This is a genomic window from Streptomyces sp. NPDC088794 (genome assembly GCF_044750545.1).
GTDB lineage: Bacteria > Actinomycetota > Actinomycetes > Streptomycetales > Streptomycetaceae > Streptomyces.
Genome location: NZ_JBIVKB010000003.1, coordinates 510,327 through 741,012 on the forward strand (window position 1 = coordinate 510,327; position 230,686 = coordinate 741,012).

The 230,686-nt window shown below is 71.1% G+C and carries 191 protein-coding genes and 1 pseudogene; 93 read left to right on the forward strand and 99 right to left on the reverse strand.

Annotated elements, in window-relative coordinates; all coding sequences use genetic code 11:
- The 13 genes from ACIP6U_RS11230 to ACIP6U_RS11290 all read right to left on the reverse strand — a co-directional run bounded on the left by ACIP6U_RS11230 (window position 1) and on the right by ACIP6U_RS11290 (window position 24,943).
- Window positions 1-1,944 carry a phage tail sheath family protein gene (locus ACIP6U_RS11230; protein WP_401715093.1) on the reverse strand — a complete coding sequence of 648 codons (1,944 nt, stop codon included), beginning with the start codon at window positions 1,942-1,944 and terminating at the stop codon, window positions 1-3.
- Between the two features lie 40 nt (window positions 1,945-1,984).
- Window positions 1,985-2,290, reverse strand: a complete 306-nt coding sequence (locus tag ACIP6U_RS11235; RefSeq protein WP_401715095.1) for a hypothetical protein — start codon at window positions 2,288-2,290, stop codon at window positions 1,985-1,987.
- Between the two features lie 38 nt (window positions 2,291-2,328).
- Window positions 2,329-2,703, reverse strand: coding sequence for a hypothetical protein (locus ACIP6U_RS11240; RefSeq protein WP_401715097.1), 375 nt, complete (start codon window positions 2,701-2,703; stop codon window positions 2,329-2,331).
- Between the two features lie 109 nt (window positions 2,704-2,812).
- Window positions 2,813-4,204 (reverse strand): DUF4157 domain-containing protein, encoded by a 1,392-nt coding sequence (locus tag ACIP6U_RS11245; RefSeq protein ID WP_401715099.1) that lies wholly within the window; start codon window positions 4,202-4,204, stop codon window positions 2,813-2,815.
- Window positions 4,205-4,373: 169 nt separating this feature from the next.
- A complete protein-coding gene (locus ACIP6U_RS11250) occupies window positions 4,374-5,150 on the reverse strand; it encodes a LuxR C-terminal-related transcriptional regulator (RefSeq protein ID WP_401715101.1) in 777 nt (258 codons plus the stop codon).
- Between the two features lie 243 nt (window positions 5,151-5,393).
- Entirely contained in the window at window positions 5,394-5,771 is a 378-nt protein-coding gene (locus ACIP6U_RS11255; RefSeq protein ID WP_401715103.1) for a toxin Doc, read from the reverse strand.
- A complete protein-coding gene (locus tag ACIP6U_RS11260) occupies window positions 5,771-6,010 on the reverse strand; it encodes a hypothetical protein (RefSeq protein ID WP_185146375.1) in 240 nt (79 codons plus the stop codon). The genes ACIP6U_RS11255 and ACIP6U_RS11260 overlap by 1 nt, the downstream gene beginning before the upstream one ends.
- Window positions 6,011-6,135: 125 nt before the next feature.
- Window positions 6,136-7,998 (reverse strand): leucine-rich repeat domain-containing protein, encoded by a 1,863-nt coding sequence (locus ACIP6U_RS11265; RefSeq protein WP_401715105.1) that lies wholly within the window; start codon window positions 7,996-7,998, stop codon window positions 6,136-6,138.
- A gap of 110 nt (window positions 7,999-8,108) precedes the next feature.
- Window positions 8,109-9,752 carry an MFS transporter gene (locus tag ACIP6U_RS11270; protein WP_401715107.1) on the reverse strand — a complete coding sequence of 548 codons (1,644 nt, stop codon included), beginning with the start codon at window positions 9,750-9,752 and terminating at the stop codon, window positions 8,109-8,111.
- 31 nt (window positions 9,753-9,783) lie between these two features.
- Complete coding sequence (locus ACIP6U_RS11275; protein WP_401715109.1) at window positions 9,784-10,659, reverse strand: TauD/TfdA dioxygenase family protein; 876 nt, start codon at window positions 10,657-10,659, stop codon at window positions 9,784-9,786.
- Window positions 10,623-19,985 carry an amino acid adenylation domain-containing protein gene (locus ACIP6U_RS11280; protein ID WP_401715111.1) on the reverse strand — a complete coding sequence of 3,121 codons (9,363 nt, stop codon included), beginning with the start codon at window positions 19,983-19,985 and terminating at the stop codon, window positions 10,623-10,625. Before ACIP6U_RS11280 ends, ACIP6U_RS11275 begins: the two co-directional genes overlap by 37 nt.
- A complete protein-coding gene (locus ACIP6U_RS11285; protein ID WP_401715113.1) occupies window positions 19,985-24,058 on the reverse strand; it encodes an amino acid adenylation domain-containing protein in 4,074 nt (1,357 codons plus the stop codon). Before ACIP6U_RS11285 ends, ACIP6U_RS11280 begins: the two co-directional genes overlap by 1 nt.
- 300 nt (window positions 24,059-24,358) lie before the next feature.
- Window positions 24,359-24,943 (reverse strand): hypothetical protein, encoded by a 585-nt coding sequence (locus tag ACIP6U_RS11290; RefSeq protein WP_401715115.1) that lies wholly within the window; start codon window positions 24,941-24,943, stop codon window positions 24,359-24,361.
- A 275-nt stretch (window positions 24,944-25,218) separates the two neighbouring features.
- Between ACIP6U_RS11290 and ACIP6U_RS11295 the strand changes: the two genes are divergently transcribed.
- Together ACIP6U_RS11295 and ACIP6U_RS11300 are read left to right on the forward strand one after the other, a co-directional pair.
- Window positions 25,219-26,433, forward strand: coding sequence for a glycosyltransferase (locus ACIP6U_RS11295; RefSeq protein ID WP_401715117.1), 1,215 nt, complete (start codon window positions 25,219-25,221; stop codon window positions 26,431-26,433).
- A gap of 45 nt (window positions 26,434-26,478) precedes the next feature.
- Entirely contained in the window at window positions 26,479-26,865 is a 387-nt protein-coding gene (locus ACIP6U_RS11300; RefSeq protein WP_401715119.1) for a signal peptidase I, read from the forward strand.
- Window positions 26,866-26,891: 26 nt separating this feature from the next.
- On the opposite strand, the gene ACIP6U_RS11305 is transcribed toward ACIP6U_RS11300, so the two are convergent.
- The 4 genes from ACIP6U_RS11305 to ACIP6U_RS11320 form a co-directional block, all read right to left on the reverse strand.
- Window positions 26,892-27,956 carry a P1 family peptidase gene (locus tag ACIP6U_RS11305; RefSeq protein WP_401715121.1) on the reverse strand — a complete coding sequence of 355 codons (1,065 nt, stop codon included), beginning with the start codon at window positions 27,954-27,956 and terminating at the stop codon, window positions 26,892-26,894.
- Between the two features lie 113 nt (window positions 27,957-28,069).
- Window positions 28,070-29,371 (reverse strand): hypothetical protein, encoded by a 1,302-nt coding sequence (locus ACIP6U_RS11310; RefSeq protein WP_401715123.1) that lies wholly within the window; start codon window positions 29,369-29,371, stop codon window positions 28,070-28,072.
- 62 nt (window positions 29,372-29,433) lie between these two features.
- A complete protein-coding gene (locus tag ACIP6U_RS11315; protein ID WP_401715125.1) occupies window positions 29,434-29,691 on the reverse strand; it encodes a hypothetical protein in 258 nt (85 codons plus the stop codon).
- Window positions 29,679-30,089 (reverse strand): TetR/AcrR family transcriptional regulator C-terminal domain-containing protein, encoded by a 411-nt coding sequence (locus ACIP6U_RS11320; RefSeq protein ID WP_401715127.1) that lies wholly within the window; start codon window positions 30,087-30,089, stop codon window positions 29,679-29,681. Before ACIP6U_RS11320 ends, ACIP6U_RS11315 begins: the two co-directional genes overlap by 13 nt.
- A 189-nt stretch (window positions 30,090-30,278) precedes the next feature.
- Between ACIP6U_RS11320 and ACIP6U_RS11325 the strand changes: the two genes are divergently transcribed.
- Entirely contained in the window at window positions 30,279-31,238 is a 960-nt protein-coding gene (locus tag ACIP6U_RS11325) for an alpha/beta hydrolase (protein WP_401715129.1), read from the forward strand.
- Window positions 31,239-31,269: 31 nt separating this feature from the next.
- Here ACIP6U_RS11325 and ACIP6U_RS11330 read toward each other — a convergent pair whose 3' ends face one another.
- Window positions 31,270-32,151, reverse strand: a complete 882-nt coding sequence (locus tag ACIP6U_RS11330) for an alpha/beta fold hydrolase (protein WP_401715131.1) — start codon at window positions 32,149-32,151, stop codon at window positions 31,270-31,272.
- 173 nt (window positions 32,152-32,324) lie between these two features.
- Between ACIP6U_RS11330 and ACIP6U_RS11335 the strand changes: the two genes are divergently transcribed.
- On the forward strand, window positions 32,325-34,829 hold the full coding sequence (locus ACIP6U_RS11335) for a BTAD domain-containing putative transcriptional regulator (RefSeq protein WP_401715555.1): 2,505 nt from the start codon (window positions 32,325-32,327) through the stop codon (window positions 34,827-34,829).
- Between the two features lie 91 nt (window positions 34,830-34,920).
- Here the strand turns inward: ACIP6U_RS11335 and ACIP6U_RS11340 are convergent, their stop codons facing one another.
- Window positions 34,921-35,850, reverse strand: a complete 930-nt coding sequence (locus tag ACIP6U_RS11340; protein ID WP_401715133.1) for an SDR family NAD(P)-dependent oxidoreductase — start codon at window positions 35,848-35,850, stop codon at window positions 34,921-34,923.
- A gap of 117 nt (window positions 35,851-35,967) precedes the next feature.
- A complete protein-coding gene (locus tag ACIP6U_RS11345; protein ID WP_401715135.1) occupies window positions 35,968-36,855 on the reverse strand; it encodes an SDR family NAD(P)-dependent oxidoreductase in 888 nt (295 codons plus the stop codon).
- A 70-nt stretch (window positions 36,856-36,925) separates the two neighbouring features.
- Between ACIP6U_RS11345 and ACIP6U_RS11350 the strand changes: the two genes are divergently transcribed.
- Both ACIP6U_RS11350 and ACIP6U_RS11355 read left to right on the forward strand, forming a co-directional pair.
- On the forward strand, window positions 36,926-37,867 hold the full coding sequence (locus tag ACIP6U_RS11350; RefSeq protein WP_401715137.1) for a LysR family transcriptional regulator: 942 nt from the start codon (window positions 36,926-36,928) through the stop codon (window positions 37,865-37,867).
- Window positions 37,868-38,023: 156 nt separating this feature from the next.
- Window positions 38,024-38,755: a hypothetical protein gene (locus ACIP6U_RS11355; protein ID WP_401715139.1), complete on the forward strand. Its 732-nt coding sequence runs from the start codon at window positions 38,024-38,026 to the stop codon at window positions 38,753-38,755.
- Between the two features lie 102 nt (window positions 38,756-38,857).
- Here ACIP6U_RS11355 and ACIP6U_RS11360 read toward each other — a convergent pair whose 3' ends face one another.
- The 5 genes from ACIP6U_RS11360 to ACIP6U_RS11380 are packed head-to-tail and all read right to left on the reverse strand — an operon-like array spanning window position 38,858 to window position 44,165.
- On the reverse strand, window positions 38,858-40,045 hold the full coding sequence (locus tag ACIP6U_RS11360; RefSeq protein ID WP_401715141.1) for an MFS transporter: 1,188 nt from the start codon (window positions 40,043-40,045) through the stop codon (window positions 38,858-38,860).
- Window positions 40,023-40,622 (reverse strand): GNAT family N-acetyltransferase, encoded by a 600-nt coding sequence (locus ACIP6U_RS11365; RefSeq protein ID WP_401715143.1) that lies wholly within the window; start codon window positions 40,620-40,622, stop codon window positions 40,023-40,025. Before ACIP6U_RS11365 ends, ACIP6U_RS11360 begins: the two co-directional genes overlap by 23 nt.
- Window positions 40,619-41,803, reverse strand: coding sequence for a type III PLP-dependent enzyme (locus tag ACIP6U_RS11370; RefSeq protein WP_401715145.1), 1,185 nt, complete (start codon window positions 41,801-41,803; stop codon window positions 40,619-40,621). Before ACIP6U_RS11370 ends, ACIP6U_RS11365 begins: the two co-directional genes overlap by 4 nt.
- Entirely contained in the window at window positions 41,800-43,119 is a 1,320-nt protein-coding gene (locus ACIP6U_RS11375; RefSeq protein WP_401715147.1) for a DUF6271 family protein, read from the reverse strand. Before ACIP6U_RS11375 ends, ACIP6U_RS11370 begins: the two co-directional genes overlap by 4 nt.
- Window positions 43,101-44,165, reverse strand: coding sequence for a phytanoyl-CoA dioxygenase family protein (locus ACIP6U_RS11380; protein WP_401715149.1), 1,065 nt, complete (start codon window positions 44,163-44,165; stop codon window positions 43,101-43,103). The genes ACIP6U_RS11375 and ACIP6U_RS11380 overlap by 19 nt, the downstream gene beginning before the upstream one ends.
- Window positions 44,166-44,687: 522 nt before the next feature.
- Here ACIP6U_RS11380 and ACIP6U_RS11385 point away from each other — a divergent pair.
- From ACIP6U_RS11385 to ACIP6U_RS11395, 3 genes are all read left to right on the forward strand, one after another.
- Window positions 44,688-46,193, forward strand: coding sequence for a glycoside hydrolase family 3 protein (locus ACIP6U_RS11385; protein WP_401715151.1), 1,506 nt, complete (start codon window positions 44,688-44,690; stop codon window positions 46,191-46,193).
- Between the two features lie 189 nt (window positions 46,194-46,382).
- Window positions 46,383-46,991 carry a TetR/AcrR family transcriptional regulator gene (locus ACIP6U_RS11390; RefSeq protein WP_401715153.1) on the forward strand — a complete coding sequence of 203 codons (609 nt, stop codon included), beginning with the start codon at window positions 46,383-46,385 and terminating at the stop codon, window positions 46,989-46,991.
- Between the two features lie 115 nt (window positions 46,992-47,106).
- Window positions 47,107-48,459 carry an MFS transporter gene (locus ACIP6U_RS11395; protein WP_401715155.1) on the forward strand — a complete coding sequence of 451 codons (1,353 nt, stop codon included), beginning with the start codon at window positions 47,107-47,109 and terminating at the stop codon, window positions 48,457-48,459.
- Between the two features lie 23 nt (window positions 48,460-48,482).
- Here the strand turns inward: ACIP6U_RS11395 and ACIP6U_RS11400 are convergent, their stop codons facing one another.
- Genes ACIP6U_RS11400 through ACIP6U_RS11420 form a run of 5 tightly spaced genes read right to left on the reverse strand, consistent with a single transcriptional unit; the run spans window position 48,483 to window position 53,110 of the window.
- Entirely contained in the window at window positions 48,483-49,265 is a 783-nt protein-coding gene (locus ACIP6U_RS11400; protein WP_401715157.1) for a class I SAM-dependent methyltransferase, read from the reverse strand.
- Entirely contained in the window at window positions 49,262-50,209 is a 948-nt protein-coding gene (locus ACIP6U_RS11405; RefSeq protein ID WP_401715159.1) for a hypothetical protein, read from the reverse strand. The genes ACIP6U_RS11400 and ACIP6U_RS11405 overlap by 4 nt, the downstream gene beginning before the upstream one ends.
- Entirely contained in the window at window positions 50,202-50,543 is a 342-nt protein-coding gene (locus tag ACIP6U_RS11410) for a hypothetical protein (RefSeq protein WP_401715161.1), read from the reverse strand. Before ACIP6U_RS11410 ends, ACIP6U_RS11405 begins: the two co-directional genes overlap by 8 nt.
- A gap of 48 nt (window positions 50,544-50,591) precedes the next feature.
- Window positions 50,592-51,194, reverse strand: a complete 603-nt coding sequence (locus ACIP6U_RS11415; RefSeq protein WP_401715163.1) for a DUF5825 family protein — start codon at window positions 51,192-51,194, stop codon at window positions 50,592-50,594.
- Window positions 51,176-53,110, reverse strand: a complete 1,935-nt coding sequence (locus tag ACIP6U_RS11420; protein ID WP_401715165.1) for a RiPP maturation radical SAM C-methyltransferase — start codon at window positions 53,108-53,110, stop codon at window positions 51,176-51,178. The genes ACIP6U_RS11415 and ACIP6U_RS11420 overlap by 19 nt, the downstream gene beginning before the upstream one ends.
- Window positions 53,111-53,662: 552 nt before the next feature.
- Here ACIP6U_RS11420 and ACIP6U_RS11425 point away from each other — a divergent pair.
- The 11 genes from ACIP6U_RS11425 to ACIP6U_RS11475 all read left to right on the forward strand — a co-directional run bounded on the left by ACIP6U_RS11425 (window position 53,663) and on the right by ACIP6U_RS11475 (window position 65,267).
- A complete protein-coding gene (locus ACIP6U_RS11425) occupies window positions 53,663-54,109 on the forward strand; it encodes a hypothetical protein (protein ID WP_401715167.1) in 447 nt (148 codons plus the stop codon).
- Between the two features lie 150 nt (window positions 54,110-54,259).
- Window positions 54,260-55,087, forward strand: a complete 828-nt coding sequence (locus ACIP6U_RS11430) for an ABC transporter ATP-binding protein (protein WP_401715169.1) — start codon at window positions 54,260-54,262, stop codon at window positions 55,085-55,087.
- A 17-nt stretch (window positions 55,088-55,104) separates the two neighbouring features.
- Window positions 55,105-55,962, forward strand: a complete 858-nt coding sequence (locus tag ACIP6U_RS11435; RefSeq protein ID WP_401715171.1) for an ABC transporter permease — start codon at window positions 55,105-55,107, stop codon at window positions 55,960-55,962.
- Window positions 55,963-56,032: 70 nt separating this feature from the next.
- A complete protein-coding gene (locus ACIP6U_RS11440) occupies window positions 56,033-57,142 on the forward strand; it encodes an ABC transporter substrate-binding protein (RefSeq protein ID WP_401715173.1) in 1,110 nt (369 codons plus the stop codon).
- Window positions 57,143-57,214: 72 nt separating this feature from the next.
- Window positions 57,215-58,276 (forward strand): LLM class flavin-dependent oxidoreductase, encoded by a 1,062-nt coding sequence (locus tag ACIP6U_RS11445; RefSeq protein ID WP_401715175.1) that lies wholly within the window; start codon window positions 57,215-57,217, stop codon window positions 58,274-58,276.
- Window positions 58,276-58,935 carry a cysteine hydrolase family protein gene (locus tag ACIP6U_RS11450; protein ID WP_401715177.1) on the forward strand — a complete coding sequence of 220 codons (660 nt, stop codon included), beginning with the start codon at window positions 58,276-58,278 and terminating at the stop codon, window positions 58,933-58,935. Before ACIP6U_RS11445 ends, ACIP6U_RS11450 begins: the two co-directional genes overlap by 1 nt.
- Window positions 58,932-60,266, forward strand: coding sequence for an NtaA/DmoA family FMN-dependent monooxygenase (locus ACIP6U_RS11455; protein ID WP_401715179.1), 1,335 nt, complete (start codon window positions 58,932-58,934; stop codon window positions 60,264-60,266). Before ACIP6U_RS11450 ends, ACIP6U_RS11455 begins: the two co-directional genes overlap by 4 nt.
- Window position 60,267: 1 nt before the next feature.
- Window positions 60,268-61,674 (forward strand): MFS transporter, encoded by a 1,407-nt coding sequence (locus ACIP6U_RS11460; RefSeq protein ID WP_401715181.1) that lies wholly within the window; start codon window positions 60,268-60,270, stop codon window positions 61,672-61,674.
- Window positions 61,674-62,174 carry an NAD(P)H-dependent oxidoreductase gene (locus ACIP6U_RS11465; protein WP_401715183.1) on the forward strand — a complete coding sequence of 167 codons (501 nt, stop codon included), beginning with the start codon at window positions 61,674-61,676 and terminating at the stop codon, window positions 62,172-62,174. The genes ACIP6U_RS11460 and ACIP6U_RS11465 overlap by 1 nt, the downstream gene beginning before the upstream one ends.
- A complete protein-coding gene (locus ACIP6U_RS11470; RefSeq protein WP_401715184.1) occupies window positions 62,171-62,671 on the forward strand; it encodes a flavin reductase family protein in 501 nt (166 codons plus the stop codon). The genes ACIP6U_RS11465 and ACIP6U_RS11470 overlap by 4 nt, the downstream gene beginning before the upstream one ends.
- 529 nt (window positions 62,672-63,200) lie before the next feature.
- The gene (locus ACIP6U_RS11475; RefSeq protein ID WP_401715186.1) at window positions 63,201-65,267 is read left to right on the forward strand and encodes a SpoIIE family protein phosphatase; all 2,067 of its coding nucleotides are present in this window, start codon (window positions 63,201-63,203) and stop codon (window positions 65,265-65,267) included.
- Here the strand turns inward: ACIP6U_RS11475 and ACIP6U_RS11480 are convergent.
- Complete coding sequence (locus ACIP6U_RS11480; RefSeq protein ID WP_401715188.1) at window positions 65,243-65,977, reverse strand: SDR family oxidoreductase; 735 nt, start codon at window positions 65,975-65,977, stop codon at window positions 65,243-65,245. The two genes, ACIP6U_RS11475 and ACIP6U_RS11480, sit on opposite strands and share 25 nt — an antisense overlap.
- A gap of 99 nt (window positions 65,978-66,076) precedes the next feature.
- Between ACIP6U_RS11480 and ACIP6U_RS11485 the strand changes: the two genes are divergently transcribed.
- The gene (locus ACIP6U_RS11485) at window positions 66,077-66,553 is read left to right on the forward strand and encodes an RrF2 family transcriptional regulator (protein WP_401715557.1); all 477 of its coding nucleotides are present in this window, start codon (window positions 66,077-66,079) and stop codon (window positions 66,551-66,553) included.
- A gap of 11 nt (window positions 66,554-66,564) precedes the next feature.
- Here ACIP6U_RS11485 and ACIP6U_RS11490 read toward each other — a convergent pair whose 3' ends face one another.
- The 3 genes from ACIP6U_RS11490 to ACIP6U_RS11500 all read right to left on the reverse strand — a co-directional run bounded on the left by ACIP6U_RS11490 (window position 66,565) and on the right by ACIP6U_RS11500 (window position 69,650).
- Entirely contained in the window at window positions 66,565-67,173 is a 609-nt protein-coding gene (locus tag ACIP6U_RS11490; protein WP_401715190.1) for a TetR/AcrR family transcriptional regulator, read from the reverse strand.
- A gap of 27 nt (window positions 67,174-67,200) precedes the next feature.
- On the reverse strand, window positions 67,201-69,186 hold the full coding sequence (locus ACIP6U_RS11495) for a discoidin domain-containing protein (RefSeq protein ID WP_401715558.1): 1,986 nt from the start codon (window positions 69,184-69,186) through the stop codon (window positions 67,201-67,203).
- 251 nt (window positions 69,187-69,437) lie between these two features.
- Window positions 69,438-69,650 carry a hypothetical protein gene (locus tag ACIP6U_RS11500; RefSeq protein WP_401715192.1) on the reverse strand — a complete coding sequence of 71 codons (213 nt, stop codon included), beginning with the start codon at window positions 69,648-69,650 and terminating at the stop codon, window positions 69,438-69,440.
- A gap of 111 nt (window positions 69,651-69,761) precedes the next feature.
- Here ACIP6U_RS11500 and ACIP6U_RS11505 point away from each other — a divergent pair, with 111 nt between their 5' ends.
- The 5 genes from ACIP6U_RS11505 to ACIP6U_RS11525 all read left to right on the forward strand — a co-directional run bounded on the left by ACIP6U_RS11505 (window position 69,762) and on the right by ACIP6U_RS11525 (window position 76,925).
- Window positions 69,762-70,553 (forward strand): SAM-dependent methyltransferase, encoded by a 792-nt coding sequence (locus tag ACIP6U_RS11505; protein WP_401715194.1) that lies wholly within the window; start codon window positions 69,762-69,764, stop codon window positions 70,551-70,553.
- Window positions 70,554-70,863: 310 nt separating this feature from the next.
- Window positions 70,864-71,640: a polysaccharide lyase family 7 protein gene (locus ACIP6U_RS11510; RefSeq protein WP_401715196.1), complete on the forward strand. Its 777-nt coding sequence runs from the start codon at window positions 70,864-70,866 to the stop codon at window positions 71,638-71,640.
- A 188-nt stretch (window positions 71,641-71,828) separates the two neighbouring features.
- Entirely contained in the window at window positions 71,829-72,653 is an 825-nt protein-coding gene (locus ACIP6U_RS11515) for a hypothetical protein (protein ID WP_401715198.1), read from the forward strand.
- The gene (locus ACIP6U_RS11520; RefSeq protein ID WP_401715200.1) at window positions 72,646-74,811 is read left to right on the forward strand and encodes a bifunctional serine/threonine-protein kinase/ABC transporter substrate-binding protein; all 2,166 of its coding nucleotides are present in this window, start codon (window positions 72,646-72,648) and stop codon (window positions 74,809-74,811) included. The genes ACIP6U_RS11515 and ACIP6U_RS11520 overlap by 8 nt, the downstream gene beginning before the upstream one ends.
- 5 nt (window positions 74,812-74,816) lie before the next feature.
- Window positions 74,817-76,925, forward strand: coding sequence for a bifunctional serine/threonine-protein kinase/ABC transporter substrate-binding protein (locus ACIP6U_RS11525; protein WP_401715202.1), 2,109 nt, complete (start codon window positions 74,817-74,819; stop codon window positions 76,923-76,925).
- Between the two features lie 18 nt (window positions 76,926-76,943).
- Here ACIP6U_RS11525 and ACIP6U_RS11530 read toward each other — a convergent pair whose 3' ends face one another.
- From ACIP6U_RS11530 to ACIP6U_RS11555, 6 genes are all read right to left on the reverse strand, one after another.
- Window positions 76,944-77,414, reverse strand: coding sequence for a hypothetical protein (locus tag ACIP6U_RS11530; protein ID WP_401715204.1), 471 nt, complete (start codon window positions 77,412-77,414; stop codon window positions 76,944-76,946).
- A 172-nt stretch (window positions 77,415-77,586) separates the two neighbouring features.
- Window positions 77,587-78,795 carry a 4-hydroxybenzoate 3-monooxygenase gene (locus ACIP6U_RS11535; protein WP_401715205.1) on the reverse strand — a complete coding sequence of 403 codons (1,209 nt, stop codon included), beginning with the start codon at window positions 78,793-78,795 and terminating at the stop codon, window positions 77,587-77,589.
- 92 nt (window positions 78,796-78,887) lie between these two features.
- Window positions 78,888-80,033, reverse strand: a complete 1,146-nt coding sequence (locus tag ACIP6U_RS11540) for an RNA polymerase sigma factor (RefSeq protein ID WP_401715560.1) — start codon at window positions 80,031-80,033, stop codon at window positions 78,888-78,890.
- Window positions 80,030-80,449 (reverse strand): YciI family protein, encoded by a 420-nt coding sequence (locus ACIP6U_RS11545; protein ID WP_401715207.1) that lies wholly within the window; start codon window positions 80,447-80,449, stop codon window positions 80,030-80,032. The genes ACIP6U_RS11540 and ACIP6U_RS11545 overlap by 4 nt, the downstream gene beginning before the upstream one ends.
- 42 nt (window positions 80,450-80,491) lie before the next feature.
- Window positions 80,492-81,061, reverse strand: coding sequence for an HAD domain-containing protein (locus ACIP6U_RS11550; protein ID WP_401715209.1), 570 nt, complete (start codon window positions 81,059-81,061; stop codon window positions 80,492-80,494).
- Entirely contained in the window at window positions 81,058-81,525 is a 468-nt protein-coding gene (locus ACIP6U_RS11555) for a GNAT family N-acetyltransferase (protein ID WP_401715210.1), read from the reverse strand. Before ACIP6U_RS11555 ends, ACIP6U_RS11550 begins: the two co-directional genes overlap by 4 nt.
- Before the next feature lie 92 nt (window positions 81,526-81,617).
- Here ACIP6U_RS11555 and ACIP6U_RS11560 point away from each other — a divergent pair, with 92 nt between their 5' ends.
- The 5 genes from ACIP6U_RS11560 (at window position 81,618) to ACIP6U_RS11580 (ending at window position 87,006) form a co-directional block, all read left to right on the forward strand.
- Window positions 81,618-82,739 (forward strand): serine hydrolase domain-containing protein, encoded by a 1,122-nt coding sequence (locus tag ACIP6U_RS11560; protein ID WP_401715211.1) that lies wholly within the window; start codon window positions 81,618-81,620, stop codon window positions 82,737-82,739.
- 80 nt (window positions 82,740-82,819) lie between these two features.
- A complete protein-coding gene (locus ACIP6U_RS11565; RefSeq protein ID WP_401715213.1) occupies window positions 82,820-83,989 on the forward strand; it encodes a sensor histidine kinase in 1,170 nt (389 codons plus the stop codon).
- Window positions 83,986-84,645, forward strand: a complete 660-nt coding sequence (locus ACIP6U_RS11570) for a response regulator (RefSeq protein ID WP_401715214.1) — start codon at window positions 83,986-83,988, stop codon at window positions 84,643-84,645. The genes ACIP6U_RS11565 and ACIP6U_RS11570 overlap by 4 nt, the downstream gene beginning before the upstream one ends.
- 111 nt (window positions 84,646-84,756) lie before the next feature.
- Window positions 84,757-85,395 carry a GPP34 family phosphoprotein gene (locus ACIP6U_RS11575; protein ID WP_401715216.1) on the forward strand — a complete coding sequence of 213 codons (639 nt, stop codon included), beginning with the start codon at window positions 84,757-84,759 and terminating at the stop codon, window positions 85,393-85,395.
- A 57-nt stretch (window positions 85,396-85,452) separates the two neighbouring features.
- Window positions 85,453-87,006: a carboxylesterase/lipase family protein gene (locus ACIP6U_RS11580; protein WP_401715562.1), complete on the forward strand. Its 1,554-nt coding sequence runs from the start codon at window positions 85,453-85,455 to the stop codon at window positions 87,004-87,006.
- 72 nt (window positions 87,007-87,078) lie between these two features.
- Here the strand turns inward: ACIP6U_RS11580 and ACIP6U_RS11585 are convergent, their stop codons facing one another.
- The 4 genes from ACIP6U_RS11585 to ACIP6U_RS11600 form a co-directional block, all read right to left on the reverse strand.
- The gene (locus tag ACIP6U_RS11585) at window positions 87,079-87,639 is read right to left on the reverse strand and encodes a hypothetical protein (protein WP_401715217.1); all 561 of its coding nucleotides are present in this window, start codon (window positions 87,637-87,639) and stop codon (window positions 87,079-87,081) included.
- 332 nt (window positions 87,640-87,971) lie between these two features.
- Window positions 87,972-88,697: a dienelactone hydrolase family protein gene (locus tag ACIP6U_RS11590; protein WP_401715219.1), complete on the reverse strand. Its 726-nt coding sequence runs from the start codon at window positions 88,695-88,697 to the stop codon at window positions 87,972-87,974.
- Window positions 88,698-88,815: 118 nt separating this feature from the next.
- On the reverse strand, window positions 88,816-90,009 hold the full coding sequence (locus ACIP6U_RS11595) for a TetR/AcrR family transcriptional regulator (protein WP_401715221.1): 1,194 nt from the start codon (window positions 90,007-90,009) through the stop codon (window positions 88,816-88,818).
- Window positions 90,006-90,854 (reverse strand): enoyl-CoA hydratase-related protein, encoded by an 849-nt coding sequence (locus ACIP6U_RS11600; protein WP_401715223.1) that lies wholly within the window; start codon window positions 90,852-90,854, stop codon window positions 90,006-90,008. Before ACIP6U_RS11600 ends, ACIP6U_RS11595 begins: the two co-directional genes overlap by 4 nt.
- Before the next feature lie 123 nt (window positions 90,855-90,977).
- Here ACIP6U_RS11600 and ACIP6U_RS11605 point away from each other — a divergent pair, with 123 nt between their 5' ends.
- The 3 genes from ACIP6U_RS11605 (at window position 90,978) to ACIP6U_RS11615 (ending at window position 94,122) form a co-directional block, all read left to right on the forward strand.
- On the forward strand, window positions 90,978-92,135 hold the full coding sequence (locus ACIP6U_RS11605; protein WP_401715224.1) for an acyl-CoA dehydrogenase family protein: 1,158 nt from the start codon (window positions 90,978-90,980) through the stop codon (window positions 92,133-92,135).
- Between the two features lie 155 nt (window positions 92,136-92,290).
- Window positions 92,291-93,004, forward strand: a complete 714-nt coding sequence (locus ACIP6U_RS11610; RefSeq protein ID WP_401715225.1) for an AMP-binding protein — start codon at window positions 92,291-92,293, stop codon at window positions 93,002-93,004.
- Between the two features lie 119 nt (window positions 93,005-93,123).
- The gene (locus ACIP6U_RS11615) at window positions 93,124-94,122 is read left to right on the forward strand and encodes an NAD(P)H-dependent flavin oxidoreductase (protein WP_401715226.1); all 999 of its coding nucleotides are present in this window, start codon (window positions 93,124-93,126) and stop codon (window positions 94,120-94,122) included.
- 113 nt (window positions 94,123-94,235) lie between these two features.
- On the opposite strand, the gene ACIP6U_RS11620 is transcribed toward ACIP6U_RS11615, so the two are convergent.
- The 8 genes from ACIP6U_RS11620 to ACIP6U_RS11655 form a co-directional block, all read right to left on the reverse strand.
- The gene (locus ACIP6U_RS11620; RefSeq protein WP_401715228.1) at window positions 94,236-96,440 is read right to left on the reverse strand and encodes a PQQ-binding-like beta-propeller repeat protein; all 2,205 of its coding nucleotides are present in this window, start codon (window positions 96,438-96,440) and stop codon (window positions 94,236-94,238) included.
- Between the two features lie 123 nt (window positions 96,441-96,563).
- Window positions 96,564-97,847, reverse strand: a complete 1,284-nt coding sequence (locus ACIP6U_RS11625) for an MFS transporter (RefSeq protein WP_401715230.1) — start codon at window positions 97,845-97,847, stop codon at window positions 96,564-96,566.
- A gap of 119 nt (window positions 97,848-97,966) precedes the next feature.
- Window positions 97,967-98,461, reverse strand: coding sequence for a peptidylprolyl isomerase (locus ACIP6U_RS11630; RefSeq protein ID WP_401715231.1), 495 nt, complete (start codon window positions 98,459-98,461; stop codon window positions 97,967-97,969).
- A 58-nt stretch (window positions 98,462-98,519) separates the two neighbouring features.
- On the reverse strand, window positions 98,520-99,137 hold the full coding sequence (locus tag ACIP6U_RS11635) for an HD domain-containing protein (RefSeq protein WP_401715233.1): 618 nt from the start codon (window positions 99,135-99,137) through the stop codon (window positions 98,520-98,522).
- 45 nt (window positions 99,138-99,182) lie between these two features.
- Entirely contained in the window at window positions 99,183-99,851 is a 669-nt protein-coding gene (locus ACIP6U_RS11640) for a Type 1 glutamine amidotransferase-like domain-containing protein (RefSeq protein WP_401715235.1), read from the reverse strand.
- A gap of 58 nt (window positions 99,852-99,909) precedes the next feature.
- A complete protein-coding gene (locus ACIP6U_RS11645) occupies window positions 99,910-102,306 on the reverse strand; it encodes an ATP-binding cassette domain-containing protein (protein WP_401715236.1) in 2,397 nt (798 codons plus the stop codon).
- 269 nt (window positions 102,307-102,575) lie between these two features.
- Window positions 102,576-103,574: a type I glyceraldehyde-3-phosphate dehydrogenase gene (gene gap, locus ACIP6U_RS11650; protein ID WP_401715238.1), complete on the reverse strand. Its 999-nt coding sequence runs from the start codon at window positions 103,572-103,574 to the stop codon at window positions 102,576-102,578.
- A 133-nt stretch (window positions 103,575-103,707) separates the two neighbouring features.
- Complete coding sequence (locus ACIP6U_RS11655) at window positions 103,708-104,664, reverse strand: GlxA family transcriptional regulator (protein ID WP_401715239.1); 957 nt, start codon at window positions 104,662-104,664, stop codon at window positions 103,708-103,710.
- A 127-nt stretch (window positions 104,665-104,791) separates the two neighbouring features.
- Between ACIP6U_RS11655 and ACIP6U_RS11660 the strand changes: the two genes are divergently transcribed.
- The 3 genes from ACIP6U_RS11660 to ACIP6U_RS11670 all read left to right on the forward strand — a co-directional run bounded on the left by ACIP6U_RS11660 (window position 104,792) and on the right by ACIP6U_RS11670 (window position 107,489).
- On the forward strand, window positions 104,792-104,908 hold the full coding sequence (locus ACIP6U_RS11660; RefSeq protein WP_401715240.1) for a putative leader peptide: 117 nt from the start codon (window positions 104,792-104,794) through the stop codon (window positions 104,906-104,908).
- Between the two features lie 77 nt (window positions 104,909-104,985).
- Complete coding sequence (locus ACIP6U_RS11665) at window positions 104,986-106,092, forward strand: LLM class flavin-dependent oxidoreductase (protein WP_401715241.1); 1,107 nt, start codon at window positions 104,986-104,988, stop codon at window positions 106,090-106,092.
- Window positions 106,089-107,489: an NtaA/DmoA family FMN-dependent monooxygenase gene (locus ACIP6U_RS11670; protein WP_401715242.1), complete on the forward strand. Its 1,401-nt coding sequence runs from the start codon at window positions 106,089-106,091 to the stop codon at window positions 107,487-107,489. The genes ACIP6U_RS11665 and ACIP6U_RS11670 overlap by 4 nt, the downstream gene beginning before the upstream one ends.
- A gap of 10 nt (window positions 107,490-107,499) precedes the next feature.
- Here ACIP6U_RS11670 and ACIP6U_RS11675 read toward each other — a convergent pair whose 3' ends face one another.
- The 4 genes from ACIP6U_RS11675 to ACIP6U_RS11690 all read right to left on the reverse strand — a co-directional run bounded on the left by ACIP6U_RS11675 (window position 107,500) and on the right by ACIP6U_RS11690 (window position 111,340).
- Window positions 107,500-108,555, reverse strand: coding sequence for an NAD(+)/NADH kinase (locus ACIP6U_RS11675; RefSeq protein WP_401715244.1), 1,056 nt, complete (start codon window positions 108,553-108,555; stop codon window positions 107,500-107,502).
- A 146-nt stretch (window positions 108,556-108,701) separates the two neighbouring features.
- Entirely contained in the window at window positions 108,702-108,995 is a 294-nt protein-coding gene (locus ACIP6U_RS11680) for a DUF3040 domain-containing protein (protein WP_401715245.1), read from the reverse strand.
- 78 nt (window positions 108,996-109,073) lie between these two features.
- A complete protein-coding gene (locus ACIP6U_RS11685; RefSeq protein WP_401715247.1) occupies window positions 109,074-110,348 on the reverse strand; it encodes a cation:proton antiporter in 1,275 nt (424 codons plus the stop codon).
- A 173-nt stretch (window positions 110,349-110,521) separates the two neighbouring features.
- Window positions 110,522-111,340 carry an SAM-dependent methyltransferase gene (locus ACIP6U_RS11690; RefSeq protein ID WP_401715249.1) on the reverse strand — a complete coding sequence of 273 codons (819 nt, stop codon included), beginning with the start codon at window positions 111,338-111,340 and terminating at the stop codon, window positions 110,522-110,524.
- 150 nt (window positions 111,341-111,490) lie between these two features.
- Between ACIP6U_RS11690 and ACIP6U_RS11695 the strand changes: the two genes are divergently transcribed.
- The gene (locus tag ACIP6U_RS11695; RefSeq protein WP_401715251.1) at window positions 111,491-112,801 is read left to right on the forward strand and encodes a PP2C family protein-serine/threonine phosphatase; all 1,311 of its coding nucleotides are present in this window, start codon (window positions 111,491-111,493) and stop codon (window positions 112,799-112,801) included.
- Window positions 112,802-112,828: 27 nt separating this feature from the next.
- Here ACIP6U_RS11695 and ACIP6U_RS11700 read toward each other — a convergent pair whose 3' ends face one another.
- A complete protein-coding gene (locus ACIP6U_RS11700; protein ID WP_401715253.1) occupies window positions 112,829-113,248 on the reverse strand; it encodes an ATP-binding protein in 420 nt (139 codons plus the stop codon).
- Window positions 113,249-113,598: 350 nt separating this feature from the next.
- Between ACIP6U_RS11700 and ACIP6U_RS11705 the strand changes: the two genes are divergently transcribed.
- The 4 genes from ACIP6U_RS11705 to ACIP6U_RS11720 all read left to right on the forward strand — a co-directional run bounded on the left by ACIP6U_RS11705 (window position 113,599) and on the right by ACIP6U_RS11720 (window position 117,208).
- Window positions 113,599-114,471 (forward strand): helix-turn-helix domain-containing protein, encoded by an 873-nt coding sequence (locus tag ACIP6U_RS11705; RefSeq protein ID WP_401715255.1) that lies wholly within the window; start codon window positions 113,599-113,601, stop codon window positions 114,469-114,471.
- Entirely contained in the window at window positions 114,468-114,761 is a 294-nt protein-coding gene (locus ACIP6U_RS11710; protein ID WP_401715257.1) for a DUF397 domain-containing protein, read from the forward strand. Before ACIP6U_RS11705 ends, ACIP6U_RS11710 begins: the two co-directional genes overlap by 4 nt.
- Window positions 114,758-115,591, forward strand: a complete 834-nt coding sequence (locus ACIP6U_RS11715) for an SAM-dependent methyltransferase (protein ID WP_401715259.1) — start codon at window positions 114,758-114,760, stop codon at window positions 115,589-115,591. Before ACIP6U_RS11710 ends, ACIP6U_RS11715 begins: the two co-directional genes overlap by 4 nt.
- 198 nt (window positions 115,592-115,789) lie before the next feature.
- Entirely contained in the window at window positions 115,790-117,208 is a 1,419-nt protein-coding gene (locus tag ACIP6U_RS11720) for a lamin tail domain-containing protein (RefSeq protein WP_401715261.1), read from the forward strand.
- 13 nt (window positions 117,209-117,221) lie between these two features.
- Here ACIP6U_RS11720 and ACIP6U_RS11725 read toward each other — a convergent pair whose 3' ends face one another.
- The 3 genes from ACIP6U_RS11725 to ACIP6U_RS11735 form a co-directional block, all read right to left on the reverse strand.
- On the reverse strand, window positions 117,222-120,395 hold the full coding sequence (locus ACIP6U_RS11725) for an amidohydrolase family protein (protein ID WP_401715263.1): 3,174 nt from the start codon (window positions 120,393-120,395) through the stop codon (window positions 117,222-117,224).
- A 113-nt stretch (window positions 120,396-120,508) separates the two neighbouring features.
- Window positions 120,509-121,609, reverse strand: a complete 1,101-nt coding sequence (locus ACIP6U_RS11730) for an NAD(P)/FAD-dependent oxidoreductase (RefSeq protein ID WP_401715265.1) — start codon at window positions 121,607-121,609, stop codon at window positions 120,509-120,511.
- 250 nt (window positions 121,610-121,859) lie between these two features.
- Complete coding sequence (locus ACIP6U_RS11735) at window positions 121,860-122,207, reverse strand: DUF1330 domain-containing protein (RefSeq protein ID WP_401715266.1); 348 nt, start codon at window positions 122,205-122,207, stop codon at window positions 121,860-121,862.
- Window positions 122,208-122,495: 288 nt separating this feature from the next.
- On the opposite strand from ACIP6U_RS11735, the gene ACIP6U_RS11740 reads away from it, so the two are divergent.
- The 3 genes from ACIP6U_RS11740 (at window position 122,496) to ACIP6U_RS11750 (ending at window position 126,701) form a co-directional block, all read left to right on the forward strand.
- Window positions 122,496-123,443: an expansin EXLX1 family cellulose-binding protein gene (locus ACIP6U_RS11740; protein ID WP_401715268.1), complete on the forward strand. Its 948-nt coding sequence runs from the start codon at window positions 122,496-122,498 to the stop codon at window positions 123,441-123,443.
- 122 nt (window positions 123,444-123,565) lie between these two features.
- The gene (locus ACIP6U_RS11745) at window positions 123,566-125,713 is read left to right on the forward strand and encodes a PQQ-binding-like beta-propeller repeat protein (protein WP_401715270.1); all 2,148 of its coding nucleotides are present in this window, start codon (window positions 123,566-123,568) and stop codon (window positions 125,711-125,713) included.
- Window positions 125,714-125,870: 157 nt separating this feature from the next.
- Window positions 125,871-126,701 carry an MHYT domain-containing protein gene (locus ACIP6U_RS11750; RefSeq protein WP_401715272.1) on the forward strand — a complete coding sequence of 277 codons (831 nt, stop codon included), beginning with the start codon at window positions 125,871-125,873 and terminating at the stop codon, window positions 126,699-126,701.
- A gap of 46 nt (window positions 126,702-126,747) precedes the next feature.
- Here the strand turns inward: ACIP6U_RS11750 and ACIP6U_RS11755 are convergent, their stop codons facing one another.
- Entirely contained in the window at window positions 126,748-128,223 is a 1,476-nt protein-coding gene (locus ACIP6U_RS11755) for an MFS transporter (RefSeq protein ID WP_401715274.1), read from the reverse strand.
- Between the two features lie 181 nt (window positions 128,224-128,404).
- Here ACIP6U_RS11755 and ACIP6U_RS11760 point away from each other — a divergent pair, with 181 nt between their 5' ends.
- Complete coding sequence (locus ACIP6U_RS11760; protein WP_401715276.1) at window positions 128,405-130,729, forward strand: FUSC family protein; 2,325 nt, start codon at window positions 128,405-128,407, stop codon at window positions 130,727-130,729.
- Here ACIP6U_RS11760 and ACIP6U_RS11765 read toward each other — a convergent pair.
- From ACIP6U_RS11765 to ACIP6U_RS11800, 8 genes are all read right to left on the reverse strand, one after another.
- Entirely contained in the window at window positions 130,701-131,378 is a 678-nt protein-coding gene (locus tag ACIP6U_RS11765; RefSeq protein ID WP_401715278.1) for an NAD-dependent epimerase/dehydratase family protein, read from the reverse strand. The genes ACIP6U_RS11760 and ACIP6U_RS11765 overlap by 29 nt on opposite strands.
- 28 nt (window positions 131,379-131,406) lie before the next feature.
- Window positions 131,407-132,048 carry a TetR/AcrR family transcriptional regulator gene (locus ACIP6U_RS11770; protein WP_401715280.1) on the reverse strand — a complete coding sequence of 214 codons (642 nt, stop codon included), beginning with the start codon at window positions 132,046-132,048 and terminating at the stop codon, window positions 131,407-131,409.
- Window positions 132,045-134,051 carry a CocE/NonD family hydrolase gene (locus tag ACIP6U_RS11775; RefSeq protein ID WP_401715282.1) on the reverse strand — a complete coding sequence of 669 codons (2,007 nt, stop codon included), beginning with the start codon at window positions 134,049-134,051 and terminating at the stop codon, window positions 132,045-132,047. The genes ACIP6U_RS11770 and ACIP6U_RS11775 overlap by 4 nt, the downstream gene beginning before the upstream one ends.
- On the reverse strand, window positions 134,048-135,778 hold the full coding sequence (locus tag ACIP6U_RS11780) for a dipeptide ABC transporter ATP-binding protein (RefSeq protein ID WP_401715284.1): 1,731 nt from the start codon (window positions 135,776-135,778) through the stop codon (window positions 134,048-134,050). The genes ACIP6U_RS11775 and ACIP6U_RS11780 overlap by 4 nt, the downstream gene beginning before the upstream one ends.
- Window positions 135,779-135,884: 106 nt before the next feature.
- Window positions 135,885-136,775 (reverse strand): ABC transporter permease, encoded by an 891-nt coding sequence (locus ACIP6U_RS11785; protein WP_401715286.1) that lies wholly within the window; start codon window positions 136,773-136,775, stop codon window positions 135,885-135,887.
- Entirely contained in the window at window positions 136,772-137,728 is a 957-nt protein-coding gene (locus ACIP6U_RS11790; protein WP_401715289.1) for an ABC transporter permease, read from the reverse strand. The genes ACIP6U_RS11785 and ACIP6U_RS11790 overlap by 4 nt, the downstream gene beginning before the upstream one ends.
- A 2-nt stretch (window positions 137,729-137,730) precedes the next feature.
- Entirely contained in the window at window positions 137,731-139,314 is a 1,584-nt protein-coding gene (locus ACIP6U_RS11795; protein WP_401715291.1) for an ABC transporter substrate-binding protein, read from the reverse strand.
- 220 nt (window positions 139,315-139,534) lie between these two features.
- Window positions 139,535-139,852: a hypothetical protein gene (locus ACIP6U_RS11800; RefSeq protein WP_401715293.1), complete on the reverse strand. Its 318-nt coding sequence runs from the start codon at window positions 139,850-139,852 to the stop codon at window positions 139,535-139,537.
- Window positions 139,853-139,999: 147 nt separating this feature from the next.
- Between ACIP6U_RS11800 and ACIP6U_RS11805 the strand changes: the two genes are divergently transcribed.
- Window positions 140,000-140,770, forward strand: coding sequence for an SDR family NAD(P)-dependent oxidoreductase (locus ACIP6U_RS11805; protein WP_401715295.1), 771 nt, complete (start codon window positions 140,000-140,002; stop codon window positions 140,768-140,770).
- Between the two features lie 35 nt (window positions 140,771-140,805).
- On the opposite strand, the gene ACIP6U_RS11810 is transcribed toward ACIP6U_RS11805, so the two are convergent.
- Window positions 140,806-141,714, reverse strand: a complete 909-nt coding sequence (locus tag ACIP6U_RS11810) for a hypothetical protein (RefSeq protein WP_401715297.1) — start codon at window positions 141,712-141,714, stop codon at window positions 140,806-140,808.
- Window positions 141,715-141,989: 275 nt separating this feature from the next.
- The gene (locus ACIP6U_RS11815) at window positions 141,990-142,730 is read right to left on the reverse strand and encodes a GntR family transcriptional regulator (RefSeq protein WP_401715299.1); all 741 of its coding nucleotides are present in this window, start codon (window positions 142,728-142,730) and stop codon (window positions 141,990-141,992) included.
- 212 nt (window positions 142,731-142,942) lie between these two features.
- On the opposite strand from ACIP6U_RS11815, the gene ACIP6U_RS11820 reads away from it, so the two are divergent.
- The 5 genes from ACIP6U_RS11820 to ACIP6U_RS11840 are packed head-to-tail and all read left to right on the forward strand — an operon-like array spanning window position 142,943 to window position 148,415.
- Window positions 142,943-144,100 carry an ABC transporter substrate-binding protein gene (locus ACIP6U_RS11820; RefSeq protein WP_401715301.1) on the forward strand — a complete coding sequence of 386 codons (1,158 nt, stop codon included), beginning with the start codon at window positions 142,943-142,945 and terminating at the stop codon, window positions 144,098-144,100.
- A complete protein-coding gene (locus ACIP6U_RS11825; protein ID WP_401715303.1) occupies window positions 144,097-144,996 on the forward strand; it encodes an ABC transporter permease in 900 nt (299 codons plus the stop codon). Before ACIP6U_RS11820 ends, ACIP6U_RS11825 begins: the two co-directional genes overlap by 4 nt.
- Entirely contained in the window at window positions 144,981-145,799 is an 819-nt protein-coding gene (locus ACIP6U_RS11830; protein ID WP_401715305.1) for an ABC transporter permease, read from the forward strand. Before ACIP6U_RS11825 ends, ACIP6U_RS11830 begins: the two co-directional genes overlap by 16 nt.
- A gap of 3 nt (window positions 145,800-145,802) precedes the next feature.
- A complete protein-coding gene (locus ACIP6U_RS11835; protein WP_401715307.1) occupies window positions 145,803-146,885 on the forward strand; it encodes an ABC transporter ATP-binding protein in 1,083 nt (360 codons plus the stop codon).
- Window positions 146,886-146,927: 42 nt separating this feature from the next.
- Window positions 146,928-148,415 (forward strand): HAD-IA family hydrolase, encoded by a 1,488-nt coding sequence (locus tag ACIP6U_RS11840; protein WP_401715309.1) that lies wholly within the window; start codon window positions 146,928-146,930, stop codon window positions 148,413-148,415.
- A gap of 6 nt (window positions 148,416-148,421) precedes the next feature.
- Here the strand turns inward: ACIP6U_RS11840 and ACIP6U_RS11845 are convergent, their stop codons facing one another.
- A complete protein-coding gene (locus ACIP6U_RS11845; RefSeq protein ID WP_401715311.1) occupies window positions 148,422-150,689 on the reverse strand; it encodes a M4 family metallopeptidase in 2,268 nt (755 codons plus the stop codon).
- Between the two features lie 468 nt (window positions 150,690-151,157).
- Here ACIP6U_RS11845 and ACIP6U_RS11850 point away from each other — a divergent pair, with 468 nt between their 5' ends.
- Window positions 151,158-151,706 (forward strand): class II aldolase/adducin family protein, encoded by a 549-nt coding sequence (locus ACIP6U_RS11850; protein WP_401715313.1) that lies wholly within the window; start codon window positions 151,158-151,160, stop codon window positions 151,704-151,706.
- A 93-nt stretch (window positions 151,707-151,799) separates the two neighbouring features.
- On the forward strand, window positions 151,800-152,261 hold the full coding sequence (locus ACIP6U_RS11855; protein WP_401715315.1) for a hypothetical protein: 462 nt from the start codon (window positions 151,800-151,802) through the stop codon (window positions 152,259-152,261).
- Here the strand turns inward: ACIP6U_RS11855 and ACIP6U_RS11860 are convergent.
- The 3 genes from ACIP6U_RS11860 to pgm form a co-directional block, all read right to left on the reverse strand.
- Entirely contained in the window at window positions 152,239-153,294 is a 1,056-nt protein-coding gene (locus ACIP6U_RS11860) for an MASE1 domain-containing protein (protein ID WP_401715317.1), read from the reverse strand. The genes ACIP6U_RS11855 and ACIP6U_RS11860 overlap by 23 nt on opposite strands.
- Window positions 153,295-153,627: 333 nt before the next feature.
- Window positions 153,628-154,458 carry a PP2C family protein-serine/threonine phosphatase gene (locus tag ACIP6U_RS11865; protein ID WP_401715319.1) on the reverse strand — a complete coding sequence of 277 codons (831 nt, stop codon included), beginning with the start codon at window positions 154,456-154,458 and terminating at the stop codon, window positions 153,628-153,630.
- Window positions 154,459-154,606: 148 nt separating this feature from the next.
- Window positions 154,607-156,247 carry a phosphoglucomutase (alpha-D-glucose-1,6-bisphosphate-dependent) gene (gene pgm, locus ACIP6U_RS11870; protein ID WP_401715321.1) on the reverse strand — a complete coding sequence of 547 codons (1,641 nt, stop codon included), beginning with the start codon at window positions 156,245-156,247 and terminating at the stop codon, window positions 154,607-154,609.
- Window positions 156,248-156,602: 355 nt separating this feature from the next.
- Between pgm and ACIP6U_RS11875 the strand changes: the two genes are divergently transcribed.
- Complete coding sequence (locus ACIP6U_RS11875) at window positions 156,603-157,796, forward strand: hypothetical protein (RefSeq protein ID WP_401715323.1); 1,194 nt, start codon at window positions 156,603-156,605, stop codon at window positions 157,794-157,796.
- 19 nt (window positions 157,797-157,815) lie between these two features.
- On the opposite strand, the gene ACIP6U_RS11880 is transcribed toward ACIP6U_RS11875, so the two are convergent.
- A complete protein-coding gene (locus tag ACIP6U_RS11880) occupies window positions 157,816-159,387 on the reverse strand; it encodes a protein kinase (RefSeq protein ID WP_401715325.1) in 1,572 nt (523 codons plus the stop codon).
- Window positions 159,384-160,214, reverse strand: coding sequence for a serine/threonine protein kinase (locus ACIP6U_RS11885; RefSeq protein ID WP_401715327.1), 831 nt, complete (start codon window positions 160,212-160,214; stop codon window positions 159,384-159,386). Before ACIP6U_RS11885 ends, ACIP6U_RS11880 begins: the two co-directional genes overlap by 4 nt.
- Window positions 160,215-160,580: 366 nt before the next feature.
- Here ACIP6U_RS11885 and ACIP6U_RS11890 point away from each other — a divergent pair, with 366 nt between their 5' ends.
- From ACIP6U_RS11890 to ACIP6U_RS11940, 11 genes are all read left to right on the forward strand, one after another.
- Window positions 160,581-161,597: a LacI family DNA-binding transcriptional regulator gene (locus ACIP6U_RS11890; RefSeq protein ID WP_401715329.1), complete on the forward strand. Its 1,017-nt coding sequence runs from the start codon at window positions 160,581-160,583 to the stop codon at window positions 161,595-161,597.
- Window positions 161,598-161,685: 88 nt separating this feature from the next.
- Complete coding sequence (locus ACIP6U_RS11895; protein WP_401715331.1) at window positions 161,686-163,008, forward strand: ABC transporter substrate-binding protein; 1,323 nt, start codon at window positions 161,686-161,688, stop codon at window positions 163,006-163,008.
- A 15-nt stretch (window positions 163,009-163,023) separates the two neighbouring features.
- Window positions 163,024-163,959: a carbohydrate ABC transporter permease gene (locus tag ACIP6U_RS11900; RefSeq protein WP_401715333.1), complete on the forward strand. Its 936-nt coding sequence runs from the start codon at window positions 163,024-163,026 to the stop codon at window positions 163,957-163,959.
- A complete protein-coding gene (locus tag ACIP6U_RS11905; RefSeq protein WP_401715335.1) occupies window positions 163,959-164,888 on the forward strand; it encodes a carbohydrate ABC transporter permease in 930 nt (309 codons plus the stop codon). The genes ACIP6U_RS11900 and ACIP6U_RS11905 overlap by 1 nt, the downstream gene beginning before the upstream one ends.
- A 97-nt stretch (window positions 164,889-164,985) precedes the next feature.
- Window positions 164,986-167,292: an alpha-glucuronidase family glycosyl hydrolase gene (locus ACIP6U_RS11910; RefSeq protein WP_401715337.1), complete on the forward strand. Its 2,307-nt coding sequence runs from the start codon at window positions 164,986-164,988 to the stop codon at window positions 167,290-167,292.
- A 234-nt stretch (window positions 167,293-167,526) separates the two neighbouring features.
- Complete coding sequence (locus tag ACIP6U_RS11915; protein ID WP_401715564.1) at window positions 167,527-168,444, forward strand: fatty acid desaturase; 918 nt, start codon at window positions 167,527-167,529, stop codon at window positions 168,442-168,444.
- A 12-nt stretch (window positions 168,445-168,456) separates the two neighbouring features.
- Entirely contained in the window at window positions 168,457-168,771 is a 315-nt protein-coding gene (locus ACIP6U_RS11920) for a MocE family 2Fe-2S type ferredoxin (RefSeq protein ID WP_401715339.1), read from the forward strand.
- A 24-nt stretch (window positions 168,772-168,795) separates the two neighbouring features.
- A complete protein-coding gene (locus ACIP6U_RS11925) occupies window positions 168,796-170,028 on the forward strand; it encodes an NAD(P)/FAD-dependent oxidoreductase (RefSeq protein WP_401715341.1) in 1,233 nt (410 codons plus the stop codon).
- A 14-nt stretch (window positions 170,029-170,042) separates the two neighbouring features.
- Window positions 170,043-171,032 carry an aldo/keto reductase gene (locus tag ACIP6U_RS11930; protein WP_401715343.1) on the forward strand — a complete coding sequence of 330 codons (990 nt, stop codon included), beginning with the start codon at window positions 170,043-170,045 and terminating at the stop codon, window positions 171,030-171,032.
- 3 nt (window positions 171,033-171,035) lie between these two features.
- Entirely contained in the window at window positions 171,036-173,063 is a 2,028-nt protein-coding gene (locus ACIP6U_RS11935; protein ID WP_401715348.1) for a cellulase-like family protein, read from the forward strand.
- Window positions 173,060-175,372 (forward strand): glycoside hydrolase family 3 N-terminal domain-containing protein, encoded by a 2,313-nt coding sequence (locus ACIP6U_RS11940; RefSeq protein ID WP_401715350.1) that lies wholly within the window; start codon window positions 173,060-173,062, stop codon window positions 175,370-175,372. Before ACIP6U_RS11935 ends, ACIP6U_RS11940 begins: the two co-directional genes overlap by 4 nt.
- A gap of 16 nt (window positions 175,373-175,388) precedes the next feature.
- Here ACIP6U_RS11940 and ACIP6U_RS11945 read toward each other — a convergent pair whose 3' ends face one another.
- Window positions 175,389-176,168: a helix-turn-helix domain-containing protein gene (locus ACIP6U_RS11945; RefSeq protein WP_401715352.1), complete on the reverse strand. Its 780-nt coding sequence runs from the start codon at window positions 176,166-176,168 to the stop codon at window positions 175,389-175,391.
- 156 nt (window positions 176,169-176,324) lie between these two features.
- Here ACIP6U_RS11945 and ACIP6U_RS11950 point away from each other — a divergent pair, with 156 nt between their 5' ends.
- The 8 genes from ACIP6U_RS11950 to ACIP6U_RS11985 are packed head-to-tail and all read left to right on the forward strand — an operon-like array spanning window position 176,325 to window position 183,732.
- Entirely contained in the window at window positions 176,325-177,236 is a 912-nt protein-coding gene (locus ACIP6U_RS11950) for a sugar phosphate isomerase/epimerase family protein (RefSeq protein WP_401715354.1), read from the forward strand.
- Window positions 177,233-178,237: an alcohol dehydrogenase catalytic domain-containing protein gene (locus ACIP6U_RS11955; RefSeq protein ID WP_401715356.1), complete on the forward strand. Its 1,005-nt coding sequence runs from the start codon at window positions 177,233-177,235 to the stop codon at window positions 178,235-178,237. Before ACIP6U_RS11950 ends, ACIP6U_RS11955 begins: the two co-directional genes overlap by 4 nt.
- On the forward strand, window positions 178,234-178,929 hold the full coding sequence (locus ACIP6U_RS11960) for a ThuA domain-containing protein (RefSeq protein WP_401715358.1): 696 nt from the start codon (window positions 178,234-178,236) through the stop codon (window positions 178,927-178,929). Before ACIP6U_RS11955 ends, ACIP6U_RS11960 begins: the two co-directional genes overlap by 4 nt.
- 17 nt (window positions 178,930-178,946) lie before the next feature.
- Entirely contained in the window at window positions 178,947-179,714 is a 768-nt protein-coding gene (locus tag ACIP6U_RS11965) for an alpha/beta fold hydrolase (protein ID WP_401715360.1), read from the forward strand.
- Entirely contained in the window at window positions 179,711-180,523 is an 813-nt protein-coding gene (locus ACIP6U_RS11970) for a sugar phosphate isomerase/epimerase family protein (RefSeq protein ID WP_401715362.1), read from the forward strand. The genes ACIP6U_RS11965 and ACIP6U_RS11970 overlap by 4 nt, the downstream gene beginning before the upstream one ends.
- 25 nt (window positions 180,524-180,548) lie before the next feature.
- Entirely contained in the window at window positions 180,549-181,436 is an 888-nt protein-coding gene (locus ACIP6U_RS11975; protein WP_401715364.1) for a sugar phosphate isomerase/epimerase family protein, read from the forward strand.
- The gene (gene araB, locus ACIP6U_RS11980) at window positions 181,433-183,070 is read left to right on the forward strand and encodes a ribulokinase (RefSeq protein ID WP_401715366.1); all 1,638 of its coding nucleotides are present in this window, start codon (window positions 181,433-181,435) and stop codon (window positions 183,068-183,070) included. Before ACIP6U_RS11975 ends, araB begins: the two co-directional genes overlap by 4 nt.
- On the forward strand, window positions 183,070-183,732 hold the full coding sequence (locus tag ACIP6U_RS11985) for an L-ribulose-5-phosphate 4-epimerase (protein WP_401715368.1): 663 nt from the start codon (window positions 183,070-183,072) through the stop codon (window positions 183,730-183,732). Before araB ends, ACIP6U_RS11985 begins: the two co-directional genes overlap by 1 nt.
- A gap of 8 nt (window positions 183,733-183,740) precedes the next feature.
- Here the strand turns inward: ACIP6U_RS11985 and ACIP6U_RS11990 are convergent, their stop codons facing one another.
- The 3 genes from ACIP6U_RS11990 to ACIP6U_RS12000 all read right to left on the reverse strand — a co-directional run bounded on the left by ACIP6U_RS11990 (window position 183,741) and on the right by ACIP6U_RS12000 (window position 187,181).
- Window positions 183,741-184,880 carry a serine hydrolase domain-containing protein gene (locus ACIP6U_RS11990; protein WP_401715370.1) on the reverse strand — a complete coding sequence of 380 codons (1,140 nt, stop codon included), beginning with the start codon at window positions 184,878-184,880 and terminating at the stop codon, window positions 183,741-183,743.
- A 100-nt stretch (window positions 184,881-184,980) separates the two neighbouring features.
- Window positions 184,981-186,675 (reverse strand): serine/threonine-protein kinase, encoded by a 1,695-nt coding sequence (locus tag ACIP6U_RS11995; protein ID WP_401715372.1) that lies wholly within the window; start codon window positions 186,673-186,675, stop codon window positions 184,981-184,983.
- A 53-nt stretch (window positions 186,676-186,728) separates the two neighbouring features.
- Window positions 186,729-187,181 carry a flavodoxin family protein gene (locus ACIP6U_RS12000; RefSeq protein ID WP_401715374.1) on the reverse strand — a complete coding sequence of 151 codons (453 nt, stop codon included), beginning with the start codon at window positions 187,179-187,181 and terminating at the stop codon, window positions 186,729-186,731.
- 142 nt (window positions 187,182-187,323) lie between these two features.
- Here ACIP6U_RS12000 and mgrA point away from each other — a divergent pair, with 142 nt between their 5' ends.
- A complete protein-coding gene (mgrA, locus tag ACIP6U_RS12005; protein ID WP_401715376.1) occupies window positions 187,324-188,367 on the forward strand; it encodes an L-glyceraldehyde 3-phosphate reductase in 1,044 nt (347 codons plus the stop codon).
- Between the two features lie 23 nt (window positions 188,368-188,390).
- Here the strand turns inward: mgrA and ACIP6U_RS12010 are convergent, their stop codons facing one another.
- Both ACIP6U_RS12010 and ACIP6U_RS12015 read right to left on the reverse strand, forming a co-directional pair.
- Complete coding sequence (locus tag ACIP6U_RS12010; protein ID WP_401715377.1) at window positions 188,391-189,272, reverse strand: YegS/Rv2252/BmrU family lipid kinase; 882 nt, start codon at window positions 189,270-189,272, stop codon at window positions 188,391-188,393.
- A 52-nt stretch (window positions 189,273-189,324) separates the two neighbouring features.
- Window positions 189,325-190,920, reverse strand: a complete 1,596-nt coding sequence (locus ACIP6U_RS12015) for an FAD-binding oxidoreductase (protein ID WP_401715378.1) — start codon at window positions 190,918-190,920, stop codon at window positions 189,325-189,327.
- Between the two features lie 107 nt (window positions 190,921-191,027).
- Here ACIP6U_RS12015 and ACIP6U_RS12020 point away from each other — a divergent pair, with 107 nt between their 5' ends.
- From ACIP6U_RS12020 to ACIP6U_RS12030, 3 genes are all read left to right on the forward strand, one after another.
- A complete protein-coding gene (locus tag ACIP6U_RS12020; protein WP_401715380.1) occupies window positions 191,028-191,627 on the forward strand; it encodes a TetR/AcrR family transcriptional regulator in 600 nt (199 codons plus the stop codon).
- Complete coding sequence (locus tag ACIP6U_RS12025; protein WP_401715382.1) at window positions 191,624-193,201, forward strand: glycerol-3-phosphate dehydrogenase/oxidase; 1,578 nt, start codon at window positions 191,624-191,626, stop codon at window positions 193,199-193,201. The genes ACIP6U_RS12020 and ACIP6U_RS12025 overlap by 4 nt, the downstream gene beginning before the upstream one ends.
- A 64-nt stretch (window positions 193,202-193,265) precedes the next feature.
- Window positions 193,266-193,547, forward strand: a complete 282-nt coding sequence (locus ACIP6U_RS12030) for a hypothetical protein (RefSeq protein WP_401715384.1) — start codon at window positions 193,266-193,268, stop codon at window positions 193,545-193,547.
- Between the two features lie 61 nt (window positions 193,548-193,608).
- On the opposite strand, the gene ACIP6U_RS12035 is transcribed toward ACIP6U_RS12030, so the two are convergent.
- Complete coding sequence (locus ACIP6U_RS12035) at window positions 193,609-195,582, reverse strand: DUF1996 domain-containing protein (RefSeq protein ID WP_401715386.1); 1,974 nt, start codon at window positions 195,580-195,582, stop codon at window positions 193,609-193,611.
- 259 nt (window positions 195,583-195,841) lie between these two features.
- Window positions 195,842-196,621 carry a maleylpyruvate isomerase family mycothiol-dependent enzyme gene (locus tag ACIP6U_RS12040; RefSeq protein WP_401715388.1) on the reverse strand — a complete coding sequence of 260 codons (780 nt, stop codon included), beginning with the start codon at window positions 196,619-196,621 and terminating at the stop codon, window positions 195,842-195,844.
- 80 nt (window positions 196,622-196,701) lie between these two features.
- On the opposite strand from ACIP6U_RS12040, the gene ACIP6U_RS12045 reads away from it, so the two are divergent.
- Window positions 196,702-197,379: a lipoprotein gene (locus ACIP6U_RS12045; RefSeq protein WP_401715390.1), complete on the forward strand. Its 678-nt coding sequence runs from the start codon at window positions 196,702-196,704 to the stop codon at window positions 197,377-197,379.
- Window positions 197,380-197,412: 33 nt separating this feature from the next.
- The gene (locus ACIP6U_RS12050) at window positions 197,413-199,137 is read left to right on the forward strand and encodes a dolichyl-phosphate-mannose--protein mannosyltransferase (protein ID WP_401715391.1); all 1,725 of its coding nucleotides are present in this window, start codon (window positions 197,413-197,415) and stop codon (window positions 199,135-199,137) included.
- Between the two features lie 28 nt (window positions 199,138-199,165).
- On the opposite strand, the gene ACIP6U_RS12055 is transcribed toward ACIP6U_RS12050, so the two are convergent.
- Window positions 199,166-199,804, reverse strand: a complete 639-nt coding sequence (locus ACIP6U_RS12055; protein ID WP_401715393.1) for a GNAT family N-acetyltransferase — start codon at window positions 199,802-199,804, stop codon at window positions 199,166-199,168.
- Between the two features lie 158 nt (window positions 199,805-199,962).
- A complete protein-coding gene (locus ACIP6U_RS12060) occupies window positions 199,963-201,390 on the reverse strand; it encodes an alkaline phosphatase family protein (RefSeq protein WP_401715395.1) in 1,428 nt (475 codons plus the stop codon).
- Between the two features lie 535 nt (window positions 201,391-201,925).
- Here ACIP6U_RS12060 and ACIP6U_RS12065 point away from each other — a divergent pair.
- The 3 genes and pseudogenes from ACIP6U_RS12065 to ACIP6U_RS12075 all read left to right on the forward strand — a co-directional run bounded on the left by ACIP6U_RS12065 (window position 201,926) and on the right by ACIP6U_RS12075 (window position 208,309).
- Complete coding sequence (locus tag ACIP6U_RS12065; RefSeq protein ID WP_401715397.1) at window positions 201,926-204,454, forward strand: SpoIIE family protein phosphatase; 2,529 nt, start codon at window positions 201,926-201,928, stop codon at window positions 204,452-204,454.
- 121 nt (window positions 204,455-204,575) lie between these two features.
- Window positions 204,576-207,322 (forward strand): annotated as a pseudogene (locus tag ACIP6U_RS12070) (SpoIIE family protein phosphatase).
- Window positions 207,323-207,457: 135 nt separating this feature from the next.
- Window positions 207,458-208,309, forward strand: a complete 852-nt coding sequence (locus ACIP6U_RS12075) for a chitosanase (RefSeq protein ID WP_401715399.1) — start codon at window positions 207,458-207,460, stop codon at window positions 208,307-208,309.
- Window positions 208,310-208,342: 33 nt separating this feature from the next.
- Here ACIP6U_RS12075 and ACIP6U_RS12080 read toward each other — a convergent pair whose 3' ends face one another.
- Together ACIP6U_RS12080 and ACIP6U_RS12085 are read right to left on the reverse strand one after the other, a co-directional pair.
- On the reverse strand, window positions 208,343-209,266 hold the full coding sequence (locus ACIP6U_RS12080; protein ID WP_401715401.1) for a CU044_5270 family protein: 924 nt from the start codon (window positions 209,264-209,266) through the stop codon (window positions 208,343-208,345).
- Window positions 209,259-209,882 (reverse strand): RNA polymerase sigma factor, encoded by a 624-nt coding sequence (locus tag ACIP6U_RS12085; protein WP_401715403.1) that lies wholly within the window; start codon window positions 209,880-209,882, stop codon window positions 209,259-209,261. The genes ACIP6U_RS12080 and ACIP6U_RS12085 overlap by 8 nt, the downstream gene beginning before the upstream one ends.
- Before the next feature lie 259 nt (window positions 209,883-210,141).
- On the opposite strand from ACIP6U_RS12085, the gene ACIP6U_RS12090 reads away from it, so the two are divergent.
- Window positions 210,142-211,506: an FAD-dependent oxidoreductase gene (locus tag ACIP6U_RS12090; RefSeq protein WP_401715405.1), complete on the forward strand. Its 1,365-nt coding sequence runs from the start codon at window positions 210,142-210,144 to the stop codon at window positions 211,504-211,506.
- A 103-nt stretch (window positions 211,507-211,609) separates the two neighbouring features.
- On the opposite strand, the gene ACIP6U_RS12095 is transcribed toward ACIP6U_RS12090, so the two are convergent.
- Both ACIP6U_RS12095 and ACIP6U_RS12100 read right to left on the reverse strand, forming a co-directional pair.
- A complete protein-coding gene (locus ACIP6U_RS12095; RefSeq protein ID WP_401715407.1) occupies window positions 211,610-212,614 on the reverse strand; it encodes a hypothetical protein in 1,005 nt (334 codons plus the stop codon).
- On the reverse strand, window positions 212,611-212,979 hold the full coding sequence (locus tag ACIP6U_RS12100) for a PadR family transcriptional regulator (RefSeq protein ID WP_401715566.1): 369 nt from the start codon (window positions 212,977-212,979) through the stop codon (window positions 212,611-212,613). Before ACIP6U_RS12100 ends, ACIP6U_RS12095 begins: the two co-directional genes overlap by 4 nt.
- A 340-nt stretch (window positions 212,980-213,319) precedes the next feature.
- On the opposite strand from ACIP6U_RS12100, the gene ACIP6U_RS12105 reads away from it, so the two are divergent.
- A complete protein-coding gene (locus tag ACIP6U_RS12105; RefSeq protein ID WP_401715409.1) occupies window positions 213,320-214,498 on the forward strand; it encodes a hypothetical protein in 1,179 nt (392 codons plus the stop codon).
- 244 nt (window positions 214,499-214,742) lie between these two features.
- Here ACIP6U_RS12105 and ACIP6U_RS12110 read toward each other — a convergent pair whose 3' ends face one another.
- Complete coding sequence (locus ACIP6U_RS12110; RefSeq protein ID WP_401715411.1) at window positions 214,743-215,777, reverse strand: hypothetical protein; 1,035 nt, start codon at window positions 215,775-215,777, stop codon at window positions 214,743-214,745.
- Between the two features lie 229 nt (window positions 215,778-216,006).
- Between ACIP6U_RS12110 and ACIP6U_RS12115 the strand changes: the two genes are divergently transcribed.
- The 3 genes from ACIP6U_RS12115 (at window position 216,007) to tgmB (ending at window position 217,621) form a co-directional block, all read left to right on the forward strand.
- The gene (locus ACIP6U_RS12115) at window positions 216,007-216,297 is read left to right on the forward strand and encodes a DUF1232 domain-containing protein (RefSeq protein WP_401715413.1); all 291 of its coding nucleotides are present in this window, start codon (window positions 216,007-216,009) and stop codon (window positions 216,295-216,297) included.
- A 131-nt stretch (window positions 216,298-216,428) separates the two neighbouring features.
- A complete protein-coding gene (gene tgmA, locus ACIP6U_RS12120; protein ID WP_123996126.1) occupies window positions 216,429-216,620 on the forward strand; it encodes a putative ATP-grasp-modified RiPP in 192 nt (63 codons plus the stop codon).
- A gap of 17 nt (window positions 216,621-216,637) precedes the next feature.
- Entirely contained in the window at window positions 216,638-217,621 is a 984-nt protein-coding gene (gene tgmB / locus ACIP6U_RS12125) for an ATP-grasp ribosomal peptide maturase (RefSeq protein WP_401715415.1), read from the forward strand.
- 7 nt (window positions 217,622-217,628) lie between these two features.
- Here tgmB and ACIP6U_RS12130 read toward each other — a convergent pair whose 3' ends face one another.
- Window positions 217,629-217,844, reverse strand: a complete 216-nt coding sequence (locus ACIP6U_RS12130; protein WP_123996128.1) for a hypothetical protein — start codon at window positions 217,842-217,844, stop codon at window positions 217,629-217,631.
- 151 nt (window positions 217,845-217,995) lie between these two features.
- Window positions 217,996-218,451 (reverse strand): hypothetical protein, encoded by a 456-nt coding sequence (locus tag ACIP6U_RS12135; RefSeq protein WP_401715417.1) that lies wholly within the window; start codon window positions 218,449-218,451, stop codon window positions 217,996-217,998.
- 257 nt (window positions 218,452-218,708) lie between these two features.
- On the opposite strand from ACIP6U_RS12135, the gene ACIP6U_RS12140 reads away from it, so the two are divergent.
- Window positions 218,709-219,044, forward strand: coding sequence for a hypothetical protein (locus ACIP6U_RS12140; protein WP_401715419.1), 336 nt, complete (start codon window positions 218,709-218,711; stop codon window positions 219,042-219,044).
- A 23-nt stretch (window positions 219,045-219,067) separates the two neighbouring features.
- Here the strand turns inward: ACIP6U_RS12140 and ACIP6U_RS12145 are convergent, their stop codons facing one another.
- Complete coding sequence (locus ACIP6U_RS12145) at window positions 219,068-220,837, reverse strand: ABC transporter ATP-binding protein (protein WP_401715421.1); 1,770 nt, start codon at window positions 220,835-220,837, stop codon at window positions 219,068-219,070.
- Between the two features lie 116 nt (window positions 220,838-220,953).
- Window positions 220,954-221,811: an aldo/keto reductase gene (locus ACIP6U_RS12150; protein ID WP_401715423.1), complete on the reverse strand. Its 858-nt coding sequence runs from the start codon at window positions 221,809-221,811 to the stop codon at window positions 220,954-220,956.
- 233 nt (window positions 221,812-222,044) lie between these two features.
- On the opposite strand from ACIP6U_RS12150, the gene ACIP6U_RS12155 reads away from it, so the two are divergent.
- Window positions 222,045-222,929, forward strand: coding sequence for a Gfo/Idh/MocA family protein (locus tag ACIP6U_RS12155; protein ID WP_401715425.1), 885 nt, complete (start codon window positions 222,045-222,047; stop codon window positions 222,927-222,929).
- A gap of 74 nt (window positions 222,930-223,003) precedes the next feature.
- Here ACIP6U_RS12155 and ACIP6U_RS12160 read toward each other — a convergent pair whose 3' ends face one another.
- Window positions 223,004-223,897, reverse strand: a complete 894-nt coding sequence (locus tag ACIP6U_RS12160; RefSeq protein ID WP_401715426.1) for a GNAT family N-acetyltransferase — start codon at window positions 223,895-223,897, stop codon at window positions 223,004-223,006.
- A gap of 304 nt (window positions 223,898-224,201) precedes the next feature.
- On the opposite strand from ACIP6U_RS12160, the gene ACIP6U_RS12165 reads away from it, so the two are divergent.
- The gene (locus tag ACIP6U_RS12165) at window positions 224,202-225,311 is read left to right on the forward strand and encodes a PP2C family protein-serine/threonine phosphatase (RefSeq protein WP_401715428.1); all 1,110 of its coding nucleotides are present in this window, start codon (window positions 224,202-224,204) and stop codon (window positions 225,309-225,311) included.
- Here the strand turns inward: ACIP6U_RS12165 and ACIP6U_RS12170 are convergent.
- On the reverse strand, window positions 225,283-227,547 hold the full coding sequence (locus ACIP6U_RS12170; protein ID WP_401715430.1) for an MMPL family transporter: 2,265 nt from the start codon (window positions 227,545-227,547) through the stop codon (window positions 225,283-225,285). The genes ACIP6U_RS12165 and ACIP6U_RS12170 overlap by 29 nt on opposite strands.
- Before the next feature lie 196 nt (window positions 227,548-227,743).
- Between ACIP6U_RS12170 and ACIP6U_RS12175 the strand changes: the two genes are divergently transcribed.
- Entirely contained in the window at window positions 227,744-227,950 is a 207-nt protein-coding gene (locus tag ACIP6U_RS12175; protein WP_401715432.1) for a hypothetical protein, read from the forward strand.
- Here ACIP6U_RS12175 and ACIP6U_RS12180 read toward each other — a convergent pair.
- Window positions 227,939-229,102, reverse strand: coding sequence for a sulfite oxidase (locus ACIP6U_RS12180; protein WP_401715433.1), 1,164 nt, complete (start codon window positions 229,100-229,102; stop codon window positions 227,939-227,941). The two genes, ACIP6U_RS12175 and ACIP6U_RS12180, sit on opposite strands and share 12 nt — an antisense overlap.
- 165 nt (window positions 229,103-229,267) lie before the next feature.
- On the opposite strand from ACIP6U_RS12180, the gene sthA reads away from it, so the two are divergent.
- Window positions 229,268-230,671: a Si-specific NAD(P)(+) transhydrogenase gene (gene sthA / locus ACIP6U_RS12185; protein ID WP_401715435.1), complete on the forward strand. Its 1,404-nt coding sequence runs from the start codon at window positions 229,268-229,270 to the stop codon at window positions 230,669-230,671.
- Window positions 230,672-230,686 lie beyond the last annotated feature (15 nt).

The following is a 230,686-nucleotide window of genomic DNA, read 5'->3' on the forward strand; positions in this document are numbered from 1 at the left end:
TTACCCGGACGCCAGGCCCGCCTGCTGGCTGATCTTCACGACGACGAACTCGGCCGGCTTCAGGGGTGCGAAGCCGACGAGCACGTTGACCACCCCGGCGTCGATGTCGGCCTGCGTGGTCGTCTCCGCGTCGCACTTGACGAAGAAGGCCTGCGAGGGGGTGGCGCCCTGGAACGCCCCCTGGCGGAACAGGGTCGTCATGAAGGAGCCGATGGACAGCCTCAGTTGGGACCACAGCGGCTCGTCGTTGGGTTCGAACACGGCCCACTGGATGCCGTTGTAGATGCTGACCCGCAGCATGATCGCGGTCCTGCGCACCGGGACGTAGCGCCATTGCGGGTCCGCGGAGATCGTGCGGGCGCCGAACGCCACCACGCCGACTCCGGGGAAGCGCCGGATGACGTCGACGCCCCGGGGGTTGAGGTTGCCGTGGTCGACATCGCTCAGCTCCGCGCCGAGGCCGACGACTCCGTTCAGCCCTGCCTCGGTGCCGGCCGGCGCCTTCCAGACTCCGCGTGAGGCGTCGATGCGGGCGTAGAGGCCGGCGATCGAACCGGAGGGAGGCAGAAGGACCGGATCGGCCGAACCGCCCGCGGGGTCGAGGGACTTGACCCACGGGAAGTACAGCGCACCGTAGGAGTTGGAGGTGGTCAGCTTGTTGCGGAAGGTCGTCGCGTCGGCGACGGTGTCGTCGTCCCGGCCGGTCTCGGCGATGTAGAAGACGTCCTGGAGTGGGCGGTTGGCACAGTAGGCCATCCCCAGGTCGGCCATCGCGGGGCTGGACTCCCCCGGTACGGCCAGCAGGCTGAAGTCGGTGACGTGGTCCAGCCGGGAGAACGCGTCGCTGAACGAGGTCTCGGTGATGTCCGCGTCGCCGTCGGAGCCACGGGTGGCCGCCGTGACGGGCGCGGCGATCCCCGAGTCGCCGATCTGCAGCAACTGGACGGCGGCCGGGCGTCGTAGCGCGATGCCGTCCTCGGAGCGTCCGCCCGCGGCGGCCCCGATCCTGAGCAGCGTGGTGGCGTCGTGCGCCGCCGCGGGCTGTATCCGTACGGACGAAGTGGCCGTGTTCGTACCGGATTTCAGCACGAGCCGGGACTTCGTGCCCACGGTCTCCGTGGTGCAGGCGAAACCGGTGAACGCCGCGGCGTCGGTGGACGCTTTCCTCTTGTGCAGGGCGTGCACCGCGGTCTCTATCGCGGCGGCCACGTCGCTGAGCGCGGTGGCCGTGCCCGCTCCCGTGGCCAGCGTGACCGGCTGGAAGCCGTCGCCGTCGAGGGAGATCTGGAAGGCGAGGTCGGTGTCCAGCGGCAGGGTCGGGCCCAACCCGCCCCGGTGGACGCCCTGTTGGGTGCCGTTGTTGGCCGCGAGGACCTCGACGTCGATCAGCCCGGAGGCCTGTCCGACGACACTGACGACGTAGGCGGGCGAGGCGGGGTCGATGCTGAGGTTGTCGAAGACCTCCAGCGCCGGCAGGTCCTGCGGGCTGTCCGGCACAAAGGTGGGATCGGTCTGCCGGCGGACCGTCAGCTTGAACAGGTTGCCGGGGTCGAGTGTGCCGTCCTCGATCTGGAGGAGCAGCGTGTTGCCCCACTCGCCCTTGTTCTTCGCCGAGAAGGTGAGTCCCGCCGCCGGCTGGGCGGCACGGTTGTGCACGGTGACACTGGCGACCTTGGCGTCGGTGCGGGTGACGCGCACGATGTAGCACTGGCGGCCGCCGTTGCCGAAGTACTGGAACACGCCGTGGGCGAGGTAGCTGTCCGTGATGAACGAGCCGTAGACGCGCTGGAAGTCGGTCCAGTTGGTGATCAGTCCCGCGCCGGTGTCCGGACCCATCTCACTCAGTCCGACGAACGCGGCGGTGGACGTGCTGGCCGTGTCCAGCGGCCTCACTCCGCCGGACACCTCCTGGACGTAGACACCCGGATAACTCAGGGTCGGCATGATCGTCTCCTCTACGAATCGAAGCCTGGGGTGCGCACGGTCATCCGGTGGAGTCGGTACGTTTCCGGGTGCGCGGGCCCTTGCTCGCGCCGGTGTCGTCCTGGGCGGCGGGCGCCTCCTGCGCGGCGGAGTCTTCTCGGGCCGCGGAGGCCCCGGACTCCTCGTCGCTCCGCTCCACCTCGATGTCGCCGCGCCGGCTCAGCCGGTCGACCTTGGCGTTGTCCGCCAGCTCGGCGTCGCGCAGCTCGGCCGACCACCGCCCGGGCGACAGCCGGACGGTGCGTCCGCTGTTCAGCGAGACCATGATCGGGCCCGACGTGAGCAGGCTCCTGATCCGTACGGTCATGTGCTCCTCCTCCCGGGGCCGCCTTCGAACAGCGCCCCTCAGTCCTCTCGCGCCGCGTCCGCCGCCGAGCGGATCGCGTCCAGCAGGTACTCCGACCACGGAGCCCCCGCCCCTCGCACCTGTTCGGCGAGCCGGCCGACCCGGACCAGACCCAGTGGGTCCGCCGGGTCCACGACCACGACGGCCAGGCGCGGGTGGGTCCACATCAACGCCAGGCAGGCGCCCAGCGATCCGGTGCCGGACGCGGACGTCACCAGGACGTCGGCCCCGCGGGCGTCGAGTGCGGTGGCGGCCTCGGCCGCTCCGCGGGCGCTGCCCACGATCGTCATGTCCTGCGGTTGTGCGGCGATGCGCGCCACGATGTCGCGGTCGAGAGCGACCATGTCCGCGACGAGAACTCGAATCGGGTCCATCGGTGTGCACCGCTTCCGGTAAGGACAACTCTGCTGAAGTGCGCGGCCGTTGACATGAATCCCCCGGGCCCACAAAGGGACCGGCCCGGGATCCGGATCCTTCGCCGGATCACCGGGGCAGGGTGAACAGCTCGGGGTGCAGTTGCCGCGCCTTCGCCTCGTCCGTGGTCGGCGGCTTGTAGCGCTCCTGGCCGGGCAGGTTGCGCGCGACGCCGTCCAGGACGGCCTGGTCGTCGACGACCTTGATGGCCTGGAAGAAGGCGGCCAGCCGCGCGGTGAACTCCGCCGGCCGGGCGGCGGCGGGCAGGGCGTTGATGGCCGCGCCGTGCTCCAGGAAGAAGCGGGTGCCGAGCTGGTTGGACACGATGTCCTCGTAGCTCCAGGCGGACTTGGCGCTGTCGGTCCAGAACTTCGAGCGCTGTACGGGGTCCAGCTGGTCGAAGAGGTCGGACTGGGCGCCGGTGAGGGTCTGCCACGCCAGGAGGTTGGCGCCGAGCTGGGTGGCGGTTCCGGCGGCGGCCCGTGGCAGGACGAACAGCCCGGTCTGCGGGCCGCGGACCTGCATCAGCCGGGTCACGTCGGTGGCCGGCGGCGCTCCGAGGAGAACCTTGTCCTTCACCTTCTGCTGGCTGCGTTCGATCTCCGAGCCCTGCGCGGTCGCCCGGTCGAGGCCGCCCTGTCGGTTGCCCGCGGCCCTGACCTGGCCCTCGGCGAAGTCGATGAAGGCGAAGAAGTGCTGTCCGTCGATCCAGCCGTAGTCGCGGGAGTAGAGGTAGCGCGGGTGGGCGCTCTCCACGCCCGGCCGCTGCTCGGGCTCGGTGAAGTGCCGCAGGAAGACGGAGGTCCACACCCGGCGGGCGAGCACACCGCAGGTCACATCGGGTTCGAAGTTCGACGTGACGCGTGACCACATGCGCAGCGTCGGGTCGGTGGCTTCCTCGTTCCTGGCCTGTCCGAGGACCCGGTCGGCTTCCCGCAGCATCTGGGTCGAGGTGGCACGACGGGGATACGTCGGCTCCCGCAGCAGCACCTGGCCCGTGCCGAGCATGTCCTGCACCGCCGCCGCGCCGGCCACCGTGACCCGGTCCGCGTCCCGTTCCAGGGCTTCGGTATCGGCGGCGGCGCCCGGCCGGCGTTGCTGAAGGGTGTGGGCGATCTCGTGCAGCATCCGGAACCGTCCGGCGGACGTGCCGGTCTCCAACTGGCCCGCGCCGAAGAAGACATGGTCGCCCACCGTGAACGCGTTGGCCCGCACGCCCGCCGCCGCCTGATGCGCGAAGGCGTCGTCGTGCAGGCGTACCTGCCCGAGGGGCAGACCGAAGTGCGCACTCGCCCGGGACGCGATCTCGGCCGGCAGCGGACTGCCGGCCGCGCGGGCCCCACGGACCGCGGCCGCGGCGGCCGCGGGGCCGTGCCGGTGGAAGGCGGCGGCCACCTGGTGCGCGGGCGCCCCGGTGACCATCTCGTGCGGCGGTGCCTCGGTGGAAGCGGACAGGTCCACACCTTCCGCGAGAGCTCCGTTCCCGAGGCTCCGCAGGATGTGGCCCGGTGGCGAGGTCGTCCGTGCCCGCGAGGCGGAGGCCGCAGCCCTGCCCGGCGGGGACCGGTCCTGTCCCTGTGCGCCTTTCGCGGAACGCTCGAGCACCTGGCACCTCCACGCAGAGGGGGCATCAGGGCGATTGTGCGGGGACCCTTTCGCGCGCGAATGAATCCACGGGATCCGGATAGGGACCGGTACGGGATCCGGTCCCCGCGCCAACGGCCGCTACAGGCAGGGCCGTTGCTGACAGGGGCGGTGCGGACAGGGGCGGTGCGGGCAAGGTCATCCGGAATCCGCGCACCGCGGCGGCGACCTCGTTCCGGCTGCCCACGCCCAGTTTCTCCAGGACGTTGTGCACGTGGTTCTTCACGGTGGTCAGCTGGATGTGCAGCAGCCGCGCGATCTCCTTGTTGGCGTGCCCGGACTCGATCAGCGCGACGATCTGCAGTTCGCGGGAGGTGAGCTTGGGCGCCCGCACGCCCCGGTGGACCCTGGCCAGCGCGGCCAGCCGCCCGACGAGTCCAGCGGCGACACCGGCCTGGCAGCTGAACTCGCCCCGGGTCGCGGACCGGAGCGTGTCGACCAGATCCGTGAAGGAGTTCTCGTTGGTGACGTATCCGGCGATGCCCGCCTCCGCGTACGCCACCACGTCCGCGGCCCGGTCGGAGATGCCGAGCACCACACACGGCACCGCGGTGCTCTCACCCAGCCGGTACAGCGCGTCGAGACCCGCCTCGCCGGCCATGTCCCCCGTCGTGTCGAGCAGAATGACGTCGACGTCCGCCCCGGCCAGCAGCGACTGCGCGGCACCCACGTCGGGCGCCGTACCCACCAGCTGTAACCCGTCCTCGCCGTCCAGCAGTTGAGCCAGGCCCTGCAGATAGATCCGGACCGGCGAGATCACCACCACCCGGATCCCCGGTGCCCCCGGTCCCCCTGGCGCCCCTCTGTTCACTTCGACGTCCACACCATCCATACGGTCCATACGGCTGCATCCCCCGATGAGTACCGGCGCCCGCCCGGCGGTGCGGACCTGCGTTCGCCCGGCGCGCGCCCTGTTGGCCCACCAGGCTGCTCCGCGCGAACCCGGCTGTCACGGCGCGTTCCGGTGACCGGAACGGACCGGGGAAAGAGCCGGGGGAATATGCCGTCAGACCTTCCAGGCACGCAGCTGATCGGCGACCGCGGGCACGCGGACCCGCGTGTCGCGGATCTTCCGCACGAGTTCGGACAGCGCGCCGTAGGGCGGGTCGATGCCTTCGCCGGACTGGGCCATGTACTGGGCCGCGACGAACGCGGCGTACAGGCTGTTGCGGTGCGGGAGCGGCTCCAGGCGGACGATCGTGTGCATGAGAGCGGCGGCGCGCCAGGCCGCGTCCGGGTCGGCGGCTTCGAGAGTGGGGAGCTTGGTCCGGTGCCTGGCGATGGCCGCCACCAGGGCGGAGTAGTCGGTGACGGACATGTCCTCATGCCCGAGGGCGGACTCCTGGACGTCGAGGAGCCAGGAGACGTCGATGTTCAGGTGCATCAGGCGGCAGCGGCTCCGTCGGCACGCTCGGCGGGCGGCACCTCGTCCGGGAAGGCGTCGTCGAACTCCTCGCGCAACCGGTCGGCCCACGCCCCCGCGCCCGCGACGAACTGCCTGCGCTGCATCTCGCGGACGCCGAGGTCGTGGAGGTACTGCTTGAGGCTCTTGCCTTCGGCCGCCGCGGCAGCGCGCACGCCTTCGAGTTCCTCGTCGGTGAAGGACACGTTCAGTGAGGGCATACGGCGATGGTACCTACTTGGTGCCAGTCATGCGACCGTCGGAGCGGAAGCCGTCGCCGGACAAGAGATAGACCCACTCGCCGGACGAGCCGTGGACCCACTCGCTGGACGAGCCACGGACCCACCTAGCTGCGGGCCACGGTCACTCCCCGTGCCTCCAGTTCGACCATGACGGGGTCGGGATTGCCGTAGTGCTCGTCCATGCGCATGCGGGAGGTCATGGTGACCCGCTCGAGGGACGGCAGGTCGAGGAGGGGACGGGCGTCCTTGAGCTGGTGACTGAGACCGAAGCGGATCTCGGTGAGTTCGGTGAGGCCGGACAGGGCACTGATGTCGACCAGCTCCGGCATGGACTGGATGTCCAGGACCCGGAGCGGCTTGTGGCCGGCCAGGCGGGACAGGTCCGTCCAGTCCACGCCCTGGACGCGGAGCGTGCTGAGTGAGCCACCGGGGATGTCTTCGACCAGCGGGCAGCTCGCCATGTGGAGCTTGCGCAGCGCGGGGCACGCCTCCAGGGCACGCAGCGAGGTCAGGGCGGCCACGCGGTAGAAGCCCACTTCGTCGAGTCGGGCGGCACCGGCCAGGCCGCTGACGTCCGTGAGCGCGGGGCAGTCCAGCACGGTCACCTCGGTGAGCGACGGCAGGTCTCCGAGGTCGTCGAGGTCGGCGAGGGACGGGCAGCCCGAGAACTCCAGCTCGCGCAGTGCCGGCAGTCCGTCGAGGTGCCCGATGGTGCGCAGGTTACGGCAGGACCGGATCTCCCACTCGGTCAGCTGCGGGTGGACACCGAGGCCGGTGAGGTCGACCAGGCCGTCGCACTCCATGAGGGTGAGCTCCCGCAATCCGGACAGCGCCGCGATGGGCGTGAGGTCACGCAGCAGCGGAGCGCCACGGAGGTTGAGGCGTGCCAGGGACGGAAGGCGCGCGAGTTCGGAGTAGTCCACCAGGGCCGGGCAGGCGGAGACGTAGACGAACTCCAGGGATCGCAGGGGTCCGACGCCCGCCAGTGACGTGAGCTTTTCGCTGTCGGCCACGATCAGTCGGGTCAGGTTCGTCAGCGCGGGCACCCCGCGCAGATCGCGCAGGGCAGGGCTGCCGGTGACCAGGAATCTCGTCAGCCGGGGGTGGGCGCCGAGCCCGTCGACGGTTTCCAGCCGGGGGCAGTCGGCGAGGGTCAGCTCGGTCAGGTTCGGCACGGCGTCGATGCCGGTCAGGTTGCGCAGCTGTCCGCAGCTGCGCAGGTCCAGTGCGGTGAGCGCGGGCACACCGCGCAGGCCCCGCAGATCACGGTTGCCGGTCCAGCCGAGGTCGAGATCGGCGAGCCGGGCCAGTCCGGCCAGGTGGCCGGTGTCCTTGAAGGCCCGGCAGCCGCGCAGCGTCAGGCGCTCCAGGAGGGGGAAGGCCGCGCCGAAACCGGCGGTGGAGTGGACCTTGGTCATGCTCAGGTCCAGCTCGCGCAGCCGCCCCAGGGTGAGCAGGGCGGTGGTGTCCGCGACGGCCCGGCACCGGTGCAGGTTGAGACGGGTCAGCTCGGTCAGAGTGCCGAGCGGGGTGAGGTCCTCGACTCCCGCGCAGCCGTTGAGGTCGAGGTCGGTCAGGCCGGTGAGCGCGCCCACCTCCGTGAGGTCGGTGATCTCCTTGCACTTGTCGATGTGGAGCTTGCGGAGCATGGTCAGGTGGCGTAAGCCGGGCAGCGAGGACATGCGGCGCAGTCGCAGTTCGCTCCGGCCCTCGCGGGTGAGGGCCGGCGCCAGCAGGGCCGCGCAGAAGCCGTCGGGGTCGGCGGCCTGAGGCCAGAGCCGGAGCAGCGGCTCCGAGGGGAATGCAGCGATCCTGCCGAACCGGGCGGCCAGTTCCAGTGCCGCGCCGTCGTCGGGGATCACCACCAGCTCGCGGACGGCCCTGCGGGCCCGGGCGGGCGAGGCGGTGTCCAACAGGCCGCGCAGTGCGTCGAGTTGGGCGGCGACGGCATCGTCGTTCGGAGTCATGCCAGGGAACTCTGGGGGTCGGGTCCGACACCGGCTCGACCCGAACGCCGGCCCCGAACCGAGAGACGGCAACCTGCGCCACCCACCACGCCGGTCAGCAGCGAGGCGGGTCAGGAGGCAGCACTCTCCGGCCTGGGCACGGTCGGTCCGACGGACGCGTCGAAGGCGTGGGTCACCTCGGGGGTCGTGCCGGGCAGGAGCAGGGCGCGGGCGCGGTCCTCGAAGCGGCGGTCGGTGGCCGTGAGGCGACTGTGGTGCTGGGCCAGGTGCTCGCCCCAGGAACCGACGAGGTAGTTCTCGATGAAGCGGCCGGGTTCGTTGCCGTCCTGGAACAGGCCCCAGGTGAGGGCGCCGGTCCGGCGCCTGGAGCGGGCGACGTCGTCCATGGCGTCGAGGAACGCGGAGCAGTCGTCGGGCGAGACCCGGTAGACGACGGAGACCAGCACCGGGCCGTCCAGCGGACCGGGTACGAAGACCAGGGGCGGGGTGGGCCAGTGGTCGGAGAGCGTGGGGTCGATGCCCTCCATGCCGTACAGCTTCCAGCGCAGCAGGGTGAGCGCGCTCAGCAGCATCACCACGGTCCCCGTGAGCAGGGCCGCGGTCAGCCCCACCCACTGCACCAGCGCACCCCACAGCGGAGCGGCGAGCGCCTGACCGCCCTGGAAGACCAGCAGATAGACGGCGAGTCCGCGCGCCCGGACCCAGCCGGGCAGTCGCGTCTGGATCGCCGCGTTGAGCGTGGACAGGACGCCGATCCAGGCGAGCCCCGCGGGCAGCAGCACGAGGATCGCCAACCAGGTGACGTGCACGGTGGCGAGGACCGCAAGGACCAGGGCGAACATGACGGCACCGGCGGCCAACACGCCGTTGATACCGAGGCGTTGGCGAAGCCACGGCAGCGCGAACGCACCCGCCACCGCGCCGACCCCGACCGCGCCGAGCAACAGCCCGTACCCGCCGGACCCCATGCCCAGGGAGTCGGCCGCGATCAGTGGCAACAGCGACCAGAGGGCGGCGGCACCGGGGATGAACAGGGCCGTCCGCAGCAGCACGCGCCGGACGCCGGGGGCGTTCCACACGTAGCGCCGGCCCGCGTAGAGCGCGGTCAGGAGCCGTTCCCGTTCAGCGGTGGGCACAGTGGTCTTCGGCCGCCGCCACACCAGCAGTACGGCGGCGATGCCGAGGAACGACACCGCGTTGAAGCCGAACACCCAGCCCGCACCGGCCGCGGCGACCACGACACCGCCGAGTGCCGGGCCCACCGCACGGGCGAGGTTCATGTTCACCGCGCCCAGCGCGGACGCCTGCCCGAGCTGCTCGCGATCCACCAGCTCCGGTTGGATCGCCTGCCACGACGGCCCCATCAGAGCGGTCCCGCAGCCGAGCAGGAAGGTCAGGGCGAGCAGCGGCGCGGGCGACAGCGCGTCCGCGAAGGCCAGCACCGTCAGCACGACCGACACGGCGAACATCGCGAACTGCGCCACCAGCAGCAGCCCGCGCCGGTCGAACCGGTCGGCGAGCACGCCCGAGGGCAGCGCCAGCAGCACGATGGGCAGACTGGACGCCGTCTGCACCAGCGTGACCAGCGTCGCCCCGTGCCCGACCAGCAGCCACTGCGCGCCGACGGTCTGCATCCACGTGCCGATGTTCGACACGAACTGCGCGATCCACAGGGCCCGGAACACCGGTTGGGCCAGCGGCGCCCAAGCGGAGACGGTCGGCGCGGGGCTCCCGGTCGGCGTGGTGGCGCTCATGGTGCTCCTCCGGGACGGAGTGGGCGGCGGCTCAGGCGTACAGGCGGGTCCCGTTGACGGCCACGCGACGGCCGTGGCGGGTGTGCGGGAAGTAGTCCCACACCGCATGATGCTGCACGCTGCGGTTGTCCCAGCACACCAGGGTGCGCGGCTGCCAGTGGACCCGGCAGTGCAGCAGCGGCGTCCCGGCGATGTGCGTGTACAGCATGCCGAGCAGCGCGTCGCTCTCCGCGCGGGACAGCTGGGTGATGTGCGAGGTGTAGGGGGCGTTGACGAACAGCAGCTTCCGGCCGGTCTCCGGGTGCCGGACGACGACGGGGTGTTCGGTGCGCGGCACGTCGTACTCGGGCGGCGGTGTCAGTCCGGCGGCGACCCAGGGCAGGGCTCCGTCGTGCAGCGCGGTCAGCCCGTCCAGGAACTCCCTCATCGACGGCGAGAGCAACTCGTAGGCCAGATGCATGTTGGCGAACAAGGTGTCACCGCCACCGCCTCCGGGGACCGTGGTCAGGTAGAGCATCGAACCGAGGGACGGCTCGACGTCCGCGGTGCCGTCGGCGTGCCAGCCGTTGCCGGCGACCTCCTTCGACTCCTTGGTCGCCTTGATCTCCAGGATGTACGGGTCGGATCCCTCGACCGGCAGCGCCACGGGGTGCAACTCGCCGAAGACACCCGCGAACCTCTTGTGCTGCTCGGGGTCGATGTCCTGGTCACGGAAGACCAGGACGTGGTGGGTCTGGAACGCGTGCTTCAGTTCCTTCTCCTGTTGGGGTGTCAGTTCCCGCGACAGGTCGAGACCCGAGACCTCCGCGCCCAGCAGCGGGGAGATAGGGGTGACGGAGAGGGTGTCGTACGGCTCCGCGGGCCGGGTGGTCAGCCGCTCGACGGCCTGCAGTGCGTAGTCCTCCATGAGGGTCCTCCGTGGTTCGGTGGGGCGGGGGTGGTGTCGGCGAGATCGTCCGCGAGGGCGGCGGCGACCTCATGGACATGCGGCGGGGCTACGAGTTCGTAGTGGTTCGCGTCGACGCGGTGAACGCCGACGGGCCTGGGCAGATGGGCGTCCCACGCGTCGGGCGGGGTCGGCTCCGGGGCCAAGGGGGTCACGTCGTCAGCGGGGCGCTCGGCGAGCCACACGGTGGTGGGTGTCCGGTTGAGCCGCGGCAACCGGTGCTCGGCCATCGCCGCGAGGTTCGTACGGCAGCAGCGCGCGAGGCGTTCGGCGTAGGCGCGGCCGGACTCGGTCAGGCGGCCGGTGCCGTTGTCGAAGTCCTTGCCGTTGCCGCTCAGTTCGCGGGCGAAGACGGCGTCCACCTGCTGCTCGTCGTAGGTCGCGAGCCGTTCGCCGGCGCCGGGCGGGGGTGGGTCGAGGAGGTACAGGGCGTGGACGGGCCGCCCGTCCGTCTCCGCGAGGGCCGCCATGGACAGGGCCGTCCACGCCCCGAACGACCAACCGGCCAGGCGTAGTTGGTGGTCACGGTCGGGGAACACGGTCCGGACGGCCTCCAGGTAGTGCGCGGCGCGGTCGGTGATCGACCGGGCGGGCAGCTGGGGGGCGCGGAGGGCCGGGTCGGCGATGAGGCAGACGGTGAGCTCGTCCGGGAGGGCCGACACCAGTGGGCGGTAGGCCTGGATGTCGCCGCCGACGGGATGGACGAGGCAGAGGACGTCCCGGCCGGTGCCACGCTGCCACACCTCCACGTCCACTTCCTCGCCCACCGCCGAGGTCGGGCGGGTGGCGGCGGCGAGGTGGTCGAGGATCTCGGCGAGGGTGACACGGTGACTGAGCCGGGACAGCTCGATGTCGACGCCGTACCGGCGTTTGACCTCCTCGATGACTTCCAGCAGGGTCAGCGAGTCGGCGCCGAGGTCGTACAGCGGCGCGGCGGGATCGATGGCGTCGACCCCCAGCAGGTCGCACAGGATCTCGGCGAGGTTGGTGACCGAGTCGTCGGGCATGGTGGCGGGGTCGCTGTGGGCCGGGGTCAGGTTCGGCGCGGGTGCCTGCACGGATACCCGTGTCTGTCCGTCCACCCGTTCCGGTGCCGGTGCCGGTTCGTAGAAGAAGCGGGCCTGGGGCAGAGGTGTGGTGTTGACCATCAGATGGGGCAATTGCAGGTGCAGAGCCCGTTCGAAGACCGCCGCGCCGTCCTCGGGGGTGAGCGCGACGGCCAAGTGCTGCTGGTGACGGGCGTCGGCGCCGAGGGCGTGCTGTGCCATGCCGACCTCCCGCCAGGCGTCCCAACCGATGCTCATGCGGACGGTCGCGTCCAAGTCGCCCGCGCCAGGCGGTGCGTACTGGGCGAAGGCATCCAGACAGGCGTTGGCCGCCGCGTAGTCGAACTGGCCAACACCGCCGTACAGAGCGGCCATTGAGGAGCAGTAGGCCGCGTACTCGGGTTTGTGCTCGGCGATCAACCGCTCGACGAGCAGGGCGCCGCGCAGTTTGGCCGCCGTGGCGTGGCGGGCGGTGGCGGGGTCCCGTCGGGCGAGCAGTCCGCCGGCGGCTGTTCCCGCCGCGTGCACTATGCCGATGAGGTCGTCGAGGTGCGGGGCGAGGCGCGCCGCGATGGTGTGCGGGTCCTCCGTGGCGAGGTCGGCCGGGACGACGGTGACGCGGTCCGCGTGCGCCCGCAGGGCGGGCGGGGTGCTGTCTCCGCGGGCGAGCAGGACCACTCGGGTACCGGGCTGTTCGAGGAGCCGTGCCGCCAGGGTGGTGCCGATGCCGCCGGTTCCGCCGAGGATGAGATGGGTTCCGGGGGCGACCGGCGAGGTTGCGGCCGCTGGTTCGAGTGCGGGCGCGGGGACCGGGTGGAGGGTGCGGTGCCACCAGAAGCCGGCGCGCAGAGCAACCGTCGCTTCGGCGTGGCTGTTGTCGTGGAGCAGGTCCGGCAGGTGTACAGCCCAGTCGGCCGGGTCGGGTCCCGGCAGGTCCAACCAGCTCATTCTTACGCCGAGTTCCTGGCGCGGGGTCTCGGTCGCAGCGGCGAGCAGTCCCGCTTCGGGCCTTCGGACAGCGCCGGTGACCGGCTGTGCCTGGTGGGACAGCAGCCATACGCGTGGCCGGTCCGCCTCCGGGAGGTCGGCCATGGTCCTGCCGAGGGCGGCGACCGTGTCGAGGCACGCCCACTGGGCGATCTCCAACGAGCGCTCGTCAACGCTGCCGCCCAACCCCAAGGGCAGAATGTGCAGCCAGTCGACGCCGGGTTCGCCGCGATCGGTCAAGTGGGCCAACAGTGCCGCGAGCTGCGCGGAGTTGGTGGGATCAACTTCGTACTGGTCGTCGTCGAGGCGGGTGAGGGTGTCGGGGGCGCTGGCGGCCCGTGCGTGAACTCGGACCACGCGCGCGTAGTGCCGCTCCAGGAATCGCCACTCCTCAGGGGTCGTGTCCGGTCCGGTCACCAACACGGCGGTGCGGCGCGGCACTTGGGCACGTGCGTAGGTCCGGGCTCGGCGTAGCCGGGTCCACTGCGGCTGGTGCAACCACTCGGCGGCGGGCAGCCGTTCCGGCGCCGCGGGCGTGACGGCACGGGCAGTGCGGGCGAAGTCGTACTCGGCCGTGTCGAAGGCGGGCGGCGGGAAGTCCCAGGGCGGGCTCGCGGGACCCTCGGGCCAGACGAAGGTGTGTCCGGCCGTCCAGCGCTCGGCGATCACCTGCGGGTCATGCCCCGCCTCTGTCAACCGAGTTGATGGGGAGGGTGCTGCCGTCGAGGTGAGCGAACGAAGCCATGCCACGGCCGACGCGACATCGGGGCAGACCGCCGCCGCCCGGTGGGCGAGTGCGGGGCGTCCGGCCTGGAGGTGGCGCAGTACCTGCGGATACGCCTCGGGGTGTGCGCTCAGGTAGTCGGCGATACGACGGCCATCCGCGCGTACGGCTGCCTCCGAACTGCCGGACAGGAGCAGGCACGGCACGGGTTCGGGCGCTCTCTGCCCGGTCGGCGCGGTGAACGCCGTTGGCACGTCGTCGAGTTGCTCAAGCAGCAGATGGGCGTTGGTCCCGCCGATGCCGAAACTGCTGACGGCGGCCACCCGCGGCACGCCCTGCCGCCAGGGCTCCGCCGCCACCGGTACCCGGAACGGCCCGTCCTCGATCTCCGGGTTGAGGCGGTCGAAGTCCGCCATGGGCGGGACGATCCCATGATGAACGGCGAGCACGGCCCGCACCATGCCGACGACTCCTGCTGCGGCACCGAGGTGTCCGATCTGGCTCTTCACGGAGGACAACGCCACGCGCGCGTCGTCGGCCAGGCCGTACGCCTGGCGCAGCGCGGCGGCCTCCACCGGGTCCCCGAGGCGGGTGCCGGTGCCGTGGGCCTCCACGTAGCCGAGGTCGGCGCCGGTACGGCCGCTGCGGTGCAGGACGGTGCGGATCGCGGCGCGTTGCCCGGCCAGGGCGGGCGCGCTGTAACTGAGCTTGTCCGAGCCGTCGTTGTTGATGCCGGAGCCGGTGATGACGGCGTAGACGGTATCCCCGTCCCGGCGGGCGGCGGCGAGGGTCTTGAGGACGACCATGCCCGTGCCGCTGGCTCCGACGGTGCCGGCGGCGTCCTTGCTGAAGGGCCGGCAGTGGCCGTCCGGGGAGAAGATGTGCTGCGGCCGGTAGGTGTAGCCGTCGGTCAGGTCGGGGTCGACGAGGACGCCACCGACGAGCATCACGTCCGCGTCGCCCTGCCGGAGCATCCCGGCGGCGATGTGCACGCCGACGAGCGAGCTGGAGCACGCCGACTGCACGGTGAAGGCGGGGCCGGTCAGGCCCAGGTGGTAGGCGGCCTTGGTGGCCAGGAAGTCCTTCTCGTGATGCAGCGCCAGGCGGAAGGTGTCGGGGAGTTCGGTCTGGTCGGCCTCGCGCAGCATGCGTTGGAAGTAGGTGTTCTCCCCGCAGGAGGCCACGAGTCCGACGCGGTGGGCCGCCGGGGCGCCGATGCCGGCGTGGGCGAGTGCCTCGACGCAGTTCATCAGGAGCTGCCGCTGCTGGGGGTCCATCAGCCGGGCTTCGTGAGGGCTGATCGTGAAATGGCCCGGGTCGAAGTCGAGCAATCCCTCCATCTGGCTGCGGGCACCGACCCGGCCGTCGGTCGTCGGGAAGTGCTCGATGCCTCGGCGGCCGGAGACGACCAGGTCCCAGAAGGCGGACAGGTCGGGGGCTCCTGGTAGCCGTACGGCCATCCCGATGACGGCGACGAGTTCCTCACCCCGCTCCCCACCCGGGACGGTACCCACCGACGCCGGCTCAGGGGTGTCCGCGCCCCGCCGGTCCAGGAGGCGTGCCAGGGCTCGGAGGCTGACATGCTCGAACAACTCCGGCACGGTGAAGGCGAGATCGTCCTCGCCCGCGCACCGCAGCTGAAAGCGCATGAGGTCCAGACTCGTCGCGCCCCCGTCGAAGAACCGCTGCTCCACGGCGATCGCCTTGCCGGTCACCGTCTCGAACAGTGCGGCCAGCCGTCCTTCGAGCGGCGACAGGACGGAGGCGGCCGCACGGGCCGAGCTCAACTCGCGGCCAGGGGCGGTGAGTGCCGCCTGCCGATCCAGCTTGCCGCTCGGCGTGCGCGGCAGTTCCACCAGACGACGGAAGCGACTGATGCGTATGTACGTCGGCAACTGACCGGCCAGATGGTCTGCCAGCTCCGCGAGATCGGGGTCGTCGCCCCGGCACTGCAGGCACGCCACCAGCCGACCGTCCGCCACGACGGCGACCACGTTGGTCACGCCGGGGAACTGGAGCAGCGCGGCCTCGACCTGCTCCAACTCCAGCCGGTGTCCGCCGAGTTTGACCTGGGCGTCCTCTCGTCCCGCGTAGTGCAACAGTCCGTCGGCATCGAAGCGGGCGAGGTCGCCGGTGCGATAGAAAAGGCCGACGTCGGGATCATCGGTGAAGCGGTCGCGGTGCGGCGCGTCGGGGCCGAGGTAGCAGCGGTTGGCCATGAGACCGCCGATGAGCAACTTGCCGGTGACGCCGGGCGGGACAGGGTGGCCGCCCTCGTCGACGACGCGCAGGACGGCATTCGCCACCGGTCGTCCGATCGCCGGGCGCAGCGGCCAGGTGGCGGGATCACCGTCGAGGCACAGGCCGCTGGCGACGTGGGTCTCGGTGGGACCGTAGTGGTTGAACAGCCGGGCGTCCGACAGCCCTGCGAACCACCGCCGGATCACATCGGTGCACACCAACTGCTCACCGGCAGTGACAACTTCACGCAGCTGGGACGGGAAGCGCCCGGTGCGCACACCGTGTTCGGCGAGCAATTGCAGGGCGACGTACGGCAGGAAGATCCGCTCCGCTCCCCCGCTCTCCAACTCCCGCAGCAGCGCCGGGACATCGTGCCGCCAGGCCGGTCGCACCAAGCGCAGCAGACCGCCGGAGCACAGGGTGGTGAAGACCTCCTGGAACGAGACGTCGAAGGACAGCATGGAGAACTGCTGCGTGATCGCGGGCTCGCGCAGGCCGCCGTCGGTGCGCTGCCAGGTCAGCAGGTTGCACAGGGTCCGGTCGGGTACTTGGACGCCCTTGGGAGTTCCGGTGGAGCCGGACGTGAACAGGGTGTAGAGCGGGCGCAGACCCTGGTGGGTGGACGGTTCCGGCGGTGCGGTCGTGGGGGCGGCGGCGAGCGCGAGGGTGTGCCGTGGCAGGGACGGGGGCGCGATCGCGGCGAGGACGTCTTCGTCCTCGGGTGCCAGCAGTACGCACAGGGGGTCGGCCTGGTCGAGGACCTGCCGCAGGAGGGGCGGCGGGTAGGCGGGGTCGAGGGGGACGACCGTGAGGTTGAGGCGGGCGGCCGCCAGGAGCGCCACGATGTGCTCGACGGAGGGGTGGAGGTAGAGCGCCACGGCCGCCGGCGCGGCGGGATCGGCCGGGATGCGGAGGCGGGTGCGCAGGGTCTCTGCCAACTCGGCTGCCTGGGCGTCGAGTTCGGCGTAGGTGAGGGTCGACTCGCCGGTGGTGACAGCCGGGGCGTGCGGAGTGCGGGCCACTTGTCGGGCGAATCCGTCGGCGACGGTGGTGAAGTCCGGTGTCCGCTGGGGGCCTCGGCCCTGGTCGGGCAGAGAGCGGCGGTAGGAGGCGACCAGTTCGTGCGGGGTGAGGTCGCTCTCGCGGGTGTCGCCGGTCAGGTGGTCCAGGACCTGGCGGAAGAGGCGGGCGGCGGCTTCGGCGCGCTCGGCCCCGATGTCGTCGCGGTACTCCCACAGACAGTCGAAGCCGCCCTCGTGCTCCACCACCGACAGCGTGAGGGCGCACTTGGCGCCCAACGGCTCGGGGCACACCGGTCGTATCTCACAGCCGTCCAGACGGAGCGCCGAGAAGTCGGTGTTCTCAAGGACGAACAGGTAGTCGAACAAAGGCGTCCGCTCGCGGAAGGCGCGGTCGGCAAGGACGTCGGCGAGGGCGACCTCCTGGTCCCGCAGCACGGCGGACACGGCGTCGGAGTGGGCCACGAGCTGGGCGTCCAGTGAGCGGTGCGGCTCCAGCGGCAGGTCCAGGAGCACGGTGTTGGCGAACATGCCGACCGTGTCCGCGAATTCGGGGCGGGGTCGGTTCGCCACCGGCGTGGCGACCAGCGGGCGGCTCTGCCCGGTGACGCCGTACACGCTGGTCGCGAACGCGGACACCAGCAACTGGAACCTCGTCAGGCCCAGTTGGGCGGCGCGCCGGTCCAGTGCGCCACGACGGACCAGGTCGAGCGAGGTCCGCAGCAGCCGGGCCTGTGGCACGGCCGCCGTGTCGGGAGCCGGCAGGGCGGGTGACGGTTCGCCGTCGCGGCCGTAGTGGGAGCGCAGCCGCGCGCGACGGTCCTGGTACGCGGCGCTCGTGTGCCAGGTGTGCTGCCAACGGGCGAACTCCAAGGGCGTGACGGCGGAGGGCCGTTGAGCACCACCGCCGGTGTAGGCGTCCGTGAGGTCGCGGAGGAGGAGGTTGAGCGACCAGCCGTCCACGGAGACGTGGTGCAGGTGCAGCAGGAGCAGTCCACCATCGGCGTCTGCCACCCAGGCGACCCGCAGCATCCGGGCGTCCGCGAGATCGAAGCGGTGGCCGAAGAACCGGTCGGCGGTGTCCTGCCACTCCTCCCCGGGCCGGGCTTCGACTCGTTGCCACGGGTCGTAGGGGTCGGCGGTCTGCTGGATCAGTCCGTTCGGGGTGGGCACCAGCCGGGTGCGCAGAGCCACGTGCCGTTCGACCAGGGTGCGCACCGCGCGACGCAGGGCCGCGGTGTCGACGCGACCCTGGATGCGGAAGGCGAGCGGTACGTCGTAGGAACGGTCTTCGGGCTGCCGCTGGTGCAGCAGCCAGAGGCGTTCCTGCTCGCTGGTGGCCGGTGCGCTCGACTCGCTCACGGGACCGGGTACGGGTACGGGTGGGTGCTCTCCCGCGGCTGTGTCCGGTGCGTGCACGGCGTCCGCGAGCGCGGCGAAGTCGGCTGTCAGGACCAGGTCTTGCGGCAGATCGACCGCGAAGCGGCTGAGGATCTCGAAGCGGAAACGCAGCGCCTTCAGCGAATCCCCGCCGCTTTCCGCCCAACGGTCGCCCGGACGCAGGCCGTTGACGGCGAGGATGCCCTCGGCGACCTCCAACACCCGCCGCTGCTCGTCACTGACGGGTGCGTCGGTGTCCCGCGTGCCGCGCCACGGGGTCCGGGCATCGCGCAAGAGGGCGGCCTGGTCGACCTTCCCGTTGGCGTTGCGCGGCAGTTCAGCGACGAGGTGGGTGTGATGGGGGCGCATGTAGGAGGGCAGGGTGGTGGCGAGGTGACGGTCGTAGGCCTCGTAGGAGAGGTCATCGCCCAGGGAAGCGTCGCCCCTCGGGGCTTCGTCTCCCAGGACGAGGAAGGCGAGCAGTTCGCCCCGGCCGTCGTCGTCGCGACGGGCACAGACATAGGCCTGGCGGACGGCGGGTTGCGCCAGGATCTGCCGCTCCACCTCGCCCGGCTCGATCCGGAAGCCGCGCACCTTGACCTGTCGGTCCGCCCGGCCGACGTAGGTGATCCGGCCTTGGGTGTCCTGGCGTACGAGGTCGCCGGTCCGGTACCAACGCCGTTCCGCGTCCGCCGTGTTCGACAGTCGGACGAAGCTGCGGGCGGTCTGCTCGGGCAGGTTGCGGTAGCCACGGCCCAACGCCGTTCCGGACAGAAGCAGTTCGGCCACTTCGCCCGGCTCGGCGGTGCGGTCGTCCTCGGTGCGCAGCAGGGTGCCGGTGCCCGGCAGTGGGGTGCCGATGGGGATCGTGTCGCCGTCGAAGTCCCGTGGGATGGGGTGGCAGAGGGCGAAGGTCGTGGCCTCCGTCGGTCCGTACACGTTGTGGAGGACGGTGCGGGAGGTGGGATTGGCCGCGTACCAGCGGCGGATGATCCGTGCGTTGAGCTGTTCACCGCCGACGAGTACCTGCTCGGTGGCGGCGAAGCAGTCCGGCACCTGCTCGACGACCGCGTTGAACAGAGCCACCGTGATGAACAGGGTGTCGACGCGGCGCTCGGCGAGCACTCCGGCCAGCCGGTGCGGGCTCTGCACCTGGGTGTCGTCGAGTACGACGCAGACGCCGCCGGTGAGGAGCGGTACCCACACCTCGAAACTGAGGGCGTCGAAGGCGGGGTTGGACAGGCAGGCGTAGCGAGCGCCGGGCCGTATGTCGATGTAGCCGGGCCGGGCCAGCCGTAGCACTCCTTCGTCGGTGACCTCGACGCCTTTGGGGCGTCCCGTGCTGCCGGAGGTGTAGAAGACGAAACCCGTGGCCGTGTCGCCGGGATGCCCGGGTGACACGGCGGGCAGCCCGGGCCCGTCGGCCGGCTCGGCATCGGGGCTCAGGAGCAGGTCGGCGTCCACCACCGGCACGTGCGTGGGCAGTTGGGTAACGAACCCGCTGTCCTGGACGACGGCGACGGCGCCCGAGTCGTCGAGGATGTGGCCCTGCCGGTCGGGTGGGCTGAGCCGGTCGAGGGGTACGACGGTGGCTCCGACACGACGGATGCCGAGCATGACGCAGACCAGTTGCCACGAGCGGGGCAGGCAAACGGCGACCGCGTGCCCGGGGCGCACTCCCCGAGCCCGGAGCCGCGTGGCCACTCGGGCGCTGACCCGTTCGAGTTCCGTGTAGTCGAGGACGCGGTTGCCGTCCTCGACGGCGACGGCGGAGGGGGTACGACGGGCCTGGTCCAGTACGGCGTCGGCGAGGGAGGATGATCGCGCGGCGGCCGGAGTGGCGGGGCGGCGCCCCGACGGGGAGTGGTCGTCGGTGGGTCGGAGGCCCATCACGCCTCCCGTATCGGCAGCGCCAACTGATCTGCGTGATAGGCCAGTTCGGCACTCAACACCGCACCGACCTGAGACGCGCCGACGCCCTCCAGGATCTCCCAGTGGTCGCACGCCATCGTCTCGACGCGGTAGTCACCCTCCGCGCGCCGCCGCCAGAACTCGCGGACCTCGGCGTGGAAGGGGGTGTCGACACCGCCCGGTACACCCTCTGCGAGAACCAGACGCGCCGGGGAGGCCGCCGGGAGGTGTTCGCGGGCGGTGAGCCGGTTGTGGTTGTAGAGGTGGAAGTAGCGGTCGACCTGAGCGTCGTCGATGCCGGGATACATCCCGTTGAAGCGCACGAGTTTGTCGCGGAACTCGGCCTCGTCGACGGCGCCGATCTCTTCGCGGGCGGACGCGTCGTCGGTGGCCTGGGTGTCGAGGAGGACGACGCTGACGGCACGGTGTCCGGCGCGGGCCAGGATGCGTCCCATCTCATGGGCGACGAGACCGCCGTAGGACAGACCGGTCAGGACCAGCGGGGCCTCGTCCAGGGGCGTCCCGTCCACCGGTGTCCCGTCCGGCCTTGCCTCGACGGGGAGTTCGAGGAGCCGCAGATACGCCTCGGCCATGGCCTCCACGGTGGGCAGGAGGTCCTCGCCGGGGTTCACTCCCGGGGACTGGATGCCGTACAACCCGACCTGCTCGGGCAGGAGTTCGGCCAGGGGCAGGTAGCAGAAGGCGGTGCCTCCGGCGGGGTGTACGCAGACCACGCGCGGGCCCGTGCCCGAGCGGAACTCGATGAGGCTGCCCGGGGCGCGGGAGGTGCCGTCCTCGCGCAGCAGCTCGGCCAGCGACTCGATGGTGGGCCGCGTCATCACCTCGGCCACGGGGAGCCTGCGGCCGAACGTCTCGGTGACGGCGTGGGCCATCTTGATGGCCGACAGTGAAGTCCCGCCGATCTCGAAGAAGTTGTCGCTGACGCCGATGTCAGGGTGCAGCAGGATCCGCTGCCAGATCCGGTACAGGCCGTGTTCGACATGGTCGCGCGGACTGGCCGTGTTGACCTGGTCGGACGTCGACTCCTGGGCCAGGCGCAGCAGTTCGGGCCGGTCGAGCTTGCCGCTGCGGTTGATCGGAAGGGCGTCGAGGTCGAGGAAGACGGCGGGGATCATGTAGTCGGGCAGTCGGCGGGCGAGGGCCGCGCGCCAGTCGTGGGCGGTGCGCGCCGGTGCGGTGCCGCGGCCGATGCCGGCGACCAGCCGGGGCTGGCCGGCCGCGTCGCGGTCGACGACGACCGCGGCTTCGCGGACACCGGGCAGGGTCATGAGCGCCGCCTCGACCTCCGCGGGCTCGATCCGGAACCCGCGGAGTTTCACCTGGTCGTCGGCGCGCCCCAGGTAGTGGGCCGCACCGTCCGGCAGCCGCCGGGCGAGGTCTCCGGTGCGGTAGATCCGCTCGCCGGGCACGAACGGGTCGGGCAGGAACCGTTCCTTGGTGAGGTCGGGCCGACCCAGATAGCCGCGGGCCAGGGATGCTCCACCGAGGTACACCTCCCCCACCACGCCGGGCGGGACGGGCTCCATGCGGCTGTCGAGCAGGTACATACGGGTGCCGGGCAGCGGGCGGCCGATGGGACAGGGCCGCTCCAGCGGGCGGGGGTCGTAGTAGGCGGTGCTGTAGAGGGTCGCCTCGGTAGGTCCGTAGCCGAAACAGACTCGCAGGCCGGGGAGTTGCTGGGTCATGCGGTGCAGCGCGGCTTCGGTGAGCGACTCGACTCCGGTGAGCAGCTTGCGCAGTTGAAGCCCCTGTATGCGCGGCGCGGGATCCTCGTCGATCCACTTGACGTAGGCGGGCGGCAGGAACGCCTGGGTCACCGCGTGGTCGCGCATCCACGCCATCAAGGCCTCGGGGTCGCCGCGCAACTCCTCGGGGACGATGTGCAGTTCGCCGCCGGTGGTCAAGGGCAGCAGCAGTTCGTGGATCGAGGCGTCGAATCCGATGCTGGACCAGGCGGAGCCGACCTCGCCGGGTTCCGTGCCCATGCGGGCGTGCCAGGTGGCGAAGAGGCTCAGGACACTGCGGTGTTCCACCGCCACGCCCTTGGGCCGTCCCGTCGATCCGGAAGTGAAGATCACGTAGGCGAGCCGGTCGTGCGCGTGGCCGACGCCTGCCGGCGGGCCCGACTGGCTTACGCCCTCCGCCTCTACGCCACTCAGGTCGAGCCAGCCCCCGCCGCGCTCCGCGCTGTCGTGGTCGCTCAGAACGAGAGGGCAGGCGGCGTCCTCGACCATGCCCGCGAGGCGTTCCAGGGGCTGGCCCGGGTCGAGCGGGAGATAGGCGGCGCCCGCCTTGAGGATGCCGATGATGCCGACGGCCAGGTCGCAGGAGCGTTTGGCGTGGAGGCCCACGACGTCGCCGGGGCGGACGGACCGGGCGACGAGGGCGTGCGCGAGGTGGTTGGCGCGGCGGTCGAGTGTCGCGTAGTCCAGCGAGCGGTCCCGGTCGACGACCGCGGTGTGCGCGGGGCGCTCGCGCACCTGGGTCTCGAAGAGTTCGACGAGTCCGGACGCCGTGCGCAGCGCGGCCTCCGTCGGGTCGGGCCGGCGAGCGGCGCCGCCCAGGTCGGTCGGGGCTTCGGCGACCTGCGTGGCGTCACCGTCGAGCAGCACCTGCCGGCGTTCCTGCGGCTCCATCAACTCCAGGGCGCGGATGTCCCGTTCGGGGTGGTGGGCCATGTCGGTGAGCAGGTGTCGCAGATGGTCGGCCCAGCGCTGGGCGGTGGTGTGGTCGAGGAGCGCCGTCGCGTAGTCCAGGTAGCCGGTGATGCGGCCGCCGGACTCGGTCGCCGACACGGCGAGGTCGAACTTGGCCGGGGCGTGGGCGATGGGCAGCGGCTCGGCCTCGACTCCGGGCAGATGCAGCAGGTCCCGCCGCTCGGGCACCCAGGCCAGCATGGTCTGGAACAGCGGTGTGCGGGAGGCGCTGCGCGGCGGGTTGACCAGTTCGACGATGCGCTCGAAGGGCAGGTCCTGGTGAGCGAGCGCCTCGCGTACGACGGCGCGGGTACGGGTGAGCGCCTCGGAGACGGTGAGGGAACCGGACAGATCGATGCGCAGGGGCAGGGAGTTGACGAGGAAGCCGATGACGCCGGCCGCTCCCGGTCCGCGCCGGTTCGCGAACGGGCTGCCGACAACGATGTCGTCCTGCCCGGACAGACGTGACAGCAGAATCGCCCAGCCGGTCAGGACGGCCACGAAGGAGGTGGCACCGTGCCGTCTGGCCAGACGGCGGAGCCCGGCGGTGGCCTCGGCGTCCAGACCGAACTCGGCCCGCCCGCCCTCGTATCGCTGTTCCACCGGTCGTGGCCGGTCGGTGGGCAGTTCCAGGACGGGTGGCGCGTCCTGGAGCGCGCGCCGCCAGTAGTCCTCCTGGGCGACGAGCCCACCGTCGAGGACGGCTCGTTGCTGGGCGCTCGCATGGTCGGCGAACTGCACCTCCAGCGGGGGCAGGGGGCTCGGGGCGTCCACCGAGAACGCCTGGTAGAGCTGGCCGAGTTCGTCCATCATCACGTTCATCGAGACACCGTCGTAGATGCTGTGATGGAACGTCAGCAGGAGTACATGACGGTCGGACCCCAGGGCGAGAAGGCGGCCTCGCCCGAGGGGGCCGGCCTCCAGGTCGAACGGCTTCTGCTCCTCGTCGAGTTGGCGGTCTGCCACGCCCGCGTCGGGGTTCGCGGTGTCGGTGAGGTCCTCGAAGGTCAGGGCGAACCCCGCACCCGGCGGATCGATGTGCTGACGTACCTCCCCCTCTCCGTCCACCAGCCGTGTCCGCAGCACCTCATGACGGTCCGTCACCGCGTCGAAGGCGCGTGCCAGCAGGTCACGGTCGAGTGGGCCGGTCAGGGAGAAGGCGATCGTCTCGTTGTACGCGGCGTTCGCGCCCGGCAGCTGGGCCAGGAACCACAGTCGTTGCTGGGCGAAGGAGGCGGCCCGGACACGGGTCGCCCGTTCGGCACCGGCCGCGGCCGGGTCGGCGGACGCGTGTGGAGTAGGAACAGCGGGGACAGGGTGGGGGGTGCTCTGCACCGGCAGTACCTGGCCTTCCCTGGGTGCGGGGCTGGGTGTCAGCGGCCGGGACGGGCGTGTGCCGTCACCGCGGGGCGATTCCACAGGGTTGGGTGGCGGAAAGCGGCCCGGCGATTCGACAATTCGTTTCCCGAAACCTCCGGCCAATTACTTGGTCACACCATTTTCTTGCTCACTCGGATTTCTTTCCGGCCCCCGTGACACAGTCGTAAGCATCGATCACGGGCTCAGGACATGTCAACACTTGACATTCCGGAGATCCCCATGGAGGTGTTGCACCCAAAAGGGGACCGTGGAGAGTCAGCCCGCCGCCGTGTTGTAGTTGACAATTCGCTCCACCATGAGCGCGACCGCGCCGGGCAGTGGACTGTCCGCCCCTTTGCTCACCACTTCGGGCAGCCGGTGCGCCTCCTCCTCGGCGACCGCCACCATGCCCCAGAACGCGTTGAAGGCCGAGGGATCCGCCGGCTTGTCGGTGGCCGCCTCGACTCTCGCGATCCCGTCCCTCTCGACCACGGTCAGCGCTCCCATCTGCCGCAGCGTGTCGGGATCCCGTTCCTCGGCGGCCACCACGCTCCAGCCCGCCACCCCTGTGTGTCGCACCGCGGCGAGCAGACTGCCCGCGCTGTCCGCTCCGGAGACAACGATGTCGGGAAGGACGAGAGCCACCGGCCCCCGCGTCATCGGCAGGGCAATCCGGATCGCACCGTCGAGATCCGGTTCAAATGACTGGTCTTGGTGGACAAAGACCATTTGAAAGATTTCGCCGTAGCGCACGAGATAACTCACGGTGTCCATTTTGTGCGTCCCGAACACGACGACCACACGCACGTTGAGTCCGCTTTTGGCCAGTTCGACAACAGCCTCCAGACTGCGGTCCAGCACAGTGACTCCAGGAGCCAGACAGTGCAGTTCCTTCGAGTAGGGCGCCCTGAAGCGTGTTCCGAATCCGGCGCAGGGCAATATGATCGAAACATCAGGAACGGGCACAGTCGAACTCCGCATTGCGTGGCCCTCAGCTTGTGTCGACGATCGGGAACCGGCGCTGTCCGGTGTCGCTCTGCCTCCAACTCCGTTGCGACGACGCCCACTTGATCGTGCCCCTGGACAACGCGACGTATGCTGCCCGATTGAGACGACAGAACGAAAGAGGGCGCCGGATGCGGGTGTTGTTGTCCACCTACGGAACGCGTGGCGATGTCGAACCGCTGGTGGCACTCGCGGTGCGGCTCCAGGAGCTCGGCGTGGAGGTGCGGATGTGCGCCCCGCCGGACGAGGAGTTCGCTCAGCGCCTGGCAGGCCTCGGCATGGAACTGGTGCCGGTCGGGCCGCCGGTACGGGAGTTGATGCGCGGGACGACTCTGCCGTCGGCGGCGGAACTGGCCCGGTACCGGACCGAGATGGTCGCCACGCAGTTCGACGTCTTCCCGGGGGCGGCCGACGGATGTGACGCGCTGGTGGCGGCCGGCCTGGCGCAGATCGCCGCGCGGTCCGTGGCCGAGGCCGCGGGCATCCACTACGTGTACGCCAGCTACTCGGCGGTCAACCTGCCGTCGCCGTACCACGCGCCGCCGCCGCGGCCAGGATGGCCGGAGCCGGAAGCCACGGACAACCGGACGCTGTGGGAGCTGGACGCCCAGAACGTGAACGCGCAGTTCGCCGAGCCGCTCAACGACCACCGGGCAGCGCTCGGTCTGCCGGCGGTGGACAACGTCCGCGACCACGTCTACAGCGACCGGCCCTGGCTGGCGGCGGACCCGGTCCTGGGACCGTGGCGGGAGACCCCGGGCCTCGACGTGATCCAGACGGGCGCGTGGAGCCTGCCGGACGAACGCCCGCTCCCGGCCGAGTTGGAGGCGTTTCTGGACGCGGGCGCACCGCCGGTCTACGTGGGCTTCGGCAGCATGCGCCCGGCGCCGGACATCGCCCGCAGGGCCGTCGAGGCGATCCGCGGACAAGGCCGCCGCGTGCTCGTCTCCCGCGGCTGGGCGGACCTGGACCTGGCCGACGACCGCGACGACTGCTTCACCATCGGCGAGGTCAGCCACCAAAGCCTGTTCGGCAGGGTGGCCGCCGTGGTGCATCACGGCGGCGCGGGTACGACGCTGACGGCCGCCCGGGCGGGAGCGCCGCAGGTGGTGGTGCCTCTCCGCCTCGCGGACAACCCGTACTGGGCCGGCCAGGTGGCGGATCTGGACATCGGCGCGGCACTCGACGGTCCGACGCTGACCGACGAGTCGCTGAACGTCGCGGTCAAGACGGTCCTGGCGCCCGAGACCCGGGCGCGCGCCAAGTCCCCGAGCGGCAAGCTCGGTACCGACGGAGCCGCGGTGGCCGCGAGCCGGTTGCACGATGCCCTGGTCCGGAAGAGCTGATCACCTCGCGACCGACGCGGTGGCCGACTGCTAGCGTTCGGGCGCATGGAAGACGGCGTGTATGTGGGCAACGCGGGCAAGGACGCCGCGCTGGACCGGGGTTGGCTGCTCGGTCACTTCAAGGAGCACGGCGATCCTCGCCACAGCGACGCCCTGGAGGTCAAATGGGGCGTCCACCCGCGCGGCGAGCAGCGAGCACAGTGGGTGCAGGGCGAAGTGCGTACCGCTCTCCTCGTCCTCGTCACAGGCCGCTTCCGGATGGAGTTCCCCGACCGCAGCGTGCTGCTGGAGGAACAGGGCGACTATGTCGTCTGGGGCCGGGGAGTCGACCACTCCTGGGTCGCGGAGGAGGAGTCGGTGGTACTCACCGTGCGATGGCCTTCCGTCCCTGGGTACGCCGTACCGCACGACGAAGTGCGGACGGATTCGTAGAGCCGAATGGAAAGTCCTGCTGTCGATCAGCCGAGCAGGGCCAAGAGCGGTGCCGCCGGCAGCGGGTGACGCGTGTCGCCGTCCGGACCCGTGGTCGTGGTGGCCATGAGCAGCGAGTTGAGTACCGACTCCTCCACCGCGTCGAGTACGGCGGCGAAGAGCGGGTCGAGCCGGTCGTCGGGCACCACGGCGGGCCCGGCAGGCGTACCCAAGGGGCGGGTCCCCAGGGCGAGTCCGTAGTCCCCGCTGCCATGGCCGTACCCGGCGCCGACCCTGGCCAGCCCGTAGACGGCCCTGCGCGCCAGTCGGGTCAACTGCCGTGCGTCCAGCGGCGCGTCGGTGGCGACCACGACCATGCACGACCCCACTTCGGGACCGGCCTCCACCACCGGAACACCCACAGCGGCGGGGGTGACCGTCCGGCCCCGCACCCTCAACATGCCGCCGAAGTTGGCCTGCACGAGCACCCCGAGCGTCACGTCCGTCCCCGCCAGGGACACGTGCCGCGACGACGTACCGATACCGGCCTTGAACCCGAGGGCCGTCAACCCAGTGCCCCCGCCGACACATCCCTCGGCCACAGGCCCGCCCGACGCGGATTCGAGCGCGGCACGGACATGCTCCTCACGGACAGGACGCGACCGGATGTCGGACAACAACCCGTCGTTGCACTCCCCCACCACCGGATTCAGACTCCGTACGCCCGCTCCCTCGGGCTGCTCCAACAGCCAGCCCACCAGGGCATCCGCCACACGGAACGCGGACAGGGTCGAGGTGAGCAGCACCGGTGTTTCCAGCGCGCCGAGTTCGGCGATCTGCGTGGCGCCGATCAGCTTGCCGTAGCCGTTGCCCACGAACACCCCGGCCGGCAGCGGACGGCCCGGTCCCACCCCGTCCGGCACGATCGCGGTCACACCGCTGTGCACCCGGGGCGGACGGATCAGCGTGGTGTGCCCGACGCGGATACCGGGCACGTCCGTGAGGGCGTTGTGCTCACCCGTGGGACCGTCCCCGATGACGAGGCCGAGGTCTCGGGCTCTGCGTGGGGCGGAGGGCGGGGGTTGAGGGGCATCTGGGACGGGTGCGCGCATGTCCGGAGACTATCGACGCCGCCGGCGCGGTTACGTCTGTCCCTCGCACGCGTCATGCCGTGATGCCTGTGGATGTCCCCCGCCCCGCCCCCGCACACATCCCGCCGTGACGTCTACGGGCGTCCTCCGCACACGGACCACACCTCCTCAAGAAGCGTGGGGTACTCCGCGCCGTAGGTGGCCACCGCCGCGAACACGGCGTCGAGGGCGGCCTGGAGCGGATCCGCTTCGCCGGCGCCGGTCACGGCGGGGAGCGCCATGTGCGGTTGCGACACCGGTACCGAAGGATCCGGGGTGCCGACGGTGAGATGTGCGCTGAGCGACACGTGCCGCGTCTGCTGGCCTTGAGCCACATTTGCTCTGGCCGCCACAGGTCCCGTCATCGGGTGATGCCCGGGCGCCACTTGCGGTTTTGGGGCGGGCTGGGCTCCGGGCTTGACCGGCGGGCGGAAGACCGGCCGCTGAGGTGGGACGGCCCTGGTGACCGTCCGGTCCGGAACGCGCGGGTCGTCGATCAGCGTCCGCCACATGCGGGACTCGTCGTCGAAGGGGGGCGGCAGCGGCTCCCTCCGTGCCAACGCCGTCAGGGCCGACGCGATCCAGTCGAGGTCGGCGAGACCGGCGGCCGTACAGGCGCGCCGGGCCGCCAACAGCGCGATCGTGCGCTGCGTTTCGGGTTCTGCGGCGTCGATGGCGTGCACGAGGGCAGCGTCGTAGCGCAGCAGACCGCGGACGTTGCCACCGACGGCTCGCAGCGCGGGGCTGGGGAGTTGATCGCCCCAGATCCATCGTTCGTAAGCGAGTTGGCGCTCGCGTTCGGCCTGCTCCTCGGCGAGGCGGGCAGCGCGTTCGGCCTCCGCCCGTTCGGCAGGCGTGGGCGGGGGCGGTTGGCTTCGGGCGTAGTCGTGCCAGTAGGCGGCGATCGCCGCGGTCTGCCGGATCACTCGGTCCGGTGCGGGCGGGGCCGGCCAGAACTGCAACAGATAGCGGTCGACGTGGGGTTCGTCGGCCATGCGCGTGTCCACGTCCCGGGCCCGGTCCATGCCCAGAGTGCAGTAGCGCACGCGGTAGTCGTTCTCCTCCAGGCCGAGGTCCCAGGTTCCCCCTCCGGCCCACTCGTTGAGAACCGTCCGGTCCGACATGGGGTGGAAGGCGACCTCCACGACGTCTTCCCACGCATCGTCCAACAAGGGCTCGGCGGCGTGCACTTCGACTGTGAACCCGACGTGCCCGGTGTGCAGACCCGTCGTCAGCCAGAGCGTGCCGGGAATCGCCGCGCCGCACAGCCCACCGCTCTGCCCCGCGAACGCCTCGGCCAGGCCGGGCCCGAGACTGTCCGGGTCGCTCTCGACGTAGAGCTGCGCGTAGTGGACGTACACCTCGCCGTCGACCGGAGTACGCACCATCGAAGTCATGCGAACAGCGTAGGGAGCACCACTGACAATGCCCGTCCCCAACGGGACTTCGCGGGCGCTCCCTAGGAGCCAGTACGGGCCGACTTGGCCAACTCCACCTGCAGAGCCGTCACTTGCATGTCCAGGGCGAACTCGAAGCGTTCGTCGAAGGTGCCGGACGTGACATGGCCGGAAGCCTTCCGCAGGGCCGGAAACTCCTCGCCGTCGAAGTCGAGCACGGGGTCAGGTGCGGTCGTGGTCGTGGTCGCGGTCGCGGGCACCGACGCGTCGGCGGACTGGGCCTGCTGCTCCTGTGTGATGCCCAGGATCAGATAGGACACGGTCCAGGTGGCCCAGGACGCCGTTCGCGGGGGAAACCCGCGTCCAGGAGCGTCTGGATCACCGTGTCGGCCAACCGGTACGTGTTGGTCTCCGTCGTCGCGATCCCCGAAACCAGGCGCGCGCCGTCGCGATGGGCCAGGAGGGCTTTGCGGTACCAGCGGGCGAGGGCACGGAAGCGGTCCTCCCACTGAATGGGGAGGGCGGCCACGTCCAGTCCCGCGAGGACGGCGTCCGACATGAGCACGAGCAACCGCTGCTTGTTCTCCGCGTGCCAGCGGACGTTGTTGTGCTGCACGCCCAGCCTGTCCGCGACGGCACGCATGGTGACCTTCTCCAGGCCCTGCTCGTCGAGCACGTCGAGTGCCGCGTCGACGACCGCTGCGCGACTGAAGCCCATGCGCGCCTTCCTTCACGACTCCGACTTGCGTCACGACCCTCTTGTCCAGCGGCCAATATAGCGCCGCCACACCGCCTCCATACCCGCCGCCATTCCCCCGCCGCACCACCTCCGTACCGCCGCCGTACCGGCCCCGAGCAGGCCTCACTCGCCCCGCTTGTCCGTTGGACAACAGATCCGCATTGTTCAGTGGCCAAGAGAGAGGAGTCGGTCGCGTTCCTGGATGCCGAGTTTCCTCCCGTGTACGAGTCGCTGCCCGAGAACAACGTGTTCGCCGATGTGCAGGGAACCCGCATCGCGCTCAGCGCGGCCAGCGGCGACGCCAAGTCCGACGACGAGGGGAACGTCGAGGACCGCGCGAGCCCGGTGGACGGGCACACGCTGAGCCTGCGGCTCTACACACCCGCGAACAGGAGCACCGCTCCCCTGCCGGTGGCGGTCTGGATCCACGGGGGCGGGTTCGTGATCGGCGGGCCCAACGCCGAGGACGCCACGTGCCGACGGCTGGCCGCGGAGTTGGGTATCGCCCTTGTCGCCCCCGACTACCGGCTCGCCCCGGAGAATCCGTACCCCGCCGCGTTCGACGACTGCTACGCCGCGCTGCGCTGGGTGGCCGACGAGGCGGAGGCCCTGGGTTTCGACGTCTCACGCGTGGCACTGGGCGGACACTCCACCGGAGCCGCTCTCTCGGCGGCCGTGGTGCTCGCCGCACGCGACCGCAAGGGGCCGCACATCAGGTACCTCTACCTGGGATACCCGGTCCTCGACGACCGCCTGGAGACCGAGTCGGCCCGCTCCATCACTGACCCCAAGCTCTTCAACCGGCAGGGAGCGGCGGCCGGTTGGGAGCTCTACCTCCAGGAGAACGATCCGGAAGCCGGCTATGCCGTACCGGCCCGCGCGAAGGATCTGGGGAACCTGCCGCCGACGTACATCATGGTCACGGCCATCGATCCGGCACGGGACGAAGCGCTGGAGTTCGCCTCCCGGCTCAGCGCGGCCGGCACCTCCGTCGAGCTCCATCTCGTGCCCGGACTGCCGCACATGTTCGACGTCCTGGCCCCCACGGCGCGGGCGAGCCGCCGAGCCGTGGAGGCCTGGACAACGGCCTTCGCCCACGGCATCGGAGCCTCGGAGCGCCAGGGATAGCTGAGGAGATCAGGGCGCTCTCCGCCCGCCGTCAGCGATCGGCGAGCGCCCTGATCTCCGCCGCGATCAGCTTCGGGTCCTCCTCCGCCATGAAGTGCCCGCAGGAGACGGTGCGGTGGTGCAGGTCCGGTGCCCAGGCCCGCCACAGTCCCGCCGCGTCGTAGCCCAGGGCGGCGCCCCAGTCCTGCTGAAGGACGGTGACGGGCATGGTGAGTTGGTTGCCCGCCGCGCGATCGGCGGTGTCGTGGTCCACGTCGACGCCCGCGGAGGCTCGGTAGTCGGCGACGATCGACGGTACGGCCGCGGCGCAGGCGTCGAGGTAGTGGCGACGGACGTCGGCGGGCACGGCGGCCGGGTCGCTCACCCAGGCGTCCAGGAAGTGCCCGAAGAAGGCGTCGGCGGAGGCCTCGATCATCTGCTCGGGCAGGCCGGGGGCCTGGGCCATCAGGTAGAGGTGGAAGCCGACGGCCGCGGAGGCGCCGTGCAGGGCGTCCCACATGTCCAGCGTCGGCAGGACGTCCAGGAAGATCGCGCGGGACACGGTGCGCGGGTGGTCCAGCGCGGCCCGGAAGGCGACGAGGGCGCCGCGGTCGTGCCCCGCCAGGGCGAACCGGTCGTGCCCGAGCCGCGCCGCCAGCCGTACGACGTCCCGGGCCATCGTGCGCTTGGAGTAGACGTCGGGTCCGGTCTCGGCGGGCTTGTCGCTGGCACCGTATCCGCGCAGGTCAGGGCAGATGACCGTGTGGTCGGCCGCCAGGTCGGCGGCGACGTGCCGCCACATGAGGTGAGTCTGCGGGAAGCCGTGCAGCAGCACGACCGGACTGCCGGTGCCGCCGACGGCGGCGTTCAGGGTGACGCCGTCGTCGACCGGGACGCGGTGGACGTCGAAACCGGGGATGCTCAGGGGTGTCACAGCAGCTCCAAGCGCTCGTGGCAGGGTGGTCGTGACGGGCCGGGTGGTCCGGCACGACCGGGGACGCGGTCCAGAGTGCGGGCCCCGGATCAGCGATCGATGAGTGGACGAGCGGCACGCCGGGACGGCGGGGCCCGCAGGAGGGCCGTGCGGTGGATGGTGTTCGGTTCGGACTGCTGGGGCCGGTGGCCGCCTGGGACGCGGACGGCGATCCGGTCGCGCTCGGCGCGCCACGGCACCGGGAGGTCCTGGGCCGCCTGCTGATCGCGCGCAACCGTGTCGTGCCGGTCGGCCGACTGGTGGCCGACCTGTGGGAAGACGCGGACGCGGATGTGGATGGGGGCGGACACAGGGGCAGGGACGGGGACGCTCCGGTCGGTGGCGTCGGCGCGGTGCGCACCTTTGTTGCCGCACTCCGCCGCGCCCTGGAGCCGGAACGCGCCCCGAGGCAGGCGTCCAGGCTGCTGGTGACCCAGGGTCCCGGCTATGTGCTGCACGCCGGCCGGGACGTGGTGGACGCCTGGCGGTTCGAGGACACGGTGGCCCGGGCCGACTCAGCGGCGCCGCATGCGGCGGTCGCGCTGTGGGACCAGGCACTCGGGCTGTGGCGGGGCCCGGTGCTGGCCGACTTCCCCGGTGTCCGGTGGGCCGCCGCCGAGCAGGCCCGGCTGGAGGCGCTGCGGCTGCACGCGGTCGAGCGGCGCGCGGATGCCCTGCTGGCGACCGGTGGCGCCCGCGAGGCGGCCGTGGACCTGGAGGCCCATGTCGTCGCGCACCCCTGGCGGGAGGACGGCTGGGTACTGCTGGCCACCGCTCTGGAGCGCTCCGGGCGGCGCGGCGACGCGTTGGAAGCGCTGCGTCGGGCCCGGCACACCCTCGCCGAAAGCTTCGGCATCGAACCCGGCCCCGCACTGGCTCGGGCCGAGGCGCAGCTCCTCAAGGGGAGCCCGGCGTCGGCGGAGGCCTCCGGCGCCGTCGACGGGGTCTGGGGACGGGCGGCGGCCGCGTGGGAACGAGCGGTGCCGACCCGGTCGCGGGCGCGGTTGCACGCCACGGCCGCGCTGCTGCGCGACCTCGCGGTGACCGGCGCCGACGGACTGGAAGAGGCGCGCGAGCACCGGCGGGACGTGGTCGCGGCGGCCGAGGCGACCGGCGACGCCGAGCTGGCGGCCCGGATCATCGGCTCCTACGACGTGCCCGCCGTGTGGACGCGCGCCGACGATCCCGACGCTGCGGGCGAACTGTCCCGGGCCGCCGCCCGCGCCGCCGCCGCGCTCGTTCCCGGCGATTCACCGGCGCTGCGAGCCCGGCTGTTGTCGGTCGTCGCGGTCGAGTCGCGGGGGGACGCCGCGGCCGACGGACCGATCCCGCGGGCGATCGGACCTGTCGGTGGCGGACCTGCCTGGGGAACACCTGCCGGTGGCGCACCCGCCCGGGTCACTGTCGAGTCGCGCGGGGGCGCCACAGCAGAAGGACTGATCCCACAGGCGATCGAACCTGCCAGTGGCCGACCTGCCCGGGGAGAACCTGACGGAGGCGGACCTGCCCAGGGAAGACCTGCCGACGGCGGACCCGCCCGGGCCACTGTCGAGTCGCGCCGGGACGCCGCAGCCGACGGACCGATCCCGCCCTCGATCGAACCCGCCGATCGCCGACCTGCCCGAGGAAGACCAGCCGAAGACGAGCCCGCCCGGATCACTGTCGAGTCGCGCCGGGACGCCACAGCCGACAGACCGATCCCGCCCTCGATCGAACCTGCCGGCGCCGGGCCCGCCCCGGTCGGACCTGCCGGAGTCACGGCTGCCGGAGCCGGTCCTACCAGGGCCGAGCTCCCCGCGGCCGAGCCGTGGCGGCTCCGGGCCGAGCGCGCCGCCGAGGAAGCCGTCCGCCTGGCTCGTCGCCTCGGCGATCCCGCACTGCTCGCGTTCGCTCTCAACGGCGCCTTCATGCAGTCCTTCGGTCACTGCGGCGGAGCCGCCGGCCGCGAGGCGCTCGGCCGTGAACTGACCGACCTGGCCGTCGGCCACGGCCTGCCCGGTCACGAGGTCCTCGGGCGTCTAGTACACCTCCAGGCGCTCACCGCACTCGGCGAACTCAACGCGGCGGACGCGGAAGCCGAGGAGATCGACAGACTGGCCCACCGTCATGAACGGCCGCTGGCAAGAGTCTTCACGTCCTGGTTCCGCGCCCTGCGCACCTGCGAGACCGAGGGTTGGTCGGCGGCCCGTCCCCTGTACACGCGGGTTCTGGCCGCGACCGCGGACAGCGGTATGCCCGGTCTCGCCCAGGGGGCCCCGGCCCTGGTCGCCCTCGTCCCGTTCATGCGCGGGAACGGCCTGCCCGGCCCGACCGACTTCCCCGAACTCGACGCCGGTCCCTACCAACCGTGGCTGCGCCCCCTCCTGTTGGCCGGCGCCGGCGCCACCGAAGAGGCACGCCAGGCACTCGACGAGGCGCCCCGGCCACCGCACGACCTGCTCCAGGAGGCGATGTGGTGCCTCCTGGCCCGGGCGGCCAGTGCGGTCGGACACGAGCCCATCCTGCGCAGGGCACGGGACGAACTCACCCCGGCCGCCGCCGAGTTGGCCGGAGCCGGCAGCGGCCTCGTCTCCTTCGGCCCGGTCCAACACCACGTACACGCCATCGACTTGGCCCTCGACGAAGGACACCTGTTCTGATCGGAACGCGTAGTCGTCGCGACCGTTCGGAAGGCGTGGCCCCTCCCGCTGAGGTACGTCCGGCCGGTGCTCACCCAACCAGGGCCGAGGTTCACACCGCCTGGGCCAGCAGTTCCTCCGAAAGGGTCCACAGACGCCGCGCGTTGTCCGGGTCCACGGCGTAGCGGGCGACTCCGTGCAAGGTGCCGGAGCGGCGGTCGACGACCTCGGTCTCGTTACAGTCGGTGAAGTAGCGGCCACCGACACCGTCGAGCTGGGGCGAGGTGGCGAGGAGCACTGAGGTCGCCGCGCCCTGTTCGACGGTCTTGATCAGGTCTGCCGGGACCCTTCCACTGCCACGACCGCCGGTGTGGCGCTGGAGGTTGGTGTAAATGGCCCCGGGCATCAGGGCGTTGGCGGTGATGTTGTCCTCGGCCCAGCGACGGGTCGCCTCCACCGCGAAGAGGACGTTGGCCGTCTTGGACTGGCCGTAGGCGAGCCACGGGTCGTACGGCCGGAAGGCGAAGTTGACGTCGTCCCACACGACCGGCGACCGCTGGTGGCCGGTGGAACTGACCACGACGACGCGGGCGAAGCCGTCGGCGGCCAGTGCGCCGTGCAGGCCGGTGGCGAGCGCGAAGTGACCCAAGTGGTTGGTGGCGAACTGCAGTTCCCAGCCCTGTTCGGTGTACTGCTCGGGTGAGGCCATGACACCGGCGTTGTTCACCAGGACGTGCAGCGGGCCCTGCCAGGCGGCGGCAAAGGCGGCCACGGACGCCTGATCGGTCAGGTCCAGCGGCACGACACGCACCTCCTGGTTGCCGGTAGCGGCGGTGATGTCCTTGGCGACGCGCTCACCGGCCTCGACATCCCGTACGGCCAGGGTGACTTCCGCGCCGGTCGTGGCGAGGACGCGGGCGGTCTCCGCGCCGAGCCCTGACGAGGCACCGGTGACCACCGCACGGCGGCCGGTGAGGTCGACCCCCGCCGCGACCTCGGCGGCCGTGCTGGAGAAGCCGAAGGGGGTGCTGATGGCATTCATGGACGAACTCCTTGCTGTGTACTCAGTGCTGTGCCGTGTGCTGAGTGCCATGCGCCGAGGCAAACGGGGCCGAAGCGTGCGGGTACCGAAGCGTGCACGTGCCAGCCAGCCCTCGGCTCACGGCGTGAGCAGCCCGTCCTGCTCCGTCAGCGGCGCGCCGTCGTGCCACGGCAGTGCCCTGCCGAAGCGGACCAACTCGCCGTAGAGCGCGGGATCGACGCCGTCGGCGAAGACCAGGTCGAGTACGGCGCGGGCGGCATCGGCCGGGGACTGGGCGCCGCTGAAGTCGCTGAACCAGGGGCGCGAGGTGGCGGTGTCGATCATGCCGGGGCACACGGAGGCGATCAGGGTGCCGTTGGCGAGGTCGTGCTCGCGCCGTTCGGCGGCGACCGCGCGGACGGCGGCGACCTGGGCGACCTTGGAGGGCACGTTCAACCAGCGTGGCCAGCCCGCCTCTTCGGCCGTCTTGTGGTGGATGGCACCGCGCCACGACTCGACGGCGTACTCGACCTGTTCGAGGCTCGCACCGTCGAAGAGGTGGTGCAACCGCGGGTCGAGGTGGCCGAGGGTGCCCAGGCTGCTGGCGACCACGAGGAGGCGGCCGGCCGGGCGCAGGATCGGGCCGAAGGAACGCAGGATCGCGTGGGTCGCGGTGTTGGAGACGTTGATGAACTCGTCGGCCCGCGCGGACTGCGACTCCTCGGGCAGCAGCCGGGCGACGGCGTTGGAGATCACGATGTCGACCCCGCCGTACCGGGCCCGGAGGTCGTCGGCGAGTCCGGCGATGGCCTCCGTCTCGGTGACGTCGAGGATCCGGCCCTCGACACGGCTGCGGGTGTCGGGCAGTGCGGCCACCTCGCGGGCGGCAGCCGAGACGCGCTCCTGGCTGCGGCCCGTGAGCAGCACGAGGTCGTCCGGGCCCAGCCGGGCGGCCAGCCCTTCGACGAGAGCCCGGCCGAGTCCCTGGTTGGCGCCCGTGACGAGGGCGATGCGTGAAGTGGTCATACGTCCACGCTAGGAACCCCGCTGCCATGCGTCCAACGAAACTTACGCAAGGCTAGTATGCGTAATCATCATGGACTTCACGGATGTGTCACTGACCGCGCTGCGGGTCTTCCGCGCCGTCGCCGAGCAGGGAACCTTCACCGCGGCCGCCGTGTCGCTGGGCTACACGCAGTCGGCGGTGTCCCGGCAGATCGCCTCGATCGAACGGGCGGCGGGAGCCGAGCTGCTGGAACGGCGCCGGGACGGGGTACGGCTGACCGCGGCCGGTCGCGTGGTCATGCGCCGCGCGACGGTCGTGCTCGACGAGATCGACGCGACGGCGCGTGAACTGTCGGGTCTGCCCGGTCAGGCCGGGACGGTCCGGCTGGGCTGGTTCCCCAGCGCCGGTGCAGTCTTGCTGCCGACCGCGCTGGCCGCCCTGCGCCGCACGGATCCCGGTCTGCACGTCGTCAGCCGGGAGGGCAGTACTCCGGCACTGGTACGCGCCCTGCGCGCCGGCAGCCTCGACCTGGCCCTGCTGGGATCGGCCCCGCCCTTCCGCCCGCCGGACACCGAGTCGCCCCCGCTCGTGCTCCGGACCCTCACCGAGCGCGCCCTGCGGCTCGCGGTCCCGGCCACCCACCCGCTCGCCCGCGGCGACTTCGTCGACGTGGCCGACCTGCGCGGGCAGCGCTGGATCACCAGCACCTCCTCCGGCGAGGACCGCCTGATGGGCGTCTGGCCCGGCCTGGACGAGCGCCCCGAGATCGCCCACACCGCCCGCGACTGGCTCGCCAAACTGCACCTCGTCGCCGCCGGCTGCGGTCTGACCACGATCCCCGCCGTCCTCGCCGCCGCCGCACCACCGGGCGTCCGCGTCCTCCCCGTCCACGGCGGCCCCCAGGAACAGCGCCGCCTCCTCCTGGCCCGCCTCCCCGCCCCGCCGTCCGAGCAGATCGTCCGCGTGGCGGCCGCCCTCCGCGCGGCGGCTCTGGCCATCGACACGCCCGCCCCGTCCTCACCTCCCACGTGATCGCACGTGATCCCAGGTGACGCGCCTTTGTCAGGAATTCTTCATCACGGGCACAGCGTCCTCGTAGGTACGGACCACAGGATCCTCGTGTCGCCCCACGCGAGGAGTTCAACGATGAACGACTACGACCCGACAGACGCGCCAACCATTGAGTCGGTGCCACCGCGAAACCGCCGGGCGCACGCCCAGCAGTTCCTGTCGAGGAAGAAGGGCGTGCCGCTCGCCGCCGCGGTCGCATTGGTACTTACCGGGGTCGCCCTGGCGGTGACCGGATTCGCCGGTACGTCCGCCGCATCGACCGCCGCCGTCCCGGCCGCGGACGCGCCGAGCGCGACGCCCACCGGTGGACCCGCGGCAGGGCCGGCCGCCGGTGGTGCGACCGGCATCGTCACGTCCACGTCCACGTCGGGCTTCACGCTGACGACCGCGACCGGTGTGAAGGTGACCGTCGCCGAGACGTCCACGACCAAGTACGAGAAGGGCACCAAACCCGCCACCGAGAAGGTGGTGAAGGTGGACGAGAGCGTCCTCGTGCTGGGCACGGTCGACAGCGCGACCATCGAGGCCACACAGGTCACCGTCCAGCCGCACGGCGACGGCGGAGCCGCGGCCGCCGAAGCCGCCGGGGTGATCCCCTTCCAGCAGGGCACCCCGTCGCCCGACAAGTCGGTGGGCAGGATCCCGGACTACACCGAGGGCGAGGGGACGATCATCAGCGGAACGGCGGCCGACAAGGCGGTGAAGGCCGCGCAGGCCGTCGTGCCCGGTGGCGTCAACGACCGTGTGGTGCAGCTGAGCGACGGTGAGTACGAGGTCCACAACATCAGCGTCAACTGGCCGCACCATGTCTTCGTGAACAAGGACTTCAAGGTCGTCGGCTGGAACTGATCGTCGTACGCGCCTCTTCTGCGTCACCGGCCTCGACGCGACCGGCCCCGCACCGTCGGCTTCGGTGCGGGGCCGGTGTCGACTCTCAGGTCGGGTGGCGCGTCACTGGCCGGCCAGGGTCCGGTCGGCCACCACGGGTGTCCAGCGGATCTGCGTGCTGCACAGGGCCACCACCACGGCGGCGGCCGCGACGACCGCCAAGCCCCCCACGAGACTGCTGGCGTTCGCCACGAAGCCGATGAACGGCGGCCCGGCGAGCAGGCCCGTCGTGCCCATGGCGGCGACCAGGGCCAGGGCCTCCGAGCCCTGTTTCGCCGCGGCCACGTAGATGCACGGGGTCACGGCCGCGACGCCCAGGCCGACGCAGGCGAAGCCGATGAGGGCGGGTGCCACTCCCCCGGCCACCAGGGCGAAGGCCAGGCCCGCGGCGGCCAGCGCGCTGCCGGACAGGACGATCCGGCCGTCCCCCCAGCGGCTGCGCCAGCCGTCCGCGAAGAGGCGGGCGAGCACCATCATGCCGGAGACCACGGCGATGCCCAGGGGCGCCAACTCCGCGGACGCCTTGGCCACTTCCTTCAGGTAGAGGGCGGACCAGTCGTTCATGGCGCCCTCGGTGACGGTGCCGAACGCCATGGCGACGCACATCCACAGGACCATCCGGGACGGCAGGGTCCACTTGCTGCGGCCCTTCTTCTCCTTCTCCTCGGCGGCCGGCGCGTCGTCGGTGAGCAGACCGGGGCGAGCGGCGACCCCGAGCAGGACGAGGAGCACGGCCGCGACACCGAAGTGCAGCCCGACCGACGAGGTGACGGCGGTCATGACGGAGGCGAGCAGCGCCGCCAGCAAGGAGCCGCCGCTGAACGTCGCGTGCAGTCGGGCCATGGTGTTGCGTTCGTGCCGTGCCTCCAGGGCGGCGCCCTGCGCGTTCATGGCGACGTTCAGGCATCCCACGAAGACGCCGTCCACACCCATGACCAGCAGGGCGACCGGGTAGTTGGGCGCCGCCGCCAGGCCCAGGAGTACGACGGTCAGGCACACGGTGGACAGCAGCGCCAACTGCGCCGAACCCAGGCGCTTCATGAGCACCGGGACCAGCGGGAAGGACGCCACCGCGCCGACTCCGGCCGCCATCAGCAGGACGCCCACCTCGGCCGGGGTCAGCCCGAGGTCCGCCTTGATGGCGGGGATCCGCGAGGCCCAGGTGGCGTACTGGAAGCCGAGGGCGCAGAACAGTGCGGCGATGGCCAACTGGCTGCGTACGAAGGGGTCATGGACACGGAACACGCGCATCAGCTCGCTTCGTCGGGGCGAACGGACCGCGCGGCGGGACGTCGGCCGGCTCGGGCGTTGCGGCACTGTCGGCCGGCACCGCCTTGGACATGTAGACGGCGCCTGTGCCGTAGCCGCTGGGCCGGACCCGGGGGTGTGCGGTGAATCCGCGCGCCGACCAGAAGGTCCGGCTGCGGCCGACGGCGACCAGTGAGATCCGCTCGTAGCCGCGCGAGCGGACCGTCGAGGCGAGGTGGTGCAGTAGGCGCTGGGCCAGGCCTCTGCCCCGGAGGCCCTCGGTGATAACGATGTCGTGGAGGTGGACGTTGTCGGGCGACGAGCCCGCCGCATCCGTCGCCTGCTGGGTGTGTTCCAGGTCGGGATAGTGGAAGGCCGGGTAAGGCAGCGCCAGCAGATAGCCGGCCGGGCGGGCGCCGACATCCAGCACGAAGCACAGGTCGGGCGAGGCGCCGGCCCGGGAGCGCAGCACCTCGCGCCCTTCCGTCAGGCCGAGTCGGTCGTAGGCGCGGGCCTCCATCTCCACGATGGCGTCCCAGTCGGTCTCGGCGATGGGGCGGATGTCCACGAGGTCGCTCATGGGCGCCTCTCGTTCGTCACGGTGTACGGCAGCGGGTCGAACCCGTTGAAGCCCTGGGTCATGTAACTCATCGCGTAGGCACCGCTGGACAGCACCCAGACCGGATCCCCCGAGGCCAGGTCCTTGGGTACGCGGACGAGTCCCTGGTCGCTCGGGTAGGCGTCGTCGCTGTCACAGGTGGGGCCTGCGACGACGGCGGGCACGTACTCGGGGTCGGGGTGGGTGGGGAAGTGCAGCCGGTACTGCACGGCGTCCATCTCGTACAGGCCGTTGAACTTCCCGCAGCTGAGGTAGAGCCAGTACTGGGGTTCGCCGTCGGGTCCGCGCCGCTCGGCCAGCCGGGTCACCCGGGCCCGGATGGCTCCGTGGTCGGCGACGAGATGGCGTCCCGGTTCCATGACGAACCGGAGGTGCTCGCCGTGGACCTCCCTGAGGTGGCGCATGCCCTCACGGATGACGGCGAAGATCTTGTCGATCGGCGGGTCTAGCGGAGTGCCGTACCGGTCTTGGTAGCCGAGCGCCGGGAGGCCGCCGCCGAGGTTGACGTGGTCCAGGGTGATCCCGCGTCGGCCCAGGACGTCGAGGACGTCGGCCAGGTCTTCGAGGGCGGTGTGCCAGGCGTCCGCCGTCATCTGCTGGGAGCCCACGTGGACGGACAGGCCCGCCGGTGTGAGGCCCGACGCGCGTGCCGTCTCCAGCACGCGCACCGCGTCGGCGGGCGAGCAGCCGAACTTGCCGGTCAGGCCCCACAGGGCGCCTTCCCCGGTGGTCGCCAGACGGCAGAACACCCGTGCTCCGGGGGCGTGTTGGGCGATCGCCGCCACGTCCTCGACGCTGTCGGTCGCGAAGGTGTCGACGCCGAGGCGGTGGGCTTCGGCGATGTCCTGGTCGGACTTGACGGTGTTGCCGTAGTGCACGCGGTCGACCGGCATGCCCGCCCGCAGTGCCTGTTCCAGTTCGCGTGGGCTGGCCCCGTCGGCTCCGGCGCCCAGCTGTGCCAGGCACGCGATCACCTCGTCGACCGGACAGGCCTTGAGGGCGAACCGGACGAGCACGTCGGGCAGTTCACGGCGGAGCGTCTCGTAGCGTTCCGCGATTCCGCCGAGGTCGAAGACGATCCGGTCCTCGGTGGCCGCCACGAGCGCGGCACGGAGGGCGGCGGACTCCTGGGCCGCGCTCACGCCGGCCTCACCGTCGGCGTCTGCACCGGGGTGTGCCGGGCGGCCTCCACGAGCGCTTCCCAGGACTCGGCCAGGAGAGCGAAGTCCTCGATGTCGCCGCGCGCCTCGTCGAGGAGGCGTTCGCGACGCGCCGCCAGGAGGTCGGCGAACTCGGCGTACCTGCCGCCGAGTTGGCGGTAGGCGATGTCGAGGGCGTCCAGCCGCTGGACGTTCTCGGCGCGGTCGAGCAGGGCGCTCTCCCTGGCCAGTCGGGCGACCGGGGCCGCGCGTACCTGCCCCCGCTCATCGACCAACTCCGGTCCCGCCTGGGCCATCCGGTCGTAGATGACGTTGAAGTAGAGCATCGACAGCAGGAACTTCACGAAGCGCATCTGGTACACGGTGAAGCCGGCGTCGGTCCGGCGTTCGCCCGTGTAGTAGTTGACGATGTGCCGGTTGTGCAGCACGCCGGGCAGGGCCGCGTCGTGGACCAGGTGGATGAGGAAGTAGTCGCTGCCGATGGTGTCGGTCGCCGGTGGCAGCGGCACGCGTTCGTGCACCCCGTGGAAGCTGATGTTGCACATGTCGACGCGCATCGGGTCGACCAGGGCCAGTGTCGAGTGGTCCTGGACGAACGGGTCGGTGCCGGCGCCCCGGAAGGACTCCTCGACCAGCTGCTTCTTCTGGTCGTCGGACCACTCCATGGGCGCCCAGAGGCTGACCATGTCGTGGTAGACACCGGGGTCGATGTCGAGGATCTCGCCGATGTCGACGGAGAGTTCACCGACGAAGGACGCGGCCACCATCGAGACCGTCTTGTCGGCGTGCCGCTCGGCCAGCATGTTCTCGGTGACGTCGGACGCCGTGTCGGCCGCACGTCGGCCGAGCGAGGTGAGTTCGTGGTGGACGGGGAAGAGGGTCTCGCCGTCGAGGGTCTGGTAGCGGCTGTCGGAGTCCCTGCGGTGCACGGACTCGCAGCCGAGAGCGGCGGCGATGAGGAACGCCCGGTTGGTGCAGGCCCCGTAGGACAGCTTCGCGGGGAGCATCAACTCCAGCAGGAGGTCGGGCTTGGTGGCCGCGGCCCGGCCGATCGTCCGCTGGAGGAAGGCGCGTTGACCCTCCTCGTCGAGGTGGTGGACGACGATCCGCGGGTCCTGCGGGAGACCGCGCACCGTCTCGGCGTGCTCCGCGAGGGCGGCCGCGTCGCAGGAGTCGAGGATCAGCAGGTGCACCTCGGTGTCGAAGTGCTCGACGGCGTAGGCCGCTTCATCGGCGATGGCCTCGATCGTCGCCGAGCAGGGCCGGTTGGTGGGCAGGGTCAGACATATTCGGCGCATGCGGCTTCTCCGACCGGGTCGTCCAGCTCCACGCCACTCCAGGACTTGAGGCCCAGCAACTTGGCACCCAGTTCGTCGAGGGTGGCCCTGCCGTAGCGCAGCGACTCGTGCTTGTGGGCGTCGCCCAGCAGCGTCGCGTTCCACTCGGGGGTGCTGAGGGTGCGCCAGGAGTCGACCCGGGAGCGCCGCAGGGTCTGGTGGGTCTCCAGCGCCGGCATCATCGACAGGTACTGGGCCGCCCGCACGCCGTTCTTCGAGGTGTTGGGGGCCACTCCGTGGGCCAGCATGCCGTTGAAGATGAGCAGGTCGCCGGCCTCCAACTCGGGCCGCACCACCGGGTATTCGGCGCGGTCGATCCGCGGGCGGATCGGGTCGCGGCCGTCGGGCTGGAGCGCCTTCCAGCGGTCGAAGCGGTGGAACAGCTCGGGACAGCACTGGAAGCCGCCGAGTTCCGCGGTGGTGTCGTTGAGGGCGATGATCCCCTGCACCCGCTGCGGCGGTACACCGAGCGTGGTGTCGACGTCCCAGTGGAGCTCGATGTCGAAGCCCTCTTCGGTGCTCGGGATCAGGGCCCGGGAGCGGTTCTTGACGTTGGGCGGGTTCAGGTTGAGCCGGTCCAGGGTGACCCAGAGCTCCTCGCAGTCCCACACGTCCACGAACGCGTCGTAGACCCGCTGGGTCATGCGGCTGTCCCAGATGAGCTGGTGGTGGTACGCCTCGACGAAACCGTAGATGTGCAGGTCGCGGTCGAGGTCCGAGCGGTACTCCCGCTCCTCGTACCAGGTGTCCGGGCGTTCGGGGTCGAGCCCCTGGAAGTCCCAGGCGAAGTCGACGAGTTGGCGGGCGGCGGACGCGGGTATCGCCTGCTTCACGACGACGTAGCCGTAGTTCTGCCAGGAGGCGAAGTCCGCCTCGGACAGCACGCGCAGGGGAACGGTCTTCTTCAGGTCGCGCAAGGCGGTCTGCGCGAGGTAGATCTCGCCGTCCGGGCTGAAGTAGGGGACGGGCGAAGCGGCACGGTGGAGATAACGGTCAGGCGTGGGCATGCAGTGTTCCAGACCTCGATCTCTTACCGGTGGCCACCGGCCGGAGGCCACCGCTTGTGCGAGGTGTCCGCCGCGGCACAGGAATGCGGGCGTGTGGCGGTCTGCACACCTGACACCCGCATCCGGACGCGCACCGGTGCCGTGCGACGGCGCCTGGCGAACAGCGCGCTGCCGCACGGCCCGAAGGAGGGCGGGCGGCCTACAGGGTTGCTGCACCACGCGCCGCACCAGCCACACTTCGAACTCGCGTGCCACCAATTTGGACTAGACCATCTCGCCGTGTCAAACATGCCCGTTGATCGCGTGTCGGCACCAAATCGGCGATATCCACGGGGATTTGAAGGGGCCACGACAGACCGAGGGCGGACGCACGACAGGGTGCGGGCGGACAGTCGACGGCAGGGCGAACCCCTGTCGGGCGCGACGCCCGGGGCGCACCACGGCCCCCTCTTGACATGAGCGGCTAGCCTGGGCGGAGATTGGTCTGTACCAAGTCGGTCACCTGGAAGGCGAACACACTCGATGGTCTCCAGCAAGCACAGTACGGAGTTGCGACGGCTGGCGCTGTCCGTTCTGCAACCGGGATTCGTGGGCACCGAAGCCCCGGACTGGGTACTGCGCGAGATCAGGGACGGGCTGGCGTCCGTCGTCCTCTTCTCCCGCAACATCGTCTCGCTGGAACAGGTCGCCCTGCTCACCGGGCAACTACGCGCGGAGAACCCCGAGTTGATCATCGCGATCGACGAGGAGGCCGGTGACGTCACCCGGATCGAGTCCGCCACCGGATCCACCCGGCCGGGCAACCTCGCGCTGGGCACCGTCGACGACACCGAACTGACCGAGTCGGTCGCCGCCGACCTGGGCCGCCAACTGCGCGCCGTCGGCGTGAGTCTGGACTACGCGCCCAGCGCGGACGTCAACTCCAACCCGGACAACCCGATCATCGGGGTCAGGTCCTTCGGGGCGGATCCCAAGGTCGTCTCCCGGCACACCGCCGCCTGGATCCGGGGCCTTCAGTCGGGCGGAGTCGCCGCCTGCGCCAAGCACTTCCCGGGCCATGGTGACGTGGCCGTCGACTCCCACCACGGCCTGCCCGTCTACGGCGCCGACCGGGACGAGATCGTCACCCAGGCCCTGCCGCCGTTCCGGGCCGCCCTGGACGCGGGCGTGCGCGCGGTGATGAGCGGCCATCTCCTCGTGCCCGCGTACGATCCCGACCTGCCCGCCACGCTCAGTCCGCGCATCCTGGGCGACCTGCTCCGCGACGAGCTCGGTTTCGACGGGCTGATCGTCACGGACGCCATCGAAATGGGCGCCGTCGCCGACCAGTTCGGCATCGAGGGCGCGACCGTACGAGCCGTCGCCGCCGGTGCCGACGCGGTCTGCGTCGGCGGTGAGAACGCCGAGGAGTCGATGGTCGGCCGGCTCGCCGGCGCCCTGGTCGACGCCGTGGCCGACGGGAGCCTCACCCGGGAGCGACTGGAGCAAGCCGTGGCGCGCGTACGGGAGTTCGCCACCTGGTCGGCCGGACTGGCGCACGCCGACGACGGCAGCACGGCCGGCGGGGACATCGGCTTCGCGGCCGCCCGCCGTGCCATCCGGCTGACCGGGGCCGTCAACGCAACACTGCCGCTCTCCGCCGCCCCGCACGTCGTGGAACTCGCCCCCACCACCAACCTGGCCATCGGCAAGGAGACCCCCTGGGGCGTGGCGGCTCCCCTGAGCGAGCGCCTGCCGGGCACGACCGCCGTACGCGTGCAGCGCCAGGAACTCCAGCCGGCGACCCTGCGGGCGTGCGCGCTGGAGCCCGCCGCGGGCCGCCCCCTCGTCGTCGTGGTGCGGGACGTCTCTCGGCACGCCTGGATGGCCGACGCCCTCGCCGACCTCATCGCGGCGCGCCCCGACGCGATCGTGGTGGAGATGGGCCTGCCGGGCACCGGCCTCAGCGGAGCGGTGCAGATCTTCACCCACGGGGCCACGGCGGCCTCCGGGGTGGCGGCGGCGGAGGTGCTGACGGGGGCGCGGTAGACGGCGGGACGGGCATGCGCGGCACGGCCATCAGGCGGGACGGGCATCAGGCCGGGCGAGCATCAGGCCGGGCGAGCATCAGGCCGGGCGAGCATCAGGTGCTATAACTGAACCTGAATTCACATTTGCTGCCGTTCTCCACAGTGCCCGTCTTCCAGCATGCCCGTTCGCCAGAATTCCGGAGGGCCGATGCCCACACCCGTGACGTCCAAGGGCGAGCGCTCGGCCGCCGAGCTCAAGGCCGCCGCCCTGCGGGTGATCGCGCGCCAGGGATACCTGTCGACGAAGATCGCCGACATCACGGCGGAGGCGGGCAAGTCGGCCGGGGTCTTCTACCGGTACTTCACCGACAAGGACGACCTGCTGCGCTCGGTCGTCGACGACTTCGCCGCGGCCCTGCGCGAGCGCGTGACCGAGCAGGCCGGCGGACCGCACGCACTGGACGAGGTCGAGGACATCCGCGGACACGTGCGCGCCTACTGGGACACCTACCGCGCCCACCGCGCCGATATGACGGCCGTCTACGAGGCATCGCTGGTCAGCGCGGAGTTCGCCGCCCACTGGGAGGACATGCGGGCGCGGCACGTCGACATCTGGACCGCGCATGTGACCGAGGCGCGCGATCTCGCCGCCCCGGACCGGGACACACGGCTGACGGCGCTCGCGGTCGTGGCGATGATCGAGCGCTTCTGCCAGCTCGCGGCACCCGCCGAGAGCGAGGAGGAGGGCGACGCGGCGGTCGAGGCCCTGACCCGTCTCCTGGCACACGGTCTGCTCCAGCAGGAACGGTCCGTCTGACTCCGGACGGCAATCGCACTCCTGACGGCAACTCGACCTTGTGGTGCGGAAGTTGTCGCCACGAACACCGCGAACTGATCGACAACCTTCGGCATGCGGCGATAACCTGACTCCCGTGGTCCAAGCGGACGGGCAGCCGAGTGTTCAAGGGGCTCCCGAGCCCACGCCGCTGTGGCGGAACCGGGATTACAACCTCTGGTGGATCGGCACCGCGTTGTCCGGGCTGGGGACCAGTGTCTCCACGCTGGCGTTCCCCCTGCTGATCCTGGCCTCCGCCGGTTCGGCCGCCGCTGCCGGGGCCGTCGGCGCGTGTGCGAGCGTCGGTCTGCTGGCGGGTCTGCTGCCCGCCGGGGTGGCCGCCGACCGCTATTCGCGGCGGGCTCTGCTGGTCGGCTCCGCGAGCGTCCAACTGGTCACCATGAGCGCGGTCTTCTGGATGGTGGCCGCAACACACGTATGGCTGCCGCTGATCGCGGCCATGGCCCTGTTACAGGGCCTGGCATCGGCGGTGTTCAGAGGAGCCGCGGCGCCGCTGGTGAAGCGGATCGTGCCCCCGTCGCAGCTCAAGGCCGCGTTCGCCAGGGCCGAAGCCCGGGACTTCGGCGCCCAGTTGGGCGGGGCGCCGCTCGGCGGACTGCTGTTCTCACTGGCCCGGTGGGCGCCCTTCCTCGCGGACGCCGTGTCCTTCGCGGCGGTCGCCCTCGTCTCCGCGCTGCTGCGCACTCCGCTGGGGCCCGACGTCAGCCGCGAACCCGAACCCGAGGCCGAGGCGGCTGCCTCGGACGACGGGCCCGGCTCCCGTCCCAAGCTGCTTCAAGACCTGGGCGCCGGCCTGGCGTTCATCCGCGGCAACACGTTCCTGCGGTACGCGCTGGTGTGGTCGGCGCTCACGAATCTCATGTTCGCGGGTATCGGCTTCATGTTCATCGTGACGCTGCGGGACCACGGCGCATCGCCCTCGACGATCGGCACGGCCGAGGCGATCGCCACCGCGTGTGCCCTCTGCGGCGCACTCGCCGCCGGACGGATCGTCCAACGGGTCTCGGGCTACCGGATCGTGCTGTTCGTCTCGTGGATGGTCCCGTGCGGTGTCGCGGGGCTGGTCTTCCTCGCCGACAGGCCGTGGCTGGCCGCGCTGTCCCTGGGCGCGAGCACCGTGTTCGTCACGCCTTTGAACGTGGTGTTCGCCAGCCGTGCGATCGCAGTCGTCCCGGACGAACTGACCGCGCGCGTCATCACGTCGATGAACCTGGCCGCGATGTGCTGCGGCTGGCCGGCACCGCTGGTGTGCGGAGCGCTCGCCGACGGGTTCGGGGTGGACGTGCCCCTGATCGTCATCACGGCCGGTCTGGTTCTGATGGCGGTCGCCAACCATGTGGTGCCGGCCGTCCGTCTCCTGCACACGGCTCCTGGCGAGGCCGAGGAGGCCCTGCCCGACGCCGACCCGGACGACCGGATCACCTCATGACGGAGGCTTGCGAAAGGCGGCGGTCAGCCCGCCGTGGTCGCCGTCACGACGACACACCGGTAGTCGAGGCTGACCTCGCCGCCGTGTTCGGCGTCGAGGTAGCGGGCCACCTTGTGCAGGAGCGTTCGTCGGACCGCCTTGGGCAGGGCCAGGTGGCGGCTGTCGGTGCCCAGCAGTTCGCACCACTCCTGCGAGGTGAGGCAACTCCGCCACGGGAAAGCGGACTTGGTGACGGAGGACAAGCCGTGGGCGCGTAGTTCCGCCGCGTACTCGTCGATGTCCGCCTCCGTCAGGTTCGCCCTGCCGCCGTCGCCTGTGGGCAGCCCGTCCGGCAGGACGGATGCGTAGACGCGGTTCAGGCCGAAGCCGACGAGCGGTGGGTGGGAGCCGAGGTTCCAGGCGAGCAGGATCTGCCCGCCGGGGCGCAGACAGCGCACCGCTTTGTCCGTCCGCTCTCCCGGGCGCAGCCAGTGCCATGCCTGGCCGCACGCGACCGTGCCGAACCGTCGCTCGCCGGGATCCCACGCCTCGAACGAGCCGACCTCGACCGCCAGTCCCTTGGCCGAGGCGACGGCCGCCATCCGCGGGTCCGGCTCCAGGCCCATGACCCGGTGGCCCAGTGAGGTCAGCGCGGTGGCGAGTTTGCCGGTTCCACAGCCGATGTCGAGGGCGCTGCCGGGCGTGGCACCGGCCTGCGTGGCGAGGGCTTCGCTCAGGGCGGCAGGGGGATAGTCGGGGCGCAGTCGGTCGTAGGACCGCGCGCGTTCCCCGAAGACGACGGGAGCACGCACCGTGTCGCCTGTCATGTCAGTCCCCCGATCAGGGTCACGAAGGTGTGCTGAGGCAGGAAGAGCAGATAGGTCCCCACCGAGGCCACGCCGAAGGGGACCAGCCGCTTGGGCAGGATCGAGGTGAACGCGATGTGCGTGAGCAGGCCCAGGACCGCGCCCACCGCCCAGGTGGCGGGAAAGATCAGCAGCAGGGGCAGGGCCGCCTCGACGCCGATCGTCGCCAGTGAGGGCGCGCGCAACCGGCGTGCGGCCAGGGCCGGTTCGGCGGTGGCGAAGCGCTCCGTGAACCAGGCCGGGAAGTAGTAGTCGCGCGGGACGTCCGGCGACTCGGCGTGCACGGTGGCCAGTTGCTCGAAGGTCTTCTGAAGGGTGTCCCCGCGGGTGAACTGGCGGGAGGCGGCCTTGAACCAGGTGCTGCTCCAGTACACCTGGAACATCAGCACGACCACGGCCACCTGCGGCCAGGAGGGCTTGAGGCCGTGCGGGATCCGGGGCGGTTCGAGGAACGCGGACAGGGACGGGGCGTCCAGCAGCGACTGGAGGCTCAGATAGGCGTCGGCCTGCCGGGCGAAGACGAACGGGAGGCACATCATGCCCAGGAACAGGGTGTTGAACTTGCGGTCGAAGGTGAACTCGAACATGCACCAGGCGGCCACGACCGCCGCAGCCAGCGGGGTGAGCACACCGGCGAACAGACACACGGCCGCGACCGCCCGGGCCGCGTAGAAGACCTTGAAGGCGGTCGGGCTGAGCAGCAGCTTCACGGCCATCTCGTCCTGCTCGTACCGCCAGCGCAGCAGGGACTTGGGGTTGAGGTCGAAGTACCGTGCCATGCCGAAGAGATGGTCCGCGGTGATCTTCCACAGCAGGGCCGCGCCGAGGATCAGGCGATAGCAGCACAGCGACGGGCCCGCCACCGTTCCGTCGACGGGCGCCGCGATCGACAGCACGTCATGCACGGACCACCTCGCCGTGCCTGATCGCGATCCTGACATAGCCGAACGGCACCAGGGCCACGCCGTCACCCACCACGCGCCGGCCGTGCTCCTCTTCGAGGTAGCGCACCAACTGACCCAGTGTGTCTGCGGTGTTGAAGTAGTCGTGGCGCAGCTCGTACGTCCATGGACTGACCGGCCGGTCGTCGTCGATGTCCCGCAGCCGGGCCCGGTAGGCGCCCAGGTGGGAGAACATGGCCCAGGAACCGAACGAGCCCGGAGCGGTGAAGAATCCGCGCCACACCAGCCAGCACAGCACACCGCAGCCCAGTACCGCGGCGGCGATCTCGTCGACCACACGGCCTCCTTCAGAACGTCGGAACAGCGAGTGCCTCGGACACGGAGGTCACAGGAGCATGGACGGGACGGGCCAGCGGTCGATCAGGCACGGCGCCCACCAGTCGAGGTCGCCGAGCCGGAGGACGAGGTTCTCGTCCCGCAGCGCGGTGAGCACGTCCGGATCGACCTCGGCCGTCCGCTGCTCCTCCAGCAGCCCCACCGCCCGTATGTACGCGGGCTCGTCGAGGTCGAAGAGCTGGAGCACGCCCTCCCGGCGGTCGCGGATCTGGACGAACCCGGGGCCCCGGCGCCACACACAGCGTCCGACGTAGAAGCGCACCTTCCACAGGTCCAGGCGCTCGGGGGAACGGTTGCCCTCAAGGGTGACGGGCGGTTGGAGGTGGGTCAGGTGCTGGGTCAGCAGGGCCGGGTCGGCGCGGCGGCCCACCCGCAGATGCCAACGCACCAGCATGCCGCGGGCGGTGGCCACCCGTACGAAGTCCAGCGCGCGCAGGTCGCGGGCCGTGGGCGACTTCAGCGAGACCGGCTCCTCGATGGCCGTGTACCGGACGCCCTGCCGGTACAGGTCACGCACCTGCTCGCCGGTGGACCCGGTTGCCGGATCCGTCGGTGCGGTGGGTGCCGACGCGGTCAGGAGATCGTTACGCATGTGGGCTCCTCGGCCTGTTCGAGGGCGAGTTCGGACCCGCCGACCCGCTCCGACTCGCGCCGGATGCGGCACATCAACTGGTTCTCGTCCTCGGTGGCGAGCTGGACCGCGCGGTCGGCGTCCACGAAGATCAGGCCGTGGCTGCGCCAGTCGGCGAGCAGCTGCTCGACCCGGTTGTCGTCCCACGTGTCCGCGCCGTCGCCGCGGCTCGCGAGTCCGGTCAGATGGCGGACGGACCTCGGGTCGTGCAGGGCGCGGAAGAGTTCGACCTCGACCGGGTCCGTCAGGGTCATCGTCTGCCAGGCGTAGCCCGGCCTGGAGTTGGTCAACTTGATCCGGTCGCCCGCGTCGGTATAGGTCAGCCGGCTGCGGATGTAGTTGTCGCCCCATTCGTCGAGGGCCGTCTTGAGCCGGTCGGCGAGCTTGTCGTCGATACCTTGCGGCGGTGCCTCGAACAGATAGGCCAGATCGGCCAGTTCGGATTCCGGCAGATCGTAGGTGAGCGCGTACTGCCAGTGCGGGTGATGGTCGGAGAAGCCGAGTTCGGGGCGGTCGAAGTTGGGGCTGAACCGCTCCAGCGCGATTCGGTTGATCCCGTTCGACGGGTGCAGGTGATGCAGGGCCGGAATCTGCTCGATGATCGGCAGATAGTCCTCGGGGGTCTCGCCCGGGAATCCGTACAGATAGTTCCACGCCACGGACATCCCGTTGGTCTCCGCGTCGCGCAGGAACCGGATGTTGTGCGTGCCGCTCACACCCTTGTCCATGAGTTTCAGCACGCGGGTGCTGAGGCTCTCGATTCCCGGCTGGACGCTGACCACGCCCGCCGCGCGCATCCGGGAGATCTGCGAGAGATTCATGTTGGACTTGACCTCGTACTGCATACGCAGGTCGAACGGCGCGTCGGCGAGCTTGGACAGCACGGATTCGATGAAGGACATCTCGAGGATGTTGTCCACCGCGTAGAAGTCCAGGACGTGATGGCGCTCGGCCAGCGTGAGAATCTCCTGCAGATAGGTCTGCGGGCTCTTGCTGCGGAAGGTCATGGCGGAGCCGTTGAGCCCGCAGAAGGTGCAGTGGTGCTTCTCGCCCCACCAGCAGCCGCGTGCGCCCTCCACGACGAGCACCGGCTCGTACCAGGACTGGACGCGCGAGGTGCGGATCCGCTCGAAGTACGGGTCGAAGTCGGGCATCGGGATCTCGGCCGGCGCGAGGAGCTGCTTGGCCTGCGGGTTGCTCACGCTCGCGCCGTCAACACGCCGGCACAGGCTGGGGATGCGGGCCAGGTCCTCCGTCCGGCCGTCGCGCAGGGCGGAGACGAGCTGGGGGAACGTCCGCTCCGCCTCGCCGCGCACGACGTAGTCGATCCACTCGAAGTTACGGTGCAGCGCCTCGCCCTGAGGGCCGTCGCAGTTGGCGCCGCCCATCACGGTGACCGTCTCGGGAGCCAGTTCCTTGATCCGGCGCAGCAGGGCGAGGGAGGCGACGTTCTGCTGGAAGGTCGAGGTCGCGCCGACGAGGTCGGGTCCGTCGGCGACGATCTGCCGCGCGAGCGTGTCGACGAACTCGGGAACCGTCCGGTGCAGCCGCAGGCACGACTCCTTCTGCCGGTCGCTGATCCTGTCCTCGAACGTGCTCGTGAACTCCTCGACCCGCCAGGACGGATCCCCGTAGAGGGCGGAGGAGAACACCCAGTCCCCGCATCCCATGAAATAGCTCTGCAAGGAGAAGAAGCTGAAGTCGGCGGCGCCGTATCCCCCTTGCCGCTCCATCCAGTCGGCGAACTCGATGTTCGCGTAGACCGTCTTCGTCTCCATATCCGGAAAGGAGTCCTTGATTCTTTGAGCGAGAATCCCCAGGGCGAGCGAAGGGGTGGCGATCGTCGCCCACGGCATGTTGACCAGTGTGATCTTCACGCGTCCTCCGAAGGCTTTCAGAACGAGACGACGAGCATGACGGAAATGTGGGTCGACTCGACGTCGTCCCGGTTGTCTGCCTGCGGATCGTTGACCACGACGACCTTTTTCATGATCCACCTCTCCTGGTTCACCACAGAGGCGCTTCCGGTGCGGCCGGAAGACTCCGGTCGCACCGGAAGCGCGACGCATCACCGGACATGCCGGCAGATGCGGGACGTGCGGGCGGTGGCGCTCAGAACTTGACGGTTACCCCGACCTCGACCTTGACCGACTCACGGTTGTCGCTCTGCGGGTCGTTGATGACAACGGTCTTCTGCATGGTGCCCTCCTCTCGGCTGCTCCGCGGACGCGGTGTGCGAACGAGGCATTGCCCAGCAGGTGGACGCGCGGCTGGAGCAGACGCGAAGATCACACATCCGCTGGCACGAGGCTCGCACAGCGAGTTGAGGCAAAAGCCTGTCGAAAGGTTGTCGGCCTTCAGCAGCGCACCTCTGGCCACACCGGCACCACGAAACACCGAGGAAACGGCACATTCCTACAATCCCGGATGTGCGCCTGAAAGTGCTTGACTCCCCCACCGAGTGGAGCCGGTTCGCCGAGGGGTCCATAGAGCGCCGCATGCTGCTCGCCCTCGGCGACGGGCTCGGTGTCGTGCTGCGCCCGAAACCGCTCATGCTGCCCGACGGCAGCCGCGTCGAGGTGGAGGGCATCGACGCCACAGGCCGCGTCCTCGTCCAACTGGTCTGCAACCAGGGCGCCTACAAACCCGCCTACCGCAACAAGGTGATGGCGGACATGTTCAAGCTGCTCTGGCTGCGGGACTCCGTGCCGACAGCCGAACGCACGGTGCTGCTGGTCACCGAGCTGATCGTGCAGGCGCTCGGCGGCTGGGTGGCGCGGGCCGCGGCGGACCTCGGGATCGAGATCTACGTGTACGACGGCAGCGCGATCGCCCCGCTTCGACCCCCGTCGCGGCCAGACGTAAAACGCGCGTAACAGACAACTGCGGTGTCCCGAAACACAATCTTCCTACGGTCGGGGGCACCTAAGCGGATTTCCGCGTGGCAGTCAGTCGCACTCGCTACGCACGCTCTCCGACTTCCAGGATCGGGCACTCGTGCCCGCGACATGGATGGGAGCGTGAAGGTGACTGGTACGCCAGCACTCGAACTGCGGTCGGTGCGACGGGTCTACGGGTTCGGGTCGGCCGCGACCACGGCCCTCGACGACGTCCACCTGACGGTGCCGTCGGGCCGTTTCGTCAGTCTCATCGGCCCCAGCGGCTGCGGCAAGTCGACGTTGCTGCGTCTCGTCGCGGGGCTCGAACAGCCGGACCGCGGCGAGGTGTCGGTGCACGGCGTGACTCCGGCGCAGGCGTGCGCGGCCAAGATGATCGGACTCGTGCCGCAGAGCCCCGCGTTGCTGCCGTGGCTGTCCGTCCTGCGGAACGTCACGCTGCCGCAGAAGATCAACCGGGGTGCGGGGAAGCGGCGTGAACGCATCGCCGACTTCGCCGAGCGGCAGACAGCGGCCGTCCCCGACATGACGGAACTCCTCGTCAAGGCCGGTCTCGGCGACGCCCTGCACAAGCTCCCGGCCCAGCTGTCCGGCGGCATGCGCCAACGCGCCGCGATCGTGCGGGCGTTCGGTCTGCAGCCCGACGTGCTCGTCATGGACGAACCGTTCTCGGCGCTCGACGAGTTCACCCGCGAGAGCCTCCAGGACCAACTCCTGGATCTGTGGGAGGAGTTGCGGACGACGGTCCTCTTCGTCACCCACTCCGTCTCCGAGGCCGTACGACTCTCCGACACCGTCGTCGTGATGGCGCCGAACCCCGGGCGCATCGTCGAGAGCATCGACGTCGACCTGCCCCGACCGCGCGGTGAACGGCTTTTCGGGGAACGGCGGTTCCACGAGTACGAGGACCTGGTGAGAGAGCGGCTGCGGCTCGCCTGGCACAGCGAAGCCGCGTGAGTGGGGGCGTGAGGGACATGACCGTAGCCGAAGAACGCGCTGCCGGTCCGGCGGTCGGGACCACGCGACCGCCCGCCGAACCGTCCCGCTTCAGCCTCAAGCACCCGAGATCCCGGATCGCCTGGATCCGGCCGGCCATGTGGCTGCCCCTCGTCGTGATGCTGGCGATCCTCGGCGGTCTCTGGCACTGGGGAGCCGAACAACTTCCCTATCTGCTACCGCCGTTGTCCGACGTCGGCAGTTCACTCTCCGGCAATTTCGGCTACTACGTCCACAACGCCCTCGTCACGCTCGGCGAGGCCACGGCCGGCCTGGGTATGGGCTTCGTCGCCGCATTCGTCCTCGCGGTGCTGACCAGTGAACTGCCGCTGGTGCGGCGGGCGGTGATGCCGATCGCGGTCGTCCTCAACGTCACCCCGCTGGTGGCGATCGCGCCCGCTCTGGTCGTGGCGTTCGGGTTCGGTCCCATGCCCAAGCTGATCATCACCGGGCTGATCTGTTTCTTTCCGATCCTCATCAACACGGCCACGGGGTTGCGGTCCGTTCCTCAGCAGGTGTTGCAGGTCTATCGGACGATGAATGCGAGTCGGGTCGAGCTGCTGTGGCATCTGCGTGTCCCCCACGCACTGCCGTATCTCTTCGCCGCGCTGCGGATCGTCTTTCCGCTGTCGATCATCGGGGCCGTGGTCGCGGAGATGTCCGCGTCCGGGTCCACCGGGGGTCTTGGCACCGCGATCAGTGTGGCGTCCTCCATGAATCAACTCCCCGTTGTCTACGCCTCGATTCTCGTCCTCGCGGTGATGGGTGTGCTGTTGCTGCTCGCGGTGACCGTCGTCGAGCGTCGCGTGCTGCATTGGCACGACAGCGCGAACTGAGCCTGACAGGGCGCTCCTCCGGACCTGTGTTCCTCACCTTTTCGGCGTCAAAGCCAGTTTGGAGTCACCCATGCCCGTAACTCGCCTCACCAGATCCGCCCTCGTCGCCGCCGTGCTGGTGCTCGGAGCCGCCGGATGCGGTTCCGGGTCGGACGACAGCAGCTCGGCCGGCGCCGCCGGTTCCGCGATATCCGCGAAGCGCTGCGCCGAGAACAAGGCCGCCGGGAAGATCACGTATCTCTCCGGGTACCAGTTCCAGTCCTCCGTCTCGATCCTCGAATACGTCGCCGCCGCCAAGTTGGGCTATTTCAAGGACCTCTGCCTCACCGTCGACCTCAAGCCCGGTACCGGGGACACCGCGCAGAACACCAAGTTGCTGGCCGGCGGGCAGGCGACGGTGTCCGCGATCTCCGAGCAGGACCTGATCCAAGCACGGGCCAACGGGATCGACATCAAGGGCATCTCCTCGTACTCGAACGCCGGGCTCGACATCCTGATGACCAACAAGGACATCACCGACCTGACCCAGCTCGACGGCAAGGTCGTCGGCCACAAGGGCTACGTCCCCGCCACCGTCGAGGCGATGATGGTCAAGGCCGGGGTCAAGTGGGACTCGCTCAAGCTGGTCAAGGAGGGCTACGACCCCTCCGTACTGCCCCGCAAGCAGGGCGGTCTCGAAGCGCTCACCGGGTTCGTCTCCAACGAGCCCAACCAGCTCGAGGCGGCCGGCAAGGACGTCACCGTGTGGAAGCCGGTGGACTACGACATCCCCAGCTCGATCGGCGCCATGGCGGTGAACCCGGCGTTCGCCAAGGCGCACCCGCACGCCGTCGAGGACGTGCTGCGGGCCGCCCTGCACGCGTACGAGTACTGCTCCGGCAGCGAGGCGCACATCACCGAATGCGTCGGCTACGCGGCCAAGTTGTCAGGGCCGACCTACGACAAGAAGCTCAACGCGACCATCTGGAAGACCGAGACGCAGGTCGTGAAGGAGAACCCGTCGCCCGGACAGCCGCTGGGCGGCATCGACACCGCCAACGTCGGGAAGCTCGTCGACATGCTGCACCAGTTCAAGATCGTGCCGAGCAGTGTGACCGCCGCCAAGGCCGAGGCGTGGTTCGACACCGCGTTCGTCAAGGACATCTACAGCGGCGACAAGCTCGTCTGGCCCGCGCCGTAGCGCCTGCGCCATCACGCCGTAGCCGCAGAGCCGTGGAAAAGCCCCTGAAAGAGCCGTAGAAAGGCCCGTGACGTGCCAGCGAAAGAGTACGGAATCTTCCTTCCCATCGGGAACGGCGGCTGGATGCTGTCCACCACCGCGCCGCATCCCGAGGCGACCTACGCGTACAACAGGCGTGCCGCCCTGCACGCGGAGAGCATCGGGCTCGACTTCGTGATGTCGATGGCCAAGTGGCGTGGTTTCGGCGGGAGTACGGACCACTGGGGCCGTTCGCTGGAGTCGATGACGATGATGGCGGCGCTCGCCGAGGCGACCAGCCGGGTCAGGATCTGGGCGACCCTGCACGCCAACATCCACAATCCCGCGGTCGCGGCGAAGATGCTCACCACCCTCCAGGACATCTCCGGTGGCCGTGCGGGCATGAACATCGTCAACGGTTCGTACGCGGGTGAGTTCGAGCAATTCGGTGACTGGGACCCGGAGTTGAGCCACGAGGACCGGTACCGGATGACGGAGCTGTGGACGGAGGCGGTCACCCGGCTGTGGAGCGAGGACTCGGTCACGATGCGCACCCCGTACTTCGACCTCGTCGACTGCGAGTCACGGCCGCATCCGGCGACCCGGCCGACCCTCATCAGCGCGGGCCGGTCCGAGGACGCCCGCCGGTTCCAGGCCCGGTACGCCGACGGGGCCTTTCTCGCCGCCGACAGCCTCGACGACATGCGGTCGCTGTCCGCGGACGTCCATGCGCGGGCGAAGGCCAACGGGCGGGTGTGCAAGACGTATTCGATGCTCACCGTCGTCCAGGACGACACCGACGAGCTGGCGGTCAAGAAGGTGAGGGAGTGGGGCGTGGGCGTCGACCGCGAGGCGCTCGCCCATATGCGGCACACCTGGGGCGTACCCGAGGACCAGGCCCGCGCGTGGGCCGACGGCGCCGACGGGGAGGCGGCCTTCCAGACGCCGTACGTCGCCGGTTCGGCGCGCACGGTGACCGAGCACATCGAGTACATCGTGCGGGAGGCCGACCTCGACGGACTCATGCTGATCTTCCCGGAGTACGACGAGGACATGCTGCTGTTCGGCGAGACGGTGCTGCCCGCGCTGCGGGCCCGCGACGAGGTGGCGGCGTGATGTCAGAACTGCGGGACAGACAACTCGCCCGGCTCGCGCGGCCGGAGAGCAGGCCGGCGCTCGTCGTGGTCGACGTGCAGCGGGACTTCGCCGACCCGGACCGGCTGGGCGCATACGGCCTGACCGACGCCACGCTGGCGACGCTCGACCGGACGGTGGCCCGCATCGGCGACCTGATCGATGCCGCACGGACCGTCGACGTGCCGGTGGTGTGGGTCGAGTTGGGCAGCGACCCGGCGCGGCCGTGGCGGTCCAGCAACTGGCTGCGCGAGGGCGACTTCGACGCGCCCATGAGCCCCGACGAGCCGTGCCGCATCGGGACGCCCGGCGCCGAGTGGTATCAAATGCAGCCCATCGAGGGCGAGTTGCGGGTCGTCAAGCGCGGCTACAGCGGCTTCCTCGGCACCGATCTCGACGCACGGCTGCGCGCGGCCGGCTGCGACTGGCTCACGGTGGTGGGTCTGACGAGCGAGTGCTGTGTGTACGCGACCGCGCAGGACGCCGTCCAACTGGACTGGCCCGTCGTCGTACCGCAGGACACGACGGCCGCCTACGACCACCACGTCAACGCCGCCGCGCTGTTCCAGCTGGGACTCAACGTGGCCGTGCTCAGCGACGCCGACGAGGTCGTCGAGCTGTGGAAGAAGGCCGTGCGATGACCGGCATGCACATCGGCTACGACCTCTCCTTCACCCACACCGAGGGGGCGTGGGCCCGGCCGGGTTCCTGGGTCGGGCTGGATTTCCCCGACGTACGCATGTACATGGAGCTGGCCCGTACCGCCGAACGCGCCGGTGTCGACCTGCTGTTCTTCGGTGACGGCAGCGGCATACCCAGTACCTGGCGGGGCAGTATCGAACCGGCCGTGGAGTGGGGCATCCAGTGGCCCCGGCACGACATGGCGCCCGTCATCGCCGCGATGTCCACCGTGACCGAGCGGGTCGGCTTTGGACTGACGTATTCGTCGACGTTCATGCATCCGTTCTACGTGGCCCGGCTGTTGAACTCGCTCGACCATGTGTCGGGCGGGCGCATCGCGTTCAACGTGGTCGCCTCGACGCGGGGCGCGGACGCGGCGAACTACGGATTCGGCGAGCTGATGGACCACGACCTGCGCTACGAGCGGATGGAGGAGTTCATCGCCGTGTGCCGTGCGTTGTGGGACTCCGTGGCACCGGACGCCATCGTGCGCGACCGGGCCACGGGACGTTTCGCCGATCCCTCCAAGGTGCACCCGATCGACCACGACGGGCGCTTCTTCACCGTGCGCGGCCCGCTCGCGTCGGTGCCCAGCCCGCAGCACCATCCGCTGATCGTCCAGGCGGGCAACTCCCCGCGTGGCATTGCCGCTTCGGCCCGGTTCGCCGATCTCATCTTCGGCTTCGGGGGCAACCTCGGCTCCCAGCAGCGCCACCGCAAGCTGCTCGACGAGGCGCTGCTGGCGGAGGGACGCGACCCGGCCCGGGTGGGCATCCTGTGGGCTACCCAGGTCGTCGTGGGCCGTACCGCGGCCGAGGCGCGGGAACGCCGCGACGCGGTGCACGAGTTCTGGCACGAAGAGGCCGTCGCCACCTATCTGTCGCACAACATGGGCTACGACCTCTCGACGCTGCCGAGTTCGTTCCGACTGGCCGAGTTGCGGGACGAGTTGGTCGCGGCCAACGCGAGTCCCGCGGGTCTTTTCGGTTCACTCGTCGCGGAGTTCGGGGAGGAGCACACGATGAGCCGTGACGAGTTCTTCGCGCACGGCCGCAGTCGTGCGACGGGGCTCGATCACAGCCTGGTCGGTGACGCGGCCTCCGTCGCCGACGCGTTGGAGGAGAACTTCGCCGCGACCGGCTCGCTAGGCGGCTACATGTTCTCCTGCCCCTCGGGCATGCCCGCCGGCTTCGCGGAGGTCGGCGAGCTGCTGCTGCCCGAGCTGCGCCGACGCGGCGCGCTCGCGCCCCGCCGCCCGGGTGCCACGCTGCGCGAGAACCTGGTGAGGTGAGATGAGCGCGGGAAGCGAGCGCCGCCACTGGCTCGCCCTCACCAGCCTGTGCGCGGGGTTCTTCATGCTGCTGCTCGACAGCACCGTCACCTCGGTCGCGCTGCCCGCGCTGGTCACCGGCCTGCACACCAGCGAGACCCTCGCGCTGTGGGTCAACAGCGGCTACCTCATCGCCTACGCCGTCCCCCTGATCATCGCGGGACGGCTCGGAGACCGCTACGGCCACCGGCGCGTCCACCTGATCGGGCTCGCGACCTTCACGCTCGGGTCGCTGCTGTGCGCGCTGGCCACCACCGTCGAGGCCCTCATCGGCTGGCGTCTGGCGCAGGGCCTCGGCGCCGCCCTGATGACACCGCAGTGCCTGACCATCATCAAGGCCCTGTTCCGCCCGCCGCGGCTCGCTGTCGCGCTCGGCGTCTGGGGTGCGGCCGGCGGCGCGGCGGTGGCCGCGGGACCCCTGCTCGGCGGACTGCTCGTCGGCGTCGGCGGCTGGCCCGCGGTGTTCTGGGTCAACGTCCCGGTCGGGGTCGCCGTGATGGTCGCCGTGGCCGTACTCGTCCCCGTCCTCCCCCGTCAGCGAGCGGCCATCCCGATCTGGGCGATCTGCGCGAACGCGACCGGCCTCGGCGCCCTCGTCCTCGGCGTCCAGGGCACGGACGCAACGAGCGCCTACGTATGGGGAGTTCCTCGCTGGCTGCTCGCCGTCGCCGGGGCCCTGCTCGTCGCGGCCGTCGTCCGGTTGCAGCGGGGCCACGGGACGCGGGCGCTCGTACCGATCGACCTGCTGCACAGCCGTGGGTTCGTCACAGCCGCCTGGGGAGGCGCCGCCGCGGCGTTCTGTTCGGGCTCGGCGATGATCCCGCTGATGCTCTACCTCCAGCGGGATCGCGCTCTCACGCCCGGCGCCGCGGCGCTCACCCTCGTACCGATGGGTGTGGTGTGTGTGCTCGGGGCGCCGGTCTCGGCCCGACTCAACAACGGGGTCGGTGCGCGTGCCGTCGCCGTCGTCGGGTCGTCCGCGCTCGTGCTGTCCATCGGGGCGTCGGCGGTGCTCGTCGCGACGGATGCGCCCATCGCTGCGCTGACCGCCGTCTTCGCCGTGTACGGAGTGGCCAACTCGTTCGTCTGGTCGCCCCTGTCGATCGCGGCGGTGACCTCGGTCGCGCCGGATCTGGTCGGGGCGGCGTCGGGCACCTTCAATGCCGTGAAACAACTCGGGGCGGTGCTGGGCAGCGCGGTCTGTGCCGTGCTGCTGAGCGGATTCGGCTGTACGGCCGCCCTCGGCGGACTGGCCGCCGTCGGTCTTGTCTGTCTCCTCGCCGCCCTGCTCCTCCGAGTCGACCACCCCGGGGCGAACTCCCGCGCGGCAGCCGCCGCCGGGCCCCGGCTACCCACAGGAGTCGCCTGATGAAGGCTGTCGCCGTCGTCGGAAATCCGAAGGCCGCCTCGCGCACCCGTGATGCCGCCGAACGCCTCGCCGAGGCACTCGGGCTGGACTGTGAGGTCCTCGAGGTCGGTTCGCTCGGGGCCGGTCTGCTCGGCTGGGGCGACCCGGGCGTCGCCGCGGCCGTCGAGCGGGTGCGGGCCGCGGACGTCGTGATCGCCGCCTCGCCCACCTTCAAGGGCACCTACAGCGGACTGCTCAAGGTCTTCCTCGACCAGTTCCCCACGGCGACGGGACTCGCCGGACAGGTGGCGCTGTCCCTGATGCTCGGTGCGGGACCGGCGCACGCGCTCGCCCCCGAACTCACCCTCAAACCTGTGCTCGTCGAACTAGGCGCGATCTGTCCCGCGCAGGGCCTCTACCAGCTCGACTCCACCTATACGACGGACGACTCGCTCGCCCGCTGGCTGGAGCGGTGGGGCCGGACCGTGCTCGACATCGCGCACACGAGGGCGACCCGATGACCGCACCGGAGGGTTTCACCTCGGATCCCGACGAAGTGACCAGGGCGTTCTCCGGTTTCCCGGCCGGAGTCGCCGCCCTCGCGGCCCGCGTCCACGACGAACCGACTGTCATGATCGTCTCCTCCTTCGCCGTCGGCGTCTCGCACAGGCCGCCGATGGTCTCGTTCGCCATCCAGCACAGCTCGACGACCTGGCCGGAGCTGTCGGGCGCGGCGGCGATCGGCGTCTCCGTCCTCGGCGAGGAGCACAGCGACAAGGCCCGCCAGCTCGCCTCCCGCAGCAAGGAGGGCCGCTTCGTCGGCCTCGGCACCACGGAGGCCGCCTCCGGCGCGATCTTCCTGGAAGGCGCCCCGATCCTGCTGGAATGCGCGATCGAGCACACCTATCCGGCGGGCGATCACGACATCATCGTGCTGCGCGTCCTGGCGATGATGACCGACGACGAGCGCAATCCGGTGGTGTGGCACCGGCGCAGGCTGAAGCTCCTGGCCGGTTGAGACGGCGACCGCCCCTGGTCGGACGCAGTCCCGGGGCGCGGTCGAACTCGTCCCGGATCATGAGCCGTTCGGTGAACCGGTGGTCCCGGCTTTCCCCGTATGTCTGCGCGAGCACGTCCGGCGCAAGACAATGTCGGCTGTGCTGGCCGAAACGGACCGGCGCGGGGGTAGCGTGCCGGTGGCAGAGGAGGCGCGGGCTCACCAAGGCAGTGCGCCCGAGCGGGCGGGAAGGGGACGGGCCGGAGTGAGTGTCGACGTCTTCGATCCCCCGCGTCCCCGGCCGCAGGCCCCGAACCGCCGCGCCCCCAGGACCCCGGGGTACCGTTCGGCCTGGGCCGACACGATGAGGTGGCGCCGGTACGAGACATGTGGATCACGATCCGGATCAAGGACGTCTCGCGCCGACGGGAGATGGGCATGACGCCGTCGACCGGGCAGACTCGTCCGGCGAGGGCCGGACACAGGGTGGAGCCGCTGCGCCGCGAGTTATGTCAGCTCGGAGTCGTGGAGGACGAGGAGGGAGGGGATCGTGGCTGATACGCCTGCCGAGGTGCGCGCCGTCCACGGCACGGCACGCGGCAAGGAATCCGGGACGTACACGCCGGTTCCCGACCCGGAGCGGACCTCCGCGACGTTCTCGTCGGCTCCCGACCCGGATCCGCGTACGCCGATGGAGGCGTCCCCCGCCCGGGCGGAGTCGCTGGTCCCGGACGAGGCGGACCTGGCGCAGATCGCCCGTACCCCCGAGGGCGCGGTCGCTGATGTGCTCGCACCGCTCGCCGACGTCGACGCGTCCATGCCCGCCCTCCAGCAGCCGCTGCCCCGCCAGTCGGCCGGCGCGGGTGCCCGTCGGAGCGACGAGCGGCTGCGCTTCGTGGGCTCGGCGACCCGGCGGATCGCGCGTGGCCTGGATCTGGAGGAGATCGTCACCGGGCTGGTCCGCGCCACCGTGCCGGCCTTCTGCGACTCGGTCCTGGTGTATCTGCGCGACCCCATGCCCGTCGGTGACGAACGGCCGCCCGACAACCTGGTGCTGCGGCTGCACCGCGCCGAGAGCGCCACCCCGGAGAAGCTCCCGGCGGAGACGGTGGTGACCACGTCCGTCTCCGTGCTGACCCCCTCCACTCCCCTGCTGCGCGGAACCCACCGCGGCCCGGTCGCGCCCGGCGGACCGCTCGCCGAGGTGCTGCGCGCGGTGCGCCCGGTCTTCACCGACACGCCCGCGGCCCACGCCGCCCTGCCCGAACTCCTCGGCGACGGCGACGAGTTCCCCGTACCCGCCGGACAGCGCGCGATCCTCGCGCCGCTGCGCGGCCGACGCCGGGTGACCGGCGCCGCGCTCTTCGTCCGCGGCGCCGAGCAGCCCTCCTACGAGCACGACGACCTCCTGGTCGCCGCCCAGCTCGCCACCCACACCGCCCTCGCCATCGACAAGGCCGTGCTGTACGGCCGCGAGGCGTTCATCGCCGACGAGTTGCAGCGCACGATGCTGCCGCAGACCCTGCCGACCAGCGCCGGTGTGCGCCTCGCCTTCCGCTACCTCCCCGCGGCCGAGACGGCACGGGTCGGCGGCGACTGGTACGACGCCATCCCGCTGCCCGGCAGCCGTATCGCCCTGGTGATCGGTGACGTCATGGGGCACTCGATGACCTCGGCGGCGGTCATGGGCCAGCTGCGCACCACCGTGCAGACCCTCGCGGGACTCGACCTGCCCCCTCAGGAGATCCTGCACCACCTGAACGAACAGACCCAGCGGATGGGCACCGACCGCATGGCCACCTGCCTGTACGCGGTCTACGACCCGATCTCCCACCGCCTCACCATCGCCAACGCGGGCCATCCCCCGCCCCTGTTGCTCCACCCCGACGGCCACACCGAGGTGTTGCAGGTCCCGCCGGGCGCCCCGATCGGCGTCGGCGGAGTCGACTTCGAGACCGTGGAGCTGGAGGCGCCCGCCGGAGCGACCCTGCTCTTCTACACCGACGGTCTCGTCGAGTCCCGGCTGCGGGACGTGGTCACCGGCATCGAGCAGCTGCGGGAGAAGCTGAGCGCGGCGGCCCAGGCGACCGGCCCGGACCGTCAGCCGTCCCTCGAAGCCCTGTGCGACGAGGCACTGACCATGCCCGGCGCCGGGGACCGGGACGACGACATCGCGATGCTCGCCGCCCGCTTCGACGGCATCGCCGCGAACGACGTGGCCTACTGGCTCCTCGAGCCCGAGAACACGGCCCCCGCCCGCGCTCGCCGGCTCACCCGCCGCACGCTCGCCCGCTGGGGCATGGAGGAGCTCAGCGACTCCGTGGAGCTGCTGGTCAGCGAGGTCGTCACGAACGCCGTCCGGTACACCACCCGGCCCATCACCCTGCGGCTGCTGCGCACCGACGTGCTGCGCTGCGAGGTCGGCGACGACGTGCCGCAGCTGCCGCGGCTGCGGCAGGCCGGGAGCACCGACGAGAACGGACGCGGTCTGTATCTGGTGAACCGGCTCGCCAGGCGGTGGGGCGCGACCCGCCTGAACACAGGCAAGATCGTCTGGTTCGAGTTCCCGCGCGCCCAGACCTCGTCAGAGCCTCAGGAGGCCAGCCAGTCCCGGTAGTGGGTCGGGGCGATGCGGGCATCGCTCGGCGCGGTCAGGACGTCGCCCTTGACGGCGCCGAACATGCCGGCGGTCTCGTCGACGACGACCTTGCGCCGGTCCCCCTTGGCCGCGAGGGTGATGCGGCCCACCTCGTCGAGGGTGAAGACATCGGGACCTCCGACGTTCACGATCCCGCCCACGGGCGCGCCCGCGGCGACGTCGGCGACCGTGGCCGCGACATCGGCGGCGGCGATGGGCTGGATGGGCGTGCTGGGCAGCCGGACGGTCTCGTCGTCCGAGGTCCAGGACATGACCGCGCCCATGAACTCCATGAACTGGGTGGCGCGCACGATGGAGTACGGCACGCGGCCGGCCCTGAGCAGGTCCTCCTGGAGGACCTTCGCCCGGTAGTAGTCCAGCTCGGGCACCTCGTCGACGCCCACGATGGACAGGATCACCGCGTGTCCGACGCCCGCCTTGCGACTGGCCTCCAGCAGGTTGTCCATCGACGTCTGGAAGAACGCCGGCGAGGCCTCGTCGAACGTCGGCGAGTTCGTCAGGTTGACGACCACGTCCGCGCCGGAGAGCGCTTCGTCGAGGCCCTCGCCCGTGATGACGTCCACACCCGTCGACAGGGCGTGCGGCGTCGCCTCGTGGCCCTGCTCGTTCAGCCGGCTGACCACCTGCGAGCCGATCAGACCCGTACCACCGACAACCGCGATCTTCATGACCGCTCCCTTCTCCATACTCGGACACTTTCTATCCGGAACTATACTCGGACAATAAGTGTCCGAGTCAAGCACCTGGGTAAGGTGATCAGCGTGAAAATGTCGGGTGGGGTCGAATGGGCGCTGCACTGCTGTGTGGTGCTGACATCGGTGCGCGAGCCGGTCCCCGCCGCCCGCCTGGCCGAGTTGCACGACGTCTCCCCCACCTACCTCGCCAAGCAGCTCCAGGCCCTCTCCCGGGCGGGACTCATCCACTCGACCCAGGGCAAGTCGGGGGGCTACGCGCTCACCCGGTCCCCGGAACTGATCACCCTCCTCGACGTGGTCGACGCCGTGGACGGCCCGAGCCCCGCCTTCGTCTGCACGGAGATCCGCCAGCGCGGCCCCATGGCCACCCCGGCCGAGGCCTGTACGAAGCCCTGCCCGATCTCACGCGCCATGGCCACCGCGGAAGCCGCGCGCCGCGAGGCCCTCAGGGCGATCTCCATCGCCGACCTGGCGAACGACGTGGTGTCCGACTCCGGCGCGGGCGCCCTGAACGCCGTCGGCGCCTGGCTGCGCACGACCGGCGCCTGACGCCCTGCGGGTCAGGGGCGGCGGGCCTCGTCCTGCACCAAGCCCGCGATGTGCGCGGTGACCGTGTCGAGGATGTCGGCCCAGGCCGACTCGTCGCCGAGGACGAGGTAGTTGAGGGTCAGGCCGTCGGTCATGGCGGCCAGGTAGCGGGCCAACACGGTGACGGGTACGGCCAGTTGGACGTCCATGTCGCCGCGCAGCTGGTCGATGAGTTCGGCGTAGGCGGCGCCGTACAGCTCGTACTGTCGGCGGGCCAGATGCTCGAACCCCGGCTCGCGCAGGGCGTATTGGGTGAGTTCGTAGGTGAGCATGTGCGCGTCGGGGTGGGCGCGGACGTGGTCCCAGTACGCCTGGAAGCCGGCCCGGACGGTCTCAACCAGCGTGACTCTGGGGCGCAGTGCCTCCTTCACCACCCGCACCGAGTCGTCGGTGAGGGTGGTGATGACGGACTCGATCAGGGCCTGCTTGGAGTCGAAGCAGTAGTGGAAGACGCTCAGGGACACGCCCGCCTCGGCGGCGATGGACCGGGTCGTCGTCTTCGCGACGCCGTCCCGGGCCATCGCCCTGATCGCGGCTGCCGTCAGCTGTGTACGTCGCTCGGCCGACGGCATGCGTGCCATGTGTGTCCTCGGGTGGGGTGAGGCGGCTCAGGCGCTCTGGACGCCCACTTCGTAGAGCGAGTATCCCCAGTCGGTGCCCCGGTCCAGGCCGTGCACCCGCACATAGCGGGCCGGGGTGCCGGTGAAGCGGGCGGTGTCCAGGCCGCCGTCTCCCGAGGTGGTGGACCAGACGGTCTGCCAGCTGGTGCCGTCGCTGGAGAGCTCGACGGCGTACGACTTCCCGTACGCGCGCTCCCAGTCCAGCGTGACCCGGCCGACCAGGTGGGTGGAGCCCAGGTCGACCTGCCACCACTGGTCGTCGCTCCAGTCACTGGCCCAGCGCGAGTCGTCGTCGCCGTCGACGGCCCGGCCGGGCTGGTAGCTGGTGAAGGGGTTCGACTCGGACGAACTGGCCTTGGCGGACGCGCCCTTGGCGAGATTCACCGAGGCCTGGTGCTGTTCGGTCGCGCCCCAGGTGCCGAGGTAGGTCTCGGCGCCCCGGAACAGGTCGTTCACCACGTCCTGGCCGCCGACGAGCCGGATGTCCTCGACCCAGTCGGGGACCAGTCCGACATGGGCGGCGCCGTCGGTGTTGATGTCGAAGGTGCGGGACCCGGTGGTCTGCTTGTCGATGACGGACCCGCCGTCGACGCTCTTGAAGGGGTACGTGACCTTGTTCGTGGCGTCGGCGCCACGCGGGGCGGGGTGGTCGCCGATGCCGTTGAAGTCGGTGCCGAAGCCGTAGCCCACGTCGTACTTGTCGCGCAGCGCGTCGGTGCGCTCGGCCTCCGCGGCGAACGCCTCCGAGCCGTGCATGTACTGGGCGACGAAGCCGCCGAGCGAGTAGACGCGCTCGGTCCAGTTGAGGTCCATCCAGCTGTGGGAGGAGATGACGCCGGGGTAGGAGGCGGCCTCGAAGATGTCCAGCGCCTGGCCGACGGCCTTGACGCTCATGTGGTCGATCTCCAGCATCATCTTGCGTTTCATCATGCCGCTCACCGCGTACTCGCCGAGTTCGGTGAGCCCTCGGGTGTTGCACTGGGCGTTCTCGGCGTACGAGGGGACGGCCACGCCGGCCGGCAGGTCCTCCTCCGCCTCTGAGGCGGCGGTGCCGATGGGGTTGTCGTGCTGCGGGCCCTTGCACGTCTCGGTCTGCCAGAAGGTGCCGGTGGACAGGAACTGCCCGACGTTGATGGCCGTTCCGAGGCCGCCCTCGTCGAAGCGGACACCGCACAGCGCGTTGTCGAACTTGTGGCACAGGAACATCGAGCGCACGCCGAGCGCGTACAGCTCGTCGAGGCCCTTGTCGATGTCGGCCTTGCTGCACTGCCCGATGTCGAGGATCTGCTTGCAGCCGAACGGCTCGGAGGTCTCGACGCCCAGGATCACCGCCAACTTGCCCTGCTCGATGGCCTGTCGGGCCTGCGCGCTGTCGGTGACGATCCGGAACCAGCCCTTCCCGGTGCCGCCGTACTGCGCGTCGATGTAGGCCTGGAGCTGGTAAGTGAGCTTGGCCTGCAGCCGGATCGAGGTCATCTCGTCACAACTGCGGTCCTTGAAGGGGTAGATGGAGCAGATCATGCCGTTGGTGACGAGGTCGTTGACCAGCACCCGCTGCCCGCCGCGCCAGGCCCGCTCGACCCAGGCGTAGTAGTTCGCCTGATGGGTCATCGAGTCGTACGCCGGCCAGTCCTTGAACGTGGGCCAGCCGACCGGGTCGTGCTTGCCGTCGCCGCCGTGGGTGATGTAGTCGAAGATCGCGAGCGCGCCGTCGGGGTAGTGCTCGGGACAGTCCTTGAGCGCGTCGGCGACTCCGGCCTCGGAGAACACCTTGCCGCAGATCAGTCGCCCGCCGAAGGCCTCGTTGCCGAACAGGTGGTTGTGCGCGTCGACGAACCCCTGTACCTCGCCTGCGGAGTTGGTGCCGGTGAAGGGTTCGCCGGTGACGTTGATCTGGGCGTCCGGGGTGGGTCGCGCGGTGGGGATCCACCAGTCGCCGGCGACCGCCGAACTCGGTGTGGGGCCAAGGGCCATGGCCAGGAAGAGAAGCAGCAGCGACACCACGGTGACGTGCTTGCGTCTGCGGTACGAACGAGCGATCAGCGTCACGGCCACGTCCCTGGGTCGGCGGGATGGCGCGGTTGACCAACCCTTGAGGTTGTCATGACCTGCGCAAGATATGGCTTGAGGATCGGGGCGGGCGCTCTCCGAGTCAAGAGTCCGGGACGCTTGACCTGATAACTGTGCGGGACCTGTCCACGGACACAAGATCGCCGCCGGGTCGCTCAGTCGCCTCCACGGACGTCGAAACCCGGCGGAACGGCGTCCTCGGGCGCGGCCGATTCCACCGCCGGGCGAGGGCGGCCGGTGACCGCGCGGAACAGCGCCCGCACACCTCGGTGGACACCGAGAAGCACCAGGCCCACCAGCCCGAGGCCGAGCCAGCCGACGACCTGGGTCACGACCATCAGCACGAACATCTCGCCGGAGTTCGACATCCTCTCGCCCCCCCCGCGAAGGCGGAGTCTCCCCAGGAATTACCCCGCGGAATCGAGCAGTAGAGTGATCGTCATCGAACCTGCCCCGCCCCCCGGCGCGATGGAGCTGCCATGACGACCGATCCCCAGCCGCACCTGTCGATCGACACCAGCAAGGCGCATCCCGCCCGGGTCTACGACTGGCTGCTGGGCGGCAAGGACAACTACCCGGTGGACGAGGCCGTGGGCGAGAAGCTGCCGCCCGAGGCGAAGGACGCGGCGCGGCAGAACCGGCAGTTCATGCACCGCGCGGCGGCCTGGCTGGCCGGGCAGGGCATCGACCAGTTCCTGGACATCGGCACGGGGATCCCGACCGAGCCCAATCTCCACCAGGTCGTCCAGGAGATCGTGCCGACGGCGAAGGTCGTCTACGCCGACAACGACCCGATCGTCCTGCGGCACGCCGAGGCCCTGCTGGTCAGCCGTATCGAGGGGGCGACCGACTACATCGAGGCCGATGTGCGCCGGCCGGAGCTGATCGTCGAACACGCCCGTCACGTGCTGGACTTCGACCGCCCGATCGCCCTCTCGCTGATCGCGCTGATGCACTTCATCCCCGACGAGCAGGACGCCCACGGCCTGGTCCGCAACCTGGTCGCCACGCTGCCCGAGGGCAGCTACCTGGTGCTGTCGCACGCCGCGTCCGACCTGTATCCGGAGCTCGCCGCGCAGGTCACCGCCGAGTACGCCAAGGGCGGCATCAAGCTCGGCTTCCGCACCCAGCCCGAGGTGGAGCGCTTCTTCGACGGCCTCGACCTCGTCCCGCCGGGGCTGGTGACGGCGCCGGAGTGGGACCCGTCGGACTCGGCGGTGGAGCCGGAAGGCAGCGGGATCTACGCCGGGGTGGCGCGCGTCGTCGCCTGACGCCGGCCCGACCGACAGCGAGCACAAGGGCGCGGACAACGACCAAGAGCGAGCCGCCGGCCACCCGAACAAGCGCGAAGCGCCGGGTGACCGGCGGCTCGCTCTCGCGTGACCTGCGGTTGGACGCCGTGTTGCCGCGCCGTGAAACGGAGTTGAGAGGTCAACTCCGCTTCACCCCTTGACGCGTATGGTTCAGACCTTTAACTTCTCCTGCATGCGCATGGTTCATGAATGAACTTGTTGTTCATATACATGAAACATGGCATCGCTCGGCTCGCCTTCTTCCCCCACGTCGTCGAAAGGCACGCCCATGATCCGTTCCACAGTCCGGGCCGGGATGACTCTCTCGGCCGTCATCGGCACCCTCGTCGTCCTGAGCACCGGCAGTGCCGGCGCCGCCGACCCCACCAAGGCCCCCGGTGGCAACTTCGACCTCGGGGTATGGCAGCTCCAGGAGCCCGTCGGCTCGCCGGGCTCGCCGACCACCATCTCCTCGGCCCGGCTCCAGGGCGCGAACGGGTTCCAGGACTCGTACTTCTACACCGACACCCGTGACGGAGCGATGACCTTCTGGGCGCCCGAGAAGGGCGTCACGACCCCCAACTCCAACTACGCGCGCTCCGAGCTGCGGGAGATGAACCGCAGCGGCAGCGCCGCCAACTGGTCGCTGAGCGGAAGCCACAAGCTGAGCGCGACCCTGCGCGTGGTGTCGGTGACGTCCAACGTGTGCGTCGGCCAGATCCACCTCGGCACCGGCGGCACCTCCACCAAGCCGCTCATGGAGCTCTACTACCGCTCCAACGGCGACATCCTCATCGGCACGGAGAACTCCCCCGCCGGCGGCCAGACCCTGCACCCCATCACCAACGTCGGCATCGGCAAGACCTGGACGTACACGATCGGCGTCTCCGGCGGGAACACCATCAACCTCACGGTCAACGGTTCCACCACGCACTACTCGATCCCCTCGCCCTTCTTCCCGTACAAGCAGTACTTCAAGGCCGGCTCCTACAACCAGTCGTCCTCCGACAGCACCACCAAGGGCGCGCGCGTCGCCTTCTACGGGCTGACCGTCTCCCACAGCTGACACTTCCGGCGAAGTGTCACCAAGCGATGGCCAAGGGGTTACCGTTTACCTCAACTCGGCCTCCCGCAGCTCCAGTTGGCGTCACGTAGCGCTACGGTTCGGCCAACGGTTCCCAGGTGGGGGACCGTTGGCCGACTGCGTTGGGGGTGCGCGTGAGAGGACATGGATTAGCCCTGTCCGCGGCAGCGGTGACTCTGCTGCTGGCGGGATGCACGAACGGACAGGCCGGCAAGGACGCGACGACGAAGAGCGATCCGAGCGCGGCCGGGGGAAACAGTGCGAGCCCTTCGCCGTCGGAGACGACGGCGAACGAGCCCTACACGATCGCCGAGGCCGACGCACCGAAGACCCGCGCCGAGGCGGAGGCCTTCGTCCGTGGCGTGACCGTGCGGCCGGACTACTTCGGTTCCGGCTACCGCAAGCGTGACCCGTACGAGGCCGGCCCCTTCACCTGGGCGGTGCTGGGCGAGGACTGTCTGTGGCGGCGCGAGGCGATCCCGGACACGGTCCTCGCGAGCCTGACCCGGTCCTTCGTCCGGCCGGGCGCGGACGGCAAGGGCGCCGTGTACGTGTCCCTCACCGTGACCGTGCACACCTCCACGCTCCAGGCCCGCCGGGACATGGCGACGTCCCTGGAGGAGTCGCTGCGCTGCCCGCAGCAACGGCTGAACGCGACGGACGTGGTGCAGGACATGACCTCGCGGGGCGATCCGTACGGCGAGCAGCGGACGGGCACGTCGGACGACGACGTCACCGAGTACGGCCAGTACGTCGTGGACGGCGACCCGAAGGCGCGGCGCTTCGACTGGTACAAGCACCGGCTCGGCCCGGTGACGGTGGCCGCGACCGTGCGGCACCCCGCCGGCGCGACGGAGACGGAACAGACGACGGTGACCCAGGCGGCGCTGGGGGGCGTCGACTTCGTGACGGCCGACGTGGACCGGATCGGCAAGAACGAGGACGGGGCCGACGCCGGCGCGTCCGCCGAGGCGAAGGGATCGGGCGATGAGTGAGCCGCTGCGTCCGTCCGACCCGTCCGCGGTCGGGGGTTTCCGACTGCTGCGCCGGCTGGGTGCCGGCGGTATGGGGGTGGTCTATCTGGGCCGCTCCGAGGCGGGGGCGCTGGCCGCCGTGAAGGTGATCCGGGCGGAGAGCGCGGCCGACGACGGCTTCCGCGCCCGGTTCGCCCGGGAGGCGGACCTCGCGGGCCGGGTCGACAGCCCGTGGGTGGTTCCGGTGCTCGGCGCGGACGCCACCGCGCACGATCCGTGGCTGGCGACCGGTTTCGTCGCCGGGCCCTCGCTCGCGGAGGCGGTCGGCGAACACGGTCCGCTGCCCGAATCCGCCGTACGCGTGCTGGGCTCGCTCGTCGGCGAGGCGCTGGCCGCCGTGCACTCGGCGGGACTTGTGCACCGTGACGTCAAACCGGGCAACGTCCTGCTGGCCGTGAACGGCCCGCGCCTGATCGACTTCGGCATCGCCCGGGCCACCGACGACACCGCCCTGACCGCCTCGGGCCTGGTGGTCGGCACCCCGGGCTTCCTCGCCCCCGAACAGGCGCGCGGCGAGGACGCCTCACCCGCGAGCGACGTCTTCGCGCTGGGCTGCGTACTGGCCTACGCCACCACCGGGCGCCCCCCGTTCGGCACGGCCACTCCGGACGCGCTGCTGTACCGCACCGTCCACGACGAGCCCGATCTCGACGGCGTGACCGGCGAGTTGCGGGAGACACTGGACGCCTGCCTGGCCAAGGAGCCCGAACTCCGGCCGAGCCCAGAGGAGTTGCGGGCGCGGCTCGCCTCGGACGTCCCCGAGTCGCCCTCCGCCTGGCTGCCCGACCCGGTCGCCCGCACCGTCGCGGCCCGCTCGGCGGAGAGCCTCGCCCTGCCGGACATCGAGCCCACGGTGGTGGACGACCCCGAACCGGCCCAGCCACCGCACACATCCCGTCGGCGCCTGCTGGTGGTCGGGGGCGCGCTGCTGCTGGCGGGCGGCGGCACCGGGGCCGCGGTGTGGGCGTCGGGCAGCGACGACAACAAGAAGGACAAGGCGGCCGGCCGGCCCTCGTACGTGCTCGGAGTCCAGGTCAGCCGCACCGCTGACAGGGCCGCCGTGAGCCGGGCCTGCGAGCGGGCCGCGCGGCTCGCCGTCGCCGAGCACAACGCCACCGCCGGCCGCGCCTTCGACCTGCGCGTGCGGGTGCTCGACGACCGCGGGGACCTCGACAAGGCCACCGATGTCGCCCACGAATTCGCCGCGGACAAGGACGTGGTGGCGGTGCTGGGACCGGTCACCGAGCTGACGATGCGCTCCGCCTCGCGCGTCTACGCAGCGGCGAAGCTGACCAACGTCTCCAGCGCGACCGGGCAGAACGACTTCTACGTCTGGTCCCCCACCGTCTCCTTCCAGACCGCCGCGGGCGAACAGGCCGAAGGCACCGGGATCGCGCTGCAGGCGCTTCTCTCCGGCAAGAGCGGCCGCCAGCTCGGCGTCGTCGTCGACCGGTCCGGCGGGTCCGTCATGCACGACCAGGGCAGCGTCCTGGCAGTCCAGTGGCGAGGCCCCCTCAAGGGCGACGTGGTGCCGCGGATCGTCGCCGAGGACTCCAACGACGCGCCGGGCGCCGTGAGTTACGTCCTCTCGCAGGACGTCGACGACTTCGCGTACTTCGGACCGCTGGACGCGACGGTCCGTGCGGCACGGCAGGTGGCCGCGACCGGCTTCACGGGTGCGCGGTGGATGTCGCATCTCCTGTACGGGAGCGACTTCCCGAAGCTGGCGGGCGCGGCGGGCGAGGGCTGGTACCTCGTGTCGTCCGTCGTCGACCCCACGGCGCTCAGGACCAAGGAGGCCGAACGCTTCACCGCCGCCTGGCGCAAGCGGTTCGGCGACGCACCGGATCCGTACGGTACGGAGGCCTACGACAGCGTCCGCATGGTGGTGCGGGAGTTCACCCGTACCGTGCCCTCAGGAGGCGGACGCCCGGACCGGCTCGCCCTCGCCAAGCGGCTGCGCAAGGTCACCTACCAAGGCATTTCGCACACGTACAGATTCAACACCTACAACCAGTACGACACCACCTACCCGAGGATGGGTACGGAGATCTACGTCCACCAGGTTCACGACGGGCGCTTCCAGCAGGTGGGCACGGCCGTTCCGAAGCAGGAGTAGGAGTCGTGGAGCGCCTCCTACCCGCCGACCCGTCGTCCGTCGGTGGGCACCGGCTCGTGGGGCGGCTCGGGGCCGGCGGCATGGGCGTGGTCTATCTGGCGCGCTCGCCGCACGGTGCCTGGGTCGCGCTGAAGGTGATCCGCGAGGAGTACGCCGAGGACGCCGGCTTCCTGGCGCGGTTCCGCCGTGAGACGGAACTGGCGTCCCGCCTGTCGAGCCGGTGGACGGTGCCCGTCCTCACGGCCGACGCGGACGCCCGCTCACCGTGGTTCGCCACCGCCTACGTGCCGGGCCTGCCGCTCTCCGACGCGCTCGCGCTGCGCGGGCCCTGGCCGGCGGCCCAGGTCCGCACGCTCGGCGCCGCACTCGCCGCGGCGCTGGACGACGTGCACCGGGCCGGGCTCGTCCATCGTGACGTGAAGCCGGCGAACGTCCTGCTCGCCGCGGACGGGCCCCGCCTGATCGACTTCGGGATCGCCCGTGCCGTGGGGGCGACGGCCCTCACCACGGACGGCTCGGTCATCGGCTCCCCCGGCTATCTCTCCCCCGAACAGGCACGTGGTACGGCGGTCGGGGCGCCGAGCGACGTCTTCTCCCTGGGCTGCGTGCTGGCCCGCACCGCCACCGGGCGGCCCCCGTTCGGCACCGGGGTCGCCGCGGCCGTGCTGTACCGGACCGTGAACGAGGAACCGGACCTGACCGGACTCCCCCACGAACTCGACGCGACCCTGCGCGCCTGCCTCGCGAAGGAACCGTCCGAGCGCCCCACCGTGCCCCAACTAAGGGCGGTCTACGGTGAGTTCAGCACGCACTCATGGCTGCCGGCCGGGCTGCCCGCAGTGGTCGCGGACCGCGCCGCGACCGTCCTCGACCTGCCGGTGCCCGAACCCACCGCCCTGTCCTTCGCCGATTCCGCCCCCACGGCCGTCCCCTCACCGTCCCGCCGAAGGCTGCTCGTCGCGTCGGCCGCCCTGGGCGTCAGCGCGGTGGGCGGCGGCACGGCGTGGTGGCGCTGGGGGCGGTCCGGTACGCCGACGGGCGCCGGGAAGCCCACCCTGCCGCGCCGCGTGATCGGCCTGTTGGGCGACCTGTCGAGTGCCGAGGGCCGGGCTCAGCAGCGCGGGGCGCAGCTCGCGATCGCCCAGCACAACGCGCGCACCGACCGGGCCTTCGACCTGGCGCTGCGGTCCGTCGACGACGGCGGCACGGCGGCCGGTTCCGCCGCCGGCGCGGTCCGGTTCGTCGCCGACACCGACGTGTACGCCGTGATCGCCGCGGGCGACAGCGCGGCCGTGCCCGCTGCCGTACCGGTGTGCACCGAGGCCGGGTTGTGCCTGCTGGTGACCCGCGCCGACGCCGACGTCCTCACCGCCAACACGACCAGCACACTCGTCCTGCGCTCCACCCGCACCGTCGGTCCGGGCTCCGTGGTGCGCTATCTCAACCGGGTCGTCAAGCCCACCCGCAGCGTCGTCGTCCACGACCTGACCGACGACGAGGAGACCCTCCCCACCGTCCGCGTGGTCACCGTGTACGGCAAACTCGACGGCAGGGTCGACCAGTTGGACGTGGCGGCCGACGGCGACTTCACCGCCGCCGCCCAGGACGTCGCATCCGGCTCGTACGACGCCATGATCTTCGCCGGTGCCACCCCGGCCCGCGCCGCCGCCTGCGCCCAAGCGCTGAACGCCGCGGGTTACCGAGGCGTCCGGGGCGCCGACGAGCACATCGTCTCAACGCCCTTCCTCAAGGCGGGCGTTGGCTGGTGGATCAGCACGGGCTACTGCGACGCGGCGGCGAATCCCCGCACCCGGTCCTTCGCCGCCGCCTACCGGGCCCGCTACCGCACCGCACCACCGCCCTGGGCCGCCGAGGCGTACGACGCCGTCCGCTACACCGCCCAGGGACTCGCGACCCAGGGAGGCACGGGTCGCGAGTCACTGCGCGCTCAACTCCTGCGCAAGCCCTGGCAGGGCATCACGCGCCTGTTCGCGTACGACAGCCAGTCCCAGTTCCTGAAGACCGACAAGGACGGCGGCCTGTTCCTGTACCAAGTCACGGACGGCAGACTGCGGTTCGCCTCCCGCCACGACGACATCCGCAAGGGCGTGTGAGAACGCCGGACCGGCGGGTCAGCAGCGGATGTTCGGGGTGCTGAGGGTGTACTTCACCCCGCCCCGGGTCAGCGAACCGCCCAGGCGGATGCACTCGTTGGTGGCGTCGAACCATGTGTAGACCGGGCCGGCGTAGTAGTGGTAGTTCGCCGGGTGCTCGGGGGGCGGGTCGGCGGCGTAGTCGCCACTCTCGTCGAAGAGGTAGAGCGTGATGTTCGAGGCCAGGCCGTCATAGGGGCTGGACCAGAACTTGGCGCAGTTGTGCTTGGTCGAGGCGTTCCAGTACGTGCGAGCGTAGCCGCCACCGTTGCTTCCCGAGGGGCTCTTGGCCCAGTACGTCTTGCCGTCCCAGCTGCCGCTGCACTCGTCGGCCGCGGGAGCGGCGGCCGCCTGTCCCGGTGCCGCCTGTGCGGTGGGAGCGGCGACCAGGCCGAGCATCAGGGCCATGACGCCGAGGCCGAGCAGCTGTGTTCTGCGCAAACGCTTCATCCGTGAGTCCCCCATGAGATGTGGTTAAGCAGGGTCATGACATGTGTAGTCGGAATGCACCGTCTGTGGTGGGGCAGACCTCCGGCTTTCACGAAATCTCCGCCGGATCGGCATCTGCTACGGAACAGGCATTCGACTACAGAACAAGCGAGCGCCGTTCGCCGTCAGGCGCTCAGTCCATCCCTGTCATGAGTTCGGCGAAGGAGCGGGCGGCGACGGAAGAGGTGAACAGCCGGTCGAGCCGGGCCCGGGCGAGGTTCCGCTCGAAGGGCCCGGAGTGCGTGTCGTCGCCGGCGTCGTGGACGGTCCGGGTCAGCCAGTGCGAGAACTCCTGGTCGTTCCAGACCCGCCGCAGACAGCGCTCCGAGTACGTACGCAGGGCGCTCTCGTCGCCGTCACCCACGAAGTCCGCCACCGCCCGCGCGAAGACATCGGCGTCGTAGAGCGCGAGGTTCATCCCCTTGCCGCCCATCGGGGAGACGATGTGCGCCGCGTCGCCGACGAGGAAGAGACGGCCGTACTGCATGGGGTCGTGGACCAGGCTGCGGAGCCGGAAGATCTCCCGGTCGGTGATCGGCCCGGAGCCGAGGTCGGGGTCGCCGAGCCGGGTGCGCAGGGCGTCCCAGACACGCTCGTCGGACCAGGCGGCGGGGTCGTCCTCGGGCGGGCACTGGAGGTAGTAGCGACTGGTGTACGGGCCGCGCGGGAAGTGCGCGGCGAAGCCCTGCGCGCTGACGGCCAGCAGCGGATATCTCGGGGGCGGCGCGTCGGCGAGAACGGTCAGCCAGCCGATGCCGTGGTCGAGGGCGTGTGCGGTGAGGACGCCGTCGGGGACCGCGGTTCGGCTGATGCCGTGGTCCCCGTCGCAACCGGCGACGAAGTCGCAGGTGATGGCTCTCGGGCTGCCGTCGGTGGCGCGGTACCGGACCGTCGGGCGCTCGCCGGTCAGGTCGTGCAGGGAGATGTCGGCGGCCTCGAAGCGCAGGTCTCCGCCGTCGGTGAGGTAGGTGTCGGTGAGCTTCTGGACCAGGACCTGTTGGGGGCAGATGCGGGCGCCGAGACCTTCGGACCCGTCGCTGTCGGACACCAGGTGGCTCTCGCCGTCCACCCGGAACTCCAGGATTCCTTCGGACGGGACTCCGCCGAGGACCCGGTCGGCCAGCCCCCAGGCGTCGAACATCCGCACGGCCCGCGTCTCGACGATGCCCGCGCGCTGGCGCTGCGCCACGTGGTCGCGGGTCTGGCGCTCCAGGACGACGCAGTCGATGCCGCTGCACCGCAGCAGGTTGCCGACGGTCAGCCCGGCGGGCCCCGCGCCGATCACCACGACAGTCGTGGACTCCACCGACTGCTCGCCCAACTCCCCTTCACCTGCGGCCACTTGACCACCCCCCTCCGGGGCAGCGTAGCGGCATTCCGCGCGGATCCGGGTGCAGGCCGCCGGTGAGGGTGGCGGCGAGTGCCGGGGACTGGTCAGCGGCTCCGTCGGACGTTGAGGCGGGCGGCCTGGCGCGTGAGGTGGGCGCGTTCGGCGAGGTTGGGTGCCTTGTGGGCCGCCTCGACGTACAGCCGCGCCGCCAACTCCAGGTCTCCGTCGCGCTCGTGGAGGTGGGCGGCCACCGCGGTGTGGCGGGGCAGCGAGTCGTCCAGTGCCGCGAGGGCGGCCAGGCCGGCGCGGGGTCCGTCTGCCTCGCCGACGGCGACCGCGCGGTTGAGCAGGACGACCGGGTTGTCAGTGAGGCGCGCGAGTTCGTCGTACCACTCGACGATCTGCACCCAGTCGGTCTCCTCGGCGGTGGGCGCGTCGGCGTGCAGGGCGGCGACGGCGGCCTGGGCCTGGAACTCGCCCAACCGGTCGCGGGCGAGGGCCCGTTGGAGGATCTCGACGCCCTCGGCGATCACTTTTGGGTCCCACCGGCCGCGGTCCTGTTCGGCGAGCGGCACGAGGCTGCCGTCGGGTGCGGTCCGGGCGGCGCGCCGGGCGTGGTGGAGCAGCATGAGGGCGAGCAGGCCCGCCACCTCGGGATGGTCGATCACGGCGGCGAGTTGGCGGGTGAGGCGGATGGCCTCGGCGGCCAGGTCGACGTCGCCGGAGTAGCCCTCGTTGAAGACCAGGTAGAGGACGCGGAGCACGGTGGCGACGTCGCCGGGCTGGTCGAAGCGCACGCCGGAGACGGTGCGCTTGGCTCTGCTGATGCGCTGGGCCATCGTCGCCTCCGGCACCAGGTAGGCCTGGGCGATCTGCCGGGTGGTGAGCCCGCCGACGGCGCGCAGCGTGAGCGCGACCGCCGACGACGGGCTCAACGACGGGTGGGCGCACAGGAAGTAGAGCTGGAGCGTGTCGTCCGTCGCCGGTCCGAGTCCGGGCGCCGGTTCCTCCTCGACGAGGTCCTCGCGCCGGCGGCGGGCCGTGTCCGCCCGGGTCGCGTCGAGGAACTTGCGCCAGGCGACCGTGACCAGCCAGCCCTTCGCGTCGCGCGGCGGGTCGGCGGGCCACACCCGGACCGCCTCGATCAGCGCGTCCTGCACGGCGTCCTCGGCCGCCGCGAAGTCGGCTCCACGGCGGACGAGGATGCCGAGCACGTTCGGTGTGAGGCCCCTGAGCAGGGCCTCGTTCACTTCCAAGGGCATTCGACGGCCGTGGGCTGCGAGCTGTAGAACGGACGCAGCTCCAGCCACTCGTGGATCGGCCTGCCACCGGCCCCGGGCGCGGCCGACAGCTCCCCCGCCAGCTCGACGGCACGCTCGTAGCTGTCCACGTCGATGATCATCCAGCCGGCGATGAGGTCCTTGGTCTCCGCGAACGGCCCGTCGGTGACCGGCGGGCGCCCCTCACCGCCGTACTGGACGAAGGTCCCCTCGGGCGAGAGCGCCTGGCTGTCGACGAGTTCGCCGCTCTTCTCCAGCCGGGCCGCGAAGTCGCTCATGTACTCCACGTGCGCCGAGATCTCCTCGGGCGTCCACTGCTCCATGGGCACGTCGTTGACCGGTGCCGGAGCGCCTCGGTAGTGCTTCAGCAGCAGGTACTTGGCCATCGTGGTTCTCCTCGGTACTGGTGCGCCCCATTGTGGCCGCCTTCACCACGGGGACGGAGCCGGGCGGGGATTCTCGACATCGCCGGCCAGGTTTTCTTGGAATTGAGTGCTCAGGCTGCGCAGCCAGTCCTCGACGACCGCCAGGTCCGCGTCGGTCAGGCCGAAGGCGGAATCGACGCGGTGGAGGAGGGCGGGCCCTCGATGGTGCGTCGCCACCCACGTCCGGTCGAGTTCGGTGATCTCGTCGTCGACCCAGACGAACGGGCGTCCCGCCGCGGCCCGGACCAGGGTTCGGATCTTCCAGTGCGGAACGCCGACCTCGTTCTCCTCCGGCGCCTCCGGCAGACCGGCCACCGGGAGCTCCGGCAGCCCGAGCAGCGGACCGATCACTCTATTGGCGTCGTGCATCCACGCGGTGGCCCATATCAGCACGCAGGGCAGTGCCAGCAGACGCGGACCGTGGGCGAGGTCGATCCTGGCCAGATGAGGATTCGACGTGTGCTGCCAGGCCTGCCATCCCTCGGGAGTCGACGGAAGTCGTACACCGTCGTAGGGCAGAAGCGTTCCGTCGACGTCCAGGAAGAGCAGCGGGTGCTCCGCGCGGTCGGTCATGACCGCACGGTAGCGACTCCGCGCACCGGCGGCCTGCGCATCATGAACACGTCCACCGGGTCCTCGGTCTCGACGGTGAACCCGTGGCGCTCGTACAGCCGCCGTGCGGGACTGCCCTGGAGGACGTTCAGCCGGACCAGGACGCCGGCGCGGTCGGACCGCTCCAGCAGTGCGCTCAGCACTCCCGAACCGATGCCGGTGCCCTGAAGGTGCGGGGCCAGGTAGAAGTGCTCCAGCCAGTGGGCGTCCTCGGCCGGGCGCAGGGCCACGCAGCCGGCGAAGGTGCCGGCCACCTCGATCGTCCAGGTGTGACGCGGGTCAAAACCGTCGCGGAATCGCTGCCGGACGCGACGCTCGTCGTACCGCCCGAGTCGCTCCAGGTCCGGCCGCATCACGACCGCACGCAACTCGGCCACCGTCTCGACGTCCGACTCCCGCGCCGGTCGCATGCTCCAGTCCGCCATGATCGGCACGCTACCGACCCCCTTCCCGACCCGGACCACCGGGATGACGGTCCTTCGACGCCGCAGCGGCCGATTTGGCATGGTTGACCGCGATGAGTGAGGTGCAGGAACGCATTCAGCGTCACATCGACGCGCTGGTCGAGACCGGCGCGGAGAACGGTGTGCAGGTCGCCGTCTTCCAGGACGGCGCGCTGATCGTCGACGCGGTGGCCGGCACGGCCGACCCGGTCACCGGGCGGCCGGTCACCTCCGGCACGCCGATCTTCAGTTTCTCCGCGGTCAAGAACGTCGCGGCCACGCTCACGCATCTGCTCGTCGCGCGTGGCCATCTCGACTACGACAGCCCGGTCACGGATCTCTGGCCCGAGTTCGGCGCGCACGGCAAGGACACGGCGACGCTCCGGCACGTGCTGACCCATACGGTCGGTCTGCCGGCCATGCCGCGCGAGATCACGCCGGTCGAACTGCCCGACTGGTCCCGGGTGTGTGCGGCGCTGGCCGCCGCCGAGCCGCGTTGGCGGCCGGGCGAGGCCATGGGCTACCACTCGTACACCTTCGGCTTTGTCGTCGGTGAGCTGGCCCGGCGCGCGACCGGGCGGCCCGTGCACGAGCTGCTGCGTGAGTGGATCACCGCGCCGCTCGGTGTCGAGGGGCAGATCTACTTCGCCGTTCCAGAGGAAGGGCTGCCGGGGTTGGCGCGCCTGGAACAGCAGGCGCGCCAGTGGCCCGCCGAAACGGGCGACGACGACCCGGCGGAGGGTGACCCGGGGGACGGCGAGGCGATCCTCGCGGCGTGGGAGAGTCGGCCGAGTGCCGAGTTCGGCAACAGGGCCGAGATCCTGGGCGCCGACATCCCGTCCGTGGGTACGGCCACCGCGCACGGTCTTGCCGCGATGTTCAACGCCCTGTTGCAGGGCGGGCTCGTGGATTCCGCGCGGTTGGCGGAACTGTCCACTCCCGCCTTCGAGGGCACGGACCAGGTCTTCGGCACTCCGGTGCGGATGGCGCTGGGGTTCCCGATCGGCAGAATCGGCGCGCCCGCCGAGGAGAACTCCGTGGCCTTCGGATGGCCGGGCGGGGGCGGGAGCTACGCCTACGCGGACCCTGAGCGAGGGATCGCCTTCGCGCTGACGAAGACCCGGCTCGCCCCGGATTTCGACACCGTGCTGTCGGCCTCCGCGATCCTGGCAGACCATCTGGCCCGGGCCCGCTGAGCCTGCCTCGGGACCTGCGGACAGCGACATGCAGACCGTGGTCTCCTGAACGGCCCGCCCTGCGCGGATAGGCTCGTGACGTGGATCGCAGCGGTGTACGACCCGACGACGCGCTCGCGGAAGAGGCGCGGGGCGAGCTGTCGTCCCGGGCGGCCCGGGCGCTGTGGTGGGGGTCGTCCGGTCTGGTGCTCTCCGTCCTGGGCACCTCGGTGCTCGTCGCCGGTACGGAGCACGGGCGACGGCTGCCCGTGGCGGTGGTCCTGGTCCTCGCCCAGGTCTGCGCCCTGCGGTGGCAGGTACGCGCCCCGGCCGCCGTACTGGCCGCGAACGCGCTGACAGGCCTCGCGGTGTGGGCGCTGCTGCCCGCGGTGACCTTGACGGGGGCGCTGCTCGCGGCACAGGTCACGTTGTGCGTGCTGTCGGCCATCAGGTCTCGGCAGGTGTCGGTACGGACGCTCGCGGCGATGTGTCTGCCGGCACCCCTGGCGTTCGGGTCGGGCGGCGGCACGGGACTGACCGTCTATCTGTTGGCGGTGGCCCTGGCCTGGACCGCGGGGCAGTGGCGCAGGGCCCAACAGGCGCGCATCAGGGCGGAGTTGCGCCGGGCGGTGGTGGAGGAGCGGGCGCGGATCGCGCGTGAGGTGCACGACGTCGTGGCGCACACGCTGTCGGTGATGGTCATTCAGGCGGGCGCCGCCGACGACGTGTTCACCCAACAGCCCGAACAGGCCCGGCAGTCGCTGCGGGCCATCGAGACGGGCGCCCGGTCGGCACTCGGCGAACTGCGCCTGCTGCTGCGCGCGTTCGGGCCCGACGCTGAGCACGACGGGGCCGCCGAGCAGCGGGAGCCGGGGCCCTCGCTCGCGCGTCTGGACGAGCTGGCCGACAGGGTCCGCGCGACCGGGATGACGGTGCGCGTGCGGTGCGAGGGCGTCACCGACAGGCTGCCGGCGGCGGTGGATCTGGCGGCGTACCGGATCGTCCAGGAGGCCCTCACCAACACACTTCGGCACGCGGCCGACGCGGACGAGGTGAGTGTGCGTGTGACGGCGGAGAGCGAGTGTGTGGAGGTCACGGTGGTGGACAACGGGCGCACGCAGCAAGGGAGTTCGGCCACCACGGGAGAGGGGCGCGGCCTGGTGGGGATGAAGGAGCGCGCACGGCTGGTGGGCGGCAGCCTGCGCGCCGGTGCGCTGCCCGGGGGCGGCTTCGAGGTGGCGGCGCGGCTGCCGGTGGAGGACGCGTTGTGACGCTGCGTGTGGTGGTGGCCGACGACCAGGTCCTGGTCCGTACCGGATTCCGCATGATCATCGACGCCCGGGAGGACCTGGAGGTGGTCGGTGAGGCGTCCGACGGCCGGGAGGCGGTACGGCTGACGCGGGAGTTGGCGCCCGACGTGGTGCTGATGGACGTACGCATGCCCGTGGTGGACGGTATCGAGGCGACCCGGCAGATCGTGGCGTCGGGCAGTGCGGCCAGGGTGCTCGTGCTGACCACGTGGGACGTGGACGCGCATGTGGTCGCCGCGTTGCGGGCCGGGGCGAGCGGCTTCCTGCTGAAGGACATCCGTCCCACCGAACTCGTCGACGCGATCCGCGTGACCGCGCGCGGTGAGGCGCTGCTGGCGCCGACCGTGCTGGGCCGCGTTCTCGACCGGTTCCTGAGCACCGCACCCGACCAGGCACCGCCGCCCTCCCTGCGCGACCTCTCCGGGCGCGAGCGGGAGGTACTCACCCTGATCGGGCAGGCGTTGTCGAACGCGGAGATCGCCGAGCGCCTGCGCCTTTCGGAGGCCACCGTCAAGAACCATGTCACCGCGGTACTGCGCAAGTTGGGCCTGCGCGACCGCGTCCAGGCCGTGGTCGCCGCCTACGACCACGGCCTCGTGCGAGCTCGGCGCCCCTGACGGCGCCTCCTCCTCAGGGAGGAGGCCGGGCCGTCGTCCTCCTGTGCTCCCAGTGCCGGGCCGTTCCCCCGGCCGATCCGGGACCGGGGCAGCCGGCCGTAGCGTCGAGGTGTGATCGACGACCTGCCCTGCCTCATATATCTGCTCGCCCACGACGAGTCGGCGGACGGCCCCTTCGACCGTTCCCGGACGGAGCTGCTGGTGCGTGCCGCCGCCCTGGTCGACCTCGCCTCGCGCGGTCGACTGCGGGAGGCGGGCGGCACGGTGGCCGTGTCCGGCACGGAACCGATCGGCGACCCCGTCCTGGACGGCGTGCTCCGCGACGCCGCCGGCGGGCACGGTTGGCGGCACCTCGTGCGCCACCGGCGCAAGCGGACGCTGGCCCAGGTGGAGGACCTGCTCGCCGCGGCGGGACTCCTCACCGTGCGGACGGCTCGCACGCCCTTCGGGAGCCGGCGGACGACCGTGACGGACCGCGCCGTGCCCGCCGCGCTCCACGCGCGCGTGTCCACGGCGCTGCGCGGGGACGGTCCCGTGCGAGAGATCCCCGCCACCGACGCCGCGCTGCTGGCGCTGGCGGCGGCGGGACGCATCCGCTCGGTCGTGTCGCGGCGGGACCAGAAGACCTACCGGGCCTGTATCGACACCTGCACGGGGCGGCTCGCCGCGCTCGGGCCGGGCCTGGAGAAGGCCGTACGCGCATTGCCGACGACCATGATCGCCGCACAGGGCGGCATGGGCGGCAGCTGACCCGACGGGGAAACGAACGGGGAGATGAACCGGCAGATGAACCGGGAAATGACGACCATGCACCGCGTCCTGACCACTCTGGGCTGCGCCTTGACCGCCGTACTCGCGACGGCCTGGTCGGCGGCACCACCGGCCCAGCCGACCTTGCCAGCCGGCACGACGGTCCACACGCACGACGGCGTGGTGCGGGGTGCCGCCCACGACGGCTACCGCACCTTCCAAGGCATCCCCTACGCGGCTCCCCCGGTCGGCAGGCTGCGCTGGGCGCCGCCCCACCACGCGAACCCTTGGACCGGGGTACGGAACGCGACCGAGCCCGCGAGCGCCTGCCCGCAGCAGGCCGGCGAGGTGCCCGGCGGCAGCACCGACGAGGACTGTCTCCACCTGAACGTCACCACGCCCGACGGCGCGGACCCGGCACACCCCCGGCCGGTGATCGTATGGCTGCACGGCGGCGGCTTCACCACCGGAGCGGGCAGCTCCTACGACGCCCACCGCATGGCGACCCGCGGCGACGTCGTGATCGTCACCGTCAACTACCGCCTCGGCGCCCTGGGTTTCCTTTCGCAGGACGGACTGCCCGGCTCGGGCACCTTCGGCCTCGCCGATCAACAGGCGGCGCTGCGCTGGGTACGTGCCGAGATCGGCGTCTTCGGCGGCGACGCGCGCAACGTGACGCTGGCCGGTGAGTCGGCGGGCGGCTACAGCGTCTGCGCCCAGCTCGCCTCGCCGGCCGCCGCGGGACTCTTCGACCGGGCGATCATCGAGAGCGGCCCGTGCACCGGCAGCCCCGACCGCCCGTTCGCGCCGTCCTCGGTCCCCCTGTCCACGGCGCGCGCCACAGGCGCGGACCTCGCGGCGAAGGTCGGCTGCGGCTCCGCCCGCGAAGTGATGGCCTGCCTACGGCGAGTGGCCGTCCCGCGCCTGCTCGCGGCCCAGGACACGGACCAACAACCGGCCTACGAGACTCAGTTGCTGCCCAGCGACCCCGCGACGGCGATCGCCGCCGGCCGCTTCCACCACGTCCCCGTGCTCATCGGCAACAACCACGACGAGGGCAACGGCTGGGCGGCCGGGATCATCCAGGCCGGCAACCCCGTCACCCCCACCACCTGGCCCGACGTCGTGTCCGCCTTCTTCCCCTCCCCGGGGCAGGCGAAGGCGATCGTCCGCGAGTACCCGGTGCACCGCACCGACGGGGGTCCGGTGTTCGGGGCGGTCATCGGCGACGCCAACTTCGCGTGCCCGACGGCGCGTACCGATGCCCTGCTCTCCACCCAAGTACCCACCTGGCGCTACGAGTTCGCCGACGAGCACGCCCCGCCGCTTACCTCGGGCACACCACCGTTCCCACTCGGCGCACCGCACGCGAGCGAACTGCCCTACCTCTTCGACCTGGGCGGCCGTCCCCGCGACCTCACCGCCGCACAGCACCGGCTGGCCGACACGATGATCGACTACTGGACCCGCTTCGCCCGCACGGCCGACCCGAACGGCCCGACGTCACCGCACTGGCCCCGACAGACGGTGCTGTCGCTGGCGCCGGACCACGTCGTTCCCAGCGGCACGGCGGGGGCCCGCCATCACTGCGGGTTCTGGGATGCGCTCTGAGATTGTGTTCCGTCTGGGACATCTCCATCTCGGCTGCACCCCCTGGGCGCCGGCATGATCTGCCGCGGCGGTTCAGAAGGCGAACGCCTCGGTCAGGCGTACCCGGTAGCCGTCTTCCTCCATTAGCACGACGGTGACGCCGAATGGGGACGGGTGATCCAGCTCGAGCGGGATGAAGGAGAAGTTCACCGCGGCCTGGATCGGCGGCACCAGCTCGGCGTCCGGCTGTGGCGCGGGGGCCGGCCTCCAGTCCGGGGCGACCGACGCCCGGCCCTCGGGACTGAGGGACAGGAGCTCCTCGCTGTAGGGGAACTGGTGCAGGACGTGCCCGTCGCGATGGGCGAGCACCATGTTCAGGCACGGCGCCGGGGCGACGACGGGCAGTTCGCAGGCGGTGGCGACATCGTGGGTCTCCCAGGCCAGGACCACTTCATCCGCGCCGGCCGCTGCGGCGATGTTCGCGAGTTCCGCGATCCCGGTCAGGGCGTCCTGGCCGCCTTTGAGGGGGCGGGCCCAGATCATCCCGACCAACTCGCCGTGCACCAGCGGCATGATGAGCGGGCGCGGGACGGTGCCCTCGCCCAGCCCGGCGGTGTACGCGTTCTTCGCCACGCTGACCAGTGCGTCCCACATCCGTGGCTCCACGGAAGCCCCCTCTGTCTGCTCTACCCGATCACCGCAGCCTGCCACGGCGGTTGAGGCGGTGTCAGCGAGATGATCCACCAACTCTCGATCGAGGCCGGGCCATCGGGTGGTCCTGGATCACCGAGAGATACGCAGCTGGTCATGGCCGACAACGACGAAGGGGTGCCATCGGGCACGGGGGAACTGTCCGTCGTCGAGCCACCCTGACGGGGGTACCGGCGACCGCTCGGCGCACTGGCGGCCGGGGAAGCGGCTGGAGGATGCTGCATGAGCATCTGAGCTCCTGATCCCCAACATGTTCGCCCGGGTCAGGCCCCCAGCTACTCCGTCACGGGCAGGCACTCGGCGAGCAGGTCGATGACGCCGCGCCAGGCTCGCTGCGCGTGCTGTGGGTGGTGGCCGACGCCGGGGACCGTGGGGTGGTCGACCGGTGAGTGGTGAAAGGCGTGCAAGGCGCCGCCGTAGACCGCGAAGCGCCAGTCGACGCCCGCGGCCTGCATCTCAGCGGTGAAGGCGTTCCGTTGCGCGGGCGGCATGATCGGGTCTTCCGAACCGACCCCGGCCCACACCGGGCACCGAATACGCGCCGCCTTGCCCGGTCGGCCCGTGGTCAGTGCGTTGACTGTGCCGATCGCGCGCAAGTCGACGCCGTCGCGCCCGAGTTCCAGCGCGACGGCGCCCCCGGTGCCGTAGCCGACGGCGGCGATCCGGTCGGGGTCGGTCCGCGGTTCGGTGCGCAACACGTCGAGCGCCGCATGGCCGATGCTCCGCATGCGGTCGGGATCAGCGAGCAGTGGCATGCAACGGGCCAGCATCTCCTCGGGGTCGCTGAAATAGCGCCCGCCGTGAAGGTCGAAGGCCAGCGCTACGTATCCCAGTTCGGCGAGAGCATCGGCCCGGCGGCGCTCGACGTCGCTGAGCCCCGTGCCCTCTGGTCCGAGCAGCACCGCGGGCCGGCGGTCGACACCGGCCGGGAGCGCGAGGTGCCCGACCATCGTCAGACCGTCGGCCGGGTACTCGACCGTGCGCGTCGTAATCGTCGTCATGTGATGGGACTTTAGTGATCGTCGAGCCCGGACCGGTCGCTGTTCTGCCGCTGGCAGAGCAGCACGGGCACCCCCTGAATACGGCGAGGGCTCACAAGAATTACACCGCAGACCGGCGCTATCTCTCGGTCAGGACCGCGTGCATGAGCGCGCGAAGCTCCGCTGCCAAGGCCGGGCGAGAGGTGAACTGGCCTGTCTGCGCCAGGTCGTTGACGACGGCGAACGCGGCATGGACGCGGATACGTACCTCCTTCGGGTCCAGGTCCGGACTCGGCGCTGCCGCTCCCGTCACCTCCGCCCAGTACGCGGCGAAGGCACGCTGGAAGCGGCGCAGTTCCGTGCGATCGCGCTCGGGCAGGTTGTGGCCTTCGGCGAAGTAGGCGGCGACCAGGTCCCGGTAGTCCAGCACCGTGTCGACGTAGGAGATGACCAGCAGGTCGAGCGTGTCGCTCGCGGGCAGTCCGGCCGCCTGCGCGGCTGTGACGTTCTGCCGCAGGCGTTCCTGGATCCGGCTCGCGGCGGTCTGGAGCAGGTCGATCTTGCCCCCGAAGTGGGTGTAGATGCTGGGCCCGGCCATGCCCGCCGCGGCGCCGATGTGCTCCATGGTCACCGCGTGGAAACCACGTTCACGGAAGAGCCGGGCCGACACGGCGAGGAGTTGTTCACGCCGGGCGTCCAGCAGGGACGGGGTGGTCGTCGGGGAGAGCGGCGGTGCGGATGCGGCGGTCAGGTCGGTCGCCAGGGTGTTCAGGGCGATCGCCGTGAGGACTTCCTCGAATGCCGTGCGTGGGAGGCGGACGCGGTGGTCGGAGATACTCCCCAGGACGCTGAACGCCCCCCAGGTGAGCAAGGACGCGTCGGAGGACTCCAACTCGGGTCGCCGGCTCTGCAACGCGCGGATCAGTGGAGCACCGATCCGTATCGCGCGCTTTCTCACCTCGGCGGCGTCCTCGGGCGCGAGATGTCGACGCTCGCGCCGCCAGAGCATGCCGAACTCGGGCCGGGCGACGACGAGAGCCGCCAACCCCGCGTAAACCGCGGAGAGTTCCCGACCCGTGCCGGCCTCGGTGTACTCGTCGAGCACCCGGCCGGCGTCGTCGAGGCCGGCGAGCAGGATGTGGGCGAGCACGGCCTGCTTTCCGCGGAAGTGGCGGTAGAGCGCCGGTCCGCTGAGCCCGGCGGCTGCCGCGATGTCCTGGACGGAGACGTTGTGGTAGCCGTCGCGCGCGAAGAGTCCGGCGGCGATCGCCGCGAGCTGGTCGCGTCGCGTCGGCTTTCCGGGCCGAGGCGGGGCGCCGGAGGGCGACGTCACTGATCACCGGCCCAGGGCAGGAAGTCCGGGAGGCCGTCGTCGATCCGGCCGGGGAATTTCGGCGGCCGCCGCTCCAGGAACGAGGTGACACCTTCGACGGCGTCCGGGCTGAGGGTGAGGAGGCGCACCAGTTGGGTCTCCAGTTGGTGGGCTCGGTCGGGTGAGTCGAGCGACGACAGACGATAGATCATCTGCCGGGTGATCGCGACGGCCACCGGGGCGGTGCGATCGGCGATCTCGTGCGCGAGTGCGTAGGCCGCGTCGATGAGCCCATCGGGCTCGTGGACGCCGTGCAGCAGTCCCGAGCGCAGCGCCTCCTCCGCGCCGAACACCCGCCCGGTGAGCGTCCAGTCGAGGGCGGTGGACAAACCAACCAGGCGGGGCAGGAACCAGCTGGATCCGCCCTCGGGGACGATGCCGCGCCGGGTGAAGGGGAAGCCGAACCTGCTGTCGTGGGCCGCCAGCCGGAAGTCGGCGCCCAGCGGCACCGTCGCGCCCGCGCCCACCGAGGCGCCGTTGAGCGCGGCGATGACAGGCTTGTTCATCGCGAACATACGGGCGGTGACGCTGCCGGCGGGCTCCAGTTCCAGAGACGGCAGGTCCTCCTCCCCCACCCCGTCCACCTCGAAGCCGCCCCCGGAGAGATCGGCGCCGACACAGAAGTCGCGTCCGGAACCGGTGAGGACCACGACCCGGACCTCCTCGTCGGCATCGGCGTGTGCGAAGGCGTCCAGCAGCTCCTGCGCCATACGAAGGGTGTAGCCGTTGCGCGCCGCGGGGCGGTCGAGCGTGATGGTCGCCACCCGATCGGTCAGGTCATAGCGAATCTGCTGGTAGGCGGGCATCTCTAGCCTCTCTTGTTAATCATCCCTAGGTTGATTGTCATCCATTTCCAGCCTTGACAGCAAGGGTTCAGATGCATGAAGTTAATGGCCATTAGGACGCTATGAAGACTGCGAGGGTGTCGCATGACCACGACGGCATATCGATCCCCATGGCTGACGGACGAACTGGACGCCGTGCGTGACCTGGCCCGCACCTTCTTCACGAAGGAGGCGGCGCCGCGCGAGGAGGAGTTCGCCCAGCAGGGGTTCCCCGCGAAGGAGCTGTGGCGCCGGGCGGGCGAGCTGGGCCTGCTGTGCGCGTCGATCCCGGAGGAGTACGGGGGTGGCGGCGGGACGATCGCCCATGAGGTCGTACTGGTCGAGGAGCAGATCAAGGCCGGCGCCTCGGGCATGCCCATGATCGTCCACTCCGGCATCGTGGCCCACTACGTCAACGCCTACGGCACCGAGGAACACAGGCGCCGCTGGCTGCCCCGGATGGCCGGCGGCGAACTGCTCGGCGCGATCGCCATGACTGAACCGGGTACCGGATCCGACCTCCAGGGCATCCAGACCCGGGCGGTCCGGGCGGGTGACGACTACCTGATCAGCGGCGCGAAGACGTTCATCACCAACGGCCACAACGCCGGCCTCGTGATCATCGCGGCCAAGACCGACCCGGCCCAGGGCGCCCGCGGACTCTCGCTCCTGGTCGCCGAGGTGGACGAGGACACGCCCGGATTCCAGCTCGGCCGGGTGCTGAAGAAGATCGGCCAGCACAGCACCGACACCGTGGAGCTGTTCTTCGACGAGCTGCGCGTCCCGGCGGCGAATCTGCTCGGCTCCCGCGAGGGCCTCGGCTTCGTGCAGCTGATGGAGCAACTGCCTCAGGAGCGGCTGCTGGTCGCCGCACTCGGACTGGCCTGGCTCGAGGCCGCCGTGGACACCACGGTCGCCTACACCAAGGAACGGCACGCCTTCGGGCGACCGCTGTTCGAACTTCAGAACACACGCTTCGAGTTGGCGGACTGCGCCACGACCGCGCGGGTGGCCCGGGTCTTCCTCGACGACTGCGTCCAGCGCCATCTGGACGGAGAGCTGGACGCCGCCACCGCCTCGATGGCCAAGTACTGGATCACCGACCGACAGACCGAGGTCGTGGACCGCTGCCTCCAACTGCACGGCGGCTACGGCTACATGGCGGAGTACCCGATCTCCCGGATGTTCACCGACGGCCGCATCCAGCGCATCTACGGCGGAGCCAACGAAGTCATGAAGGAACTTGTCGCCCGCTCACTGTGAGTGGCCCCGAGACCGAGAGAGGAATCCGCGGACATGACCACGGAAGCACTTGTGTACGAGGCGTTCCGCACCCCACGCAGGCGCGGCAAGCAAAGCGGCTCCCTCACTCGGCGCCCCCACGAGCAAGCCCTCCCCGACAGCGAAGGAGCTGCCCGGTGACGTCGACCTTGCCCCGGACGTTTTGTGAGGCGTTCCAGCAGACCGCCGCGCGTCAGGCCGGTCTGGTGGCCCTGCGTACCGTCGGCGGTACGAGGTCGCTGCTGTGGTCGGAGTACGCCGACCGGGTCCGGGCCCTGGCCCAGGGGCTGACGGCGCTGGGGGTGCGCCGCGGTGACACGGTCGCGCTCATGCTGCGCAACCGGCCCGAGTTCCACCTCGCCGACACGGCCGTCCTGCACCTGGGAGCGATCCCGTTCTCGCTCTACAACACCTCCTCGCCCCAGCAGGTCGCCCACCTGCTCACCGACTCACGAGCCCGTCTGGTGATCACGGAGGAGTGCTTCCTGCCCGTACTCAACCCCTACGTGAGCGCCCTGCTGGTCCCCGACCCCGACGCACTCACCGCCTTCGGTGCACGGCACGGCCTGGACGGCAAACCTGGCGAACTGTGCCGGCATCCCGCGGTCCTGGCGGCGATCGAGACGGGACTGGCTGCGGCCAACTCGGTCCTGTCCCGGCCCGAGCAGGTGCGCGCCCACACCGTGATCACCGACACCTGGCAACCCGGCAGCGACTACGTCACCCACACCCGCAAAACCCGCCGCACACCCATCCACCAGCACTACGCCACCCAGATCGAAGCCATGTACACCCACCACACCGAACACACCGCAACCGCAAACGCCGGCACCGGCACCGGCACCCGCTAATCCGGACAGGACTTGGGACGTCAGCATTGCCACTCTGCACTTGCCCCCAGAACCCGATTGCCGACACAGAGAGCTACGCCCGTCACAGGGCTGACCACCAACCCGCTGAAGGACTCGTCATGCCGTTGCCCCCCGTTCTCTCGCAGCCCCTCACGCTTCCCGTGGTGGGCTCGCCGTTGTTCATCGCCTCCGGCCCGGAGCTGGTCATCGCCCAGTGCCAGGCCGGGGTCATCGGCTCGTTTCCGGCCCTCAATGCTCGGCCCGCCTCGCTTCTGTCGGACTGGCTCGATCGCATCACGGAGGAGAACGCGTCGTACGCGGCCGCGCACCCGCAGGCCGTCGTCGCCCCGTTCGCGGTGAACCAGATCGTGCACCGCTCCAACGACCGCCTCGAGCACGACATGGACGTGATCGTGAAGCACCAGGTGCCGATCGTCATCACGTCACTCGGTGCGCGGCCGGAGATCAACGACGCGGTGCACTCCTACGGAGGCGTCGTCCTCCACGACGTCATCAACAACGAGTTCGCGCACAAGGCCATCGACAAGGGTGCCGACGGCGTGATCGGGGTGGCCGCAGGGGCCGGCGGCCACGCCGGAACGCAGTCACCGTTCGCCCTTGTGCAGGAAATCCGGGAGTGGTTCGACGGTCCGCTGTTGATGTCGGGCGCCATCGCCCACGGTCGCTCCATCCTGGCCGCGTTGGCCGCAGGAGCGGACCTCGCGTACGTAGGCTCCGCGTTCCTCGCCACCACCGAGGCGAACAACTCGACCGCGTACAAGCAGATGATCGTCGACGGCACCGCGAAGGACATCGTCTACAGCAGCCTGTTCACCGGCATCCACGGCAACTACCTGCGCGGCAGCATCTCCGCCGCCGGACTCGACCCGGACAACCTCTCGGAGTCGGATCCGACCGCGATGGACTTCGGCACGAGCGACACCGCGAAGCCGAAGGCATGGAAGGACGTCTGGGGTTCGGGCCAAGGCATCGGCGCCGTCAAACAGAGCACGACCGTCGCGGACCTCGTCGCAACGCTCAAGAAGCAGTACGACGACGCGCAGTTCGCCCTGCACACCAGGACACGCACGCACGGCGCGACCACGCACGGGGCCTGAGCACCCTCGAGGGAGGTCCGGCCCACCAGGACCCGGGATTGCCGGAGGCGTCAGGACAGCAAGTCGCCCGAGGTTCCGGACAGCGGACCGCCGGAATCGGGGGGCAGGTACCGCTACTCCGTCACCGCGTACAGGTCGCCTTCGCTGTTGGCGACGTAGACGACGCCGTCGGCCACCGTCGGCGACGAGGACACGCTGCCGCCGGTGGGGAACGTCCACCGTTGCTTGCCGGTGGCGGTGTTCACCGCGTACACATCGCCGTCGGCGCTGCCGACGTGGACCACCCCGTCGGCCACCGTCGGCGACGTGACCCCACCGCCTCGGACGGGGAACTTCCACCGTCGGTCGCCGGTGGCGGCTTCCACCGCGTACAGAGCGCCGTCCTCGCTGCCGAGGTACACCGCCCCGTCGGCCACCGCCGACCGCGAGTACACCTTGCCGCCGGTGGGGAACGTCCAGCGTTGTCTGCCGGTGGTGGTGTCCACGGCGTACAGGTTGCCGTCCGGGCTCCCGGCGTAGACCGTCCCGTCGGCAACGGCCGGCGACGAGAACCCCTCCTTGCCGACGCGGAACTTCCAGCGTTGCTTGCCGGTGACGCCGTCCACCGCGTACAGAGCGCCGTCGTCGCCGACGGCGTAGACCACTCCCCCGGCCACCGCCGGCGACGAGTAGTTGGGGAGGCCGGCCGGGAACGTCCACCGGCGCTTGCCCGTGGCGGCGTCCACCGCGTACAGGTCGCCCTGCACGCTGCCGAAGTAGACCGCCTCCGCGGCCACGGCGGCCACCGTGATAACGGGGTTGCTGGTGGGGAACGTCCATCGGCGTTTACCCGTGGCGGCGTCCACCGCGTACAGGCCGCCGTCCGTCCCGCCGATGTAGACGACTCCCCCGGCCGCCGTCGGCGACAACTGGGCGCTACTGCCGATGTGCGTCGTCCACCGCTGCTTTCCGGTGGCGGTGTCCACCGCGTGCAGGTCGCCGTAGACGTTGACGCACACTGTCCCGGCGGTGACGGCCGCCGATGCGTACACGCCGGGGCCGACGTGGAACTTCCAACGTCGCTCACCGGACGGGGCGGTGAGGGTGGGGTCCGAGTCTGGTTCTTCGGTGGAGGAACCGCCGCCACCGATCTTCCAGCCGGCGTAGCCGAGTCCCACGACGGCGGTGGCTCCGACACCGAACAGGGCCCGTCTGCGGGTGATCCCGGGCGGCCGTCCCGCGGCGTTCGCGGGCACCCGGGGCGGCAGCCGGTCTGCGGGTGGCGGCAGGACGAAGCCGTCCTCTTCCCTCGGCGGGGTCGGCGCCGGGCGTGGTGACGGGCCGGTACCGCCTTCCGCCGGCACCGGGTCCGGAGGCGGAGGCTCGGACGCCTCGGACGCGTCGGGCAGTACGGGTGGTGGGGCCTGGCGCCGGGGCGCGGTGACGGTGCGCGCGTGCACGGTCGCGGCGACCGGTTCAGGGAGCCAGCCGGGCTGGGTGGGGATGTGGGCGGCGGGCTGCTCACCGCCCGTGGCCTCGGCCAGCTCGTCCAGCAGCGCGGCCACGGTGGGCCGCCGGTCGGGCTCCTTGGCCAGGCATCGGGCCACCAACGCCCGCAGGGCTTGCGGGACTTGACGCAGGTCTGGCTCCTCGTACACGACGCGGAAACTCAGGGCGTGTGCCGAGCCCGACCCGAACGGGCCGGCCCCGGTGGCGGTGAAGGCAAGCACCGCGCCCAGCGAGAAGACATCGCCGGCCGGTCCGACCGGCTTGCCGGTCAGCTGCTCGGGGGACATGAACCCCGGCGTGCCCACCACCATGCCGGTCCGGGTCAGCGCGCTGGCCTCGCCGGAAACCGAGATCCCGAAGTCGATCACCCGCGGCCCGTCCGTCGCGAGGAGGATGTTCGACGGCTTGAGGTCCCTGTGCACCACGTCCGCCGCGTGGATCACCTCCAGCGCCTCGGCCAGCCCCGCCCCGAGCGCCAGCACCGGACCCTCGGGCCACGGTCCGTGCGCCGCCACCGCGTCGCCCAGCGGAACCCCCGGCACGTACGCCGTCGCCAGCCACGCAGGCGCCCCGTCCGGATCGGCGTCGACCACACCCGCGGTGAACACCCCGTTCACTCGGCGGGCGGCGGCCACCTCCCGGGCGAACCGGCGTCGGAAGTCACCGTCCTCGGCCAGTTCCGCACGCACCACCTTGACCGCCACCGCGCGCCCACCCGGCGAACGTCCCAGGTACACCCGCCCCATACCGCCCGCGCCCAGCCGCGCCACGATCCGGTACCGCCCCACCTGCTCCGGATCCCCCGCCTCCAGAGCCTCGAACGCCTCCACCGCAAAGCCCCCCTGACGTGCCGTCACCCGACGCCCCGGGCAGCCGCCCCCGAAGATCCCACATCATCCCCGACACACCCTTTTTTCGCACTATCGTTCGCCCGACAGCGCCAGAACAGCGGATCATGAGTCCGCTGCCGGAGACCTCTCCAGGCTCGCGGCCAGTCCCATGACGACTACGGAGATCGACACGATCCCGGCGCCGACGTACAGGGGTGCCCGGTAGCCGAGGCCCGCCGTGATGGCCAGGCCGCCGAGCCAGGCACCGAGGGCGTTGCCGACGTTGGACGCGGAGACGTTGGCGCTGGCGCCCAGGGCCGCGCCGTGCGCGTGGTCGGTGACGCGCGTGGTCATCCCGGGGACGGCGGCGAAACCGAACAGCCCCATCAGGAACACCAGAATCACGGATGCCGTGGCGCTGGCCGCCAGCAGACCGAACAGGACCAACGTGACCGTCAGACCGAGCAGAGCCAGGATCAGGGCGGGGTCGCGGTCGTGGTCCGCCGCTCGTCCGCCGATGACATTGCCGACGACCAGGCCGACGCCGTACACCATCAACAACCAGGCCACGTCCGACGGCGAGAAGCCGCCGACGTCGGTGAACGTGTAGGCGATATAGCTGAACGCGCCGAACATCCCGCCGTAGCCGAGTGCGGTGGCCGTCAGGGTCAGCCAGACCTGCCAGGAGCGGAAGGCGCGGAACTGGTCCCGCAGGGCGACGGGTGGTACGGAGGCGGAGGAGCTCTTCGTCAGTGGCAACTGTCGGCTCTTCGTCAGCGGCAACTGTCGTGTCTGTCCCGCGCCTTGAGGGACGAGCGTCGCGATGCCCGCCAGCGCGAGTACGCCGATTCCGGTGACCGCCCAGAAGGCGGCCCGCCAGCCCCAGCGCTCGCCGACCAGCGCGCCGAAGGGCACGCCCAGTACGTTCGCGACCGTCAGTCCGGCGAACATGACCGCCACGGCACGGGACTTCCGCTCGGGGGCTACCAGGCTGCGTGCGACCAGCGAGCCGATGCCGAAGAACGAACCGTGGCACAGCGCCGCGACGATCCGCCCGAGCAGCATCACGCGGTAGCTCGGCGCGACGGCGGAGAGGAGGTTGCCGAGGACGAACAGCGCCACCAGGCCGACCAGTACGCCCTTGCGGGGCAGCCGTGCCGTCGCCGCGGTCAGCGCGATCGCGCCGACGGCCACGCTGAGCGCGTATCCGGAGATCAGCCGGCCGGCCGCCGCCTCGGACACCGAGAAACTCGACGCCACCTGCGGCAGCAGCCCGGCGATCAGGAACTCGGTCAGGCCGATCCCGAACCCGCCGAGTGCCAGCGCGACCAGACCGGTCGGCGTGCGTTGACGCTCTTGGCGCCCGCGCGGCGGCAACTCCGTGTCCCTGAGCCCGAATTCGGTCATGGAGTCACCCTCACCCGTGGTGAGGGGCCGGTCCATGGACAAAGAGCGACGGCGATTGGACGAACGGGATGGTGTCGTCACCGGCCGCCGCGGGCCGGTGACGACAAGGTGATCCGGTGTTACTCGCCGACGACGCCGGACGCGGCAACCACGATCTTGCCCTTCGTCGAGCCCGAGCGGGAGCCGAGGGACTCGATCTTCTGCACCAGGTCCGAGCCCTCGACGACCTCGCCGAAGACGACGTGCTTGCCGTCCAGCCAGGGCGTGACGACGGTGGTGACGAAGAACTGCGAGCCGTTGGTGCCGGGGCCCGCGTTCGCCATGGACAGCAGGAACGGACGGTCGTGGCGGAGCTTGAAGTTCTCGTCGGCGAACTCGCCGCCCCAGATGCTCTTGCCGCCGGTGCCGTTGCCGTTGGTGAAGTCGCCGCCCTGCAGCATGAAGTCGGGGATGACCCGGTGGAAGGGCGAGCCCGCGTAGCCGTAGCCGTGCTGGCCGGTGGCGAGCTCGCGGAAGTTCTGGGCGGTCTTCGGGACTACGTCGTCGAAGAGCCGGAACACGATGCGGCCCGCGGCCTCGCCGTTGATGGTGATGTCGAAGTAGACGTTACTCATGCGGCCCATCCTTTCATCCCCCGGTCACACCGGCAGCGCCGCCCACGCCCACCAGCCGCTACTCCCCTGCGGCCGGCTCCTCCAGCGGGTTCGCCAGGGTCCGCTCCGCCCAGTCGCCGGCGACCAGCCCGGCCGCCGCGCACCCCGGCTTCCGCCCGGCCTGGTCCCGGAAGAGCCGGACGAAGGACGCGGCGAACCCCAGGCGGGGGTAGGCCGTGACGAGCGCCTCGCGGAACCGCGGCTCGAACGCCTCCAGTCCCGTCCCCGAGACATCGGCACTCGTCCCCACCTGGAGCAGACGGCTCTCCAGGTCCTGCTCCGGATCCACGTCGTCCCGCATGTGCAGCACGATCAGCTCGGCCGCCCGGTCCCGCCGCTCCACCGGCCAGCCCAGCCCCGCCGTGAAGACCCGCGCCAGATGACCGCCCGCGTCCTCGAAGGGGAGCGATTGGCTGTCGAAGGGCGCGGTGAGCGCCAGGTCGTGCAGCATCGCCGAGACGAACAGCAGCTCGCGGTCGAAGTCGAGGCCGCGCTCCTGTGCCCAGGCGGCTCCGAAGAAGTACGAGCGGAGGGAGTGGTGGTACAGGACCTCGTCCGCGTACTCGGCACACACCCCGAGCGCCGCCTCCGCCGCCCGCCCCGACGGGGCCCGCACCCCCGCGACCTCGATCACCATCGCCCGCCTCTCATGAATGTCCACGCCCCGCCGTGCCGTCCCGGCTCACGGATGAAAACGCCACCGGCCCTCGGACACGACGTCCACCTCATCGTCCCTGGCCCGGAGCGCCGTGTCGTCGTCGATGAAGTAGATCGGGAAGTCGGCCCGCTCGACGATCCGGTCGGCCCAGGCGTCGTCCCGCTCGGCGAAGTCCGGCGAGTCCAGGTGGGGCTTCAGGTACCAGTCGAAGCGGCCGAAGGGCGGCTCCACGGTCTTCGTGCCGAGCGCGTGCAGGTCGGCGCTGTCCCCGATGACGTCGGCGGAGTGCTCGGTGAGATTCCGACTGAAGATCATCGATCCGGCGCTCAACCCGACGTAGACCCGGCTCTCCAGCGCTTCCAGGAAGCCGTCGGTCAGTCCGTTGAGGGTGATGCTGCGGGCGAGGTGGTAGTGGTTGCCGCCGCCGGCGTAGATGACGTCGGCGTGCAGCAGCCGGTCGAGGACCATGCGCTGCGGCAGACCGTTCAGCTCCAGGATGTCGAACTCCCGCCAGCCCAGGGCCTGTACGCGCGTCATGTCCCCGAGCAGCCAGCCGTGGTCGCCGGATTCGGCGACGGACGCGGTCGGAATGTAGACGATGTTCGCCGACCCGAACGGCTTGCCCAGCAGGTCCCGCAGCGCCTCCCGCAGGGTCTCGTTGCGCAGCCCGCCCGACGTCAACAGAAGATTCATCGGGCGAGCCAATCACGCGCGGATCAGGCGATCAAGACAGGCCTGCGGGACGGCGGGGTCAGGCGTCGACGTACGCCGCCAGGTGTTCGGCGGTGAGGGTGGAGCGGGCGGCGACCAGGTCGGCGGGGGTGCCCTCGAAGACGATCCGGCCGCCGTCGTGGCCGGCGCCGGGGCCGAGGTCGATGATCCAGTCGGCGTGCGCCATGACCGCCTGGTGGTGTTCGACTACGATGACGGACTTGCCGGAGTCGACCAACCGGTCGAGCAGGCCCAGGAGTTGCTCGACGTCGGCCAGGTGCAGGCCGGTGGTCGGCTCGTCGAGGACGTAGATCCCGCCCTTGTCGGCCATGTGCGTGGCCAGCTTCAGCCGCTGGCGCTCGCCGCCGGAGAGAGTGGTGAGCGGCTGGCCGAGGGTGAGGTAGCCGAGGCCGACGTCGGCGAGCCGGCCGAGGATGGTGTGCGCGGCAGGGGTGCGCGCCTCGCCGGTGCCGAAGAACTCCTCGGCTTCGGTCACCGACATCGCAAGCACCTCGCTGATGTCCCGGCCGCCGAAGCGGTATTCGAGGACCGAGGCGTCGAACCGCTTGCCGCCGCAGTCCTCGCAGGTGGAGGCTACGCCGGCCATCATGGCCAGGTCGGTGTAGATGACGCCGGCGCCGTTGCAAGTGGGGCAGGCACCCTCGGAGTTGGCGCTGAACAGGGCCGGCTTCACGCCGTTGGCCTTCGCGAACGCCTTGCGGATCGGCTCGAGCAGTCCGGTGTACGTCGCCGGGTTGCTGCGCCGCGAACCGCGGATCGGGGTCTGGTCGACCGACACCACGTTCTCGCCGGCCGGGATCGACCCGTGCACGAGCGAGCTCTTGCCGGAGCCGGCGACGCCGGTGAGGACGGTCAGCACGCCGAGCGGGATGTCGACGTCGACGTCCTGGAGGTTGTGGGTGCTCGCGCCGCGGATCTCCAGGGCGCCGGTGGGCTTGCGCGTGTCCTCCTTGAGGGAGGAGCGGTCGTCGAAGTGGCGCCCGGTGATGGTGCCGCCGGTCCGCAGGCCCTCGACGGTGCCCTCGAAGCAGACGGTGCCGCCCGCCGTGCCGGCGCCGGGGCCGAGGTCGACGACGTGGTCGGCGATCGCGATCGTCTCCGGCTTGTGCTCCACGACGAGGACCGTGTTGCCCTTGTCCCGCAGGCGCAGCAGCAGGTCGTTCATGCGCTGGATGTCGTGCGGGTGCAGGCCGATGGTGGGTTCGTCGAAGACGTACGTCACGTCGGTGAGCGAGGAGCCGAGGTGGCGGATCATCTTGACGCGCTGTGCCTCGCCGCCCGAGAGGGTGCCCGAGGGCCGGTCGAGCGCGAGGTAGCCGAGGCCGATCTCGACGAACGAGTCGAGGGTCTGCTGGAGTGCGGTGAGCAGCGGCGCCACGGACGGCTCGTCGATGCCGCGGACCCATTCGGCGAGGTCGCGGATCTCCATCGCGCAGGCGTCGGCGATGCTGATGCCCGCGTACTTCGAGTTCCGGGCGCCCTCGCTGAGGCGGGTGCCGTCGCACTCGGGACAGGTGGTGAAGGTGACCGCCCGCTCCACGAACGCCCGGATGTGCGGCTGCATCGCTTCCTTGTCCTTGGACAGGAACGACTTCTGGATCTTGGGGATCAGGCCCTCGTAGGTGAGGTTGACGCCGTTGACCTTGACCTTGACCGGCTCGCCGTAGAGGAAGGCCTGAAGCTCCTTCTTGGTGTACTGGCGGATCGGCTTGTCCGGGTCGACGAAGCCGGACTGGGCGTAGACCTGCACGGTCCACTGGCTGTCCGACTTCCAGCCGGGGATGGTGAACGCGCCCTCCGCGAGGGACTTGGAGTCGTCGTAGAGCTGGGTGAGGTCGATGTCGGAGACGGAGCCGCGGCCCTCGCAGCGGGTGCACATGCCGCCGGTGCGGTTGAAGGTCGCCTTCACGGTCTTGGTCTTCTCGGCGCCGCGTTCGACGGTGATCCCGCCACTGGCCCGGACCGAGGCGGTGTTGAAGGAGTACGCGCTGGGCGGGCCGATGTGCGGCTCGCCGAGCCGGCTGAAGAGGATGCGCAGCATCGCGTTGGCGTCGGTGGCGGTGCCGACCGTGGAGCGCGGGTCGGAACCCATGCGCTGCTGGTCGACGATGATCGCGGTGGTCAGGCCTTCGAGGACGTCGACCTCGGGCCGCGCCAGGGTCGGCATGAAGCCCTGCACGAAGGCGCTGTAGGTCTCGTTGATCAGCCGCTGCGACTCGGCGGCGATCGTGTCGAACACCAGGGAGCTCTTGCCCGAGCCGGAGATGCCGGTGAACACCGTCAGCCGGCGCTTCGGGATCTCGATGCTGACGTCCTTGAGGTTGTTCTCGCGGGCGCCGAGCACACGGATCAGTTCGTGGCTGTCGGCGGTGTGTGTTTCAGATGACTGCGTGTCCGTCCCCGTGACCCTGCTCATGCTGTCTCCTCCGTTGGGCGGCCTGCGAGGCGGGGCCTCCCTGGGCGGCCGCCCGGCGCGGTCGCCGTCACGGTAACCGCTGATCGGCCGCCGTCCACCCGGTTTACGAGCGTGAGCCACGCTAGCCGCACCCCCGTGACCGGCGCTTCTCGGATCCTGACCGGTCCGGTGAGCGGGTGGAACGGGCGGCAACGGCCGACGGACGGCCACCGGGGCCGTCCGTCGGAGTACGTGCGGCCTTCGTCGCCGCGAGCGGAATAGGTCAACCGTCAGCCGGCGGCGAGGAGTTCCAGGGTGTCGATCACGCGGTTCGAGAAACCCCACTCGTTGTCGTACCAGGCGACCACCTTGATGTGGCGGCCTTCGACGCGGGTGAGGGCGGAGTCGAAGATCGACGAGGCCGGGTTGCCCGTGATGTCGGAGGAGACGAGCGCGTCCTCGGAGTACTCCAGGACCCCGGCGAGCGGGCCCTCGGCGGCGGTGCGGTACGCGGCCAGCACGTCCTCGCGCGTCACGTCGCGGGCGACGGTCGTGTTGAGTTCGACGATCGAGCCCACCGGGACCGGCACGCGGATCGAGTCGCCCGACAGCTTGCCGTCCAGGTTCGGCAGCACGTGGCCGATCGCCTTGGCCGCGCCCGTCGTGGTCGGCACGATGTTCACGCCGGCCGCGCGGGCCCGGCGCGGGTCACGGTGCGGGCCGTCCTGGAGGTTCTGCTCCTGCGTGTAGGCGTGCACGGTCGTCATGAAGCCGTGCTCGATGCCGGCCAGCTCGTCCAGCACCGCGGCCAGCGGGGCGAGGGCGTTGGTCGTGCAGGAGGCGTTCGAGACGATCGTGTGCAGGGCGGGGTCGTAGGCATCGTTGTTCACGCCGAACGCGAGGGTGACGTCGGCGCCGTCCGACGGCGCGCTGACGAGCACCTTCCGCGCACCCGCGTCGAGGTGGGCGCGGGCGGCCTTCGCGGAGGTGAAGCGGCCGGTCGCCTCCAGTACGACGTCCACGCCGAGCTCGGCCCAGGGCAACTGCGCCGGCTCGCGCTCGGCGAGCACCTTGATACGGCGGCCGTCGACCACGAGGGTGTCCCCGTCGACGGTCACCGGGCGGCCGAGGCGGCCGGACGTGGAGTCGAAGGCGAGCAGCCGGGCGAGGGCCGCGGGCTCCGTGAGGTCGTTGACGGCGACGATCTCCAGCTTGCTGTCACGTTCGAGCAGCGCGCGCAGCACATTGCGTCCGATGCGGCCGAAACCATTGATGGCGATACGTGTCATGAGGCAGGTCCCTTCAGCTCAATTCACCCCCAGGTTCGCGCGCCCGGTGCCCGGCCGACAGCGGCGCGATCGCCATGGTTCGCAAGGATCCCGCCAAGCCCGGTTACCCCCACGCTCAGAACCCCGCCGAGCGCTATTCGCCTCGGGCGAAGGTGCGCCGGTACTCGCTCGGCGTGGTCCCGAGGATGCGCTGGAAGTGCAGTCGCAGATTCGCGCCGGTGCCGAGGCCGACGTCCGCGGCGATCTGCTCCACGCTCCGCTGCGAGCGCTCCAGGAGTTCGCGGGCCCGGTCGATGCGGGCCCGCATGACCCACTGCATCGGCGTGTAGCCGGTGTCCTCGGCGAACCGCCGGGAGAACGTGCGCTCGGACACGCCCGCGTGCCCGGCCAGCGTCTCCAGCGTGAGGGGGTCGTCGAGCCGGTGCAGGGCCCATTCGCGGGTGGCGGCGAACCGCTCGCCCAGCGGCTCGGGCACGCTGCGCGGCACGTACTGCGCCTGGCCGCCGCTGCGGTAGGGCGCCGCGACCAGGCGCCGGGCCGCGTGGTTGGAGGCGGCGACGCCCAGGTCGCCGCGCAGGATGTGCAGGCACAGGTCGATGCCGGAGGCGGCGCCGGCCGAGGTCAGGACGGTGCCCTCGTCGACGAACAGGACGTTCTCGTCGACCCGGATCTCCGGGTGCTTCGCGGCGAGCGCCCGTGTGTAGTGCCAGTGGGTGGTGGCGCGCTTGCCGTCGAGCAGGCCGGTGGCGGCGAGCGCGAAGGCGCCCGTCGAGATGGCGGCGAGCCGGGCGCCCCGGTCGTGGGCGGCGATCAGCGCCTCGACGACGGGCGGGGGCGGGTCCTCGCGGTCAGGGAAGCGGTAGCCGGGGATGAAGACGATGCCGGCCCACGCCAGCGCTTCCAGACCATGGGCCACGTGGTACGACAGTCCGTCGCCGCCGGTCACAAGGCCGGGCGCGGCCCCGCACAGCCGTACCTCGTAGGGCATGCTCCCCCGGGTCGAGAACACCTGCGCGGGAATCCCGACGTCCAGGGGCTTGGCGCCCTCCAGTACGAGCACGGCGACACGGCGCAGGTGAGAGACGGACACGGCGACCAGGTTACGCAGGGCCGACCGGCCGGGCCCGGCGAGTGGGAGGCGTGCGGGACGCCCTTGACACTCGCACGGGCGGACGACGTACGTTGAACCTGCAAGTTCCTTACGGGTGGAGGCTCCGATGCACGTACCTGGCGCGACAGCGCGCGGTACCCGCATCGAGACGTTGCTGACCACCCGACGGCATGTCGACTACTGCCGCACCGCCTCCGCGGTCTGTCCTTCCGTACACGTCTGACCCTGCCAGCGCGCCCCGCCGGCCGTCTCCTCGCGGCCCTGTCGCCGCGTGTTCCCGTGTTCTCGGAAGGATCACCCATGTCCGGCCCCGCCCTGCGTCTCGCCGTCGAGCTCGACGGCGACGGCGCCCATCCCGCGGCCTGGCGCCGCGCCGCCCACGCCCCCGACCGGTTGCTCACCCCGCGGCGCACGGCCGAGTTGGCCGCCGTCGCCGAGAACGCGGGGTTCACGCTGATCACCCTGGACGACGGTGTGCTGCCGCCCGGGACGGCGGCGGATCCGGTGGGCCGGATCGGCTCGGTGGAGCGGGCGGCCTTCGTCGCCGCCTCCACGAGTACGATCGGGATCGCACCCGTCGTCCCCCTCACGTACGCCGAACCCTTCCATGTCTCCAGCCAGTTGGCGTCGCTCGACCACATCTCGGCCGGGCGTGCCGGGTGGGTGGTGACCGAGGAGGAGCACCCGGAGGCGGCCCGCGCCTGGGGCCGCCCCGTGATCACGGACGCCGCCGCGCGGGCCCGGGAGTCCCGCGACGGGGTGGACGTGGTCCGCGACCTGTGGGACTCGTGGGAGGACGACGCGGTCATCAGGTCCGTGGCCACCAGCCGCTATCTCGACCGCGACCGGCTCCACTACATCGACTTCACCGGCGACACGTACGCGGTCAAGGGCCCGGCGATCGTGCCGCGCCCGCCCCAGGGACAACTCGTCGTCCTGGGCAGCCCGGACCGGGTGCCCGCCGGGCTGCTCGACGTCGCCCTCGTCGCGGGCCGTGACCTCGCATCGGTCGGGGAGGCCGCGGTCGCTGCCGAAACCCCTCTCGTCCTCGCCGAGTTGGAGGTCGCGCTGGACACGCCGGACGCGACCGGTGCCGAGCGGGTCGCCGACCTGGAGCGGTACGCGCCCTGGACCGACCGCGGCCGCCTGCGGCACGTCGGCTCGGCGGAGCAACTGGTCGCGCTGCTGGCCGAGTTGAGCGCCCACGTCGACGGCGTACGACTGCACCCGCTGGTCCTGGACGAGGACCTGGGCGTCCTCTCCCGTCTCGTCCTGCCCGCCCTCTCCGCGCGTCGGCTCGTCGCCCGCCCGCTGCCCGGTACGTCCCTGCGCTCGACCCTGGGTCTGGAGCGCCCCGCCAACCGCTTCGCCGCCGCAGCCGCGGTCGCTCAGGAGGACACCCGATGACCCGCACCGATCCCCTCGACGTCCCCCGGCCCGACGCACAGCTCCACTTCGGGGTCTTCTTCCAGGGCGTCAACCACTGGACCGTGTGGTCCGCGCCCGAGAGCGGCTCCCAGATCGACCCCGCTTCCTTCCGCAAGGTGGCGCAGACCGCCGAACGGGGCCTGTTCGACGCGTTCTTCCTCGGCGAGGGGCTGCGGCTGCGCGAGGTCGACGGCAAGATCCACGACCTCGACGTGGCCGGCCGGCCGGACGCCATCACCCAGCTCACCGCGCTGGCCGCCGTCACCCGCCGGATCGGCCTGGTCTCCACCTCCAACTCCACCTTCAACGAGCCCGCCGACCTCGCCCGCCGCCTGTCCGGGCTCGACCTGCTCTCCGAGGGGCGCGCCGGCTGGAACGTGGTGACCACGGACAACGCCTGGACCGGCGCCAACTTCCGCCGCGGCGGCTACCTCGACCACGCCGACCGCTACCGGCGCGCCGCCGAGTTCCTCACCGTGGCCCGCGCGCTGTGGGACGGCTGGGAGGACGGCGCCATCGCCGGCTCCGCGGATGCCCCGGCCTGGTCGGCATCCGGCGCCGTACGCCAAGTGCGCCACCAGGGACCGCAGTTCGACGTCGACCTCGCGCCGACCCTGCCGCGCAGCGCCCAGGGTCACCCCGTCATCTTCCAGGCCGGGGACTCCGGCGAGGGCCGTGACTTCGCCGCCCGCCACGCCGACGTCATCTTCTCCGCGCACGGCAACGACTTCGACGACGCGCTCGCCTTCGCCGAGGACCTGCGGCGCCGGCTGCGGGCGGTCGGACGGCCCGACGACGACCTGCGGATCCTGCCCGGCACCGAGATCATCATCGGCGCCACCGAGGAGGAGGCGCAGGAGAAGAAGCGCTGGCTGCGGCTGCAACAGGTCACTCCCGCAACGGCGTTGGGGGTCGCCACGCTGCTGTGGGGCATCGACCTGGCCGGCCGCGACGCCGACGGGCCGCTGCCGAAGGAGGACCCGGTCGTCGCGGAGAACGACGGCTCCTTCGGCGCCCGCCGCGTCGCGGACCCGCGTGCCGTGGTCGCCGAGTGGCGTGCGAAGGCCGAGGCCAACGGCTGGTCGCTGCGGGAGACGGTCATCGCCCTCGGCCCGCAGCGCGGCCACGTCGGCACCCCGTCCGGCCTCGCCGACAAGTTCGCCCACTTCGTGCGGCACGGCGCGGTCGACGGCTTCAACGTCACGCCGTACCTGATCCCGGACGGCCTCGACGACATCGTCGACCTGCTCGTCCCCGAACTCCAGGAGCGTGGTGTCTACCGCACGGAGTACACGGGTACGACGCTCCGCTCGCACCTGGGCCTGCGCGAACCGCTCACGCACCGGTCCGCCGCCGAACGGCGGGAGGCGGGCTGACCGCGCCGGATCAGGTGGTCTGGGGCGGCGGCAGGTAGAGGTGGCTGAGGTCGTCCGGCACGGGGTTGGCGGGTCGGAACAGCGGATCCGACTCGCCGTCGGCGGCGGTCGCGGGAGCGTCGGTGAGGCGCATGCGCTCCCGCAGCCGCCCGTAGAAGTCGGCGGGCGCCAGCCGGACAAGGCGCAGGGGTCGCGGCGCGGCGATCACGCCGATCCAGTCGCCCGGTTCGAGGACCCCGCGCGGCTGTCCGTCGACGCTGACGGCGGCCCGGCCCGAGTGGGGCAGGACGCGCAGCGCGATCGGCTCGTCCGCGTTCGCGATCACCGTACGGTCGAAGGTCATGTGCGGGGCGACCGGCGTGAACACCACCGCCCGCATCCGGGGTGAGAGCACCGGACCGCCGGCGGCGAAGCTGTAGGCGGTGGAGCCGGTCGGGGTCGCGACGATCGCGCCGTCCGCGGAGTACGACGCCAGCAGCCGCCCGGAGATGTACACGCCGAGGCTCACCTGGCGGTCCCGGGCCAGCTTCTCCACCACGATGTCGTTCAGCGCGGTGACGTCCAGGGCGACGCCCCAGCCGTCCTCCGTCGGGTCGGCCTGCGGCGGGGGCGGAAGCGCGGGTCCGCGCCCGTAGCAGAGGATCTCCTCCATGTCGGAGGGCATCTCCAGCGGCTTGGACGCCCGCATGGTGAGGGTCATGCGCTCCTCGCAGGTGGATCTGCCCGCGTGCACGGCCTCCAGTGCCTCCTCGACGTCGCCGACGGCGGTCTCGGTGAGGAAGCCGACCTTGCCGAGGTCGACGCCCAGGACCTGGATGTCCTTCTTGGCCGCGATCCGCGCCCCGCGCAGGAACGTGCCGTCCCCGCCGAGGGTGACGATGAGGTCGGGCATCCCGGCGGCCCGCATCTCCTCACGACCGCTGCGCCGCCGCTCCTGTCCCTGCCACACGTCGATGTCGGCACAGCCGATGCCGTGCCCGGCGCACCACTCCCGCACGGTCTCGGCCCCGGTCACCGCCTCGGGCCGACCTCCGTGCACGACGAGTCCCACGCGGCCGATCGGCATGTCGTCTCCCGGGCTGTCGACGGATCAAGGGGCCGTACGCCAGCCATGGTCACAGTTCGGGCCGGGGTCCGCCACGGGATCGCTCCGCTCGGGTCGACCGGGTGACGGGGACTCCCGCCGGGCACGGCCGCCGGCCCCATGACGGACTACCGTCCCGCCGACCGACTCCCGCCCCGCCGCAGCGGTGCCTCCTTCGGGTCCAGCAATTGGGCGGCGATCCCCATGAGGACCAGGCCGGTGGCGATGAGGAGTCCGTCGGAGATCACGATCCCGACGATCAGCACGACCGCGCCGAGGGCCAGGCCGTACCAGAGGCCGGTGCGCCGGTACTCGCGTGGCCGTGCCGGACGCCCGGCACGCAGGGCGTGGGTGAAACGGGGATCGTCCTGTTCGAGTCGCGCTTCAAGATCGGCCAGTCGTTCGGCGTCGTTCCGATGCACGGCTGCTCCTTCCCAGAACCGGCGCGGCCCTGGACAGGGCCTTCCCTCAGCATTTCCTCCTGCCGACCTCACTCACCATCAGGCTCGACTCTCGACTCCCCGGATGGCCGGGACCTCGTCCTCGGCGTCCTCCGGTTCCGCAGACGCCCCTCCCGTCCCGGCGCTGTCACCCCCGCGCGGCAAGGCGTCACGCGCCGCCCGCAGCGCACGCGCGAACAGCTCCGCCCGGCCCGCCAGCACAGGACCGAGAACGGCCAGGACGAGGACGTACCCGGCGATGAACGGGGCGAGTCGCCCGTCAAGTCCCGCGCTCGTCGCCATCGCCGCCAGGATCAGCGCGAACTCGCCTCGCGCCACCAGGGTGGTGGCGATGTCCGCGGCGGTGTCGAGGCCGTAGCCGTACAGGCGGGCGACGAGCAGGCCCGCGACGATGTTCACGGCGACGGTCAGGGCGGCCGCGGCGGCGACAGGACCGGCGACGGATGCCAGGTCGCCCGGGTCGATGGCCAGCCCGAAGGCGAAGAAGAAGATGGCCGCGAAGGCGTCCCGGAGGGGGTGCACCAGTTCGCGGATGCGGGGCGCGGAGGGCGTGCCGGCCAGGATCAGGCCGACCATGAACGCGCCGATGGCGTCGGCGACGCCGAGGACCTCGGAGACGCCGGCGACCAGGACTGCGGCGCCGAGGAAGCTGATGACGAGCAGTTCGCTGTCCTTGGTCGCGATGAGGCGGCCGACGAGGCGGGTGCCGTAGCGCGCGGCGGCGGCCAGCACCAGCAGGAAGCCGAAGGCCTTTCCGCTCTGCAGCACCATCTCGCCGACGCCCTCCGCACCGCCGATCACCGGCTGGAGCGCGGCGAGGTACAGCGCGAGGAAGATGTCCTCCACCACGATCACACCGAGGATCAGCCGGGTCTCGGGGCGGCCGATGCGCCCGAGGTCGATGAGGATCTTGGTGACGATCGCGGAGGAGGAGATCCCCAGGACACCGGCGAGCACCAGCGCCTCGCGCACGCCCCAGCCGAGCGCGAAGCCGAATCCGAGGCCGGCGCCCACGTTCAGCAGCAGATAGATGCCACCGGCGGACAGCAGTCGGCGGCCGCCACTGCGCAGGTCGTCGAGGTGGAATTCCAGGCCCAGGTAGAACAGCAGCAGCACCAGTCCGAGCGCGGAGAGCATCTCGAAGTCGTGCGCGTCCTCGACCAGGACCAGGCCCGGGGTGTGCGGGCCGAGCAGGATCCCGGCGAGCATGAACAGGGGAATCGTCGGCAGCCCGATCCGGCCGCCGAGCCGCGCGAGCAACGCGGCCGCCAGGAACGCGCCGCCCATGGCCAACAGGGTGTCAGCGTGTCCCACGGGTCACCTCCTGTCGGAGGGCGCGGGTACGGGTTGTCCGGATGTCTCGGGCACTGGGTGTCTTCGACTCACGGTGATGGATGAGGAGTTCTCTTTCGTCGGAGGTGCAGGAGCCACTCCGACGATCACACGCACAGGGGGCCGGTCACCATCCGTGACGGCCCCCAAATTCGTTAGCTCCGCTTGCGGCCGACGCCCGCGTACACCCAGTACTCCGAGGGGTTCTCCGGGATCTCGTCCTCGGGGTCCGGGCGCCACAACGGTACGTGGACCAGGCCCGGTTGGACGAGGTCGAAGCCGTCGAAGAGGTGCTGGATCTCGTCGCGGGAGCGGGCGGTCACCGGGGAGGTGGCTTTGGCCTTGTACAGCTGTCCGACGGCGGCGGCCGTGTCGGGGCGGTCCTCGTTGGTGGCGTGGGTGAGCGCCAGCCAGCCCTGTTCGGGCAGCGCGTCCCGGAAGGCGGCGACGAGGCCCGCCGGATTCTCCTCCGGCGTGACGAAGTGCAGGATCGTGATCATCAGGACGGCGACGGGCTGGTCGAGGTCGATCAACTTCCGTACCTGCGGGGCGGCCAGGATGTCGGCGGGCCGGCGGATGTCGGCGTCGAGGATGTCCGCGCCCGGGTTGTCGGCCAGCAGGGCGGCGCTGTGCGCGACGGCCACGGGGTCGTTGTCGACGTAGACCACCCGGCTGTCCGGGTCGGCGGCCTGGGCCACCTCGTGGACGTTGCCCTGGGTGGGGATGCCGGAGCCGAGGTCGATGAACTGCCGTACCCCGGAGGCGATGAGGAAGCGGACGGCGCGGCCGAGGAAGGCGCGGTTGGCCCGGGCCAGGGTGCGGACCTGGGGGTCGATGGCGGTGAACGCCGCTACCGCCTCCCGGTCTATGGCGAAGTTGTGCTCGCCGCCCAGCATGGCGTCGTACATGCGGGCAACACTCGCCTTGTTGGGCGTTGCGTCCTCCGGGAGACCCTGCTGCACCACAACTCCCATGCGTCTCGGTGTACTTGACGTCCCACCATATAGTTCTCCCCGTTGCGGCGAGGCGCCTGCGCCTGGCACGCGGCCGATCCCGGCCCCACCCGGAAAGGCAAGACCCTGCGCGACGAAGCCCGCCACCTACCGGACGGTGCGCTCTCCTCCATGCCACAGCGCCGTCGTCTGTTCTTCTCCCCCGCGGCCGATGTCATCGGCTCCGAGCTGGATCTGCACATGACGGGAAGTCATGTCGTGCACGCGCTGACACCGGCGTTCTGCGACGCGGCGTCCGTGTACCTGCTGGAGCGGTGGCTCCTGGAGGAGAACGCCTACGCGGGCTCCGATCCGCCGCAGGTCGAGGCGCGCCGGCTCGCGCTGCGGGTGGGGGCGGAGGCGGCCGAGGACTGGGAGCCGCTGCTGCCCGTCGACCAGGTGCTCGTCTTTCCGCGGGAGACGCCGTACGCCCGTGCGCTGGCGGACAAGCGGTCGCAACTGCTCGACGCGGTGGACCCGCACACGAGCGAGCGGCTGAGCGCGACCGGGCCCGACGACGAGGGCATCCGCAGTCTTCTGGAGAGCGAGTCGTTCCTGGTCGTGCCGCTGCATCTGCGGGATGTCGCGGTCGGGTTCATCGCCTGCACCCGCGGTCCGGACAAGCCGCCGTTCGAGCGCGCGGACGCCGTCGCCGTGGAGCGGCTGGCCGCCCGGGCCTGTGTCGCGCTGGACAACGCGCGGCGCTACGAGCGGGAGCGGCGCACCGCGCTGGCCATCCGCAACAGCCTGCTGCCCACGACGGACCACGACTTCCCGGGCTGCCGCATCGCCCACGGCTATCTCCCGGCGGGCGACGGCAACATCATCGGCGGCGACTGGTTCGACGCGCTGCCCCGGCCGGACGGCCGCGTGGGCCTGATCGTCGGGGACGCCATGGGGCACGGTCCCGAATCGGCCGTCGCCATGATCCAGTTGAGCACGGCCGTCCGTACCCTCGCGGGGCTCGACCTGTGCCCCGCCGATCTGATGAACCGTCTCGACGCGCTCGCCGCCGCCATCCCCGGCGCCTCCTTCGCCACCTGCATGTACGCCGAGTGGGATCCCCGGAAAAACACCTGCACGCTGGTGGGCGCCGGCCACCCTCCCCCACTGGTCAGGGACGCGGACGGACCGGCCACCCCGGTCGTGCTCGCCAACGCCGGTCTGCCCCTGGGTCTCGGCGCGGGGCGCTACGAGACCACCGTGCTGACCGTAACGAAGCCGACCCTGCTGGTCCTCTACAGCGACGGGCTCGTCGAGTCCCGCCAGTGCGACATCGAGGAGGGCATCGACCGCCTCGCCCACGCCCTCGACTCCGCCGTCACGCGGAAGCCCGGTGACGACGATCTGCGGTCGCTGTGCGAGGAGTTGCTGGACGATGCCGCCGCTGCGCCGGGCGCGGACGACCGGACGGTGCTGCTCGCCGAGCTGACACCCTCGTAGCACCGCGCCCGCCACCCTTCCCGGCCGTCAGAGGCAGGCGCCGCTCAGCGTCGCCCACACCGCGTTGCCCTTCGTGCGGGTCGAGCGCTCGGCCCCCCAGGCGTCGGCGACCTCCTGCACGATCAGCAGCCCGCGGCCTGTCTCGCAGTCGACGGTCGGCCGGCCCCGGGCCGGGGTGAGCGCGGCGCCGTCGTAGTCGTGGACCTCGACCCGCAGCCGCTCCTCGCCGATGACCGCGACGCCGCACAGGACCCGCGAACTGAGCGTGTGCACGACGGCGTTGGTGACCAGCTCGGACACCAGCAGGACGGCGTCGGCGCACAGTTCGGCCGGCACCCGCCACGAGCGCAGACAGGAGCTCACGCCGTGCCGGGCGGCTCTGACGCTCTCCCGTCTGGCGGGCAGTTCGAACCAGTGGGACCGGTCGGGGCCGGGGGTGTCTAACAAGGAGGAGAGGGAAGTCGTGTGGGGGGACACGGTGTTCGCCTTCCGTGGGAGGACGGGCGCAGCGGGGTGAGCGAGGAGGCGTACGACTGAGAACGGCCGCCCCCGGTCGGGGTGTTCGAGGCACGGCCGGACGATCCGAACGCCTTGCCACGCCAACTCCACGGAGTAGGCGGCATGTTGACTGACGCGTGGGCGCGCTCGGGTTGATCGCTCACTCAACCAATCATGCTCGTAGTTGACTTCATGCTGCAACCGACTCCCTGATAATTTCACCGGGAGGTTATCCGTATGGTGGCATCATCAAGTCGTTGTCAGACCGCTGCTGGTGACTGTCCTTCAGGAGGTAGGGCGTGAACGAGGCTCGCTCGGGCAGTGGCGCCAGTGCGCCCACCGTTCTCCGCATGATCCTCGGCCGACGGCTCCAGGAGCGGCGGCAGAGCGCGGGCGCCTCGCTGGAGGACGCGGCGACCGCGCTGCGGGTGACGACGCTGACGATCCGCCGGCTGGAGAAGGCGGAGGTCGCCCTCAAGCCGCTGTACGTCGAGAAGTTGCTGGAGACGTACGGGGCCGACCGGCAGGAGATCGACGAGTTCGTCGCCCTCGCCGAGCAGGCCAACGAGCCGGGCTGGTGGCACGCCTACCGTGACGTCCTGCCCACCTGGTTCTCCGCCTATGTGAGTCTGGAGAGCGGCGCCAAGACCCTGCGCACCTACGAGCCGCACTACGTCACGGGCCTGCTGCAGACGTGGGGGTACGCCCGTGGCGTGCTGCGCGGCGGCTTCCCGAACGAGAGCGAAGAGGACCTGCGCAGACGGGTCGACCTGCGGTTACGGCGCCAGAGTCTGCTGACCCGAGCGGACGCGCCCACGCTGTGGGTCGTGATGGAGGAGGCCGTGCTGCACCGCGTGGTGAGCGGCCCCGAGGTGATGCGGGAGCAGATCGACAAGCTCCTGGAGATCTCGGAGCTGGAGCACGTGAGCCTCGACATCGTCCCGTTCACCGCGGGCGCCCACGTCGGCGCGTGCGCCCCCTTCACCTACTTCCGGTTCGAGGAGCCCGAGCTGCCGGACGTCGTCTACAGCGAGATCCTGTCCGCCTCCATGTACCTGGACCAGCGTTCCGACGTCTCCGCCCATCTGGAGGCGCACAACCGGATGTCGCTGCTCACCTCATCGGCGGACAGCAGGGCGCTCCTGACCCGTATGCGCAAGGAGTACTCATGACCACCACCAGCAGCGTCTACAACGGGATGCCCGCTTCCGACCTCGGCGAGCAGGGCTGGGAATGCCCCTGGAGCGGCCCCAACGGGGGCCAGTGCGTGGAGACCAAGCGACTCGCCGACGGCCGGGTCGCGATGCGGCAGTCGACGGATCCGGCGGGCCCCGCCCTGATCTACACGCCGCAGGAGATCAGCGCGTTCGTCGAAGGGGTCAAGAAGGGCCTCGCCGATCACCTGACGGTCGGTCGCGCCGGCCGGCACGTCAGCGCACACCAGTTGAAAGGGACAGCATGACCACCCCCCACGCAGCGCGGGACATCGACACCAGCAGGCCGCACTCCGCCCGGATGTACGACTACTACCTGGGCGGCAAGGACCACTTCGAGATCGACAAGACGGCGGCCGAGTCGGTCGCCGGGGTCTACCCCGGCATCTTCGTCTGCGCCCGCGAGAACCGCGCCTTCATGCACCGGGCCACCCGGGTGCTCGCGCGGGAGCACGGCATCCGCCAGTGGCTGGACATCGGCACCGGCATTCCCACCGAGCCGAACCTGCACCAGGTCGCGCAGTCCGTCGTGCCCGACGCCCGTGTGGTGTACGCCGACAACGACCCGTTGGTCCTCAAGTACGCCGAGCGGCTGATGCGCAGCACGCCCCAGGGCCGCACCACGTACATCGAGGCGGACGTGAACGACCCGGGCTCGCTCCTCGACTCACCGGCGCTGTCCGAGGTCCTGGACCGCGACCAGCCGATCGCGCTCTCCCTCAACGCGCTGATGCACTTCGTCACCGACGCGCAGGACCCGTACGGAATCGTGAGCCGGCTGCTGGACTTCCTGCCCTCCGGCAGCGCGCTGGCGCTCAGCCACTGCACGCCCGACTTCGACCCGGACACCTGGCAGAAGGTCACCGACATCTACACCAATGCCGGTACGCCCGTGCAGTTCCGCTCGCAGAGCGCCGTGGCCCGTTTCTTCGAGGGCCTCGACCTCCTGGAGCCCGGCATCTCGGTCGGCCACCGCTGGCGCCCGGACGCGGCGGCGGCCACGGCGACCGACGACAGTGCGGAGCCGCTGACCGACGCGGTGGTCAGCCTGTGGACCGGCGTGGGCATCAAGCCCTGACCGGTCCCTGGCTCAAGACGCTCAAGGGACTTGCGCGGAAGAGTGGGGCGTGCCTGTCACGCCCCACTCTTCCGCGCACTGGGTTCGGCGTACTGGTTCGTCCATCGTTCATACGGCACTCACTCGCGCGAAGGCATCCGTTCGGGCCGGGCAGGAAGGGTCCTGGCGGCCTGTCAAACGATCTCAGGACGGATCTTCGTGACCGAATCGCGCGTTCGCCGCCGGCACCGCACCTTCCGCTTCTTCCTCGTCGGGATCGTCGCCCCGACGCTGGCCGTCGGCGCCCTCACGGCGTCCCCGGCCCACGCGGCGGCGGCCGACGACATCCGGATCAACGAGGTGGTGACCACCGGGGACGTCAACGACTCGGTGGAGCTGTACAACAGGGGCACCGCCACGGTCGACCTCTCGGGCTGGATCCTCAAGGACGACAACAAGAGCTCGAAGTACGCGATAGCGTCCGGGACTTCGCTCGCCCCGGGCGCCTTCCGGGCATTCGACGTCCATGGCGCGTTCGGTCTCGGCTCCGCCGACCAGGCCCGCCTCTACCTCCCGGACGGCAGCACGCTGGTCGACAGCTTCACCTGGTCCGAGCACTCCGACCCGTCGTGGTCGCGCTGCCCCGACGGTACGGGCGCTTTCGGCTCCGCCGCGCTGACCCTCGGCGGCCCCAACGCCTGCGGCAGCGGCGGCATTTCGCCGACGGCCTGGCCCGGCGGCAGTTCGGTCGCGACCGCCGACGCCTCCAACGCGTTCGGCTCGGATCTGAGCGGCCTCTACCAGGAGGGGAACGTGCTGTGGGCGGCGCAGAACAGCGGCAAGCTGTGGCGTCTGGTGCCGAACGGCTCGACCGCCTGGAAGGCGGACACCACCGGCGGCTGGACCTCCGGCAAGTCCCTCCGGTTCCCCGGCGGTTCGGGTACGCCGGACAGTGAGGGCGTCACGCTGACCGGCGCCGGCGCCACGGGCGGCGCGTACGTCGCGAGCGAGCGCAACGCGGACTCGTCCGGCACCAGTCGGCTGTCCGTCCTGCGCTACGACGTCGGCTCGACGAGCAGCACGCTCACGGCGACGAAGGAGTGGAACCTGACCTCCGACCTGCCGTCGGTCGGCTCCAACCTCGGCCTTGAGGGCATCACTTGGATCCCCGACACCACCCTGACGGCCGCCGGCTTCAAGGACTCCTCGACCGGCTCGGCCTATGACCCCGCCCGCTACGGCGCCCACACCGCCGGGGTGTTCTTCGTCGGCGTCGAGGGCACCGGCACGCTCTACGGGTACGTCCTCCAGGACTCGGGCACCTTCACCCGCGTCGCGACCATCAGCAGCGGCATGGCCGGTGTCATGGAAGTCCAGTGGGAACCGCAGGCTTCCCGGCTTTGGGCCGTGTGCGACGACACCTGCGACGGCCAGCACCGCACGCTGAAGATCGACTCCTCCGGCGCCTTCGCCACCACGGCGATCTACAATCGCCCCTCGGGCATGGCCGACCTCAACAACGAGGGCTTCGCCGTGGCCGGTGCCGACGCGTGCTCCGGCGGCACCAAGCCCGTCTACTGGTCCGACGACAGCAACACCGGCGGCCACGCCCTGCGCAGGGGCACGATCACCTGCTGAGGCCGCGTCGGCCTCAGTGACCGTCGCAGCAGCCGTCCCTGCGCATCAGCCGGCCCACCGTGAGCCAGTCGTCCGCGGCGGCCACGGTGCGCCGGGCGGACGGCTCGAAGGCGGCGACCAACTCCTCGGTGGCGTACGGCACTCCGCCGCGCAGGACGGAGACCGTGCGCACGAGGTCGGCGAAGTCCGTGAACGGGTCACCGTCGACGACGGTCAGGTCGGCGAGCCTGCCCTCCTCGACCGTGCCCAGGTCGCGGTCGAGGCCGAAGAGCCGGGCGGGCAGGACGGTCGCCGTGCGCAGGGCCTGGGCCGGGGACAGGCCCCCGCGGTGCAGCGCGCGCAGGCCCAGGTGGAGGGAGAGGCCGACCGGGACGAGCGGCTGGTCCGTGCCGAGGGCGACGAGTCCGCCGGCGGCCAGGACCCGCCGATAGATGTCGGTCTCGGTGCGGAGGGTGGCGAGTTGGGCCGCCGTGGGCGGGACGCCGGCCGCCTGGGTCACGGCCGCGGTGTCCCACGGCGGCATCACCACGGTCACGCGCGGGTCGTCGGCGAGCGCGGGCTCCTCACCGAGCAGAGGCGCGGCGGTGAACGGCGTCGCGATGAGCGAGAAGCCGACACCGCGTGCGCTGTAGATCTCCACGACGTCCTGACCGGCACGGCCGGTCGCGGTGACCGCATGCCCGAACTCGGCGCGCTGCGTGGCCTGCAGATGGGTCGTCACATCCTGGCCGAGCTGCACGCCGGGCGAGAGCAGGTGGCTGCCGGCCCGCACTCCGAGACGTTCGTGGGCGAAGCGTGCGGCCTCCTCCATCACCCAACCCGGCGCCCGCACATAGGTCTTGACGAAGTCCCAGTCCAACGCCTCACCCCGTTCCAGGGACCGGTGGAGCCCCTCCCGGGTGCGGTGGGCGCGGCCCATGCTGTACGCGACCCGGGCCCCGTCGAGGAGTTCGCCGGTGGTCAGCAGGCGCGGCCCGGCGAGCTGTCCGCCGAGCACCGCCTCGCGGATGCGGGCCTGTTCGTAGGCGAACCCGCCGAGGGAAACGGCGGTGGTGATGCCGTAGGTGAGCTGGCCGACGGTCTGGCGTCCGCCATAGGTGCTCTGCCAGGGGTGGGTGTGGGTGTCCCACAGTCCCGGGACGACGGTTCCGGTCGAGGCGTCGACCCTGCGCAGGGCGGCCGGTCGTCCCGCCCTGTGCGGCTCCACCGCCGTGATGCGTCCGCCGCGCACCAGGATGTCGACGTCGTCGCGGGTCCCTTCGCCGGTGCCGTCCCACAGGCGTCCGGCGTGCACGACGACGTCGGCGGGGGTGGGTCTGGTGGTGTCGAGCGGGATGCGGACCGTGCGGGCGGTACCGCCGGTGACGGCGAGCAGCCGCAGTCGGCCGCCGGAGAGGTAGAGGAGGGTGGCGGAGTCGCCGGACCAGGAGGGGTGGTCGGCCGGTTCCGTGATGAGGGTGCGCAGCTCACCGTTCGGGGTGCCGTCGGGAGCGACGGGCAGCAGGCAGAGCGCCGACTCGACGATCACCGCCATCCAGCGGCCGTCCGGGGACCACACGGGCCCGGAGTCGTACCGGTCGGCGATCGACGTGTGGGGCGCGACCGTGTGCAGGCGATCGGTGCCGGTCGTGGTGTCGACGATCCGGATGACGTTGTAGCCCTCCCGGAAGCGGGAGTTGAGCCGGTTGCGGTCGCAGAGGGCGAGATACCGCCCGTCGGGGGACCAGCTGGGCCGACCTGGCTGCCCGCCCCCGCCGAGCGCCGTGACCAGGACGCGCTCCTCGCCGGACGCCAGGTCGCGGACGATCAGCCGGCCGGTCAGGTCGAGACAGGCCAGCCGCTGCACGTCGGGCGACAGTGCCGGGAACGTCCGGCCGCCGGTCGCGAGCGCGGTCTCCGCTCCGGTGGCGAGATCGTGCCGGTACACACCGAGGAGTCCGTCACGGTCGTCGACGTAGACGAGCGACTTCCCGTCGCGCGCCCAAGTGGGCCCGAGCAGATAACGCGTTGAGGACGCGGCGTGCAGTCGGCGCGGCGGGAGGCCTCCCGAACTCCGTCCCAGCCAAAGCGAGTTGAGGGCCGCGAAGGCGATCTGGCGGCCGTCGGGTGACAGCGCGGGCAGGTGCAGGGCGCGTACGGGACGGGCGCGGGCCTCTCCCAGGTCGTAGGCCTTCGTCCTGTACTTCGGCCGCCGCACGGGGAGTTCGCCCTTGAAGGGGACGGTCTCGGGATGTGCGGGGCTGTCCGGGCGTACGAAGGTGAAGGTGCCGTCGACGGTCAGGAGCAGTTCTCCGGTCGCCGTCCAGCGTGGGGGTACCGGCGCGATGTCGCCGGTGACCGGGACGGGACTGCCGTCGACGACGAGGGTGCAGGAGGCGTTCGGGGCGGCCGTGGTGCGCAGGTGGGCGAGGCGGCCGTCGGGAGCGAGGGCGGGGGTCATGACCTGCGCGGCCACGGTCTCCGTGTGGTGCACGACGACCGGGCCGGTGCCGTCGGCGGGGGCGGCGGCGACCGTACGGGCTTCCAGGGCCGCGCCCAGCGCGGTGGTGACGACCTTGGCGCGGACGAACAGGATGCGGGTGCCGTCCGGTGACCAGGTGGGGTCGAAGTCCTCCCACGGACCGTCCTGGAGCGGGCCCTGCTGGCCGGACACTCCGGTGACCCGGGTGATCGCGCCGGTGCGCAGGTCGAGGACGTGGACGCGGTAGGGGCTGCCGTCGACGGGGTCGCCGCCGCGTTCGGAGGCGAAGGCGAGGCGGGTGCCGTCGGGTGACCAGGCCGGGCCGCGGTCGTCCCAGGGGCCGTCGGTGCGTCGGCGCAGGTCGGAACCGTCGGGGCGGACGGTCCAGAGGTGGAATCCGCCGCCCCGGTAGGCGCAGAAGGCGATGAGCTCGCCGTCCGGGGCGTGGGTGGGGCGGTTGGGTTCCAGGTCGGCGGGGGTCAGCGGGTGGGCCGTACCGCCCGCGCGGGGCAACGACCACAGGACACCCTGCACTTCGGCGATCAGGCGGTCGCCGGAGGGTGCGAGGGTCGCCGAGCCGTTGGTGGCTCCGGTGAAGGAGAGGGACGGGAGGCCGGTGGCAGGTCGTGCGGCCACCGCGGTCGCGCCCACGAGGGGCACGGCGCCTGCGGCGGCGAGGAGTTGGCGGCGGGTCGGACGGAAGGAGGTGCTCCAGTCGCGGTCCATGCCACCACCCTGGCGTACCGGCCGTCCCTGCATCAACGCTGTTCACGGCCATCACAGTCACGTCACCCGGTTGGGCGGGCACCCGGATCGGCGGGGCGCCCGGAGCACCCGGGCTAGGAGTATCCCAACTGGCGCCTCATATAAGGGGTCATGAGGGTCTTCGCCTTGGCGAGGGTGGTGGTGCGGCCGCCCAGGATCGCGGTCTCGCCGCCCGGCACGGGCAGCACGGTCACTCCGTCGGCCGGGCCGAACGGCACGATGAAGGGGGTGCGGTGGATCGGCCGGTACAGGCGCAGGCCCTTGCGGTGCTTGCCGGGGTTGTTCAGGTAGCCGCGGATGTTCCAGGCGGCGAGGTCGGCCTGGGCGAGCGCGGCCGGGGTGATCTTGAGCTCGGTGGCGTCGTTCACGTCGCCGACGGCGAACACGTCCGGATGGCCCGCGACCCGCAGCGTCCGGTCGACCCGCACGTGTCCGGCCGGGTTGAGCCAGTCGCCGTGCCCGGCGAGCCGCAGCCAGAGCGTGTTGGGGGTGGTGCCCGTGGCCCAGAAGGACAGGTCCGCGGTCATGACGTTGCCGTACGCGTCGCGGTAGCTGCCGAACTCGTTGCCGGGCGACATGAAGGCGTCGAGCCGCACCTCCACGTCGTGGTCCTCCAGCCAGGCGCGGGCCTTGTTCCCGGCCCGGGCGCCGATGGTGGAGTGGAGCAGCGCCGGACCGGAGTGGGCGAGCGTGACCCGGGCGTCCGGCCGGGCCAGCCGGATCTCGGAGCTGAGTTCCACGCCGGAGGGTCCGCCGCCCACGACGAGGATGTGGTCGGCGAGCGAGATGCTCCGCTGATGCTCCGCGAAGGCCTTGCTCGCCTCCTCGGCGGTGGAGCCGGTGAAGCGGGCCGGTTCCGGGTAGTCGGCGCCGGTGGCGATCACGACCACGTCGTACGGGAGCCGCTCCCCCGTGCCGAGCACCACCTGCCGCTCGGCGGTGTCCACGCGGACCGCCTTGCCGACGGCCAGCCGGCCGTTGCGCAGCAGCCGGTCGTAGGGGATGAAGGGAGTCGCCGTCCACTCGGGGCGCACGCCTGCCCGCAGGGAGGCTATGCGGTGGAAGAACATCTCCTTGCGGTCCACCAGCGTGACCCGTGCGGTGCCGTCCAGCCGTCTGGCCAGCCGGACGCCCGCATAGCCGCCGCCTATCACTACCACGTCGCCGTGATGCACACCGAGTCTCCTGCGCCTGGAGGTGGGGGGAGACGAGTGCCCGTGGCGGAGGGGCCGCCGTTGGCCACTCGATGACGGTGAGCGTAGCGCTTGAACTCTAAAGCGCGGCACGGGAGTTGTGCGTGTCTTGTGAATCGGGGGGTTTCGTTCCGCTATGCGCCGGCAGCCTCGTGTTCGGCTGTCGGGGGGCCTGCCTTCGTTCAACTGTGGGACAGCCTGCGCGTATCGCGAAGGAAGGCAGCGGGCGTCGCTACTCGGCGGACAGCGCCTCCCGCATCGCCTTGGCGGTCCCGGCCGGGTCGTAGCCCTCGGGCACGCCCGGGACCAGCACGATGTCGCTCTCGATGTGCCGTGCCCGCAGGGGCGCGATCTCCTGGTACTCCGGCGAGTCCCACCAGGCCCGTGCCTCGGTCATCCCCGGGAAGGCGATCACGACGACGTGGCCGGGCCAACCGCCCTCCACCACCTCGTGCTTGGCCGCGTGCACGAGGAAGCGTCCGCCGTAGGGCTCGAAGGTGGCGGGGATGCGTTCGATGTACTCGGCGATCTCCGGGTGCGGGGCGGCCTCCTGCAGGTGGGCTATGGCGTAGGCGGTCATGTCGTCCTCCAGGTCGGCCGGTTGGCTACGCAGCCGATCGTGACATGGCCGGGCGGCGCGATCGATTACCTCGGAGGTAAGGCGGGCTGCGGCTTCGAAGGGCCCGCGGAAGGCCCCGCCGGTACGCCCACCGAAGTCCGCGCCGGATCTCCCGCCCAGAGCCCCGCCGAAGGTCCCTCGCCTTCACGGCAACCTTTCCCGACCCGGCGGCGACCTGTGGTCGGAATCTCCTGTCAGGGGTGGTCCGTTCGGGCCCGCCGGTCTCTTGTTCCACGTAAGGATGCAGTCGTGACACCTTCCTCGCACCGCCGTCCCGGCGGCAGCCGGCGCGCGGTTCTCGTCTCCGCCGTCGCCGTGGCGGCCGTCGCGCTGGTCGTGTCCCTGGTCATGGCCTTCCGCAGCGGCGGGGCGCCGGGCTCAGGACAGGTCGCGGCGGCTCCGGCCGCGAGCACCCGGACGACGACCTCGCCGGCGGCGTCCGCCGAGCCGAAGCCGTCCTCGTCCGCCGCCTCCCCGAGCACGACGGCCGCCTCCTCCCCCGCGTCGTCCCCGCCCGCGACCACCAAGGCCCCGCGGAAGCCGACGGCCACCCGCACCGCGCAGGCGGCGCCGGCCGCGGCGCCCGCGGCGGGGCGGATCCGGCCCGGAGTCACCTACCAGGGGCTCGCCACCAGCTACGACATCGGCAACGGGGACGGCGCCTGCTCGTACGGGCCGAGCACCGACACCATGACCGCCGCGATGAACCACACCGACTACGAGACCGCCAAGGCCTGCGGGGCGTACGTGCGGGTGCGGTCGGGGGGCGCCTCCGTGACCGTACTGATCAACAACGAGTGCCCCGAGTGCGCGCCGGGCCAGATCGACCTCAGCCGGCAGGCGTTCGGCAAGCTCGCCGCCCTCTCCAAAGGCCGGATATCGATCACCTGGAGCCTGTTGAGCCCCGCCACGAGCGACCGGCTCTCCGTCCGGTACAAGACCGGCTCCAGCCGGTACTGGTGCGCCGTCCAGCCCATCGGCCACCGAAACCCCGTGGCCCGTCTGGAGGTTCAGGCTGGTGGCACCTGGCGTGAGCTGGCCCGCACCGACTACAACTACTTCCTCTCCGAGAGCGGCAGCGGCTGCGGCGGCGCCCTGCGGATCACCGACATATACGGCGAGCGGCTGACCGTCGGCGCCGTCGCGGTGCGGCCCGATGTCGTCCAGGCGACCGGGGTCCAGTTCGCCCGGCACTGACCCGGTCTGCCTGATCCACGCCGGAACGGGCCCTCGAACGGATCGGTAGAGTGTGCTGTCCATGCCACAGAGACAGTGCTCCGAACGGATCCGTCCAGGCCAGACCCGGTGAGGGAGACACGGTGACCCTGCGCGAGGACGATCCACGGTCGGTCGGCGGATACCGGCTCGAAGCGCGGATCGGGACCGGCGGCATGGGCGTGGTGTACCTGGGTCGCTCGACGTCGGGACGGGCCGTGGCCGTCAAGGTCGTGCACACCAAGTACGCGGACGACCCCGAGTTCCGGGCCAGGTTCCGGCAGGAGGTGGTGGCGGCACGACGGGTCAGCGGCGCGTTCACCGCCCCGGTCGTGGACGCCGACCCGGACGCCGAACGGCCGTGGATGGCCACCGCGTTCGTCCCGGGCCGCACCCTCTCCGAACGGGTCGACGAGTCGGGCCCGCTGGACTGGCCCTCGCTGCGTCGCCTGGGCACCGAACTCGCCGAGGCGCTGCGGGAGATCCACCGCGCGGGGGTCGTGCACCGGGACCTCAAGCCCAGCAACGTGCTGCTGCTGGAGGGCGAGGGTGACGACGGGGCGGTCCGTGTCATCGACTTCGGCATCTCGCGCGCGGCCACCAGCGACGTCCGTACGCAGACCGGCATCGTGATGGGCTCACCCCCGTTCATGGCACCGGAGCAGTTCAGCCGGCCGCGCGAGGTCGGACCGGCCGTGGACGTCTTCTCGCTGGGCGCGGTGCTGGTCTACGCGGCCACGGGGCGCAGTCCCTTCGAGGCGGACAACGCCTATCTCGCCGCGTACAACACCGTGCACAGCGATCCCGAACTGGGCGAACTGCCGGGCCCGCTGCGCGCGTTGGTGTCCCTGTGCCTGACGAAGGACCCCGCGGGGCGGCCCACTTCGGGCGAGGTGCTGGAGGCGCTCGCCGAGGTGCCGGAGGAGCAGCCCGTCGAGGAGCCCGGCGACGTGCCGGCCCCGCTTCCGCTGACCGACGCGACCGACACGGCGATGCTCCGGCCCGCGCGGGACGCCGGCAACAGGGGCCGCAAGAGGCTGTGGACCGCCATCGCCGGCGCGGCGCTTCTCGCCGTCGTGGGCACGGCCGTGGTGACCCTCATGCCGGCCGGGGCGAGCGACGAGCCCGACGGCAGGGCCACGGCGACGAACTCGTCCTCGTCCTCCTCGACTCCGGCGGGCTGGAAGCCGTGGCACAACGCCCTGGAGCCCGACAAGGACTCGCCCATGGCGATGAAGCCGTCCTGCACACCGAGCGCCCTCGGCGTCTTCTGCTCCTCGGAGCAGATCGCGTTGATGCGGCTGAACCCCGCGACCGGCCGCACGGACTGGTCCAAGCCGATGAGCGAGAAGCAGGTCAGCAGCTTCTCGATCAACTCGCCGGAAGTCCACGACGGTGTGGTGTTCGTCAACAGCGCGGACCGCACCGAGGGCATGGACGCCTTCGACGGCAGGACCGGGAAGCGGCTGTGGCATCTGGACGGACCCCTCGGCCAGTACAAGCCCCTGGGCGAGGTGCTGCTGGTGCGCCTGGACCCGCTCGGGCCCGCCGAGAGCGCGCGCTATGCCGCGTACGAGCCGCGCACGGGCGAGGAGTTGTGGCGGCGCACGTTCAAGTCGTCCTCGGCCAGCCCCTTCTACGAGGGACCCAAGGGCACGCTCTACGCCGACCTGCGCGGCGGCTCCGGCGGCATCTCCCGGCTCGACGCGCGCACGGGCCGGGCGCTGGGCAGCGTGGACGCGCCCAAGGGCGACCTGTGGCTGGCGACCGTCCATGACGCGAAGGCGTACTACGCGCGCTGGGAGAACGACACGGGCGTCTCCGCGGCCTTCTTCATCCAGGACCTCGAGAGCGGCAGGAGCCGGCGGATCGACTTCCCCTGGAGCGTCGAGCCGGAGGCGCCGCCGCTCGTGGCCGGCGACACGATGTACATCTTCGACTACGGCAACGAGACGCTGCTCGCCCTCGACCTGACGCAAGGCAAGCCACTGTGGACCAGCTCGCGCGAGCTGCGCGTCTTCAGCGAACCGGCCGTCCAGGACGGGCGGTTGTACGTGACCATGCCGGACACCAGCGTCCTCGCCCTCGACCCGCGCACGGGCAAGGAGATCGGCCGCACCGACCCGTCCTTCGACACCTCGGGCCGCTCCTTCGAGGAGCTCTCCCCCAGCGGGACACCGCCGTTCCTGGTGGACGGGGTGCTGTACGGGGTGACCGGACCGGGGGTCTTCTCGGTCGCCGACGTCTCCTGAACCGACGTCGGGCGCCTGCTGAACCGACGTCGAGCGTCTGCTGAATCGGCGTCAAGAAGTATCGATTCAGCCAACAGACACTTGTTTGTGGCGAAAAAGTGAAGGAGTTGTGTTTGAGTCAGGATTGACTCGTGCCACCTCAAAGGGGGGACCTTTGGTGAACGCAACCATCTCCAACTTCCACTACGGTGCCGTGACTCTGGTCGCGGCCTATCTCATGGCCTGTCTCGGTGCGGCCCTGGGACTCCGATGCACCACACGCTCGTTGCGGCGCACCCGTAGAAGAGCCGGCTGGCTCGCGCTGGGCTCGGTGTCCATCGGCTGCGGCATCTGGACCATGCACTTCATCGCCATGATCGGTTTCAGCATCGACGGCTCGCTGGTCAACTACGACACCGGACTGACCCTGCTCAGTCTGATCGTCGCGATCGCGGTCGTCGCCGTCGGTGTCTTCCTCGTCGGCTACCGGGGCGGTTCACCGCTGAATCTGGGTGTGGCCGGAATCATCACCGGACTCGGCGTGGCTGTCATGCACTACCTCGGCATGGCAGCCGTCCACACCAACGGCACCATCCACTACGACACGACGACCGTGGCGCTGTCCGTGGTGATCGCCGTCGTGGCCGCGACGGCGGCACTGTGGGCGGCGATCTCCATCCAGAAGCTGTGGGCCAGCCTCGGCGCCAGCCTGATCATGGGAGTCGCCGTCACCGGCATGCACTACACCGGCATGGCCGCGGTCTCCGTGACGCTCGACGGCACCGGCGGCGCCGGGCAGTCGTCCACCAGCCTGATGGCGTTCCTGCTGCTGATGCTGGCGGGGCCGCTCGCCGTGCTGCTGGTCGCCGCGGTGATCGTGATGTTCGACCCGGACATGATGGTCGCGGAGGTGGATCCGGACCGGGTGGGGTGGACGCAGTCCGAGGGGGACGACCTGTTCGCGCCGCAGCAGCAGGGCCCGCAGTCGGGTCCGTACGCCTCCCGGTGACCGAACGGCCCGCCCCGGCCCGGCGACCGCCGTGCCGTCGACCCGGTCAGCCCTGGCCGGCGTGCAGGTGGCTGTGCGAGACCTCGGGCGGGCAGGGGCGCTTGGCGGCTCGGCGGTCGCGGCGCCAGTCGTCGATCGCCAGGGCCAGCGCGCACAGCACCGGCAGGACACCCAGGCCGACGGCGATCGCCACCGCGGCGGGGTAGTCGCGCCGGCCGGTGCCGAGGACGACGTAGAAGAGACCGGGCAGGGCGGCCGTACCGATGGATCCGCCCAGGCGCTGGCCGGTCTGGAGGGCTCCGCCGGCCGCTCCGGCCATCCGGACCGGGACGTCCCGCAGGGTCATGGTGACGTTGGGGGAGATGACGCAGCCGCTGCCCAGGCCGCCGATGAAGAGCGCCGGGGCGGCCAGCCAGCCCGCGCTGTCGGCGGGGGCGAGCCACAGGATCAGCGCGGTCCCGCCGAGGCCGAGCGCGACACCGGCCAGGCCGCAGACGGTCAGCAGTCTGCCGAACCGGTCCACCGACCGGCCCGCGAGCGCTGCGGCCGCGGCCGAGCCGATGGCGAACGGCGTGACCGTGAGCCCGGAGCGCAGCGGCGAGTAGCCCAGGCCGTCCTGGAAGAACAGGGCGAACACCAGCCACACACCGCTGAAGCCCACGAAGTACAGGGTGGCGATCGTGGCGCCGACGGCGTAGCCGCGGGTCTCGGTCACCAGGCGCAGATCCAGCAGCGGTTGACCCTCCCGGGTCACAACGCGTCGCTCCCACCGGACGAACCCCACCAGGCACACCACGCCCACGACGAACAGCCACCACAACCGCCGTACGCCACCGGACTCGGCCAGCACCAGCGGCAACATCAGCGCCAGGACTCCGCAGCCGAGGAGCGCGACGCCGCCCAGGTCGAGGCGTTCGCGGCGGCCGGGGGCGGTGACGGGGATCAGGCGCATGCCGAGCACCAGGGCGAGCGCACCGACCGGCACATTGACGTAGAAGATCCAGCGCCAGCCGTCGGGGCCGTCGGCCAGGCTGAGGATGAGGCCGCCGACGACCGGTCCCACGGCGCTGGAGATGCCCACGGTCGCGCCGAACAGGCCGAAGGCGCGCCCGCGTTCGGCGCCGCGGAACAACTGCTGGATGAGGGCGGAGTTCTGCGGGGCGAGGCAGCCCGCGGCGGCGCCCTGGGCGATCCGGGCCACGACGAGGAGCGTGATGTTCGGTGCGGCGCCCGCGGCGGCGCTGCACAGGACGAAGGCGGCGAGCGCCAGCAGGAAGATACGGCGTCTGCCGATCGCGTCACCGATCCGCCCGGCGGTCACCAGGACCAGGGCGAAGGCGAGGGCGTAGCCGGACACCACCCATTGGATGGCCGGTGCCGTGGTGTGCAGGTCGCGCTGCATGGACGGCAGCGCGACCGCGACGATCGTCACGTCCAGAAGGCTCATGAACCCGGCCACCAGGGTGACCCACAGCGCTTTCCAGCGTCGGGGGTCGGGGGTGTCGTCCGGCTGCGTCGGCACTGCTCCTCCTGCGTCGGTCCGTCACCTGTCCGTCCGGCAAGCATGGCCCGGTGGGGCGGGAAACGGATTCATTGACAGGGCGGCGGACGAAGAGACGGTTGGGGCTCCCGGGTCCCACGAATTCATCGGTGCGCACATACTCGATACGCGGGTGATCCGCCGACAGGAGGTGTGCGGGCGTATGCACGTATCTGGCCGCCGTGTCCTGACCTGGTTGCGGGACCACGATCCGGGGCTGGTGGCGACCCGTCGGGCCGGGCGCACGGCGCTGGTCATGCCCGGCCTGTTCGCGCTGTGCAGCCAGGTGCTGGACTCGCCGACGATCGCCACCTTCGCCGCGTTCGGTTCCTTCTCGATGCTGCTGCTGGTGGAGTTCACCGGGCCGATGTCGCAGCGGCTGCGGGCGCACGTGGGGCTGGCGGTGGCCTGGGCGGCGCTGATCTGCGTGGGCACGCTGGTGGCCCGGCAGACCTGGCTCGCGGTCGTCGTCACCGTCGTGGTCGGCTTCCTGGTGTTGTTCTCGGGCGTGGTCAGCTCGGTCCTCGCGGGTGCGTCGACGGCGCTGCTGCTGGCCTTCGTGCTGCCGGTTGCCTCGCCCGCGCCGCTCTCCGAGCTACCCGACCGGCTCGCCGGCGCCGGGCTCGCGGCGGTGGCCGCCATGCTCGCGATCTCCCTGCTGTGGCCCCGGCCCACCGCGGACCCGCTCGGCGCACCCGCCGCCCGCGTCTGCCGCGCCGCCGCGGCCCAGCTGCGCGCCGACGCCTCCCGGCTGGCCGGGGAGCCCGACGCGCCGAGCCCCAAGCAGTGCCGGGTCACCGCGGACGACGCCGCCGCCGCGGCGGCCGACCTGCGCACCGCCTTCGACGCCACGCCCTACCGGCCGACCGGACTGTCCACGGGCTCGCGCGCCGTCGTCCGGCTGGTCGACGAGCTGACCTGGCTCAGCGCCATCGTCGCCGACAGCACGCCACCGCCCGACGACACCGACCGCGCCGCGCCCGACTGCGACCGTGACGCCCATTCCGTACGACGGGCCGCCGCCACCGTCCTGGAACGCGCCGCCGATCTCCTCGACACCCCGCGCACCGCACCCGACGCACTGCGCGCCGCCTCGGCCGAGTTGCGTGCCCTCATCGACGGCATGGAGCACGGCGCCACCACCAGGCTGCCCGTGCACCGGCCGCGCCCCGGTACGGAGTCGGAGATCCGTGCCTTCATCGGCGCCCTGGACCTGTCCTTCCGCGCCCAGGAACTGGGGTTCGCCACCCTCCAGATCGCGGCCAACGTGGATCTGGCCGCGGCAGCCGAGCACCGGAGCTGGCCCGAGCGGCTCCTCGGCCACGAGCCGGACTCCGTCACCGGACCGCTGGCCTCGGCGCGGGAGCGGGCCGGCGCGCATCTCCAGCGCGAGTCGGTCTGGCTGCACAACAGCCTCCGGGGCGCGCTCGGCCTCGGCGTCGCGGTCGCCCTCGCCGACCTGATCAGCGCCCAGCACTCGTTCTGGGTGCTGCTCGGGACTCTGTCGGTGCTGCGCTCCAACGCCCTCAACACCGGGCAGAACGCCGTCCGCGCCCTGGCCGGCACCCTCGCCGGGTCGGTCCTCGGGGCCGGGTTGCTGCAACTGATCGGCGACCACGACACCGTGCTGTGGTTCCTGCTTCCGGTCGCCGTGCTCGTGGCGGGCATCGCGCCGGCGGCGATCTCCTTCGCCGCGGGACAGGCGGCCTTCACCGTCACCCTCGTCATCCTGTTCAACATCGGCCGGCATCCCGACTGGCACATCGTGCTGTTCCGGATCGAGGACATCGCCCTGGGCTGCGGGGTGAGCGTGCTGGTCGGTCTGTTCTTCTGGCCGCGCGGCGCCACGGCCGCCGTGGACCGGGCGCTGGCGGCGGCGTACACGGACAGCGCGCGCTATCTGGCGGGCGCGGTGCGCTACGCGGTCGGCCGCTGCGCCGCCGGTCTCCCGCCCGTCGCCCCGCCCGACGAGGAGAACCGGCAGGCGGCCGCCGCGGCCCGCCGGCTGGACGACGCGTTCCGCAGCTACCTCGCCGAGCGCGGCGCCAAGCCCGTACCCCTGGCGGACATGACCACTCTGGTCACGGGAGTCGTCGGACTGCGCCTGGCAGCCGATGCCGTACTGGGCCTGTGGCAGCGATCCGACGAGCAGCCCGCCGGTTCGGACCGGGCCGACGCCCGCCTCGTCCTCCTCGGCACCGCCGACGGGGTGTCCGGCTGGTACCGCACCCTGGCCTCCGGCCTGGACGAGGGCGCCCCGGTGCCGACCCCGATGCCGCCCGACCCCGCCGCCGAGGCCCGCCTGGTCGCCTCGCTGCGGCAGGATCTGCGGGACGAGAACGGCCGGGCCACGGACACGGCCGTCCGCATCATCTGGACCGCCGACCATCTCGACGCGGCCCGCCGCCTCCAGCCCTCGCTGGCCGCGGCGGCGAAGCCGGACACAGGGGAACGGGGTATCAACTCGGCTTCGCGCCCAGCCGGTTGATGTCCCGGCTGTCGAGGACGTGCCGCTCCTCCGCGCCCGGGTCGGCCGCCACCACGATCATGGCGCGGCCCAACGCCTCCGTGGTCGTGGTGTGACCGGGCGCGAGGCGGTGCAGGACGGGGTAGAGCCAGGAGGTCAGGCCGTAGATCACGCGGTAGGCGGACGTCTTGGAGACCGCCCCCTTGAGCGGCCGGATGTAGCCGGGCCGGAACATGTAGGCGTTCATCGGCAGTGCCAGCAGGGCGTTCTCCGTGCGCCCCTTCACGCGGGCCCACATCGTGCGGCCCTTCTCGGTGCTGTCGGTGCCCTCGCCGGAGACGTAGGTGAAGGTGAGCCCGGGGCTGCGTTCGACGAGGACGCGGGCGGCGGCCAGCGTGTAGTCGTACGTGATGCGGGTGTAGTCGGCCTCGTCGCGACCGGCACTGGACACACCGAGGCAGTAGAAGCAGGCGTCCAGGCCGGTCAGTTGCTCGGCGAGAGCGGTGAGATCGGTGAAGTCGTCGTGGACGATCTCGTGCAGCTTGGGGTGGCTGACGCCGAGCGGGGCACGGACCACCACGACGACACGGGCGACCGCCACGTCCTCCAGGCAGGCGTGCAGCACTCCATGGCCGACCATGCCGGACGCACCGAAGATGACGACGTTCACGAGCGGCTCCGTGAGGGGAAGTTGGGGGTCAGGGCGTGCGGGCGAGTTCGGTGTCGATGAACCGGTTGAGATGGCGTCGGGCGTCCTGCGTGCTCAACGGCGGTGCCTGGCGCAGGCGTTGCAGCGCGAGGCCGTCGGCGAGGGCGGCGAAGCGTACGGTGAAGCCGTCGAGGTCGTCGCCGGTGAACTCCCCGTCGTCCACGCCCCGTTGGGCGAGCGCCCGGATCTGCTGGTGCCAGGCCTCGTACCGCCTGGCCTGACCGCGCGTGAAGGTCTCGTCCGTGGCCTGGTCGCCCGCGTTCCAGTAGTCGAACCACATCCGCCAGTGCCGGTCGGTGTCCTCCGTGAACAGCGCGTCGACCAGCAGCCGCAGCGCCTCGGCACCCGTGTCGGCCCGCTCCGCGGTCTCGCTCAGCTCGGCGTAGTACCGCTCGATGTGCAGCACCATCGCCTCGGAGAGGATCTCCTGGACGCTGCCGAAGTGGTACGTGACCGTGCCGACGGACACCCCGGCCGCGGCGGCCACGTCCCGCACGCCCACGGCGGCGTAACCGCGTTCGGCGATCAGCGGGACGGCCGCCTCGACGATGAGGCGCCGGCGTACCTCGGTGGGCTGGCGGGTGCGGTCGGCGGCGGCGACGGCACGGCGCGGGGTCCTGGCGGCCGTCATCCGGACGTCCTCCCGACGGTGCGGTGCCATGCGCGCTTGACCACTGTCTCTCCGTTCGCCCGTGCCTCGATGCGGCTGTCCATGACGAAGTCCGCGGCCGTGGCGCGCAGCTCCGTGGACGCCATGATCTCAGCGTCGTAGCCCTCCCCGCGCCGCAGCCGGATCCGCCACTCCGAGACGGCCTGCGCCGACAGCGGGTCGTCGCTCCGAATCCGGTACGTCTCCCGCGCACTCTCCTCGTAGCGCAGCCCGTCGGGATACGTCCGCGAGCCCCCGTAGTTGGGGTCGACCTCCAGCGTCCACTCCCCCGCGGCCACGTCGTGCGTGACCAGCCGCTCCGGACGCGGCGAGGTCGGCGGGTCGTAGGTCACCCGCAGCGGCGGCGCCTGTTCGGGCTCCTCGAAGCGGATCGGCGGCTCCTCGCCGGGCCCGCGCACGGGCAGGAGTACGGCGCTCTCCGCCGGTACGACGCTCAGCTCCCCGCGTTCGCCGTGCGGCCACACCCACGGCCAGTAGGCGTCCGAGACGGCGACGCGGACGCGGTGACCGGGCGGGAAGGCGTAGCCGATCCCGGTGAGTTCGATCTCGACGTCCTCGTACGTCCCCGGGCTCCACTCCACCGCCTTGTCCCGACCCCGCCTGCTCAGCAGGTTGAGCACACCGCGGGTGACGAGCGTGGACGAGCCGTCGGGGGCCACGTCGCACAGCCGGGCGATCACATGGGCGCGCGGGGTGGCGCTGTCGAGGCGCAGCCGGACACGCGGTCGGCCGAGGATCTCGACGCGCTCGGTGAGGGGCTCGGAGTCGAAGCAGACCGAGCGGCCGTCCTCCTCGCGCTGATCGGGCGGCAGGTCGCTCGCGTTGCCGAAGGGGAAGAAGCGGCCGGCGTCGAGGCCGGTGTGCTGCGGCGACCGGACGAGTACGGGAGCCGTCCCCGCGCCCAACGGCCGTGCGTCCCAGTCGACTTGTGGCGAAGGCCAGTCGGTCTCCCCTACCCAGCGGCCCGGCAGCACGTCGTACGAGGTGGCGGGCGGGACGGAATCGGTGATCCACGCCCGCAGCAGCGGCTCCTCCATGGCCCCGGTGTCGATGCCCTTGAGGTGCTGGTCCCACCAGCGCAGGGTCTCCTGGAGGAAGCCGATCGCGGGTCCTGGCGGCAGGCCCCGGTCGGGGTACTGGTGCGACCACGGGCCGATCAACCCCCGTACGCGGTCCGCCGGGAGGTGTTCTACGAGGCGGAGCACCGTGTCGCGGTACGGGTCGTTCCAGCCGCCGACCGCGAGGACGGCCGCGTCGATCGCGGTGTAGTCCTCGCAGACGCTGCCGTGCCGCCAGTAGGCGTCGCGCTGCTGGTGTTCGAGCCAGGTGTGCAGGAAGGGTTCGAGGGCGTCGAGGCGCTCGCGCCACATCGGCACCCAGCGGTCGGCGCCGACGTTCGCCGGGTCCGGTGGGCGGGCGGCGAAGGCGAGCATGGTGCCGGCCCAGGCGAGCATGTCGATGCCGAGGACGGCACCGCCGGTGTAGTGGACGTCGTTGTCGTAGCGGTCGTCGGTGGAGCAGACGGTGACGATCGCCTTCAGGGGTTCGGGGGCGAGGGCGGCGATCTGGAGGGAGTTGAAGCCGCCCCAGGAGATGCCGAACATGCCGACCTTGCCGGTGCACCAGGGCTGCCGGGCAAGCCAGTTGACGACGTCGACGCCGTCGGCGAGTTCCTGTGCGTCGTACTCGTCGCCGGGTGCGCCCTCGCTGTCGCCGTGACCGCGGATGTCGACGCGCACCGAGGCGTAGCCGTGGCCCGCGTACCAGGGGTGGCGTTGGGCGTCGCGCGGGGCGGTCCAGTCGGTCTTGCGGTACGGGAGGTATTCGAGCAACGCGGGCACCGGGTCGGACTCGGCGTCGGCGGGCCGCCACACGCGCGCGTGCAGCCGGGTCCGCCCGTCCCGGGTGGGGATCCAGATGTCCTCGCGGACGACCTGGTGCTCGAACTGTTCGCGGTACTTCACGAAACTCCTTCCGCGACGGGGGTGTCGAGGGGGCGCCAGCGTCGGACCCGGTGGCCGCCGTCGCCCTGGTCGGTCCAGATGTCGTGCCCGTCCGCCGCGTCGGCCCAGTCGAGGGTGTCGTCGACGAAGGGCTGTGCGTCGGGGTCGGGTTCGAGGGCCGCCGCCATGAGCTGGCGTGTGTAGGGGTGCCCGGGTGCGGCGAACACGGCCTCCGTCGGGCCCTCCTCGACGACCACGCCGTGGCGCAGGACGACGACGCGGTCGGCGATGCCGCGCACGACGGCGAGGTCGTGGCTGATGAAGAGACAGGCCAGGTCGCGTTCGCGGCGCAGGTCGTCGAGCAGGCGCAGGACGTCGGCCTGCACGGAGACGTCCAGGGCGGTGGTGATCTCGTCCGCGATCAGGACGTCCGGTTCGCCCGCCAACGCCCGTGCGATGCCGATGCGTTGGCGCTGGCCGCCGGAGAGCTGGGCGGGCAGGCGCTCGGCGAGAGCCGGGTCCAGGCGTACGTCGGCGATGAGCCGGCGGGCCTGCTCGGTCGCCTCGGTGCGGCCGGTCGCGGTGCCGAAGAAACGCAGGGGGTGGCGGACCGCGTCACCCACGGAGCGACGGGGGTTGAGGGAGGTGTCGGCGTTCTGGAAGACGAGCTGGATACGGCGGCGCAGGGCGAGCGGGCGGCGGTGCGCGGGGCGGGCCAGGTCGCCGGTCTCGTGGGTCAGCGTGCCGCCGGACGGAGTGCGCAGGCCCGCCAGGGTCCAGGCCAGCGTGGACTTGCCGCTGCCCGACTCGCCCACCAGGGCGACGACTTCGCCGCGCCGGACGTCGAAGGAGACACCGTCCACGGCTCGTGAGCTGCCGTAGTCGATGGTGACGTCGTGCGCGGACACGGTGACCGGCGAGTCCTCGGGCACGACAGTCTTCGGACGCACCTCCCGCTCCCCCGCCTCGGTCACGACGGCGAGGCCGGTGTCGTCCAGGCGCGGGACGCTCGCCAACAGCCGCTTCGTGTAGGCGTCCTGGGGCTGGGCGAACAGCTGCCGGGTGGGCGCGGTCTCCACGACGCGACCCGACTTCAGCACGCACACCTCGTCGGCCATGTGGGCGACGACACCGAGGTCGTGGCTCACCAGGACGGCGGCCAGGCCGAGTTCGTCGCGCAGGGCGGCGATCAGGTCGAGGACACCGCGCTGGGTGACGACGTCCAGGCCGGTGGTCGGTTCGTCGAGGACGAGCACCTTGGGGCGGGCGGCGATCGCCATGGCGATGGCGACGCGCTGCTGCTGACCGCCGGAGAGTTCGTGCGGGTAGCGGCGGGCGAGTTCGGCGGGGCGGGGCAGCCGGACCTGTTCGAGGAGGTCGACGACGGGTACGGTGCCGCCCGCCTCCTCGATCTGCCGGCCGATCCGCATGGTGGGCGTCAGCGCCTGTCCGGCGTTCTGGCCGACCATGGCGACGGTCCCGCCGCGCAGCCGCCGCAACTCCCGTGCCGGCAGGGCGAAGACGTCCTGTCCGTCCACGTGGACCGATCCGCCGGTGACGCGGGAGCCGTGGCGCAGATGTCCGAGGAGCGTGGCGGCGACGGTGGACTTGCCGCTGCCCGACTCGCCGACGAGCGCGAGCGTGCGCCCCTTGGCCACGTCCAGCGACACCTCGTACACGACCGGCACGTCCCGGCCGCCCGAACGGTAGGCCACGGAAAGGGAGTTCACGGAGACGATGGAGTTCATCGGGGACCTCCCGGGGTCGAGGCCGCCGCGTGCCCTCCGGGAGTCGAGGTCGGCACCTGCCCTCCCTGAGTCGAAGTCGTCACGGGCTCCCCCGGGGCCGAGGTCGTCACAGTCCCTCCCTGATCCGGTCGACGCCCCACGCCTTGGACAGGCCGTCGGCCGCGAGGTTGAGCCCGACCACCAGCGTGGCCAGGGCGATGATCGGCGCGAGGCTCGCCATCGGGACGACGGTGATGGCGGTGCGGTTCTCGGCGACCATCAACCCCCAGTCGGGGGTGGGCGGATCGGCACCGAAGCCGAGGAAGGACAGCGAGGAGATCAGCAGCACGACCCAGGACGCGCGCATCGCGAACTCCACGCAGACGACGTCCGTGATGTTCGGCAGGACCTCCCGGCGCAGGATCGACCAGGTGCTCTCGCCGCGGGCCCGGGCGGCGGTGACGTAGTCCATGGGGACCACCGCGAGGGCGGCACCGCGCACGACACGGGCGACCTGGGGGACGTAACTGACGGCGATGGCAAGGACGATGACGGCCGGTCCCGTGCCGAGGGCGGTCACGACGACGAGCAGGGCGAGGATCGACGGGATGGACAGGACGGCGTCCAGGATCCGGCCGAGCACGTCGTCGAACCAGCCGCCCCGAAGGGCCGCCGCGCAGCCGACGACCGTCCCGAGCGCGACGGTCACCAGGGTGGCGGTGACGGAGACCCCCAGCGCGTAGCGGCCGCCGTACAGCACGCGCGCGAGGACGTCGCGGCCGTACTGGTCGGTGCCCGCCCAGTGGTCGGCGCTGGGGCCGAGCAGGGCGTGCGAGGCGTCGTTGGCGATGGGGTCGTAGGAGGTCAGGAGCGGGGCGAGGAGGGCGATCAGGACGTGGACGGCGACGATCGCGAGTCCGACCGTGGCCGTGCGGGAGGAACGCAGGGTGCGCCAGGCGCGGGCGGCGGCACGTGGACCCGGCGCGACAGCGACCGGGGTGGTGTCGAGGGTGGTCATCGGGTCCTCCCGCGGGTGCGGAGCCTGGGGTTGAGGGCCATGGCGCCGAGGTCGGCGGCGAGGTTGCAGCAGACGTAGACGATGGCGCTGACGAGGGCGACGGCCTGGATGACGGGCAGGTCGCGGTTCTGCACGGAGGAGAGCATCAGCTTGCCGATGCCCGGGTAGTTGAAGACGTTCTCGACGACGGCGACCCCGCCGACCAGCCAGGCGACGTTGAGGGCGATGACGTGCAAGGTGGGGAGCAGGGCGCTGGGGAGGGCGTGGCGGGTGACGATCCGCCAGGTGGACAGGCCCTTGAGGCGGGCCGTGGTGACGTACTCGCCGGCCATCACGTCGATCACCGAGGTGCGGGCCATGCGCACGATGTACGCGGCCATGACGACGGCCAGCGCGAGGGCGGGAAGCCATACGGCGGGCAGGAGTTGGCCGACGCTCGCTTCGGGGCCGTAGAGGACGACCGCCGGGAACCACGGCAGGGCGACCGAGAAGCACAGCACGAGCACGGTCGCCACCACGAACTCGGGGACGCTCATGCCGATCAGGCTGACGGTGGAGATGACGTGGTCGGGCCAGCGGTCGCGGTACAGGCCCGCGAGGATGCCGAGGACCAGGGAGCCGGTCACCGCGAACAGGACGGTGATCAGGGCGATGAGCGCGGAGTTGCCGAGGTACATGGCGACTTCGCCACCGACGCCCTTCCCGGAGACGAGAGAGGTGCCGAAGTCGCCGTGCAGGGCGCCCTTGATCCAGTCGAAGTACTGCTCCCAGGCGGGCCGGTCGAGGCCGAGCTGGTCGCGCAGGGCGGCCACGGCGTCCGGGGTGGCGTCCTTGCCGAGGATCTGGGTGGCGACGTCGCCGGGCAGGGCCTGCACGGCGAGGAAGACGAGGATCGAGGAGAGGAACAGCGTGCCGACGGCGGAGGCCAGTCGGCGGAGCGTGAAGGAGAGCATGGTCAGGCCCCCTTCAGGCCGATGCCGAGGTAGTCGAACTCGAAGCCGTGCTCGGCGTATCCGCGCACCTTGCGGGAGATGCCGACGAGCCGGTCGGCGAACATCGGGGTCATCGCCCCGCCCTTCTCGATCACCAACGTCTGTGCCTCGCCGTAGAGTTCGCGCCGTTTCGCGTCGTCGGTCTCGGCCCTGGCCCGGTCCAGGACGGAGTCGAACTCCTTGTCCGACCAGGCCGTCTCGTTGTACGAGGAGCCGCTGCGGAAGATCTGGGTGAGCAGCTGGTCGACGGGCCGGCCGGTGAACCAGTAGGTGGCCATCAGCGGCTTCTTCATCCAGATCTGCGTGTAGTACGAGTCTGCGGAGGCCGTCTTGACGCGGACGCGGATCCCGGCGCGTTTGGCGGAGTCCTGGTAGGCCAGCGCCATCGGCGTGAACAGCGGGTCGTAGGCGGAGGTGTAGAGGTCGACGGCGAGGCCTTCGTGCCCCGCCTGCTTCAGCAGGAACTTCGCCTTCTCCGGGTCGTGTTCGGGGTGCGCGGCGATGTGGGCGGGGTCGCTGGGCGGTACGGGGTTGTCCCAGCCGGCGGTGCCCGCGCCCTGGAGGGCGACCTTCACGACGTGCTCGGGGTCGTAGGCGAGCTTCATCGCCTGCCGGACGCGTACGTCGGTGAAGGGCTTGTCGGTGGTGAGCATCGGCAGGACGTACCACTGGGCGTTCTTCACGCGCGCGATGGTGGCCCGGTCCGAGGCGGCGACCACGCGCGCGGTGGCGAAGTCGAGGTTGGTCTGGGAGAGAAGGTCGACCTGGCCTGCCAGCAGGGCATTCGAGCGTGCCGACATGTCGGCGACCGAGTAGAAGTCGATCGCGTCGAGCACCGGGCGGCCGGCCCAGTGGTCCCGGTACGCCGTGACGCGGCCGGGTCCCGCCGGTGCGAACGACTCCAGCTTGAAGGGGCCGGTGCCGATACCGGTGCGGCCGATCGACTTGGCGCTGCCGTCGGGGACGACGTAGCAGTTGTAGTGCGTGAGCAGGCTCGGGAACTCGGCGTTCGGGGTCTTCAGCGGGACGACCAGGGTGTGGGCGTCGGGCGTGCCCAGCTTCGCGGGGTCGATGAGCGGGGCGAGGACGGCGGCCTGCGGGGACGCGGTCGCCTTGTCGAGGATGTGGCGGAGCGTGTAGGCGGCGTCGGCGGAGGTGAAGGCGCGGCCGTCGTGGAAGGCGACGCCCTGGCGTAGCCGGAAGGTCCAGGTGCGGGCCTTGCTGTCGCTCTCCCACGACTCGGCGAGATCGGGGGCGAGTTCACCGTCGACGCCGATCCGGACGAGCCGGTTGTAGAGGGCGCCCAGGTACTCGTACGCGGACAGGGAGCTCGCCGGGTCGAGGGTCTCGGCGTCGGAGGCGGGCGGCCGGGCGATGCGCAGGGTGCCGCCGCTGTCGGGGGCGCCCTGCCGCGCGGCGGCCGGCAGCACCGGCGTGGCGGCGGCCCCCGTACAGCCGGACAGCAGCCAGGACGCGCCGAGCGAGGCCACGGAGGCCGCGCCCGCGGCGAGCACCGACCGCCGGCGCGGGGGGTGGATGTCGGACATGGACCGACCGTCTCTCTCGCTATTCGTTCAGCGGAACGATTGAGTGAAGTGCGTGAACGATAACGAGACGACGCTTTCCCGCCAACCCTTCGGGCATGGAAATTAACCTCGCGAAACCCATCGGTAACGGGAGGTGGGGTGAGCGCGGGGTGAGTGGCGCGTGGACGGCACGCGAGGTGAGCGGTGCGCGCGGCAGGGGGCCGGTCCGGTCGGGGCCGACTCAGATGTCGGAGTCGATGCCCGTGATGATCACGGGTCCCAGCGGTGCGGAGTTCTCGTCCAGACCGGCCTTGCGCAGGGCGGAGTCCGCGAGGTCGCGGGCGTCCTGTTCGGCGTCGGCACGGCTGTCCGCCTCGACCTTCATGTGCAGGGTGAAGGTGTTGTCGTCGTTGACCGCGAGGACGTCGAGGTCCTCGGCGCTCCCCAGCTGGGTGGCGTGCGGGTCCGCCGGACGCAGGGCCCGGGTCAGCTCCGCCCTCGCCCCGGCCTCGATCCCGTCGGTGAAGGTGCCGGGCACAGTGACCACGTAGGTCGTCATGGTGATCCTTCCGTCGGGGTGAACCACCGTCTACCCAGCTTCGCGCCGCCGACCCACCCCTGTCGCGCCGGGTCGACGGGAGCGCGTCCCGCCTGCGAGAGTCCCCTTCGCACACCCACCCCCGGACCGGACCAGCGAGGGAAACCCATGGCGCGCATCACCGACAGCACGATTCTGATCGTCGGCGCCTCGTCGGGGATCGGGGCCGAGGTGGCCCGACTGCTGGCGTCCGGCGGCAACCGGCTGGTCGTCACGGCCCGGCGCGCGCCGGAGCTGGCGTCCGTGGCCGCGGAGGTCCGGGCCGCCGGGAGCGACTGTCTCGACCTCCCCGCCGACGCCCTGGATCCGCGGGCGGCGGCCGGGGTGGTCACGGCGGCGGTCGCGGAGTACGGGTCGATCGACATCGCGCTGCTCAACGCGGGCCAGGGTCCGGACCTGCGGATGGACCAGGTCGGCGTCGAGGACGTCACGCGGATCATGGCGCTCAACTACGACGTGGTCGTCAACTATCTGGTCCCGCTGATCGAGCAGCTGGGCGGTCAACCGGCCGGCGGGCTCATCGCGCACACCAACTCGCTGGCCGGGCTGATGGGCCTGCCCCGGCAGGGGCCGTACTCGGCGGCGAAGGCGGCCGCCCGTACGCTCATCGACGCCGCGCGCGTCGAACTGGCGCCCAGGGGAATCCGGTTCACCAGCATCCACCCGGGGTTCGTGGCGACCGACCGGATCAGCGGGGACGGTCTGCCCAAGCCCTTCGAGATCAGCCAGGAGCGCGCGGCGCGACTCGTCGTCCGCGCGCTGGAGAGGGAACCGGCGCAGGCGTACTTCCCGTGGGCCACGACGACGCTGGTGCGTACGCTGCGGGCCCTGCCCACGCCGGTCTCCTCCCGGGTACTGCGCCGCCTGGCCGCCGGATAGCCGGCGGCCGGGCGGCCAGGACCTGTCGTTCTGCGTCAGGAGCGACGCGTGCGACGGCCCGCGTACAGCGCGCCGGCGCCGAGGGCGACGACCAGCGCGGCTCCGCCGGCGATCGCGCCGACCGGCGCGCTGGAGCCGGTCTCGGCCAGCGGCGGACCGCTCGGGCTCGACTTGGGCTCCGGCGTGTTCGGCGGCGTCGTCATCGGCGGGACGTCCGGCGTGGTGGGGGGCGTGGTGGACGGCGCCGGGGTGGTGGGCGGCGTGTCCACGGGCGGGGTGCTGCCGGCCGGCGGGGTCGACGGCGTCGCCGGGGAGGTGGGCGGCGTCTCGGACGGCGTCGGCGACTCGGGCGTGCCCGGGGTGCACTCCTTGTCGCCGCCGTTCCAGGCCGCTATGAGGTGGTACGGCGTGTTGACGTTGCCCGGCTGGTACGGCAGCGGACCGTGGCCCGTGCCCGTCTTGCCGTCGTAGGCGATGTCGTCGCCGTACAGGTCGATCTGGCCGTAGCAGTCGGGGGACTTGACGGACAGCTTCTGCCAGGTCCGGCCCTTGTCGTCGGCGCCGGCGAGGTCGTCCTTGGTGAGGTAGACGGTGGCCTTGTCGACCATCGTCTGGTGGCCCGAGGTGTACCAGTTCGGGCCCTCGGTGGTGTATTCGGCCAGCGAGACCGGGTAGGTGCAGCCGTCGGCCACGGTCTGGCCCGGGGCGAGCCTGACCTGGACGGTGCCGGGGACGGTGGTCCACTGGAGGAAGCCACCCTCCGAGGTCCAGTCGGCGCCGACAACGTTTCCATCGGCACCGACGATGCGGTACTGGACCGTGGCGGCGTTGCACTCGGCCGTCGTGGCGCCGGCCGTACCCGCGCCGAGCACGGGCACGAGGGCGGCGGCGAAGACGGTTGCGGCGAGGGCGGCAAGGGTTCGTGGTTCTTGCGAACGCGACAAGATGAGCCTCTGTGGAAAAGAAGGTGTGGGAGGTGGCACAAACGCGGTGGGTACGCGGTCGGCAGCGACAACGGCATGCGTGACCGAGCCACTCGCGTCACTTCGCTCAGTTCAGTCACAGCGAAGGTGTGAGCCGCATTCTTGTCACCTTCCACAACTCCCGTCAATCCTTCACCAGTTGCCCACGAACTGAAGGTCATCCTCCATGCCGAACCATGACCCAATCGTGACCTGAGCGATGTCGCTTTCCGACTCGCTCCGGGGTGTCTTCCGCCTCACTCCGCCGTCTTGCGCGCCAACGCGTTGTTGCCTATCGAGTTGTGCACGCTGAAGCTCACGGCGTCCGAGCGGTAGCGGTCGTCCGACCACTCGACAGGACGCCCCTCCCGGGTCGTCGTCACCCGACGGACCCGGAGCAACGGGCTGGTCCGGCGGATGCCCAGCAGCTCCGCGTCCTGCGCGCCCGCCGCCACCGCGTCGATGACGTGCTCGCCGTACGCGAAGACCAACCCCGTGTCGTCGTACAGGCGTTGGGTCACCGACGGGCACTCCGGCTCGATCACCTCGACCGCGGGGGAGATCCAGTCGGCGTAGACCGTCCGCTCCAGGAGGACCGGCTCACCGTCCAGGCCGCGGACCCGCAGGACGTGCAACACAGGGGTCTTCTCGGCGAGTTGGAGGCGCACGGCGTCCTCGGCCGTGGCCGGGCGGTACTCCTGCTCGACCACGCGCCCGGTGGCCTCGCGCTCCATCGCGCGCGCCCACTCGGCGAAGCTGCGCAGTTCCGCGAAGCTCTGGCTGCGGCGGCTGGCGAGGACCATCCGGCGGGCGCCCTGACGGGAGCCGATCAGCCCCTCGGCGGTGAGGGCCGCGACGGCCTGGCGGACCGTGCCGCGCGAGACGCCGTACTGCGCCGCGAGGTCCGTCTCCGCGGGCAGCCGGCTCCCGACTGTGTACTCCTCGCGGTCGATGGCCCTGCGCAGCTCGTCGGCGATCTCCTCGTGTCGCGCCGTCATGCTTCCCCTCCGAGTTGGCCACAGTGCACAGCGTGAGCAGCGTAGTCGAGTTCCCCTGGTGATCCGTGTCAGCAAGGAGTGTGCAGAGAAGAAGGGGTCACGGTTTCGCCAATGTTTACGAACAAGACACCATTGCCGGGCGTACTGAGGCCAACTTGTTCAGACAAGTTCTCCGCTCTGCTCTGACCCTCGTGCGCACCCCTGGAGAGACCGTGACCGTGTCCCCGTCGAGAAACGCCGTCCTGGGTGGTTCCCTCGCCGTCGTCGCCGCGCTGGCCCTCAGCGCCTGCGGCGCCGCCCCCGACAACTCGTCGTCCACCACCGACGGCAAGAACGCCGCCACCGCCACCTCCGCCGCCGACTTCGGCGGCATGGACGCCCTGGTGAAGGCGGCCAAGAAGGAGGGCACCCTGCACGCCATCGCCCTCCCCCGCGACTGGGCCAACTACGGTGCCCTCATCGACGGCTTCACGAAGAAGTACGGCATCAAGATCACGGACGAGAACCCGGACGGGTCGAGCCAGGACGAGATCAACGCCGTGACCTCCCGCAAGGGTCAGGACCGCGCCCCCGACGTCCTCGACCTCGGTTCCTCCTTCGCGCTCAGCGCCGCCCAGCAGGGGCTGCTCGCGCCGTACAAGGTCGCCTCCTTCGACGACATCCCCGAGGGCCAGAAGGACCCGAAGGGGCAGTGGTTCAACGACTACGGCGGCTACATCTCCATCGGCTGCGACGCCAAGCGGGTCAAGACCTGTCCGACCACCTTCGCGGACCTGCTGAAGCCGCAGTACAAGGGCCAGGTCGCCCTCAACGGCAACCCGACCAAGTCGGGTTCGGCCTTCGGTGGCGTGTACGCGGCGGCGCTCGCCAACAAGGGCTCCTTCGACGACATCCAGCCAGGCCTGGACTTCTTCGGCGAGCTGAAGAAGAACGGCAACTACACGCCCGTCGAGTCGACCCCGGCCACCGTCGAGAAGGGCGAGACGCCCATCTCCATCGACTGGGACTACCTCAACGCCGGTTACGCCGACGAGTTCAAGTCCAAGGGTGTCGACTGGAAGGTCTCGATCCCGAGCGACGGCCAGTTCGCGCAGTACTACTCGCAGGCCATCAACAAGGACGCCCCGCACCCGGCGGCCGCCCGTCTGTGGCAGGAGTACCTGTACAGCGCCGAGGGCCAGAACCTGTGGCTCAAGGGGTACGCGCGTCCGGCGCTGATGACCTCCATGGAGGCGGCCGGCACGCTCGACAAGACCGCCGCGGCCAAGCTCCCGCAGGTCTCCGGCACGCCGAGCTTCCCGACCGAGGCCCAGCAGGCGAAGGCCAAGACGGTCATCGCGCAGGGCTGGGCGAAGGCCGTCTCCGGATGACGGCCACGCTCACGCGGGCCGACGTGGTTGCCGCCGCTTCTTCGAAGCGGCGGCGCCGCGTTCCCGGCTGGATCGCCGTGGTCCCGCTGCTCGTGTTCGTCGCGGTCGCCTTCGGGGTGCCCGCCATCGCGATGCTGAACGGCGCCTTCACCGTCAAGAACCAGACGACGGGCGCCACTTCGTACAGCACCGTCAACCTGACCGACTCCCTCAAGGGCGCCTACCTCACCGCGTTGATCGGCAGCGTCAAGCTGTCCGCCCTCTCGGCCGCCCTCGGCACCCTGCTCGGTCTTCCGCTCGCGCAGGTCGTCGTCACCTCACGCTTCCGCGCCCTGCGCGAGGCCGTGCTCACCGCCTCCGGCGTTCTCGCCAACTTCGGTGGCGTGCCGCTGGCCTTCGCGTTCGTCGCCACGCTCGGCAACGCCGGTGTACTGACCACCCACCTGGGCCTCAAGGACAAGGGCTGGGACCTCTACAGCTTCTCGGGCCTGGTCCTGGTCTACCTGTACTTCCTCATCCCGCTGATGGTCCTCACCATCACCCCGGCCCTGGAGGGCCTGCGCACCCAGTGGCGCGAGGCCGCCCAGAACAACGGCGCCACCGGCGTCCAGTACTGGCGGCACGTGGCCCTGCCGGTGCTGCTGCCCTCGCTGCTCGGCGGGTTCGTCCTCCTCTTCGGCAGCGCGTTCGCCGCGTACGCCACCGCCGCGGCCATGGTGGGCAGTTCGGTCCCGCTGGTCACGCTCCAGATCGCCGACGCCATCTCCGGCAACGTGCTGGTCGGCCAGGAGAACGTGGCCCTCGCCCTCAGCCTGGACATGGTCCTGGTCGCGGGCCTGGTCATGGCCGTGTATCTGCCCCTGCAACGACGGAGCGCGCGATGGCTGGACGCCTGAACCTCTGGCGGTGGGTCGTCCTCGCCCTCGCCGCCCTGTACTTCCTGGTGCCGCTCGCCGCGTCCGTGATCTTCACCGTGGACGTGCCCGGGCAGGGCGTCACCTTCGACGCCTACACGGAGATCGTCTCCGCCGACGGCTTCACCACCAGCCTGGTGCTCTCGCTGGAACTCGCCGCGGCCACCATCGCCGTGGTCCTGCTCCTGATGGTCCCGGCCATGGTCGCGCTGCGGCTCGGCGCGCCCCGGCTGCGGCCCGTCGTCGAGGTGATCTGCTCGCTGCCGCTGGTGGTGCCGCCGATCGCGTTCGTCGCGGGTATCGCCACGGTCCTCAAGTGGGGGCCCGACCACCTGTCCAGAACCCCGTTGTTCCAGACCTTCGTGGCGATCCAGAACCCGGACTTCCCGTTCGTCCTGGTCCTCGCCTACGTCGTGATGGCGCTGCCGTTCGTGTACCGGGCACTGGACTCGGGGCTGCGGGCGATCGACGTGAAGACCCTCGTCGAGGCCGCCCGCAGCTGCGGCGCCGGCTGGCCGCAGGCGCTGGTGCGGGCCGTACTGCCCAATCTGCGCGGGGCGTTGCTCAACGCGTCCTTCCTGACGCTGGCGCTGGTGCTCGGCGAGTTCACCGTGGCCCAACTCCTCGGCTTCCAGCCCTTCGCCGTGTGGATCTACAGCGTCGGCGGGTCCAACGCCCAGCTCTCCGTCGCCGTCTCCGTGCTCAGCCTGGTCGTCACCTGGGCACTCCTCCTCGCGCTCGCCGGTGTCGGCGGACGTGACAAAACCGCTTCGTCCCGGGGATGAACCATGACCGCCACCACGCTTGAGAAGACCACGACGGAGAACGCAGCCACCGTCGAATTCCAGGACCTGCGCCGGGAGTTCGGCCCGACGATCGCCCTCGACGGACTCGACCTGACGGTGCGTCCCGGTGAGTTCCTGGCCCTGCTCGGCCCCTCCGGCTGCGGCAAGACCACCGCCCTGCGCATGCTCGCCGGGTTCGAACACCCCACCTCCGGGACGGTGCTGGTGGACGGCAAGGACGTCACCGACGTGCCCGCGCACCGCCGCGACGCCGGGATGGTCTTCCAGTCGTACAGCCTCTTCCCGCATCTCAACGCGCTCGACAACGTCGCCTTCGGACTGCGCATGCGCAAGGTGCGTACGGCCGAACGGCGATCGCGTGCGGCCGAGTTGCTCGACCTCGTCGGGCTCGGCGACAAGGGCGAGCGCTTCCCGCACCAGCTCTCCGGCGGCCAGCAGCAGCGCGTCGCGCTGGCCCGCGCGCTCGCCCTGCGTCCGCGCGTCCTGCTCCTGGACGAGCCGCTGTCGGCGCTCGACGCCAAGGTGCGCCTCAGCCTGCGCGAGGAGATCCGCCGGCTCCAGCAGGAACTCGGCATCACCACCCTCTTCGTGACGCACGATCAGGAAGAGGCGCTGTCCATCGCCGACCGGGTCGCCGTGATGCGGGCCGGGAAGCTCGAACAGTGCGCCGCACCGGCCGAGTTGTACGGCCGGCCCGCCACCGCGTTCGTCGCCGAGTTCGTCGGCACGATGAGCCGGCTTCCCGGACGGCTCACGGACGGGGTCGTCGAAGTGCTCGGCGGGCAGCGGCTGCCCGTGGACGGCGAGGCCCCGGCCGGACCCGACGTGGACGTGCTCGTCCGGCCCGAGGCGATCGACGTGCGCGCCGAGGAGTCCGGGACCGCACGCGTGATCGGCACCGCCTTCCTCGGCGCGGTCGTTCGCGTCGGTGTCCGGCTCGCCGACGGCACCGAGGTCAAGGCCGACCTGCCCACGCACGAGGCCACCGCGCTGGGCGCCGGCGCCGCCGTGACGGTGTCGCTCCCGGAGCGGCCGGTACTCGTGGCAGAACGTGTCCAGCCGTAGGGCCAGGTGGCCCGCGGTGAACCCGCAGTGAAAGAGAGAAACGTGACCCCCCACACCCAACTCCCGCTCCAGGCCGTCCTGTTCGACATGGACGGAACGCTCGTCGACACCGAGCGACTGTGGTGGGAGGCGGTGGAGCAGGTCGCGGGCAGGACCCTGACGGACGCGGACCAGCCGGAGGTGCTCGGCCGTCCGGTCGAGCACACCGCCGACTGGCTCGCCACGACCACGGGTGCGTCGGCGGCGGATCTCGCGACCGCCCTGCACCGGGAGTTCGCGGCCCGCGTCCGCACCGGCATCGTGCCGCGCCCCGGCGCGCTCGACCTGCTCGACGCCCTGGCCCGCGACGGCGTCCCCACGGCGCTCGTCACCGCGTCCCCCCGCGCGGTCGCCGACACCGTCCTGGACGCCCTCGGCGCGAGCCGCTTCGCGGTCTCCGTCACCGCCGAGGACACCCCGCACACCAAACCCGCCCCCGACCCCTACCTCGCCGCCTGCCGCGCCCTCGGCGTGGACCCGGCCCGCTGTGTCGCCGTCGAGGACACCCCGACCGGCGTCAGCTCCGCCGAGGCCGCCGGCTGCGCGGTCCTCGCCGTGCCGTCGCTGGCCCCCATCGACCCGGCGCCCGGCCGCACGGTCGTGGCCAGCCTCGAAGAGGTCACCCCGAACCGGCTGCGGGACCTGGTCGCGCCCCGGCTGCGGGTGCTGAGCTGGAACCTCTGGCTCGGCGGCGCGCGGATCGACGACCACCGCGCCAAGCAGCTCAAGGTCATCCTGGACACCGAGGCCGATGTCGTCGGCCTCCAGGAGACGGCCGGCACCGCGGCCCGGGAACTGGCCGAGGCGCTCGGCTGGTACCACCACGAGGCCGGCGAGAACCTCGGCATCATCAGCCGCCACCCGATCACGGCCGGCCTCGGCGACCCCGGCGTCGGCTTCTACGGAGCGGCCGGCGCCCGCGTCCGCGTCGGGCCCGCGCACGAGGTGGACGTATGGACGGCTCATCTGCACTACACGCCGTACGGCCCCTACGAAGCCGCCTTCGACGGGCTTTCGGCGGACGAGCTGATCGACCACGAGGACGTGCGGCTCGCGCAGATGCGGGAGGCGCTGCGGCAGATCGAGGAGTCGGCGCGGCCGGACGTGCCGGTGGTCCTGACCGGTGACTTCAACTGCCCCTCGCACCTGGACCGTTCGGACGTGGCGTGGCCGGTGACGAGGGCGGCCGAGGCCGCGGGGCTGCGCGACTCCTACCGCGAGGCGCACCCCGATCCGGTCCGCGCCCCCGGCCACACCTGGTCACCGATCCACCCGGTGAACGAGGACGACCCCGCCCTCGGCGAGCCGCAGGACCGGATCGACTACGTCCTGCACGACGGCCGTGGCCTCGAAGTCGTCGACTCGCGCACGGTCGTCACCGGCGTCCCGCACGCGTGGCCCGACGTGGCCGGAAACGACTGGCCGTCGGACCACGCGGCGGTCCTCACCACGTTCACGCTGGGCCTGCCGGAGGGGCCCAGCGCCGGGTGAGGCCGATCAGGGAGCCAGGTACCACTTCTCGATGTAGCCCACGTCGATCGACGCACGGTCCTGGACGCGCAGCTTCCAGGTGCCGGCGACGGGCTCGGACGAGGCGTTCACCGTGAAGGTCTGGTCGACGTTGTCGGCCGAGCCGCCACTGCGGTTGAGCAGCGAGTAGACCGTGCCGTCGGGGGCCACCAGGTCGACCGTCAGGTCACCGCGGTAGGTGTGGACGATCTTGACGTAGACCTCGGTGGTCGCCGAGGCGTTGCCCTCGCGGTCGGGGACCGTGACGGCGGACTCGACCGCGGCTCCCGCGTCGGGGATGTCGACCCGGGTGTTGTTGGAGAACAGGTTCGCCACCCGCCAGGACAGGGACCTGGTCGCGGTGGACCCGGTCTCGTCCGTGACCGTCACCGTGACGCTGCTCGTGCCGGCGGTGGTCGGCGAGCCGGTGACCAGACCGGTGTCGCTGATCGACAGACCGTCCGGCAGACCGGTCGCCGAATAGGTCAGCGCGGAGCCGGTGTTGGTGGTGTAGGCGTCGACCTGGAGGGAGACCTGCTCACCGACGCCGGTCGTCTGGTTGGCCAGCGGGCTGATGTTCACGCCCGGCGCGACCCGGTTGCCCACGTTGATCGCGGCCCACGCGTCGGCCACGGCCAGGTAGGTGGGGCTGTAGGCGCCGAACAGGTCGGTCGCGGCCTGGAGGGTCGCGGTCCGCGCGGCGGCGTAGTTGGTGGAGGACGTCATGTACGTGGTGAGCGCCCGGTACCAGATCTGCTGGGCGTTCTCGATGCCTATGCCGGTGACCGGCAGGCCGTCGGAGGTGGGGCTGTCGTAGGCGACCCCGTTGACGGTCTTGGCGCCACTGCCCTCCGACAGGAGGTAGAAGAAGTGGTTGGCCGGGCCCGAGGAGTAGTGGACGTCGATGCCGCCGAGCGAGGAGTCCCAGTTGTCGCGGGACGCACCGTCCTTGGAGGGCTTGTCCATGTAGCGCAGCGGGGTGCCGTTGCCGTTGATGTCGATCTTCTCGCCGACCAGGTAGTCCGGCACGTCGGCGGGCAGGTCGGCGTGGAACTCCACCGCGGCGGCGAAGATGTCGGAGGTCGCCTCGTTCAGGCCGCCGGACTCGCCGGAGTAGGTGAGACCCGCCGTGGCGCTGGTGACGCCGTGGCTCATCTCGTGCGCGGCGACGTCGAGCGAGGTCAGCGGGTGCGTGTTGCCCGAGCCGTCGCCGTAGGTCATGCAGAAGCAGGCGTCCTGCCAGAAGGCGTTGACGTAGTTGTTGCCGTAGTGGGCCCGGCTGTAGGCGGCGACGCCGTCGTTGCGGATGCCGTTGCGACCGAAAACGTCCTTGTAGAAGTCCCAGGTCGCCGCTGCACCGAAGGCCACGTCCACACCGGCCGTCTGACGGTTGGCCGGAGTGCCGTCACCCCAGACATCGTTGTCATCCGTGAAGAGGGTCCCGGTACCCGAAGTGCCCTGGTTGAGGTCGTAGGTGCGGTGCCCCGCGCGGTCGCTGTCGACCAGCTGGTACGTCGAGCCTGAGAGCGTGGTGCCCAGCGGGACCTCTCCGTTGAACTGCCCGGTACCGGTGCCGGTCTCGACGCCCTGGTAGCGGAAGAGTTCCTTGCCCGTCTTCGCGTCCGTGACGACGTGCAGCTCGCTGGGGGTGCCGTCGTCCTGGAAACCGCCGACCACCGACTCCCAGGCCAGGGCGGGCTTGCCGTCCGCGGCCCAGACGACCAGGCGGGAGTTGTTGATCTTGGGCGCGTCGGCCTTGGCCTTCTCGGCGACGGCGAGCGCCTTGGTCTTGGCCGTGGCCTCGGTGACCTTCGGGGTGACGGACGCCAGGTCGAGCTTGGCGTTGGTCGCCTTCGTCGCGGTCGTACGCCCGGCCTTGGTGTGCACGACGAGGTCGCCGCCGAGGACGGGGAGACCGGCGTACGTCCGCTCGTAGCGGGTGTGGGTGGTGCCGTCGGTGTCCCGGATGACGTCCTTGACGACGAGCTTCTCCCGGCTGCCCAGGGCGAGGCTCTTGGCCGTGTCACCGACCGCCGCGGTCGCCTGCTTGAGCAGCGCCGTGTGCTGGGCGGGGCTGAGGGCGGCCGGAGCCGCTCCCGCGCGGGGGGTGGCGTGGATCTTCGCGGCGCCGGGGTCGGCGGGGGCCGCGCCGGCGGTACCGACCTGGACGCCGGTGGCCAGCATCGTGCTCGCGGCCGTGAGCGCCAGCGCGATGGTGTATCTGGAGCGGTGCGAGAAGCGGTGTTGCCTGGACAAGGCGTTCTCCCTCTGCAGCGGTCGGCCTCGGGTCAAGGCCGGGGCGAGCGGTCGGCCGGGTGTGGCCGTCCGGCGGCGCGCGGGTGCGCACGCACGGCACGAGCGACGCCCGGATGACGCCGGGGCTCGGCCGCGCGCGAGAAGGGGTGGGGGGATGGGAAGAGGTGGGGGGTGGGGTGGGGGGTGGAGATGGGGGGTGTGGGAAATGTGGGGGGTGTGAAGCACAGGTGAACCTGCGGACAGCAGAGTGACATCCCACGCACAGAGTTGTCATGGAGGTGACAAGACATCGGCTTGAATTGACGGTTGTCCGCCGGGAGTTCGACCGGGCACGCACCTCGCCGCGACCCCGCCCGCATCCCTCGCCTGCCCGCTCCGACATCCTCCCGCGACCCGCCGCGCACCTGCGCTCCCCGCCGGAGAACGGCGCGGCCCGCCCACGCGCCGACTCGGCGCAGGAGTACGGACATGACCGACCGTCAGGCACCGCGCGACGAACCGGCCACGGCCACGCGGATCCTCGCGCGCCACGGCCTGATCGGCATGTTCGGCCACGTCAGCGTGGTCACGGACGACCCGGAGCACTGTCCGGTCCGCCCCCGCGCGGGCCGCCGCAAGGACAGGTGCCGGCCCGAGGAGATGCACGAGCTCTCCCCGGACGACCAGTTCGCACCCGGGCTGCCGCTGGAGCTGCGCACGCGCGCGGCGACGCACCGCGCGCGTCCCGGCCTCCACTCGCTCGCGCACGTCCACTCGCCCCACCGGACCGCACGCGCCGCGCCGGCCGAGCCGCCCGCGGACCCGCTGATGCCGCACGCGAGCGCCTGGCCGGATCACATACCTCGAGGGGAACGGTCCGAACCGGTGACCGACCACGCGACGGGCAACGCCCTCGCGGCGCGGCAGCCCGGCGTGCCGCTCACCGTGCGCGCCGACGAGGTGGGACAGACGGAACCCTGCGCCGCCGTCGGCCGTCATTACTCCGTCCGAGTGGTGCACACCGGCTGCCGGTCGTAGCGTCGGTACAGGCACAGCACAGTGGGCACGGACAGCTCGAACACCTCGGACGGCACGGACGGGCCGGTCCGGAGACGGCAGCGGGGAGCGGACATGCGTGCAATCGCGATGCGTACGGCGGTCACGCTCTGTCTGGCAGCGGCGCTCGCCGCCGCCGCGGGGGCCCCGTCCTCCGCCGGGCCGTCGTCACCGGCCGCACCGGTCGTGCAGCCTCAGGCGGTCCCCGTGCTCGTCGACTGCCTCTGGCACACGGACGTGCGCCCCGGCGACTTCACGCTCGCGTGCGGTGACGGCAACAGCCGGCTGACCTCGCTGAAGTGGTCGCAGTGGGGCACGGAGACGGCGACGGCCGAGGGCGTCAACATGCTCAACGACTGCAAGCCCTACTGCGCAGCCGGGACCTTCCGCTCGTACCCGGTGGTCGTACGGCTCTCCGATCCGAAGCCGTGGAAGAAGCACCCCGGGACGCGGCACTACACCCGGATCACCCTCTCCTATCCGGACAGCAGGCCCGACATCTACGGCCCGACGGTCACGTATCCCCTGTGGGACTGACCGGGCGGTTCTTCTTAGCGACCGATCGTTCGCCGGGCTCGGCCCGGTCCGTGTCGACGGGTGGCGGCACCGGGGGCGGCTCCCCCGCCGTGAGGTGGGCGAGGACCTCGACGAGTTCCTGGCAGGCCCGTTCCACCGACCGTCTCGTGTTGAGCTGCTCGGTGATCATCGCGGACAGGAGCAGGGCGGTCAGGGCCATCGAGCCGTTGAAGGCCTGGAGCTTGATCATGACCTCGACGCTGGTCAGATGCTCGAACGGTCCGGTCCGGTCCGTCGCGGCGACGGTGGCCGAGACGGAGGCGAACAGGGCGCACAGTGAGCTGCCGGCGAGCTGGAAGCGCAGCGCGGCCCAGATCAGCAGCGGGTAGACCAGGAAGAGCAGGCTCATGGAGCTGTGCGTGGCCACGGGTATCAGACAGCCGGCGATGAGGGCCAGGCCCACGGCCTCCTTCCACCGGCTCAGGTTCAGGGTCCGGCGGGACGCCTGAAGGATCAGCAACAGGAGCGGGGTGACGATCAGCACGCCCATCGCGTCGCCCACCCACCAGGCCAGCCAGACGAGCCAGAAGCTCCCGGTGTCGAGCTTGCCGGTGATGACCAGCATGGTGGCGCCCGCGGTCGCGCTGACCAGCATCGAGGCGAGGGCGCCCAGGAACACCAGGGTGAGGCCGTCGCGCAGCCGGGCCAGGCTGGTGCGGAAGCCGACCTTGCGCAGCAGGTAGTACGCGCAGACGGGGGCCAGCGTGTTGCCCAGCAGGGTGCCGATCACCTGGGGCTGGAGGGAGGTGATCGACATGACCACGAGCAGGGCGCCGAGGGCGATGCCGGGCCAGGAGCGCATGCCGTACAGGAGCAGACAGGCGACGGCCACGCCGGTGGGGGGCCAGATGGGGGTGACGATGGCGTCCTCGACGACGAGCTGCCGCAACAGGCCCAGCCGCCCGGCCGCGAAATAGCAGGCGGCGACGGCCAGGGTCTGCAGAACCAGGCCGGCCGCCGGGCGCAGATCACGGGTACCCACCACAGCTGCCATCAGACACCGAGCGGGCCGGGACGGCGAGGCGAACGGGTCGGCTGCGGGTCGGCTGCGCCGGGCCGGGGCGGTTCGGGTAAAGGGGGCCGGGGTGTCATGCCACCGGGGTGCCAACGGACGTCGGAGCGGTCCGGGTCGGCGGAGGTTTCAGAGGTGACGGAGCCGCCAGGGCCGGTGGGATCGTCGAGGCCGTCGGAGTGGTGTGAGCGGTCAGGCCCGCCAGGCTCATCGGAACTGCTCGGAACTGTCAGGACCGCCGTGTCCTCGGAGCCGTCAGGACGGCCAGAGCCCGGCGCCGTGACAAGACAGCCAGGTCGACAGGCCACCGAGCCCCTACAGCCGCCCCACGGCCCTGTCGTGCCCGACCACCAGGACCGCCGCGTCGTCCTCGTGGCCCACCGACCTCGCCATCTTGATCACGGCCGCGGCCAGCGCCCCGGCCTCCAGGCCCGCGACGGCTGCCACGCCGGCGAGGCGGACGACCTTGTCGAGGCCCTCGTCGAGGCTGAGGGACGGGCCCTCGACGACCCCGTCGGTGACCAGGACGAAGACGCCGCCGGTGGTGAGGCGGTGCCGCATCACCGGGTACTCCGTGCCCTCCTCCACGCCGAGCGGCGGGCCGCCCTCGTCGTCGCTGACGCCGGATCGGCCGTCCGCGGTGGCCCAGATGTGCGGGATGTGGCCGGCCCGCGCGCTCTCCAGCACGCCGGTGGCGGGATCGAGCCGCATGAAGGTGCAGGTGGCGAAGAGATCGGTGCCGAGGGAGAGGATCAGGTCGTTCGTACGGGCGAGGAGCTCACCGGGCTCGCTGGTGACCGAGGCGAGCGCGCGCAGGCCGACCCGGACCTGGCCCATGAAGGCCGCCGCCTCGATGTTGTGGCCCTGGACGTCGCCGATGGACAGCCCTATGCGGCCGTCGGGCATGGTGAAGGCGTCGTACCAGTCGCCGCCCACGTTCAGGCCCTGGTAGGCGGGCGCGTAGCGGACGGCGAGCTGGAGGCCGGGGGCCTCGGGCAGGTCCCTGGGCAGCATGCCCCGCTGGAGGGCAACGGCAAGCTCGACCCGGGAGCGCTGGAGCTGTGCGAGCTCGCGCGCCTGGGCGGTCAGCGATCCGAGTCTGGCCAGCAGCTCGTCGCCGTCGTCCGTTGGACCCTTGCGGGGCATTGATCACTCCGGCGGTGACGGGGGCCTCCTCAGGGTAGAACATATGAATTTCACCCAAAGGTGGACAAAGGGAGACCCTTCTCACACCCGTCCGGTCCCCACCGTCACCGCCGCTGCCGATACGGCTCTCGTCGCGGTCGGGGCCGCGTCAGCCGGCCAGCGCCGTGTCGACCACCGCCCGGGCCTCCTCCTGGACCTGGCGCAGATGGTCGGGGCCGCGGAAGGACTCGGCGTAGATCTTGTAGACGTCCTCGGTCCCGGAGGGCCGCGCCGCGAACCAGGCGTTCTCCGTGGTCACCTTGATGCCGCCGATGGCCGCACCGTTGCCCGGCGCCTCGGTGAGCACCCCGGTGACCGCCTCCCCGGCCAGCGTGTCCGCGGTGACCTGCGCCGGGGACAGTTTGGCGAGCAGCGCCTTCTCCTCGCGGTTCGCGGGGGCGTCGATGCGCGCGTAAGCGGGTTCGCCGAAGCGGGCGGTCAGCGCCGCGTAGTGCTCCGACGGCGTCTTCCCGGTCACCGCGAGGATCTCGGAGGCGAGCAGCGCCAGGATGATGCCGTCCTTGTCCGTGGTCCACACCGAGCCGTCCCGGCGCAGGAAGGACGCGCCGGCCGACTCCTCGCCGCCGAACCCGATCGATCCGTCGACCAGTCCGTCCACGAACCACTTGAACCCGACCGGCACCTCGACCAGCCGGCGCCCCAGGTCGGCGGCGACCCGGTCGATCATCGTGGACGACACCAGCGTCTTGCCGATGCCGGTGCCGGCGGGCCACTGCTCGCGGTGGGCGTAGAGGTAGGCGATCGCGGCCGCCAGATAGTGGTTGGGGTTCATCAGCCCCGCGTCCGGCGTGACGATGCCGTGCCGGTCCGCGTCGGCGTCGTTGCCCGTGGCGATCTGGAAGCGGTCGCGCTGGGCGATCAGGGAGGCCATCGCGTACGGCGACGAGCAGTCCATACGGATCTTGCCGTCCCAGTCGAGCGTCATGAACCGCCAGGTGGGATCCGTCAGCGGGTTGACCACGGTGAGGTCGAGCCGGTGCTGCTCGGCGATCCGGCCCCAGTAGGCGACCGACGCCCCGCCCAGCGGGTCAGCGCCGATGCGCACACCGGCGGCGCGGACCGCGTCCAGGTCCAGGACGCCCGGCAGGTCGGCGACGTAGGTGCCCATGAAGTCGTAGCGGCCGGTGCCGGGGGCGGCGAGGGCGCGCTCGTAGGGGATGCGGCGTACGTCCTTGAGGCCCGCGGTGATGATGTCGTTGGCCCGGTCCTGGATCCAGGACGTCGCGTCGGACCCGGCCGGTCCGCCGCTGGGCGGGTTGTACTTGAAGCCGCCGTCGGCGGGCGGGTTGTGCGAGGGGGTGACCACGACGCCGTCGGCGAGACCGGAAGCGCGGCCGCGGTTGAACGTGAGGATGGCGTGCGAGACGGCGGGGGTGGGCGTGTAGCCGTCCGACTCGTCGATGAGGACGGTCACGTCGTTCGCCGCGAACACCTCGAGAGCGGTGACCCGGGCGGGCTCGGAGAGCGCGTGGGTGTCGGCGCCCAGGAAGAGGGGGCCGTCGGTGCCCTGTTGGGCGCGGTACTCGCAGATCGCCTGGCTGGTCGCGGCGATGTGGTCGTCGTTGAACGCGGTCGCCAGGGACGAGCCGCGGTGCCCTGAGGTACCGAACGCCACTCGCTGGCCCGGGTCGGACGGGTCCGGGTGCAGCGCGTAGTACGCGGTGACCAGCCGGGCGACGTCGACGAGATCCTCGGGTCCGGCCTGCCGGCCCGCTCGCTCGTGAGGCATGTGCCCGCTCCTCCACATCGGTTGACCAATATCGTCTGCCCGCCCATCCTCCCCCGTCACGGCGGCGGACCGCGAGTGGCCCGCCCAGGCGAGGGCCCGACGGGCACGGGCTCCGCACGGACGGATCGTGTCGCGATACCGGCGATGGGGCCAGGGGGAGGACGGCCTCGGGGCAGTACGAGCCCCGGCCCTGACACATGTCAGGGACCGTCGACGGCCTTCCGTCCCTAGCGTGTGCGGTGCACCGGAACGAGCGCGCGGCGCACTCCTCGCCCGGGGCCGGGCCGTCGGTGCGCGCCGACTCCCTTCCACCACAGCCCTTCCGACGCTCCGACCAAGGGAAGAGACGGCCTTCATGCGTCTGCTCCGACACCGATCCATCCTCGCCTCGGCGGCGGCCCTGACCGCGCTGCTGCTCGCCCTCTGCACGGCGGCACCGGCCTCGGCACGGCCCGCCGAGGCCCCGTCCGTCACCGTGCCCTCCGGAGTCACGGCCGGGGTCGCCGTCTTCGACCGCAGCACCGGCACGTTCACCGAACAGCTCAACTCCTCCACGCAGTTCAGGTCGGCGTCCGTCGTCAAGCTGCTGCTGGCGCTGGACTTCCTCTGGAACCGCGGCCCGGACTACTCGATCCCGGCGGCCGACCGCGCCCTGCTGGAGCCGATGCTCCGCAGCAGTTACGACGACGCGGCCAATCACTACTGGACGGAGGACGGCGGCTCCTCGATCATCACCCGCATGGTGAGCCGCCTCGGCCTCACCGACACCCAGCCGCCGCCGGCCGGCTACGAGGGCTTCTGGGGCTACACCGCGCTCTCGGCCCGTGACACCGTCACGATCTACCGCTACATCCTGGACAAGGCACCCGCCCAGGTACGGGACTTCGTGATGGGCAACCTGCGCCAGTCGACCCGCTGCGCGCGGGACCACTTCGACCAGCACTTCGGCATCCCCGGCGCGTTCCAGAAGCCCTGGGCCGTGAAGCAGGGGTGGTCGGGCGAGTACGAGGACGGCACGTGCGGTGCGCCGACGGCGGCCGCCGCGTCCGGTGCAAGGGCGAGCACCGTCGCCAAGGCGAACACGAACGCCGCCGCGGCCGGCGTGGACCTGTCCCGTCCGGCCCTGCACACCACGGGCACCGTGGGCGCCGGCGACCGTGCGATCGTCGCCGTCTTCACCCTGCACCCGGTGGGGACGTCGTACGGCAAGGCCTACACGGACATCGGGCGGCTGACGCGCTCGCTGAACGTACCGGGCGCGACGCGGCCGGCCGGCACGTGGTTCGGGACCTGGAGCGAGCATGTGAACGTCCGCCCCGGTCCGTCCACCGCCGACGCGCCGCTCACCCAACTCCCGGCCGGTGTTGAGGTATTGGTGGGTTGCCAGGTCAAGGGCCAAGAGGTGACCGTGCCGCCCTACACCAACGACTGGTGGGCCTACCTGCCCCAGTACGGCGGCTACGTCTCCAACATCTACATGAGCTCGCCGGACAACCAACTGCCCAACGTGCCGCTCTGCACCGGCACTCAGGGCGCGCAGGTCCCCTAGCCGGCCTGCTCCGCCCGACCTAGTCGCTCGGCTCCGTCTTGCCTTCATACTCAGCGAGGTAACGCAGCACCTTCTTCACGTGCGGCCGCACGGCTTCGGGGACTCCGCCTTCCTCGATGACGCTGCGGTCGCTCGTGCGGTAGCCGGCCGTGATCAGTGCGGGCAGGTCCTTGGCAGGCATGCCCTCCTGTTTGAAGCGCTGGTCGAGCCAGCAGATGTACAGGCTCATGGTCGAGATCGCGTCGGGCGGTGACATGTAGTCCTTGTCGCCGTCCTTGTCGCCGTCCACGGCCCAGGCCCGGAAGACCGCGGGAGTCCACATGGCGACGCCGTACTCCTCGGTGGCCGGCCGGGCCGCCTTCGTGTCGAAGCCGCTCTCCGCCTTGATCATGGCGGCCAGCAGTACGGGGGTGATCTCCGCGTCGGTGCAGCGGCGGGCGGCGCTCTCGATGACCGGGCGCAGCGCGTCGGGGACGTCGGAGTCGGCGGGGATCGCTCCGACGGTGGGCGTGGTGCGCACGTCGGTCACCACGGCCGGGGTACCGCGGCCCTTGTTCCCGGCGCTGTCGTCGTCCCGGAGGAGCGCCGCCCCGCCGGCGGCCACGGCGGCCAGAACCACCATTCCGGCGACGGCAGTTGGCACCAGTCGGCGTCTTCGGCGCGAGCCCGCGCTGTCCGTCAGTCGCTCGATCCTGGTCGCGAGCGTGTCCGCGGTGTGCCGGGCGCGGGAGGCGTGGTCGGGGGCGAGGCAGTCGGCGATCAGGCGCCGCCAGTCCTCCGGCAGACCCGCGTCGAGGCGCAGCGGTGCGGTGCCGCGGGCGTAGGTCTGGGCGGCGAGGGACCGGGCGCGGGCGGTTGCGCCGGGGAACGGATGGAGTCCGCCGGTGAGGACCTGGTGGGCGAGGACGCCGAAGGCCCAGATGTCGGCGGTCGGGCGGACGACGGCACCCTCGACGCCGGTGCGCTGCGACCACCATTCCGGCGGCAGATGGTCGAGGGTGCCCAGCGGCGGCAAGTGCGCGTGGGTGCCGTCGAGTTCGGCGGTGAGCCCGAAGTCGGCCAGCCATACCGCGCCGGCCGGGCCGAGCAGGACGTTGGCGGGCTTGAGGTCGCCGTGCACCCGGCGCGACGCGTGCATATGGGCGAGGCCCGCCGCGACCCCGCGCAGTACCCGGTCCGCTTGCTCGACCGGGCGGCCGGTGTCGGCACCGTCGAGCACGTCCTGAAGGCCGGTCTCGGCGCGGTCCATGACCAGGGCGATCGCCCCGTCCCACGCGTCCAGGCCGGGCGCCTCGACGGTGTGGACGGCGCGCGTGCGGACCAGGTTGGGGTGGTCCGCCTCGGTACTGAACCGGACCTCGCTGGCGACGAGTTCGCCCAGCGCGGCGCGCTGTCCGGGGGCGAGGGCACCGGTCGGCAGCAGCTTCACCGCGACGAGCGCGCCGTCGCCGTCGCCGACGGGGTGCGCCTCGTGCACGGTGCCCCAGCCGCCGGAGCCGATGACCGCGCCCAACTCCCAGTCGGCGATGCGGAATCCGACGGGCAGCGGCCGTACCTCGAACGGCTCGCGGACGTCTTCGGGCGCGGTCATGCCCGTACTCCCTGCTCGGTGGTCCGGAGCGCCCCGCGCGGCGGCAGCAGCCCCAGGTGCTCCTCGCGTACGAGTCCGAAGCGCAGGGCGACGGAGGCGAGTCGGGCGCGTTTGGCGCCGGTGCGGCCGTCGTCGGGGCCGGTCTCCTCGCCCAGGTCGAGGCGGAGTTTGGCGAGGGCGAGGTAGTCGACGTGGTAGTTGACCGCCGAGCGCGTCAGGCCCCGGCAGGACTCCAGCGGGCGCAGGCGTTCCACGATCTCGCCGACGCCGGGCAGGGTGGCGTCCGAGCCGTCGCGCAGGCGTGGTTCGCAGAGCGCGACCAGGACGAGGAAGTACTTCGCCGTCACGTCCAACGCGAAGGGCAGCACGGTCTGTTCGCCGGCCCCGGGCGCGGATCGCTCGTCGAGGTAGGCGTGTTGCGGGGCGAACACCTTGAAGGTGGCGCTGCCGGACAGTGCGGGCAGCACCACCCGCGAGAACTCGAACGGCACCGGCGCCCCGAGGCGGCCCGGAGCGACGGTGATGTACTCGCCGGCGCCCTCCAGGTTCTCCACGACATAGGAGGCGCTGCGGCTGTAGTTGGACAGCCGCCAGTAGTCCTCGGCCGCCTCCAACCGCCCGGCCCGGCGCGAGACTCCGGGGTCGGCGAGAAGGATGCGCACCCCCGCGCCCTCCGGCACGCCCCCGCCTTTCGGCAGGCCCCGCCCGAAGTCGGCTGCGTCTCCGGGTCCCAGATGCAACAGCGCGGTGCCGCGCCCGACTTCCGGTTCCGGCCGCAACAGGTCCGATCGCGGCGGCTCCGGCAACTGGACGATGATTGTTTCCATTGGTGATCTCCCCCGAGAGGTCGGGGGGATTCTACGTTCGATCGCCTCGGCCCCACGCCGCGATGATCGCGTTCTCGCCACACCTTCCGCCGGACGGCAGGAACACACGGGCCCGTCTCAACGCGGCGAAACCGCCACGGGCCCGGGGCTCATCGGGCAGGATCGCGGAATCGCACGCCGCCACCGCACGGTGTCGCGCGGCGGTACCCGCGCCGATATGCGCCATTCGCCGTAGGCCACCACCGTGCACTTTATAATTTCGCGAAATTTTCTGTCACGATAGAACCAGGCACCTGCCCGGTCAACGGGTGGTGTCGTCGCGGACCTGGCGGTCGGGTGCTGCCGGGGCGCTTGGAGGGAGCTGGGATGGCTGCAACGGAGTCACCGCGGACCACCATCGCGGACATCGCGCAGGCGGCGGGAGTGTCGGCGCCGACGGTGTCCAAGGTGCTGAACGGGCGACAGGGCGTTTCGTCGGTCACCCGGGAGCGGGTGACCGAGCTGCTGCGCGAGCACGGCTACGCACCGCGCCGGTCGGGCGGCCGGCTCACCGGGGTGATCGAGCTGGTCCTCGGCGAACTCGACAGCCCCTGGTCGGCGAGCCTGGTGCAGGCCATGGAGGCCGCCGTGTACGCCGAGGGGCTGGCGCTCGTACTGTCCCGGCTGCGCCCGGGCAAGGAGGACGAGTGGCTGGACCACGTCGCCTCCCGCAACCCCGACGGCGTGGTGTTCGGCGTGGTGGAGGCCACCGCCGAGCAGCGCGACCGGCTGCGCGAGCTGATGGTGCCGTTCGTGGCCATCGACCCCGAGGGCAACCAGAAGGCCGAGGTCCCGACCGTCGGGCTCACCCACTGGCGGGGTGCGCACGCCGCGACCGAACACCTCATCGCGCTGGGCCACCGGCGGATCGCGACCATCGGCGGCCCCCTGCGCCTGCTGTGCAGCCGGGCCCGCGCCGACGGCTTCCGCGCGGCGGCGGCCGCCGCGGGTCTGGACATACCGCCGGAGTACGTCGCGCACACCGAGTTCGGCTACCAGCCGGGCCGGGAGGCGGCGGACGAACTGCTGGCCCTGCCCGTCCCGCCGACCGCGATCTTCGCGGCCTCCGACGAACAGGCGCTCGCGGTGTACGAGGCCGCCCGCCACAAGGGCCTGCGCGTCCCCGACGACGTGAGCGTGGTCGGATTCAACGACGCACCCGTCGCGAGCTGGGCCTCTCCCCCGCTGACCACGATCCGGGAGCCCATCGAGGACCTGGCCAGGCAGGCGGTGCAGCTGCTCAGCAGGCTCATGGCGGGACAGTCCGCCGGTCCGGGGGTCGAGCTGGCGACGGAGCTGGTCGTCCGGGAGAGCACCGCCGCCCCGACCCAAGGTCATCACTGAACACAACGAAGAAACTTTCTAGAAACTATTGCTCTGCTGCTGCGCCGTGGGTCACCATGCGGTACCCCTTCTTTGGAGGTGCAGCTAGATGAAGGTCTCCAAGCTCGTCAGAGATCCCGAGCCGGTTCCATCCGCTGTTCACCACGGCATCAGCAGGCGCCGGGCCATGTCCCTGGCGATCACGGCACTCGGGGGAACCGCGCTCGCCGCGTGTTCCTCCGACTCGGGCAGTTCGTCGTCCTCCTCCCGCGTGACGCTGAACATGTGGGGCTTCGCCGATCTCTCCAAGACGCTCGTCAAGCAGTACGAACAGGCACATCCCAACGTAAAGATCCAGACGAAGATCAGTGACTACGACGCCTCGCACCAGACGCTCCTGACCGCCCTGGCCTCCGGCCGGGGCCCGGACATCGCGCAGATCGCGATCGACTACATGGGCGAGTTCGTCGCCCACGCCTCGGTCTTCACCGATCTGCGCAAGCTCGGCGCCGATTCGCTGAAGTCCCAGTACCTGTCCTGGCGTTGGGACGGCGGAGTCGCTTCCGACGGCTCGATCGTGGGCATTCCGACCGACGTCGGCGGGATGGCGATCGCCTACCGCACCGATCTGTTCGCGAAGGCCGGACTGCCCACCGATCCCGCCGCCGTCGGCGCCCTGTGGCCCACGTGGGACGACTACATCGCCACCGGCAAGAAATACGTCGCGGCGAGCGGAAAGAAGTTCATCGACAGCGGCAAGGCGGTCTTCCGCGCCGAGTCGAACCAGGGCGACCTCAAGTACGTGGACGCCGACGGGAAGCCCGTCTACGACACCAATCCGCAGATCAGGAAGTCCTGGCAGGACGGGGTCGCGGCCATCGACGCCGGGCTCTCCGCCAACGTCGCGACCTACACCCCGCAGTGGGACACCGCGGTCGCCAACGGGACCATCTCCACCCTGATCGTGCCGGCCTGGATGCTCACCCAGGTCGAACAGCAGGCGCCCGCGACGAAGGGCAAGTGGAACATCGCGGTGCTGCCGGGCAAGGTCGGCAACGACGGCGGCTCCTTCCTCGCCATCCCCAAGCACGCGCCGCACGCGCAGCAGGCGTACGACTTCATCAAGTGGCTGGAGGCGCCGGCCCAGCAACTGGCGCTGTTCAAGGAGAACAACACCTTCCCGACGGTGCCCGCGCTGTACACCGACCCGGCCGTCACCCAGTTCACCAGCCCCTTCTTCAGCAACGCACCGGTCGGCAAGATCTACATCGCCAGCGTGCAGGGCATGAAGGCGCACCCTGTCGGCGCCCAGGACCGCATCGTGGAGAACCAGTTCGAGAACGGTCTCGGCCGGGTCGACCAGGGCAGCCAGTCCGGCGCGAAGTCCTGGTCCCAGGTCATGTCCGACGTCAAGCGCGAGCTTCAGGGGTAGGGGCCGGGGAACGACATGACCACTTCACTGGCCTGGAAAGAACCCGTCACCGGGGGCCGAAGCGGTCGGGTGTCCAGCGCGTGGGAACGGTTCACGCCCTACGTCTACATCGCGCCGTTCTTTCTGCTGTTCCTGGCTTTCGGACTCGGCCCGCTGCTCTTCACCGGCTGGGTCTCCCTGCACAACTGGCAGTTGCTGGGCGGGGACCATCCCTACGTCGGGCTGCAGAACTACGGGGACATGCTCAACGATCCCCGGTTCTGGAAGGCGCTGCGCAACACCATCGGGATCTTCGTCCTGTCGACCATTCCGGGCATGGGGATCGCCCTCGCCCTCGCCTCGATGCTGAACAACAGCAGCCTGCGGGCGAAGACGTTCTGGCGCATGGCGCTGCTCGTGCCCAACGTGACCCCGCTGGTCACCGTCACCCTGGTCTTCGCGTCCATCTTCGGCCGCGACTACGGCCCGGTGACCTGGATCCTGCGGTCGCTGCACCTGCCGACCGTCGACTGGGGAGCGGACGCGCTGACCGCGCAGACCGTCATCGCCATCATGGTCATCTGGCGCTGGACCGGCTACAACACCCTGATCTACCTCGCGGCGATGCAGGCGGTCCCGTCCGCCCTGTACGACTGCGCGGAGATCGACGGCGCGGGCCGCTGGACCACGTTCACCCAGGTCACGCTGCCCATGATCCGTCCGACCATCCTGTTCACCGTGGTCACCTCCACGGTCGGCGGGCTCCAGATCTTCACCGAACCACTGCTGTTCACCTCCCCGACCGGGGGCAACAACGGCCAGGGACTGACCGTCACGCTGCTCCTGTACGGACAGGCCTTCAACTCCTTCAAGTTCGGCTACGCCTCGGCCATCGCGATCGCCCTGCTGTTCATCATCCTGGTCCTCGCCCTGGTCAACTACGCCATCGCCCGCCTGATCAGGAGCTCCTGATGCCTGTGACGAGCAAGGAAAAGCCGCAGGTCGCCAACGTCGGCCGACCGGTGTCGCGGGCCGCCGGCAGGTCACGGCGTCAGTCACTGGACGCCGCCCGGCGCAGCAGGCGCGGCCGCACGTCATGGTTCACCTACGTCGTCCTGACCATCGCGGTGCTGCTCGCGCTCATCCCGCTGTACTGGATGTTCGTGGTCGGCTCCAACGACAGCTCGGCGGTGTCCCGGTTCCCTCCGGTCCTCACCCCCGGCGGGAACTTCGGCCACAACCTCGACGTGGTCGATTCGATGGTCCCCTTCGGACGGTCGCTCGCCAACAGTGCCATCGTCTCCGGAGCGGTGGCGGTGCTCCAGATGTTCTTCTGCAGTCTCGCGGGATTCGCCTTCGCCAAACTCCGGTTCCGCGGCCGTCGCGTGCTGTTCCTGATGGTGGTCGCGACCATGGCGCTGCCCAGCCAACTGGGCCTGGTGCCCATGTACATGATCATGTCCAAGCTGGACTGGATCGACACCTACTGGGCGCTGATCGTGCCCGGGGCGGTCTCCGCGTTCGGTGTGTTCTGGATGCGGCAGGTCGTCATCGGGACCATTCCGGACGAGCTCATCGACGCCGCGAAGGCCGACGGCTGCTCGACGTTCCGGATCTACCGCTCGATCGTCGTACCCAACATCCGGGGATCCGCCGCGGTGTTCGGGCTCTTCGCGGCGATGACCACCTGGAACGACTTCCTGTGGCCGCTGGTCGTCCTCAACACCCCGGACATGTTCACCTCCCAGGTGGCGATCCAGCAGCTGCGCACCCAGTACACCATCGACTACTCGACCGTCATGACCGCCTCCGTGCTGGCCACGCTCCCCCTGCTGCTGCTCTTCGTGGCCGCGGGCAAGCAGTTGGTCGCCGGAATCATGGAGGGCGCGGTCAAGGGCTGACCGGCGCCATCCGCGCCGCACACCGGACCGTCGCCGCACACCGGACCGTCCTCGACGTCTTGAGCGGATCCTCCGGGGATCCACAAGGAGAAGCCTCATGCAGAGGGTCAGCATTGTCACGTCACCGGAAGCCGGCCCGCTCACCCGCCGGGCATGTCAGGAACTGCGCGATTTCACCGGCCGATTGTGGACGGCCGACGTGGAGACGACCGGACCGGCCGGCCTGGACAGCGATGCCGTGCTGCGCATCGTCGTCGGTACACCGGAGCAGCCGCACATCCGGGCTGTGCTGGCGGACCTGGACGTCCAGGTGTCTCCGGCCGAGGCCGACTCCTACGCCCTGCGCGGCAAGGAGGATCTCGTCGCGGTGGTCGGCGCGGACGACGCGGGAGTGCTGTACGGCTGCTACGAACTGCTGGAGGTTCTCGGGGTCCGCTTCTACCTCAGCGGCGAGTCCCTCCCCCGCCATGGACCGGTGTCCATGCCGGCGTGCTCCGTCGACCGGGCCCCGGCGGTCCGGCTGCGCGGCTTCATGCCGTACACCGACTTCCTCACCGGACCGTCGACCTGGGACGAGGCGGACTACCTCCAGGTGATCGACAGCGCCGCGCGACTGCGGATGAACCTCTTCTCGATGCACTTCTACACCTTCGAACCGGTCGGCCAGTTCACGTTCAAGGGGCAGCGGCGGAGCGAGGCGTTCTGGGACACCTCCCGCACCACCCGCTGGCACAAGCGCCCCGGCCGGGTGTCCGACTTCGTGGCCGGCCGAGAGCACTTCGCCGACTATCTCGCCGACGACACCTTCGGGGCGCGCTCGGCGATCGACGCGACCACCCCCGAGGAGCGCTTCCGGCTGGCCGAGGCCGACATCCGGGCCGCGTTCACCCACGCCAAGAAACGGGGCATGCGCACGACCATCGGGATCGAGGTGACCGATCCGCCGCTGGAGTTCCGGGCGCTCGTCGATCCCGCCTCCCGGTACGGCGCGGACGGCTTCGGCATCTGCCCCAGCTCCGCGGACGCCCGTGAGCTGCTGGCCGGTTGGCTGACCGGTCTGGTCAGCGCCTTCCCCGACGTGGACACGTACACGCTCTGGCAGTCCGAGAACGGTCCTTCGCGATGGACGGCCGGCTGCACCTGCGAGCCGTGCACCCGCTTCCGCGCGGAGCACCCGCTGCCCCGCTACACGATCGACGACCTGCTCGGGAAGGTCAGCGCCCAGGTCTACGACGTGGAGGACATCACCGAGACCGCGCAGACCTTCCTTCAGTGGGTGCTGCTCGGGCACGACATCCTGCGTGAACTGGCTCCGGGCAAGCAGGTCGCCCTGGCCGGCTGGTACATCGAGCACCTCTTCCGCGACGCCGCCCCCTATCTGCCGGAGGAGGTCGTGCTGTCCTCGATGACGGAGGTCGACCCCTGGGAGGCGCCGCCCCTGCTCGACCACTACCGGGGAGTGGACCGGGAGCGCTGGCTGATCAACTGGTGGGAGATCGACTTCCGGATGTGGCTGCCCCAGCCGAAGGTCAGCGCCTACCCGCCGATCATGGACAAGGTGCGGGCCTACGGCATCGACGGTGTCATCTGGCAGCACTGGCGCACCCGGACCGTCGACGACAACGCCCGCTACACCGCCCTGGCGATGTGGCAGCCGGACCTGACACCGGACGCGTACTACCGGGACGTCTTCGGCGTCGAGTGGGGCGAGGAAGCCGCCGTCGAGGCGACGGAGGCGATGCGGCTGTTCGAGCGGTACGAGCAGTGGCTGTGCCACGACCTCGGCTGGCAGGTCTTCGCGCAGGACTGGTACCCCCCGCTGATCAACCAGGCACTGGAGTTCATCGGCGCGCACGGCGCCATACCGCCGCAGATCGTCGCGGACGTGGAGGCGAAACTGGCCGAGATACCCCGGATCCGGGAACGCCTCGGCGAGGTGCGCGAGGCGCTGCGGACCGCGCGGACCAAGGCGGTCGTCCTCCGGGACGGCGACCGGCCCGGCTTCTGGGAACACCGGGTCGAGTTCTATCAGCTCTTCATCGACTGCCTGGAGCGTGTCGGCCAGGCCGCGTTGGCCTACCGCGACGCCACCTGCGGCGACCGCCCCACCGCGTCCGAGACACAGGCGCTCAAGCGGGCCTACGAAGCACTGCGCGCGGCACCCGTGCTCGAACTGATCCAGAAGCTCGCCGACCGCGTCGAGGACCGGGGCGACCTGGGCACCCTGGTCAACCTCAACAACGAACTGTGGACCCGCTATCGCGGTGCGCTCGACGGCATCACGCGATGGCTCAGCGACGCGGCCGTGGGCGGCCTGTGGACGCTGCGCATCCTCCCGGACGGCACCTTGCGGCCGCCGATCATGGGCCCTGACGCCCTGCGCCCCGAGGGGCAGTGGAGCTGACCCCCGCACCCACGGCCCTCGCGCCGAACGAGCAACGAAGGGATGAATCCAATGGGCAGGGAACGCCTCGAACGCTACAGCCTGGTCGGCCCTGAGGCCGAGCGCGCGGTGGTGGCCGGGCTGGCCGGCGGCACCGACTGGTTCCGCAGTGACATGCCCCGCAAGCGGATGAAGGAGCTGATGCGCCGCTCGGACCGGCCGGCGATCCGTGACACGGTCATCTGGCTGGGTGTGATGGCGGTGTCCGCCACGCTCGGCGTCGTCTTCTGGGGCGGCTGGCTCGCCGTCCCCTTCTTCCTCGTGTACGGGGTGCTGTACGGCTCCTCGTCGGACTCACGGTGGCACGAGTGCGGCCACGGCACCGCGTTCAAGAACCGCCGACTGGCCGACTCCATCTACCAGTTGGCCTCCTTCATGCTGATGCGCGACCCCACGGTGTGGCGGTGGAGCCACGCCCGGCACCACACCGACACGCTGATACTCGGGCGCGATCCGGAGATCGTGGTGATGCGGCCCGCCCGACTGGCCAGGATCCTCGCCAACTTCTTCGGACTGGTCGACGTACCGCTGGCGTTGCGCGTCATGGTCGTGCACGCGGCCGGGCGGGTCACGGCCGAGGAAGCCACGTTCATCCCGGAGTCCGAACGCGCGAAGATCCACCGCACCGCACGGATCTGGCTCGTCATCTACGCGGCCATGATCGCCGCGTGTGTGCTGTCCGGCTCGATCCTGCCGGCGATGCTCATCGGCGGACCGCGCGTGTACGGCGCGTTCATGCTCAACGTCTACGGCCTCACCCAGCACGCGGGGATGGGCGAGAACGTGCTCGACCACCGGCTCAACACCCGCACGGTGCACATGAACAGGATCAACCGGTTCCTCTACTGGAACATGAACTACCACGTCGAGCACCACATGTTCCCGATGGTCCCCTACCACCGGCTGCCCGAACTGCACGAGGAGATCAAGGGCGATCTCGCTCCCGCCTACCCGTCGCTGTGGGCGGCCTACCGGGAGATCGTCCCCGCGGTGCTGCGCCAGCTGAAGGACCCCACGTACTACATCCGCCGCGAACTGCCGCCCGGCGCCGCTCCCTACCACCCGAAGTCCGACGGACGCGCGCTCGCGCTCCAGCCCGGCTCCCAGCTCTGAGGAGACGTCACGATGCCTGAGTGGATCGCCGCGTGCGCCGTGGACGACATCGACCCGGAGGACGTGATCCCCTTCCGGTACGACGGCGTGGACTACGCCATCTACCGCTCGCCGCAGAACGAGTTCTACGCCACCGCGGGCCACTGCACGCACGAGCGGATGCTGCTGTGCGACGGCCTGGTGATGGACCACACCATCGAATGCCCCAAGCACAACGGCCGGTTCGACTACACCACGGGCAAGGCCGCCGGAGCACCGGTGCTCATCGATCTGCGGACCTTCCCGGTCAAGGTCGAGGACGGCACCGTCCACATCGGGATCGGTTAGGCGGCCGTGAGTGCCGTGCCGGGGATGGTGGTCGTCGGGGGCGGCGAGTGCGGCGCACGGGCTGCGTTCGCACTCCGTGAGGCGGGCTGGAGCGGACCGGTCACGCTGATCGGCTCCGAGGCCGTACCGCCTTATGAGCGCCCGCCGTTGTCGAAGTCCGTGCTGACCGGGCCGCCCGCGTCGGCTCCGACGACGATCTGCGATACGGAGACGCTGAGGTCCGCGGGCATCGACTTCGTCGCCGGGGTCGCCGCGACCGACATCGATCGCGACCACCACGAGGTGGTGCTCGCGACCGGTCAACGCATCCCGTACCAAAGGCTGTTGGTGGCCACCGGGGCGAACCCCCGGCGCCTGCCGCTGCCCGGTGCGGCGGTCGACGGCGTGCACTGCCTCCGCAGCCACGGCGACGCGCTCGCGCTGCGGGACCGGTTGCGGCCCGGCGCCCGCATCGGTGTGATCGGCGGCGGATTCATCGGTCTGGAGCTGGCGGCGGCCGCGACCGTGCACGGTTGTGCCGTCACGGTGATCGAGTCGGCACCACGGCTGATGAGCCGAGGCGCAACCGCGCACCTAGCCGACACGGTCACCGCGCGCCACGAACGGGCCGGTGCCGACGTGCGCTGCGGCACCGGCGTCGTCCAACTGGACCGCCACGACGAGGAGTTGCTGCTCGAACTGACCACGGGCGAGACGCTGGTGTGCGACACGGTCGTGGTGGGCATCGGCGCCGTCCCGGAGACCTCCCTGGCACGGAAGGCCGGCCTCGCCGTCGACAACGGCGTGCGCGTCGACACCCTGCTGACTACCTCCGACCCCGACATCTTCGCGGCCGGGGACTGCTGTTCATGGCCGCATCCGCTCTACGACGGTCGCCGCATCCGCCTGGAGTCCTGGCGCAACGCCCAGGACCAGGGCGGCGCGGCGGCACGGAACATGCTCGGCGCCGACGAACCCTTCACGACCGTGCCGTGGTTCTGGTCCGACCAGTACGAACTCACCCTTCAGATCGCCGGGTTGCCCGACGCCGCCACGGCGGAGGTCGTACGACACCGCCCCGACGGCGTCGAGATCCGCTTCGGCCTCGGGCCGGACGGACGGCTCCTGTCGGCGAGCGCGGTGGGCACCGGAAACGCGGTGACCCAGGACATCCGGCTGGCCGAACTGCTCATCGCCCGCCGGGCGATCCCGTCCCCGGAAACCCTGGCGGATCCGACCGCCGCCCTCAAGGCACTGCTGAAGCAGGCGCCTCGGTAAGGAGAGGAAATCCCGTGCGCAGTACCCCATTTCCGCGCTCCGGCGAACCGATCAGCCAACTCGGCTTCGGCACCATGGGATTCGCCGGCTGGTTCGGCGACCAGGAGGAATCCGACTGGATCGACAGCCTTCTGTACGCACTGGACCGCGGGGTGTCCTTCATCGACACCGCTCGCGCCTATGGCCATTCCGAGCGCATCGTCGGAAAGGCGCTGCGGCAGTGGTCCGGGCAGCGCCCCTTCGTCGCGACGAAGATCGAGTCGCTCGCCGGCCCGCGCGGCTGGGGCACACCCGTGGCACCCGAACTCACCTACCCGCCGGGGCATGTCCGGGCCAGTGCCCTGCGTTCGCTCCAAGAACTCGCCGTGGACCGGATCGACCTCGTGCAGCTGCACATCTGGTGGCCGACCTGGGGCGTCACCGGGTACTGGATGGACGAACTCCAGCAGTTGAAGGACGAGGGGCTGGTGCGGCACGTCGGCATCTCGATCCCCGACCACCGCTCCGACATGGCGCTGCCGTTGGTGGAGAACGGTCTGATCGACTCCGTCCAGACCATCATCAACATCTTCGACCCGCTCGCCCTGGACAACCTCCTGCCCGCCTGCCGGAAGCACGACGTCGCGGTGATCGCCCGCTGCGTCCTGGACGAAGGCGGCCTGACCGGCACCCTCACCGAGGACACGGTCTTCGCGGAGGACGACTACCGGAACCGTTATTTCGACGAGATCGTGCCTCGCGCGGTCTATCTCGAAAAGGTCGACGCGCTACGGCAGTACGTGCCGGCCCATGCCGGTTCGCTCGCCGCGCTGGCGCTGAAGTTCGTCGTCCAGTCCCCCGGCGTCACCACCGCGATCTCCTCGATGCATGTCAAGGAATTCTGCGAGGAGAACATCGCGGCGCTCAACGAACCGCCGCTGCCCGCCGAGGTCTTCGACCGACTGCGCTTCAAGCACCGGTTCATCAAGAACTTCAACGAGACCAAGATATTCGCGGAGCAGTGAACCATGGCCTCTCACACCGAAACCGTCCGCTGGGAAGAGCTGCTGCCGAGAGAGTTCGAGCAACGGCTGACACAACTGCCCCTGGCCTACCTTCCGATGGGACTGTGCGAGCCGCACGGACACATCGCGGCCTTCGGCCTCGACACCCACAAAGCGGTGTACCTCTGTGAGGAATCCGCCCGCCGGTTCGGCGGCATCGTCGCACCGACCCAGACGTACCACATCCATGAAACCGGTTATCACCGGCCGTGGTTGAAGGAGGTCGTGGGCGACATCAATCCGCGGTTGGGCAGCCTGCCCCCCGATGTCGTCCTACGGCTCCTGGTCTTTCAGCTGCGGGCCTTCGTCAACGCGGGTTTCCGCGCCATCGTCGTGGTCACCGGGCACAACGCCAACCAGGCCGATCTACGAATCGTCGCCGAGGAGTTCCGGCGCGCCCGTCCGGTCCCGGTCGTCGCCGTCAGCGATCCCGAACTCGTGGCCGGAGAGTTCGAAGGCGACCACGCGGGACGCTACGAGATCTCCCAACTGATGTATCTCCGACCCGAACTGGTCGAGTTGGACCGCCTCGACGACCGGTACAGCAGCCCCTGGGGCCGCTTCGCCCAGGGCGAGGACGCGCATCTCGCCACCGCGAGCGAGGGCCGCGCGATCATCGAAAGCAGCCTCGCCGCACTCAAGGCCATCGTCGAGAACTGCGCCCCCTTGCCCGGCGGCGAGGACATCCCCTTCATGCCCATCGACGAAGCCGAGCAGATCTGGCAGCGGGTGGCCGCCCGCACCGACGAGTGGTGCACCCTGCGGGAGGAAGCAATGACCACGCCCCGGGCGGCCCGGGCCGTCACGATGTGGGACTACTCCTGGCTGCTGCGCCGCTCCGGTGACGAGGCGGAGTACGCGGATGTCGAGCGGGTCCTCGACGAACTCGCCGAGCGTGGCTACGACGTCGTACGCATCGACGCCTTTCCGCACTGGATCGCCGCCGACAGTTCCGGGCGGCGGGCCGACGAGATCACCGCTCTGCCGCAGCCAGCGGGATTCATGTGGGGAAACCATTCGACGGTCTCCGTGCGGCCGCGTACAGCGTTGATCGAGTTCCTGGCCGGGCTGCGCGATCGGGGTATACAGGCCGGGCTCTCCAGCTGGTTCACTCCCGACTCGACCGGCCGTGCGGCACAGGTGGTCACTCCGGCCGATCTCGCCCGCGTCTGGTCGGAGACGCTCGGGGCGATCCAGGAAGCCGGTCTGCTCGACGCCGTGGCCTTTGTCGACCTGTGCAACGAGTGGCCGGCCTGGGCCCCGGGCATCGGCAGGCACGTGTTCGGTGAGATCCATTCGGTCTTCGCGCTCACCGAGCTGTTCACCGACGAAGAGATTCGGCGCATCGACAGCTATCAGGCGGCGCTGTCCGCGGTGAAAAGGGAGTTCCCCGGAATTCCCGTGACGTTCTCGTACTACCTCCGAGGCGTCACACCGCCGTTGAGCACGGACCTGATGCGGCTTTCGACGGACGCCTTCGACTTCGCCGAACCGCATCTGTGGCTCGCCGCGGGATGCCCGCGTTTCGTCGCCACGACGAAATGGACCGGCGACTTCGAGAACGACGTCCGCGGTCTCGCCGAACACCAGCATCTGGTCCAGCAGCACTACGCGGCCGAGCGGGACACGTTCCTGGCCGAACTCGCGGACCTGCTCGACGTATGGCGGGACTGGGCGACCGAGCGCGGGTTGCCCCTGTGGACGACCGAGGGCTGGGCCTCGGTCGGCTGGTCGCCCGACCTCGTGCCCGATTGGGACGGGTGGGACTACGTCAAGGACGTCGCCGAGGCGGCGGTCGGCATGGCGCTGGACCGCGGCTGGCAGGGGATCTGCACCAGCAACTTCTCGCAGCCGCACCACATCGGGATGTGGGCTGACGCCGGTTGGCACCGCACGCAGACCGCCCGCATCCGGGGCGGCGCGTCCCCGGGCGCGCACTCGACACCGGAGACCTTCACGGCCGTAGGCCGCCCGTCAGAGGAGACACTGTGACCACACCTCAGTGGGCCCCGGGATGCGACATCGACGCCGTCCTGGCCGCGATGACCCTGCCGGAGAAGCTCGCACAACTGACCTCGCTGTGGCCGGAGGGCAGCGGCCCGCCCGGAGAGACCGTGGCGCCGATGCAGGACGAGTTGCTCACGGACCCGGCCGAGGCCGCGTCACCGCTCGAACACGGCGTGGGCCAGTTCACCCGGCCGCTCGGCAGCCGCGCGGGTGCCGTGACGGAACGCCTGGAGTACGCCCGCGCCCTGCAACGCGATGTCGTACGGCACAGCCGGTTCGGGATCCCGGCCCTGGTGCACGAGGAATGCCTGACCGGGCTCCAGCTGTACGGCGCCGCCACCTATCCCTCCCCCCTTGCGTGGGGCGCCAGTTGGGACGCGGAGCTGGTGCGCGAGATGGGCGGGCAGATCGGCTCGACCATGCGGCAGCTGAACATCCACCTCGGCCTGGCGCCGGTGCTCGACGTCGTGCGCGACCCGCGTTGGGGACGAGTGGAGGAGTGCATCTCCGAGGACCCGTACCTGATCGGCGTCCTGGGCACGGCCTACGTCGACGGCCTCCAGTCCACCGGGGCCGGCGCGACCCTCAAGCACTTCCTCGGCTACTCGAACTCGCGCGGCGGACGCAATCTGGCGCCGGTGCACGCGGGACCGCGCGAGATCGCCGAGGTGTTCGCGCTGCCCTTCGAAATGGTCGTCAAGAACGCCCGCCCGTCCGCGGTGATGCACTCCTACGCCGAGATCGACGGCATCCCTGTCGCCGCCGACCCACAGCTGCTCACCGAACTGCTGCGCACGCGCTGGGGGTTCGACGGTGTGGTGGTCGCCGACTACTTCGGGATCACGTTCCTGCACACCCTGCACGACGTGGCCGCCGACGCCGGTGAGGCTGCGGTGCTCGCGCTGTCCGCGGGGATCGACGTCGAGCTGCCGGCGGGCCGCGCCTATCTGGACCCGCTCGCCGAACTCGTCCGCAAGGGCACCTTCCCCGTGGAGCTCGTGGACCGGTCGGTGCGGCGGGTCCTGCGCAACAAGCTCGAACTCGGCGTGTTCGCTGAGGCAGTGGAGGACGCCCGGGCGGTCGATCTGGACCCGCCGGCCTCTCGTGCGGTGGCCCGACGGCTCGCCGAGGAGTCGGTGATCCTGCTGAGCAATCCCCAGGGGATCCTGCCGCTGCGTCCGGTCGGCAGGGTGGCGGTGGTCGGTCCCAACGCCGACGCTCCGGAGGCCATGCTCGGCAACTACAGCTTCACCAACCACATTCAGACCCCGCCGGGCACGCCGATCGGCATCGAGCTGCCCACCGTACTGGCGGCCCTGCGCGAGCAACTGCCCGCCGGAACCGAGGTGGTTCACGCGCCCGGCTGCGCTGTCCGTGCCGACGAGGAGACCGAGGCGGCGGCCGCCGACACGATCGCCGCAGCGGTGGCGGCGGCCGAGGACGCGGACGTGTGCGTCACCGTCGTCGGCGACCGCGCGGGACTGTTCGGACGCGGCACCGTCGGCGAGGGAAGCGACGCCGCGACGCTGGAACTGCCGGGACGGCAACGGGCGTTGCTCGACGCGTTGCTCGGCACCGGAACCCCGGTGGTCGTGGTGCTGATCACCGGCCGGCCGTATCCGATGGGTGAGTTCACGGACCGGGCGGCCGCGGTCGTCCAGGCGTTCTTCCCGGGTGAGGAGGGCGCGCCGGCCATCGCGGGCGTGCTGACCGGGCGGGTCAACCCGAGCGGGCGGCTGCCGGTCAGCATTCCCCGGGACAACGCCGGCCAGCCCTACTCGTACCGGCGTCCGCGGCTCGGCGGTCCCAGCCCGGTGTCGAACGTGGACCCCAGTCCGTTGTTCGCGTTCGGGCACGGCCTGTCCTACACCACCTTCACCCGCGACGAGGTGCGCGTCACGGCCGACCAGTGGGACACCGCGGGCACGCTGCGGGTGCGGTGCCGGGTCCGTAACGACGGTGAGCGCGAGGGCGCCGACGTGGTGCAGCTCTACGTACGCGATGTCGTCGCCTCGGTCACCCGGCCGATGCGCCAGTTGCTGGGCTGGGCGCGCGTCGACCTGGCGCCCGGCGAAGCGCGTGTCGTCGAGTTCACCGTGCCGGCGGACCGACTCGGGTTCGTCGGGCGGGAGTTGGCGTGGATCGTCGAGCCCGGGGAGTTCGAGTTCTCGGTCGCGCCGTCGGTCGAGGCGCCCGGGACGGGGACAACGGTCGGGTTGCAGGGCCCCGTTCGGGTGCTGACCGAGGAGCGCGCACTGCTCACGTCCGTGCGGGTGCTGGACGAGGACGCGTAACCCGGGCCCCGGGTGTTCAGGGGAGGAAGGCGATCCGGGAGCGCTGTGCCGGTGCGGTGTTCCCGTGGGTCGCCCGGTACTCGGCGGGGGTGACGCCCCGTTCCTTCTTGAACTCGTTGCTCAGGTGGCTCTGGTCGTAGAACCCGGTCCTGTCCGCGATCACCGACAGAGGGAGGTCCGATGCGGCCAGCAGATCGCACACGGCCATCAGCCGCACCCGCCGTAGGTACTGGTGCGGGGTGGCGCCGAAATGCGCCTTGAAGGTGCGGCTGAAGTGACTGGGCGAGAGGGAGACACTCGCGGCCAGCTCCTCGACGGAGAGGGCCCGGGTGTACTCGCGCGAGATCAGTTCCACCGCGGGCGTCAGGGTGAGCAGCCGGCGCGAGACCGCGTCCCGTTTGGTCAGCGCCCGGGTGACCCCCACGATCCCGATCGGCGTCCCGCCCTGCGGGCGGATCGGGGTCTTGGTGGTCAGGTACCAGTCGTAGGAACCATTGGGGTTGCGCACCAGCTCGACGAGATCGATCAGGGCCTCCCCGGTGGACAGCACCTGCTCGTCGTGGCCGCGGTAGTGCTCGACCAGGTACTCGGGCGAGAGGTCCTCGTCCCGCAGGCCGAAGAGTTGCCAGGGGTGGCGGTATCCGAGCAGTCGGGCGAACGGCTCGCTGCACGCGACGAACCGGCGCTCGGCGTCCTTGACGAAGACCCGGACGTCGTCGATCCGGTCGAACGCCTGGAGCAGGGCGTCGCCCAACTGCGCCGTGAGTTCCGGCGGCGCGCTCTCGTCACTGGCCATGGTCACCTCTGCCCCCATGGTCACCGGAGAGCGGCGGTGCGGTCGAGTGGTGGAGCAGGAATTTCCAAGAGTGGCGCATTTTCCTCCAAGTGATCTCGCAGGTCACCGGACTAGCTTGAAGTTGTGCCAACAGTCGGGTCCATAGAGGAGACAGCTGTGTCGGACGAGTCAATACCCCGGATCGCGCTGGGCAGTTGGGCGTTCGCCTTCGGCCCGTTCGCCGCCGATCCCTGGAGTTTCGACCGGCTGTGCGGCTATGCCGCCGCGGTCGGCTACGACGGCGTGGAGATCAACGGTTTCCGTCCGCATCCGCACGACGAGGACGTCACCGCGGACGACTGCGCACGCCTGCGGGACCGGCTCGCCGAGCAGGGACTGGGTGTCTCCGCCTACGCGCCCGACTTCGGTTCCACCCCGCCCGCGGACGTGCCCGCCGCCGACTACCTCGCGCGCGTCGATTCCGTCCTGGCCTTCTGCGCGGGGCTGGGCGTCCCGGCGCTCCGGGTGGACTCGGTCTCCCCGCCCGGCCCGATGGACCGGGAGCGTCTCGGGCACCTGGCCGACACCTGGCGCAGGGCCGCCGACCGCTGTGCGGACGCCGGGGTGCGGATGGTGTGGGAGTTCGAGCCGGGCTTCTGGCTGAACCGGCCGAGCGAGGTCCAGGAACTGGTCCACACCGTGGCCCACCCCAACTTCACCGTCCTGTTCGACACCTCCCACGCCTACGCGGGTGCGGTCGCCGGCGCCCGACACGGCGACGACCCGGAGGTGCTGCCCGGCGGGGTCGCCGAGTACGCGCGCCTGCTCGCTCCGTACGTCGGGCACCTGCACGTCATCGACGGAGACGGTTCGCTGCACAACGGGGAGACGAGCGAGCATCTCCCGTTCGGCGAGGGGAAGATCGACCTCGACGAGGTCGTCGGCGCACTCGGCCGGTCCGCGCTCGACCTCGACTGGTGGACGGTCGACTTCTGCTTCTGCCCGACCACCGAACGCGACGCCGCCACCGCCGTGCCCTTCGTCCGCGCGCTCGCCGACCGGGCCCGCGTGAGCGGAGCGACCCGATGAAGGCGGCGGCGATCACCGCACCGGGCCGGGTCGAACTCGTCGAGCGGGAACGCCCGCACGCGCACCGCGACCTCGTGGTCGTCAAGATCCTGATCGCGCCCATGTGCACCGAGTTCAAGGACCGTCGGGCCGGGAACCTCGGCGATGCGCTGGGTCACGAGGCCGCCGGGATCGTCGAGGACGCCGGCACCTCCACCCGGGTGCGGGTGGGCGACCGGGTGGTGGTCATGCCGCAGAACGGATGCGGGACCTGCTCGCTGTGCACGGCGGGCGAACACATCCACTGCCGGAGCGGACGGGACGTGCTGGCCGAGAGCGGGAACGGCTACGGCACCGCGACCTACGCCGAATACGTCCTCAAGCCGGACTGGTTGCTGCTCCCGGTACCGGACGACATCCCGCTGCACCGGGCCGCGCTCACCGTCTGCGGACTGGGCCCGGGATTCACCGCGCACACCAGGATGAACACCGGCGCCTCGGACACCGTGCTCGTCTCCGGCTGCGGGCCGGTGGGTCTGGGTGCGATCCTCCACGCGAGGGTGCGCGGGGCGCGGGTGCTGGCGCTGGAGACCCAGGAGTACCGAAAGAAGCTGGCGGCGGACCTCGGCGCCGTCGAGGTCCTCGACCCGCGCGCCCTCGACCCGGGCGAATTGGCCCAGGTGGACGCCGCCGTCGAGACCAGCGGCGCCCCGGGAGCCGCGAGCCTGGCGGCCCGTGCGCTGCGCCCGCGTGGCCGCCTGTCCGTCGTGGCCTGGGGCGGCGAGGTCGTCCTGCCACCGCTCGTACCGATCGGCGCCGACGTCTTCGGCTGCTGGCACTGGAACCACCAGCGGTACGCGGATCGGATGTGGACGACCGTGCGCGCCGCGGCCGAGGCGCTGGACACCGTGGTCACCGCGCGGTTCCCGCTCGACGAGGTGTCCGCCGCGATGGATCTCCAGGACACCGGGGAGTGCGGCAAGGTGTTCCTGCTCCCGCACGGAGCGGAGGGCCTGCGATGAGCTCGATCGTCATCCTCGCCGGTGAGGGCGAGTACGAGTCCCACCGCACCATGAAGACCTACGCCGACGACGTGCGGGCCGAACTGCCCGACGCGAAGGTCCACTTCCTGGTCCCGGACGTGCTCGACGACTATCCGGAGTTCCCCGCCTCCACGTTCGGCGACCTCGGTGTACTGGCCGATGCCGACCTGCTGGTGATCTACACCCGCTTCCGCGTCCTGCCCGACGAGCAGATGGCCCAACTGACGGACTACGTACGGCGCGGCGGGAACGTACTGGGCCTGCGCACCTCCACGCACGCCTTCCACTACCCCGACGACTCGCCGTGGGCACCATGGAACGACGGCTTCGGCCGGGACGTGCTCGGCTCGCCCTGGGTGAGTCATCACGGCCACTCCTCGCGCACCACGGTCACCCGCGTACCCGGCGAACATCCGGTGCTGGCCGGTCTCCCGGACCGGTTCACCTCCCGGTCCTGGCTGTACCGCGTGCGCACCCGGCCGGACTGCCGGCCGCTGCTCCACGGCGAGCCGATCGCTCCGGAGGACGCGCCCACCGCCGGCGCCGTCGCGTGGGTTCGGGAGCGCCCGCGGGGCCGGGTCTTCTACACCAGCCTCGGACACCCGGACGACTTCGCGCTGGAGGCGTTCCGGCGGCTGCTCGTCAACGCCACGCGCTGGTGCCTGGGTTGAGAGGGAGGAGCCCACAAGTGGAACTGGCGTACACCGAAATCGGGGTGGGTGAACCCCTGGTCCTGATCATGGGGTTGGGCGCGCCCGGCACGGCGTGGGAGCCGCACACCGCGGCCTGGTCAAGGAGTTTCCGGTGCCTGGCCGCCGACAACCGGGGCGCCGGCAAGTCACCGGCCCCGCCCGGCCCGTACACCACGGCCGCGATGGCGGACGACTACGCCGACCTCATCAAGGGGCAGGAACTTGGGCCGGCACGGGTCGTCGGGATATCGATGGGCGGGGCGATCGCCCAGGAACTGGCGCTGCGCCACCCGGAGTTGGTGTCGCGGCTGGTACTGGTGGCGAGTTGGGCCCGCTGCGATCCGCACACCGCGGAGATCTTCCGGACGCTCCCGCTGATCTGGGACCGCCAGGAGGTCGCGACCGCGTTGTTGCAGTGGCTGATCTGGACGCCGGGATGGTTCGCGGCGCACGAGGACGAGTTGCTGGCCGAGCGGACCGCGCCCGGCCGGATGTCCTGCTCCGCGTTCGGTGCCCATGCCGCCGCCTGCGTGAGCCACGACGCGCTGGACCGGCTCGGCGGCATCCGGGCACCGACCCTGGTGACCGCAGGGGACGCGGACCTGTTCGTCCCGCCCCGGCTGTCCCGCGAGCTCGCCGAAGCCGTCCCCGGGGCGACCCTGGAGATCTTCTCCGGCGCCGGACACACCCATCACTGGGAACAGTTGGACCGCTTCAACACCATCGTCGAGGCATGGCTTCTGGGAGAGGAACGGCCGCTGTGACCGACATCCGCTTCGCCTGCCAGACCTACAGCTGGCAGATGACCGTCGACGCCTACCGGGGCCGACTGGACCACATGATCTCGGTGAGCGCGAAGGCCGGGTTCGCCGGCTTCGAACCCGAGGTGGTGATGCTCGGCGAGGACTGGACCGCGTCCGGCCTGCGGTCGCAACTGGCCGACCACGGCGTGCAGTTGGCCGCGCTCTGTCTGGTCGAGGAGTGGAGCGGACCCCACGAGACGGCGGCGGAAGCCGCCGAGGCGGACAAGGTGATCGAGACCGTCGCCGGAATCGACGGCGCGGTCATCAACCTGTGCCAGTTCCCGGGAGCGGACCGGGCTCAACTGCGCGCCCGTCAGGACAACTTGCTGTCCTGCGTGGACGCGGTCTCCGCGAGGGCCGAGGCCGCGGACGTGCACTGCACGTTCCATCCCAACTCCCCCGCCGGGTCCGTGTTCCGTACCGACGCCGACTACGCGTATCTGCTGGCGCAGCTGCCGGAGCGGATCGGATTCACCCCCGACCTGGGGCACCTCGCCAAGGGCGGTATGGATCCGCTGGAGGTCGTGCGCCGGTACCGGGACCGTGTCGACCACGTCCACGTCAAGGACATGCACGCGGACGGGTCCTGGGCCCGGACCGGCGAGGGGATCATCGACATCCCGGCGGTCACGAGGTTCCTGGCGGAGACGGGCTTCACGGGCTGGATCGTGCTGGAGGACGAGTCGCCCGAAGCCGAGGCGGACCCCGACCGAGCCGTGGCCCGCAACGGGGCGTACGTGCGGGACGTACTGGAAGCGGTGATCAGGTGACCTCCTCCCTGTTCGAAGGATGCGCATGAGCGACGTGCGAAGGACGCCTATGACGGACCTGTCCATCGCGGTGAACACGTTCGTGTGGCACTCGCCGCTGACCGACGACTTGCTGGCCGGCACCCTGCCAAAGATCGCCGGCTGGGGGTTCGACGCCGTGGAGCTGCCGCTGGAGAACGTCGGTGACTGGGATCCCGCCCGGACCTCGGCGCTGTTGTCGGAGCTCGGGCTGCGCTGTGTGGTGGGCGCGGTGTTCGGGCCCGGGCGTGAACTGTCGGCGGCCGACCCGGCCACGATCGACGCGACCAAGCGCTATGTCCGCGCCGCGGTGGACGCGGCGGCGGGAGTCGGCGCGGCGATGGTCATCGGCCCGATGTACACGTCGGTGGGCCGGACGTGCCGGATGTCCCCGCAGGAGCGCGCGGCAACCCTGCGGGAGCTGCGCGACAGCCTCGCCGAATGCGCCGAGTACGCGGGGCGGCACGGCATCGCGCTGGCGGTGGAACCGCTCAATCGCTACGAGACGAGCCTGCTCAACACGGCGGCACAAGTGCGGGAACTGATCGAGGATCTGCCCGGCAATGTGGGTCTCAACCTGGACACTTACCACATGAATATCGAGGAGCGGGACCTGCGCGCGGCCTTCCGCGCGGCCGGCGACCGGCTGCTACACCTACAGGTCTGCGGGAACGACCGAGGCGCGCCGGGCCACGATCTGCAGGACTGGCCACTGATCCGGGACTGCCTCACCGAGATCGGCTACAGGGGCATGCTCGGCATCGAGTCGTTCACCGCGGACAACGCGTCGATCGCCACCGCCGCCTCCATCTGGCGCCCGCTGGCGGAATCCCAGGACGCGCTCGCCGTGGACGGCCTGCGGTTCCTGCGTGAGTGGCGGGAGGGCCGGTCATGACCGCGCATGTCCTCGGGATCGACTTCGGCACCCTGTCCGCGCGGGTACTCGTGGTGAGTGCCGCCGACGGCACCGAACTGGCCTGTGTGGAGCATCCGTACGGGAATGGCGTGATCGACCGCGCCCTGCCCGGGTCGGGTACCGAGCTGCCACCCCTGTGGGCGTTGCAGGATCCGCGGGACTGGCTGGCGGTCCTGCGCGAGGCGGTGCCCGAGGCGGTCGCGCGGGCCGGGATCGACCCGGCGAGCGTGGCCGGGGTGGGCACGGACTTCACGGCCAGCACCCCGCTGCCGGTGCTCGCCGACGGTACGCCCCTGTGCGTGCTGGACGGATTCGCCGAACGCCCGCATGCCTGGCCGAAGTTGTGGAAGCACCACGCGGCCCAGGCACAGGCCGAACGGATCACCGCACTCGCGCACACGTCGAAGCAGCCGTGGCTGTCCAGGTACGGCGGCAGGATCTCCGCCGAGTGGCAGCTCGCGAAAGCGCTCCAGATCCTCGACGAGGACCCCGAGGTGTGGGCGGCCACCGAGCGGTGGATCGAGGCGGCGGACTGGATCGTATGGCAGCTGACCGGGCGGGAGAGCCGGAATCCGTGCACCGCCGGTTACAAGGGCCTTTACCAGGACGGGAGTTACCCGGACGAGGACTATCTCGCCGCCCTGGACCCGCGGTTCGCCGACGTGTACCGCACCCGCGTCGACCATCCGCTCACCGCGCTCGGCAGCAGCGCGGGCGGACTGAGCGCGCGGGCCGCCGCGTGGACCGGGCTGCCCGAGGGCACTCCCGTCGCGGCGGGCAACGTGGACGCACACGTCACCGCGGCCGCCGCCCAGACCTACGGGAACGGTCAACTGCTGGCCATCATGGGCACGTCCACCTGCCACATGATGAACTCCGACGTGCTGCGCGAGGTCCCCGGTGCCTGCGGGGTGGTCGACGGCGGCATCGTCGCCGGGTCCTTCGGCTACGAGGCCGGGCAGAGCGGGGTCGGCGACATCTTCGCCTGGTGGGTCGACAGCGCCGTACCCGAGCGCTACCACGAACCGGGCCGTGGCGTGCACGAGGTCCTCAGTGAGCTCGCCGCGCGGCAACGGGTGGGCGAGCACGGGCTGTTGGCCCTGGACTGGATGGGTGGCAACCGGTCGGTGCTGGTCGACCACGAGCTGTCCGGAGTGCTGCTCGGCATGACGCTGTCGACCACGGCGGTGGACGTCTACCGGGCGCTGCTGGAGTCGACCGCGTTCGGCACCCGCGTGATCCTGGACGCCTTCGGAGCCGCGGGCCTGCCCGTGACGGAGTTCGTCGCCGCCGGAGGCCTGGTCAGGAACCCGCTGCTGATGCAGATCTACGCGGACGTGACCGGGCTGCCGATCAGCGTGGTCGACTCCGCGCAGGCGCCCGCGCTCGGTGCGGCCGTCCACGCGGCGGTGGCCGCCGCGATCCATCCCGAGGTGCGCACCGCGTCCGCCGCCATGGGCCGCCGTCATCATGCCGCCTACCTGCCGATCCCTGAGCATCAGCGGGTCTACCAGCAGTTGTACGAGGAGTACGTGCGCCTGCACGACCACTTCGGTCGCGGGGGCAACGACGTCCTGCACCGACTGCACGCGCTGAAGACGAGGAGTCCCTGATGCCCGATGCCATCGCCGAGGTGCGCGCGGAACTGCACGCCCTGCACCGGACCCTCGTCGACAACGGACTGGTCGCCTGGACCTCCGGCAACGTGTCGGCCCGGGTCGCGCCGGACCTGATGCTCATCAAGCCGAGCGGCGTCCCCTACGACGAACTGCGGCCGGAGGATCTGGTGTTGTGCGACCTGTCGGGCGTCGCCGTGACGGGCACGCTCCGCCCGTCCAGCGACGCCGCCTCGCACGGCTACGTCTACCGCGCCCTGCCCGAGGTGCGCGGGGTCGTGCACACCCACTCCACTTACGCGACCGCGTGGGCGGCCCGCGGTGAGCCCGTCCCGTGCGTACTCACCGCCATGGCGGACGAGTTCGGCGGCGAGATCCCGGTCGGCCCGCTGGCGCCGATCGGCGACGACGCCATCGGCCGCGGCGTCGTGGAGACCCTGCGCGAACACCGGTCGCCGGCCGTCCTCATGCGCAATCACGGGGTCTTCGCCATCGGCGACAGCCCGCGTGCCGCCGTGAAGGCCGCCGTCATGTGCGAGGACGTGGCACGCACCGTGCATCTGTCCCGGCAGCTCGGGGAGTCCGCGACCCTCACGGCACAGACGGTGGACGCCCTGCACGACCGCTACCGGAACCACTACGGCCAAGGGGACGCCTGAGTACCCTCCTAAGCGTTCTTCAGGGCACAGACGAAGTTCTCCTCGATGGCCCGCAGCCGCTTCAACTGCTCAGGCGCCTGGGCCTGGTTGATCTGCGAGGTGACAGAGAAGGTGAGGGACCGGCGCCCGTCCGGCGTGGCCGCGATCAGCTGGGTGTAGCCGGGGAAGTTGCCGGTGTGCCCCAGCACGACACCGCACCGGGTGGCGTAGCGGAAGATGCCCAGACCGGCCATGTTGGCACCGGGGCCGGCGGGCTCGGACGCGCCGGCGATCCAACTCCGCTGCTGCCCCAGCACACTTGACCGCTCGTAAAGTGCCCCTCCGGCGTAACCGCGGATGAAGCGGGTCATGTCGGCCGGCGTGGAGATGATCCCGCCCGACGCCCACACGCCGGACGCGCTGAGGACCTCACTGACGTCCTCCACCGGCGAGGGCGGCGCCACGTCATAGCCGTGCAGGTAGGGCTCGGGCATCCGGTACCCCTGCGGCAGGCTGGTGTCCCGCAGTCCCAACGGCCGGTGGACCAGCGTCCGCAGCAGCTTCTCGTACGGCGTCCCGGTCACGGCCTCCGCCATCAGGGCCACGGCGATGTTGTCGGAGTTGGAGTACACGTACCGGCTTCCCGGCTTGAACCCCAGCGGCTGATCGGCCACGAAGTCGAGCAGCCGGCGGGAGTCGAAGTGGTGGCGCGGGTCGGCGGTGACGATCTTCAGGAACGCCTCGCTGCGCGAGAAGTCCGGCAGGCCGCTGGTGTGGTTCAGCAGTTGTCGCAGGGTGACCCGGTGCCAGGCCTTGGGCAGTTGCGGAAGCCGTCGCCCCAGGGTGTCGTCGAGATGCAGCGCGTGCCGGTCGACGAGGCTGAGGGCGACCGCCGCGCTGAACGCCTTCGCGGTGCTGGCGATGCGCATGTGGTCGTCGGCCTGGGGCTTGCGGTCCGTGGCGAGGTCGGCGACACCCGCCCGCACGACGCGGGTCTCCCCGTCCTTCTGGAGAACGGCGATGAGGCCGGGCGGTCCGCCCGGGGACTCGACGAACCGGTCGGCCTGACGCTGGAGGTCGTCGCCGTGCGCCGCGGCGGCAGCGGTGGTGGCGGGGCCGAGTGCGGTCACGCAGGCGACGACGGCACAGGCGAGCATCCGGAGGGGCATGGGTTCTCCCGGGGACGGGGTGGCGGGGCAGGCCCAGCCTTTCCCTCGACCGGCGGGGAGGCCTCTTGTGCTGCTGCATACGGCGGAATGCCGGTACCGGTCATTCTTCGGCGGGATACACCTTCACGACCCTGCCCTGGGTGTCGGCCTGTAGATGTCCGCTCACGCTGTAATCGCCACTGAGGTAGATCTCGAGAGAGGCAGGGGTGTTGAAGGTGGCGCTCGGTGTGCTCAGAAGCAGATAGGCGGACTCCGGCTTGTCGACGTTCAGCTTCTTCTCCGCGAAGGCAAGGAGGCTGGGCAGCGCGTCCCAGTTGTAGTCGTCCACGCTCACGGGCTCGCTCTCGCCCATCAGGCTGCCGTTGCTGATGCCCGTCCGGACTCCCGAGGGCGGGCGGTACTCGTAGATGTCGTACTTGGTCCGGCTACCGGGGACCATCGCCTTCACCGACACGTAGTCCTGATAGACGGAGAGGTCACCGAAAGTGTCCCGTCCCGACTTCTTCTCGATGGCCTTGAGCGCGGTCCGAATGCCATCGGGCGTGAGCATGCCCTTGGCCAGCTTCGACGTCGCTTCGGGGACCGGCGACCCGATGTCGGCGGAGGGAGAGGCAGGGTCGGACACAGAGCCGGAACCGAGGGACCCGGGCGTGGAGGCCGAGGGGGTCTTCCCCGTCGGCCCCGCCCCCAGGGAGCCCGACCCGTCATCCTGATCGCCCCCGAACTGCGTCACCCAGGTCAGCCCACCGACCAGCACGACTCCCGCCACGGCGGAGGCGATCACGGCGCGTCGGTTACCTGCGGAGCGGCCCGGCACAACCGTTTCGGCAGGCGGCGGAGGCGGGGCGGGTATCGCGTCCTGCGGAGGCAGGTCGGGGATCGCGTCCTGCGGAGTCGGGTCGGGTATCGCGTCCTGCGGAGGCGCCAGGGGGTACGAGGTGACCGGCTCCGGGACGGCCTCCGCGGCGGCGGCCAGCATCCGGTCGACGGTCGCCGCGTCGGGCCGCGCCGCGGGATCACGTACCAACACCGCGGTCAGTACGGACGTCAGGGACCCGGCCTGCTTCGGCGGCGGTACGTCCTCGTGGAGGACGGCGGCCAGCGTGGCCAGCGTCGTGCCGCGGCGCAGCGGGTGGTGGCCCTCGACGGCGACGTACAGCATCATCGCCAGCGACCAGAGGTCGGCCGCGGGGCCGCCCTCCTCGCCGGTGACGCGTTCCGGGGCCATGTAGTCGGGGGTGCCGATGATCGAACCGGTGGCCGTGAGCGCGGTGGACTCCCGGATCGCGGCGATGCCGAAGTCGGTGAGGACGGGCCGGCCGTCGGTGCGCAGGAGGACGTTGGCAGGCTTCACGTCACGGTGCTGGACGCCCGCCGCGTGCGCGGCGTTCAGGGCTTCGAGGACACCGCGGCCGAGGCGGGCGGCGTCGGCCGGGGCCATCGGGCCGCGGGCCAGACGGTCGGCGAGGGAGCCGCCCTCGACGAGTTCCATGACGAGCCAGGGGTAAGTGCCCTCGCCGCCGTCGACGATGTGGTGGATCGTCACGACGTTCGGATGCTGGACCCGGGCCAGGGCCCGCGCCTCGCGCAGCACCCGTTCCCGGAGCATCCGCGCCGAGGGCGGGTCGTACTCGGCGAGATCCGGGTCCGCGGGCCGGACCTCCTTGACCGCCACGCTCCGGTGCAGGAGCAGGTCGCGGGCGCGCCACACCGTGCCCATTCCGCCGCCACCGAGCCGTGACTCCAGCTCGAAACGCCCGTCGACGACCCGTCTGCCGCTGTCCCCCTCGTTCATGGCGAGGAGCATAAAGGACGACGTGTCGGGCAGCGGACGGCACCCTTCCCCCCTCAGCCCGTCAGCCCGGCCGCGAGCGTGGCGCCCAGTTCCCAGCACGCCTCGACATCGGACTTCTCCGGCGTCCCGGTCACGGTCACGGGCTGGGCCGCGCGCCGCCAGCCGAGCCCGGTCGTGATCGCGTCGATCGCGCGCACCGCCCCCGTGACGTCGCTCCCGCCGTGCACGTAATAGCCGAAGGGGCGGCCCTGCGTGGCGTCCAGGCACGGGTAGTAGATCTGGTCGAAGAAGTGCTTGAGGGCGCCGGACATGTAGCCGATGTTCGCGGGCGTGCCCAGCAGGTACGCGTCGGCCGCCAGGACGTCGGAGGCGGTGGCCGACAGGGCCGGGCGGCGTACGACGTCGACGCCCTCGATCTCGGGCGCGGTCGCCCCGGAGACGACGGCCTCCAGCAGGGCCTGGCAGGTGGGCGAGGGTGTGTGATGCACGATCAGCAAGGTGGGCACGTTCCGCACCCTAGGTCAGGGGGCGCCTCCCCTGAAGAAGCGGCATCTCCCAGAGGCGGTATCTCATTCAGAAACGACACCGCTGAATGCGATGAAAGGGAGTTGTTGGACTTCAGAATCGTGCGCGAGCAGAGTGAACGTCATGAACCACCTCGCGAATCCCGAGCGTTACGACGGCACCATGCGCTACCGGCGGACGGGCCGCTCCGGCCTGGACCTTCCGCTGCTCTCCCTCGGTTACTGGCACAACTTCGGGGACGACCGCCCCTTCGAGCGGCAGCGCGAGATCGCCCTGCGTGCGTTCGACCTCGGGATCACCCACCACGACCTCGCGAACAACTACGGCCCGCCCTACGGCTCCGCCGAGATCAACTTCGGCCGCCTGATGAAGCAGGACCTCGCGCCGTACCGGGACGAGCTGGTGATCTCCACCAAGGCCGGCTGGGACATGTGGCCCGGCCCCTACGGCCAGGGCGGCGGCTCCCGCAAGTACGTCCTCGCCTCGCTGGACCAGTCGCTCCAGCGGATGGGCCTGGACTACGTCGACATCTTCTACTCGCACCGCCTCGACGCCACGACTCCGCTGGAGGAGACGATGGGCGCGCTGGACACGGCGGTGCGCCAGGGCAAGGCCCTCTATGTCGGCATCTCCTCCTACGACGCCGAGCGCACCCGCGAGGCCGCCGCGATCCTCAAGGACCTCGGCACGCCGCTGCTGATCCACCAGCCCTCGTACAACATGCTCAACCGCTGGATCGAGACGGACGGTCTGCTGGATGTCGCCCAGGAGGCGGGGTTCGGGGTCATCGGCTTCACCGCGCTCGCCCAGGGCCTGCTGACCGGCCGCTACCTCGACGGCGTACCCGAGGACTCGCGCGCCGCGGCGGGCACGTCGTTCGACACGTCCTGGCTGTCGGAGGACAACCTGCACCGGCTGCGCGCGCTCAACGACATCGCGGCCCGGCGCGGCCAGTCCCTGGCCCAGATGGCGCTCGCCTGGGCGCTGCGCGACGAGCGGGTCACCTCGCTGGTGATCGGTGCCTCGCGCCCCGAGCAGGTGGAGCAGAACGTCGCCGCGCTGGAGAACCTCGACTTCAGCGCCGACGAGCTGGCCGAGATCGACAAGTACGCCACCGATGGCGGCGTCGACCTGTGGCGCGACGCCCGGACCGGCAGCCTCGGCTGACCACGCGCCCGGCACGGGTTCGGTCAGGACAGCACGCGCAGTGCTCCCGGCAGGACCCTGACGGTGACGGGGAGGACGGCCTCGACCTCCCCGTCCGCGCCGTAGGGCACCTCGCGGTCGGCCTCGATGCGGATCTCCCGGCCGCGCAGGATCGTCACCTCGGGCCGTCGGACGTGGGCGCCCGTCTTGAGTTCGTTCATCAGGGTGAAGAACAGCCGCCGGGGTGCCTCGCGGATCATGACGATGTCCAGGAGACCGTCGTCCACGCGCGCGTCGGGGGCGATATGGCGTCCGGAGCCGTAGTAGCCGGAGTTGGCGGCGACCACCGTGTAGCCGGTGTGCGGGTGTTCCTCGCCGTCGACGGTCACGCGGTAGTGGGCCGGGCGCCAGGTGATGACGGCGCGCAGTCCGCCGGCGTAGTAGGAGGCGCCGCCGCGCAGGAGTTTGGCGTGGTTCGCGTGCCGGTTGGCGAGCGCGTCGACGCCTGCGTACACGCTGCCGAGCACGACGGTGCGGTCGTGGACGGCCGACTCGACCTCGATGGTGTCCACCGGGCGCGGCTCGCTGTGGAGCAGTACCTGCGCCAACTCACTTGCTCCCGTGGGGAGTTCGAGCGCCCTGGCGAAGTCGTTGCCGCGGCCCGCAGGGACAAGGCCGAGCACGGCCTCCGTACCGCTGAGCGCACCCCCGATGCCGCCGGCGATGCCGTCCCCGCCGACGGCGAGCACCACCCGGCCCCGCCCGCCGGCGTCCCGGGCGAGTTCCTTGGCGTGGTCCAGGCTGCGGCTGTACTCGGTCTCCAGCTCGGCCCCCGCCTCGCGGAGCAGCCGGGCCACGCCGAGCAGCGCGGCGGCCGAGGCGGAGCCGCCCGCGGTGGGGTTGACGACGGCGGTGAACTGTCGCATCGGTGCGCCTCCGGGGCGGACGGGGTGTCGGTTCGGCGGTGGGTGGGTCGGCTCAGTCGAGGGGCAGCAGGACGCCGGGATTGAGCACCCCGGCCGGGTCCACGCACCGTTTCACGGCGCCCAGCGCCTCGACGGCCAACGCGCCCGCCTCCCGCACGTACCAGTCGCGGTGGTCGGTGCCCACGCCGTGGTGGTGCGTGATGGTGCCGCCCGCGGCGAGGATCGCCTCGTTGGCCGCGTGCTTGGCCAGTGTCCAGACCGACACGGGGTCCTCGCCCCGCGCCGAGACCACGGTGAAGTACAGCGAGGCGCCGTTCTCGTAGACGTGCGAGATGTGGCACATGACCAGGGGCGGGGTGCCCGCCTCGGTGAGTGTGGCGGTGAGGGCGTCACGGACGGCCGCGTACAGGCCGGGGATGCGGGACCAGAAGGCCGCCGTCTCCAGCGTCTCGGCGAAGGCGCCCGCGTTGAGGAGCGAGTCGCGGAGGTACGGGGCCGAGTAGCGGCCGTGCGCCCAGCGCTCGCCGGGTTCGGTGCCGAGAGGCGTGCCGCCGCTCTCGCGCAGGACGGCCGCGGCACGCTCCCTGCGCAAGGTGGTGTCCTCGGCCGTCCCCTCGTAGCCCGCGATCGCCACACAGCCGCCGGCCGGGGGTGCCTCGGCGGAGCCGATCGCCTCGGGCTGGGCGAGGCCGATCAGCGTCTCGGTCTCGTCGGACAGGCGCAGCACCGTGGGACGCGGCCCGTCCTGGGCGAGCCGGCGCAGGGCCGTGCCGCCCTCCTCGAAGGAGGCGAAGCGCCAGCCTTCGTGGACGCGGACCTGCGGGACCGGGCGGACCCGGACCGTGACGGAGGTGATGACGCCGAACGCGCCCTCCGAGCCGAGGAACAGTTGGCGCAGGTCGGGTCCGGCGGCCGAGCGTGGGGCGCGGCCGGTGTCGACGGTGCCTTCGGGGGTGGCGAGGGTGAGGCCCAGGACCATCTCGTCGAAGCGGCCGTAGCCCGCGGAGGCCTGGCCGCTGGAGCGGGTGGCGGCGAACCCGCCGATGGTCGCCCACTCGTAGGACTGCGGGAAGTGGCCGAGGGTGAAGCCGTGTTCGGCGAGCAGCGCCTCGGCGCGTGGTGCGCGCAGGCCTGCTTGCAGGGTGGCGGTGCGGGAGAACGGGTCGACGGTGACCAGTCGGTCCATCCGGCGCAGGTCGAGGGCGACGAAGGCGCCCCGACGGCCGGGGGCGAGGCCGCCGACGACGGACGTACCGCCGCCGAACGGCACGACCGCCAGGCCGAGTCGGGCACACGCCCGCAGCACGGCGAGCACCTGGTCGTGGTCCGCCGGGAGCAGTACGGCGGCCGGGATGTCGTCGACCTCGCCCTCCCGGATCCGCAGCAGGTCGGGCGTGGACTTGCCGCGCGTGTGCCGGATGCGGGTCTCCGCGTCCGTGCGGACGTGCTCCTGACCGCCGACCGCGACGCTCAGGGCGTTGAGAGCGGCGGGCTCCAACTCCGGCTCGGGGACGGCGATGTCGGCCAGGTCGACCGGTGCCGTGTCGCCCGGTTTCACGCCGAGCAGATCGCGCAGCAGCCCGATCACGGTGTCGGGCAACGGAGTTGCCCGGTCCGGGTCGCCCCAGCCGCTCCACAGCATGTCCATCGCTGTCGTCCTCACCGGTCGATGTCGAGCGCTCGCGCTCCGGTTCCGTTCCCCGACTTCCGTTCCTCCGCGACCCCACGGGGTCCCGAGGCGTTACACTGTGACACATGACGCCTATTCGTCACAACCAGTCGGACGGCGACGTGGTGCTCGACGCGGTCCGCGACTGCGTCCTGGCCGTCGGGGTCCGCCGCACCACGCTCACGGACGTGGCCCGCCGCGCGGGCGTCTCCCGGATGACGCTGTACCGGCGCTGGCCCGATGTGCGCTCCCTGGTCGGCGACTTGATGACCCGCGAGTGGGTCGGGGTGGCCACCGAGGCCATCCCCGAACACCGTCCGGACACGGACGCGCGCGGGCGGCTCGTGGCAGGACTCGTCGCCGGAGTCGAGTCGTTCCGCGCCCACCCGCTCTTCCGCAAGATCGTCGACGTCGATCCCGAACTGCTCCTGCCGTACGTCCTGGACCGCCGCGGAGCCAGTCAGAACGCCCTGCTGGAACTGCTCGCCGACGGCCTCAAGGAAGGTCACGCCGACGGTTCGGTCCGTACCGCACACCTTGAACGGCAGGCCCGGTCGCTGCTGTTGATCGTGCAGTCCTTCACCTTGTCCCTGCGGACCATGACCGACGAGGACGACGCCGACCTGTCCTCCGCCGCCTTCCTCACGGAGCTGCGGGACATCCTGGAGAGGACCCTCACGCCATGACCCACGGCCCCGCCGCCGGTTCGTCCCTGTCCGCCGCCCGGCGCTCGCGCGACCTCGCCGACACCGTGGGCGGTCCCGTCGTCGACGTCCTCGTCGTGGGCCTCGGCGCGACCGGCGCCGGGGTCGCCCTGGACGCGGCGGCCCGTGGCCTGACGGTCGCCGCGATCGACGCGCACGACCTCGCCTTCGGCACCTCCCGCTGGAGCAGCAAGCTCATCCACGGCGGGCTGCGCTACCTCGCTTCGGGCCAGCTCGACGTCGCCCACGAGAGCGCGGTCGAGCGCGGGGTGCTGATGGAGCGCACCGCGCCCCACCTGGTCCGCGCCCAGCCGTTCGTGCTGCCGCTGACACCCCTGGTCTCACGTGGCCAGGCCGCCCTGGCCTGGGCCGGCTTCCGGGCCGGCGACACCCTGCGCCTGGCCGCCCGCACCTCCCGCGCCACCCTGCCCGCCCCGCGCCGCCTCTCCGCCCTGGAGACCCGCCACCTGGCCCCCGCCCTCCGCACCGACACCGTCCGCGGCGGCCTGCTGTCCTGGGACGGCCGGCTCACCGACGACGCCCGCCTGGTCACCGCCCTCGCCCGGACCGCCGCCGCGCACGGCGCCCGGATCCTCACCCGCGTCCGGGCCCTGGACCTCACCGGCTCAGGCGCCCGCGTACGCGACGAACTCACCGGCGAGGAGGGCGAGATCAGGGCCCGCGCGGTCGTAAACGCCGCCGGCGTGTGGGCCGGCGGCCTGGTGGACGGCATCCGCATCCGCCCCTCCCGCGGCACCCACCTCGTCCTGCGCGCCGAGCATCTCGGCCCGCTCCCGGCCGGGCTGCACATCCCCGTCCCCGGCGAGACCAACCGCTTCGTCCTCGTCCTGCCCCAGGGCGACGGCCGGGTCTACGTCGGCCTCACCGACGAACCCGTCGACGGCGACATCCCGGACATGCCCGAGGTCCCCGAGACGGACATCGGCTTCCTGCTCGACGTCCTCGGCTCGGTCCTCGACACCCCGGTCCACCGGGACGACGTGGTGGGCGCGTTCGCCGGACTGCGCCCCCTGCTGGACACCACGCCCGACGCCCACTCCGGTACGGCGGCCAGGACCTCCGACATCTCCCGCCGGCACGCGGTGCTCACCTCATCGGAGGGCGTCGTCACCGTGGTCGGCGGCAAGCTCACCACCTACCGGCGCATGGCGCAGGACGCCGTGGACGCCGCCGTCCGCACCCGCGGCCTCACGGCGGGTCCCTCGCCCACCGCCTCGCTCCCCCTGGTCGGCGCCGCCTCACCGCGCACGCTGGACGCGCTACCGGCACCCCGACGGCTGGTCCGGCGGTACGGCACCGAGGCCCCCGCCGTCCAGGCGCTCGCCGAGCACGACCCCCGGCTCGGCGAGCGTGTGCTGCCGGACCATCCCGTCACCGCCGCAGAGGTCGTGTGGGCCGTACGCCACGAAGGGGCCCTGGACGAGGCCGATCTGCTCGACCGCCGTACCCGCATCGGTCTGGTGCCCGCCGACCGGACCGCGGCCCTGGACGGCGTGCGCGAACTGCTGGGCGAGGTCGTGACCCGGAGCGGCTGAGCGCCGGACCGGACAGCCGTGTCCGTCGCGCGAAAGGACGTACAGGTCCTTATCGTCTGATTCCGTGACACATACCTTCGACGAACTGGTGGAGAAGCAGCGCGCCGCCGATCAGGCGCACGTCCGGGTCGAGGAGCTGCGGGACTCCTACGGGCCGCCGACGCAGCCGGAGGGCTGGAGCGGGCAGCAGACGGACACGTACGAGACGGCCTGGCGGGCCTGGCGCGATCTGGCACGCGAGGTCCAGGCCGCCGTCACGGAGTACGCGAAGGACGAGGGGCTGGCGCGCAACGACGTCGAGGCGGACGTCAAATCGGCGACGCGGCGTCCAGAACCGGAGGAATGACGGCGTACGAAGGCGCCCGGACCGCACGTCGTTCGTGCGGTCCGGGCGCCTTCGTGTGGGGCTACGCGCTCGGGTAGCGGCGCCTGGTGCGGGTGAGCAGGACCAGACCGCCGATCAGGAGGACCGTGCCGCCCGCGGCGGGCCACAGGTTCGTGCCCGTCTCCGCGAGGTCACCGCCCCCGACCGCCTGCGACTGGCTGCCGCCTTCCGCGACCGGGTCGTTGCCGCCCACGTTCTGGGCGGGCGGGGTGGAGCTGTCCTGGCCCACCGCGGGAGCCTCGGCGCTCTTCGACGCGGACGCGAGGACCTGCGGCTCCTCGGTGCTGGAGACGGTGGGCTCGTCGTTGTTCTGGTCGTCGGAGCCGTTGCCGTTGTCGTCGCCGTTGTTGTTCCCGTTGCCGCTGCCGCGGGTCTCACGCGGCGACTCCGACGGGTTCTCGCCCGGGTTCTCCGTCGGCTGGGCCGTCGTCGGCTCCTCGGTGGGCTGGTCGGTCGGCTTCTCGGTGGGCTTCTGCGTGGGCTCCTCGGACGGCTGCTCCGAGGGCTGCTGGCTCGGCTGCTCGGTCGCCGGCGGGTTCCCGCCGTTGTCGCCACCGTCGTCGCCGCCGTTGTCCCCGCCCGGGTCCTCACCGGTGCCGGCGCCGCACTGGCGGCCGCCGTTGATGCAGTCGACGGCCTCGCCCATCAGCTTGTCGGAGAAGACGTTGATGAAGTCGCCGTGGTCGGTGACCGGCTTGTGGAGGTTCTCGGGGAAGGAGTCCAGCGCGAACAGCGGAGTGGTCTTCCCGCCGTCCTGGAGGCTCGGTGCATCGACGTCGTAGACGATCCGCTGCACCAGCTGCGGGATGGCCTTGAAGCCGGCCGGGCAGTTGCCGGAGGAGTCCTCGAACGCCACGTGGGTGCGGTGGTTGGCGCTGTCGATGTTGCGGCCGTCCCAGCAGCTCTGGAAGCGGAAGGTGCGGACCACGTCACTGCCCTGGGGGCAGAGCGGGTACTTGTCCTTCAGCTGCCGGTCCTCGAAGCCGGTGCAGCTCCAGGAGGCGTTGGCGTTGGCCGTGCCGTTGACGAACGCCTTCGCGTCGCCGGTGATGATGCGCAGCAGGCGGGGCATCGCCGTGACCTCGCTGCGCTGGTTGCCGATGAACGTCAGCGTGACCTGCTTGGGCGTGACGATCTGGCCCGAGTTGCCCTCGGTGCCGCCGCCGGGCGCGCCCGCGTCCTTCTCCTGCGTGCCGTTCTGCAGGCGGATGACCGGCCAGTAGTACGTCGACTTGTCACCCGGGTTCTCGCAGGTGGTGTCGGCGTTGGCGAGGTCGTCGTCGCTCGCGAAGGCGGTGTTGGACTGGTTGCCGACGTAGTCGTGGAAGTGGTGGGCGCCGTTGGAGACACCCGGGGCCACGATCACGTTGTCCGAGTTGCGCAGGCCGTTCTCGTTGACACCGCAGCTGGTGGTGAAGGTGCCCTTGGAGACGAACGAGTTCAGGTCCGGCGCGGGCGAGTTGGGCTGGACGGAGTTGATGTCCGCGTAGTCCGCGGCGACCGGGCCGTTGCCGGCCGGCTGGCCGCCCTGGTCCTGGCCGTCACCCTGGTCCTGGCCTTGGTCCTGACCCTGATCCTGGCCCTGGTCCTGCCCTTGGTCCTGGGCCTGGTCCTGGCCGCTCTGGTCGTCGGTCTTGCGCCAGGTGCACTCGGCGAGGTCGTCCAGGCCCTGGGGCCGCTCCCCCGCCTGGTCGATCGTGTTGGAGATGTCCTCGATCGTCGCGGACCGCTTCTCCTTGAGAGAGGCGAGGACGTCGTCGGAGCCTCCGTCCTGCATCCGCTGGTAGGCCTCGGCTATCTGGCCGTCCATCGCGGCGAGGTCCTCGTCGACCTTGGGCTGCGCCTCCTCGGGCACATCGGTCAACTGGTCACCCACATCGGGGCAGTCCACCGTGACGCCACCCGGGGCGCTGTCCGTGTGCTGCGACGAGTCCCCGCCGCTCTCGGTGGCCGACGCGTACACGTTGGCCGCGACGAGGCCTCCTCCTCCCAACATCAGCGCCACTGCTGCAAAGGTTGCGCGGCGCGCGCCTGTTGGTCGTCTGCGCGTGTTGCGTCCCACGGAAGTTCTCCTGCGCCTCGGGTCCGGTCGGGCATGGCTTCCCCCGGTCCCATACGCATGAGACGACAGGCGCGTTCAACCGCATCGGAAATTCATCGGAATCTCTTAGGAAGCGTTCGAGCCCAGTGACTCACAGACCACAGGAGAATCGAAAGCGACCCTGTTCAGACGCGTGATCACGGGGATCCGACGGCTAAACCTCGAGCCAGAAACCAGTTCTGGTCAACCACAGGTCCAACAGGTCCGTTTCGCCCCGTACTTCCACACTGGGCGCGGGGCGTCGGTAGAGGAACAGGAGCAGGTCGGTCACGGAGCCGCGCACGCTCACCGCGGCCTCGCCGTACCCGATGCGCCAGGTGGGCCGGTCGCCCTCGAGGTCGACGAACCACTGGCCCGCGCCGATGGCGTGGAAGCGCAGCGAGCGGCCGGCACCGAGCAGTCCAGGGGTGTCCGGCCGTGGCTCGTACGCCTCCGAGACGGTCGAGAACTCCAGCCACTCCTCGACCCCGTCGGCCGCGAGGTCGTCGTCGAGGCGGAACTCCGCCCCGGTCGCCAGTGCCGCGTCGGCCCGGTGCACGACGGTCTCGTGGGCCATGCGCCGGGCCCAGAACGCCGTCGTGAACCGGTCCTCGGCCGGTGTCCACACCTGGACCCGCGGCCCCGCGGCACGCAGGCTCGCGGCGAGTGCCGCGGCACCGTCGGAGAGCCAGGGGCCGAGGGCGGCGCCGTCGATGTCGGCATACACAGCAGGGTCGTTGACCCCCTCGTCGGGGATCGGGCCGTCGGCTCGCGTGCGGACCACCTCCTCCGCCCAGCGGTGGTCGCCGCCCACGTGGCGCAGCAGTCTGTCGAGGTCCCAGCCGGGGCAGGAGGCGATCGGAGCGGTCCCGTCCGCGCCTTTCACATGCCCGGCGAGCAGATCGGTCTGGTAGCCGATCTCATGGCAATAGCGGTCGAACGTCAGCGAACTCACCCGGACATCATGGGTCATCCGGGCCCGTCGCCGCACCTCGGATACTGTGTCCCGGCCGAATCGACGAGGAGAGGGCGAACATGCTGGTGGGGGCGGGGAACACACGACGCGGGCTGGCCCATGTGGCGTTGCTGACCGCGGTGTTGACGGGGTGCGCGGAAGGGTCCGACGAGGGGCCGAGCACGAGCGCGAGCGCGTCGGCGACGGCGGCTGCGGACGGGAAGAGCGGGAAGGTCGCCGAGAGCGGCGGCACGATCGGCAAGCCGGGCTCGGCCTGTGAACTCCCGGTCACCTTCGACATCGCGGCGGACTGGAAGGCGAAGTCCATCGACGCCGAGACGGCCGGGGACGGGAGCGACCTCGCCGACGAGATCGCCGACGCGCTGCTGCATCAGGGCCCGGTCACCGGCGCCTGCGAGGTGGACGCCAAGCCGGCGGGCCACATCGGCTTCCTGCGCGTCTGGACCGGGAAGCCGGGCAAGGACGACGCACGGACCGTGCTGGAGGCCTTCGTGAAGGCCGAGGACAACACGAGCAAGCCGAAGTACACGACGTTCAGGAGCGGCGGCCTCGACGGCGTCGAGGTGGAGTACCTGTACACGAGCAAGCTCCTGGAGGAGACGAAGAAAGAGCGTGCGCTCGCCGTCACCACCGCGAGCGGACCGGTCGTCCTGCACCTCGGCGGCCTGGACACCGAGGAGCACGAGGACATGCTCCCGGCGTTCGAGCTGGCGAAGCAGACCCTGCGCACCGCCTGAGCCCGGCCGCGGCCCCTTCCCTACGATGATCCGGTGACGAGTGACACCCCGACGCGGGAACAGGCAGTCCAACAGGCTCCGACGGAGGGCGAGTCGAGTGCCTGGGAGCGGCGGCTGCGCCGGTTCGGGCACGCACCGCTCCCCCACCCCGTCGACACCCGCGAGCGGCTGGTCCCGCCCTTCCCTGAGCCGGGCACCCGCCGCTGGGAGTCGGTCGGACTGAGCCCGCGGCTCGCCGGTCTCGCGGCCCGGTCCGTCGGCTGGGTGGGCCCGGTCCTCGTCGCCGTCGTCGCCGGGATCCTCCGGTTCTGGCGGCTGGGCTCGCCGCACGACCTCATCTTCGACGAGACGTACTACGCCAAGGACTCGTGGTCGATGCTCCGGCTCGGCTACGAGGGCACCTGGCCCGACCGCAAGATCGCCGACCCGCAGATCCTGGCGCACCCGCAGGTCATCCCGCTGTCCGACGCGGGCAGCTTCGTCGCGCACCCGCCGATGGGGAAGTGGGTGATCGGCCTCGGGGAGTGGCTGTTCGGCCTGGAACCGTTCGGCTGGCGGTTCATGACGGCCCTCCTGGGCACGCTGTCGGTGCTCATGCTGTGCCGAATAGGCCGCCGTCTGTTCCGCTCGACGGCCCTGGGCTGTCTGGCCGGCGCGCTGATGACCGTGGACGGCCTGCACCTGGTGATGAGCCGCACCGCCCTGCTGGACCTGGTCGTCATGTTCTTCGCGCTGGCGGCCTTCGGCTGTCTCCTCGTCGACCGGGACAAGGCCCGGGCCCGGCTCGCCGCCGCCCTCCCGGTGGGTCCGGACGGCTTCGCCCGCCCGGACGCGCACACGGGCGCGCACGCGGGCACGGGCCTGCGTCCGTGGCGACTGGCGGCCGCCTTCTTCCTCGGCCTCGCCGCCGCGAGCAAGTGGAACGGCCTGTACTTCCTGGTCTTCTTCGTCGCCCTGACCGTGCTCTGGGACGTCGCCTCCCGTCGCGTCGCGGGCGCGCACCACCCCTACCGCGCGGTCCTGCGCAAGGACCTCGGCTGGTCGACGCTGTCCCTCGTACCGGTCGCCGTGCTGACGTATCTGGCGACCTGGACCGGCTGGTTCCTGTCCGACAAGGGCTACGACCGGCACTGGGCGGACGACCGCGGCGGCCTGTGGTCGTGGATCCCGGCACCGCTTCGCAGCCTGTGGCACTACGAGCACGCCGTCTACCAGTTCAACATCGACCTGCACGCCTGGCACCGCTACAAGTCGAACCCGTGGAGCTGGCTGGTCCAGGGCCGGCCCGTGTCCTTCTACTACGACGCCCCCAAGGCCCAGGACGGCTGCCACGCCACCGCCGGCTGCTCACAGGAGATCCTCGCCCTGGGCACTCCGCTGCTGTGGTGGGCGGGGTGCTGCGCGATCCTCTACCTGCTCTTCCGCTGGGCCCTGCGCCGCGACTGGCGCGCGGGAGCCGTGCTGTGCGGGGTGGCCGGCGGCTATCTGCCGTGGTTCAACTACCAGGACCGTACGATCTTCTCCTTCTACGCCGTGGTGTTCGTGCCGTTCCTGTGTCTGGCCGTCGCGATGATGGTGGGCGCCGTGCTGGGGCCGCCCGGTGCGGACCAGCGGCGGCGGACCGTGGGCGCGGTCGGCGCGGGCGTGCTGGTGCTGCTGATCGTCTGGAACTTCATCTACTTCTTCCCGATCTACACCGGCATGACGATCCCGTACCCGGACTGGCAGGCCCGGATGTGGCTGGACACCTGGATCTGAGGCCCGGCCGGCGAAGCCGTCCCGACGCTCACCCCAACTCCCCAGTCGTACGCCCGAGATAGGTGACGGGACCGGGATCAGGCACCGCGATCTCGTGGAAGCCGAGGCGGTCGTAGAAGGCCCTGGCCGGGGTGTTGGCGGTGACCATGCAGAGGTGGATGGCCGGGACACCCCGGTCCGCCAGGGCACGCAGCAAGGTACGCATCAGCGCCCGGCCATGCCCCTGAGCCTGCCAGTCGGGAAGCAGGTCGATGTGCAAGTGGGCCGGATAGGCGGCGACTTCGGGGACGATCATCCGCTCGGGGTCGTGCAGCAGCGCGACCATCGCCGCGTCGGGGGTGGTCGGCGGGCCGGGGTGCCGCGGGTAGCGGTCGGCGACCAACGGCAGCCATTTGGCGCGGAATTCAGCGACGAACCGGGGGGTGTCGGCCGTGCCGACGATGTAGCCGACCGCGTTCCCCGCGCCGTCGTCCAGGACGAAGGACAGGTCGGGATCCAGATGGGGGTACGGCGCGGCGAAGATGGTCGGGAAGATGTCGGGGTCCTCGTAGAAGGGCCGGCAGTCCTGGCCGAGGTGCGCGGTGCGCACGCAGATGTCGTCGAGGGCCTCGCGGTCCTCGGGCCGGTAGAGGCGGATGGCGGGGTGGCTGTCCGAAGTCGGGGTCATCGCAGTATCGTGCCGACTTGGGAGCGCTCCCACAAGACTCCGGGAGCTACGACGAGAGGCGTGACGGGGGCGACGGCGGGGGCCCGGGCAGGTGCGCCCGAGCCCCCGGTCATCCGATCAACCGAACGTCCAGTCCGTCCAGTCCGTTCAGTCGTCCGTCAGACGTGCGGGCGCCGGCCCCGCTCCTGGTGCGGGAACCGCTGGTCCGCGCCGGGCAGCGTCGGCTTGGGCAGCGTGGCCACCTCCTCCTGCGCCTTCTCCAGTTGCTCCGCCGTGTCGTGCGGGAGCCGGGGCGAGCGCGGGCGGGCGTCACGGAAGCGGAAGGCGGTGGTGAAGTCGCCGAAGGTCTCCCGCCGCCAGTCGGAGACGTTCGGCTCCTCGACGCCGGTGAACCGCTCCAGGAACTGCAGCGCCGAGGTGTGGTCGAAGGCCTCCGAGGCGACCCAACCGCCCACGGTCCAGGGCGAGATGATGATGGCGGGCACACGGAAGCCGCCACCGATCGGCAGCCCCTGGATGAACTCGTCCTTGGTGCCGGCGGGCGGGGTCGGCGGGGCCACGTGGTCGAACAGGCCGTCGTTCTCGTCGTAGTTGAGGATGAAGGCCGTCTTGCGCCACACCTTCGGGTTGGACGCGATCGCCTCGATCTTCGACGCCACGTAGTCGGCGCCGGCGGCCGGGAGATAGTCGGGGTGCTCCGACTGGTAGCTCGTGGGGCAGATCCACGACACCGTCGGCAGCCGGTCGTTGCGGGCGTCGTCCTCGAAGGTGCCGTGCGGCTGCGGGCGGACACCCCGCTCGTAGAGGTCGGAGCCGGGCTGGGCGTTCTTGAACGAGGCGAACTGCTCCAGCATGTTGGTGCCGTAGTCGTCCTCCTCCTGGTACACCTTCCAGCTGATGCCGGCGTTCTGGAGGCGTTCGGCGTACGTGGTCCAGCGGTACGGCGTCGGCGCCACGTTGCTGACGATCGGCCCGCCCTGCGTGCCGCCCGGGTCGATCGAACCGGTCATCCACATCAGGCGGTTGGGCCAGGTCGGCCCGAACACCGAGCAGAAGTAGTTGTCGCAGATGGTGAAGGTCTCGGCGAGCGCGAACTGGAACGGGATGTCCTCGCGCGTGTAATAGCCCATGACGTAGGGGCCGTTGACGCCGTCCGCCTTGCGGTGGGCCGGCAGCCACTGGTCCATCTTGCCGTTGTTCCAGGCCTGGTGCTGGACCGACCAGGCGTGGCTGGTGGACGGGATGGCCTGGGCGCTGGAGGTGTGGGTGTCGAGGTGGAAGGGCAGCAGGTAGCCCTTCGGGTTCACGGCGTCCGGCTGGTAGAAGACGTTGCGCCCGTTGTCGAGTTTCAGGGCGTGCGGGTCGGCGAAGCCGCGGACGCCGGACAGGGTGCCGAAGTAGTGGTCGAAGGACCGGTTCTCCTGCATCAGCATGACGACGTGCTCGATGTCGCGCAGCGAGCCGTGTGCGGGCGGTTCGGCCGCGACGGCTTTCTGGACGCTCGGCGGGAGGAGGGAGAGCGCAGCGGCGCCGCCCAGCGCGCCCGCGGCGGAGCCCAGGAGTCTACGGCGTGTCAACTCGGCCATGATTGCCCCTTCTTGAGCGGGATCGGCTCTGCGGAGTGAGGGCTGTGGGCCCGCCCGTGGAGCGGGCCGCCGATCACTCTCCGCCCGGCTCGGCGGGGGGCATCAGGGGGGGTGGTGAACTTGTGGACAACGGGCGGGAAGGGGTTGGCCAAGCCATGACCCGGGATATCGGCCGGTTGCACGACTGTTGCCGCCCGTTGGGAAAAGAATGGCGGCTACATGGATCGAGGGCTCCGCCAAGTCCCTTCGGAGGCAGGGCAGTCGGAGGCTTCCGGGGGCCATCGCTTTTCGGCCGCGGTCGCGGATTCCCCCGGCTTTCGGGTCACCTCGGCCGGGGGCCGACTCCCGTCGAGGGCGGCTGTGTCCGTCTCCCGGGCACTCGGCGCGGTCGCCCGGACACTCCGCGCACCCCGCCGGAACCGTGCGTCACTTGCGCCGCGCGCATCGAATCCGTACCGCCCAGGTGCGCCGCGCCCCCGTCGTGGCGCATTCTTGCTGTGTCGCCCGCTCGGCGGGCACGGACGAGGCAGGGCTGATGACTGGGAGCGCGGAGGACATAGGGACGCCCGGGCGGCTGGCCGCGCTGCTGATCGACGCCTCGACGGAGGCGATCGGCGCGGCCGGCGGGCACTCGGGCGGCGTCTATCTGCGCTCCGGCACGCCCGGCCTGCTGCGCCTGGCCGTGCTCTGCGGGCTGCCCGGCCCGCTGTTCCGTGCCTGGTGGCGGATGCACGTGGACCGGGCCTTCCCCGTGGCCGACGCCTACCGGCTGGGCGTCCAGGTGGTCCTCCCCAACGCCACGGAGACAATGCGCCGCTACCCCCAGTTCGCGGCCAGCCTGCCCTTCCAGTTCGGCTCGCTGTACGTGCCCATCACGGCGGGCGCGACCACCTTCGGCGTACTGACCGTGCTGCGGCCCTCCGCCGCCGACGCCACCGAGCTGCTGCGCCACCGCGACCGCATGGTGGGCCTGGCCGAGGAGCTGGGCGAGGATCTGCGGGGCCTGGACGTCGAGGGCGGCGCGACGGTCGCCTGGGACGGCGAGCCGGTCTGCGTCCGTCCGCCGGGCGCGAACCGGCCGACGGGCCGGGCCGGGGTCTTCGCCTGGGACCCGGTGGCGGACGTCGTGACCGTGGACGAGCGACTGCCGGGGCTGCTGGGCGGCCCCAAGGACGAGATCTCTGCTTCGGCGGCGGCGCTCGCGGACGCGGTGGCCGGGTCCGACGCCGAGCGGATCATGGCCGCGCTCCAGGACACGGCCGCGGGCCGGCCGCCCGCCCTGCCCCTCTACACCCAGGCCAAGGCCGGCCCGCTCCGGCTGGTCGAGCTGTGGAACCCGTACTCCGCCGCCCCCGGCAGCCCCTCGGACCCCCGTCCGGTCCGGGGTCTGATCGTCGAACCCGGGCCAGGACCGGCCGCCGACGCGACCGCCGACCTGCTGCCCGAGGGCGTGCTCGGCCTGGACCGGCTCGGCCTGGTCCACTACGCCAATCCGCGCGCCGGACAGCTGCTGCACCGCTCACAGGGCGATCTGCTGGGCCGGCCGCTGTGGGAGGCCGTGCCCTGGCTGAACCAGCCCGCCTGCGAGGACCATCTGCGCAGCGCCCTGCTCTCCCCCGACCCGGTCCGCTTCCACGTCGAGCGCCCCGCCGACGACAGGGGTGGCGCCGACACGGACGGCGCCGCCACGTCGTACGAAAGCGCCTGGCTCGATGTCTCCGTGCATGCCGGCGCGTCCATGCTGACCTTTACGTTCCGTCCGGCGAACCGGGTGGCGACCACCGCGGCCGACATGGACGTGCCGACCGACGCGTCCCGGTCCGGCATGCCGTCGCTGGCCCCGCTGTACCGGCCCATCGTCCTGGCCATCGCGCTCACCGAGGCGGTCACGGCACGACAGGTGTCGGCCGTGGTCATGCGGGAGCTGCTGCCCGCGTTCGGCGGCGGTCGGCTCGCCCTCTACCTCCTTCAGGACCGGCACCTGTACCTGTCCTGGGAGACCGGCTTCCCCAAGGGGTTCCTCGCCCCCTTCGAGGGGGTCGGGCTCGATGCCCGGCTGCCCGGTGTCGAGACGCTGACCAGCGGCCGGCCGCTCTTCTTCGACTCGATGCAGCAGCTGTCGGCCGCCTACCCCGGGATCGCGCTGGACGCGGCCGAGGGAGCGCGCGCCTTCCTGCCCCTGATCGCCTCGGGCCGGCCGGTCGGCTCCTGCATCCTCGGCTTCGACCGCCCGCGCAGCTTCAGCACCGAGGAACGCACGGTCCTCACCGCGCTCGCCGGGCTGATCGCCCACGCCATGGAGAAGGCACAGCGCTACGAGAGCGAGGCCGCCCTCGCGCGCGGCCTCCAGCAGGCCCTCCTGCCGCGCAAGCTGTCGGTCCACCCGGACGTGGAGACCAGCGGACGCTATCTGCCCGGCACCCAGGGCATGGAGGTGGGCGGCGACTGGTACGACGTCGTGGAAGCCGGGGACGGGCTCGCGCTGGTCATCGGCGACGTGCAGGGGCACGGGGTGCAGGCGGCGGCCACGATGGGTCAACTGCGCACCGCGGTACGGGCGTTCGCGCTCGGCGACCGACCGCCGGACGAGGTGCTGAGCGGCACGAACCACCTGCTCATCGACCTCGATCCCGGGCAGTTCGCGAGCTGCTGCTACATCCGGCTCGACCCGGCCTCCGGTCGGGCGCTGGCGGCCCGGGCGGGGCATCCGCCGCCGCTGCTGCGCCGCCCCGACGGTCACACCGAGGTGGTGGACCTGCCCGGCGGGGTCGTGCTCGGGGTGGACCCGCACGCCCACTACCCGGTGGCGGAGCTGGAGGTCGAGCCCGGCGCCATCCTCGCGCTGTACACGGACGGCCTTGTCGAGCGGCCCGGCGTCGACATCGACGACGGCATCACGGCCCTGCGGGTGGCACTGGCCAAGGCCGGCGCCTCGGCCTCCCGGGCCGGCGGACGCTCACTGGCAGGCGTCGCCGAACGCCTCACCGCGGCGGCCCGGCACACCGCCGACCGCCCCGACGACATCGCCCTGCTGCTCGCCACCCGCCGCAGCGACCGGCGTTGACGCCTGTAATTGGCCCCCACGACCCCACGGCGCACAGCAACCGCACAGGAACCAGGGCGCGCCCTGTCACCCTCTGTGACGACTCTCGCCTCGCGCGGCCCGGCAGTGTAGACATGAGCACATGGTCCGACTTCTGGGTCGTTCCCAGGCCCGGTCGACCCACCGGTCTGGCCCCACGCGCACCCGGCACACGTCTGCCCCGGGGTCGACGCACACGGATCGCGCCGGACGCGAGCGGCTCTCGGCACTGCGGTCGGCGCTGAACGGGCGCAGCGTCGCCGGACAGGTGTTCCTCCTCCAGATCGTGATCGTGCTGCTGCTGGTGGTCGCCGCCGTGGTGGCGCTGGTCTTGCAGGTGCGGCACGACAGCACCCAGGAGGCCCGCAACCGCTCGGTGGCCGTCGCCGAGTCCTTCGCCAACGCCCCCGGCACCCGCGAGGCGCTCAGCGGTTCCGACCCCACGGCGGTCCTGCAGCCGCGCGCGGAGGCGGCCCGCAAGGCGACCGGCGTGGACTTCATCGTCGTCATGAACACCGACGGCATCCGCTACACGCACCCGAAGCCGGACCGGATCGGCAAGAAGTTCGTCGGGACGCTGGCGCCCGCGCTGGCCGGGCGGACCGTGACCGAGGAGGTCGACGGGACGATCGGCCGGCTCGTGCAGGCGGTGGTCCCGGTCGAGGCGCCCGGCGGCAAGGTCGTCGGCCTGGTGTCGGCCGGCATCACCACGGAGAACGTGGGCGGCGCCGCCGACCGCCAACTGCCCCTGGTCCTGCTCGCCGCCGCCGCGGCACTCATCCTGTCCACGGGCGGCACCGCCCTGGTGAGCAGACGGCTGCTGCGCCAGACGCACGGCCTGGGTCCGCACGAGATGACCCGGATGTACGAGCATCACGACGCGGTCCTGCACTCCGTACGGGAGGGCGTGATCATCTTCAGCGGCGAGGGCCGGCTGCTGCTCGCCAACGACGAGGCGCACCGACTGCTCGACCTGCCCGCGGACGCCGACGGCAGGCCCGCCCTCGACCTCGGTCTGCCGCCCGACACCGCCGACCTGCTCGCCTCCGGACGGCTGGCCACGGACGAGGTGCACCTGGTCAAGGACCGCCTGCTCGCCGTGAACCAGCGCACCACGGACGTCAAGGGCGGCCCGCCCGGCTGGGTCGCCACGCTGCGCGACTCCACGGAGCTGCGCGCCCTGTCCGGCCGCGCGGAGACGGCACGCGAGCGCCTGAACATGCTCTACGACGCCGGGGTGGGCATCGGGACGAGCCTCGATGTCACCCGTACCGCCCAGGAGTTGGCGGAGCTGGCCGTCCCCCGGTTCGCGGACTTCGCGACGGTCGACCTCTTCGACGCCGTCCTCAGCGGCGGCCAGCCGGAGGCGGTGACCCCGGTACGCCGGACCGCGCTCAGCGGGATCAGCAAGGACGCGCCGCTGTACCCCCTCCAGCAGCAGATCCGGTACGTCACCACCGCGCCGCAGTCGCGCAGCCTGCGCTCGGGCCAGGCCGTGCTGGAGCCGGACCTGGCGCGGGCTGCGGGCTGGCACGAGCAGGATCTGGAGCGGGCCGCCCAGGTGGTGGAGTACGGCATCCACTCGCTGATCACCGTGCCGCTGCGGGCCGGGGCGATGGTGCTCGGCGTGGTGAGCTTCTGGCGCTCGCGGAAGCCCGAGCCCTTCGACGCGGACGAACTGGCCCTCGCCGAGGAGCTGGTGACCCGTGCGGCCGTCTCCATCGACAACGCCCGCCGCTACACCCGCGAGCACAGCATGGCCGTCACCCTCCAGCGCAGCCTGCTCCCGCGCACGCTGCCCGAGCAGACGGCCCTGGACGTCGCCACCCGCTATCTGCCGGCCCAGGCGGGCGTCGGCGGCGACTGGTTCGACGTACTGCCCCTGTCGGGCGCCCGGGTCGCCCTCGTGGTGGGCGACGTCGTCGGACACGGGCTGCACGCCGCGGCCACGATGGGCCGCTGCGCACGGCGGTCCACAACTTCTCCGCCCTCGACCTGCCGCCCGACGAACTCCTGTCCCTGCTCGACGAGATGGTCGGCCGCATCGACCAGGACGAGACACCCGAGGACGGCAGCGCACCGGTGATCGGCGCGACCTGTCTGTACGCGATCTACGACCCGGTGTCCCGGAACTGCACGGTCGCCCGCGCCGGACATCCGCCGCCCGCGCTGATCCGGCCCGACGGCAGCGTCGAGTTCCCCGAGGTGCCCGCCGGTCCGCCGCTGGGCCTGGGCGGGATGCCGTTCGAGACGGCGGATCTCCAACTGCCGGAAGGCAGCCGCCTCGTGCTGTACACGGACGGGCTCGTCGAGGACCGCGAGCACGACATCGACGAGGGCCTCGACCAGCTGCGCGAGGCACTGGAACAGGCCGGCCCCTCCCCCGAGGACACCTGCCGGGTGGTGCTCGACGCACGGCTGCCGTCCAAGCCCGGCGACGACATCGCCCTGCTGGTCGCCCGCACCCGCGCGCTGCCCGCCGACCGGATCGCCGAGTGGGAGGTGCCGTCCGACCCGGCCGCGGTCGGCGAGGTGCGCGCCCGCGTCACCCGCCGGCTGGCCGAATGGGGCCTGGACGAGCTGGTGTTCACCACCGAGCTCATCCTGAGCGAGCTGGTCACCAACGCGATCCGCTACGGCGGGGAGCCCATCCGGGTGCGGATGCTGTTCGACCGCACCCTGGTCTGCGAGGTCTGGGACAGCAGCAACACCTCGCCCCATCTGCGGTACGCGGCGATGACGGACGAGGGCGGGCGCGGCCTGTTCCTGGTGGCCCAGCTCTCCGAGCGCTGGGGCACCCGTTACACCCCGGCGGGCAAGATCATCTGGACCGAACAGCCGCTTCCCTGACCGAACCGCTTTTCGTTCTTCCCTACGAAGTTTTCACGCGATGGGTGTCACACGTCTGTTTCTTCTGATAGGAAACCTTCCTATCAGTGTGACGCACGACCAACTCCCCACCCCCCACTCCCCTTTGGAGCCTTCGTGAGGAACACCCCGGACGACGCGACCCGTTCCACGCACACCTCGCGCCGCACCCTCCTCGCCGTGCTCGGCGCGTCGCTCGTCGCGGCGCCGCTGCTCAAGCCCGCGCACGCGTCCGCCTCCGCGTCCTCGGCGGCCGCCTGTACACCGCTCGACAACTCGGCGAAGAAGGAGATAGCCATGAAGCTCGTCTCCAGCGCCGAGAACTCCTCGCTCGACTGGAAGGCGCAGTACAAGTACATCGAGGACATCGGCGACGGCCGCGGCTACACGGCCGGCATCATCGGCTTCTGCTCGGGCACCGGCGACATGCTCGACCTCGTGGAGCTGTACGCGGCCCGCAAGCCGGGCAACGTGCTCGCCAAGTACCTCCCGGCGCTGCGCTCGGTAGACGGCACCGACTCGCACTCCGGCCTGGACCCGAACTTCACCAAGGACTGGCGCACGGCGGCGGCCGACAGCGTCTTCCAGCAGGCCCAGAACGACGAGCGCGACCGGGTGTACTTCAACCCGGCCGTCCAGCAGGGCAAGACGGACGGGCTCGGCACGCTCGGGCAGTTCGCGTACTACGACGCCATCGTCATGCACGGCGACGGCTCCGACTCCACCAGCTTCCGCAACATACGCAAGCGCGCCCTCACCAAGGCCAAGCCGCCGGCCCAGGGCGGCAACGAGGTCACGTACCTCAACGCCTTCCTGGACGCGCGGGTGTGGGCCATGCAGCAGGAGGAGGCGCACAGCGACACCACCCGGGTCGACACCGAGCAGCGGGTCTTCCTGCGCAACAACAACCTGTGCCTGAACACGCCCCTGGACTGGAAGGTCTACGGGGACAGCTTCCACATCAGCTGACCGTGCACCGCATCGGCCAACACCCCTCCTCACCTAGGGGTGTTGGCCGATCCGATCCACGACACCCATTTCCTCCAGGCCGCGCATCTCGCGATACCCGTTGGATGCCTCGAAGTCTCCGTCCTTCCAGTCCCCGCTGCTCCCCTTCATGCTCAATCCCAGGTAGGCGTAGGTCTCCGGGTCAAAGATGAAGGCGAAATAGATCTTCGGATACGAGACGGCGACGCCCCGGCGGCCGAGGGCATCCACCGCCTGACGGTCGATCCGGATGCCGGGAATCTTCGCGACGGCCTCGAACGTGGCGGCCTCAAGGCCGGGCGGCATGACCCGCGGCACCACGAAGAACTGGCAGGCGTTCATGAACGCCAGGCTGTCCTGACCCTGGCTGGGCGCCCTGAGCCACTTCAGGAGCGTGTCCGGGTCCGTCGGCCATTTCGCCAGCTTCGCGTACACGGTCGGCGGCCACATCACCTCGTGCTCGCCCAGCGGCGGATCGTTGTAGATCTTGCCGTACTGCTCACGCCTGGAGGGCTTGGAACCGTCCACGGAGGTCCAACTCTCGTCCGTCCAGGTCCTGTTGCGCCCGCTCTTCACATAGGTCCGGGTGATGTACGTCTTGGTGTACACGTACTGGTCGTTGCGCGGAATCGGCATCCTGGTGCCGTCGGCCCGGGACCTGTCCGCGGCCTTGCGCAGCAGTTGCGCCGCGCTCAGGGTGGTCATGCGCGGGGCGTCACCGTCCCCGTCCCGCCTGGTGGCGACTACTACGCCTCCCGCGACCGCCGCCGCGGCCGTCCCGGCGACGCCGACCCTGAGCATCAGCCGGCGGGACAGGGCACCCGGGCGGCTCTCCTGGACGATGGCGCGCTGGAGACGGACTCGGGCGGCCGAACGGGCCTCGTCGGTCAACGCGGGTACGTCGGCGTGCAGTTCACGCACTGCGGTGAGGTCATCCACGATCGCTCTCCCCGTTCTTCTTGGTCGCCTCGGTCGTTTCCGTCTCGTCGTGAAGGGCTGTGGGATCCGTCCCGCCCAGCGCTCCGCGCAACTTGGTCCGGGCCCGGTGCAGTCGTGAGCGCACGGTTCCGACCGGTACGCCCAGGGCCTCGGCGGCCTCCGCGTAGTCGAGATCACCCCAGGCGATCAGCAGCAGTACGTCTCGGTGGCGGGCGGGCAACTGCGCGAGGGCGCCCGCGAGTTCGGCGCGAGAGCTCTCGGCGCTCACTCTGGCGGCCACGCGGTCGGCGAGCGGCTCGCCCTCCGCCGGGGAGGCTGCGGCGACCCGGGAGAGTGCCTTGAGGCGGCGGGCCTCGGCGCGCCGGTGCTGGCCGACGAGGTTGGTGACGATGCCGTACAGCCAGGGGCGTGCCTGTGGGCGCGAGAGGTCGTAGCGGCGTCGCTGCTGGAAGGCGATCACGAAGGTCTCGGCCATCAGGTCGTCGGCGGCCTCGGCGCCCAGGCGTCTGGCCGCGTACCGGTGGATGTCGTCGGCGTAGCGGTTGAAGAGCTCCGCGAACGCGTCGGGCTCGTCCCAGGACCGTTCGACGACCGAGGCATCGGAGACTTCGGACACAGGGTCGTCGTGCGGGCCGAGAGCAGGCGGGGCCCCTGTGCTCGGCAAGGCGGTCACTGCTCGCCTTTCAGGTTCACGGGCTTTCTCCAGGTCGCGGGCACGGTCGACTGCTGTTGGCCGATACCCGCGTTCGAGTTCCCGATCCTGACTCATAACTTTGATTTATGAGCCCATAGATCGGACCCGCATACTGACTAAGGCTTGCCTTAGTTTAGGCTTCCGTGGAGTCGATCCATCTCCACTCGAAGGGAACCTGATCATGCCGCGCCCCCTGCGGGTAGCCATCGTCGGAGCCGGCCCCGCCGGGATCTACGCCGCCGACGCCCTGCTCAAGTCCGAGGTGGCAGCCGAGCCCGGCGTGTCCATCGACCTCTTCGAGCGGATGCCCGCCCCGTTCGGCCTGATCCGCTATGGCGTCGCCCCCGACCACCCCCGCATCAAGGGCATCATCACGGCCCTGCACCAGGTGCTCGACAAGCCGCAGATCCGGCTCTTCGGCAACGTCGACTACCCGACCGACATCTGCCTGGACGACCTGCGCGCGTTCTACGACGCCGTGATCTTCTCCACCGGCGCCACGGCCGACCGCGAGCTGTCGATACCGGGTGTCGAGCTGGACGGCTCCTACGGCGCCGCCGACTTCGTCTCCTGGTACGACGGCCACCCGGACGTGCCGCGCACCTGGCCGCTGGAGGCCGAGAAGGTCGCCGTCCTCGGCGTCGGCAACGTCGCGCTCGACGTGGCCCGCATCCTGGCCAAGACGGCGGACGAGCTGCTGCCGACCGAGATCCCGCCGAACGTCCACGAGGGCCTCAAGGCGAACAAGGCGCTGGAGGTCCACGTCTTCGGCCGCCGCGGCCCGGCGCAGGCGAAGTTCTCCCCGATGGAGCTGCGGGAGCTGGACCACTCCCCCAACATCGAAGTCATCGTCGACCCCGAGGACATCGACTACGACGAGGGCTCGATCGAGACCCGCCGCGGCAACAAGCAGGCCGACATGGTCGCCAAGACCCTGGAGAACTGGGCGATCCGCGACGTCGGCGACCGCCCGCACAAGCTGTTCCTGCACTTCTTCGAGTCGCCCACCGAGATCCTCGGCGAGGACGGCAGGGTCGTCGGCCTGCGCACCGAGCGCACGGCCCTGGACGGCACCGGAAACGTCAAGGGCACCGGCGAGTTCAAGGACTGGGACACCACCGCGGTCTACCGCGCGGTCGGCTACCTGTCCGACAAACTCCCCAAGCTGCCCTGGGACATCGACTCCGGCACGGTGCCGGACGAGGGCGGCCGGGTCATCCAGGAGAGCGGCGAGCACCTCCAGTCTACGTACGTCACCGGCTGGATCCGGCGCGGTCCGGTGGGTCTGATCGGCCACACCAAGGGCGACGCCAACGAGACGGTGTCCAACCTCCTCGCCGACTTCGCCGGCGGTCGGCTGCACGAGCCGGCCACGCCCGCTCCCGAGGCCGTGGACGCGTTCCTCGCCGAGCGGAACGTCCGCTACACCACGTGGGACGGCTGGTACCGCCTGGACGCGGCGGAGAAGGCGCTGGGCGAGCCGCAGGGCCGCGAGCGCGTGAAGCTGGTCGAGCGCGAGGACATGCTCAAGGCGAGCGGGGCGTAGGCGCTGCCGCGCGGTGGACCGGGGGGCTCCGTCGGGGAGTTGAACTCCGAGGCGAGTGAACTCCCTGGCCCACCGCGGCTGTTCGTGAGTCTTCGTCAGGCGTTCAGCGCCTGACGAGGTCTCGCCGCGCCACGGCTGCGAGTACCGCGACCAGCAGGGTGAGCGCGGCGACCTGCCCCAGGGCGCCGCCCAGGTACACCGCGGGCAGTGGGACGCCGAGCCACGGGTACAGGGCCGTGACCCGGACGACCAGGAGCAGCAGGCCGAGCGCGGCGAGGGCGACCGCTCCCCCGGCAGGGCCTCGGTCCGCGCCGCGGCTGCGCAGCACCAGCCAGCCGGCGGCGCCGACGAGGAAACAGGTGGCCGGTGCCCAGGCCGTGTCCGGGGCGCCGGGCAGCAGGACGATGGACGCGCCCGTCACCACGGCGAACCCCGCGAAGACGAGGCCGGGAGTGCCGACGGGCAGCGCGGCGGCGGGGGCGTCACGGTGATAGGCCGCGCAGAGCGCGAGCGCCGAAAGCCAGCCGAACAGGGCCGTGACGACGGCGAACCACGGTTCCGACAGCACCACACTGTCGGTGACCAGCGGGCCGACGAGCGGCCAGAGCGTGGGCAGCGCGGCCAGCAGCACGGACGTACGGGCGAGGCGCCGGCGGTCGTGCAGTAGGGCGAAGTAGCCGACCGCCCAGAGCAGGGGCAGTGCCCAGGTGGCGACCTCGACGACACCGAGAAGCAGCCCCTGGCCGGTGAACGCCGACACGAACATGTCCCACTGGCTCGGACCGTGGGTCGACGCCCAGGTCAGCCCCAACACCCGGTCGACGAGCGCGGCGGTCGCCTGCAGCAGGACGGCGAAGAGCGCGAAGTGGCGGACGGTCGAGCCGAGCAGCGCGTAGCGCCGGGGCACTCCGGAGACGGCGAGCCGGCTGCGCACGGCGAGGGCGACGATGCTCGCCGTCTCGCCGAGGGTGGGCCGGCGCTGGTCCTGGGTGTCCCGGTCGAGGCCCCACAGGTACGTCTCGACCATCTCCTCCTCCCGGGCCCGCCGGTAGTAGGCGGGGAGCAGGCGCAGTACGGCGCGGTAGCGCGTTTCGAGCAGCGTCGTCATGCGAGGCCTCCCGCCAGTCCGGGTCCGGTCGTGGGGTTCGCGGCGGCTCCGGGGGCCTTGCGCCCCTCGGCGATCCGCTGCTTGGCGGCGGAGGCGCCGGCCGCCATCCGCTCCGCCTCCGCGTCGAGGGCCCCCGCGCCCTCGTCGGTGAGGCGGTAGTAGCGCCGGAGCCGGCCGTCGTGCACCTCCTCCCGGTCCAGCACGATCAGTCCGTCCGCGGTGAGCCGGTCGAGTACGCCGTACAGGGTGCCGACGCGCAGTTGCACCGCGCCGTCGGAGAGTTCGTCGACCTCCCGCAGAATCCCGTAGCCGTGCCGGGGCTGGTCGGCCAGCGCGGTCAGGACGAAGAAGGCGGCTGTGGTCATGCCCTTCGATGCCATGCGGCCAGGATATATCGGCGCCCGATATATATCGAGCCGGCGAGGCCGATGGCGTGTCGGAGTCCCCCGAGAAGCGGGTCGCGGAAGCCCCGAGAAGTACGAACAGGACCCGCCCCAAGCGGATGGTGGGCGGGCCCTGTTCGCGGAGGACATTGTCGCGGCCGGGACACGGCAGGGGCAGGAGTGAACCGCCGCGAACTGGAGTGCGCCGTACGCACCCCGAGTGCGCGCGTCCGGGTCCCGTGCGCGCGACCCCGGATGATCCCGCGCGAGCGGCGCGGACGATACTGGTGGGTGCACCTGCCCCCCGCCCCGACAAGGACTCATGTCCAGCTCCGCCACAGACCGGCCCACCGTTCCCACCACCCTCTGGCTCGCCCGCGGCCGCCGCAGCGGGCCCGAAGCGGAACCCGTCGTCCGGCAGACGCTGCTGCGCCGCAAGAACGACGGGCTCATCGACGACCATCTGGAGCCGCCCGAGGCCCGGACGCAGGCGGAACACGTCTTCGAGGCCCGTTGGAGGGTCGCCGGGGAGGTGACGGTACGGGCCCGACTGAGCCTCTCCCCTGCCACCGAGCAGGGCCAGGAGTGGGTGCTGCTCGCCGAAGCGGAACGCGCCTGGGACCTGGAGTGGCCCTCCCCCGCCACGATGTTCTGGCCCGAGGAGCCGGACGCCGAGTGGGACCGCGAGCCCGCGCGGGGGCTGCGCCTGCGGGAGGTCAATCGCCTGCCGGAGGAGGACAAGGAGATTCGGAGGCTGCTGCGCGACTGCGTGGACGGCGGCTGGGCGCTCAACGTCGTCGTCCACGAGGCCATGACGCCGGACGAGCACGGCCGGCAGCCGCTGAGCCGGCTGCTGCCGCCGAGCCTGCGGCACCGCGTGGTCGAGCACCGTGCCGCGCCGGAACAACTGCGGGTCGTGAACCGGGCGTTGCGGCAGTTCGGCGTCGAGGTCCCGCGCGGCGGGGCGGTCCTGCTGCACGGGCCGCTGCCCGGCGCGGACGCGGCCGACTTCGCCGTACGCAGCGTCTTCCTGGACGGCTCGCGGCCGATCGAGCTGGTCGACGCCCTGGCCCGCTTCACCGCGCTGCCGCCCCCGCTGCCGGACGGTGCCGATCGGTACCTCACCGCGCTGCGGGAGGACTGGCGCCTGATGACGCTGGAGGAGGAACTCGCCCGCGAGCGCGCGCTGGTGGCGATGTACAGCGAGGCGCTGGAGGCGATGACCGAGTCCCGGGACCTGTACCGCGAGGCCGCCGACCGCGCCCACGAGGCGCTGACCGCGTACCGCGAGTCCGGCGCGGCGCCCGCGGCGCCCGTCACCCGGCCGCCCGAACAACCCGCGGCCTCCCCGTTCCAGCAACTCACCCGCGGCCTGGAACGCTTCAGGACAACGGCGAAGTCCCGCCGCCCAAAGGCCGTATCGGAGAACGGGACGGGCCAGGAGAGCGAGGCGGCGGACGGGGACGAGAAGGCCAACGGGCCGGACCCGTCGGCGGGTTGAGGCCGCGGGACCGGTCCGGCCCGAGCCGGGGGCTGCCGATCCGTCGTGGCGACCTGACGCGAACGGCGCCCGGCGGCCCCTCCTCGCAGTCCATCGCGGGAAGGGGCCGTCGGCCGTGGGCCACGACCGGATGCCGGTCTCGACCGGCGCTCCGTCACCGCCGGCCGTCCCAAGTCAGAGCCCACGGCCCGCCCTTGAGCTCCGACGCGCGCCGGCGCGGCCGGCCGGCCCGGTACAGGAGCCGTCAGTCCGCCGGACGGCTCGCCGTGGCCATGGCCCGGCTCTCCATCTCGATCGGCGGCGGTTGCCAGGCGAGGCGGACGACCAGGGCCGTGAGGGCGACCAGGGCCGCGCACACGGCGGCCAGGCCGGCTGCCCAGTTCGGGGCGAGGGTGAGGTCCAGGGCCTGGGACAGGCGGGCCGAGTGGAAGCGGCCCCCGTGCAGCTGGGCTCCGGCGAGGACCGCCGGCACCACCACCGCCAGCGCCAGGAGGACCAGCACCGGACGGAGGGTCAGCAGTACGGCCAGGACCGCGCACAGCGCCGACACTCCCAGCGCGAAGCCGTAGGCACGCAGGGACGCGCCGTCGCGGTGGAGCGGGAACCACAGCAGCGCGCACAGGAGGAGCGCCGCGGCGGAGACCAGCCCCGGCCAGGCCAGGTGCGTGGTGCGGCGGGCCGACCCGCGCGCGATACGGCGTGGTGCGCGGCCGTCCGCCACCACGGGCGGGGCGTCGGGGGCCGGCGGCACCATGAGGCCCTCGGGGACCGCGTACGGGCCGTCAGGCGCCCCCGGCGGCACGGTGTACGGGACCGCGGCGGGCTGCGCGTCGCGCTCCTCGCTGAGCCGGCCGATCAGCTCCACCAGTTCCTCGACGGGCCGCGCGGTGGCGGCGGCGCGGGCCGCCTCCTGTCCGACGTGCGGTTCCAGCGGCGACTGGTGCAGCAGCGCCATCAGCCGGGTCACGTCCTCCACGGGACGGGATTCGGCCGCGGCGCGGATCGCCTCGTCGGCGCTGTCGGCGTCGCGGGGCGGTTGGGTCAACAGGGCGACCAGACGGGTGACGTCCTCCACGGACCGGTCCACGCCGACCGCGCGCAGGGCGTCGACAGTGGCCCGCGCGTACTGGGGCGACTGCTCAAGCAGGGTGATCAGGCGCACGACCTCCTCAAGCGGGCGATCGGCCACGGCCGCGTGCACCAGGGCACCGACCGGGTCGCTGTGCGCCTCGGATATGGAGTGTTCGCTCGGTTGGGGTGATGAAGAGCCACTGCTCATGCTCTGCTCCATGGGAGGGTGTGGCGCCACTCGCGCCTCGGACGCGCTGAACACGTCGTTACGGTGACCATTACTAGGTCCCGCCGCCGCACCGTGCCACTCGGGTGAGCCACCGGTATGACGGCGCCCCGCTCCCGGCGGATCCGATCCCCCGTCAAGTACGTACGAACGCCGGATGGGGGCATCTGGGAGAAGAGCGCGCCGAGCGGCCCGCCGACGAGGAGGACCAGTGAAATCGACCACAGTGGTGATCGTCGTCGCCGTGGTGCTCGCGGTGCTCGTGCTCACCATGGCCGTGACCCTGCTGGTGCGACTGGTACGGACCCGACGGGACCTGCGGCGCGCCGGGCTGCCGACCGGTCCCCGTTGGGTTTTCTGGGGCGCGGTCCTGTATTTCGTCCTACCGACCGACCTGTTGCCCGACCCCGTGTATTTGGACGACATCGGCGTTCTTCTGCTCGCCCTGCGCACCCTGCGCACCTCTCCCGGCAGGCCGAATGGTCACGAAACGTCCCTCTGATTACTCAGAGTAAGGAAACCAATCACTCGTTCGATTCGTATAAGTGACTGGAAGGGCAAGGCAGTCGGCGGACCGAGCGGTGCCGTGGGGATGAGACCGCTGGGTCGGCGCAGACCGACGAGGGAGAGACCATGCAACCGTTCGCGCTCAACTACGCACGTCCGGCGGTGGACTTGGAGGCCACAGCTCCATATGTCTACGACACCGGCCTGCAGTTGAACGTGCTCTTCGACGGACGGGTCGCGGCCCGCGACTTCGCACTCCTGAGAGAACTCGCGACGACCACCTCCACCGCGGGGTCCAAGACGCACTTCGACGACTGAACACGGAACCGCCGACGATGACCGTGCTGATCCTGACCTCTGAAGAGGATGTGACGGCCGACATGGTGGTCGTGCACCTCAACGCCTCAGGGGTCCCCGTGATCCGACTCGACCCCGCCGATCTCACCGGCGGAGTCTCGCTGTCCGCCGAGTACGTGCACGGGGCGTTCCGTGGCCATCTCCAGGCCGCGGACCGCCTCGTGAGCATCAGCGGGCTGCGGTCGATCTGGGTACGCAGGCCGGGTACCGCCGCCACCAGGGCGGCCCAGCCGTCCAGTTGGCTCACCGAGGAGTCCGCACAGGCCCTGTACGGCATGCTGCGCGGCTCGGAGGCGCGCTGGATGAACCACCCGGACGCGGCCCGCCGGGCCCGTCACAAGCCCTGGCAGCTCCGGCTCGCGCAGCGCTGCGGGCTGCCGGTGCCGGCCACCCTGATCACGACGTTCCCGCAAGCCGCGCGGGAGTTCGCGGACCGCTATCCGGACCTGGTCGTCAAGCCGGTCTCCGGGGCGCATCCGCAGGACCCGCCCCGGGCGGTGCCGACCAGCCGGGTGGCGCCGGACACCGACTTCGCGGCCGTCGCGTACGGGCCCACCCTGCTGCAACGGCGGGTCGCCAAGCGGGCCGACATCCGGCTGACCGCGGTCGACGACCGGCTGCTGGCGGCCCGCAAGGCGACGGCGGCGGACGCCGATCCCGACGAGGTGGACGTCCGGTTCGCCTCGTCCGACCTGCCGTGGCAGGCCACCGACGTCCCGCCGCGGATCGCGGAGTCCGTCCTGTCGTACCTGCGGGAGGCCGGACTGTCCTACGGGGCCTTCGACTTCGCCGAGGACTCCGACGGGACCTGGTGGTTCCTGGAGTGCAACCAGTCGGGGCAGTTCGGGTTCGTGGAGGTGGAGACGGGCCAGCCGATCGCGCGGACGATAGCGGAGTGGCTGTCCCGTCCCGGGCCCGAGCCGCATCAGCGGGTCAACGGAACGAGCACGCGGGTGTGTTGAGTGCGGGTCAGTTCGGCCGCGAGCCGGGCAGCAGGGCCGTCCGCTGCCAGCCGGCGCCCGGGGAGGCGGGTCGCTCGGCGGGCGGTGTGGCGCCGAAGGACTGCAGCGGTCGCATGACGTACTCCAGTTCCCGGCTCACGCGCTCGGCCTCGCGACGGGTCTGAGCGGGGACGTCGCCGCGCTCGGCGACGAGTCGGTCGTAGATGGGGGACTCCTGGAACACCCGGCAACGCGCCTCTCCTGTGGGGGCCCACAGGATTGGGCCCGGTCGCCGAGTGTATGCGGAGCAGCACTGCGCGGTGTGAATTACCCGGGGGGACTTGACGCCCGCACATGCGGTGTGAGTGGCCCCGGCACGCTGCCGTGACGAACGGTCAGGCCCCCGTCGTCGAGCCCGGCCGCACGATCATCAGGACGGTGACGGTCGCCCAAAGGAGGTTGAAGACGCCGGTGAACAGGGCGAGTTGTGCGGTGTTCGACCGCTCCACCGGCTGCTCGGCGTCGAGTTGGCCGAGGAGTTCGTCCTGGCGGGGCAGGACGAAGGCGATCAGGATGCCGGCGGCGACGGTGGTCAGGGTGATGGACGCCACGAGCCAGGCGCTGCCGAGCACCCCCATGGCGGCGGCGGTGGCGAAGCCGAAGAGCGGCACGGCGAGGCCGAGGCCGGAGTAGACGCGGCAGATGCGGTGCAGCAGCCGGACGGTGCCCACCCCGGCCGCGTCGACACCGGCCCGGCGTACGGCCGGCGGGAACATGCTGGCCGCGACGGTGACGGGGCCGATGGCGACGATGGCCGCCAGGACGTGCAGGGACAACAGGAACTTGGTCATCGGGGCGCCTTACTCCATGGACGTTCAGCCGTGCGCGGCTCACGCTATGGATCGCCGGGGCGCTCCCACAGGGGCTGAAATGACAAGATCCAACGGATTCTCGCCAACACCGCCACCAGGGGTTCCGTCGGCACCACGCGTCGCATGTTCCCTGCTCCGACCCGGATTTGACGCAAATCCGCCGCCCCACCCGATTCCTCGCCCGCCCTGAGGCGTTGAACACGGCGCAACCAATCCTGCACGAACGGTGAACGCTCATGAGTCGCTCCGGCCGCCTCCTCTGCGCCCTGTATCTCGGCACCAGCGGCGGACTCGCCTGGACCGTGGTCCTCGAACTCCGCTACGGGCCCCTGTGGATCGCCTTCCTGTTCGCCGCCGCGAGCGTGGTCCAGGTGATCGCCGTCGTACGCGAGACCCTGATCCACGACCTGCGCACGTCCTGCGCCGGGCCGCGCCGCCCGGCCCGCTCGGCCGCCGACGAGATCGTCCGTGAGGAGCTGGACGCCGCCTGCTGCGAGCGCTGGTGGACGAGTCTGGGCACCGACCACGACACGGTCTGTCCGCACCTGTTCCCCCGGAGCAGCGCCGCCTGACGACACCGCCCCGGGCGTCCTCGTCAGGCGACCTGTCCGCCGTGCAGGGCGGTGTACGCCCCGCCGTCGCGCAGGAGTTCCTCGTGCGTGCCGACCTCCAGGATCTCGCCGTCCCCCATCACCACGATCCGGTCGGTGCCCCGCACGGTGGACAGCCGGTGCGCCACCACGAAGGTGGTGCGGCCGCGCAGCAGCCGGGCCAGCGCCTCCTGGACGAGGGCCTCCGAGCGCGTGTCCAGCGCCGAGGTCGCCTCGTCCAGGATCAGCACCTTGGGGTCCCGGATGAGGGCGCGGGCGATGGCCAGCCGCTGGCGCTGCCCGCCGGACAGCCGGGCCCCGCGATCCCCGACCAGCGTGTCGAGCCCCTGCGGCAGCCGGTCGACGAACTCCAGCGCGTTGGCGTCCCGCAGCGCCGCCCGCACGCTCTCCTCGTCGGCCTCGTCCATCCCGTAGGCGACGTTCTCCCGGATCGTGCCGTCGAAGAGGATCGACTCCTGCGGCACCACCGACACGAACCGCCGATACGTCCGCAGGTCGAGGGTGCTCATGTCGGCGCCGTCGAGCAGCAGCCGGCCCGAGGTCGGCCGGATGAACCCGATGACGAGGTTGAGCACCGTGGACTTGCCCGCGCCCGAGGCGCCGACCAGGGCGACGGTCTCCCCCGGCACCACGGACAGGGTGAAGTCCCGTACGGCGGGCCGGTCACCGGCCTCGTAGACGTGACCGACCCCCTCGAAGGCGACCGCCCCGCGCAGTGAAGTGACCTCGTCCTTGCCCTCGTTGTCCTCCAGTTCGGGCGCCTGGAGGACCTCACCGACCGAACGCACCGACTCCAGGCCCTTGGTGATGACCGGCGCGAGGGCGGCCAGTGTGGTCGTCGAGTTGGTGAGGGTGGTCAGGAACGCGCTGAGCATGACGACGTCGCCGGCGGTGACGCCCCAGGCGCCGTAGTACGAGACCAGGGCCGCGCCGGCCAGGACCAGCACGCCGACCACGTTGAGGACGACCCAGGCCAGCGAGCCGAACCGGCCGTTGACGAGGTCGAGGCGATTGCCGGAGGTCAGCAGCCGGCTCAGGGTGCCGTCCATGCGGCGCAGCGCCTTGCCCTCCAGACCGTGGGCACGGGTGACCGGGATCAGCCGGGTCATCTCCGTCACCTGCGTCGACAGGGTCTCGACCTCGTGCCTGAAGTGCTCGTTGTGGGTGCGCAGCCGGGCCCGCAGCCGGGCCACGACGATCGCGGCGGCGGGCACGACGACCAGGAAGACGGGCACGAACTCCGGTGTGCGGACGGCGATGATGACCAGTCCGCCGGTGAGCACGGTGATCGCCCCGAGCCCGGTCTCCGCGGTCTGCTGCACCATCTGCTCGACCGTCTCGACGTCCCGCACGACCTTGGCCTGGAGGACGCCGGCGCTGACGCGCGAGTGGTAGCCGATGGACAGGTGCTGCATCCGCGTGCACAGCGCCGACCGCAGGCTGGTGCCCATGCGGCGCACGCTGCCGTACAGGAGGCGCACGTACAGCACGTGCAGCGGGTAGTTGATCAGCAGGATGAAGAGGATGATCCCCGTGCTCCACCACAGGTGGCCGATCGGCCCGTGCTGGACGACGGTGTCGATGATGGACGCGCTGATCAGCGGCAGCAGCCAGATGGGGCTGTGCTTGACCGTGAAGACGCCGACCGCCGCGGCGAGGCGGCGGCGGTCGGCGCGGAACAGGTAGCCGAGTGTGCGGATCGGGTGTTCGTCCCGGTAGCGGTGGTCGAGCGGTTTCTCGGATGACGGCGCCATGCGTGGTGTCCTACCCCAGTGGCCGGGTTGCGAGCAAGCGCTTTCTCCCCCACCCTCGCGGGGATTACACCGGTCTGCGCCGGGAGAGTTCGGGTCGGACGCCGGCCGACTCCGCGTCAGACGCCGTCCAGCTCCGCGAGTTCGTCGGCGCCCAGTTCGAGGTCCGTCGCGGCCAGCGAGTCCAGGATCGTCTCGGGGCGGCTGGCGCCGGGAATGGGCACGACCACCGGCGACTTGGCGAGCAGCCAGGCCAGGCAGACGCGCTGCGGGCTCACCCCGCGGTCCTCGGCGATCCGGGCGAACGGCCCGAACGTGGAACCCAGTTCACCGGCCCGGGTGATACCGCCGAGCGGGCTCCAGGGCAGGAAGGCGAGACCGAGCTCGTCGCACAGCTCCAGCTCCGGCTCGCTGGAGCGGAAGGCCGGCGAGAACTGGTTCTGCACGGAGACCAGTCGGCCGCCGAGGATCTCGTTCGCCTGCCGGATCTGGTCGGGGTTCGCGTTCGAGATGCCCGCCATCCGGATCTTGCCCTCGTCCAGCAGGTCCCGTATCGCACCGACGGATTCCGCGTACGGCACCTTCGGGTCGGGCCGGTGGAACTGGTAGAGCCCGATGGCCTCCACGCCGAGCCGCCGCAGGGACGCCTCGCAGGCCTCCTTGATGTACTCGGGGCTGCCGTTGAGGGTCCAACTGCCGTCGCCGGGGCGCAGATGGCCGCCCTTGGTGGCGACCAGCACGTCACCGCCCCGGTCGTGGGAGGCGAGGGCCTTGGCGATGAGGGTCTCGTTGTGGCCGACCTCGTGGGCGTCCCGGTGGTAGGCGTCCGCGGTGTCGATCAGCGTGACGCCGGCGTCGAGCGCGGCGTGCACGGTGGCGAGGGAGCGCGCCTCGTCCGGGCGGCCCTCGATCGACATGGGCATTCCGCCCAGTCCGATGGCACTGACTTCGACATCACCGATGCGGCGGGTCTGCATGGGTTCTCTTTCCTCCGATGGACCTCCAGCGTCACCCCGCGGGTGGCCGGCGGTCCAATAGAGGAAAGAGAACGCATTCAGCAGCCGCACCACTGAATCGACGGCGCGTGCCGCGAGGCCGCCACGGCGCGCGGCTCTTGATCGGCAGGCAGGTTGCGCGCCCGGCCGGGAGGTGTGCGACGCTCGCTCTCGAACAGACGTCGTAACGTGCGGCGGAGTGGAAAGGCGACGGCATGCGCATCGGACTGCTCGGTACCGGCCCGTGGGCGGGGATGGCTCACGCCCCCGCCCTCCAGGAGCACCCCGGCCTGGACTTCGTCGGGGTGTGGGGCCGCCGGCCGGAGGCCGCCAAGGAACTGGCCGACCTTCACGGCACCCGCGCCTACGACGACGTCGACGCGCTGTTCGCCGACGTGGACGCGGTGGCCGTGGCGCTGCCGCCGGCCGTGCAGGCGGAGCTGGCGGCGCGCGCGGCGCGGGCCGGACTGCACCTGCTGCTGGACAAGCCGCTGGCCACGACGGTGGACCAGGGCCGGACCGTGGTCGAGGCCGTCCGGAAATCCGGCGTCGCCTCGGTCGTCTTCTTCACGAGCCGCTTCGTCCCCGAGACGGCGGCGTGGATCGCCGAACAGGCGGGCACCGGCGGCTGGTTCACGGCCCGGGCGCAGTGGATCGGCGATGTGTTCACCGGCGACAGTCCGTTCGCGACGCCCTGGCGGCGGGAGAAGGGCGCCCTGTGGGACGTCGGCCCGCACGCCCTGTCCGTGCTGCTGCCGATCCTGGGCGACACCCGGCGCGTGGCCGCCGCGGCGCCGGGGCCCGGGGACACCGTCCAGCTGGTCCTCGACCACGCGAGCGGCGCGTCGAGCACCCTCACCCTGAGCCTGACGGCACCGCCCGCCGCCACGGGGACCGACGTCGAACTTCGCGGCGAGGCGGGCGTGACCCGCTTCCCCGACAGCTCCGTCGGCCCGGTCGAGGCACTGGTCCGCGCCGCCGACGCCCTGATCGCCTCCGCCACCGACGGCCAACCGCACCCGTGCGACGCCGAGTTCGGCCTCCGGGTCACGGAGATCCTCACCGAGGCGGAGACCCTGCTGAACGCGAACGCGGGCTGACGACCCTCCGCCGACCGACAACGAGAGGCGGGGTCGGCCCGGTTGGGCACCGACCCCGCCCCCGTCTCCTCCAACTACCCTCGCGCTACCTCAAAGTTGATCCGCTCCCTCACCACGGGAAAACCGGCCTTGGCGAAGTTCGCGGCCATCGGGAAGTTGCCCCGGTCCGTCGCCGCCGTGACGAACTCCGCGCCCTGCTCGACCAGGAAGTGCGTGCACTCCGCCAGCAGGTCGTAGGCGTAGCCGCGGCCGCGCTGGTCCGGGAGCACGCCGATGAAGCCGACGGTCGGGCCGGACGGGTTGTGGGCAGGGATGTGGATGCCCGCCAGGTCGCCCTCCGGGGTGTGCGCCAGCTGCCACCACTCGCGGGGCGACGGGCACCAGTGGAAGAAGTCGAGCTCTTCCTGGGCGGCCCGGTCGAGGCCGCCCTCCTCGATGGCCTTGAGGGAGTGCGCGTCGAGGGTGACGGAGTGGATGCGGCGCAGCGCGTCGAAGAACACGGCGTCGTCCGGTTCGGCGCGGAAGACGAGCCGTCCGGGGCGCTCGGGAAGACCGTCCTGCGGGGTCCAGCGGTACAGGAAGCGTTCGACGAGGAGTTCGTACCCGGCCGCTCGTACGGCGGTGAAGCGGGCCTCGGCGGCGGCGCGCAGCCGTGGGTCCTCGCGCCAGGTGCCCGGCAGGTTCAGTTCGAGTTCGACGTGCCAGGGGGCCGTGCGCAGCAGCTCGGTGCCGGCCTCCTCCTCGCCCTCGGCCACGTCGAACCAGTTGACGTTGAGGGGCTCGGCGTCGTCGGGTCCGCCCCACCAGGCGGCGCGCGCGACGACGACGCCGTCGCGCAGGGCGACGCGCTTCCAGTCGGTGCGGTGGGTGGTCCGGCGGTGGGCCGCGCGGTTCTCCAGCGGGTCGGGCAGGGTGTCGAAGAGATGGGCGTCGCGCTCGTCGAGCGCGCGGATGACCAGATCGGTCATGGGTTCCTCCGGGATGCGTACTGCGTGGAGCGCTCCCGGGTCGGTCTCAGCCGAAGCACGCCGGGGCTACGGGGAGGGAGCGCTGGATAGGTGTCATCTGCACGGCACTCGCCTCCTTCCGTCGGGCCTCCTGGCGTGGTGATCACACGCTAGGCAACCGGTCGTGGACATGTCCACCCCTTTTCGCGGGCTCTCTTTTCCCGGGCTCCCTTTCCCGGGTTCTCTCCTCGCCGGCCTCCGATTCACAGGTTCTCTCTTCGCGGGTCGGCATGCGCGAGACGTCCCGGCGTAGGAGCGTGGTGGTGTGGGAAGAGTGGCCGTCCTGTCTCCGCGCCGGGACCAGGACCGGCGGACCTGGCTGCGCGGCGCGCCGCCGCCGCGCTGGGTGAGGGTGCTGCCGGTCGCCCTGATCACGGGCGTCTGCGCGGCCACGCTGGTGAGCGGCCACGCCCTGGACATCGGCTTCCTGCTCGGCGCGATCCCGCCGCTGGCCGTCCTGTCGTACGGTCCGCTCGCGACCGCGGTGCTCGGTGTCGTGGTGGTCGTGGTGCTCAACATCCCGGCCTTCCACTTCGACCACCCCGGCGAGACCGACCTGCTGACCATCTGTTTCGTCGCCGCGCTGAGCGTCTTCGTGTCGTACGTGCGCAGTCACCGCGACGCCCAGCTGGACCTCGAACGCACGGTCGCCGAGGCGGCGCAGCGTGCCGTCGTACCGCCGGTGCCGGAGCGGGTCGGCTCGGTCCACTGCACGGGCCTGTACCGGGCCGCCGAGCGCGGCACGCTGGTGGGCGGCGACTTCTTCGACGTACGCGAAGGACCGCACGGTGTACGGGCGGTCATGGGCGACGTGCGCGGGCACGGTCTGTCGGCGATCTCCACCGTCGCCTCGCTGCTGGGGGCGTTCCGGGAGGCGGCGCTGGACCGGCCGGACCTGGAGTCGGTCGCCGCCCGGCTCGACCGGCGGCTCGTGGTGGACTCGGCGGAGGCCCACTACTCCGAACTGTTCGCCACCGCCGTACTGCTGGAGTTCTCCCCCGACGCGTGCGAGGTGCGCATCGTGTCCTGCGGGCATCCGGCGCCCGTGCTGCTGCGGGGCCGGCGGGCCACCGAGATCGAGTTGGCGCCGTGGACGCCGCTCGGTCTCGGTCTGTCCGACGGCGCCCCGTCGGACGCGCTCACGCTCCGCCTGGAGCCCGGCGACAGTCTCTTCCTGGCCTCCGACGGCGTCAGCGAGACCCGGGACACTTCCGGCGCCTTCTATCCCCTGGCCGCCCGCCTCGCCGCCCTCGCCGACGAGGACCCGGTCGCGCTGGCCGACCGGGTGTGGGCGGATCTCGTACGGTACGCGCCGGCCGTTCTCGACGACGTGACGATGCTCGTGCTCACGCCCGGGAAACCGGACGCTCGCTGACCTGCGGCTCGGCGCCCTGCTCGTGGTCGCCCTCGGCGTCGATGTGCGGCAGCATCCGGTCCAGCCACCGGGGTGTCCACCACGCGTGCCGGCCCAGCAGGGTCATCACGGCCGGGACCATGAGCAGCCGTACGACGGTGGCGTCGATGAGCACGCTGACGGCCAGGCCCAGGCCGAGCATCTTGACCACGATGTTGTCGCTGACGATGAACGCGGCGAACACGCTCACCATGATCAGTGCCGCGCAGGTGATGACCCGCGCGGTGATCTCCAGCGCGTGCGCGACGGAGGCCTTGGCGTCGCCGGTGCGCAGCCACGCCTCGTGGACGCGGGAGAGCAGGAAGATCTCGTAGTCCATGCTCAGCCCGAAGATGATCGCGAACATCATCATCGGGACGTAGCTCTCGATGGGCACCTTGCCCTCGACGCCGAGCGCGGGGCCGCCCCAGCCCCACTGGAAGACGGCCACGACCACGCCGTAGGAGGCGGCGATGGACAGCACGTTGAGGACGGCCGCCTTGAACGCGACGAGCAGGCCGCGGAAGACGGCGAGGATGATCAGGAACGCCAGGGCGACCACCACGCCGATGATCAGGGGCAGCCGGCTCGCCACGATGTCGCGGAAGTCGACCTGCGCGGCCGTCGTGCCGGTGACGTATCCCTTGGCGTCCGTGCCGGAGACCGCGGCGGGCAGGGTGGTGTCGACCAGCCGGTTCGTCAGGTCCGTGGTGGAGGCGCTCTGCGGGGACTGCTTCGAGTAGACCGTGCCGATCAGGACGTCCCCGTCCTTGGTGGCGGTGAGCGGGGTGACGGTGGCGGCGCCGGCCACGCCGTTCAGGGTCTTCTGCGCCTGCGCGGAGAGGCCGGAGCGGTCGGCGGACGGTACGGAGGTCTGGTCGATGACGACGGTGAGCGGGCCGTTGGAGCCGGGACCGAACGCGTCGGTCATCAGGTCGTACGCCCGCCGGTCCGTGAAGGACGTGGGGTCGGCGCCGTCGCCGATGTGGCCGAGCTGGATCGAGAACACGGGAATGGCGAGGACGACGACCGCGGCGACGCCTGCGGCCAGGAACTGCCAGGGCCGCCGCTCCACGCGCTGGGCGTAGCGGTGCCAGGTGCCCTGCGGCTGCGAACCCGCCTCGGCGTCGGTCTCGGCGACCGGACGGCGTACCCGGTAGCGGTCGATGCGCTTGCCGATCAGCCCCAGCAGGGCCGGGACCAGGGTCAGCGCGCCGATGACCGCCGACACGACCGTGACGGCCGCGGCGAGGCCGAGTTTCCCGATGAAGCTCACTCCGGACGCGGACAGTCCCGCGAGGGCGATGATCACCGTGCAGCCGGAGACGAGCACGGCACGTCCGCTGGTGGCGGTGGCGTGCCCCGCCGAGTGCACCGGATCCGCGCCGTCGATGAGGTTCTGCCGGTGCCGGGTGATCAGGAAGAGGGCGTAGTCGATGCCGACGCCGAGGCCGATCATCGTAGCCAGGGTCGGCGAGACGGTGGCGAAGGTGAACGCGGCGGCCAGCAGACCGAGGCACGCGAGCCCGCCGATGGCGCTGATCAGCGCGGTCAGCAGCGGGATGCCGGCGGCGAGCACACTGCCGAAGCCGACCAGCAGGACGACGATCGCGACGGCGAAGCCGATCAGCTCGCTGACCCGGTCGTCGGCGACCGGACGCGCCAGCTCGCCGAGCGGTCCGCCGTACTCGACCTGCGCGCCCGCCGCCCGCAGCGGCTGCACGGCGTCGTCCACTCCGTGCAGGTAGTCGTCGCCCAGGGTGGAGGGCTGTACGTCGAAGCGGACGGTGACGTAGGCGGTCTTCCCGTCGGTGGAGAGGGGTCCGACCTTCGAGGTCTGGGCGGAGAGCGGGTTCTGGACGGACAGCACGTGCGGGAGTTTCTGCAGGTCGCCGACGGTGGTCGACAGCTGGGAGTTCAACGCGGTCAGGGACTGCTTGCCGTCGTGCAGGACGATCTGGCTGCTGTAGCCGCCGGCCGCGGGATCGTGCTTCTTCAGGACGTCCAGGCCGTCCTGGGACTGCACGCCGGAGAGGGAGAAGTTGTCGGAGTAGTCACCGCCGAAGGCCCGGTTGACGAACTGCAACGCCACCAGGGCGACCAGCCAGGCCACGATGACGATCACGAAGTGGCGGGCGCACCATTCGCCCAGCCGTCGTAGGCCCCCTCCCCTGACGGCGTTCCCCTGTCCCGCCCCGGTGCTTGCGGTGGGTGCCATGGCCTCGGTCTTCTCTGCCGGCCGATCCGTTCGTCATCCCATTAGACGCCCGCCCGGTCGCGGCGGCATCCCGGGCCGGACGGCCCTCCCGATCACACGGGACCACGGGGTGTGCGAGCGTTGAAGGGTGAGAGACGGACTCGATGACCCACACGGAGTCCGACGCAGCGATCCGGATCCACGAGGAGCACCGATCATGCCGACGTCACAGCCCGCCCCTTCAGAGCCGCCCGAGGACCTCGTCACCCCGGACGACCTGCTCCACACCCGCACCGGCACCGAGGTGTCGCCCGAGGACCTCGTCCTCGCCGCCGGCAAGGACGTCACCCCGCAGACCCTCGAATGGGCCCGGCGGAAGCTGGCGGCGGAGGGCCCGGCGGCCCTGGAGAAGCTACTGCCGTGAGGCGTCCGTCGTCCGTCCTGCCGGGTCCGGCCCGTCGTCCTCCACGCACAGCACCGGCACCCGCTGAACGAGGTTGACGGCGAAGCCACCGCGGTTCCAGGGCTGGTCCAGCGGCTGGGTGCGGCCTTCGGCGTCGGTCGCCCGCGCGCTCAGCACATGCTCGCCGGGGCTCGCGTCCCAGGTGAAGTGCCAGCGCCGCCATGCCCAGCGCCGCCCGTCGGCGGGCGCCAACTCGGCCCGCCGCCAGGTGTGTCCGGCGTCCGTGCTGACGTCGACGCCGGTCACCGGTGCCCGCCCCGACCAGGCGCGGCCCTCCAACGGCACCGTGCCCGGACGCACGACACGGGCGCGGGACATGAAGTCCGGGAATCCCGGCGGGACCAACAGGGCGCGGGGCGCGATCCGGGTGACCGGCTCGCCCTCGTCGCCGGCCTCCTGGCGCAGCCGGTAGGCGACCGTCTGCTGGAATCCGGTGAACGGCACGTCGGTGACGGCGATCTCGCGCAGCCACTTCACATGGGCCATGCCGTACCAGCCGGGCACGACCAGCCGCAGCGGGTGACCGTGCTGCGGGGGCAGCGGGCCGCCGTTCATCGCATACGCGACCAGCACCTCCGGCTCGGTTCCGGTGGCGACGTCGACCGACAGGGACCGCTGGTAGTCCTGTTCGACCCCGCGCTCCACGCCGTGGTCCGCGCCGGTGAACACGACGTCGACGGCGTCGGGTTCCACACCGGCCTCGGCCAGCAGCAGCCTGAGCGGTACGCCCGTCCACTCGGCGGTGCCGACCGCCTCGACGAGCCAGGGCTGGCTGACCGGGCGGGGTGTCAGCAGGGCCCGGCCGTTGCCCGCGCACTCCAGCGTCACGCGCGTGGTGACCGCGGGGTAGGCGCGCAGAGCGGCCAGGTCCAGCTCCAGCGGACGGCGGACGCGGCCCCCGACGGTCAGCCGCCAGGGCGGGTCCTCGGCGACGTAGGGGATGTCGTAGTGGGTCAGTACGTAGTGCAGGCCCGGCGGGGTGACGTCGTAGCGCAGCGCCTCCAGCGGCAGACCGTGGTTGCGGGTGGCGAGCGCCAGTTCGTCCCGGCCGATGCCCTCGTCGGGGGCGGCCAGCCGGGCGGGGGCACTCGCGTCGGCGAGTCGATGGCCCATGTCCGCATTATCACCCCTTGTCGTCCGCCGGGGCCGGTCGTGGGCGCGGAAGCGGTCACCGGCCGGAACTTGACGTCACTCCCGGGGACTTCGGACGGGCTCACGACAGGGCCGCTGCCCGTTCACCCTTTCGAAGAGGGCCTTCGGGCTGACAGACTCGGGTAGGTGCGCGACTTCGACATGCTCGTCATCGGATCAGGACCGGGTGGCCAGAAGGCCGCCATCGCCGCGGCCAAGCTAGGCCGCCGGGTCGCCGTCATCGACCGCCCCGACATGGTCGGCGGGGTCTCCATCCACACCGGCACCATTCCCTCCAAGACCCTGCGCGAGGCGGTGCTGTACCTGACCGGTCTCACCCAGCGCGACCTCTACGGGCAGAACTACCGGCTCAAGGAGGACATCACCATCGCCGACCTCACCACGCGCACCCAGCACGTGGTCAGCCGCGAGGTCGAGGTCATCCGCAACCAGCTCTCCCGCAACCACGTGGCGCTGTACGCCGGCACCGGCCACTTCGTCGATCCTCACACCGTCGCCCTGAGCGAAGTCAACGGCCAGGAACGGCTGTTGAGCGCGGACAACATCATCATCGCCACCGGCACCCGGCCGGCCCGCCCGGACAGAGTGGAGTTCGACGGGCAGACCATCATGGACTCCGACAACGTCCTGTCCGTGGAACGCGTCCCGCGCTCCATGGTCATCGTCGGCGCCGGGGTGATCGGCATGGAGTACGCCTCGATGTTCGCCGCGCTCGGCAGCAAGGTGACGGTGGTCGAGAAGCGCGCCGGGATGCTCGACATGTGCGACGTCGAGGTCATCGAGTCGCTCAAGTACCACCTGCGGGACCTCGCCGTGACCTTCCGGTTCGGCGAGACCGTCGCGGCCGTGGAGCGCCACGCGCGGGGCACGTTGACCGTCCTGGAGAGCGGCAAGAAGATCCCGGCCGACACGGTGATGTACTCGGCGGGCCGGCAGGGTCTCACCGACGACCTCGACCTCGTCAAGGCGGGCCTGTCCGCGGACAAGCGCGGCCGGATCACCGTCGACGAGCAGTACCGCACCGAGGTGCCGCACATCTACGCCGTCGGCGACGTCATCGGCTTCCCGGCGCTGGCCGCCACGTCGATGGAGCAGGGGCGGGCGGCGGCCTATCACGCCTGCGGGGAACCGGTCGGGCAGATGCAGAACCTCCAGCCGATCGGCATCTACACCATCCCCGAGATCAGCTTCGTGGGCCGCACCGAGGACCAACTCACCGAGGAGTGCGTGCCGTTCGAGGTCGGCATCTCCCGCTACCGGGAGCTGGCCCGCGGTCAGATCATCGGCGACTCGCACGGCATGCTGAAGCTGCTGGTCTCCCCCGTGGACCGCACGCTGCTCGGCGTGCACTGCTTCGGCACCGGGGCCACCGAGCTCATCCACATCGGCCAGGCCGTGATGGGCTGCGGCGGCACGGTCGACTACCTGGTCGACGCCGTCTTCAACTACCCGACGCTGGCGGAGTCCTACAAGGTGGCGGCTCTCGACGCGACGAACAAACTCCGGCAGATCGACCACATCGGCGACTGACCCGCCCGGGGCGGG

Bases quoted from the DNA above. Each gene is read 5' to 3' on its own strand.
- ACIP6U_RS12175 (WP_401715432.1), top strand. From the start codon at position 227,744: ATGCCGACGTCACAGCCCGCCCCTTCAGAGCCGCCCGAGGACCTCGTC.
- ACIP6U_RS11520 (WP_401715200.1), top strand. From the start codon at position 72,646: ATGAGTGAGCCGCTGCGTCCGTCCGACCCGTCCGCGGTCGGGGGTTTC.
- ACIP6U_RS11635 (WP_401715233.1), bottom strand. From the start codon at position 99,137: ATGGTGATCGAGGTCGCGGGGGTGCGGGCCCCGTCGGGGCGGGCGGCG.
- ACIP6U_RS11625 (WP_401715230.1), bottom strand. From the start codon at position 97,847: ATGACCGAATTCGGGCTCAGGGACACGGAGTTGCCGCCGCGCGGGCGC.
- ACIP6U_RS12065 (WP_401715397.1), top strand. From the start codon at position 201,926: ATGACTGGGAGCGCGGAGGACATAGGGACGCCCGGGCGGCTGGCCGCG.
- ACIP6U_RS11760 (WP_401715276.1), top strand. From the start codon at position 128,405: ATGCACGTATCTGGCCGCCGTGTCCTGACCTGGTTGCGGGACCACGAT.
- ACIP6U_RS12045 (WP_401715390.1), top strand. From the start codon at position 196,702: ATGCTGGTGGGGGCGGGGAACACACGACGCGGGCTGGCCCATGTGGCG.
- ACIP6U_RS11555 (WP_401715210.1), bottom strand. From the start codon at position 81,525: ATGGCGGACTGGAGCATGCGACCGGCGCGGGAGTCGGACGTCGAGACG.
- ACIP6U_RS11710 (WP_401715257.1), top strand. From the start codon at position 114,468: ATGACCACCACCAGCAGCGTCTACAACGGGATGCCCGCTTCCGACCTC.
- ACIP6U_RS11910 (WP_401715337.1), top strand. From the start codon at position 164,986: ATGCAGAGGGTCAGCATTGTCACGTCACCGGAAGCCGGCCCGCTCACC.
- ACIP6U_RS11240 (WP_401715097.1), bottom strand. From the start codon at position 2,703: ATGGACCCGATTCGAGTTCTCGTCGCGGACATGGTCGCTCTCGACCGC.
- ACIP6U_RS11865 (WP_401715319.1), bottom strand. From the start codon at position 154,458: ATGCCCCGCAAGGGTCCAACGGACGACGGCGACGAGCTGCTGGCCAGA.
- ACIP6U_RS11440 (WP_401715173.1), top strand. From the start codon at position 56,033: ATGCCCGTAACTCGCCTCACCAGATCCGCCCTCGTCGCCGCCGTGCTG.
- ACIP6U_RS11985 (WP_401715368.1), top strand. From the start codon at position 183,070: ATGCCCGATGCCATCGCCGAGGTGCGCGCGGAACTGCACGCCCTGCAC.
- mgrA (WP_401715376.1), top strand. From the start codon at position 187,324: ATGAACCACCTCGCGAATCCCGAGCGTTACGACGGCACCATGCGCTAC.
- ACIP6U_RS11960 (WP_401715358.1), top strand. From the start codon at position 178,234: ATGAGCTCGATCGTCATCCTCGCCGGTGAGGGCGAGTACGAGTCCCAC.
- ACIP6U_RS11375 (WP_401715147.1), bottom strand. From the start codon at position 43,119: ATGCGCCGAATATGTCTGACCCTGCCCACCAACCGGCCCTGCTCGGCG.
- ACIP6U_RS12090 (WP_401715405.1), top strand. From the start codon at position 210,142: ATGCCGCGCCCCCTGCGGGTAGCCATCGTCGGAGCCGGCCCCGCCGGG.
- ACIP6U_RS11365 (WP_401715143.1), bottom strand. From the start codon at position 40,622: ATGAGCGACCTCGTGGACATCCGCCCCATCGCCGAGACCGACTGGGAC.
- ACIP6U_RS11300 (WP_401715119.1), top strand. From the start codon at position 26,479: ATGGAAGACGGCGTGTATGTGGGCAACGCGGGCAAGGACGCCGCGCTG.
- ACIP6U_RS11900 (WP_401715333.1), top strand. From the start codon at position 163,024: ATGACCACTTCACTGGCCTGGAAAGAACCCGTCACCGGGGGCCGAAGC.
- ACIP6U_RS11665 (WP_401715241.1), top strand. From the start codon at position 104,986: ATGTCCGGCCCCGCCCTGCGTCTCGCCGTCGAGCTCGACGGCGACGGC.
- ACIP6U_RS12170 (WP_401715430.1), bottom strand. From the start codon at position 227,547: ATGGCACCCACCGCAAGCACCGGGGCGGGACAGGGGAACGCCGTCAGG.
- ACIP6U_RS12025 (WP_401715382.1), top strand. From the start codon at position 191,624: ATGACCCACGGCCCCGCCGCCGGTTCGTCCCTGTCCGCCGCCCGGCGC.
- ACIP6U_RS11695 (WP_401715251.1), top strand. From the start codon at position 111,491: ATGCCACAGCGCCGTCGTCTGTTCTTCTCCCCCGCGGCCGATGTCATC.
- ACIP6U_RS12150 (WP_401715423.1), bottom strand. From the start codon at position 221,811: ATGCAGACCCGCCGCATCGGTGATGTCGAAGTCAGTGCCATCGGACTG.
- ACIP6U_RS11560 (WP_401715211.1), top strand. From the start codon at position 81,618: ATGAGTGAGGTGCAGGAACGCATTCAGCGTCACATCGACGCGCTGGTC.
- ACIP6U_RS11660 (WP_401715240.1), top strand. From the start codon at position 104,792: ATGCACGTACCTGGCGCGACAGCGCGCGGTACCCGCATCGAGACGTTG.
- gap (WP_401715238.1), bottom strand. From the start codon at position 103,574: ATGACACGTATCGCCATCAATGGTTTCGGCCGCATCGGACGCAATGTG.
- ACIP6U_RS12135 (WP_401715417.1), bottom strand. From the start codon at position 218,451: ATGACCAAGTTCCTGTTGTCCCTGCACGTCCTGGCGGCCATCGTCGCC.
- ACIP6U_RS11480 (WP_401715188.1), bottom strand. From the start codon at position 65,977: ATGAAGATCGCGGTTGTCGGTGGTACGGGTCTGATCGGCTCGCAGGTG.
- ACIP6U_RS11945 (WP_401715352.1), bottom strand. From the start codon at position 176,168: ATGGCCAGTGACGAGAGCGCGCCGCCGGAACTCACGGCGCAGTTGGGC.
- ACIP6U_RS11385 (WP_401715151.1), top strand. From the start codon at position 44,688: ATGGTCTCCAGCAAGCACAGTACGGAGTTGCGACGGCTGGCGCTGTCC.
- ACIP6U_RS11495 (WP_401715558.1), bottom strand. From the start codon at position 69,186: ATGGCCCTTGGCCCCACACCGAGTTCGGCGGTCGCCGGCGACTGGTGG.
- ACIP6U_RS11955 (WP_401715356.1), top strand. From the start codon at position 177,233: ATGAAGGCGGCGGCGATCACCGCACCGGGCCGGGTCGAACTCGTCGAG.
- ACIP6U_RS11935 (WP_401715348.1), top strand. From the start codon at position 171,036: ATGGCCTCTCACACCGAAACCGTCCGCTGGGAAGAGCTGCTGCCGAGA.
- ACIP6U_RS12155 (WP_401715425.1), top strand. From the start codon at position 222,045: ATGCGCATCGGACTGCTCGGTACCGGCCCGTGGGCGGGGATGGCTCAC.
- ACIP6U_RS11500 (WP_401715192.1), bottom strand. From the start codon at position 69,650: ATGTCGAACTCCGGCGAGATGTTCGTGCTGATGGTCGTGACCCAGGTC.
- ACIP6U_RS11260 (WP_185146375.1), bottom strand. From the start codon at position 6,010: ATGCCCTCACTGAACGTGTCCTTCACCGACGAGGAACTCGAAGGCGTG.
- tgmA (WP_123996126.1), top strand. From the start codon at position 216,429: ATGCAACCGTTCGCGCTCAACTACGCACGTCCGGCGGTGGACTTGGAG.
- ACIP6U_RS11815 (WP_401715299.1), bottom strand. From the start codon at position 142,730: ATGACGGCGCGACACGAGGAGATCGCCGACGAGCTGCGCAGGGCCATC.
- ACIP6U_RS11715 (WP_401715259.1), top strand. From the start codon at position 114,758: ATGACCACCCCCCACGCAGCGCGGGACATCGACACCAGCAGGCCGCAC.
- ACIP6U_RS11460 (WP_401715181.1), top strand. From the start codon at position 60,268: ATGAGCGCGGGAAGCGAGCGCCGCCACTGGCTCGCCCTCACCAGCCTG.
- ACIP6U_RS11990 (WP_401715370.1), bottom strand. From the start codon at position 184,880: ATGCCCCTCCGGATGCTCGCCTGTGCCGTCGTCGCCTGCGTGACCGCA.
- ACIP6U_RS12105 (WP_401715409.1), top strand. From the start codon at position 213,320: ATGTCCAGCTCCGCCACAGACCGGCCCACCGTTCCCACCACCCTCTGG.
- ACIP6U_RS12110 (WP_401715411.1), bottom strand. From the start codon at position 215,777: ATGAGCAGTGGCTCTTCATCACCCCAACCGAGCGAACACTCCATATCC.
- ACIP6U_RS11490 (WP_401715190.1), bottom strand. From the start codon at position 67,173: ATGGCACGCATGCCGTCGGCCGAGCGACGTACACAGCTGACGGCAGCC.
- ACIP6U_RS11465 (WP_401715183.1), top strand. From the start codon at position 61,674: ATGAAGGCTGTCGCCGTCGTCGGAAATCCGAAGGCCGCCTCGCGCACC.
- ACIP6U_RS12015 (WP_401715378.1), bottom strand. From the start codon at position 190,920: ATGGACATGCTGTGGAGCGGCTGGGGCGACCCGGACCGGGCAACTCCG.
- ACIP6U_RS12010 (WP_401715377.1), bottom strand. From the start codon at position 189,272: ATGCGACAGTTCACCGCCGTCGTCAACCCCACCGCGGGCGGCTCCGCC.
- ACIP6U_RS11785 (WP_401715286.1), bottom strand. From the start codon at position 136,775: ATGACCACCCTCGACACCACCCCGGTCGCTGTCGCGCCGGGTCCACGT.
- ACIP6U_RS11230 (WP_401715093.1), bottom strand. From the start codon at position 1,944: ATGCCGACCCTGAGTTATCCGGGTGTCTACGTCCAGGAGGTGTCCGGC.
- ACIP6U_RS11690 (WP_401715249.1), bottom strand. From the start codon at position 111,340: ATGGGAGTTGTGGTGCAGCAGGGTCTCCCGGAGGACGCAACGCCCAAC.
- ACIP6U_RS11605 (WP_401715224.1), top strand. From the start codon at position 90,978: ATGACCACGACGGCATATCGATCCCCATGGCTGACGGACGAACTGGAC.
- ACIP6U_RS11645 (WP_401715236.1), bottom strand. From the start codon at position 102,306: ATGAGCAGGGTCACGGGGACGGACACGCAGTCATCTGAAACACACACC.
- ACIP6U_RS12160 (WP_401715426.1), bottom strand. From the start codon at position 223,897: ATGACCGATCTGGTCATCCGCGCGCTCGACGAGCGCGACGCCCATCTC.
- ACIP6U_RS12180 (WP_401715433.1), bottom strand. From the start codon at position 229,102: ATGGGCCATCGACTCGCCGACGCGAGTGCCCCCGCCCGGCTGGCCGCC.
- ACIP6U_RS12055 (WP_401715393.1), bottom strand. From the start codon at position 199,804: ATGACCCCGACTTCGGACAGCCACCCCGCCATCCGCCTCTACCGGCCC.
- ACIP6U_RS11280 (WP_401715111.1), bottom strand. From the start codon at position 19,985: ATGGGCCTCCGACCCACCGACGACCACTCCCCGTCGGGGCGCCGCCCC.
- ACIP6U_RS11780 (WP_401715284.1), bottom strand. From the start codon at position 135,778: ATGAACTCCATCGTCTCCGTGAACTCCCTTTCCGTGGCCTACCGTTCG.
- ACIP6U_RS11735 (WP_401715266.1), bottom strand. From the start codon at position 122,207: ATGACCGCCTACGCCATAGCCCACCTGCAGGAGGCCGCCCCGCACCCG.
- ACIP6U_RS11830 (WP_401715305.1), top strand. From the start codon at position 144,981: ATGGCTGGACGCCTGAACCTCTGGCGGTGGGTCGTCCTCGCCCTCGCC.
- ACIP6U_RS11790 (WP_401715289.1), bottom strand. From the start codon at position 137,728: ATGCTCTCCTTCACGCTCCGCCGACTGGCCTCCGCCGTCGGCACGCTG.
- ACIP6U_RS11340 (WP_401715133.1), bottom strand. From the start codon at position 35,850: ATGAATGCCATCAGCACCCCCTTCGGCTTCTCCAGCACGGCCGCCGAG.
- ACIP6U_RS11885 (WP_401715327.1), bottom strand. From the start codon at position 160,214: ATGGAAACAATCATCGTCCAGTTGCCGGAGCCGCCGCGATCGGACCTG.
- ACIP6U_RS11915 (WP_401715564.1), top strand. From the start codon at position 167,527: ATGGCGGTGTCCGCCACGCTCGGCGTCGTCTTCTGGGGCGGCTGGCTC.
- ACIP6U_RS11825 (WP_401715303.1), top strand. From the start codon at position 144,097: ATGACGGCCACGCTCACGCGGGCCGACGTGGTTGCCGCCGCTTCTTCG.
- ACIP6U_RS11615 (WP_401715226.1), top strand. From the start codon at position 93,124: ATGCCGTTGCCCCCCGTTCTCTCGCAGCCCCTCACGCTTCCCGTGGTG.
- ACIP6U_RS11880 (WP_401715325.1), bottom strand. From the start codon at position 159,387: ATGACCGCGCCCGAAGACGTCCGCGAGCCGTTCGAGGTACGGCCGCTG.
- ACIP6U_RS11925 (WP_401715341.1), top strand. From the start codon at position 168,796: ATGGTGGTCGTCGGGGGCGGCGAGTGCGGCGCACGGGCTGCGTTCGCA.
- ACIP6U_RS11895 (WP_401715331.1), top strand. From the start codon at position 161,686: ATGAAGGTCTCCAAGCTCGTCAGAGATCCCGAGCCGGTTCCATCCGCT.
- ACIP6U_RS11580 (WP_401715562.1), top strand. From the start codon at position 85,453: ATGCACCGCGTCCTGACCACTCTGGGCTGCGCCTTGACCGCCGTACTC.
- ACIP6U_RS11920 (WP_401715339.1), top strand. From the start codon at position 168,457: ATGCCTGAGTGGATCGCCGCGTGCGCCGTGGACGACATCGACCCGGAG.
- ACIP6U_RS11850 (WP_401715313.1), top strand. From the start codon at position 151,158: ATGACCGACCGTCAGGCACCGCGCGACGAACCGGCCACGGCCACGCGG.
- ACIP6U_RS11905 (WP_401715335.1), top strand. From the start codon at position 163,959: ATGCCTGTGACGAGCAAGGAAAAGCCGCAGGTCGCCAACGTCGGCCGA.
- ACIP6U_RS11380 (WP_401715149.1), bottom strand. From the start codon at position 44,165: ATGCCCACGCCTGACCGTTATCTCCACCGTGCCGCTTCGCCCGTCCCC.
- ACIP6U_RS11305 (WP_401715121.1), bottom strand. From the start codon at position 27,956: ATGCGCGCACCCGTCCCAGATGCCCCTCAACCCCCGCCCTCCGCCCCA.
- araB (WP_401715366.1), top strand. From the start codon at position 181,433: ATGACCGCGCATGTCCTCGGGATCGACTTCGGCACCCTGTCCGCGCGG.
- ACIP6U_RS12060 (WP_401715395.1), bottom strand. From the start codon at position 201,390: ATGGCCGAGTTGACACGCCGTAGACTCCTGGGCTCCGCCGCGGGCGCG.
- ACIP6U_RS11350 (WP_401715137.1), top strand. From the start codon at position 36,926: ATGGACTTCACGGATGTGTCACTGACCGCGCTGCGGGTCTTCCGCGCC.
- ACIP6U_RS12095 (WP_401715407.1), bottom strand. From the start codon at position 212,614: ATGACGACGCTGCTCGAAACGCGCTACCGCGCCGTACTGCGCCTGCTC.
- ACIP6U_RS12145 (WP_401715421.1), bottom strand. From the start codon at position 220,837: ATGGCGCCGTCATCCGAGAAACCGCTCGACCACCGCTACCGGGACGAA.
- pgm (WP_401715321.1), bottom strand. From the start codon at position 156,247: ATGCCTCACGAGCGAGCGGGCCGGCAGGCCGGACCCGAGGATCTCGTC.
- ACIP6U_RS11630 (WP_401715231.1), bottom strand. From the start codon at position 98,461: ATGAGTAACGTCTACTTCGACATCACCATCAACGGCGAGGCCGCGGGC.
- ACIP6U_RS11435 (WP_401715171.1), top strand. From the start codon at position 55,105: ATGACCGTAGCCGAAGAACGCGCTGCCGGTCCGGCGGTCGGGACCACG.
- ACIP6U_RS11600 (WP_401715223.1), bottom strand. From the start codon at position 90,854: ATGCCCGCCTACCAGCAGATTCGCTATGACCTGACCGATCGGGTGGCG.
- ACIP6U_RS11450 (WP_401715177.1), top strand. From the start codon at position 58,276: ATGTCAGAACTGCGGGACAGACAACTCGCCCGGCTCGCGCGGCCGGAG.
- ACIP6U_RS11510 (WP_401715196.1), top strand. From the start codon at position 70,864: ATGATCCGTTCCACAGTCCGGGCCGGGATGACTCTCTCGGCCGTCATC.
- ACIP6U_RS11590 (WP_401715219.1), bottom strand. From the start codon at position 88,697: ATGACGACGATTACGACGCGCACGGTCGAGTACCCGGCCGACGGTCTG.
- ACIP6U_RS11270 (WP_401715107.1), bottom strand. From the start codon at position 9,752: ATGAGCGCCACCACGCCGACCGGGAGCCCCGCGCCGACCGTCTCCGCT.
- ACIP6U_RS11975 (WP_401715364.1), top strand. From the start codon at position 180,549: ATGAGCGACGTGCGAAGGACGCCTATGACGGACCTGTCCATCGCGGTG.
- ACIP6U_RS11530 (WP_401715204.1), bottom strand. From the start codon at position 77,414: ATGAAGCGTTTGCGCAGAACACAGCTGCTCGGCCTCGGCGTCATGGCC.
- ACIP6U_RS11265 (WP_401715105.1), bottom strand. From the start codon at position 7,998: ATGACTCCGAACGACGATGCCGTCGCCGCCCAACTCGACGCACTGCGC.
- ACIP6U_RS11360 (WP_401715141.1), bottom strand. From the start codon at position 40,045: ATGCGCGTGTTCCGTGTCCATGACCCCTTCGTACGCAGCCAGTTGGCC.
- ACIP6U_RS11795 (WP_401715291.1), bottom strand. From the start codon at position 139,314: ATGTCCGACATCCACCCCCCGCGCCGGCGGTCGGTGCTCGCCGCGGGC.
- ACIP6U_RS11345 (WP_401715135.1), bottom strand. From the start codon at position 36,855: ATGACCACTTCACGCATCGCCCTCGTCACGGGCGCCAACCAGGGACTC.
- ACIP6U_RS11860 (WP_401715317.1), bottom strand. From the start codon at position 153,294: ATGGCAGCTGTGGTGGGTACCCGTGATCTGCGCCCGGCGGCCGGCCTG.
- ACIP6U_RS11585 (WP_401715217.1), bottom strand. From the start codon at position 87,639: ATGTGGGACGCACTGGTCAGCGTGGCGAAGAACGCGTACACCGCCGGG.
- ACIP6U_RS12140 (WP_401715419.1), top strand. From the start codon at position 218,709: ATGAGTCGCTCCGGCCGCCTCCTCTGCGCCCTGTATCTCGGCACCAGC.
- tgmB (WP_401715415.1), top strand. From the start codon at position 216,638: ATGACCGTGCTGATCCTGACCTCTGAAGAGGATGTGACGGCCGACATG.
- ACIP6U_RS11800 (WP_401715293.1), bottom strand. From the start codon at position 139,852: ATGACGACCTACGTGGTCACTGTGCCCGGCACCTTCACCGACGGGATC.
- ACIP6U_RS11890 (WP_401715329.1), top strand. From the start codon at position 160,581: ATGGCTGCAACGGAGTCACCGCGGACCACCATCGCGGACATCGCGCAG.
- ACIP6U_RS11545 (WP_401715207.1), bottom strand. From the start codon at position 80,449: ATGGCCAAGTACCTGCTGCTGAAGCACTACCGAGGCGCTCCGGCACCG.
- ACIP6U_RS11235 (WP_401715095.1), bottom strand. From the start codon at position 2,290: ATGACCGTACGGATCAGGAGCCTGCTCACGTCGGGCCCGATCATGGTC.
- ACIP6U_RS11470 (WP_401715184.1), top strand. From the start codon at position 62,171: ATGACCGCACCGGAGGGTTTCACCTCGGATCCCGACGAAGTGACCAGG.
- ACIP6U_RS11995 (WP_401715372.1), bottom strand. From the start codon at position 186,675: ATGAACGAGGGGGACAGCGGCAGACGGGTCGTCGACGGGCGTTTCGAG.
- ACIP6U_RS11400 (WP_401715157.1), bottom strand. From the start codon at position 49,265: ATGACAGGCGACACGGTGCGTGCTCCCGTCGTCTTCGGGGAACGCGCG.
- ACIP6U_RS11675 (WP_401715244.1), bottom strand. From the start codon at position 108,555: ATGCCGATCGGCCGCGTGGGACTCGTCGTGCACGGAGGTCGGCCCGAG.
- ACIP6U_RS11310 (WP_401715123.1), bottom strand. From the start codon at position 29,371: ATGACTTCGATGGTGCGTACTCCGGTCGACGGCGAGGTGTACGTCCAC.
- ACIP6U_RS11875 (WP_401715323.1), top strand. From the start codon at position 156,603: ATGCGTCTGCTCCGACACCGATCCATCCTCGCCTCGGCGGCGGCCCTG.
- ACIP6U_RS11770 (WP_401715280.1), bottom strand. From the start codon at position 132,048: ATGACGGCCGCCAGGACCCCGCGCCGTGCCGTCGCCGCCGCCGACCGC.
- ACIP6U_RS11670 (WP_401715242.1), top strand. From the start codon at position 106,089: ATGACCCGCACCGATCCCCTCGACGTCCCCCGGCCCGACGCACAGCTC.
- ACIP6U_RS11455 (WP_401715179.1), top strand. From the start codon at position 58,932: ATGACCGGCATGCACATCGGCTACGACCTCTCCTTCACCCACACCGAG.
- ACIP6U_RS11505 (WP_401715194.1), top strand. From the start codon at position 69,762: ATGACGACCGATCCCCAGCCGCACCTGTCGATCGACACCAGCAAGGCG.
- ACIP6U_RS11275 (WP_401715109.1), bottom strand. From the start codon at position 10,659: ATGGAGGACTACGCACTGCAGGCCGTCGAGCGGCTGACCACCCGGCCC.
- ACIP6U_RS12020 (WP_401715380.1), top strand. From the start codon at position 191,028: ATGACGCCTATTCGTCACAACCAGTCGGACGGCGACGTGGTGCTCGAC.
- ACIP6U_RS11320 (WP_401715127.1), bottom strand. From the start codon at position 30,089: ATGGGCTTCAGTCGCGCAGCGGTCGTCGACGCGGCACTCGACGTGCTC.
- ACIP6U_RS11805 (WP_401715295.1), top strand. From the start codon at position 140,000: ATGGCGCGCATCACCGACAGCACGATTCTGATCGTCGGCGCCTCGTCG.
- ACIP6U_RS11550 (WP_401715209.1), bottom strand. From the start codon at position 81,061: ATGACCGACCGCGCGGAGCACCCGCTGCTCTTCCTGGACGTCGACGGA.
- ACIP6U_RS11640 (WP_401715235.1), bottom strand. From the start codon at position 99,851: ATGAATCTTCTGTTGACGTCGGGCGGGCTGCGCAACGAGACCCTGCGG.
- ACIP6U_RS11390 (WP_401715153.1), top strand. From the start codon at position 46,383: ATGCCCACACCCGTGACGTCCAAGGGCGAGCGCTCGGCCGCCGAGCTC.
- ACIP6U_RS11255 (WP_401715103.1), bottom strand. From the start codon at position 5,771: ATGCACCTGAACATCGACGTCTCCTGGCTCCTCGACGTCCAGGAGTCC.
- ACIP6U_RS11855 (WP_401715315.1), top strand. From the start codon at position 151,800: ATGCGTGCAATCGCGATGCGTACGGCGGTCACGCTCTGTCTGGCAGCG.
- ACIP6U_RS11835 (WP_401715307.1), top strand. From the start codon at position 145,803: ATGACCGCCACCACGCTTGAGAAGACCACGACGGAGAACGCAGCCACC.
- ACIP6U_RS11415 (WP_401715163.1), bottom strand. From the start codon at position 51,194: ATGCGTAACGATCTCCTGACCGCGTCGGCACCCACCGCACCGACGGAT.
- ACIP6U_RS11295 (WP_401715117.1), top strand. From the start codon at position 25,219: ATGCGGGTGTTGTTGTCCACCTACGGAACGCGTGGCGATGTCGAACCG.
- ACIP6U_RS11725 (WP_401715263.1), bottom strand. From the start codon at position 120,395: ATGGACCGCGACTGGAGCACCTCCTTCCGTCCGACCCGCCGCCAACTC.
- ACIP6U_RS12035 (WP_401715386.1), bottom strand. From the start codon at position 195,582: ATGTTGGGAGGAGGAGGCCTCGTCGCGGCCAACGTGTACGCGTCGGCC.
- ACIP6U_RS12100 (WP_401715566.1), bottom strand. From the start codon at position 212,979: ATGACCACAGCCGCCTTCTTCGTCCTGACCGCGCTGGCCGACCAGCCC.
- ACIP6U_RS11485 (WP_401715557.1), top strand. From the start codon at position 66,077: ATGTCGGGTGGGGTCGAATGGGCGCTGCACTGCTGTGTGGTGCTGACA.